The sequence below is a fragment of the Paenibacillus sp. JNUCC32 genome (assembly GCF_014863545.1).
Lineage (GTDB): Bacteria > Bacillota > Bacilli > Paenibacillales > Paenibacillaceae > Paenibacillus_AQ > Paenibacillus_AQ lautus_A.
In genome coordinates this window covers 1,960,149-2,190,834 of record NZ_CP062260.1, presented here as the reverse complement: position 1 = coordinate 2,190,834, position 230,686 = coordinate 1,960,149, and the positions used below count along the sequence as shown (strand labels likewise).

The window sequence follows — 230,686 nt, the reverse complement described above, 5'->3', positions numbered from 1 at the left end:
ACACATTTTCGCTTCTTTCTCACTCTTCCCTCTATAACCGTTCATCCCGTCTAATTTGATACTGGCGTCTTCGCTAAACACGCAAATCTTCCTTTAATCGATTACCTTTATATTCCATACGAACATTGAATTATCCTGTCCGTTAACAAGAACTAGTACCGATAAAACAAAAAAGTCGCTAAAATAGCGACTTTCTATGGGATCATGTCTTGTCCCTCGACAGTTCTTGTCCCTAGACCTCTTGGGATCCTTTTCTACATAAAAAAGCTTAAGGACAGTTTATATTTCCTTTTCTTCGAACTTACGAACTCCTTTATTTTTAGACGTCACTGGTTTCAGACAACCGTAGCTTATTTTCCTTTTACCTATTAGACACTTACTGATATAATTGACCCAACCCTCTGAAGAATCAACAATCCATTATCAATACTCTCAATGAAGTACTTCTTATCATCTAAAATAACAACATCAGTTTCCTTTAATTTGGCTTCGCTTTTAAAATATATGAAGTTATCTGATCCAGGTACTGCTCCTTTATAGTAAATCATGCTGTTCTCAACTCCTTATAAAACTTATTTCACTTACACCAAAAAAAACGATCTTCCGCCTGTACCTTTGGTCCATGACTTCTTTCACTGGAATGCCATCCAATATTCCGGTTAACTAACTCTTGTAGCCAACGCAAAAACACCTCCCGAAATTGTCTCCATATCTTATGACATGGTTTTCTCTTGAAGGTGTTTTTAATTTATCTCACGCTATGGAGCCAGTCCCACCTGCTTCATCTGAAACGCTACTTGGTTTTGACTATTTGCCCCTGTGCTTCTTCTTCGCCTTTTGAACTCTAAGTTGATATTTCCTTTCATTTTCCACAAGATTTTGTTGACGATTATGCACTTTTCGTTGCAGTTTCCTGGATTCGAGGTCCAGCTTTATTGCCTCCTGAGCATGGCTAGATAAACCTCGTTGGGCAATCTCTCTAGACGCCTGCCGAGCTAGTCTTTTCGGATTTATTCGAGTGTTTTTACTTCGTTTCGCATCCGTTCCTACCTTCGTAAGGTTCATCAATTCCATCATTTTCTCGCTAACGAACTCTAATATCTCCGGATCCTTTGGCTCGTTGCCAAAAATATGACGACAAGCTTTTAGACGTCCTTGTTCTTCCTGCTCAATCACACCAATCCAGTACTTACAACTTTCATCAAACAATACGGTAAGCTTCACACTTACTCCCCCTCTGTTTTTACTGGAGTGATGGACATCCCGAGGGGGGAAGGTCACTGACACTGGAACTGACCCTGTGCGACCGGACTACCAACCGATCTGTGTTTTTACACTCCTTTAAGGTTATATCACATTTTTCACAATTGTTAAACCGTTCCACTATCCTGCCCGTTAGCTTAATGAAATTGCACCTTGAAACAGGCAGGGAATGCAGATGTTATCCGCGTATTGCGGATTATCAGTTGAATGAACTTCACCCGACTATTGCCATCGTATTGAAATGTTCGCGTATAAACAGCATTTCTATGTAGCTAGGATTACCATGTATACGATGATTAGCTCTCCAACGGCCCAAAGCTTGGAAAGTCCGCTCCACCTCTTCCCTGCGCATCCCTAGCCGAAAAGGACCGATACCGACATGCGGCCTTACGATAATAATTGCGTCAACTGCAAACTCCTCTTTATGACAACTTCTAATTATTTTTCTTCTGGAATGTCAACAATAATATAGTTTTCTTTTAGATTAACTTGAGGAAGTTCGGCTTGTTTAAAAACAACGTCATTCCAATTCTCCTTAGTGATTAAACCATATCCAGTAGAAGTAATATGAGGCATCCAGCGAAAGTTGGCGAATGTCGTATCTTTAAAATTCGGTAGGGAACCGTTCTCTTTTGCAAAGGAGCGGTTTATGAAATAAAGGTTATCTTGCGTAGTGGTTTTTTCGCTAATGCTAGCTTGCCACTTAAGATAAGCAGTGTTCTTCGTGATTTTATAATAGCGGAGTACATTATTATTGACCTCGATGAATCGGTCATGGGTGTTTTCCGGAAAATAATATTGAAGACTGGATGCTTCCATAATTGGTTTAAAGTCCTCCGTGAGCTGTGATACTCTAGGAAGATTGATTGCAGCATTTCTGGCCGTGCTTAATGCACTACTCTTAAAGTCAGTCAGCAGTTTCGCGCTTGGTTTTGAAACAAACGCCGTTCGGGTCTTTTGATTCCAAGTTACTGAACCGTCCAATGCTTCTGCAACAAAACGTAAGGGAATCATTGTTTTACCGTTTTGAACAAATGGAGCAGTACTTAATGAAACAGGAGATCCATTTTTTTGTGCTACTTTATTATTCATAGTCAACTGCAAGTTTGTGTCGCCCCCCTTCACTGTCGCTTGCTTGGCAGTATTATTCCAGGCAAACGTTAAGCCACCTAAATCTTTGAGTGAAGTCAGACTAAAAAATACCTGATTGTTCTTAATGAAAATATCTTTTGAATCTAAGTCATGATTATTCACAACAACTTGTGTTCCTTTTGGACTTTTTACTGCTGCGGCTGCCTCATTGGTTGGAAGTAACAAAATCGAAGAACATAGAACAGCAAAGGTAAATAATACCAATTTCTTCATCGCTAAAACCTCTTCTCTTCTTTATTCAACTTTCCTCTCCCGTTTACTTAATTAATCATTTCTTTTAAAAATAGAATAAGAAAAATATATCACTCCACCAACACCCAAAATCATTGATATCGCAAACAATATCCACACTATTTTCACATCAGTATCGCTAATACCGTTACCTACTGGACCAACTTTTGGTTCGAAAAAATGATTTAGTTTCCATATACCATAGAGAATGAGAAATATTGATGCGAACAATCCAACAAAATGTTTCTGTTTAATGTTTCACGCCCCCATCCGTACTGATAATAAAGTAACGCGGTCATTAAGTTAATAAATAGATAATACCACATATTGGAACTAACCTGCCCGTTAGCTTAATGAAATTGTATGGAAAGCAGTTAGATATTTATCTAATCGGTTATCGGCTCAAGTTCTTGTCCCCCGACATATAATCTCATCATTCAACCTGATTCTTCTGAACCCAGACAGATGGCGGCAGTGATGATCCAAAATCTGTGACAAACTGAGCCTGGAGCCAAGGTTACATTGAGTGGCGAAAGGGATGACTGGCAGTTGAAGCCATCACAACCCTTGTATCCCAAGGCATCATGGATTCGGATAGACGGCTCCATCCATACAGTTCCAAACAGCTGCTGAAGCGGCAGGAAGCAAGCGCCTTATTGTATCTAGCATTTGATTACTACAGATTGCCAATCCGTAATGAACAGAAACCATAGCTCTGAAAAAGTAAAAATGGCCTATAAAAATTGAAATGACGGGTGTCGATCATACGGAGTAAATCACTCACGTATGATCGACACCCGTCACCAGGATACATAACTTGCGGTTATTCCAGAAGCCCAGCCTCCCTGGCTTTTTGCACCGCTTCCTCCCGGTTGCGGACCCCCAGCTTCATATAAGCCGATGACGCATAGTTTCGAACCGTACCATCGGATAAGTACAATTTGGAAGCAATGCTTTTATATCGCAGCCCTTCGGACACGAACTGTAAAATTTCAAGCTCCCGCGGCGTTAAATCATAGGGCGATGACGCTTTGATTGACGAAGGATCATCCCCGCTATTGTCCGCTTCCAGTTGGGCAAATAATTTGTGCGACATGCCCTGATCGATCAGCGTGCCCCCGCGGTGGACGGTGCGAATCGTTTCAGCCAGCTCTAACGGCTGCATGGACTTCAATAGGTATCCATCCACCCCGCTTCGCATTGCCTCCATAGCCTGTTTGGTATCCTCGAACGTGGTGAGAATCAGAATCCGGATGTGGGGCCACGATTCTTTTATCGTACGGGATGCGGAGATTCCATCCACATTCGGCATCTCAACATCCATAAGCACCAGCTGCGGCCTAACTTGCCTGCACAGCTCGATCGCTTGCTCGCCATCCTCTGCCGTCCCGACAACCTGAAAATCCTGCTGCTCTTCCAGCAAAGTCCGCAAGCTTTCACGAATAACGGGGTGGTCATCGACGACCAACAGGCGGATGACTTCATCCTTAAGCTCCGTTTGTCTGGGTAGCGTGCAGGTAACGAGAGTGCCTTCTCCCCGCTCCGTATAGACGGCCACATAGCCTTGCAAAATCATCGCCCGCTCCTTCATGGCGTTGAGGCCAAAGCCCTCCCTTCCATGCTCCATCCCGCGGCCGTTATCTTGAATTTCCAGTCTCGTCTGTTGGGGCTCGAAATGCACGGAAACCTTAATCTCTGTCGAGTGTCCATGGCGCACGGCATTCGTCAACGACTCTTGCAGGCAGCGGTAGAGCGCTGTCTTCGCTTGCTTCATTACAGGGTATTCCTCCCCGTAGGCATGGAAAGTAACCGGCACCTTGGCATGTTCCTGAAACTCCTCCGCCAGCTTCCTCAAAGACTGAAGCAGCGGGAGAGTCTCATGCGGCGATTCGATTTGATGCACGTAGCCTCTGACCTCCTCCATATTTTGGCGGGCCAGGTTCAATAGGGAATCGAGACTTTCGGTTCCCGTATCCGTTGCCATCTGAGGACGCAACGTTTCCAATCCCATAATGAGCGAAGTGTAGGCATGACCGACGGTATCATGAAGCTCTTTGGACAGCCGGCTCCGTTCTTCGGCAAGCGTGATACGCTCGATTTGGGACAGGTACTGCTCCAACACCGCATTTTGCTCGCGAATCGTTTCGCCTTGACGATGATTGAGCACGAGTAAATGGAAGGAGAATCCGAAGATATACGCCAGCCCGATGTGAACGGCCATGACCCAGTATTCACTCTGCTCTGCAAGCTGCTTGATTATGGCTGGCAGGAGCAAGATGGTTACTGGCCCTGACCAGAGATAGGTCCTATGCGCGCTATGGGCAGCAATGAAAAATGCATACAGCAGGAATGCTAAGTAGGCTTGGGGAAAAAATGAAGCCAGATACAAACACAACCCACCCGAGATCACAATTTCGGTAAACAAGTAGTATTTATAATTGAGCTGCAAGCAAAGCCATGGAACGGAAAAAGCAATCAGCTGCCATAGGACAAGGACCACAATCGGCAGCGTGAAATATTGTTGCAGACTTATTGTCGTAAACACGAGAGAAATGCTGGATATCAGGCGGATTATAAACATAAGCCAGTCGTACCAGTACCATTGCTTGACCATATCGAACAAAACCATCATCCCCTAAAGACTTTCAGTATGACATTACGTAACTATTATAAAGTAAACTGCTATAGAGTAAACTATCCTCCGACGACCTACGAAGCGAAGCAGGGCATTCGTCTACCGGTTCACATGCTTGATCATTAGACGCGTGTAGCCGCCTATCCAACGCGCCAAGCGGTCTGCAAGCCAGCAGCTCACCAACATCAGTACGATCCCTGTGGCCGATACCATCATAGCTTTGGCAAACGTGTCTACCGTCGCACCCAAAATGGAAAGGCTGATAAACGGATAGAGGAACGGAACCGCAATCAATACAGGCGGCGCCACATAGAGTAAGGCCGCACTGATCAGACTTAAAATCCCTACCGGAAACTTCAACATCAGCCAGCCAATAGCGATCCAGTTGCGTCGGTTCAGCAACTCCTTTTTTGCTTGGAGCCAGTTGGATACTTTCGGGATGACAGCTTTAACACATGGCTCGGTGGTGATATCCATATAGATCTTGGTTTGTACTCGTTCGAATTGCAGGAAGGCAGTTGTCGTGCGCAAAACGTTAGCCAGGAGAGGAACGCCCACGACAGTAAACGAAAGACTCAAACCCAGAATAATGGCAACCAAATAAAAGCAGAAGTAAAACAATCCGGTGACGAAAGTAAACAGCAGGAAATAGCCGTTTTGAACAAAACTGGCGACGGTTCTTGCCATCAAAGAGCTCACATCCTTTGCAAGTAGTAAACGTATCCTACTGCTCTTGATGTCAATTCTGCCAGTGTCATAATGTCATATGACATAAAATGAACGGAGTGTAAGCTACGGTTATGACCAACTGCACAGTAGAATTGTTCAAAACCAGGAAGACCCCTGTGTGCCAGTATTCTCTTACTATACTACAGGGAAAAAAGTAATTAAGCACTAAACCAAATCAGCCAGCTTTATGCATTTTCTCTTTCAATGTGCTTTCATATTGAATGATCGCTCTAAAATTCAGCCCAGAACAAAATCATACACCGTATTCTCGCTGTCAACATGACAGTCCATATTTTGGAAGTCTATCGGTTTTTGACAAACATAAATCGTTAAAACAAAAAAGCCGCAACTAAGCGACTTTTAAGCATACATAATTAAGATTTTATTGATTCAGTTGAGAGGGCTTCACTTTCTGAATGTGAACGAGGATGTCAAATGTTTTACCTAATGATACATCAACAGTCGTTGGGATATCTGGACCTACCGTTGTTACTCCGGCAAAAATAGGATGTTGCTCGTTTATCCAAGTTTTAGTCACTCCGCTTGCCTTACGTAAATCAACAAAGAACTGGTCGTATTTGACTTGTCCAAACGTATAATTAAAATTGTTCGGGTCATCTAATTTTAAGATTCCATAGGGCCCGAATTGTTGGCTGGTGTTATAAACATTGTAACGTCCCTCGAAAACAGATGTTCCAATGGTTACATACCGTTTGCCATAATGTTCTGCTAAGTGCTGCCCAGCCATTTTAGGGTATACGAAAGGAAGCATATTTGTTTTCGACACGTGCCCATTATGGCCCCACACGATTGTTTTTCCTATATGTTCTTCAGTCCATTTCGCATTCTCATACATGGCAATATCGTGTTTCAAATAAAAGTCTTCCAGGTTATCAGGATATGCGGCTGTCATTGTCGTAAATTGCTCAATAATACGGGCATTTTGTTTGATCCATGCGAACTCTGGGGATTTTCCATTCAGTTTATGTTTATTTTGCTCTAATAAAGCGCTAATTTGTTTCGCATCTGAAACATACCGTGCTTTCGTTTCTTTCTTAAGGCCGCCAAAGGTATCTAAATCCTTGGTTACAGGAATAAGGCCTTTCATCTTTTGATCGAAACGAGTGACAAGTTTTGGATCGTATTTCTTTATATACGCTAGGATATTGTTATAAACACTCTCGTTTACGGTTTGTATATCCATGCCGATGATCCGTATTTTGGATTTATGCTTTGGATCCGCATTATATTGGCGTATCCATTGAAGCAGATCAATGATTTCTTTCGTGTTAAATACAGGACTTAGATATTGGCTTGGGTCCCCTTTACCCGTAAGAACATAGCGATCGAGTCCCAATGCTCTGTCCCATCCCTCTTCTAACACTAAGGCCTTAAAGCCCATTTCAGCTGTCAAATAATTAACAATGCGATGCTTCATGGTAAAAACTTCGTGAGCTCCATGCGTCGCTTCGCCTAAACCAACAATTGTAGCTGATCCGATCATATCCTTAAGCGGTCTTAAATCCTGAAGAGATGCTGTTGGATCCGTTGACTTTAATGGCATGGCATGCTTTTCTAACCATTTTATCTGCTCGGCTTTCTGATTGGAGTTGTAGGGAGCTATAAGAGAATCACCTACTTTCGAAGCTGCATGAATATTTCCTGTAAAACCAGCCAGTGTGATCATCGAAGCAGCAATTGCGATACCCATTTTCTGTTTCATAAAATCCTCTCCTTAAATACTTTGTGATTTGGTTTGATGAGATATATTCTAGTTCCCAGAACTCTCTTCTGTATCCTACTGCACTCGTTGTTATGTACAACAGTGTCAAAATGTCATATGACACGCCTTCCCCCGTTTACTTAATAAAAAGACGTATGCTGCCTCGATGAAATCAAATCGGGAATGTAACCATGTTCTTGTCATTGCTTGATAACCTAAATATAAAAAGCCGCATAATCAGCGGCTTCTAATGTTACTATGTTTTTGTCACCCGACAATTTTTACTAACTTAGTCAATCTCCTCCCCCACCGCCATCTCCCGAACCTCCATCATTGCCACTGTCACTACTGTAGTATGAACTCCCCCCGTCTGCTCCACTGTCACTATCGCTGCTCGGAGTTCTCCCGGAAGTTGTCCCCCCAGGTATTCCCTTCCAAGAACGATTAAAGACATAATCGATAGCGGTATCCACATCGTTATCAAACAGGGAAGAAGCCTCTGATAAAGGAAAATCCGGGTTTTCTTTGCTTACATTTCTCATAAAACGTTCTCCTACACCAAGTAATAGCGCATCTTCCCTCATCTTTTCCAGCATTTTGCGGTCATTATTAGCCCTTCCTACGTCATGTCCGCCTCTAGCCAGCTTTCGTCGATACCGCTTTATAGCGCTTCGGTAAGCTGCCGAACGCTGATCTAATGCTCCTCGGGGTAATAACCCAACAAGTAAAAATGAAAGAATTACGAAGTTCAAGTATTCGTCTACCAGGGGATCATACAAAATTGGAGCTGCCACGAAAAAGCAAACGACCAAAAAGACGATGATGTATCTTTTGAGGCGCCAGCGAAAAATAGCTAATATGAGTCCGCCGCCCAAAACAATGGCCAATACTCCTACCCATCCCCAAGGTGTTACGTCTGCAATGTACAGATAGATGAGCAAAACCAGATGTATGAGAGCTAGAGCCGGCATGATGACTTTTCTCGCCGCGTATTCCTTGTACATGATCCCTTTGCTATTCTCAGTCTCCACAAGCTCCTGCCAGCGGCTGAGTCCCTTTTTAAGACTTCTCATGCGCTTTATGTATTTACCCATAGTCGCTTTATTCCTGCGCTCTGTTTTCGTAGGGCCAGAAAATTTATCCAGGTTCAGGACAGTCGTACCGTGAGACAGCCAACCAAGCAAGTAACGGTCCGGTTTGTTCAGGGCTGTACGATTACCCTTGAATGTAAACTCGGGAAGCCTCTTCGGCGCTCTCGAATCTTCCTGGAATCGCATAGCTGATGGCACTAAGGAAAGACTCACCATACCTTTACGGCGCAGCGAAAATACACCGGCCAGCCCATCTGCAAGCCGGAGCTTTCCCTTCCGGAAAAGGTAAATCATATCGATTGGATCCATCGCTGCGATATCTTCGAAGCTGATCCTCCTCCCCCTCCACCAGGATGAAATCCTACGCAGTGAAAGGGAATAATATACGATACCTGCTATGGCTGCATAGGTCAGCCAGCGGCTGATATGTTGACCCGCTTTCAGTAAATGTTCACGCTTTTCGAATCTTTGCTGAAGCTTCTGTTCAGCTAACAGTCGTTCCGAGAGTGAGGCTGAGGTCTCTTCTGTTTCCCTCTCCGTCAGCACCTCTGGGGGGAAATACAACTTCAGCCTCGCACTATCCCCTTCAGGTAATAGCGCGTTTTCGTACCTGATCCAACGATTGTTTACTTCTGTCAAGCTGCCTCTTGAGCGATCGTAAGCAAATCCAGATAAATTCTCTTTTGCAGGCTGTTCCGTATATACCCTAACGGTTACGTTGCGATGATCAAACCTGTTATCTTTGAGTACGGTCCAATCCAGCTCTCCACGATCGTCATATTTCACAGCTTCTCGATCAAGCCTATAGCGATAATAGATCTGCCTCGTTTCATCTTTAGCTTGTAATTCGATGTAATAAGAACCCGATTTAGTTCTTAAATAGACCGGATAACGCTCCAAATTAACATAACCAAGATTACCGAGCTCTCGGTCATTCGGCGGTACATAAGCTTCAAAAAATTCAATATTCGCTCCCCCGAAATTGTCCATATATCTAGGAATTCTTTCATACTCTCCTTGTACTGTGTAAGTGAATAGCTCTTCCACATATAAGTCACCGTCCGCCATTACCTTGGCCATAACGTCCACTTGATCAATCGTTAACTCATTGTCGTTGCCACACCCGACTAAGATAACAACCCAAACAATACTAACTGCCAAAAGCATCGCATGTTTAATCTTTATTTTCACAGTAAACCTCCCGTTAATATACCAGGGCCTCACTGTCCATTTGTTGAACAAGAAGGCAGCAGATCACGTTGATATAAGCATCTTGCTTCTATTGATAATAGATGTCTTTCTGCTCCCAGATGCCATTGTCGCACTCTATGATGGATCTTAGCTCTACGTTTACATAATCTCCCCAATATCCCAGTGTAATAGAGTTTTCATGTAATGAAATCCACTGCAGTGACACGATAAAATGTTCTATATTAAAATTACTGTTTTCATAGACTTCTTTACAATAAAGCTGCACTCCATTATCAAATACATCCATTTTAGATAGAAAGTGTTCAAACATTTGATAAGAGATATTTTGGAAACCGTCTACTTCTATTGACCAATCCGAATGGGCGGATTCTAATAGTATTACATCTTTTGATTTATCCGCGTTTTCCCATGCCGTCAAAACTTCATTTGCTGAGAATCTGTTGAATTTAAACAACAGTTGTTGTTTCATCATTAGTGTCACTACCTTTCAAACTTCAATTACCTCTGCTTCTAAATTCATCAAGCATCCTCTTGCTTTCTCCTAATGAGCGAAGCTGGACAATATCCCCTCTTTCATTTAAAGTAAAATGTCCTTTGAAAGCATCTGGCATGGCATGATATTGTTTCTCTTCCTGCTCATATGCCTGAACAAAACAAGCATATCCATATTGATTTACTAAATACGGCAGCCCAAAAGTAGAGCGAAGCAGCTCATATTCTTGATAGTTATAAGGCGTGCTTTCAGGACGCTTCATCAGAATTTCAATGAATTTAGTCATTAGTTTCTCTACTTCTTTCTCAGTTGCATACTTTGCATAGCCTCGAATTGCAGTCAATCTCATATCTAGGTAGCGCTCTTTTTTAAACGCTTTTAAGAAGAATTCCTTTAAATCAATATCTTCACAGAACACAAGTGCTTTCAATATTGTGTTGCGAGTGTACAAATTTTTAGCCTTAAAATACAGTTCTATTAAAAATTCAACATCTTCATTTGACAACGTTATATCCTTACATCTTTCCAGCAGCTGTTGAAAATCGTCTTTATTTTCATACCCTCTTTTTTGGGACATCTTCTTAAGCTCTTCAATTATGTTTATCATTTGAATCCCTCCACCATTTCCTTCTCTTCTCTGGCTTTACCCTATTGGCACATCATTCGCCCTTATCTTTTTAACTTCTTAAACCTAGTTAAATATTCGCTGACCAATTGGAATTGCACTAACATGTCCCGTTAGTGCAATGGAGTGTCACCTAAATATTATAAAGGAAACATTCCCCATCTGTCTGATAATAATGACCACCCATTACGCAAAACTGCCAGTTAGATTGTTTGGTATACATAGTTAGATGCTTATCTAATCGGTAATCGGCTCATGTTCTTGTACCGATAAAACAAAAAAGCCGCTATTTTAGCGACTTTCTAAGGGAGCATGTTCTAGTCCCTCGACATGATTTCTTTTTTTGGCTACATATACCTAAAGCTATGATCCAAAAAAGGCCAACCGAATGGATTGGTTGACCTCATTCTCCTTCATGTCATTGCGTGAATCATCCCTTCTTCGGTGCGGCGATCTGACGTGCTACCCTATCGGCTAATGTTGCATCGGCCTGGAATAAATAGCCTAACACAACCCTTTGAATCTCATGAGAAGCCGCCGATAAGTCATCAGCGAGGTTCTGAACAAGATGATCCTGCTGAACTTGTGTGAGCGATTGGTAGAATTGTCCCGCTTGCGTGAAATTATCGGCCTTCGGAATATCGGATCGAACGAGCCGACCGGCTACATAACGACCTGCCCCGCTCGTTACCTGTTCAGTCGGTGACCAGTTTGCTTGATGGTTAATCGGAATTTTGCGGAAATCCGATCCAAGGCGATGCCGCTGTGAATCCCAATAAATATTGCTGCGACCTTGCAGCATTTTATCATCGGACAGCTCGGCACCATCCAGAAGATTTGACGGGGAGAATGCCAGCTTCTCGATCTGCTCCTGATAATCAGTAGGGTTCGTATCCAATACGAGTCGACCAACCGGCAGCAGAGGGAATTGATGCACATCCCACACTTTCGTGTCATCCAGCGGATCGAACGACAGCATCGCTTCATCCTCTGGGTTCATCAACTGCAAATACAGCCCGTATTGGACCGGTGTGCCTTTGGCAATCGCGTCATACAGATCTTTACCCGAATAATCCGGGTTCTCGCAAGCCAAACGAGCTGCTTCTTGCGCATCGATATATTGCTCTCCAGCCAACGGAATCCAGCGATATTTGACGTAGAAGCGGACGTTCTGTGCATTTTTCCAAACATAGGTGTTAACACTGTGTCCTGGCGTATGGCGGAAGCTCTTGACCGTCCCTTCGTCCGAGTACAGACGTACAACGAAATGGGTTGCCTCTGGCGCTGTAGCAATGAAACCCCAGAATCGATTCGGATCGATGAGATTGTTAACTGGTGATGGCAGGAAAGCATGAATTGACTCAGGGAACCGGATCGGGTCTCGTACGAGGAACACAGGGATATGATTACAGAGCAGGTCGAACACGCCATGCTCGGTATAAAATTTCGTCGAGAATCCACGCACGTTGCGGGATGTATCGGGTGTCCCTTTGTTGCTGACCGCAAGTGAGAAACGAACTGTAACGGGTACCCGTTGTCCCGGCTGCTGCAAGAAGCACAGGTTCGTATAAGCGGCCATCGAGTGAAGGGTTTCAAAATAACCCATGGCACCAAACCCCTTCACGTGGACCGGACGCTCTAATAGCTTTTCATGGACAAAGGTTTCAAGTGTTTCATGCAGCATGCTGTCCTGTTCCAGAATCGGTCCCCGTTCCCCCACCGTTTGCGAATGGTGTTCCGGCGACTGCATAGCACTCCATTGTGATTGAGCATTGCCTCTCTGCCAGCTTCGATCGTTTGCCTGATTGTTAGCTTTGTTACCGTCCATTGACCCGCCTCCCATACCTACATTCTCGGGGATATATATGCATGGCTATGTACGGGTATGACAGCATGTCAAATTGTAAATTGAATTGAAATGAGTAAATGTGTATCCCATCACATAGTAGAGAAATCCTGTAAACACACTACGTTATCCGCATAGCTTTCTGCTGCGCTTTCAGACACAGTTCTGCCGCCATAAAAGCGGATCGAGCGCAACAGCGGCGATGATAAATTCACCCGGCTTCACCACCGGACTGGGCTTCCCCTTCGGGGCATAGTTCATTCCGTCGCTTTTCTGCATCATGATAATCCTCCGCCCATATCATTTTTTTTCGCCATAATTGCTTCCTGTCGTGATCTTCCCATCCTCAAAATTCTCAATGCTCTTGCCCTTTTGGTAAAAATAAGGAACGTTTAGTTGAGCACCCTCTTGCGTATAGAAGGGATCATTCTTTTGTAGCGGGAGTTGCACGTTCTCTCCCATGCTTGCGGATTGGTAGATGCTCATGATCAACTCTAGCGTGCTGCGGCCGTCTTCTCCGTCGATGAGCACCGGCGTTCCATGCTCGATCGCGCTCAGCACATTGTCGATCTGACCAGTATGACCTTCGTACGGCAAATCCGGCAATTCGTCATAGTATTTCTGGATTTTTTCTTCTAGTTCCAAATCGCGATCAGGGAATCCGTTCGGCAAGGAAGTGGAAGCCGTTACCCGCCACGGGGCAGAAATCCGTGCATACTGTCCTTGGAAGATGTATTGCTGTTCTTCTCCGTGGTGGACGACCGAGCTGGTAAGTTGCCCCAAAGCTCCATTCGGATATTTCATCATCGCGATGGATAAATCCTCAACCTCGGCATTGTCATGCGCGACATTAGCCATGTAGGCTTGTACGTGGCTAGGACGACCAAGCATCCACAGCAATCCGTCGATATGATGTACGGCATGGTTCAGCGTAGGGCCTCCCCCCTCTTTCTCCCAAGTGCCGCGCCACCATAAGTCGTAATAACTATGGCCCCGCCACCAAAAAGAATCCACTTGGGCATGCAGAATCTTGCCGGCCAGACCGCTATCCAGCACTTGTTTCAGCTTCATAATCGGATTTCTGAATCGATTCTGGGCGATCACGGACAACACCTTGCCGTTAATTCGTGCCGCTTCGATCATGTCATCACATTCCTTAAGCGACGCTGCCATAGGTTTCTCAACAATGACATGGCTTCCTGCGTTCAGGAAATCGACCGCAACCTGCGCATGAACGTACGGAGGCATACAAATGGACACGAGATCGATTCCGTCTTGAAGCAGTTCCTTATAATCGTGTGCGATTTTAGCCTCCAGTCCGTACTGATCCCGCCTTACTTCAGCCTTCTCTGGGTAAAGATCGCATAAGGCAACAATTTTACAGCGGTCCTTAAACTGCAGATATGCTTCGATATGACTGGGCGAAATTGCACCCGTACCTATAATCGCAACCTTTAACATACGTTATTTTTTACCTCCCAACTTTATTTTTTATATAAAAAATTATATGCGGTGCAAACTTGTAAATGTGTTTTGCTATGGGGGAAAAATAACGCTAGATTGCGGATTGTATGGTATATTCAATGCATGTACGAAGACGAGGAAGAAGGAGGCAAACAAGTTGTCATTCGTTGCAAGCAACTACAGTATCTCTCCCTTGTACTTTGCCTATAGACGTAAAAGCGAAAATTACGAGCATAAAGAGACTTTCCATTCCCATCTTGGCCTTGAAGTGTTGTTCATTCATCAAGGAAGGGGGACCATGATCGTTAACAACAACAGCTATGAGATTAAACCGGGCATGCTTTGTATATTTCAGCCCTGTCAACTCCACCACCTAAAGCTTGAATACGACGATCATCAATGCTTCGAACGTTCGATTGCGATTTTTGAACCGACGGTGTTTGAGGCTTATTTTAAACAGTGGCCCGCTCTCCATGAATTTTACAATTTTATTTATCTAGGCAATCTTCCTTTCCCTTGTTTATACGAGGTCGACGACCCGTATCTGGAAGGTGCATACAAGAGCATGAACGATCGATTCCCGACGCTGTCCGACACGGAAAAACATGAAGAAATTTCGCTGTTTCTTGTCGCACTTTTTCGCTCCTTGAAACCAATCTGGGATAAGCGGAAAGTACGGAGTTCAACTTACCAAGCCCGTAAAAATCATCGGGTGGAGCACATCTTAACCTGGATTGAGACCAATTATACGATTCCTTTCCGATTGGACGACATGGCGAAGTCGCTGCATCTATCTCCCTACCATTTATCACATCTCTTTAAAGAAGCGACAGGGATCAGCATCACGGAATACATAGCAGCCCGAAGGATTCATCAATCCATACAGCTCCTAGCGACTACAAAAAAACCGATCTCGCTTATTGCGGAGGAGATCGGATTAACGAATAGCTCTTATTTTTGCAAATTGTTTAAGTCGCAAATGGGAATCACGCCGCATCAATATCGAAAAAAATGGACGAGTACTTAAATAACGGGAATGCGCCTGATATTTATATGGACCTTAGATAAAAAAGTTGATCGTGTCAAGCATGATCAAAGATAGTACACGAACTGGGATGTAAAATCAATGATTGATATAATGGTCATATAATTGCTCGATGGTTGTAAAACGTTCGACTTCTCTACCGACCTTACCATATTCGTCTACATATTCATCCATCATTTCAAGGAACTTCTCTTTCATTACTGATAAATCACTTGCATCAAAGTACTGCATAAGATCAAATTTCTTGGTCCCTTTCTCCGCAGCCATTTCATCAAGATATCCTTGTGCTCCAAAGGCCGAAAGAAAGGCATAGGAGGCATCGTTCGTTTTAACACTGTTCAAGATTTTATTGCGGTAGTTGCACCACAATTCTTCGTAAGTTCCCCTCAGATTATCAAAAGTCGGAGCGGGTTTAACAATGAAGTTATCACACATCTTGCTATGTAACCTCGTAACGCTTTTCAACATATTAAAAGAGGCAATTCGGATATCTTCAATGGTATGAGCTTCGATGACAGACATGTATAAGGATTCGAGGTCATCTGGAACATGGCGATACGAGCGTATTTCTTCTAAATATCGCTTGACACCTCGTTTGATGCACGTGTTATTCATGCTGACCAAGGCATTGACCAAATTGTACAGAACGCCGGCAGATGCATGTCTCACTGAACCGATATTATCACCCAGCATCGTATCGGTGTATGCTTGCTTAGCCAGATCGATCCATTTTTTTGCTCGATTAAGACACGCTTCTCCTATCGGCTCCGCAAGCGCATCAAGAGCTTTTTGCCTAAAGTCGTTCAATTTCTCCAAATCCTCAGGCTTTGCATAATAGAGAATTTTAAGCTCGGTTAGGCTCGACACGTTAGGACTCTCTAAGATGGATTGTGCGTGTATTCTTGTATCCCATGGGGTGCAATAGATGTCATAGCCAACGTCATCTAAGATGAAGCAATCGGATATTCCCCATCCCCTTTCCGTATTATTTATGATAATTAAATCAAGATCGCTCTTTTCGTGAAAGTCCCCGGTGCTAAACGAACCAGTAAGCCCAATAATTGCGATATCGTCTTGAAAATCTCTTCTTGCGCGTTCGATCACCATGTTGATCAGTAGTTCATTTTTGTCCAGCAGCTTCTTCTTTATGATTTCGTTCATTCGTTACACCCCTTCGTATGAGCTGGCCGTCCTTCATCACAACAACCTCAACTAGAGTCTATCGATTTAGAGGTGCGGTTGCTATGTATAAGTTGATTTAATTCATCTTTGCACAAAATCCGCTAAACCGTCGATATGACGATCAAGCGGATTTCAGTAGTTCTTTTTTCTTTATGCCTTCGCATGACAAGAAATGCCGATCCGCCAATAAACAGTCCGTTAGCTTAATGCCTGCAGCAAGTTTAGCTTTGTACCTCCGTTTATGCGGGCATCCGCTTATTGTTCTGTGAAATTGAAGGATTTAATGGAAAATAAATCAAACATCACCATAATACTTTTAACAAAAATATGACTGAAGATGTATTTCCGATTTGACATCATTTTGATTTAAAAATTTCATTAAATCATGACTCAGCTGCACAATCTCATTATTCGCATTATTCGCATAATCCGGCAACATCATATCCCTAACCATTTTAGTTCGTAGCCATGTCATAAAGAAAAGATCCAAAAATAAGTTTGGAAATTTAAGCACCATTTTAAGCATGGGTGGATCAATTGAAACGCCAGCTTTTTGTATTGCCAATAGATACGCTTTTAAAGTGATTGTTATTTGGCGTGCCGTCTTTCTGGTTCCGATTCTTTTTTTGTCAATTATCTTATTTTCAGACTGCAAAACGCTCAACATGGCAATATCTGATACGGAATGCGTGATGAGATACGCTTGCATATCCTTTTTAATAACGTAGGGAAGCTTTGCTGTTTTAAATAATTTTGCGAGTTTTTCGATGCGTTCAGTCACTTCACCATTCATTTCTCCAAATGCAGTTGCCGCTATAATCTTTGGTAGAAATCGAGCATGCAATACTCCATCTTTAATCTGTCCGCCGAAGCCGGGAAAAGCAGGTAAAAGTCGATCCCCTACAATATCCAGCCACGAAGAAAACCCAATTGAATTACTAGTCATCGTAACTATATGTTTGCTTTGATTATCTTTTAGCGCTAACAACGCTGATTCGGACCGATCATAACGAACGGTGACGAAAATAAAATCGTATATATCGTCATTTTCGAGCGAATCAATGACCTTCACTTGTATAGATTTAACTGAACCTTTTTCTGTATACTGCAGGCCATTTTCGCTTAATGATTTAAATCTTTTAGAATGTGCAAACAGCGTAACGTCAAACCCTGCTTCAATAAGCTTCATTGCGTACATGCTCCCGATGACACCTGCACCAAAAATTAAAATTCTGTCTTGTTTTGCTGACATGAAAACCACCCCTACTTATTAACATTTCCTTTGGATTATCAGACAACATGTTGTATGATGTGATCATAAATCTTTATTATTCCTTGATCAACCATCAGTATTTTAGAATTTGTCGGATGATATTTTTATTGGCTAGTAGGAGGGTATCATGAAAAAGCAACCTCAAATAACGGAGAAAACAAGACAAACGTTTATAGAAGTTTTTTGTGAGTTATATAGCCAAAAGCCGATTGAAAAGATTTCGGTACAGGAAATTGCGAATAAGTCAGGATATAACCGCAGCACCTTTTATCAATACTTTACTGACATTTACGAATTGTTAGACTCTGTTGAAAATGACTTATTAAATGACATGAAAAAAGAATTGGCGAATAAAGAGCTATCGATGCATACGGTTCAAGATACGCTCTATTGTCTGGATAAAAGAGAACATCTCCTGATCCTTAATGCCCTTTTGGGTGATTATGGAAGTACCCGTTTTTTAAAACGCTTAAAAAAAGAAATCACTTTGGATCAATTAGAATTAAACGTTCCGCAAAACCATTCCTTAACGCCATACTTCATTGAGTTTTACCTCACAACTTCCCTTTCTCTATTTCGTCTTTGGCTCCAGCGTCAAAACGACTTATCGTCAGAAGAATTTTTCAAGTTAGTGGAGAACCTATATTCAAGAGGGATTACGCCCTATTTTAAAGAATGAGCCTGTCATTCAAACCGAATCCATATGTTGTATAACTATAAAAAACGCGCATAAGACAGCCTGACTAACTATAGCTTAATCGCAATTTTTCCAAAACCCAAAGGGAAACACACGATCGATGACCGGATGCAGTTGATTCGCTGTAATCGCATGATTCAGTGTCTCGAACATTTCTCGACTGCCTCCATTAATTCTTTGAATGGTCGGCTTTTTCAACATAACCGAAGGAACATTAAATTTCTTGAGGAACATTAAATTCCTTTGCATTTATACCGGTCCGAAAGGCCATCCTCCAAGACAACGCCTGCTGGTTTACCGCAACGGCCCCTCGCAAAAGCATTTAACTTATACACTTCCACATTCATGTTCCTCTCGTCCTCTCCTTATCTTAAAAAAACCGATGTGCGCATCCGTACGTCCTACTCGATGCCATGAAACGGTTGTCGGGGCTCCCGCGCAATTTGGAATCGTTCCGTATTTGTAACATCGTCGAAGTTCATTAAATTTGACCGATTTTTCGGATGAAATTATACAAAAATACAAAGTCGCTAATCAGCGACTTTGTATTAGGGCATAATCAAATTTTGATGTTAGTTCGTTCAATCTGAGATTCTATTACATCATATAGAGCAAGTTTATAGTTTATTTTATCCAAATTAAGATATAGCTCTCTTATGCTTTTCTCAATTTCTTTTTTATGATGGAGCATCATCATTTTTCGTTCCGAAATCGTCGAATCCCCTTCTTTATACAAGTAGACATACTTCTGAATTTGGGCAATCGGCATTCCTGTTGCTCTAAGCGCAGTAACGAAGTGAATCCAGCTTAAATCATTTTCGTCATATAACCGCTTCCCATTTTCATTTCTCTTCACATGTGGAAGCAGCCCCTCCTTTTCGTAATATCGAAGTGTGGGAGCCGCTATTCCTGTCAATTCAGTCACTTTCCTTATAGTCAACATAAATAAAACTCATCGCCTCCTAATTAAAGTAAACTTTAACTGATTTTTTGGCATATCCAATTAAATAATCCAAATTTATGCTGTGAAAGAAGAAGGAAGATAGGATTAAATCAAATATTTCACTGTTTCATTATACACTTTTTTTTCAGTGGAAAAGTCTTGACTTAAAGTGAACTTTATAATCTATGATAACAACGTAATTAAAAATGAGCTCTGGAAGGATGAAGTTACAATGAATAATATCTCAATCGTCACTGGTGGTAGCCGTGGACTTGGTCGCAATACTGCCATCAGTATTGCCCGTCATGGCGGTGATGTCATCTTGACCTATCGTAGCCAAGCAGAAGAAGCAAAGTCTGTTGTTTCTGAGATCGAATCTTTGGGTCGTAAAGCAGTGGCATTACAACTTGATGTTGGAAATATTGCCAGCTTTGCGGCCTTTGTTGAGACAGTACGTTCGACCCTGCGGTCAACTTGGGATCGTACCACTTTCGATCATTTGGTGAATAATGCCGGCCACGGAGAAATGATAGACTATGCCGAAACTACAGAAGCTCAGTTCGACGGCCTGTTTAATGTGCATGTCAAAGGCGTATTTTTCTTGACCCAGGCTCTTCTGCCGCTTCTTGCAGATGGTGGTCGTATCTTGAACTTCTCATCGGGACTCACTCGCGTTTCTTATCCTGGCTTCTCTGCCTATTCCGCTGCAAAGGGCGCGGTCGAGATTCTAACCATCTATATGGCCAAAGAACTTGGTCACCGAGGCATTACCGCTAATACCATTGCACCTGGAGCAATCGAAACCGATTTTCTAGGAGGTTCTGTACGCGACATACCTGCTTATAATGACACGTTTGCCTCGATGACTGCCCTTGGTCGAGTCGGCGTACCTGAGGACATTGGTCCTGTAGTCGCCAACCTGCTTGGATCCGACAATCGCTGGGTTAATGCGCAGAGAATCGAAGTCTCGGGTGGTCAGAACATCTGATCGCAAGTAATAGCAGCAAAGACAATCCGTGATACTGGGGCTGTCTCCGAACGAATACGACCATATTGGGTAAGAATAAGTCCCACCCCCATCTTGGTCGTAATCGTTTCTCCCAATAAGAGAACGCTGATCACGATCGCAATGAGAGGGACCAGAAAATTAAACGATCCGATTTTGCCGGCTTCGCCTCTGCGCAATTCTTGACGAATATATTGCGAATCATTGGGGAGAAACATCCGGGGCTGACATTTGAAATTCTTGTGCATTACGGTAATCGGTACAAGTTCTTACTCGGGACAAGAACTTGTACCGATAAAACAAAAAAAGCCGCTAATTTAGCGACTTTCTACGGGACTATGTTCTTGTCCCTCGACAGGAAACAATACTTGTTCCAGCTCCTAAAGAGTCTACGAGTCGCACAATAGGACGACTCCGCTTCTCGACTTCTCAGCATTAAGTTCGATAATAGGACAGCACCCAGCACACGCCGTTTCGGTCGGTAACGATAGCCAACAGTCCGTTAAACGGAGCCTCATATGCTTCCGAGTTAATAATCCCTCCTGCCGCAAATTCTCCGTAGATCCTCTGGAACGCCTCCTCTGTCTCGATTCTTAAGAAAACTCTCACGTAATCGCCTTTCATTACCGGCTTTGCCGCTTGAGTATCAGCAAACTTAAGGGTTACCCCCTCTACATGCAGGTCCGCGTTAAGCACCTCTTCTCCTTGCTTGCGAAGAATGGCAATCTCACCACCAAACACGCTTTGATAATACTTGATTTCGTCTTTGCAATTTTCCAGTACGATGAACGGATTTGCTATCATCATTTACATCCTCCTAATTTTATTTGATCATATTTAGAACGTGCGATTTCAATGGCATGTGCAACATCTTGCTCGGTAATTAAATAAACGGATACCCAGCCCAAATCGGGATATGATGCGGCCTTGCGTTCCCTTCTTCAATCCATCGATCGCGTTCCGTTTTCGGGATGAGCAGGTCAAACAATCGGTTTCCGTGAAGATGCCCAATTTCATTGCCGTTCAACTTAAATTCTAACCCCCCGAACCGATGAGGGCGCATAGTAACCCCAGACCATGTCAACAGCTCTTCGCTCAAGCCTGCCCCTCCGTTCCCACTCATTTCTTCATCTCCTACTACTCGCTCAGATTCCGAAGCACAATTTTAAGCAGGTCTACAAACAAGTCATACTCCTCATCGGTAATGCCCTTCCGGGTTTTGTTCTTAACGCGGTCCAGCGCCTCCTGTACCTTCGGAACCACTTCACGTCCCAATTCTGTCAAATAGAGCAGCTGATAACGGTTATCGGCGGGATCGGCTTCCCTCCGCACGTATCCTTCTGCTTCCAGCTTGGTTATCGCCTTGGCGGTAGTCGTCTTGTCGATGAGCAACTTCTTGCTTAACGCCTTCTGCGTAATTGGCTGCTGAAAAGCAATCGCCATCAGAAATATATACTGTCCGCTTCCGATTCGATATGGCGCCAGCTCGGCTGAGATCAATATCTGCATGTGGCGATAGATGGCTGAGATGTATTGGCCGTGCGATTCCGTTTCGCCCTTTTCAGGTTGTCTCCAATGCTCGCTCAATTTACTCTCTCCTTGAATAGAATGTTATTGCAACTAATTTCATAATAAGCCATATAGGATGTTATTGCAACTATTTTTATGTAAAATTCCACCATAATAGTTACCGCAACTTGGGGTTCCCTGCAGTATTATTTCTCTTTGTAATTTATTGATTTATCGTTTCCTGTTAGCTTAAAGAAAAAGCAGCCGTTCGCATAGAACAGCCACTCTTACGTTGTTGGACTAACGTTTCCCGTTGATTGAATGTTCATATTTATCTATTTAAAAGAAGCAATCCGAAACTACCACGTTTAGCTCGCAAAAGGAAGCGCAACTGCTTGAAGGCTCTCTGCTTGTAGGGTTGGTTCAACCTGCTATTTTCCGCCTACACTTCGAATTTCCAGCACTCTAGTGATTTGATTAAAGCTCAGAACAAACCTCCTGCCGGATGTGAAGCCAAAAAATGCTGCAGTCCTACGACTCGTTTCAAACCCATCACTAAATCCCGCTTCACCCTCTGCGAAAAGTCGAACCTTCATTTTCTTTTCTTTGCCGGCCCTTCTTACCGTTATCACAGTATTGTCTGGCGGCAAATTGAGTGCGTTGCTAGTGAGTCCAGCAGCCAAAAATACATTGTCTCTATTAACATCGACTTGTTCAATGCCGAAAGGAGCGATGGTTTGAGTTCTTCTAAGACTTATGGTTAGAACATTCGTATTTGGGTCAAATTCCAGCGTATACAAAAATCGGCGATTAACCAGTCCAAACATTCTTGCGGTTGCCGGACTGACATCCAAAAAATTGTTAAACTGTTCTCCTGGACAGTTTTGTCCGGCTTCGGCATTTATGGTGACACGTTTTCTTACTAATCTTCTTTGGAATATCGCAGAGATTCCATTAGGAATTTGAAGTAGTGAACTGCCGCCTTGAGCACATCCGTCTACAAAAACGACGTTATTCGGAACCGATCTGTTAATCCTTACGATAACTGTTCCCCTGACCAATTTAATCATCCTTTCCCGTGGATCCTTTTGAATGAAAATTGGTTGGATAACCACCATGGCATATTATGCAAATCAAACAGCATGAGTTCTAGTTGACAAGAACTTAAAATCTATTTCCTCCATCCTTCAATTCCGTGACTTAGTATTTGTCATCGGCGCTGACGTCAGTAACTCCTGAGAACCAGGATGTCTGTAACACAAAACTACCTTAACTCCTCGTAAGCGCAACGCGGCTGCCGGAATAAGCTGGCAGCCGCGTTTTAGTTATTTATTAAACTCAATAGCTCATCACCGAGTTCGTAATAAGAATCATTCCATCATCTTTGCATTCTCATTTACACCTCTCCTGAAAAGGAAAATGCCCCTTCGAAAAAGGGGGTGCTATTCTTTTGATGACGGAGGTCGTTGGATGAATATGCTCGAAAACTTGAATGGAGGATTAGATTACATCGAACAGAATCTTGAGAAAGAGGAGTGATGAACACGAGATAGCAAAACGTGCTTACTGTTCGGTTTTTCATTTCAAAAGGATGTTTTCATACCTCGCAAGTATTCCTCTTCAAGAATATATTTGTCGTAGACGTGCTCAACTAATCGGTAATCGGCACATATTCTTGTCCTTTATGGCATTCGGTACAAGTTCTTGTCTTCGAATAGAGACAAGAACTTGTACTGATAAAACAAGAAGCCGCTAAATTAGCGACTTTCTATGGGACAATATTCTTCTCCCCCGACATCAACTCAACAGCCTTTTGTCATGGTGCTGCTAACGTTTCCCGTTAGTTTAATCATTACTTTTCATAACCAACGGGCCCATTTCTCTCAGTGTAGTACGCCCCCACTGCTCTACAAGCTTACAATAACTATCGGAGTCACGCATTCGAGAGGCAACATCGGCGATTGTCATGGTCCAAGCTATCTTAGGTAGCGGTATTGCATTCATCGGCCTTCGAATACCCTTCGTGCTTCCTGGTCCACTTGCCATATCTTGACGTATCGACTCCGTAGGATATCCTTCCTCCAGATGCTTCCGCAAAGCGGTTTGCACCCATACATACATTTCATCGCTGTAGCCTTCATGTTGAACCATGTACGAGGCAACAGTTAGAAAGTGCACCTGCCCATAGCTAGGATCGGTGAATTCAAGTGCCATAAATTCATTGAATATCGATTCGCATGTATTCTCCTTCGACAGCTTGGCGCCACATTTAACACAAGAATTCAATATGATTTCCTCCTATGTAATAGTTACAGTCTATTTTATATTCTTGTTCTTAGCGTACCTTTGGACTTAACTATTTAAATCACGTATCTATTCATCTGTGACCACCATTTTCCCATGCTTCTTCTTTAGTGAGAGGAGACCTAAACCATTATAGTAAGCTATTATTCTTTCAGAAATGCCCGTTTCTCGCTCTACATAACCTGTCGTATAAATCTAAATCTCCTCTTTCATTTAAATCATAAACCATAACCTTAAGGTAGAGTCAATATCTAGTGAACTCAAATTATCTATGTAGGGTTTGTATTATTTGTTATAGTGTTCTCGGCAATCGGTACAAGTTCTACTCCTCGCCTTGGGACTTGTACCGATAGATAAAACAAAAAAGTCGCTAATAGCGACTTCCAATGGGACTATGTTCTTGTTCCTCAACACAATAAGCGATTATCTGCCGGAGGACAAGAACTTGTTCGATTAAATGATTCGGGCAAAATCGATATAGTTGCGGACACCAATCCCACTCCAGTGCAAACTCTCATGCACCCTATAAAGGTAGGATAGATTTCCCGTCCGCCCTAATGATAGCAGACCCTGCTATTTATCGGATACGCCAAGCGCTTTGTTCCGTTCTTTAAACCTCTCGTTATGCGACGATACATAAGCCATTCTCGGCGCCTCGGGATCCAAGTACCGTTTGGCGCTGTTAAGCGCTAAGGCCGCATCCGTGAACGCTCCTGCAATGAGGTTAAGCTTGCTTTCGTAATTGGCGAAGTCGCCAGCCCCGAAAATGCCCGGCAAGTTCGTCTCAAGTCTCGGGCTGACGAATATGTTCCATTCGTCCATATCCAGTCCCCAATCAGATATACCTGTAAAATCAGACTTCAGCCCGTGGTTGACGATAACCTCGTCTATTTCTATCTCGCGCGAGTCCCCTGATTCGGTATGGGTAATCGTCACCCGTTCAATCGTCTTTCCGTTGCCGCTGTATAACTGCGTGACTTCATATGGCGTATGCACATCGGCAGAAGACTCCTTCATTCGAACAATGTTTTTTTCATGTCCGCCGAAGCGGTCGCGCCTATGTACGACTGTAACCTCAGCAGCGATGGGAACCAGCTCGTTCGCCCAATCGACAGCGGAGTTTCCCCCACCCGAAATAAGTACTCGTTTCCCCCTAAAAGGCTCTAGTTCTTGCACGGTATAGTGAAGATTGGACACCTCATAGTGCTCAGCCCCTTCCAGCTCCAGCTTCGCCATTCGCAGAATGCCGCGGCCGATAGCCAGAATGACCGTGCGAGTCCAGTGCTTCTCCCCCGTTGCCGCCTTCAGAATATACGTCGAATCCGCTTTTTTCTCCAGTCCGATGATGTGCTGGCCGAATACAATGGTCGGGTCGAACGTCTTCGCCTGCTCCGACAATTGGGCGATTAACTTCTCGCATAGGATCGGCGGAACCCCGCCAACATCCCAAATCATTTTCTCGGGATAAATAAGCATCCGCCCGCCGAGCTCGTCTTTCACTTCTATTAGCTTTGTCTTCAAATCGCGCATTCCACTATAAAAGGCAGTATACATTCCCGCAGGACCACCGCCGATAATCGTCACATCGTATAATTCAAGCTGCTCAGTCAATTGATATCCTCCTCAAGCCGGCTCATGTAAAGTTCATGCTGTGATAATCATTATCAATATAATTGTAGCTTCAGCCAGGTGATAATAACAATGGACAAAATCGACGGTTGCTTTATACAAAATACAAAATGGAGAATGCAGACTTTTCAGTGGCAAGGAAAACCGAATCAAGCTAAAGAACGCAGTATATCATCGATTTTTTTACCGTTGGAAATAATTCCGTTATTCATCCAAGTTAGAAAATCAACCTCGTAAACGTGGTTATTTCGTACAGCGGGCAGCTCACGCCACTCCGGCTGCTCTAGCAGTTCCCTCTCCTTTCCTTCTGCCTGGCTATGCCACTTATCGAAAGTAATGAACAGATGATCCGCGGTTAACGTGCGTAGGTCCTCTACAGAGAGATTGAACATGCCCGGCCTATTCGTTTTTGAAGCTACACCTACTGCGGAGTGGGAACGCAAGCCAACATCTCCATAGAGAACAGTCGAAACAAAGCCTTGCCCTTCTTCCGTATATTGAATGATGTGGTCCGCCGAGATACGCAAAAAAGCGACCGTTTCACCTTTTATAACCTGACTCAGCGTATGACTCGCACTCCGTGCTTTGAAATCATACTTTGCGATAGCATCTTCGGCCAACTCTGTCCGACCGAAATAATCAGCGACGGTACGCAGCAGCGTACGCCAATTATTGGTCTGCTCACGCAGGATGCATATGTTGGATATGCGTCGGCACTGAGAATATTGCTGTTGCTCATAACGATCCATAAGCAATATCAAATCCGGCCTATAACCGGAAAGCGCGTCAAAGTTGCCGCCGTTCTCGTCGAACGTCGGTATATGGTTTAAGCCTAGATAGTCTTGCTTGCCCCATTTCGCATGCCAGTACTGGGCGATAGGCTGCATATCCAGCGCGACCAAGAAATCCTCCAAATACGGCGCTACTACTCTAAGCTTTTCCTTGCGGCTGCGACGGTATTGTCCGGGCGATATGCCTACCGTCTGCTTGAAACGACGATTGAAATAATATTCATTGTTGAAACCTGCATTCAGTGCAATATCGAGCAGCTTGTCATCGGTGCTTGCCAGCCACTTCTTAGCTTCATTAATCCGTACTTCATTCAAGTACTGAAGCGGTACTTGACCCGTAGCCTCTTTGAACAGACGAGTATACTTCCAGCGATCAATGGCTGCGAGGGAGGCTAACTCCTCCACGGTCAGAATCTCACGGTAATACTGATGAATATGACGTATGCTGAGCTCTATCCCATGCCGCTCGATATCCGTTCCCTTATCCTCGGCTGCAGGAGCATTTTGACGGAATAGAAAAAGCAGCAGTTCTTGAAATCTTACAAATCGTTGGAACAGCTCGAGTTCGTCGCTCGCCCCGCGGAGTCCATATATCTCATCAAGCAGCTCCATCGTCTTCGCGAAAGGTGCGCAGGCAAGCTCTTGCTTATCCGGCAGCAAGCTCGAAGCTGCATCATATCCGCTCGTTACGAAGCACACACGGTAATAGCTGCAGTTCATAATCTCTTGATCAATAGATAAAGATCTCCCAGGACCCTGCAAATAGCATTTTCCTTGTCCCGTCCCGCTCATTATAATGAGCAGTTCAAAGCTTTCCTTATCGTTTCTATCGCTGCCGTCCAAATCACTCATTTCTACTTGCTCGCCCGCAACGATCAAGCGGATTGATCGCAGCACATAATGGACTAAAGGGGCAGTCCCAGCTTGTTTGCGCTGATCAATATCCATCGTTACTATCAACCCCTTTTTAATTGATATTCATTCTCAATGAACATAGTGTAAATCAAAAAGAGCCGCCCATCAACCATCGTTGAAAAGCGGCTCTTTCTCAATTATGGCGATGAGCCCTGCCAATGAACTTAATCACGCTTATGTCCTGCTAAGAAGCCAGCAGTCGAAGTAAATCATCCATCTTCAATCCGTTGGCCGTAATGGCTCCCGTCTGCCAAAACGATCTCTCTACGGGATATACATGGCCGTTCTTAAATGCAGGAACGGTCTGCCATAGCGGATCTGCCTTCATTTCCTCAAGCGCTTTCGCGTTGCTCTCTTCCTCCCACGTTCCGTTGGACGGAAGCAAAATAATATGGTCCGCGTCAAGCTCCGGAATGACCTCTTTCGACAAGACGATATTGCCCTCCGTCATCGCCTCGGCGAGCCCCGGTGCCTTCAAACCAAGATCCTCATACAAGATTTGTCCGACAAACGTGTTATGAATGCCGAAAATATTAATCGATTTGTCTACAACGTTCATCCGCAGAACAACAAGCTTTTCATCGCCGATCGCCGCGTTCAGCTTCGTCTTCACGTCGACAATACGGGCTTCGTAATCGGCAAGAACCTGCTCCGCCTTGTCGCTGAGACCAAGCAATTCGGCGATTAAGGTCAATGTTTTGCGCGAATCCGCTAGTACGTCATCCGGCAAGCGGAACGTCGGTGCAACCTTGGAATAGAGCTCGTATTGTGCTGCATCAACCTCTCCGGCGCCGATGATCAAGTCCGGTTCGGACACAAGCAAAGCTTCGATGCTGCCGGTCACGTCGAACAACGGTACTTCCAGCTTCAAATAATCCTGCTTGCCCCACATCGGGTTATAATATTGCACAATAGGAGTTACCCCAAGCGCAACCAAATAATCTTCACGATAAAGAGCTGAGATTCGCTTTGGATTTGCCGGAATCTCTACCTCTCCGAAGCCATCGGTTACGACGCGCGTTTCCGTCTGAGGCGGAGCTTCGCTTGGCGCTGCGGTTGCCTGTCCAGGCTGATCGGTAGTACCGCCTGTCGAGCCGCAGCCTGTCACCGTAATCATTGCTGCCGTTATAAGTGATATCCATCCTGTTTTCATAAATCCCGATCTTACCATGATTTAATTCACTCCCATAAGTTTTATGTTTTGTAGCAAAACAATTCGTTTATTGTTAATAATGATAATCATTATCATTTTGCTTGAGTAGATTTTACACCAAATTGGTTTACATGCTCAATATACATTCTCTACGACAGGCTTTATACAAACTCGTGACTTCCTACTAACGAATAGCAATGAAACATTCATGACCCTCTACCGGGTCACAGACTATGATGAAATGTCTTCTAAACCCTCCAATATTGCTAATGAACCAAGCAGACCTCGTGGCTTTCTGTGTTATAAATACGGAAGCGGTAACCTTGAAACACATAGGTTCAGGCACTAAGTCGTATCTTACAAAACCTCACAGGTTATGGCTATTAGAATCATTAAACATTGTCATGTCCTTGGCACGGGACATCTTGTACCTATAAAACAAAAAAGCCGCTGCAATAGCGACTTTTAATGGGACTCGACAACATTCTTAGCTTCAGCACCATATTCCAGTTTAAAGCCTTTGTGTATACAGAAGCATGGCTTTTGCAGGGCTCTCTGGCGTTATCCTCCACCTATAGGGCCCTTCCTATTTGAAACGAGAGACAAAGCGGCGTTGCCAAGGCGTCTCAACAGCTCGTGGACTGTATTGCAGCCGAATATAGTCGACAGCTTCATAATTTGGTAATCCATCAATCACAGCGAGACAAGCTAGTGCCGTACCCGTTCGCCCAATCCCTCCCCCACAGGCGATCTCAACCCGTTCAACTTCAGCCCGAGACCATGCTTCCCGAAGTGCATCAGCGGCTGCAGCCTTGTTTGTTGGCAACCAGAAGTCCGGCCAAGGAATCCAGCGGCTTTCCCAAGCAACGGGCGCTGGTTGTCGTCCGAGCAGGTAGAGTGCAAAAGTGGGCTGATGCCCTTGGGGAAGTGGACGTCTGAGTGCTCGGCCGCGGACGAGTCGACCTGAAGGAAGGCGCAACACACCTGGCGATTCGGGGTTCCAAGTATCATTCATTGTGTCACCCTCCTAAGGATTTAAGAACACCTACAACTAAACACTCCTTCGAAGCTTAACATTGCATTCTGACGTTGTCGCAGTGACGTACTCCATATAATTCACAGAGCCGTTAAAGTTCAAATAAGCTTCATAACGCATGCGGATTGCGGGTAAAGTGATCAAATCCAGAACATTCTCCTTTGGAACCCACCTGCATTCGCTAGATTCTTCAGTCGATTCAGCTAACTCTCCACCCACAGCTTTGCACACGAAATCAAACATGACCTTCGTAGGAACATCAGTTTCACCGTCATACCACTTATGGACCGCTGTATTCGAAACAACACTAATTAAATGGCTAACAATGGCGTCTATTCCACTTTCCTCTTTAATTTCACGGATCACGCCATCAATCAGGTTTTCTCCAACTTCAGTTATTCCACCAGGATATACCCAACCGTCGTCGTGGGCTTTTACTAACAGGATATTTCCAATTCCATCTTCTACAATTCCGCCTGCCGATACAATATGTGCCGGAAACGACATTTCTCAACCTCCTAATACCGATAATTTGTATATTTATTCCACGTGTTTCTTGTACTTCCCTGCTTTCATAAATTTATATGCTTTAAGGTACTCACGAAACGATTGGACTATCCTGCCCGTTAGTTTAATAACAGGGCGTCTGCCGCTGTCGATGAAATCATATTGGGAATTATTCTTCAAACAAAAAAGCCGCATAGATTGCGACTTTCAAATTCATCATGTTCTTGTCTCTTGACACGTGTCTGAATAACAAGCCAGCTCTTCAATGTCTTCATTGAGATATATCGTGTCCCGTTAGCGTAATCTACTCTTGGAGACAGAGTCATCGAACCGTCTGGTAAACGAGGCCTATGGCTCCAGAATCAAATGTCTTGTTTTCGATAAGTTTAAGATTGACCTTCTCCTTGAGACCTTGGAATAACGGCAACCCGCTGCCGATCAGGACGGGAGAAACCGTAATTTTATACTCATCTATTAAATCAAGCTGCATAAGGTAGTGTGCGAACCTAGGACTGCCGAGGATGACCATATCCTTGCCTGGCTGCTGTTTGAGGTTTTTGATCTCTTCCTCGACATCTTCTTTCACCAGTCTGGAATTGTTCCATTCGACTTTCTCCAGCGTCGTGGAAAAAACGATTTTGGCTGTCTTTTCGATCCACTCGGCATGATTAAGTTCATGCTGCGAAGCTGATGGGTTCGAGGGCACAGATGGCCAGTAACTGTGCATCATCTGATAAGTTCCACGTCCCCAGATGACAGTGTCGGCAGTACTCAGAATTTCTTTCGCGTGCTTCTCCAAATCAGCATCGTAAGCAACCCAGCCAATGTCCATTTCACCGTTCGGCCCTTCTACAAAACCGTCAAGCGATGCGTGCAAAAATAGAACGAGTTTTCTCATTTTCAGTTCTCCTTTGTTCATGAGGGATCTCTTACATTAACTACATTATAGGACAACTCAGCTTGAGTCGTTTCTTACGGATTGCTAATCACAAATGGGTTCTTAGAAAAGGAGAAGCGCTGGAATGCCTCTCCTTCTTCTATCAAATCACACCCATAAACGACCTGTCTCGCAGGTTTTCTTCACTCGCCTTTATTGATCCATGGTTTCTATAACAACATTCTTACCAAAATCTTCGCTTAGCAGAATCTCAATTAATTTGTGCGCAGTGTATTCAGGCGTTTGTAGCTTCCCTTCCTCAGAAAATCGAATGAACTCATTAACATATGGGAAAAGATCATTACTTACGGATCGAATTTCCGATTGTAAATGGGTATCGATCATACCTGGATAAACAGCGACTACTTTTGCTGGATATGTCACGAGCTTTTGCTCAATGTCTATACTTTTGGTAAATGAGTCAAGGCCAGCTTTTGCAGTGCTGTAACAGCTTTGTGAGGGTAATAAATATTTTGCGGATGCTGAGGATATGTTTAAAATTCTTTTGTCCACATTCATATCTTGGGTACGTTTAAGATAGTTAGCTGTTATTATCATTGGTGCTAATAGATTTAAATGGATGTTCTCAATTATTTTATCCGTTTCTATCCGTTCAATTGGGCTCACTGGAGTCAACATGGCAGCATTATTGATAAGATAGATCGCTTCATCGTTGGAATAAAGCTCAATTTGACGGAAGATGTCCTCAAAAAGTTGATCAATCTCGCCAATGTTTGTTAAATCAAAATTAAAATAATCAATTCTGCAGTCCCTATCCTGGGCTAGATCGATAATCCGTTGGTTCGTAGTTCTAGAAATGCATATAAGGTGATGGTTCTTATCGATTAATTGATTAGCCAACGATTCACCAATACCTCTTGATGTACCTGTTATCAATATATGTTTCAACCGGATCCCTCCTTATAAGTTAACTATGTATTTTCTCGAATAATAATTCTATTAACCGTTTCTTCCCAAATCATCTGATACTCCAAATCCATCTTCATCATCTTACATCTAGACAAATTATCAATAAGAAGGGCAAGAATTTTAGCACTGACTTCGATTTTTGTAGGTTCAACTAGACCCAGATCACTGCCTTTTGACAATAAATCACAGAAACCGTTGATAAAATCTTGTTGAACTTTCAATAAGGGAGCTCTAAATTGCTCATCACGCTCGGCTAGCATCGTGAACTCACTGAGCACTCTTAATGTTGAACGATACTCTTCATCATCGCTTGGCAGCATATTTAAACCGCCCCGAATTATCGTTTCTACGAAATTGTCTTTATTAACGGATTCAGCGTTAAAGTAAGCAGCAAAATAATGATCCCTAAAAATATAATCAAATGTTCGGCTAATCAACTCTTCCTTTGTTGCAAAATGATAGTATATGGAGGATTTCGTTATGCCTACTTTTTTAGAAATCAAGCCTAAACTCGTTCTCTCTATCCCATGCTCTGCAAACAGCTCATATGCCGCTTGGACGATATGACTTGATGTTATCTCTCTTTTCTTGATAACCTTCAGGCTCCCTTCATCTGAATTAATGCCATTATAAGGATTATCATAATGCATTGTCAATAATTTAACGACCGATCGTTCAAAAATATTCAAATAAATCTATCTAATCGGTAATCGGTACAAGTTCTTGTACCAAGGCATGTGCAAAAAAATTATACCGATATAATAAAAAAGCCGCTAAAATAGCGACTTCAATGGTCCATATTCTTGTCCCTCGACATTTTAAAAAAACAACCGATCGCTCTGACCGGCTGCCTCCTCTTCTTTATTCAGCTTCCGTTAGCGAAATTGATCTGATTAATCGATTAAAGGCTGCCAAACTTCCCATATGTTGCCGTCAGGGTCAGCAAACGTTATGTTTGGTCCGCTTGTGACCCGTTCTCCTAAAATATTCACTCCGTTTTTCTTAAAACGTTCAAATAGCTCTTCGATCCGTGGTGTAATAAAACATGCAATTGCGTAGGGCTTGCCGTTGTCCAATGACCATGAAAAGCGTAATCGCCCGCCCTCTTCGTCTGATTTGTGAAGGAACAGAGCGGGTACAACTTGCCTTAAACCAGGCGAAGGCAGGTTTCCATTCCGATCGGGAATATTCAAAACAGCCATGACCATCCCAGGCTCAACATGATCGATGTTTGCAGGTTGGTACCCTAAATTCTTTTGATACCATTTAATAGACTCATAAACATCACTTACCGGTACGTAAATACAAGTAACTCCCGTAATGTCTTCCAGCCTTTCTTCCAGTTTGAATTCCTCATTTGCCCGCATAGCTTATCATCCCTTTGTTCATTCTTATTCTAGCCTTTTATCAAAACAAGGTTAAATGCGATGTTTTTCCTCTGGTGTAGCTTGGAGAAATACTAGAGGACAATGAGGCAATCTTTTCTCCATTGTGCACTTCTCCACTCTTCCTATAGGAGGGGCGAAAAACGTTTCCAATTCCCTTCGGAGACAACTTCAACCGTTCCGTCGATCACTTTGATCGCGGTCTGATCATCAATCGCATACGCTGGCCCTTGCATCCCGGCGGCCCATCTCTCTGCATCAGCCATGGTGTTTCTCGGCAGCATTTCGTGATCCAGATGCGGAAATATTGCAAAATCAACCAGACTCAGCGCGTCATCGCCGCCAGTGGGTGGAGTCCAGCCAACGAAGAATTCCCCGATGTTAGGTGCCATCACCATACTCCCGGCACTCAGTCCCACATAAACTGCCTGCAGAGACGGTAAGAGGTCTGCAAGTCCGGACTGCCGCATCCAGTGGCACAGGTAGAGGGCGTCGCCGCCCGAAACCAGCAGGACGTCCGTCTCCCTTACTAGCGGCACCCAGCGGTCTTTGTCGATGCTTGGCAGCGCTGTGAGCTCCAGCACGCCGACAGACTTCCAGCCTAGGTCGACCATGGGATTCTCGGAATTCCCGCTGATGAATTGCCAGGCTTTGACGCCGGGGCCTACCCAGGGGTGTCCGTACATCGCGGTGGGAATACACAGGGCATTGCAGTCGGCGATCGGCTTGCCCAGCATGTCAACTAGCGCATTGTGTATGCTTTTGTTATTAATGCCGGCAGATGTGAGCAATAATTTCATAACTTCACTCCTTTGTTTGCGGTTGTCGTTTATTCTTTAGACTTTAGGGGGCTACATAAACTATAATATAGTACATTTCCGTGCGGATTGTTTCTTACAGATTGCTAATCTAATCTGCCCGTTAGTTCAATATAAGGGCGTGTCGCCGTCGATCAAATCATATCGGGAATGTTATCAAGTTCTTGTCATCGTGTTCTAACAAGAACTTGTCCCGATAAAACAAAAAAGCCGCTAAATTAGCGACTTTCTATGGGTCTAGGTTCTTGTCCATCTACAACTTTCAATGAGACTCTCAATGAGACTTTGTTTTTGTACTCCGTCACATCTATCATATAGACCATCGTACTTTTTCAGAAATTTTCTAAAAAATCACTAGCGTTATATTTTTGAATGGCTGAAACTTACACTCAAGCATCTCGTTTACGGTAAAATACAATAGCTGCCGTAATAAAAATCAGTGTCCATATCATTGAAATCCCTGTCCCTTGCATTGGTGAAAGGACATTTATTACATCAGAGGAAGGCGGCATATACATATAATATCCTGCAGTATCCGGAAAATACATTTTAATACTAGGCAGAAGATTTCTCGATAATGGACTGACAACGAAATAATAACCAAGCAGCACCACTAAAGCAGGAGTGGTTCGTCTTAATAAAGCACCTATAGCTGCACTGAGAAGTGAGGTTAGTGTCAGATAGCCTGTTGCACCTGCTAATGCTTCTACCATGGTATCTATATCAATCGCTGCTGCTGTGTCTTTCATCATCAAATAAGTATATAGTACACCGGATGCAGCGATAATAAAGGCCGCGGGAACCGTTATGATTGCCAATGCCAAATGCTTCATGGATAATTGAATCCCACGACAAGGCATCGCAGCTAACGTAGTTCGAATCTGTCCACCGATATACTCTGAACAAGTAGCTAGGATCCCAAGAATAATGAATCCTGCTTGAAGATAACCCATCGAAGCAAAACCTATATTCAGTATTTTTTGCGTCCCTATTGCTCCTTGTAAACCTATAGAAGTAAAAGCTGCGGCTAATCCTAAATTAAGAATGAATGTACCCATAAGAGTGAGCCATATCAATGGTAATGTAGCTAATTTATCCAGTTCAGCACGAAGGATTTGTGTTATCTTTCTAATAGAAGGGACACTCATGCAGCAACGTCCCTCCTATGGAATACGATAGCTGCAGCAATGAAAAGAACGACTACCCAGGCAGACATGACTATGCCGCCTATGAACGGGGTGAGGAATCTGTCGCTCAGAAACATAAACATTTCAAGGCCAGCCCGATCCGGTAGGTATAACGCTAACTTTGTAACTTTAGAAAGCAGGAAACTAAATGAAACAACGGATGTATTTATGATGAGCACAGCAAGCGGAATCGTGCCATTCTTAGTTAGTACAGTAATCCCGAATGCTAATAGAGCAGTGAATGTCCAGTAACAAACTGCACCGAGCAGCTTCGACCATTCAAATGCTGGGGAATACTCACCAAGAACAAGATGCGTGGCTGACACAGTTGTCATGATAGCAACAATACAAAGCAGTATACTGATTACTGTCACAGCGCCTGCTTTTGCCAGCAAAAATTGAAGCCTTGATGAAACAACCGTTAAACTTGTTGTAATCTGTTGTCCTCCGCCAGATTCACTGCTCTCTGTCAAATACTCGCTGCTGACAGCAAGCACACCAAGGATGATGACACCTTGTACACCAAGGGCTAGTCCAATATAGCCAACTTCCAAAAGCCGTGTGCTCACTCCAGCTATAATCTCCTCTTTTTGAGCTATACTGTCTAAGGCGGCTATGACCGCAGGAGAAAATGCTCCAACAAGAAAGGCAAGCCAAATGCCCGGCAGGGAGAACAATTTAGATAGTTCCGCGTTGAATGCTCTCATACAACACCACCAGCATGATCAGATGTCCGGGCAAAAAAAGCTTTCTCCAGCGTGGAATGGTTACCTATTACTTCGTCCAACGTTCCATCTGCAACGATTGTTCCTTGCTTAATAATAACCACATCATCGACTGTCTCTGCAAGCTCTCCTATTAGATGACTGGATAGTAACACCGTGTTGCCAGACTCAGCCCGTTTGCGTAAAAATGTCCGGATCCAACGAATTCCTTCCGGGTCGAGCCCATTTACGGGTTCATCTAGAACCAATATCGCGGGATCACCCAGCAGCGCAGCGGCCATTCCAAGTCTTCTCCCCATACCAAGCGAATATTTTCCCACTCTTTTGTCAGCTGCATTAGTAAGACCTACGATTTCCAAAACTTCCTCGACACGTGAGTTAGACAATCCTGCGGCACGAGCAATCCAGCGCAAGTGTGCCCGCCCTGTTCGCATACGATGGGCCCCAGATCCATCAAGTGCAGCACCTATTGTTACTAAGGGATTATCTAACTCTGAGAATGGCTTGCCATTTATGAGTGCACTCCCTGATGTGGCGCGATCTAATCCAAGCAGGATGCGAATCGTTGAGCTTTTACCTGCCCCATTTGGACCTAAAAAACCAGTCACTCTGCCAGGTCTCGCTTTAAAACTGATACCCGATAAGATTTCTTGAGATCCGCGATGTTTGACTAAGTTATTAATTTCAAGCAACCATAACACTCCCTTTCTGTTATGGCTCTCATTATAAAGTAGCAAAGTTACATCACGGTTATCATGGTGTTTACTTCCGGGTTACCTTTGGGTTACGCTCTACCAATAACTACTCTTGTGCCATTTTCATTTGAGGTAAAGTCAGCTTTCAGCTTCATTTTTTTCAACATATAATTTGAAGTCGATAAACCAATCCCTGCCCCATGCTCATGGGAAGAGTTATCCAAACCTGGACCTTTGTCTGCAATAATGATCTGTTCTTTTTCTACATCAACCACAATGTTTGCATATTTCCCTTCTGCTGCATGGCGAAGAATATTCTGAAATAAATTATCCAAAACCCGTGTCATCCAATTCGGATCTGCTTCCCAATAAAAAGTCTCCTCTCCCGGTAAATCAACATCAAGCTGAATTTCTTTGTCTTCAAATACAGGGTACCACGCAGCAACAGATGCTCTTACTAGACGTCCAATATCTGTTGAAACGGGCACAAAAGGATGTTTTCCCGAGGTAAGCAATGTATAGGACAGTAAATCATCCATCAGATCTCCGACTCTTGTAATCGTATGGTTGATCTCCGTTAACGAGTTTTGTCCTTCTTGACTCATGGGTTCTTTATTTAAACGGGTGACATGTCCTCTCAAAATGGTAAGCGGTGTTCGTAAGTCGTGAGATAAATTCGCAATGAGTCGATGTCGTAATAACTCCTCTTCATATTCTCGTTTGCGACTGTCTTCAAGCTGTTGAATCATCCAATTAAAAGAACTTCCTAACTGGTCTATCTCATCCATACGATCATTTTGAACAGATATGGTTTTAGGAAACGAGTTGTTTTTAGCTGAAAATGACATGACTTCTTGCAAGCGGGCAAGACGTCTTTGAAGTTTCAAGAAGAAGCGCCAAGATAAGATCACAAATGCGACAATAATAAAACCAAGCACTAGTACGGTAACGTAAAACAGATTTAACGTATTTACATTTTTATCATGGATATCTGAAACCCCAAAAAACGCACTGATGAAAATAATCATAATGGGAGGAAAAAAGATAAATAGAAAATGTACTTTTAGAAAACGACGAAATAATGATCTGTTTTGCTTCATAGTTTCACCCGATAGCCTATACCCTTCAACGTTTCAATAATCTCGGGGGAATCGGGATGACGTTCCAGCTTTTGACGCAGCCGGTGGATATGCACCATCAGTGTTTTATCGCCTGTTATATAAGCTTCTTCCCAAATAGCTTCATAAATTTGTTCTTTTGTTAAAACTTGATTAGGGTGACGTATGAAGTACATTAAGATTTGATGCTGTTTCCCTGTTAAAATAATTTCTTCTCCTGTGTGTTTGTCAAATATCATTTGACCTTCCGGATCTACTTCAATCTGATTTCCTAATGAAATTCGATCGGATGTTGATCCACCGCTACGACGGATTAATACTTCTATTCTTGCAACTAATTCATCCGTATGGAATGGTTTCGTTACGTAGTCATCAGCAAATTGCAAACCATCTACTTTATCATCTATCGATGTTCGAGCAGTTAACAGCAAAATAGGAATAGCAGGAGCTGTCTTCTTTAATCGTCTTCCCACAGTAAATCCGTCTAAACCGGGTAACATGATATCCAATATAACGATGTCGTGCTGATTGACTTCTTTTTCGGCTCCTTCACCAGTTAGCAGCCACTGAACCGAAAACCCTCGGTGTTCCAATTCTTCCTTTACCCAACTGCCTATTTTCTCGTTATCTTCAATGTATAATACGTTTCTTTTCAAGTAACATCCCTCTTTTTAAATGGAGTCCACTACAGATTAACACACTATAAAAAAAAATTTCCAGTTAAGACAGGGACTGACCCTCGTTTGTGAGACGGGGACCATCTCATCCAGGTATCCACTTGTGTCTTATTTCGTATATTTAGTTTGTCCATGACTTCTTTCACTGGAATCCCATCCGACCTCATTTCAATAGCTTTCTTTTTCACTTCTACTGGATTGCTGACTCTTGTTGCCAATGCAAAAACACCTCCAAAGTTGTCCCCATATCTTACGACATGGTTGCATTCTCTTGAAGGTGTTTTTAATTTGTCACGCGTTATGGGTTCAGTCCCCTCTGACCAACTGCCTGCTCTACTTTATTCAACGATCACTTCCCGTTAGTTAGGGTCCTCATTTATTAAAAGATTTTGGAGAACTGCCGTTAGAATTGCGTCTATTCTTTGTACTGACGATCGTAAGCTTTCTGATAAGTTTCCAAGTATTGTTCCAACCCAATATTGTTCAAACTCTCAACATATTTATTCCAATCTGCATCGAGATTTAAATCACCCATTATAAAGCGAACAGCTGATTCCTTTACGTAGTTGGCTAGTTCAACGGATATTGTCTGGATTTGTTGACTCTCATTCGCCTTGAATTTAATTGGTGGTAAAACAGATAATGCATCGGTTTTCGGTACATACGGTTCATATTTATTTTTCGTTTCATCACGTAACAACTTTTCCAGCCCTTCAGCCGTAAAGGGATCCACATTCGGATCCACCGCCTCGCCGAACCGGAATTCCTCGGGTGCATAATCGACCCCGATGTGCATCAAAGAATGGTTTTGGGGTTCCTCGGCATAAGGAATAAGTCTTTTCGATAAAGCCGGTTTTCCGTTCAGTCCTACATCTCCCGGTTTGGCCTCTTCCCATCCAACTCCTTTCAGCCCTACTTTCTTCGTAATAGCTCCTTCAAAAGTATAGAGATAGTCGGCCCACCGAAGCGCAGCTTCCGGATTTTTGCTTGTAGCAGGAATATAAAACGATCCGGGGATGGCTGCATCATACTTCGAATGGGTCGCATATCGAACGCCTTTAGGACCTTCCAGCGGCGCCAGCGCGACAAAATGTCTGTATCGTTCCGGTCCAACGGTTGCCTCATCAATAATGTTAACATTGGCTCCTGAAACGAAAGCTCCTAAAATTTCGGCATCCGGGTTAGCTGCCAATTGTCTCAATTGATCATTATTTTGTGTATACGATGGATTATATAGCAAACCTTCTTTATATAATCTTTGGATGTAAGACAGCCCTTCGCGGTATTCCGGTGTATTCACAATGGTTTCTATTTTGCTGTCCTTAACTATGAGTTTTAAGTCATCCGCACTGCTATAGGTAAACGCATTCATAAGAAATATGTTTGGATCGGTATTCCATCCACCGCTTGCAGCTCCGGCAAACGGAATTTCATCAGCCTTTCCATTGCCGTTCGGATCCTTCTCTTTAAACGCTTTTAATACCTGATAAAATTCTTCCGTAGTTTTCGGTTCTTCCAGCCCGAGCTGCTCCATCCAATGTTTATTTATCCAAACTTTCTTCGACATGCTGCAATGATAACAATCATTCCATGAAGGCAGGCCGTATATCTTTCCATCTGTGGCCGTAATAATGCCTTTCAATCCATCATGCTTCTGCATAACTTTTTCGAAGTTTGGCGCATATGTGGGTATCATGTCATCCAATGGCAAAAACATCTGCTGTGACACGGCATATTGTTCCTCATTAAAAGTAACCCCAAAAAATGCATCCGGCAAATCACCGCTGTTTAATATCAGATTTACCTTTTCCGTGGCTGAATCAGACGGAATGACGTCCCATTCGATCTCAATATTGGTTTTCTCTTCGTACCATTTAACAAATTCATTATTTTTGTAATCGATGATCATCGGGTTTTGTACAACCAAAAATTTGAGCTTTGTTTTGTTTTTTACAATAGGAAATGTCTCCCCAACAGCAGCTTCTTCACGCTCTTCAGGAATCTGTGTATTCGCTTTGTTAGAAGAGCATCCTGAGGCCGTGATTGCAAAAACAAGGATAATTAAAACCATCAAATGAAGTCTCTTTTTCATTGTAACCCCCCACATCAATTTGTTTTCAACCTGTCACGCCCTACAAATTTTCAGCCTAGCCTTTAATCGAGCCAATCATGACCCCCTTAACAAAATATTTTTGTACAAAGGGGTAAATGAGCAGAACCGGAACGCTAGCGACAACGATCACAGAGTATTTTAATACATCGGCCAGACCTTGCTTGCGCTGAAGCGCTTCAAAATCTACCACCATGGTCGGATCGATATTATTCACCACCAGAATGCTCCTTAATATGATTTGCAAAGGAAATAAATCGGGCGATTTTAAATAAATGAGTGCATTAAAGTACGTGTTCCAATGACCTACGCCATAATAAAGCGCCATGACAGCAATGATCGGAGCTGACAGTTTGATTGCGATACTGACGAGGAAGCGGAAGTCACCCGCGCCGTCTAGCTGTGCTGCTTCATAAAGCTCTTGCGGAATGGTTGCCTGGAAGAACGTTCGTGTTATGATTACATTCCATACGGACATGGCGGCAGGGATAATCAATGCCCAGCGCGAATCTAACAATCCCAGATTTTTAACAAGTAAGTAACTGGGGATTAATCCCCCTGAAATAAACATTGTAATGACAAAATAAAGTGTTATTACGCTTCTTCCTTGTAACTCTTTGCGAGATAGTGGATAAGCCGCTAGTACAGTCATAACGATATTCACTGTCGTACCAACAATCATATAGAATAATGAATTCATGAATCCGGTTACAATTTGCGAATTTTTGAACACGGCAGCATAGCCTTCCAGCGTTGGTTTTACCGGAAAAAGCCACACCTTACCAGAAACAACAGCCTGTGGATCGCTAAAGGATGAACTTAAAACATACAGGAGTGGGTAAGCCACAATAATAAACCCCGCACATAGTACAGCATATACAAATACATCAAAAATTCGATCGCCAACTGTTGGTTTAATCAATTTGCTCACGATGCCACTCCTCTGAACTTTTTTCAATTTCCACGCCTACCAGAGCCCGGAATCCGTTAACTTTCTAGCTGTAAAATTGGCGGTGATAAGTAAAATCAAATTAATTACAGAGTTGAATAAACCAATTGCAGTAGAAAATCCATAGTTAGAGTTGATGAGTCCCACTTTATATACATAAGTCGATATAATTTCAGAAACAGAAAGATTCAGATTGTTTTGCATTAAATAAATGGTCTCAAATCCAACACTCATAATGCCACCGACGTTTAGTACGAGTAAGATCACAATAGTTGGTCTGATGCTTGGCAAGTCAACATGCCATATCCGTCTTATCTTGCTTGCACCATCAATGATACAAGCTTCCTGTAAGTCTTTGCTTACTCCGGCAAGCGCCGCTAAGTAAATGATGGCCCCATACCCAGTTCCTTGCCATATTCCCATCCAAACGTAAATCGATCTGAACGATTGCGGATCACCCATAAAATTAATCGATTCCCCGCCGAATAATTGAATGAATTGATTGATAAGGCCAATACGTGGATCCAATATTTGCATCACGATCCCTACCAGGACGACGGAGGAGATAAAATACGGCGCATAAGTTAACATTTGTACCGTTTTCTTAAACCACTTGATTCGAACTTCATTCAGGGCTACAGCCAGCAGGATCGGTAGCGGAAAACCAGCGACTAGCGAGTATATGCTGATAAGAATCGTATTTTTTATTATTCTCCAGCTGGACGGGGAACTGAAGAATTGTTCAAAGTGACTGAATCCCACCCATGGACTACCGATGATGCCCTCCAAAGGCAGATATTGTTTAAAGGCGAGAAGGACACCGTACATTGGAACATAGTTAAAGATAGCTATATAAATGATCGGCGGTAAAATCAAAATATACAATGGCCAGTGATTCAGCATTCTTTTAAAGCCGGTTCTCATTCTAACTCTAATCGGTGGTTTGTGTAGGATTGATTCCGTATTCGCTTTCATAAATTTGTTCACCTCCCTTCACTCGTCATAGGAAACTGTAATTCAAACTATCATGGAAAAGTTAATGTACACAACAGACATCATTTAATGAGCGGACATTTCTTTAAAAAGGTGATGTTAAGCAATATTGACAACAACGATGCTGATGAGGACATTTTGTAAAGGGCGGACCCATGTCAAAAACTCGTTAATATCAAAAAAAAGATGACCTTTGCCTGGTTTTGAGACCAGAGCAACGGACATCTGTTTAAACTCATTTATTCTTGGTTAACTGGAATAGGCCATCGGTGAAACTCCCATTACTCGCTTAAATGCTCTTCGAAAAGAACGATCGCTGCTGTATCCGACCATCAGTGCAACTTCCTTGATCGCAACTTCTCGATTTCTAAGCAGTTCGCAAGCTCGAGTGATCCGCAAGCTTTCGATGTAGTCACTAAATGTCATCCCCACATAGTCCTTTATAAGATGGTACATCATTGTTTCTGTTATTCTGAATTCGTCGGCGACCATGGCTAGCGTCAAATCATCGCGCACAAAGTTTTGCTGGATAAATGACTTTACTTGATTTCGCAATTCAGTCTTCGCACATTGATCATTGAAATGAATTGCTTCGCAATAACGGAGGAATGCTTTCCCGATTTTAATAAATAGCTCTTCAATGACTTCATTTCTTTGCTGTATTTCGATGTACAGTTCATGAATTGCCATATCTTTTGTTTGATCTATTCCCCGAGATACAGCGCCAATCATCAAATAAAGGAACTGTTCTGCATCAGGCAAGGATAAATTCCTGGTTGCAAAATTTTCATTGTAGAGAAGTGTTAATACTTGTTCGACATCTGTTTGATTCCCTGATTTAATACTGTTTACCAATCTTAATTCCAGATCTATTGGAAAGTAGTACTTATCGCTTTCTTGAGGAATGTCCTCATAGCAGGCAAATCTTTGCTCTTGATTTTTACTCAATACGTACTCAAGGGCTTGCTTTGCTTCATAAAAAGACATGCTTATATCGCGTATTCCCTTATAAATTCTGCCGAAAGCAAAGGACAATCTCATTTGACAAAGATGATCTAGGCTACTGGTTATGTTCTGCATAATCTTTATTACTCCCTCGATCCCATTCTGCCTTTCTTTGTCTTCGTCATGATATTCGATTATAAGCGCAAATTTATATTCGTCGATATCGTATTGGAAATACGTTAAATGCTTCATGTAACCTTCAATAGCATTATTAATTACAATCTTTAACATGCGTATTTCTTCTAGAGAGGCTTCGCTTGTGTTTCTTTTTCCTTCATCAAGGCGTAAAAGCAAAACGAAAAAACTCCGGTCCGATAACTCCATGCCAATATTACTTTGAAAAATTTCTATTTCTTTATCATTAATAAATTCGCCATAAAGAAGTCTCCGGAAAAATGCTTGCTGAAGCAGCGGAATATGCTCCTGAACCTTCTCATTTAGCTGCTGGTGATTTTGAATCAACTGGGAAATGGAGTCTTTCAAATAACTATACTCATTGGTATGTCCTTCCTCTCCGCTCCCCATCCACCCACGCAACTGTTGAAGCAATTGCTTAATTGGCTTCCAATCACGATAACCTAGAAAGAAGGCAAGAAAAGTACCTAATACGATTGTTATGAGCGCTGCTGCCATAGTAACGTTTTTAATGTGGTGTACTTTGGCAAGTACCATTGAAGCAGGCACAGCCGATACATATTTCCAGCCATTCAGACTCGAAACTACTTGTGAAATATATAACTGGTCCCCATGATCTGTTTTGAAAAAACCGTCTTTGTTCGATGTACCCTCTAGCTCCTCTGGAGCTATCTTCGTCTGTTTACCTGTAACGGATGTGACGATATTGCCTTCATTATCACTTATATATATCAATCCGCGTTCCCCGATATCCAGCTTGCTTAATAACTGATTGATTTGATACTGGTCAATCAAAATCAGAACGACACCGAGAGGATTATTTATAGCATCCACTGGAAACGAATGTAGATAATAGAGTACTTGATGTTGTTTCTTATCCAGTGTCACTTGACTGCCGGTCAAGAATGTCGACTGATGAAACTGTTCCCAGAGCATACGTTGAAATTGTTGTTTGTCTAGGGATGCATTGTCCCTGAACAAGCTCTTCCAAAACCATTCTATATCTGGAAATGCCGTATCTGATGAGATTACCACGGAATTATTGCGAAAAAACACGAAATGATTAAGAACGAACGTGTTGATCGGGTGGAAATTTGGACTATCATGAACCGATTTCCAAACAAGGTATTGTTTCGGAGAGCCCTCCTCAATGTCTCTGGCGTTCATAAGTGAATTCATCTTAGAATCCAGGACAATCTGTCTACCAATTCCTTCGATCTCCTTAAGGCGGGCATCCATAATTAATCTCGTTTGCTCCAGCATCTGTAAGTTATGCTGCATCGCATCCTTTTTAACCGCTTGTACAGCTGTCTTATATACAAAACTGCTAATTAATATGGGGATAACAAGCACAAGGAGATACGAAACCGAAATTTTCCAGAACAACGACCGCCTGATTCGCCATTTGTATGTAACCAACGCAGTCCTCCTTAACCATCTGATTCTGTCTTTAATGTCAGTTGCACCCATCTGGTAAAAAATACGTTCAATTAATTACACCTGATCATTCGTCAACCGGATAACTTAGGAGAGCGCTTTCAAACCATCAGCTGAAGAATGCTCACTTCAGTCAAAGTGCTACTTACATATTATAAAGGATAAAAAAGTTTGACAAGCTAAATATGCTACCTTTTCGCCTAGCTCTATAAGCTAATTTCATTTGCAGATGACACATTGAGCGTAAAGAACAATCTTCGTGCTCGGATGTGCACGGCCAGGATAACTTCTAATACGACTAGCCTCTAAAAAACCGCATTACGGTGCGGTTTACAGACGTTTCGCACTCAAGGAGCCGCTATAATAAACGCGGCATATTATTTAACTTGTCGGTAATTGTCATTGGCGCTGTGTAAGTTCTCGTCCGCTGTTCGGGATAAGAACTTGTACCGATAAAACAAAAAAGCCGCTAAATTAGCGACTTTCTATGTGGCCATGTTCTAGTCCCTCGACATTGCCGGGCATGTAATACCCTATGGAGCTAAGCTCCTTCCCTATGAGTATGAATTCTGCCTGTAACATGCAAGTATGACGAGTGCCCATACATTTCAGGAATGGCCCCTTCTGTCCTGCAACCTAATCTCTGCCGGTCAACAGTCGTCTTCCTAACTGCAATCGTGCTTCAAGCTCAATCCTGTTTTTGCAATCTTCGCAGCAATGCATTCCATTGAAATTTCGTTTCACACGGTCGTAAACTTGAGTCCCCTCAATGACATAAAACTCTCTTCTGCAATGATAACAGGTGGTACGAATACGAAAAAATCCATCGATTTGCTCTAGCATTGCTTCCCTCCCGTCAATCACAACAAAGTCCAGTACTATTGACGTGTTAATTGCGACGCGATATAACTAAATAAACTCTAAATAACACAGTGTGTTATTTATTTTAATTCATTGTGCTAAATAAAACAAGGGGGCGTTAGCCTTGCCGAAAGTCGTGGATCACGAACAAAAAAGAAAACTGATCGCCGAATCAGCATGGAATATTATTAAAGAAAAAGGGATCGAATTCGCGTCAATCCGTGCCATTGCAGCTGCGGCAGGGTTATCACCCGGCGCATTGCGTCATTATTTTTCAACACAGGACGAGCTGTTGCTATTTATCGTGGATTATTATTTGACAAGAGGAGTTGCCAGAGCAGAAGAGCGCCTCGAAATAAGCCCTATTCCGATGAAGGCTGCGAGGGAAATTCTGTTACAACTGCTCCCTTTGGATGCAGAAAAACGAACGGCCGGCGGCGTCTGGTGGGTCTTCGCCATCCGCTCCCTCACGAGTCTGGCATTACAAGCTAAAAAAGACGAGCTCACGGACGGACTCCACTACCTGACAAAAGCCGTCCTCGAAATCCTAGTTGAAGCGAAGCTTCTCCTCCCTTCGGTAGACATTCAACTTGAAACTTTAAGATTGGCCGCGATTGTCGAAGGCTTGACGATACTCGCTTTGCTCCGCCCTGAGCTCTACACGCCGGAGACAATTGAGCAGATCGTCAGCCGCCATCTTCAGGAGCTGTGCTCGCAAGCTATGGATGAATGAGCATGTAGACTTAACTAGAAACTTAACTAATCAATAGTCAGCTCATGTTCTTTTCCTTTGCGGCAATCGATGTAAGTTCTCGTCCTCGAGACATGAACTTGTATCGATATAACAAAAAAGCCGCTATAATAGCGACTTTTTAACAGGTTCCGATACTGTGTCTCCACCCTTCTATGAGGCTGACTCAACGAATGTCTTCTGCGATTACGGCTCGTAGACGATACCAGGATAACCCCGATCCCCTATCGCATGCAGCTAAGCTTTATTTTCTTCAGATTCTCGGGAGGTCATAAACTCTGCTTTCATCCGGACGGTGACAGAGGTACCCGCACAGAGTTTCGACGAGACGCTCAAGCCATACCCCTCACCAGAGTGCAGCTTTATCCGCTCGTTCACGTTAAACAAGCCGTAGGAGCTTCCATTGCCCGTGTGATCACCAGGGCTGACTCGCTCCTCCGTCAGCAGTCTGCGTGACATCTCCTCGTCCATGCCAATGCCGTTGTCCGAAATCACGAAAACGAGATCGCTTTGATCCAATTCCACCGTAATATCGATAAGCCCTTTCCGGTCCTTCGCCTTGCGTATGCCATGCAGCAACGCGTTCTCGACGATCGGCTGCAAGATAAGCTTAGGCATGCGATATGCCTTCAACTCATCCCCCGCAGCCACCTTGAAATCGAACGAGCCGAAAAATCGGCTCTGCTGAATTTCGAGATACACCTCTGCCAGCCTCAGCTCGTCCGAAACGCTTACGATGGTATTTCCTTTATTGAGACTGAGACGGAAATACTTCGCGAGACTGTCGATCATCATACTGATGTCAGTCGCACCCTTACCGATGGCAATCCAGTTGATCGTATCCAGCGTGTTGTAAAGGAAGTGCGGATTGATCTGCGCCTGCAACGCTGACAGCTGGGCTTCCCGTTCGCGAATCTCAGCTCTGTAGTTTTCTTCGACGAGCGTACGCACCCTTAGGATCAGATGGTCGACGCTTCGCTCCAGCATATGGAAGTCATCATTAACCGCCGGTAACTCATGCAGACCGTCGATCGCTTCCTTGCCCTCCTTCCCTTCCTTTCGGATGACGGTGATCACGTGATTGACTCGCCGGTTCATCCCCCGCACGATAATCGCCAGAAGGACAAACGGAAGGATCAGAAACAACGCGACATATTCAATCAGCGAGCGCCACTCTGACTGCTTCGTCTGTCGCTGCGTAGCGGGCGACAGCTGGGATTCCGTTCCCTGGGCGACAAGCTTCCAGCCCGTCGGCGCAAGCGTCGTATACAGCACGTCGCTTTGTTCATTGTTCAGCAGAAGCAACTTTGTTCCTTCCGCCCCCTCGTTCAGCGCATCCAGCAGGTGAGGTTCAACCGCCTTGCCGATAAGTGCCTCATCGGGATGATAAACGATTGAGCCATCCTGAGCAACAAGATAAACTGCTGTGCCCGGGGCGAACTGAAGATCGGATAAAATATTGGAGACGATGTCTTGACGGACGTCGATCATGAGCACACCGGACACTTTGTCATAATTATCGGGATCCCGCAGCATTCGGGCAGCAGATAATATCGTCTCATTGGAGCCGCCGAGATACGACTCCTCGTAGACACCCGTCCATACGATCCCACCGCTTCCATCGATGATGGAATGAAACCACGGTCTAACCATCAAGCTATCCAGCGTAAAGAAATTGATTCTCTCTTCTGCATACAGCTTAGATTTGTCCACGAACACCCGAACATGAAACACGTCGGAGTTAGACTGTACGGTCTCGACCAAATACCGCAAATCCTCAATCACCTTGATCTGTGTGCCGATGGACTGATCATCCGAATTAATGGATAAGTACGAATGCAGGTTTGCGTTCATGAATGCAGCGTCACTAATATCCTCGATGCGCTCCAGCCGGTAGGAGAGATTGCTCCCGGCCTGCTTTAGCGCTTGCTGCATCGTCCGGATGACCTCGCTCCTCAGAATATCCGCGGAACGCGCGTAATAACCATACAAGAAAATGCCCGCCGGAAGCACAATGAGCAGCAGATACGCGATTAACCAAGAACGGGGGATCGAGAAACGGCGAATCGCCGCTGGCTGGAGCAGCGGCGAAAGCAAGCCGGTTACGGCGACCCAGGCTCTACGCATGAGACCCCCGGTATGCGCTAGGTGTAACACCCGTTACCTTTTTGAACAGCTTTGAGAAGTAACTGGGGTCGGTATATCCGATCGCGTAACAAATATCATAAAACTTGTACTGCGGATCGCGCAGCAGCTCCTTCGCCTTATCCACGCGCACTTTAGTCAAATATTCGCCCACCGTCTGCCCCGTCTCTTGCTTAAACAGGAGACTGACGTACGTGGAAGACAAATAGACCGCCTTGCCGATATCGGCTACGGTAAGCCCGCCGTTGGCGTAGTTCTGATCGATATACCCGCGTACTCGCTCAATGACGTTTGCCACCCTGCCAGTCCGCTTCTCCCGAATGTGTTCCCCAACAGTCGCCAGATACGATTCGATCAGCCCCCGCATATCTTTTAACGTCTCCTTCGCGTACAACGCCTCTGTCAGCTCTCCCTCCATAACTTCCAGTTCGGGGTCCCCCGCGCCAAGCTCCATGAGCAGCTGTCCGATCGCGAGCACAAGCTGCATGCACAGATTGCGGCCGTACTTCAGGCCGTCCGGGCGGGTGTAGGACAAGCTGGCAAAAATCATCTCCACGGCTTCGCTAATCTTGTCCTCATCGTCCGCCTTGAGTGCGGAAATCAGCTTCTCATTGAGCTCGTAATCGTATTTCCGCATGGCGCCTTCCTCCGGCTCTGCGCTCTCCAGACTGTCCATAGTGATGATACGGTTTTTGCCGAGGTACCACTTGTAATCGACCGCTTCGCGAGCTTGCTTGTAAGCTGGCGCCAGTTCGGATAAGCCGCCTGCCATATCGCTAATGCCGATCGTCACGCCGATCTTGAGCCAGCGTTCCAGATTGGAGCGAAGGTCGCCGGCCAGCGCAAACAGTGCCTCCGCCGCTTCGGATACCGAATCGCCGCCGGGCTCCGACACCTTCAGCACGCCTACAAATTCGCCGGTACGTTGCTCGAAGGCATACCCTCGCAGATGCGCATCCAGCAGCTCTTCGTAAATGTTCAGCACCGAATACCACAGCAGCTGGCGGTCGCGCTCGGAACGGCTGGCCATCACATCGGCAAGATCATCCACGCAGACGACCATCACCCAATAGGAAGCATTCACGGGCAAGTCCAATCCCAGAAACGACACCCGCTCCGCCAATTCCGACTTCGGCGCACCCTCTCTGATCATGGAGAGCAGGAACTTCTCACGCAGGAGCGGCATACCTTCCTTTAGTTTAACGAGCAGCTCCTGCTTATAAATCCGTTCGGAGCTCTCCGCGTCCAGATCGGCAACGACGCGCTTGATGACCGTACTCAGCTCCTGCAAATTAACCGGCTTAAATATATAGTCGACCGCGCTGACCTTCATCGCTGATTTAAGATAATCGGCGTCGTCGTGCCCGCTCACGAATATGATCTTCATGGCCGGATATTCGGACGAGATACACTGCGACATCGTAATACCGTCCATGTTCGGCATTCGGACATCCGTTAGTATAAGATCGGGCTGATCGCGGGCGATCATCTCAAGAGCCACGTCTCCATCATCCGCTTCGCCTGCCACTTCAATTCCGTAAGCGGCCCAATCGAAATAAGCGCGCAAGCCCGCTCGGACCGCCGGTTCGTCATCCACGATAAGCAATCGATACATCGCCCGCCATCTCCCTTCTCCTAATTTAACGGCCTAACAGTCTAGCGTCTTGATTGGCAAGCTCGGCCTGGACCTTGTCAATGTCTACTTCGCGAACGGGCACGCCGTCTTCGAGCGAGATCGCGGCCGCAATACCTGCTGCTTGACCCAGCGCATAACAAGTCGCTTGGACGCGCATCGAAGACATCGCGACATGCGTTGCGGAAATCGATCTGCCCGCAACGAGCAGGTTGTCGATATCGCCAACAGGCACCATCGTGCGATACGGAATATCGTAGCCGTCTACGCGGCGCTCGTCGGTTGTCTTGCCCGCATCCGGGCTATGAATATCGATCTCGTAATTTGTTTGGGCGACCACATCCGGGAAACGCGTACCGCTTACAACATCTTGTTCGGTCAACGTGTACAGCCCTTCAATTTGATTGGTCTCCCTAACACCTGTCTGCGGTGCGATGTGTGCGATGGCGTATGTCTCGAAGCCCGTTCTCTGCAAATAATGCGCGATCGAGAACACCTGCTTAAGCGCTTCGGTCTCCGCGTAATTGACTTGCTCCATATCGGCTCCGTTCGCCTTGACGCGCGACATATTAATGAGCAAAACGCCGTCTTCGCGCTGCTTCCAATATAACCTGCGCCCCTGCGGCAGATCGGATACCTCCTCGTAATAATAACAGCCTTCCGGAAGTATCTTCTCTACTGGCTTTCCCGTATCCTGCATCGTAAACATAAGTGTCATCGGCTGCGTGAGTCCATCAGTCTCGCGGCCCGTGCGGTAAGGTACACCCGCATCGATGGCTACTCGCGCATCGCCCGTGCAATCGATGATGACATCGCCTTCTATCGCCCTTAGGCCTTCGCGCGTCGAAACGATAACCGAACCGATCCCTCTGCCGCTGCGGATCGTGCCCACGAATTCACAATGGAAGTAGACCGATACCCCTTCCTTTTTCATTTTGTCATTCAAGTATTGGCGAAGCAAAAATGGCGAATATTGCGGCGCGACCGATTCGTCATGGCCTGCGGGCAGATAGTCGGCCAGCATCTCCTTGATGATCTCGCGGTAGATGCCGGTCACATTGCCGACAGGCATAAACACGCTTACGTTGGCAAGCGTCCCCATCCCCCCGAGTTGAGCGGACTTCTCCAGCAAGATCACCTGTTTGCCGCGTCTGGCTGCGCCAATGGCAGCGGCCGTCCCCGCAGGTCCGCCTCCGATGACGACAACGTCGGCCTTGGCATGGGTTTTCACTTGACGTTCGAACGAATACACTGCATGTTTCATGATGATCTCTCCCTTAGATCGAAGTAGCGGTGTGAGCAACAAAGGATCACCACCGCTTATCCTGTTTTTTATTTAGTCGTTGCGTACCAATCGTTAATTTCCTTTGAAGCCGCTTCCCCGCCCGCTGACATAAACTTGGATTGAAAGTCGGCAAGGCTATCGATGGACTCCGCGCCGGCGATCAGTTTGACCGTGTAGTCGCCAACCATGGTGCTCAATTGCTGATTCGTCTTCGAATATTGCTGCATGTACGGAGCAAGACCCAGAACGTTTTTGATTTTCACTTCGGCTGGCTGCTCGTTGTTCAGGAAGTTAAACGCATCAAACATTACCGGGTTTTTGCGAACGCGCGCTTGCCAATATTGCGGATAGTTTTCTTCATCCGTTCCCGCCATGTAGTTATTCGCCAAGTTGCGCTCGTCGGTGAAGATCGGCTGGATTGGCTCGTATGCTCCGTCTACTACTTTATAATGCGTGCCTTCCACGCCGATCGCCATATTTTTGAACGTTTCCGGCTCCAGGCTTGCATTGATCCATTTGATCGCATCTTCCGGATGCTTTGATGCTTTCGGAATGAACGTCAGACGGTCAAATCCGGCGTTTGCCGCGAAGCCGGCTTCTCCGTTAGGCCCCTTGAGCGCCGGCACGAAAGCGAATTTGGCCTCCGGCTTGGTCTTCGCAAGGGAATCCGAGATGGCCGGAATGTCCGCCCAGTGAACAACGATGGCGCCAGCTACGCCGCTTGCGAATTTCTCCTTCGCTGTAGCGTCTTTGTTGGCTACGAATTCTCGGTCGATCAATCCTTTCTCGTACAAGTTGCCTACGTAAGCGACATAATCCTTAAATGCCGGGTCCATGACACGCGGCACGAGCTTGCCGTCTACGTCGTTCCAAGTATTGGCGATGCCGAACGCGCCTACGAGGTTGTCGATCATCGATTGGTCACCCTTGATCGTAAGTGGTACGTTGCGGTCGCCGTTGCCGCCTGGGTCCTTCTCCTTGAATTGCGTGAGAACGTTTGTCAGCTCTTCGGTCGTCGTCGGCATGGACAGACCCAGCTTATCGAGCCAGTCCGTACGGATGAGTATGGAGCTGTTGATATCATACGTAACGGTTACCGGGATTGCGTATAGCTTGCCATTTACCTTAAGCGCTTCCATCGATTCGGGCTTTATAGCCGCCTTAATATTTGGGCCAAATTCGTCGATAAGCGGCGTCAGGTCGACAAGCGCACCCTTTTGCGCATAATCCGAATATAAAGCCATGTCGTTATAGGAAGTGACGATGTCATACGCTTCGCCGGAGGACATGATTAGGTTCAGCTTCTCCGCCCACTTGTCTTGAGGCAGCATATCGTATTGCACTTTGTAGCCCGTTTTTTCTTCGAGCAGCTTGGCTACCGGGTATGCATTGTATTCTTCGTTCTGCCATACGTTCAGTCGCTTTAAGGCTGGCTTTTCCGCATCCGGTTTGGCCGTCGCTTCGTTGTCCGTGTTCGTTCCGTTGCCTGTGCTCGTTCCGTTGCCGGAACAAGCAGCCATAGTCATTGCCAGAAGCGCAGACATGGCCATGACAGACATCCATTTGAATGCTTTTTTCATAATGAGACCCTCCTGCAATTAATATAATCTATATCATTAATTTTCCCGCAACGTCCCGATGAAGGGGCGATTCTCCGGTACCTGAAGTCATGCCCTGACGTTCATCTCCATTGCTGGAAAAGTTAATGCCTTTGGAAAGCTGCTTTACATGCCTGTCATCAACCTTTTACGGAACCGATGAGCACGCCTTTGATAAAATATTTCTGCAGGAACGGATAAACGAGCAGAATCGGAATCGTGGATGCGATGACCGTTGCTGAACGGACGCCTTCCGCAGGCACGTTCATGAGATCGTCGGCCGTCTTGTCAAGCGCCGAAGATGTATCGGCATTCATGACGATGTCCTGTAGGTACAATTGCAACGGCTTCAGCGACGAGCTGTTGATGTACAGCATCGGGTTGAAGTAGTCATTCCAATAATAAACGGCGTAAAACAGACCAATCGTCGCAAGCACGGGACCACTTAGCGGCAAAATAATACGGAACAGAACCGTTAAATTGCTCGCGCCCTCGATTTTGGCGGATTCCTCCAGGCTGGCCGGCAAGCTTTCAAAGTAGCTCTTGATGACCAGCATGTTGAACACGCTGATGAGCGCCGGCAAAATGAGTGAGCCTAGATGGTTAATGAGGCCCAACTCGCGGATGAGCAGATAGTTGGGGATGATGCCCCCGTTAAACATCATCGTGAAGATGAACAAAATGATGATGATGCCCATCCCCGGCAGTTCGCGCTTCGAGAGCGGATAAGCGGTCAGCGCCGTAATGAGCAGCGATGCGAGGGTACCGATGACTGTAATCAGCACCGATATCCAGAGCGAGTTTAGAAACTGGCTGTTCGTGACGACGAATTTCATCGTTTCGAGCTGAAAGCCGACCGGGAAAATTCCGACTTGGCCCGACAAGATGGCCCACTCTTCACTGATCGACTTGGAAAATACGTTTACAAACGGAAGCAGTGTAATAAGCCCCATTGCGATGAGCAGAACGTAGATAGAGCCATCGAGCATGAAATCTTTGACAGTTTTCCTATACATGGTCGTTCCTCCTTTACCAGATGCTGCGATTCAGGAATTTGCGGCTGAGCATGTTGCCGATGACGATAAGCAGGAATCCGACCGCTGAGTTGAATAGGCCAACCGCCGTACTGAAGCTGTAATCCTGCTGGCCGAGTCCCATCCGGTATACATAGGTGCCGATGACGTCCCCGGTCTCGTACACGAGCGGATTATACATGGTCAAAATTTGTTCCGTCCCCGCCTCCAGCAGGCTGCCGATCCGCAGGATGAACATCAACACGATGGTAGGCAGCATGCCCGGAAGCGAGATCGACCACATCTGTCTGATCCGCCCCGCCCCGTCGATGGCTGCGGCTTCGTATTGCTCCTGCTCGATACCCGCAATCGCGGCGATAAACACGATAGCGTTCCAGCCGATTTCCTTCCACCCGGCCGTGAAGACAACCAAGCTGCGGAACAGGCTGTTGTCGGTAAAAAACGAGATCGGCTCTCCGCCGAACGAACGGATGATTTCGTTCACGATACCGCCGGTAGGTGACAGAATGTTAAGGAACAACCCCGAGATAATGACCCAGGAAAGGAAATGCGGCAAATAAATGATCGTCTGGATCGTCCGCTTGAAGAACATGCGCCTCACTTCATTTAGCATAAGCGCGATGACGATCGGAATCGGGAATAAAATCGTTATTTTGTACAAGCTGATGAGCAGCGTATTTACTAATACTTGCAGAAATTCATCCGATTGCAGCAACCTCTCGAACTGCGCCATCCCTACCCACTCGCTGCCGGATATGCCGCCGAAGATGTTGAAATCCTGGAAGGCGATTACGATGCCGTACATCGGCGTGTATTTGAACAATAACAAGAACACAAGGCCCGGTATAAGCAGCAAATACATATCCAAGTTGCCTCTAATCAGCTTCCAACGCCGTCCGCCGGCGTACAGGAGAGTGCCTTCTCTTCCGCTGCGTTTGCTCACGATCTCCACCTACTTTTCTCTGTCTTGTCTCTTATTGTAGGGGAGGCAGCCCAGAGGGAGTAGAGGTCGATCCTTTTATTTCTGGTCTTTTCCAACACAGTTTGCGAATGGGCTTGGGACATGGCGGGGCCCTGTAGTGTGCTGCTTTGCCAAAAATTTTAGATAGCGCTTAAAGTCCTTTAAATCCTATCGCCCCCCGTAAACGATTGCCCGCTCAGGGGATCCACATTACTAAATAGGTATTGCAGCAGCGTCTATAAGCTCGTTCGCCAGACGGTCATAAACGCACATTCGACCAAAACAGACGCATGTTGGGATGCCGGCATGATCAATATAAATCTGGATATGTCCGTCAGGAGCGCAGCATAATGGAGGTTCGGTTCGCCACTCATTAATCTTGTAAAAATGACCCTGATTGCACAAAGCAATAGGGTCATTTTTCTAGTGTACCTTCAAAGAATTGGTCAGCAATTTGTCCCTTACAGCAATTGCCCCAATTCTTGTCCCTCGACAGAATTCTATCGGCAAGTCAGGTTAGCCAATCGCCGTATCTCATCGCTTAACTTTCGATTGACTGGATACACCTCTTCTATGAAATTTAAAATTCGAAGTGCCGATTCTGGAACATGATCGTATCCCTGTATCATATCTCCTATGATTCCAGCAAAACGCGGGTATCTCCTCTCTAGCCGCCTCTCATTGCCGAACGGATCGGGAAAGTAGTCCACCTCTTGCTCCAGCAGATGGAGCACGGATAGAATCCGATCCACTGCGTAACCTTGAACAAACCTTGTCGCGGAGAGACGCTCTCCCCTTGCATAGCGACCGAGCCCCACGTAAAGATTGGTTAACGCTTCATTCAAAGGAAAGTCCAAGGAATCCACCTTTAGGTTGGGGACCGGGTTGGAAGGTTTGGCGATGGCCGTATTGGAATACAGGGGGTTCTTCCATATGACTCTGCCTTCCGTATAGGTCGCATTCGCCAGCTCCCACTCCTCGAATACAGCATATTCCCCGAAAATACCATCCTCGAACAATACTTTGTAGCCAACATCCGAATTCTTAAACGCATAGGCAAGAGGGTGTACGTCCTCGAGCCAATCCAACCGGTCTATATATCGGTTTTTCTCCCTTGGCTCTACAATGACAAAGAAATCTAAATCCGAATATTCATCCAACCGTTCAGTTTCGACCCCAACGGAACCAACACCTAATAATAAAAGAGCTCCCCCCTTGCGTTCGAGCGACTTGCCGATCTCGCCCAGCCGCTGTAACAGCAATTCCGTTCTCAACATTACGAACCCTCCCCTAGTTTTGGAATGCAAAAAGGGTCCAACCCACTTTTCAGCGAGGTTGAACCCGAAGGTTGCATTGCCTTTATTATCCTGCCATCAAGGTATCACGTATTCTTATTGCCGTCAATCGAAAAAAACTTGCCATGATTTGTAATTACGGTTCACCGCAAATGATCTCAATCTATCCTGCCCTATATTTAATGGACTTTGAAGCTGCTGCCGGCGGCAAGCTGCTTCCTGGTGCGTTTGAACTATCGTCAGGGCACCGTGGTATCAACATAACAAACCCTGACATTCTTCATTTGATCAGCATGGATTTGAGAGGCACCATCGATTCCTCTGGGACGTAATAATTGAATTTGTTGTCGCTGATCTGTCCAAGCAGCTGGCGGCGTATCGGATCGGCGTCCTTCAGCAGACTCACAGACGCCGAGTGATAGTCAATAGGACGCATCCAGATCGGGCTGTAGCCCAGGAACAGCTGCCTTCTTGTGAATGTGGAGCGATTCGGCGAGCCAGCATGCCACAAGTTTTGGGCGAACACGAAGACGTCACCTGGTTTTCCGCACACTTGTACCTCTCCGTCAAGCTGCTGGCGCACATCCTTGTGATTCGGATTGTACGGCTGCTTGTGACTGCCCGGAATCACTTTCGTATTGCCGCGATCCGGCTCCGACATATCGCTCAAAATATAACAAACCTTAATATAATAGGTTGCCGTCAAGCCGTTAATGACAGGAAACTGCGGATGCGGACCGTCTTGATGCCAATCGATAAAGCTGTGCGTGTCCGTTTGGGTTTCGCTTGGATTCGGTTGCCTGATCGTGAGGTGGGAGATATGAAGCTGGATGTTGTGGCCAAGCAAATTAACGATTAACGGAAGAATGGCAGGCTGATCGATTAATGCAGCAATCTCGGCATGGCGTTCTACGCTGTTATAAATATTGTGCGAAAGCGCTTCCGGTTCAATCGAGACAATTTCGTCGATCGCGGCATTCAGCCGGCTTACCTCTTCCTGCGACAAAATATCTGGTATAACCAAATACCCCTGTTCATGAAATTGCTCCATTAATTTCGGTATTTCCAAATGGGCTGTCTTCATCCTTTATACCTCCTACTTGTATTTAATTTAATTATATTTGGCGATCCATCATGTTATAATGTAAGAAAAATCGATTTCCCTTGTAAATAATTTCAATATTACGAAAGGGTGTTGTCATGCAATGGAGTTCAGCGGATTTCTGGATCCCGATTTGCAATACCATGTCTACGTGAAGGATACCCCTCAATTTCAGAAAACGCATGATACATATGATCATTGGGCGTTGTTCATCGTCGAAGAAGGCGCTTTTAATTACAGAATGGGCAGCCAAAGCGGAAGGGCGGTCAAGGATGACATCGTATTATGCCCGCCCGATCTAACCTTCTACCGGCAAACGGACGGCTTATCATTCCATCTCATGGGGTTTCAATGGATCAATTCCCTAGAGGGGCCGCCGCGTGCGGCGGATTTCCCGACTTTCGGCAAGCTTCGGCTATTGAACCACAAACGCTTCCAATCCACCCTCTCTCAATTTCGCGAAGCCCAATACTTGCATGCAGGGATTGGTCATACGTACAAGAAACATCTTCTCAGGGATCTGCTCTATTTGCTTCAGATCGAGCAATCCGAGCAGCATACGATGACCTTGTTCAGCGAGGATCCGACCCTTGGGAGAGCCCTGCATTTGCTTCAGCAGCAAGCAGAATTCGGCCTATCGTTGAAGTCGATCGCTGTGGAACTTGGTCTAACCCAGGTGCAGCTGACAAGACTGTTTACACGCGAGTTCCGCATAACGCCAAGCGCCTACGCGACTAATCTTAGAATGGACAAGGTGAAGCAACTCCTTGTATACTCTTCGCTTACCCTTGCCCAGATCGCCGAGCATTGCGGATTTACCGACGAACATCATTTAAGCAAAAGCTTCAAAAAACTGTGCGGCGTCAATCCTTCGTCGTACCGAAAAACGCATAGCGTATAATTGAACAGGCCGACCTGCATCGAATGAGGTCGGCCTTTCGTTCCCGTTATTTAGTCACACCGTAACCGAGCGCCTTGAGCTGTTCCATGGCGCTGTCCACTAACGCTTTGTAGTTCATGGACGTTTCCAGCGTCTTGATAAAGTCATCGTATTCGGTCAATGGACGTTTATCGTAAATAAACTTCGCGATCTCCTCTTCCATGTACCGATTCGCATCGGCAGGGTTATACCCCTCCGGATTGTCAACAAATCCGTTCAACGCTTCAATACGGGGTTGATCGTTCGCGAATTCGATTGCAGCCGATTGTGCGGCGAACTTCGCTTGCAAATACTCCATTTCCGGTCTGCCGGTGAATTGGTACAGCCAAGAATGGCCGACTTCGCCCGCCTTGTCCGTCATCATCGGCTTGCCGTCCTCAAGTGTGAAGTGCGTATCCTTCACCCCGAACTGCACGAGCAGCGAGCCTCCGTCCGGATTCGAAATATAGTTGAGCAGATCGAACACCCGCTGCAGTTTCTCCGGGTCTTTCTCAAGCGCTTTCGGAATGGCATATCTCCCAGGCGCCGCGCCGATATCCCACGAACCGTCGAATTGTCCTCCTGTACCCGAAGGAGCGGCGATTTGCAGCCATTCCGCATTCGGATTAACGGTTTTGATCTGTTCCACGAACTGCTCCTTCGTCATGTTCGGCCAATCGATATAGACGATGCCCGCCTGCCCTTTGATCGCCTTCTCCTGATGCTGCAAACCGCTGTTGGCCAGCAGCTCCGGATCAACCGATCCGGAACCAATCATGTCCTTAATAAAGGCCAAAGCATCTTTCATTGCCGGCTCATGAAGCGCATTGACGACTTTGCCGTCCTTATGGTAGAAATTGCCTGGCATTCCGACGCCGAAGGCTCCGAAAACGGTCGAGAATGCACTCAGCTTGCTGCCCGTTAGACCAAAGGTATCCGGCTTGCCATTTCCATCCGGATCGTTCTTAGTGAACGCATCCGCTACGGAAGCCAACTGTTCCACGGTCGTCGGCACTTCCAGCTTCAGCTTGTCGAGCCAATCCTTGCGGATCCATAAGGTATTGTATGGGATTTGCGGAGATTTGGAGATGCCATATACTTTCCCGTCGACCATCCCCTTCTTGACGCTGTCCTCCCCGATGAACGCCACCGTTTGCTCCAATTTATCCATATACGGCGTCAGATCGAGCAGCAGCCCTTGCTTGGAAAATTGAATTAACTGCTGCCGGTCGACCATGAACAAGTCGGGAAAGTTCCCCGAGGACATCCGAACGTTTAGTTGATTGTTGTAATCGTCCGCTGCTGGATATACCGTCAGGTTCAGGTCGATATTCAGCGCCTTATCCAATTCCTGCTTAATGATGTCTTTATCGGGTGACGGAAGATTGTTCCCCGTCTCGATAATGTCGAGCTTAACCGGTTTGCCGCTAGACTGCTCCGTCGTTTCCGTTCCGGGCTTGGCGGTAGCGCCCGAAGGATTTCCCGGATTATCGCTGCTGTTCCCACCCGAACACGCCGTAAGCATGGCCCCCGCTAATGAAACGGCTACGAGCAAAGTCCCTAATTTCTTCATGATCTTAACCCCTCTCTGAATGGTTTCATCGGTTAACCTTTAATCGAACCAAGCAGCATCCCTTTTGTAAAATGCTTTTGAAGAAACGGATAGATCACGATGACCGGCAAGCTCGCAATCATGACGGATGCCATTTGCATCGTCTGCGTCGGCATCATATTTTCCGCGTTCTCCAGCGGCTGTTGGCTTTGCATCAGAATCTCCCGGACGACGACCTGCAGCGGATACAGCGTGCGATCGGTCACATAAAAAATCGCTTGAAAAAACTCGTTCCAATGGCCGACCAGGTAAAACAATCCAACCGTCAACAAGACAGGAACGGAAAGCGGCGTAACGATTTGCAGCAGGATGCGGAACTCTTTGGCTCCATCCATTCGGGCCGACTCGAACAGCTCCTCCGGCAGCCCTTCAAAAAAGCTTTTCATAATAAGAACGTTAAAGCTCCAGATTGCATTCGGCAAAATCATCGACCAGATAGAATCGAGCAGCCCCATCGACTTAACGACCAGATAGGTCGGAATAAGCCCTCCGCTGAACAACAAGGTGAACACGATCATGAGAAGAAAAAAGTTTCTTCCCGGCAAATTCCGGCGACTAAGCGGGTACGCCATCAGTGCCGTCAAGACGAGATTGACCGCTGTTCCGATCACCGTAATGAGAACGGTTATTTGGAACGCCTTCGGAATATTGGACTCCGTCAGCAGCGTGCGGTAAGCGGAAAACGTAATTTCCTTCGGGAACAATATGAATCCGCCGTTACGCAGCACTTCTCCGAACGGAGTGATGGATACGGATACGACATAAAGGATCGGCAGAATGGCGACAAGTCCGCATATTCCGAGAATGACGTATATAATTGCGTTGAAAATTTTATCATCGAGGCCCCTTACCATATGCCCTCACCCCATTTCTTCGCCACACGGTTAGCTCCTAGCACAAGGATAAGTCCGATGACCGATTTGAACAATCCGACTGCCGACGCCAAACTGAAATTAAGCTGCTGCAGACCGGTTCGGTAAACCCATGTGTCGATGATGTCCGCAACCGGGTATACTTGAATATTGTACAGAATGTAAATTTGATCAAAGCCTGCATCAAGCAGATGGCCAAGCTTCAGAACGAACAGCAGGACGATAATGCTTCTAATGCCAGGAAGCGTAATATGCCAAATCATTCGCATTCGGCTCGCACCATCCACCTTCGCCGCCTCGTAAAGCGTCGGATCGATGCCCGCCATCGCGGCCAAATAGATAATCGCACCCCAGCCGAGATTTTGCCATACCTCCGATCCAACCAGTATGCTGCGGAAATATTCCGTCGAGGTCAGAAACGGGATCGAGCTTCCCCCCGCTTCCACAATCCAGCGGTTGATGAGACCGCCGTTCTGGGAGAAGAGCGTCAAAAGAATGCCGAAAATAATGACCCAAGACAAGAAGTGCGGCATGTAGGTCAGCGTTTGTACAATCGACTTCAGCCAGCGAATGCGGCATTCGTTCAGCAGTACGGCCAGCATGATCGGCGGCAGCGTCCCCCATAACAGCTTGTAGAGGCTGATCAACAGCGTATTGGTCAGCAGCTGGCTGAAATAAGGCGACTCGTAAAAGCTCTGAAAATGCTTATACCACGGATCAACCCACGAGCTGCCCGTTATGCCGTCCAGGATTGCAAAATCTTTGAAAGCGATAATGACTCCGTACATCGGGAAGTACCGAAATATGACAAAATAAATAATGCCGGGCAGCAGCATGATGTAAAAGGCTTTAAACCGCCATGCTAACTTTAAAATCATGAGCAGCCTTGTCCGCAGAGAAAACCGTATCCGAGGGGCTGGCGTTAGGCTATGGTTGGTTTCCATCGTATCCCTCCCTAGTTGAATGCGCTTCCAATAAGGTAAGTATAAAGGTCCTGACGTCTCCTCGATATACACAAAAACGTAAAAAATGTAAGCATTTCCTTCATCATCATTAACATCGAGTATGGATCCATCTGCATCAATTTCAACGATAAATGAGTAAAGGCTGTCACGAATGGCCTGAAGAAACCACGTGACAGCCTTGGTATCGTTTTTGGTTAACGCCAAATACCTAATCGTTCGTCGCTTTCCGTCAGGACGGGCATATCGACGCGGACCACAGTTCCTGCCCCTTCCGCGCTTCCGATCCGCAAGCCGTACGTCCCGCCGTGATGGATCCGAATTCGCTCATGCACGTTCCGCAGCCCGATGCCCGTAAACCGGTACATGGAGCCCTGCCCACCGTCCTGATTTTCCAACAGCAGCCTGCTTCGCTTCTCCCGCCTGATGCCTATTCCGTTATCGCGCACATAGAGTCTCAGAACACCCTTCCTCAGCCCGCCTTTCACGACGATAAGCCCGCCGTGATTCGGCGTTAATCCATGAAAGAGTGCATTTTCTACAAGCGGCTGCAGCGTAAGCTTAAGTATGCGATACTGCAAAAGGTCAGGATTGATATCAATCATAAACTGATATTGTTCCCCAAAGCGCACCTGCTGAATATGCATGTACATTCGCAGCCCTTCCAGCTCCTCCTCAAGCGATACGTATTCCGATTGCTTGTCGAAGCTGAAGCTTAACAGCTTGACCAGTGAACGAATCGTATCGCGCAGCTCGTCGATACGCTGCTGCTTTGCCAAGCTGCTTATGCAGGCAAGGGTATTATACAGAAAATGGGGCGCAATCTGGCTTCGCAGCATCTTCAGCTCGTATTCCTTCTTCTGCTCCTCCGCATGTTTCGTCTTCTGGAGCAGGCTCTGAATCCTCTCGAGCATAGCGTTATAGCTCTGCGTTAGCCTGCCGATTTCGTCCATTCTCGTGACAGGCAGCTTCGCCACGACCTGAAAGTTGTTAAGACGGTCCATCTTCTCGACAAATCGGCGAATCGGATGCGTGAACGATCGGCTGAGCAGATACGCGCTGATCAGTAGCATAATGATCCATACGATACTCGCGGTCCGGTAGTTGCTGTTCAGCTTCTGCAGGTCCTGATAGAAATAATCCTCTTCGATGAACGCCGCAAGCGACCAGCCTAGACGGTTTTTGGTCGACTTCACGGCAACGAGCGGATTCAAGGAATCCCCTTCTATGCCGCTGACGCCGACTTTGAGCAAGGCGAGCTGCCCTCGAAAGCTCTCCTCCAGCTTCGGCGGATACGAGGCCGATTGGAAGGGGAGCAGTTTATCGCGGGAATCCAGCCGATTAATGACGCTGCCTTCCTTCGTGAACAGTATATAAGATTGATAGATCATCGGCGCAATACGCTCTGTGAGCAAATCGAGATTAAGTTCGGCGACAACGACACCCTTCACCTTATTGTCTGCATCCGCAATAGGCAATACGTAAGCAAGCGTTCGCCCCGACATCGGCGAATCATAAGGTTCGCTCACGTTAATAGCCCCATAGTTAATCAGCGCTAGCTCATAGAGCTGGTTCAGCTTTGGATTGCCGATGATGTCATAAACGACCTGCGAGCTTGCAAATACTTGGCCGTCAGCTCGAATCATGTACAAAGTTCTGGCAATGGAATTGTTAATCCCAGCGAACTTGCGAAGCGTCTCGACGGCTGCCTCCTCATTCCCTTCCTCCAGCAAATCGGCGCGGGTCGAGAGTAGCAGCAGCATATTTTCCACATTATCCAAACTTGCATCGATATATTGATTCGTCCGGCTGACGAGCAGCATGGCATCGCGAATGACTTGATTCTGAAGCACACTTTCCGCCTCGTGGAGGTTTCGCCATGCAAGCACTTGAACGAGCAGCAGCGTCACGATGAACAAATAAATAAACTGCTTGGAAGCGAGACCAAGGCTGGCATACCAATGAAACAGTTTCCTCATTTCCACCCTTCCTTCGCGCTCGTTCTCTCTCACCTGTGCTTTCAGCCATTCCGTTTATAGTCCGTCGGCGATACCCCGGTCCAATTTCGAAACGTAACGGTAAAATAGCGGTAGCTCGGAATGCCGACCTCTTCCGCGATCTCATATACCTTCTTATTCGAATGCCTAAGAAGCTCAATCGCCTTCTCCATACGAAGACGGGTAATATACTGATTGACCGTACTCCCCGTTTCCTCGCGAAACAATTTGCTGATATAGTGTGGGCTCAATCCTACCTGCTCTGCAATAACGGGCAGTGAGATCGGCTCCTTGAGATGGTCTTTGATCCATTGCACGGCCAACCGAATCTCAAAGCGCGAACGCGACTTCCCTAGCTCGACAGCTTCCATAACCTGAACAATATTGGTAATCATCTCGGCTAACGTTCCTGCGTCCATTAATAGCCCCATACGGACTGCGCTTAGCTCAGCGCCCTCTTGCTGCCTGTGCCAGTCAACCTGCCAATGGAGTATCCGTTCCTTCAGTTGACTTGGCTTCACTCGCTCAGCGATGCACCAATCCCTGAACTCGCCAAGCAAGCATTCCTTCAAGCTCGCAAGAGACAATGATGCTTTTCTCAGCATCTCGTTTAATTCCTTCGTTTTCTTTTCCGTCAGATCCGATAGAGGCAGCGAATGCTGCGCGTACACAGCGCTTTCCTCGGGACATCGGTCGTAAAACAGCGCATCTTTCCACTCGTTCGAATAGGCGAGCGCCGATGCAATTTCTTCCTTCGATGCGACCGGTTTGCTAAATAAGGCACATACTGTCGCCCACCGTCCCTGCTTGGTCTCTTCCCTATTCAACAGCTCCGTCAAATGCTGAACGACCGTGCGGAGTGACTCAAGAACAGCATTGGCAGAAGTTCTGCCTTCAAGCAGAACAAAATATTCCCGCTCCCGTACCGTCAGCCAAGTCAGCCAAGTTGGATCCCTTTTTTCCTGCTCGGTCAGTCTCTGCCGAACCGTTTCCTTCACGGGTAGATAGGCTAATGGAGGAATGTCTAGCTGAAGTCGTACCAGCCGAATCGGACGATCTACGCTTAACGTCATCGATTGCCAATCGGAGCCGGCTGGCTCTTGCCCATGAAGCAGCTTGCCGAATAAGGCGGCTTGCAGCTGCCTCTGTTCCCTTCTCGCATGCTCCTGCACCATGCGCTCCTTGACGACCGCAGCTCTCACTTTGTCCATCGCCTGCTTAAGCTCTTCTTCCTCCAATGACACCTTCAAAATATATTCAAGCGCTCCAAGACGGAGCGCTTCTTGTACGTAATGAAAATCGCTGTGACAGGTTAACAATATGATCTGAACGTGCGGGTGCCGCTTCCGGAGTTCCCGAATGAGAGCAATGCCGTCCATAACCGGCATCGTAATATCCGTTATCACGACATCTGGCGTGCGTTCAGCACATAGCTGCATCGCTTCCGAGCCGTTGCTCGCTTCCCCTATCCATTCGGCTCCGCACGCCTCCCATGGAAATAGCCGAAGCTCTTGCCGCAGAGGAATTTCATCTTCAACGATCAATACGCCAAGCGGCTTTATGACCATGATATCCTCTCCTTTACGTCTCAAAATGTAAGCGCTATCATTTATTTTATTCCATTATAGAGCATAAACTCTTATTTCGGCAACCTCCGCGCGTGGTCCTCCGTTCGTTTCGTTGATCCATAGTCTAATCGTATGTGACGAGATGGAACGGCTGAGCTTATGCACTTTTTTGCGCTTATGGTTGTGCTTCTCTTCAGCCAGTGTAACCCATTCCTCACCGATGAGCGCCTCTATCCGATAAGCTCGGACGAGCTCGGGAATCGCTTCGAAAGCCGTGCGATGATGGTGCAAATTGATTAAATCTTCATTAACGTCGTCGTTAAAGGTGACGTGGATCTCGGCGATCGATTGCACTTCAGCCCACTCCAGCTGCAGCCATTCCGGTTTGCCTGGAGACATCGGCTCGGACATCCATAAATGCGGACCGGCAAACGGCCGAATATACCCGTCTGTCACCGCTGCGGCAGCGTACGCTTCCGTATTTGGCGTAACCTGCAGACACAGCGGCTTGCGGTTCCAACGGCGCATGCTCCACTGTACGACCGGCTGATCCGGTTGACGATCCTCTAAAAGCGTAGAGACGATCGGCTTTGGCCCCTTCTCAAAGCACAGCACGCCGGTCATCGGACAATCCGATCCGTGCAGCTGAATCGCTTCGTTCGCCTTAATAATAAGGAATGCATTACAGGCTGCATCGGGCTGCCAAAATAAGTCCAGCTTAACCCATTGCCCGGTACCTTCGGCTACTGACACCGATGCTTCAGCTACCATCTGCTTTGGCACGTAGTTTTCACCTTTATCCGTATGCCACAGCTCCACTTCAAGAGTAGCAGCCTTTGCCGCATCGATCAGCAGCTTCACCGATTCAAGCGAGGGATTCACTGGAAACAGGATGCCCAGTTCTTTATCCAACGGGTGCGTATAGGTTGAGTCCGTCAGCGAAACTTTGGTCATTGTGCTGGATGCCGTAATACGGGCCGACTTGGCGTGATCGTTAGGGTCGTTTGCCGCGATCCCGATAATCGACGCATCCTGCCTGAGCATCGTCTGTTGCAGGTCGTTCATATGGTCACGGTGCAGAGCACGCGGCGATATCCCTTTCTGCACGCACAGTGCGGCACCGCTTCCGGCTGCTTCGCCGATGACCGCACAGGTTGCCATTACCCTCGTGGTACCGAATGCGACGTGAGTTGCGCTGATATCGCGGCCTGCGAACATCAGATTGCTGACGTTGCTGGAGTACAGACACCGAAATGGAATATGATAGATGCCGTCCGAAAATAAATGCTTTGAACCGCTCTCTGTCGAATACATGCCTTGCGGCGGATGAAGATCTATCGACCAGCCTCCGAAGGCGATGCGATCAGTGAAGGGCTCCTGCGTGATAATATCGTTTTGGTTCAACATATAATCTCCCGTGAATCGGCGATACTCCCGTTTGCCAGGGAGCGATCCGACCCATTCCAGCGTCATGCGATCGGCATCGAAATTGCCGGAGTTTTTGATATAATCCCATACCCCGTAAATGACCGACCAGAGCTCATCGCGTATTCGTTCATTATCATGCACCGTATCCAGCTCGCCGCCCCATTCGATCCACCAATAGTGGCAGCCTGAGTCGCCGCTGCGAATGACCCGCTTCATCGGGATCGCCGTTTGGGTAATGTCCTTCGCAAAGCTCGGCGGAATGTATTTGACCGGCCGATCGGCCTCCTTCGTATAGAACAGGAGCGTGCTGCCAAGCGTAATATCGTCCGCCGTCTCCGGAGCCCAGTCCTCGTTGTATTCCTCTGCTGCCTCGCGGCCGATCCGGTATTTAGCGCCTGCCAGGAAACCCGCAAGGCCATCTCCTGTACAATCTATGTACATATCGCTTTCAAACCGGATTTTCCGCTCGGAGCCCATCATCCAGCCCGTGACCGACTTAATGGTGCGCTCCTCCTCCGCGCCCTCCGCTTCGACCTCGTGCACATCCGTATTGAGAAACAAAGCAATGTTCGGCTCAGCTCGGACCGTCTCGAGTACTACGAGATCCCATAAATACGGATTTCCATCCGGGTTCCGGTATTGATTCTCGACGAACATTTCTCCCATGATGCCGGTTTCTCTCGCGTAACGCTGCGTGCCATGCGCCGTAGCGCCGCATACCCACACCCGTACCTCGCTGCTAGAATTGCCTCCGAGTACGGGTCTGTTGTTCACGAGCGACACGGTTTGGCCGAGACGTGCGGCTGCAACGGCAGCGCATACGCCGGCCAATCCTCCGCCAATAACGGTAATGTCGGATTTTACGAATTCAAACTTCAATCGAATCCCCCCAAGTCTAGAATTACTATCATCTTAATCGAGGGGGTCGTTATTTAACATGCACTGCGCTATCATATTGGCATATACTTTATTTCATTCTGGAGCTGATTGCGGTGATGATGTTGAATCGAAGCCCCATCCTATATCCTAGCCTAATGCATCATGTCTTTTGGAATCATAAGAAGAAATTTCAATACAGCGTGGACACCTACGGACATTGGGTTCTATTTGCTGTGGAGGGCGGCAGCTTCCGTTATGGGATCGGCGACAGCGAGGGAGTGGCGCAGATGGGCGACGTCATCGTTTGCCCTCCGGGCGTCGATTTTCATCGCGACGTTATCCATGCGCCGTCCTTTCATTTCATCGGATTTTCGTTAGGCTCTATATCGGGAGATGCGGTTGCAGGGCAAGAGGCAGAGCAGGACGTCCATCATCGTTTAGCGGCTTCTGCCTACAAGCCCACAGTCGCGCATAAGGAGAGGTTTGCCGATAATTTGAGATATTTCAAGAGGCAGGACGAAGCAGCCGCGGAGATCGATCAGCGGAGCTATTGGCAAAACCATGCGCTGAACGATATTTGGTTCTTTTGTTTGCAGTCGATAGCGGCCGGCGTGGTTGGCGTAGACAAAGAACCTGCCGATCCTCTGATGGAGCAGGCTCGGCTCTATATCCAGCAAAACGCCTATAAGGACATGAGCATGCTGCTGCTAGCGGACGAGCTGGGCATCAGTCCCGTTCAGCTCACCCGCAGATTCACACGAAGCGTGGGGATGACTCCTTCGCGCTATTTAAGCCATATTAGGCTGGAGCAAGCAAAGTCCTTGCTCGTCGATACCCATCTGAATTTAGAGCAGATCGCATTAGCTTGCGGCTTCAACAATGGCTTCTACCTCAGCCGCGTGTTCACGAAGCTGATGAAAGTCAGTCCTTCCGCTTACCGGAAAACGAACCGGGTCTAATGCCTGCAACAATCCCCTCTATTCAATAGTAGGAAGCGACAGGACAAATAGACTTCATTGTTCCGAGCTTTCCCTAACCGTTAGCAGCCTGCTCTGAGCTTGAGCCAACTGCCTGCGAACGTATGGCGAAGGCCAGGCCGGGAATGGCATGCTTCTAGTTCTCGCCGGGGATGAACCGCTCGAAGTATTCTTCCTGTTGCGGCAGTGGTATGCCTTGACCGTTGTCAGACACCACGCATCGTCTCTTTCGCTTAGGGAGACGGGGATGCTTAGCGGCCGATTCGGATGAAGGGACTGTACGATTTTATTGAGTAATGTCTTCCAGTCCTTCTTCCATTTTGAATTCCTCATTTACCTGTATATCCGTTTCATCCCTTTGTTCATCAACGTTTCAAATCATTTTTATTGCTTGCAATGCCACATGAGGCAGTGTATGTGAGACGGGTACATAACTGGGACAGATGATGTCCTGAACTGGTAGAGCGAAGGCCGCTTGCACTGCAGGTGGCTTTACTTGCTCTTCCCCCTTCTAGAACAACTAAAAAGCGGTACCACGCGCGGTGTAGTTGGATTTTTGTTATATCTAGTAGCCTCCACGGCTAAACTGACCAAGCGGAGGCGAGCCTAGTGGTTACAGCAAGTCAAGCGCTCTTCTGACTTTTCTGGCGAAAATGAGCGGCTTTTGTACCGCTTCGATGTTGACATAGATCAATCTGGGGCGCTCGAACAGCCATTCGTTATGAATGGACGAAACGATGATGCCCTGTTTAAGAAGGCTTGCGATAAACCGATCCGTTTCCTTTTGCAACAGGGCAACTCTTCCCAAACACAACGCTCTACCAGTCACAGCATTTAACGATTCAAACGAGAATGATGAGGTTAACATAAACCTTTTCTTTAAAATCGTTGCCTTTACTCGATTGCGCGAAATGGTTGCGACGCATTTTCCGCCTGCAAATCCGGGGGTTCCTCCAATGATTTTGGCAAACCTTCCGCAAATACGTTCATTTCTACTCATGCTCAACCGAATTCCTCCTTAAAAGCGTAGCAGATTCCGGAACTGCTTTTGCTTGACCTGATTCATTTTCACTTCGTAATAGGTACCCCTGGCTCGGCTGAGCTTCGGCATTAGAATCGGGGGAATAGCCAACGGGTAACATATTTTTTGAGCGGCACAGATATATCCTCCTACTGAAGACTAGACATTTGTAGGTTCAAGGCATTCGCCCTGAAGTCCTGATATAGTCTAATGCCGCATCGGAGAAACGCGATACGTACAGCAGCCCACGGATACCATTTATTTTATTACTCTAAACTTGCGAAAGAGAAGATTTTGATTAGGCTGTTGTTTTGGAGACCATTGATCATTAAGCTCAGTGGGGGTACGCCTATATATTAATTCATATGAAGAGACCCCACCTGAATTATGAAGCCAGGGTCTTCGTCATGCGTGACATCGAGCACGATAGGCATGATTACGAGTAACAAGGTCATCGTGGGTTTGTGATCGTTCCTGCCAACGTGATGCTTATTGATTATTTTATGCACAATAAAAAGCCGCACATTGTGCGACTTTGTTTATATCAGCCTATCGCCATACCGGTATCTGATAACATGACATCTCTTGTATTCAATCTAGCGCCATTGTCAGACAATCATGCGGTAGTGAAGATGAACAACGCCGCTTGGGAAGTGGCGCACACCGAGCAGCTCGAGCCGCATGCTGAGGTTGTCCGGCAATGCTCGTTTACCTCCACCCAAGACGATCGGATTAAGAAGCAGATGACACTCGTCGATCAGTCCCGCTCTCATCGCCTCCCCAGCAAGCTCGGGGCCGCCAATCGTGATATCGGCTCCTGAAGACTCCTTCAGCCTCCGGATCGCTTCAGGATCGAATTCGCGCTCGATCCTAGTCCTGGCGCTTGAAACCGCCAGAAGTGTCCGGGAGAACACGATCTTCTTAGCTGCTCGCCAAATCTGTGCGAATTCCCGTATTACCTCTGGTTGATCACTGGGCTTGGCGCTCGCCGTCTCCCAGTACACCATCGACTCGTACAATCGGCGCCCGTATAGGTAGGTGCCAATCGGCCGCTCGAAGTCAGTCCAGAACGCAAATACCTCGTCATCGGAGATCGTCCACTCGATATTGCCGTGTTCGTCCTCAATGTAACCGTCCAAAGAAACGTTGGCTGCATAGATCAGTTTAGCCATTTCCATAACGCCCTCCAATTTTCAGTTTCCAGCCAGACCAAGTATGACTTCTGAATTTGCAATCCTTGTGATATAAACGAAGCAGCCGACAAATGTATTATGGCTCGTATAGCAGTGCCAAGCCGCGGTGATCAGCCAGGCAGTGTTATCGAACGGGCGTGTAGTGGAGCACGACGGCGCCGGAGCCGAAAGGCTTGGTCTCGGTCAGCTTCAGATTCAGTCGATCACGAACTCCTCCCAATAATTGGGGGCCATGTCCGGCAACGATGGGCTGCACCAGAAAGTGATACTCATCCACTAAGCCTAGTTGTGCCAGGGTGGACCCGAGTCCGGGACCGCCGTTAACGACTAGGTTCTTCCCTTCTGCCATAAGTCGCGGCACCTCCTCGGAAACAGGCCCCTTCAACAAGAAAGAGTTCTGCCACGACACGTGATCCAGCGTCCGCGAAAAGACGTACTTGGGTTTCCGATCGAGCTTCCGCGCGAAGTCGACCAAGAACTGAGGTCCGTCGCCGCTGCTGGCAATGGATGGCCAAGCACTTTCCATCAACTGGTAGATTTTACGTCCGAAAAGCAGACCATCCGACTCGTCCATCAAGTCCATCGTATACTGGTGGAGATCCTCATCCGCAATTACCTGCTTGTGGTCACAGCAACCGTCCAGTGTCACATTCATCATCAGGATTATACGTCCCATATGCAACCTCCTTATGCCTACATTTTATCATCCAAAAGCAGGCCATGTTTCTCATAGATTGCTGATATGAACAGTCTGGGCCAGACCGAATACAACTTTAGTAAAATGGAGGATAGTAAATTAAACAATTTTGCCCGTTAACTTATTAAGTAGGTTTGTGTTTTAGTCATTGAGGATTTCTGTTACGTTCCAGTCTATTTTCCAAGTCTACTTCTAGTTCATCAAAACAAATTTTTATCCCTCCCTTTGATTCCAATATCTGATAAACTTCAACGAGACAGTCCCAAGTTAGTTCGTATACTTTACTATCTTAAAAGTGATTCCTTTTTTCAGAGTGAAGATCGTTGTTTGATAGGGTACGAAGTCAATCTGTATCTATCATTTCTGAGATACTTTGTATATCCATACGTTTCCTCTTTCCTTAACTATTGAAGAAGTTAACGGAATATATATTATGTTACCATCTAAAAACCCCCAACCCTATATTTCAGTGTTGGAGGTCTTAGCGAATGCAACATATTAACATTTTTGTTTCATTCCATTACATCACTTTTTCTAAAATGGTGATTAATCCTTATCCTTAACATCTATGCATAATGTAATGATCCAGAAACGTATTTCGAAACTTCCCTATTGGATCGTATCGAAGTAGCAGCTGACGGAAATCCGCTAACCGCTCATACCGAGCTTGTATCATTTCCGACTCCATCGTAAACAGTTTCGCCCAATGTGGGCGTGCTCCAAACGGTTCGAGTTCACGTTCTACAAGCGGAAGTAATTGGCGCACGCGCTCCCAGTCCGGCTTCCATGTAAAATGAAAACCAACACTGTCTTGCCGGTAGCATGGGCTCATCCAGAAGGTATCCGATGCAATTGTTCGAATCTCGGAGATAAAGAGCAGAGGCGCAATTCTATCACGCAGTTTTCCTAGCGCACGCATTGCCTCGACCGCATGACGCCTCGGAACGAAATATTCACTTTGCAGTTCGTTGCCCGCGCTGGGGGTAAATTCCATGCGGAAATGAGGCAACCGTTCATACCATGGTCCAGGAGCGCCCATCTGCTCGCTACAGTTCACCACAGATTGGCCAGTTACCATATGCCGTTTTTCCGGAGCTGGCAAAGCCCCGAAGAAATCGGGAGATATCTCATCCTCCCCGTTTATTCCCACCTTTCGTTTTACCCACACTTGATTGAATATGGGCTCTGCCCAATCCGTAAACAAGCTGACACTGTATGCGGAAGAAAAAATTTCGTCTATGCCGTGATCCAGTGCAGAAAAAGGAAGACGATCATATACGATCTGACTTACCTGGAACGAGGGTACTAAATCCAGTTTAAGCTTTGTGACGACTCCAAGTCCGCCGAGTCCGACAACCGCCCCATCGAAGTCGGGGTCTATCCCGCGTGTGAGTACCGTAACTTCTCCATCCGATTTCATTAGCTCGATAGCACGTACAGAAGACGCCAGGCTTGCATTCAGATCACCCGAGCCGTGCGTGGCTGTCGCCACGGCGCCAGCCACGCTTATGTGCGGCAGCGATGCTAAATTATGCAACGCATAGCCATGATCATTTAAATAGCGGCACAGATCGCCATACCGAATGCCACCCTCGACGGTTACAGTTCTCTGTACACGGTCGAGATCGATTACCCGATTCATCTTTCGAAGCGAAAGATGGCTGCCCCCGGTGTCGGCAATCCCGTTAAAAGAGTGGCGCGAGCCAAGCACGCGTATGCTTGTGCGGCTAACAACTAGGTCCTTAACTTCATCTAGACTTTTAGGCTCAAGCAACTCCATCGAACAGTAGCGATAATTCCCGGCCCAGTTCAGTTTATCTCCCATATGTACGCTCCTATTTCATATGCTGGTTTTTGTCCTGAATCTATTTGATCATTGGTTTACCTGATTATCCAAATACTCCTCACTTCCGTCCAAACGGTACTCATAAACTTTCACAAACAGAGGCTATCGCACCTTTGTGTTGATTTACCATTACCTTACAGGAAAATCAACTTAAAACTAGGTATTCGGCATAGCGCCCCGCTTTCCTGCCCATTAGCATAATGAATTTGCATGGAATCCGTAGTTAGAAACTTATCTAATCGGCAACCGGACAATGTTCTTGTCCTTGGCTTGGGCCAAGAACTTGTATCGAAAAAAAAGTCGCTAAATTAGCGACTTTTAATGGGATTATGTTCTTGTGCCCGACAAAATAGTAATTTCTCATGGTTGTCGAGTAAGCTAGCTTCTGTTCCCTCTTCTATCATCTCAAAATTATTCTTATGATCCTGATTTCTCGATGACATTTCAGGGGGATTGTCGCGATTCATTCAGCGAGCCACATCGATAGTATCTGGGAACTCTGATCTTGTAGTTGAAAGCATGTAGGGCATTATGTCGTTTCAATTTGATAGCAGTCTGCATCCACAGCCGAGGTGCCCTCGTCAAGAATAAGAATCGGCATGTTTCGAATCAGCGCTGGCATGCCGGCTATGGCTTTTGGATCATATGCTTTTCCTTGTATTCCTGCGGTGAACAGCCGGTAGCCTTTTTGAAAAAACGAGTAAAAGAGGTTGCGGTTTCGTAGCCCACACGGCGGGCAACTTCACCGATTCGGAGATTCTCGCTATGAAGTAAACGCTTCGCTTGCATAAGACGGGAGGAGTCGATAAACTCCGTCAGATTGTTTCCGGTTTCCTGTTTGTAGATACGGGATAAATATGACGGATTCAAATATACTTGTTCCGCCAATCGCACCAACGACAGGTCTTCATCCAAATGATTCCGAATGAATTCCTGCAAAAAATCGATGATATGATCCGCGCGTTTTTTCTGCTCTACTTTTTGCAAGTCGAACAACACAGACGATAACTCCGTCAAATATAAGGAAGCTTCGCTCCAACTGTCAAAAAAATCGATCCGCATCAGTCTGTTTTGACCCAACTGAGCTTCAATCTTCTCATTGAGTGCCCATCGATTGATATAGGACATCAAATACAGGGACACAGTGTAATAAATTTCCTGGGCAAAAGCATTATTTTTTGTGCGAACGTCTCTGATAGGACCAAGAAGCAGCTCCAAGGCTTCAAAATACTTACTCCTTTGTCCTGCCTCCAGATATTGCTCGATAAGCGAAAGATCGTTGGACTTAAGCACCCGCGCAAGCCTTTCTCCTTCGAGATCCTCTTCCTTCAAACCCTGAACATTGCCTGCCTCATCGGGTTCATCATGACTAACCACATCGTCGATCAGAAGAACTGTATTTTCGAGTCCGATCCGGTAATTGAGCAAGTGGTGGAGCGAGTGATACTTATTGGAAACCGATTCCCACCCATCCGCTTGGCTGCCGATTGTAAAGCTGATCGGAAGTCCGATATTTTCCTGGCATGCCGACTGGATGACTTCCAATATTCCTTTAAGGAACGACACTGTTTTATTGAACGTCTGTAGGATGGTCTCCGCATTCTCAGTACCGGTAGCGGACAACGACTCCTTAGGCTGAATAAAAATCACGAATCTGCGACTATCATCCAGCACAATCACAAAATTGACACGGGTCGCTAAGTACCTATGCATGATTTGACGTACGGCATAGATTTGCTGCATCTTCTGCATATAACCGGTAGAGTCGGGGAATTTATCGATCTTGCCCACGACCAGGGCAACCGGCCACTTAACATTCAGAGGGATCGACAATTCTTCGAACTGTGATTGGCTGGCTTGTAACCCGCGGCTGCCTTTTAACATGCCTAGAAGATAATCTTCTTGAAACAAATTCAGCGCTATGTTTATTTGTTCTTTGGCCTCCCGGATCAGATCTTCCGTTTTGATTTCCTGGCGGATTTTTGATACGGTCTCTTCGACCACCTGAATCACTTTGTCGATATTCTCGGTCTTCAGAATATAGCTGACATCCTGATACTGAATCGCTTTGTATACATATCTGAATTCACTGTGCCCTGTCAAGAAAATCACTCTGCACTGAGGCCAGCTTCGAAAAATCTCCTCCATGAGCTGCAGACCGTCAATGTGGGGCATGTCGATATCGGTCAACACGATATCAATTCTTGTACGGTTGAGCCACTCAATGGCTTCTTCTCCCCCATATGCTTTATAGACATCGAGATCCAAATGGTCAAATCCTCGAAAAATTTCATAAAGATGATTCACTATAATCTCTTCGTTATCGACAATCAGGAGTCTGTACATCCCTTACACACTCGCTTTCGGGTCAAGTTGCAGCGTCACCTTCAAGCCGCCCATTGCGCTTCGTTCCAAAATCAGGCCGTGTTCGTCACCATATATCAAGCGAAGCCGGCGATGAATGTTAATCAGACCTGAGGTCTCGATATTGGACGTATCGTAAAGGAGCTTTTGGAGCGCGGATAATTTGGACTCCGACAGATCCGTTCCGTTGTCCTCTACGATTATACGCAATGCGTGGTCGTCCTGCTGAAAGCGCATTGTGATCAAGCCTTTGACTTTGGTTTGTTCCACAGCATATTTGAATGCATTTTCAAGAATCGGTTGAAGAATCAATCTAGGCACCTGAATTTCCTTGACCTCATCCGGAAGATCTTCAAATTGGATCGTCAGCCGGCTTGGAAAACGCATGAACTGGATCTCGCTATAGGTCCGTGCGTGCTCCACTTCCTCACGCAGCGGCAAAAAATCCGAAGCATTTCTTGTAATAAACTGAAAATAATCGCCCAGCAGCTTAGTAAACGGGATTAAATTATCGTCCCCTAGTTTGGCCATCGTGTTAATCAAAAACAAACTGTTATATAAAAAATGCGGACTAATTTGCGATTGCAATTGCTTTAGTTCCGCTCTCTGGTTTAGAATTTTCTGCTTGTATACCTGCTCGATCAAAGCAGATACGTTCTGTACCATGGAATTAAAGCCTTGATAAAGATAACCGAACTCGTTTTTGCTGTTTACGTGGATCGAGACGTTAAAATTTCCGCTCTCGACGTGTCGGAACGATCCGACAAGCTTACGCATGGGCTTGTGAATTAAGTTATAGGTGTAGATAGAGTAAAACAACATAATCATTGCGCCTGCACCGGTGAATACCCACAGCCAGATATAAAAATCCTGCAACGGCACAAAGATGAGCTCTTGGGGAATATAACGCAGTAAGAGCATATTCAAATATTCCGATTTGACAGACACCACATACATTTTCTGACCGTTTATGTTGCTGTATGTGACATTCCCGTTCTTCAGTTCATGGTAGTTTCCCGCCAAATCTTGTAAGCGTACATTTGCATCGTTACCTTTGCCGCTAATGACGATGTCGTGCGTGAGATCAATTAAAAAGGATCCGCTGTTGTCGTAGGTATGAAACTGGCCCAACGCCTCTTGAAACGCCGCCGTATCCAGTTCAATCTCGATCATGTACTTTTGAGGCAAGCCGGCATTTCCGGTATGAAGAGTGGTTATGTAAAGATTATTCTTGTATTGTACCAGCTGCGCGCCAGTTTCCCCCGCCGGAACGCGAATCTGATCGAATTTGTCCATATCGATCGGACTTACGGTAGCCGTGGAGGAAATGGTTTTTTGAATCGGTAAAATGTGTGCGCTTACATTCGAGGTGTAGGAGCTGCTGTTATGAATAGTGACGAGACGCTGATGGAGCTTTCGCATGCTTTCCATGATTTCATACTCGTCCATGATGGAATAACGTACCGCGAGTTTGCCCAGGTATTCATCAGTCAAGCTTTCGTGTTGCAAAATTTTAATGCGTTCGATCTCCTCCTCCAGGCTGGTAAGGTAGAACGAAACCTGTGCGGTCGAAGAATTAATAATTTCATTTTTTACGGTGTTCAAGCTCCAATTGTACAAATAGATGCCCAAGAAAATAATTAGGACGATCGCCAATAAGAAGGACGCGATCAATCGTGCGAAAATGCTGTTCTTGATCTGCCCTCCCTCCCTTATTCACGATTATTATTGCGGGAAACGAGGTCGGCCTTTCGTGTTTATCCTTTCACGCTCCCGAGTACAATTCCTTTGACAAAGAAACGCTGCAGGAACGGATACACGCAGATGATCGGCAGAGCTCCAAGGAAAATCTGGGCCGAACGCAGCGTCTTATCCGAAATGTCCGCCATGAGCTTGGCCTCTTCCGGCGTCATCGTGGCTAACGAGCGCTGAACGACGATCGTCTGAATGTAGCTCTGGATCGGGTAATGGCTGGGATCGTTCATATAGATTAACCCATCGAACCAGCTGTTCCAGTGCGTGACCAGTGAAAATAGCAGAATGGTCGCAAGAGCCGGCAAGGATACCGGAACGTAAATCTGCCACAGCGTTCGCCAATGTCCGGCACCATCGATAAACGCGGCCTCACTCAGTTCCTTTGGCACTGCTCGAAAAAAATTCAACAGCAAAATGACACTGAATACAGGAATTGCAGTTGGGAAGACCAGCGCCCAGATCGTGTCGATCAACCCGAGCTGCTTGACAACCATATACGTCGGAATTAATCCGGCCCCAAATATCATTGTAATAAAAAAGGCCCATGAATAAAAGGTGCGCAGCCGGAATTCTCCCTTTTCTTTCGAAAGCGGATATGCGACTGTAGCGATCAAAACGAGATTCAGCGTCCCTCCCAATGCGATGCGTTCCAAGGAAACGAGCATCGATTGCCAAAAGGCTGAACGATGTGCGACAAATTCATAGGATTTCAACGTAAATTCCTTCGGCCACAAGGTTACGGTTCCTGTTGCAGCGACAGCGCTGGAGCTTAATGACACGGCCAGAATGTGTATCATCGGAATCAAACACAGCATTCCGACTGCGATCAAGAATATACTATTGCACACAACAAACCAATCCAGCCTCTTTTTTACAGGCATATCGGTCCCTCCTTAGAAAATCCTGTAGTCCGCAACTTTATACGCGATGTAATAGGAGACGGACACGAGAACAAGCGCGATAACGGACTTGAATAATCCTACTGCGGTTGCAACCCCGAATTGCGCATCCAGCAGTCCGATGCGGTACACGAAGGTATCGAGAATATCCCCGCTTTCATATACCATCGGGCTGTACATGTTAAAAATCTGGTCAAATCCGGCATTCAGCAAATTCCCCAAATTAAGAACCATAAGCAATACGATAACCATCTGCATCCCCGGCAGCGTCACGTGAAGCGTCTGCCTCCAACGGCTCGCTCCGTCGATTTGCGCCGCTTCGTACAGGTTCGGGTTGATGCTTGTAAGCGCGGCCAGATAGATGATGGTTCCGTATCCAAACTCTTTCCATACGTCTGTCAAAATCATGGTGTTTGGGAACCACCGATTGTCCCCAAGGAAAAAGATCGGTTCAATCCCGAACGATTGAAGCGCCCGGTTGACCAAGCCGTCATTCGGTGACAGAATTTCGATAAAGATTCCGCCCAATACTACCCAGGATAAAAAATGGGGCAAGTAAATCGCGGTCTGCACTCCTCTCTTCAATGCCATATGCCGGACCTCGTTTAATAGAATCGCAATCACAATGGGCACAAGCAGTCCTAGAATGACTTTCATCATCGCGATATAAAACGTATTCCACATGATGTTATCGAAGTTGGGCAGGTTCATTACATATTCGAAGTTGCGCAGACCAATCCAGTCCTGATCGCCGAACAAACCTTTCGCCGGTATAAACTTTTGGAACGCAATAATGATTCCGCCAATGGGAAGGTAATTGAATACCAGCAAAAAAAGAAAACCCGGCAAAATCATAACATGCAGAGGCAATTCCCTTTTCCAGCTTCTTTTTTGCATAATAAATCACCCGTTTCTTAAGATGAGAATGAGGAAGGGAAAGGATGCCCTTGATCAATGCAGCATCCTTTCTCATGGTTCTAGGTACTTATTTTACAGATGCGTACCACTCATTGACTTCTTTGGTCATATCGGCTCCCCCAAGCGTATTCCAGTTCTCTACGAACTTGTCGAACTCATCAATCGAAGTGGCGCCCATAATGATTTTGACAAATACCTCGGTTTCCAGTGCTTTTAGTGTAGACTGCTTTTCCGCCATCGTTTGGGTAGGCGGTCCGGCAAACGCCTCAAGCATGAAATGGTCATTCTCCAGGTACTTCACGCTATGCTGGAACACGCCGTCTTCCCCATAAATTTTAGGCCATCCCCATAAAGTGGTTTCTCCATTGTTGAAGGCTTCCATATTTTTCTGAATCGACAGTGCCTCGCCGGTTAGCTGATCCAAGGTTTTATTCTTACGCGCCTCCTCGATTTCCTGGAACGCATTCACGTTTTTAAATGGCGGGTAAGGTTGTACCGGCGAATATTTCCACACGCCTACGCTGTCATTCGCGGAGGGCATATAATAATAATCGAAATCTCCGCTTTCTCCCCAGTTCAACTCAATGTGCAAATTAAACATTTTCACCAGGGCTTCCGGATTGGAAAATCCTTTTCTGACGACCCAGAACTCCGATGCGGCAAATTTCTGCGGTGACAGCACCGGTTCCCCGTCCACCGAAACCAAGGCGTAGCCTTTCCAATCAGCACCCGGATCGTTCTGATAGTTGCTGATGAGCGGGTACATCGGATTCCATTGTTGCCCGAACTCCATGCCCACCTTGCCGGCGGCTATCGTCTCAGCCACCTTGCCGCCGTCCTTAACTCCGAATTCCTTGTCGATTTCACCGGCTTTATACATTGAAGACAGCGCTTTCAATCCCTCCTTTACTTCAGGAAGCGTACTGCCCCAAACCAGATTTCCCGATCCGTCATCGATCCACATGTTCGGGTACGCGTGGTAGCCGGCAAAAAAACCTTCCAGCCCCATGGCTCCGCCGTACAGATCCTTCGTAATTGCTAGACCGTAGGTGTCGTTGACCCCGTTCCCGTCCGGGTCCTGCGTGGTAAACGCTTTACTGATTGCAATCACATCATCCATCGTTTTGGGCTCTGAAAGCCCGAGTTTCTCTAACCAGTCGGCACGAAGCCAGATAAATACGCCGTCTCCGTATACCTCCGGCGGACCAAGGCCCATCATCTTACCATCAACCGTAGCGGCCTGGAGGACCGCAGGCCCTTGCACCGCGTACAGCTCCTTCATTTGGTCAGAAGCATATTCGTCCCAGTACGGTGTGAGATCCTCGATCATATCTGCTTCAGCCATCTGTTTCATTTGTGCGGCTGTGACGCGGATCATGTCCGGAATATCCCCAGATGTTAACGTTACGTTAACCTTTTGGGTATAAGCATCCCCGCCGCTGACCGTCCAATCGTATTTTACGTTGATTCCCAGTTTTTCCGAGAACGCTTTCAACCAGCGGTTGTCTTCCACTGTTTCGCCAGGTGTTTTGGGTATGATGTTATCCTGCATATCGTTGTCTACATCGCGGGCAAATCGAATCGTAAGCGGTTCTTCATATTTGCCGAAAGGTCCTTCCGCTGCGACGGCTCCCCCTTCAGATGATTTGCCTGAACTGTTTCCTGACGGATTGGCTGACTGTTGATTGTTTGAGTCGGAACTACATGCGGTGATCAATCCTGTTAAAAGTATTGTCGCTAAGATGAGGACGACTTTCGGGTAAACCCTTCGTTTCATGCTAATAACCCCCTTGAAATCGTTTTTGCCTTGAATCACGTTTCATTTTAACCCTGAAAATTAGGAATGAATACAGGCGAGCTGTTACATTTCTAACATTTGTTTACTCTTTTGTCTCACCCCATGCTCGCAGTTTTCAACAAGTTTATCATTTCTTTACGACCTCGTTTGGGAGCATGAAATCGGGTTGAACCGTTAAAATGAAAGCGCTATAATGGAACATCGCAAGGAAGTTCACAGGTCTAGCAATTATAATTTTTCCGAATGGAGAGGAAGGCTATGGCGTTACTGTTCATCGATTCAGGGCGGAAGTACGGAAAAATCAACAAAAATGTTTACGGGCATTTTTCAGAGCATTTGGGACGAGGTATTTATGGCAGCATTTATGTCGACGAAAACAGCCCCATTCCCAATATCCGCGGGATACGCACCGACGTTGTCGAGGCATTGCGGCATATCCGGGTGCCGGTGCTGCGCTGGCCCGGCGGATGCTTCGCTGAATATTACAATTGGAAAGACGGCGTAGGTGCTGAGCGCAAGCGCATCGTGAATGCAGGCTGGGGCGGCGTCGTGGAGGACAATTCATTCGGCACCCACGAGTTTTTGGATCTATGCGAGCAGATCGGCTGCTCGGCTTATATCGCCGCCAACGTCGGATCCGGTACCCCTAGAGAAATGAGCGAATGGATTGAATACATGACCTTTGACGGAGACTCGCCAATGGCGAACTGGAGGCGCCAGAACGGCAGGCACGAGCCGTGGAAGGTTGAATATGTCGGCATCGGAAATGAGAATTGGGGATGCGGCGGGCACATGCGGCCGGAATATTATGCCGATGTGTACAAGCAATTCAACACTTATGTTCGCAATTACGGCAATCATCGGATTTTCAGGGTTGCTTGCGGTGCCGACGGCAACGATTATGCCTGGACGGAAACCTTGATGCGCGAAGCGGGCACAAATATGGATGGATTGTCTCTGCATTACTACACCATGCCGGGATATTACAAATCTGACGAATATCCCGAGGAGCGCAAAGGTCCGGCTCTGGAGTTCGACAAGGCGACCTATTATCGCACCCTGCGCCGAGCGTTGTATATGGATGAATTAATTACCCGGCATAAACATGTCATGGATCGCTACGACCCCAAAGGGAAGGTGTCGATCATTATCGACGAGTGGGGAACCTGGCACGAGGCGGAGCCTGGGACTCACCCGGCATTCTTGTTTCAGCAAAATGCGATGCGAGACGCCATTGTCGCCGGAGTGTCCCTGAATATATTTAACGCCCACAGCGACCGGGTTCAGATGGCCAATCTGGCACAGCTGGTCAATGTGCTCCAATCGGTCATCCTGACGGAAGGCGAGGATATGGTGCTCACACCGACGTACCATGTATTCGATCTCTATAAAGGGCATCAAGATTCGACACGGATCGAAAGCTATATACAACCGCAGCTGACGGGGACAACCGAAGCCGAGGTGCCGGCTCTGCACGTCAGCGCATCGAAACGGGCGGACGGCCGCGTTCACGCGACAGTAGTGAACTTGTCCGCAGATGAGTCCCAGCAGCTCCTTTGCGTGTTAGATGGCCAAGCGTTTTCCTCTGCCGAAGTTCGTTACATTTCTGGGACCATGACGAGCCACAACGCGTTCGGACGTCCCCCGCAAGTCGAAATAAAAAAGATGCCGGTTATTCCAATTAAGGACAACCGTTTGGATATGCACCTTCCCGCCTGCTGCGTTGCTGAAATCGTGTTGTCTTAATGCACCCAGGCTAGCTAGTGGCCGAGTTCGTTGATTTGTCGACAGCTTCACTTTCCCAACAGATGAAGCCGGAAGGCTTTTTGCTTGAGTCTTCTGAAAAGCTTGAATTTTGTTCTTTATTTGCATCATTAAATGCACCCCTAGAAATCATCGGAATAGCCAGGAGATTCCAATGTCTATTCTAAGGGGTGCACTTAATGGTCTGATACCGCTTTTGCCATTCACATTTCTTTATATACAAAATAATCAAAATCAGCGTGTTTGCGGGTCCCGCCAAGATCCTGCACGCAAAGACCGATGTAGGTTCCCGTAAACCGGATATATTCAGGAGATTCATCCGACAGATGCGTGATATCGAACCATCCGCCTGCCGGGTGCCAGGACGGATCATCCTGTAACGCATAGTAGAAGCAGGCACGGTCATGATCAACCACAACCTTTAACCGGATTCCGTTCACCGATTTCAGCGGAATATCCTCCAGCAGCTCATCGTAAACCCCGTATCTGGACTGAATGATTCCCAGGCACAATCCTTTCTCTTCATGATAAGTTACCCGTAAATAAAGATAGTCTTTCGTATCGTAATACAGAATCAGCCCTGCCATTTGCTGCGGATGGTCCGGTGCAAACTCCAGACAAGTCTCGGCTTCGCACGCAAAAGCCTGCAGTCTTCGGGCGACCATGCTCTGCCTGTGCGTCGAGCTCATCGACTCCATGCCGCGCAGGCGCAAGTAACCGGGACGTTCCGTAAGTCTCAGCCACGTCGGATCCGGCGGAATACGAAGCGTATCCCAATCGCTCCGGAGCATGGGTTGATCAAAGTGGTCCATCTCCGGTACCGGTTCAAAAGGGTGCGGCTTGATTTTCGGTGCAGGCACCTGAACCTCGGGATATCGGTCACCGTTCGCAAGCCGCAGCCAGCCGTCCTCGCTCCAAGTGCACTGCTGCAGCGCCGTCTCACGGCCAAGCGTGCAAAATTGTCCTTTGACGGGCCGGCCGACCAGGTGGGCCAAGTACCATTCGCCGGTGTGCGTCTCGACGAGACTGCCGTGACCGGCCTTCTGGAGCATTAAATCCGGCCTGCCGTATGAAGTAAGGATCGGATTGGCAGGATCGACCTCATAAGGGCCCTGTAACATGCGGGAGCGTGCTACCGTCACCGCATGCTCGTAACCGGTTCCCCCTTCAGCCGTTATTAAATAAAAAAAATCCTTATATTTGTACAGATGCGGCGCTTCCGTCAGCCCTAATTCCGTGCCTTTGAATATGTTCACGGCGGGCCCGATCAGTTTTTGTTCCTGAACGGAATATTCCTGGAGCACGATGCCCGAGAACCGATTCTTTCCCTTACGGTGATCCCAAATCATATTGACCAGCCACTTGCGTCCGTCCTCATCATGGAATAAGGATGGATCGAATCCGCTGCTGTTCAAATACACCGGCTCGGACCACGGGCCTTCGATATCCGTTGCCGTCACAAGATAATTATGGGTATCTTTAAAAGCGCCGATCCGGCTTTTGACATCCGTGTAAATCAGGTAAAACACGCCGTTGTCATAGCTAAGGCAGGGAGCCCATACTCCTCCGGAATCGATGTTGCCTTCCATATGCAGCTGCGATGTCCGGGTAAGCGGAGATTGTATCGGCTTCCAATGAACCAGGTCCCGGGAATGGTGAATCCGTACGCCCGGGAACCATTCGAAGGTGGACGTGGCGATATAATAATCCTCCCCCGCCCGGCATATGGACGGATCGGGATGAAAACCGCGAAGAACGGGGTTTGTGATCATATTCATTTAAGTTCCCTCCGGTATGAAAATGATGATTGTACAAAATGGTTGATTTCAGTGCCAGCCCAGTGCTTTTTTGCCGGCTTCCAGAGCGGTTATGATCCGTTCCACGTCGTACACATTCCCTCTCCATGTCCCTCCGCTGACGGACTGCAGCGCAGCCCACAGCCTGGTGTCATCCGGCAGAGCTTCATCCGGCCGCATATCCGGATGGAAGGGCCTCTGTGCCAGGATGAGAGCTCCCTCCTCCGGCGAAACCTCGATTTCCCCTTCGCCGACAAAGTTCATGCTGCCTTCCAGCGTGTTGCGATCCACGACGATATCGATCAAGTCACCGTTCCGAAGCTTGCCGATCGGCCCGCCTGCCAGTGCTTCGGGGCCAACGTGGCCAATGCACGCCCCGGTGGAAACACCGGAAAACCGGGCATCGGTAATGAGCGATACGTATTTGCCGAAAGACAAATGCTTCAGCGCAGACGTAAGTTGGTAAGTCTCCTCCATCCCGGTCCCTGACGGCCCCCGCCCGAGAAGTACGACGACGTCGCCTGCCAGAACACCGCCGTTCTTAATTGCACGGATCGCTTCGCGTTCGGTTGTAAACACTTTTGCTCTTCCTTTGTGACGATACACGCCATGGTTATCCAGTACCGTAGGGTCGATCGATGTGGATTTGATCACAGAGCCCTCCGGAGCGATATTCCCTGTTGGAAATGTCACGGTAGAGGTAATGCCAAGTCGCTGCGAGTACTCAAGGCTCATAATGACACTGTCCGGATCTATCCCGTCCTTCTCCTTCAGCTGCTTCCGCAGCAGATGACGGCGTTCCGACGATTCCCACCAGTCGAGAACCTCGCTCAGCGTCGTACCTGTTACGGTAAGCACGGACTCATCCAGTACGCCAAGCTGCCTGAGGTGAAGCATCACTTCGGGCACGCCTCCAGCCTGAAACACTCGAATGGTCGGGTGGAAGATCGGGCCGTTCGGCAGGGCGCTGACCAGTCTCGGCACATGTTTGTTGACCTGGATCCAGTCCTGCACCGCAGGCACGGTTAAACCGGCTGCATGGGCAATGGCGGGAATGTGCAGCAGCAGGTTGGTAGAGCCGCCGAATGCGGCATGAACAGCCATCGCATTGCGAATCGCCGCATCGGTGACAACGTCCGCCATTCTCAGCCCATCGGACTCCATCGCCATCAGTGCGCGTGAGGATTGGCGCGCCATTTCGATCCAGATCGGCTGCCCGGAAGGTGCAAGTGCGGCATGCGGCACCGTCATGCCCATCGCCTCGGCGACGACCTGGGCCGTTGCCGCCGTGCCCAGGAACTGGCAGCCTCCCCCCGGTGTAGCACATGCCCGGCAGCCGAGCTCCGCCGCCGCTTCCAGGGAGAGCTCGCCGCTGACGTACCGTGCGCCGATCGTCTGAATTTTGCCGGCGTCCTCTCCATCGACAGGCGGAAGGGTGACGCCCCCGGGAACGATAACACCTGGCAGCTGCGGCATGCCTGCAAGCGCAAGCATCATCGCCGGCAGACCTTTGTCACAAGTGGCGACGCCGATCACGCCTTTGCGCGTCGGTAGGGAGCGAATCAATCTGCGGAACACGAGAGCGGCATCGTTTCGGTACGGCAGCGAGTCAAACATGCCTGTCGTTCCCTGTGATCTGCCGTCGCAAGGGTCGCTGACATATCCGGCAAACGGGATCCCTCCGCGGCTTGATATCTCTTCCGCCGCAGCCTTCATCAGCAGGCCGACCTCCCAATGGCCCGTATGATAGCCGAGGGCTGCAGGACTGCCGTCCTCATTGCGAATTCCGCCCTGGGTGCTCAGGATCAGAAACTGTTTTCCGTTCAATTCCCCGGGCTTCCAGCCCATTCCGACATTCTGGGACATGCCGAACAAGTCGCCGCTCGGAGCGTTCCGCAGCAAGTTATCCGTTAAAGGCAGCCGTCCCGCCGCCCCCGGAGCATGTGCTTTAATATCGAAACGGCTTGAGTCCATCTCTCCCATTATCGACATAATCTGTTCGTGCATGGCACCCTCCCGCATCTTATGACTTCACGAAGACCGTTTTGATGGAAGTGAAAAACTCGATCGCCGCTTGACCCTGTTCCCTGGAATGCGAGCTTGACATCTTCATCCCGCCGAACGGTGCCTGCAGCTCTACGCCGGCCGTTTCCGCGTTGATCCTGACCAATCCGGCATCCATATCCCGGATGAAAGACAGCATTGCGCCGACATTTTGCGTATAGATGGAAGCACTCAGCCCAAAGTCGCTGTCATTGGCCGTCTCTATGGCTTCCTCCAAGGAATCCACCGCGATCAACGCAAGCACGGGGCCGAAGATTTCTTCCCGGGCTATGGACATATGCGATGCTACACCCTCAAATACAGTCGGCTGGACATAGAATCCCTCTTCAAGCCCTGGAGCGTCCGCTCTTTTTCCGCCGGTCAGCAGTACGGCACCTTCATCATGCCCTTTTTGAATATAGTTCAGCACCGTTTCGAGCTGTCCTTCGTTCGCGCACGGTCCCATCCAGCTTTCGGATGACATGCCATCGCCCAGCCGGATTTCCCGGATTTGCGACAGGAGCTTTTCTTTAAAGGCTTCATATACTTTCCGCTCAACAATGACCCGGCTGGTGGCGGTGCATTTTTGGCCGGTGGATTTCAAGCCGCCGCTGATGGTCGCCTCGACTGCCAAGTCCAGGTCCGCATCTGCCGCGATAATGATCGGATTTTTGCCGCCCATTTCAAGCTGATACTTGGCCCCGCGCCCCAAAGCGGCGACGCCGACCCGTTTTCCGACTTCGTTGGAACCTGTGAACGTAATCCCGTTGACATCCGGATGCTCGGAAAGCGCAGATCCGATCACCGATCCTCTGCCGCATACAAGATTGAGAACACCTGCCGGAATTCCCGCTTCCTCAAAGCATTCGATGATTTTGGCTGCCGTGACCGCCGTTTCCTGTGCGGGCTTTAACACAACCGTATTGCCGAATATCAATGCCGGGGCCGTCTTCCAAATCGGAATCGCTACGGGAAAATTCCATGGGGCAATGACGCCCACGACGCCAAGCGGTACTCGAGTCGTAAACATCAGCGCTTCGCTGTCCGTGGAAGGAATGACATCGCCGATTTTTCGCATCCCTTCGCCGGCGTAATACCTTAGGATCGCGACGCCGCGCATCGTCTCTCCCTTAGCTTCTGCGAGCGTTTTTCCCATTTCCCTGGTCATGGCCTCGGCGACCTCGTCGGCCCGGCGTTCCAGCACATTCGCGGCCTTGTACAGAACATTGCCGCGTTCCGCGCCGGTTAATCGCCGCCAGGCTCGGCCTGCTGCTTTGGCCGCTGCGACAGCACGGTTCAGATCCTCTATACCGGAAACCGGTACATACCCGACTACCTCATTCCGGTTTGCCGGATTGATGCTGGGTTCGGTTTCTCCGGACGCAGCCTTCATCCATTCTCCGTTGATATAGTTCCTGTATACTTGTTCTCCTTGAAATGCCGTCATGGAAGTACGTCCTCCTTATTCAAAACTAGTTTGATAAAACAGGGTTCACCAGCGTACCGATGCTGCTGATCGAAATTTCAATCCGGTCCCCGGGCTCAAGCGTGAACTCATTAGGCGGCACAATGCTCGTGCCTGTCAAAAGCACCGTACCGTCAAACAAATCATTGTCTTTTGCCAGGAAGGAGACCAGTTCATCCAGCTTTCGGTTTAATTCACTCGTACTGGCCTCGCTCTTAACGACCATGCGCCCCTCGCGGTAAATCTCGCAGACGATGCTGAATGCATATGGATTCTGCACCGTTTCCGCAAGCCGGATGGCCGGTCCGATGGAGCAGGATTTGCGCCATATTTTGGCTTGCGGCAAATACAGCGGGTTCTCCCCTTCAATATCGCGGCAGCTCATGTCATTGCCGACGATATATCCCACAATGCTGCCATCTGCGCCAAGCACCAATCCCAGCTCAGGCTCAGGGATCTGCCATGTGGAATCACTGCGCAGCGTGACGGCCTCGTTCGGTCCGATGGTGCGGGCGGCCGTGGATTTGAAAAAGATTTCCGGCCTTTCTGCCTCATAAACTTTGTCGTAAAATGTCTCCGCATCCAGTTTTCCATCCGTAGCTTCATAATTTCGTGCTTCGCGGCTTTGTTGATACGTAACGCCTGCCGCCCATACCTCCGGTGCTTCCACTGGCGTGACAAGGTGCAGAGAAGTCCAGTCACCAGCCAACTCATTCGCAGGACTAAAAGCGCTTTCAACCAGTTGGACAGGAGAGATCCCGCGTTCCCTGGCTTGATGGATCAAAGTCATAAAATCTGGCTGCGGCAGACGATAGGCTGCTTCATCATCCGTAACGGCTGCCAGCCGCTTCTGTTGCCTGTCTAGAAATCGAATAATTCTCATTCAGGCTTGCCCCCATTTCTTCCCCTTCGGGTTGATATTACTACGATAGCACCACCGATCGTCTATGACGATGCGCTAATCTCTACGACGATTTACCCTTTTCACGCATGATTTTTCTGTTAAGATGAGTCTAACCGTTACTGGAAAACAGGACATACCGAGGAGGTTTGCTGTGACCAAGTTTTCCGAAGCCGTATATTTAGGCCGTCTGCCCGATGTTCGCATGTCTTTTCAATTATTGGGGCTGCATGCAAGAAAAGTGGGTTCCCGCTGGACTTATCCGTCCCACGAGCATTCCATGTACGAAATTCATTGGATGATGGACGGAGAGATGAATATGGTGGTAAATGGACAGCTGTACAAACAGTCCGTTGGAGACTTGTTGTTCATCCGCCCCGGTATGACGCATTCCTGCACCGGCGCCGGTCCGCAAGGTTTCACTTACTTTTCCGTCCATTTCAGCGTTCACGATACATCCTTTTGCAGAGAACTCAACCGCTGCAAGGACATTTATTATCCGGCTGATTCGGTTTTAGCCCAGGGACTGTCTTCTTCTCTCTCTACACTCTACTGTCTGGCCACAGAGCACTTATCCAGCCCACCGCCGGCCTTCAAACAGATGAAAGTGCATGCCGCCGTCTTTGAACTGCTCGGCTCCCTGGTCGGACAGCTGTCTCAGACCCCATCCGTCACCTTATCGAAAAAAGAAGCTATCGCCCGACAGATCGCCGAGCAAATTGAAGACTCCGTAAAATATATCCATCTTCACGGTGAAATTCAGGAGACCGAGCGAACCTGGATCCAAGACATCGCCAAGGAGCTGAACCTTAGTCCGTCGCAGGTGAATCGGATCTTTCGTGAAGTGTACGGCAAAGCACCTCGCAAGTTCTTGTCAGAAACCCTTTTGGGCGAAGCTCAGCGGCTGTTAAAGCAAACGGATTTAAGCATAGACCATATCGCGATGATGCTAGGATATAAGACCAATGCGCATTTCAGCCGCCAGTTCAAGCGGTGGACGGGGATGGCGCCCAGTGAATACAGAAACCGAGTCCAGCAGCAGTCATTAGATGATGAGCCGGATCCGCAGCCTCATTAATAATGCGTATCACGAGCAATTAAGTTAATTGATGTTCACTCCTCCCTTTTCTTGGTGAACGTGTAGGAGCGGCCGGCTTCCCCCGTAAAGGAAACAGGGTCAAGTCCAGGTGCTTGTAAACGGCATGGACCGGAAAGTGCGCAGGACACGACCACTTCAGTAACCTGTCCCTTCGTCCAGGTGAAATTCAAGGTGAAGCCGCCACGTGCCCGCAGCCCTCTGACTTCCCCATCGCTCCAGCTGTTAGGCAAAGCGGGCAGCAAACGGATCAAACCAGCGTGGCTTTGCAGCAGCATCTCGGCAATGCCCGCCGTGCCGCCGAAATTACCATCGATTTGAAACGGCGGATGGTTGTCGAAAAGGTTAGGCAGCGTAGAGTGGTGAAGCATCGCTCTTACGTTTTCGTAAGCTTTGTCGGCATCCAACAGTCGTGCCCAGAAGTTGATGATCCACGCCCGGCTCCAGCCGGTGTGTCCGCCGCCGTTAGCCAACCTTCGTTCCAAAGTCGTTCGAGCGGCTGCGGCGAGCTCCGGTGTGGAATCCACGTTAATGCCTTCGCCCGGATAAAGCGCAAACAGATGGGAGATGTGGCGATGTCCCGGTTCCACTTCCTCGTAATCCTCCATCCACTCCTGAATTTGCCCATGTTTGCCGATCTGCGGTTTGGGCAGCCGCTTCAAGGCGGCAGCGAGATCCTCGCGGAACGCCTCATCCTTCTCGATGATTTCTCCGCTGCGGATGCAAGCCTCAAACAGCGCTTCGATAATCTGAAAATCCATCGTGGCCCCGGCGCAGAGAACACCTGTTTCGCCATTGGGCAGCATGTAGCTGTTCTCGGGGGAGACGGACGGACATGTCACCAGACCACCTTCGTTGTCCTCGATTAAATAATCGAGCAGGAACAACGCCGCCTCCTTCATCGTCTCGTATGCCCGCGCCAGAAAATATCGATCCTGACCGAATCGGTAATGCTCCCACAGATGCAGGCACAGCCAGGCGGCGCCCATCGGCCAGAAGGAAGCAGGAAGGTACGTATCCTGCGGGGCCGTGTCCGCCCAAATATCCGTATTGTGATGCGCGGTGAAGCCCCGGCAGCCGTACATGACGCCGGCCGTGACCCGCCCGGGCTCACGCATCCTTTCGATCAAATCGAACAACGGCTCGTGGCATTCGGCTAAATTACAGTTTTCCGCATGCCAATAATTCATCTGCGCATTGATATTGATCGTGAATTTGCTGTCCCACGGCGGGGTAAAGCTGTCGTTCCAGATGCCTTGAAGATTCGCGGGCAGAGAGCCCGGCCGGCTGGAGGCAATGAGCAGGTAGCGCCCGAATTGAAAATAGGTCGTGATCAGGCCATGATCTTCCTCGCCGTGTTGGAACCGCTTCAACCGTTCGTCGGTCGGGAGCGCGGCTTTGTCCGGATTCTCGGGCAGCTTCAGTTCGACCCGTCCGTACAGCTCGCGGTAATCGGCGACATGCCGGGCTAACAGCTCGGCATACGGAACTCGGCTCAACTCCTCCAGCCGCCGTTTGCCGTCAAGCTCCGGGTCGGGATGCCGGAACGTCGTTCCGGCGGCAAGCAGCAATGTGACCGAGCTTGCGCCGTCCACCAGCAAATACTCGCCAAGCATGCGGCAGACGCCGCCTTCCGGGACCGCCTTCAAGACGGCGCTGAAGGAGCTGCCTCCTTCGCCGCCGCAATCCCCGCGCATGACCAGCCCGCTCGCCTCCCATTTGTCCGTCTTCTCCACGTACCTCCAGTTCCGGCGGTTGAACCGGGCTTTAAACGTGACCACCTCCTGCTTGTCGGCGGTGATGCGGATGACGATCGCCTGATCCGGATAACTTGCAAACAGCTCGCGCGTATACCTGATCCCGCCGATCCGATAGCTGACCCGGGATACACCGCGCTCCAAATCAAGCTCCCGCATGTAATCCTCGGCAACCTGGCCAGGCTGACCGAACGACAGCAGCAGATCGCCGAGCGGCACATAGTGCCGCTGCGCTTCGGGCAGCCCCGCCATCGTCATCGCCGCCAGCTCCTCCGCTTCCTGCAGCCTGCCTTCCATAATCAGCTTGCGGATCTCGGGCAAATGGGGCAGCGCATCTTCGTTGTTGCGGTCGCGCGGGCCCCCGTACCATACCGAATCCTCGTTAAGCTGCAGCTTCTCCTCGGCCGTGCCGCCGAAGATCATCGCGCCCAGCCGGCCGTTTCCGATCGGCAGCGCCTCATTCCATTCTGCCGCCGGTTTCCTATACCACAAGCGATGCTTCAGTTCCATGCCATTCAAACTTGTCATGCTTCTCCTCCAATCCGCTATCGCTATTTTGAACTAGTTCAGCTCCACCAACGCCTTGATCACCTTCGATTCCGGCAAGAGCCAGCTGTCGAACCTGTCGATCATGTCCTCGAGCGAGCTTCGGTGGGTAATGTAATCGCCGATGTCAATGCAGCCGCCGGTTATGGCCGCAATCACCCGCTCGAAGTCCTCCCGCGTCGCATTACGGCTGCCCTGCACCGTCATTTCGCAAGCGTTTCATGGACGTATGCAAGAAAATCGACCTTGTTCCAGCCCTTACGGTCGGCCTCCGTTACCGTCCCCGAAAGCTTGCAGAAGATGTTCGGATATTGGGCGATTTCTGCCATATGGCTTCTCCAGGGTTCCATGACCCTAGATGCAATCGGCCGTTTCGCTTAATTTCAGAATGAATTCGGTTTCCTCGATCGTCGGCGCAGCCGGAACAAGAATCGTATGGCCGATGCCGTGTCTCTGCAAATGCGGTTTGAGATCGGAAGGCAATAGTCGCGGTAAAGCACCGGAATTTCGGGCGTAATCCATCCGTAATCGTTGCGTTCGATTTTCCAAAAATGCTGATGGGCGTCAATGAGCATCGAACACAACCTCCATTCCACCTTGTTGTAACATCTGATAACAGAATTAGAAATTGCCGAATCCCGCATATTTGTACCTTTTTTTGATGTCACGGTCCCAAATCGAAGATCACTTACACGCCGAACTTTAAAAATAATGAAGACAAGAGTCCCCGCGTCCTGAGCGAAGACTCCTGCCTCCAAGAAGCCGGGCTTATCGGGCCACGGTTTATTTCGATATTGTCGATGAATCGTAAGCAGCCTGCATGATTTCAATATAACGCCGCATGTTCAGACCCTCCAGCCCTTTCACGTAATCATCCCAATCCTTATCCAGGCTCTTGGCACCGGTGATGAACAGCAAGGCGTTCTGGTCAATATAGTCCTTGATGTTCGTCTGCATCATGCTGGCTTCATCGGCAACCAGCGGGTCTACCCATAGCGCCCAGTGCGGGAAGATATCTTGCGGCTCCTTGCCTTCCATCAATAGCGTTGCCTCGTACAGGCGGCGTTCGTAACCGTCATCGGCGTAAATATCCGTGCCCTGAACCTCGGCATCGCGGTATGCCCGGTGATGGTTATATTGGGTTAATGCTCCCCAATTGTCATTGCGGGGCTGCTCCCCGGGTTCAAGCGGGATCGCTTTATAGAGCGGCTCCACTTTATCGTTCAGCGCGATTTCTCCATCCTGCGGCTTACGCCAGCTTTTGCCTTCTTCACCGAGGTAGGAAAGCATCGCGCCTTCTTGCGTGTAGAAATAGTCCAGCATTTGAATGGCGGCGATTTGGGCCTCTTTGCTCGCTTTATTCGTCAGGACGAAGGATGCGCCCGGATCAATCGGATAGTTGAATGTTGCAAAATCGGCATGCGGTCCTCGCAAAGGCGGAAGCGGGTTATAGTCCTTGCTGTACGGCGCGTCTTCTCCCGTCGTCAGGAACAAGGCGGGATGCATGCCGGCCCCGGCGCCCAACAGCTGTGCGTCCGCGTTATCCCCGATTTTTTTGTACGCGCCTGCATTTTGCGTAAAGGCTCCCGGGTCAATGAGCCCCCCATCATAAAGCGATTTGATGTAGGCCAGCGCTTCCCGCCATTCCGGTTTGTTCGCGGCGGTGTCTACCTGGCCCTCCTTCATGATGAGATACGTTCTGTCGTCGTTGTATATAAAGCCGTTCATAAGGTACGGGATTACGTGAACGCCGAAATTTTCGACGGATCCGCTGAGCGGCACTTCGTCCGCCTTGCCGTTGCCGTTCGGATCCTGTGTCTTGAAGGCCTCGAGAACCGCTTTGAATTCTTCCGGCGTTGTCGGCTGCGCAAGCCCCAGCTGATCAAGCCACTTCGTATTGATCCACATTTTATTCGGGTAGGAGCAGTGGAAGCATTCGTTTAAGCCGGTCAATCCGTAAATGTTGCCATCCGGCGCGGTGTTCATCGCTTTATAATATTCGTTGTTCTCCAGCACTTCCTTAATGTGCGGAGCATGCTCATCGATCAGTTCGTTCAGCGGGATGATCACCCCCTGCTGTCCGAACTTCAATAAGTCCGTCTGCGAGAAACGGTCTACCCATGGAATAAGCATATACAAATCCGGATAGTCGCCGGACGCGAGCGAGATTTGCCGTTTTTCGGCCGCGCCGTCAAACGGAACGGTTGTCCAATTGAATTGGATGCCGAATTGCTCTTCCATTTTTTTCGTAAACTTGTTGGTTTTCAGATCCATATCCGATCCTTGATGGGCAAAAACGTTGATCGTTACCTTCTCGCCGGAGTCCGGCATGCCGCCTTCCTTCCCTGCGCTTCCCGGGTTGTCATTTCCGCCGGAGCATCCGGCAAGCACGAAACTAAGCATCAGTATGAGAACAAGCAGACGAGTTGCTGTTTTCCTCAAATCAATCTCCCCCTCATGAATTGGTAATGCAACATAACGGGCTCTGCCCACGATCAGCCCTTCACGGAGCCAATCAGCATGCCTTGCACGAAATAGCGCTGCACGAACGGATAGATCACCAGCACCGGGAGGCTTGCCACCACAATAAGCGAGTATTTCATGAGCTCGGCCATTTGCTGCTGCTTCACCATCTCCCCGGCGTCCATATTGCCCGTTCCGCTTCCCAGGATGAGAATGCTGCGGAGAATGAGCTGAAGCGGATAGAGCGATTGCGATTTCAAGTAGATCAAGGCATCGAAATAGGCGTTCCACTGCCCCACCGCATACATAAGCGAGAGCACGGCGATAATCGGTTTGGCAAGCGGAAGAACGACGCTGAAAATGTAGCGGATGTCGCTGCACCCGTCGATGTCTGCCGCCTCGGAAAGCTCATCCGGGATCGAGGTCTGGAAGAAGGTTCTGGCGATAATGACCTGCCATACCCAAATGGCATTCGGAATGAGCAGCGCCCAGCGGGTATCGATCATGCCCATCGATTTGACGACCAGATAGGTCGGGATCAACCCGCCGGAGAACAGCATGGTGAAAGTAATGAAAACCATAAGCGGCGTGCGGCCGAAGAATGACTTTTTCGACAGCGGGTAAGCGACCATGATGGTCAGGGATACGCTGATGAACGTACCGGCAACGGTATAAAACAGCGAATTGGCATAGCCTGTCAGCACCTGGCCGTTTCGGAACACCGCCTCGTACCCTGCGAGCGATACGTCGACCGGCCACAGCCACACCTTGCCTGCAGAGACGGCACTTGGACTGCTCAGGGACGAGCTTACGATGTAAATAAGCGGATACAGGACGGCAATTAAAACCAAGATCAGCAAGATGTAGGTCACGCTCAGAAAAATACGGTCCCCCAGCGACTCCTTGATCCTCACGCTCCGTCGGCTTCCGGAATGGGCCCGCAATGCGTTCATGTCACTCACTCCTTTTTGTGAAATTTACCAGAGGCTGGTATTGGATGCCCGCTTGGCAATGGCGTTGACGACTAGGAGCAGCACCAGATTGATCAAGGAATTGAACAATCCTACCGCCGTGGCGAAGCTGTAGTTTGCGTTCAGCAATCCGATTTTGTACACATACGTGGAAATGATCTCGGACGAGGACAAGTTCAGCGGATTCTGCAATAAGTACATTTTCTCGAAGCCGAGTGCCATGATGTTGCCTACACTGAGAATCAGAATGATGACCGCGGCCGGCAGAATGCCGGGAAGATCGACGTTCAGGATTTTCTGGAACCGATTGGCGCCATCCACTTTGGCCGCTTCATATAATGACGGGTCCACTCCCGCCAGAGCAGCAAGATAAATCACCGCGGAATAGCCCATGGTTTGCCATACGTCGGACAGCACGTAGATCGTACGGAACATGCCAGGCTCTCCAAGATAATTGACCGCTTCAAAGCCAAGCGCGCCAGCAATGGTATTCACGATCCCAAGACGCGGGGACAGAAACAGCATGATGATGGACACCATGACCACCGTGGAGATGAAATATGGCGCATAGGTGACCATCTGCACGGTTTTTTTGAACCTTGCGCTCTTCACCTCGTTCAAGGCCAACGCCAGCAGAATCGGGATCGGAAACCCGACGATCAATTGATAGAACGAAATGTACAGCGTATTTTTGATCAGTGTCACGAACGCAGGGTTGCGAAAAAACATCTCGAAATACTGTGTGCCGACCCATGGACTCCCCCAAATCCCTTTCATTACGTTATAATTCTTGAATGCTAGCACGGCGTTTGCCATGGGCAAGTACTTGAAGATGATGAAGTACAAGACCGGCGGAATGACCAGCAGATACAGCTGCCAATGTCTTCTGAAGCTTCGATAGGCGGCTCTTCCGATTTCCGAGCGCTTGCCGCTCGGGGCTCTAACCGTTTTGGACTTGGAAAATAGAGTACTCAGTTCCATCCCTCCTTCGATGAGTAGCTGCCAATGAAGCCAGAACTTATTTGGCAGCGCTTTCTTGTGCGTAATCATAAAATTGCACGCTCGGCTTCGTAAAGGCACACTTTCTCCCTTGCCGTACAATTTCGGAAACGGATGCTTTCCAAGCCTTGATTTTACTAGGTTTTTCATTAGGCGGATTCGATTAAAAAACGTCCGCCAAGACGTTCGATCCCCTTCGATTAAGCAGACGGCTGACTTCCCTTTTACGCAAAAGATTGGCGAGATCGCCGTCTCCTTAATCGGCCATTTGCCGGAATGTGCTCGGCGACACGCCGCGAACCCGCTTGAAGGCCCTCCGAAATGAATGGGCGCTGTTATACCCTACCTGCGCGGCGATCTCGTCAATCGTCAATAGGTTCTCCTGCAGCAGCTCGGCCGCCTTGCCGATCCTCACCAGCTCAACGTAGTCCGAAGGATTCGTTCCCGTATGTTCCTTGAACATTTGGGAGATATACTTTTCGGGCTTGCCAATATGCTCCGCGATACGATAAAGCGTCAACTCTGCGTCGGAGTAACGCTCGTGGATATAGCGGCTGATCTCACCCACGGTCTCGGCATGCATGTCGCATTTTTTCTTCCGGACGTCCATGCAGATATCATGAATGAGCTTCCCGAATCTGTCTCTGAGCTGATCGACCCCGTCCGTCGTCGAAACGGCAGCGATCTGTTCCTTGATATGGTCGGTCAACGGCTCGTCGTGGAATATTTTTTGTTCGGCCAGCTTCAAAAAGGTTCCCTTGAGCTCCGTCACAAACTGCTGCGTCATATCGTACGACAGCTCCCTTTCTTCAAAGTTCCGGCTGAGCAGCTGGTCAAGAAGGCGGCTTGTTTCCTCCAGTTCACCCGCCTTAAGCGTATTGAGCATACGCTGTTCGGATTCAATCGGATAATAGTACAGCTCCGTTGCTTTCATGGCATCCTCGAACCGGGTGATGCCGACTGCCCCAGTATGGACGGCATATTCCAACGCTTGCTGCGCTTCGTTGAAAGAGTCAGCTACGCCGTTCCACGCGTCGAACACCGAACCCAGCCCGATCGTGATCGACAATCGATGCTGCCGATATACGGTATCGACCAGTTCGAGCAGACCGGCTTCCAGGCGACGATGTAAATCGTCCAGCGGCTCTCCGGCAAGCGCATGCACGAAAGCGATCTGGTCCGAACCCCAGTCCGTAACCAGCACATCGGGTTCCAGCAGACTCAAGGCCTGCCGGACGATCAACCGTGCGACGCTGAGTTCCTGGATGATTTCCTCACTGTCAGCGCTGCCATATCCGGCAACTTTTAGAATGCCTGCACGTCCATGCTCGCCGCGGAGGCGGACTCCGGTTTGACCGGAGACCGCCTCAATCTCGCGCAGCGTATAGAAGTCGCCTGTCAGCAGCCGCTTGATAAACGCATCCCTAAGCAGCGGGAGCTGATCGTTCAGTGAAGACTCCAGCAATTTATTGTTTGCGATCAGCGCCGCGATATTGCCGGCCAGGAAATCATACTCGTTACCGATCTTCTCCCGAGAAATGTGGTTTTGCTCGCGAAACACGGACAGGAGCGAATGGAGCTTAACACTGTGCCGGTACGCGAGCACAAGTCCGATCAGCAAACCGATGACCAGCGCAGCCAGCGTAAACGTCGTCGTGACCCGCTGGATTTTGTCGGCCTTCGTCAACAGCACCTGCTCGGGTATTCCGGCCATATAGGTCCACCCGTTCAGGTCGGACCGGATGGAAATCAACAGTCTGCCGTCGCCCGTGGGGCTGATTTCGCCGTTTTCGTCTCCCGGAGCTTCGGTGAAGCGCTTGGCTTCCTCTTCGCCGATGCCGCGGGACAGGATCAAGCTGCCTTCCCGGTCCGCAACCACCGCCCAGCCGCCGTATTGGTCCACGATGTTTTGCAGCAGGCTGCCCATATGATCTTCATCGATCATAACGCCGATCATCGCCTGTGGATTGTTGAAGCTGTTAAGCGGTATCGACTGCAGAAACGTGACTGCCGGCTTTTCGACAAACACCGTATCGCGGATTTCCCGCCTATATTTCTTAAGCGGAATCAACTCATTTAGATGAGGTTTCTTTATTACGGCCTCTTCCCATTCCTCGAACGTCATTCCTTCAAGCCGATTCGCCTCGTAATAATGCTCAGGCCGGTAATAGACGGTGCTCGGCGTAATAATGGCGTTATAATTGCGTATGTAGATGAAGAAATTGGACAGGTAATCGTTCGTGCTGCTGTACATGGACAGACTGCGCTGCATCCTCCCCAAGCCGTAAACGTTGTTGCTGTCGAGCGGCTTGGGATCGGCGATCAGACGATATAAATCCTGATTGATCGCAAGCTGCTTCGTGAAGGCTTCCACCTCCACCAGATGCCGCTCGATGATCTCTTTTCCCAGATTCAATGAACTCAGACTGTTTTCGATCGAGCTTGATTTTGCTACTTCAATCGAAGCCCTGTACGATGCATAACCTGCGATTTGGGGGATTAACAGCACAATCAGGTAGGAAATCAGAAATCTGCGGAACACCGGGGAGAACTTGGACCATAAACGCTGCATATGTACCCTCCTCTATAGAAAGCGTTTTCAAATATGAAGCAATTCGATGATACACTTGACTGTTCGCAAGAAAAAGGTACAATTCCTTCCTCGGAGTACAATTGCAAACGATATGGCAATAGGTTAGGAGCGAAAGGACGCAAATTCCTTTACGAGGCAATATGATCAATCGGAGTTAATATAAACATTAAGGGGTTTGGGTTTGGCAGGAACCACTGCGAGCTGAGTGTCGGCACTTCGTGGATTTCCTTATTGATTACCAGCCCAGAACAAAGAGCTGCCCTTCCAAGTCACCCTTGTGACTTGAAGACAGCCCTTATCATACGCTTTGTTAACAGTACCGTAGACGATGTGTTACCGGAGTTCACCTACAAAAGTCGTAACGCTTTGCGCGGGAAGATGAGCCCAGAAATTGTTCCCTGTTATATTGAGAGACGTTCCGGGTTGAAGATTGCTGCTGCTGCTCGTGATCCACCTTGATACCTGCGAAACGGATCCATTCTGAAGAACAAAGTTCTGATTGACCCCGGAGTTGTTCCGGTTTATGGCAACGATAACGATTTTGTTGTCGCCTTTATAGGCGGATACGTAAACGTTCGTTTCTGGATTTTTCGAAGCATCAACCCTGACATAGCCGGGACGGACAAACTTGGAGAAATGAGCCATATTGTAACCCCTCTTGCTGATCGTGCCGTCCTCTTTCATCGGACCGTAGGATCTGCGGATATACCACCATACGTAAGCTTGAAAATCTCCCTCTACCATCGCATTGTGGATATGGTAAGACACATCCAAGGCTTCAGGCCAGCGATCCGCCGAGTTGTTGTCGCTATTCGGGTAATACACCTCGGTCATCCAGAGGTCTTTTCCCGCTCCTTTTTGTTTGAATAATGGATACGCAAAATTGCTAACTTGGGTACCGTACAGATGAGCGCCAAGAATATCCATATTGGCAAGCGCCTGGGGATCATTTAGAATCGGGTCCGACATATTTTTCAGATATTGGAACGATTCCGGTGCGATCACTCTGCTGTTGATCGATCCGGCATGTTCTTTCATAAAGCGAAGCATTTCCTGCGGCGTCCACCACGTCCAGTCATGCGCATAATCGGGCTCGTTCTGGACGGAAATCGCGTAGAGATTCACGCCATTGTTTCTCATGTAGGTTACGAAATCGTTAAGATGCTGGGCATACGCGGCATACTTGTCGTAACGAAGTCGCTTTGCCGACGTATCGCCGTTGCGGTTGAAGGTCTCGACCATGTCGGCGGGCGGATTCCATGGCGAAGCGAATACGATAGCTCCAAGGGCAATCGCTCGTTTGGCCGTATCCAGTTCACGGTACCACTGATTTCGGTCTTCGTGCACGTAGATTCTTAATATCGAGAATCCTAACTGGTTGTTTCCGTTTCCGAATGCGGTTTCTCTCTGTGCTGCCGTCAAATCTCCGATCCATGCCGGGTGGTTGATGCCTCCGAAACCGCGTATCACTTGTTTCTCCGACGATACATTCACAACGGCGTCGCTGGCTGCGGCAACATCGTCAGGTGCCGGCAAAAGGGACAACGCAAGGACAAGGGCCAAACATGCACTTATGGCTTTCTTATAACGTGAAATCAAGAAACGATTCATGAGACTGCTCCTCCCAAAATTTTTTTTGGATTCGAGTCAGGATGCACTCGGTTGAATTCATATCCGACCTTTCAATTCCACTCCATCCCTTCCTCAGCTAGCAATCGCTTTATCGCTTTGGAAGCCTCGACGAATAGTTGGGGATTGGTAAATCCCTCGAACCTTCCAGCGGCCCGCAGATGCGGCTCCAAGGACAGAAAGCCGGAGTACCGCCTGCGGCTAAGCTCTTGAAGGAGCAGACGTAGCTCGCCGTCTCCATCGCCTGCGGGCACGACCATCCCCTTCCCCATCATGGCGTCTTTGACATGGATATACGCCGTATAGTCGCCGACCAATGGGTAGGCCTCACCTACGGGTTTCACGCCGCACTGCACGAAATTCGCCGGATCGAATGCCGCCCGCAAATGGGGGGACGAAACTGATTGAAGCAACTCCAAGCATCGCTCGCCGGTGTCTCCGTAAATATGACTTTCGTTTTCATGAAGCAGTACAATGCCTTCCTGCTCTGCCAACTGAGCGAGCCGAAGCATGCGCCGTATTACCTCTGGCCGATACTTCTCGTGGTCTCCGTCGGGAATGTAAAAGGAAAACACGCGGACATAAGGCGCCTGGAAATACTTAGCCAAACAAACGGCATGCTTGGCATGTTCGAGATGAGGTTCAAAGTCGTCGGTGATTTGGATTTTCCCGATCGGCGATCCGATTGAGGAGACTCCGACTCCCCGCTGCGATAATCGTTCTTTTATGCCAGACAACTCTTCTTCCGTCAACTGCAGCACGTTTTTCCCCCATACGCCTCGAAGCTCAAGATAACGGATGCTTTCGGATTCAAGGACATCCAGCTGTTCCTCCAAATCCGGGGAGATCTCATCCGCAAACCCGGTTAACGTGATCATTCGACCATTCCCTTTCTTAGCTGAAAATTTCGATAATCGCAAGCGGCGATTCCATAGTAAAATTACAATCCAATCACAGGTTGTAAAAGTTCATTAAGACGTTACAATTTTTTTAAAAGGAGGCGATTTTCGCATGGAGCTTGAATATCACCCTCATCTCGTACCGAATATCTTTCTGTTCGTAGACCGTAAATGTTATCCGGATTGGAAAATTCAGAAGTCCCGAATCGGATTTCATGATTTGACGTTCGTTGTTGAGGGCCGGGCAAACTACTACATTAACGGCAAAAAATTTGCAGTCGAAGCAGGCGACCTGGTATACGTTCCCGGAGGAAGCGTACGAGAAGCCCATACATGTAAGGAATCGCCCATGCATGCGTATCCGTTCAATTTTTTCTGGGCCGATCCGCATAATTATATCCGGCTTCCGTTTGGCGTGGTCACAAAGAAATTGATCACCAAGGAGATTCTTGCCTACATCCGGGAGTTTAACCACGTGTGGATGAATAAACAACCGTTTTATATGATTCATGCACGTGCATTGTTCGAACTCATTCTCCACCGGCTGCTTCACGCTATGCATCGCCAAACGATCCTGCATATGGATCCGCGGATCAAGAAACTGACCGCATTCATCGAAGAACACTATGCCGAGGACTTGTCAATAAACGATTTTGCCGAGCAGTTCAATCTTCACCCCGTTTATTTAGGAAAACTATTCAAAATAAACACCGGTTCGACCTACAAGGAATACCTGCAGCGCGTTCGCGTAAATAATGCTGAAATCATGCTGGCGACCGGCAATTGTACTGTAACGGAAGCCGCGGAATGCTGCGGTTTTTATGACCTTTCCTATTTCAGCAAAGTGTTCAAGGAATCGAAAGGCTATCCTCCCTCTGCCATTAAGAGGCATTAATCGAAATCGCTTTCCAACACGAATGGCTTTACCTGAAGCCGCCCTCCTAATCGAAAGAGGATGCGAGGGCAGCTGTTATGCTTGACGATCCCTGCTCACTTTTTCCAAACTGTATCAATCGCGGCCTGGAACGGTGCTTTATATTTCTCGACGACCGTCGAAACCGGGATGCCTTCCATGATCTCCCCTATAAAATCGTAATAAGGCATCGATGGATATCCGCTCTCGGTATCGATCACTTTAATGCTCTCACCGGCCATCTTGGCATTTTCAATATCGTCCTCGTTGCTGAATAAAGTCTCCAGCGTAGATTGTTTCGGATAGTCGTAGATCGAGTCGATATCGTTGATTTTCTCATAAATGTAGACCAGTCGTTCGGGATGCTTCACCGCGCTTGGAATCGTCAAGTAGTTTGGGATCGTATTATGCGAATGATACCCTGTGGCGCTTGGCCCTTTCGGGAATGGAAGAAAGCCGATATCGTAATCCGGCATGTCCTGCTTGAAGTTCTCCATTTCATAGTCGCTGCCGGCAAGCATCAATGTGTTGCCTTGGCGGAAAAATTGGCCCGCCTCAGTCCAGTCCCCTCCTTCCGTAGGCCTGCCAACCGCCTCGGTTGCAAGTCGCGATAAGAAGTTCAATACTTCCAAGGTTTTTGGATCCTCGAGTCCTTGCTGATCGAGAATGACCAGATTCGCCTCGTTCGAAGCCATGGCAGGAACCAGCAGGGAAGCGGTTGCAAGCCCCCAAATATCCAACTTGCCGTCGTTATTTGAATCTTTGTTCGCTTCTTTCGCGACTTGAATGAATGTGTCCCAGTTCCAGTTGTCTTCGTTGACGTATTCCTGCAACGGCTTTATGCCCAATTGATTCATTAGCGTGCGATTATAGAAAATGCCGGATGATGCGCCGTTGATGCCGGTCCGAAATCCGTAGCCTCTTCCTTCGTATTGGGAGTACTCGTTCGTGTACTGCTGGATGAATACCTTCTCATTCTTGGTGTATTCATCCACTGGCGCGAACAAACCTTGATTGACCAGCGTCGGAATCATCCATGGCCTTGCAACCCGGATGATATCGCCGATCGGTTCGCCCGCTACCAGCGAAGCTGTCACCTTGTCCTGATATTCGCCGAAATCCACGGTTACGTATTCCATTTTAAAATTATGCTTTTCCATTAACTCTTCCAAATTTCGTTTCCGATTAATGTTGTCAGGGTTGTCTTCCTGAATGGACTCGTCATACCAGGACACCCATTTGATGGTGCTGCCGCCCATATCAAAATCCATTTCCGGCGTACCGGTTATGTCTTCTTGGGCGCTTGGTTTGTCTGCCCGTTCCTCGTCTTTCACTCCAGGCGCGTTGACGGCCTCTTCCGCTTTGCCGGGCTCGACTGTCTTCGCGTCGCCGCCCGAACCGCTGCTGCATGCCGTCATGATCACCAGAATCAGGCTGCAGAACAGCAGACTGATCTTACGCATCCACATGCGTTATTCCCCTCCCTTGGTCATGGCTGCATTCATGTTGCAGCGCTTACATTTTGTAGCTACCAAGATCATATAACTGCTTGCTTTAACGGACCAGAGAGAAACTAAACATGATTTGTAAATTCTAAAAGTGTTGATGCTCTGGGCAACGCAAAGGGCCGGAAAGTGGAAAGCGCATGAGCATCGGCTAGACGGTGTGCCCAATCTGAATTCATCATTGGCAAAGGATTAACCTCGGGTTCACGTCGTCAAAACGCAAAAGAAGCGCTGCGTACCCGCACACGGGAACACGGCGCTTCTTTTGTTCTTCATGTTCAACAATTCGCACAAACCGAGAAAAGTTGTTGTTCCGTCAGCCTTCCACCAATGCTTCCACCTGCACATCCAGGTATACGGACGCAAGCGCTGGATTCAGGTCCTTCTCTTCCGTCAAGCCCAGCATCGGTTCACCGTCAACGTCGAAATGCACGCGACGGAGACCCGAGCAGCGGGGCTCTCCGATGCCTGGACGAGCGTGATATACGCTCCAGATCGTTCCTTCCTCGTCCTTCACATAAGAATTGTGTCCTGGCCCGTATTCGCCCGGCACGCTTCTGGAGGTTAGCAGCGGGTAATTTCGCTTCGTCCATTGGTTCGGGTCAAGCAAATCAGCGTCAGAATTGACGGTGAGCATGCCGACGCAATACGTGGCATCGACCAGAGCACCGGATATCGTCACGAAGATCTTCCGGTCTGTCATGAGTGCAAAGGGCCCTTCCTCCACGAACGTTTGATTGTTCGCCCAGCCGTAATCGGGCTTGGACAGCAGGACAGGCTCCGATATCAGTCTCCACGGTTCCCTCGGATCCGCCTCGGCGATATAGATCCACGAGCCCAGGTCATGCGGTACCAATTCCCTTTGCGCCCAGAGCACATATAAACGGCCTTTCCGCGCTAATACGGTCATGTCCAGCGTTATGCCGGCTTGAAACAGCGGGCTTCCGTCATGCCTGGCGACCCGGATCGGGGTCCCCCAATCCGCAGCCATTCTCGGATTGCCGCCATTCTTTAACCGCATAACATGCGATTGAATGTCTTTGAACTCGCCGCTGCTGCCGGCAAGAAAAATATACAGATCGCCGCCGATGCCATGAAGCTCAGGCGCCCACAGAAATCGCTTCAGATGATCATGCATGCCTGAATCCAGGATTTTGGTTTCTTCTGCCGAGACCAGACCGAATATGGAATCCGCCTCCCGGATCGATATCGTATGGTTGCCGTCGGCATCATTGGTCGCGACAAAATAATACCTTCCGTCCCACTGCGCAATGCAAGGGTCGGCACGGTTCATCGCCATAGGAAACGTATAGCGATCCTGCCGAATGCTTCCAGAAATGCGATAAGTTCCGGGACGGCTCCAATCGATCTCGGACGCATCCCACTCAATCGGCTTGATCGCGGTTGTGCCATCACTGTATATCGCCGTCACTTTAACGGCTTGTAACTGTTCTTTGGACGTAACGGCCACACGCTCCGGCAGTTCATTACGCACATGAACCGGTACCGTAAGCTTATGAATCAGCCTCTGAGCCACGCCTCGCGATACACGAATCGCATTGCGGGGCACTGCTCCTTCAATGTCGACGCGTCTCGGGCTTAGCGTGAAAGCTTCGCGCGGCTTCGGCTTGGCAGCGTCGTCCGGGCATGTCACGTCCGCCATTTCCCTTTGATAATACCTACCGTCTTCTTCACGCCAACGAAGGATATACCTTCGGGAAGCATGTTCATATTCGCACATGATATCTTGTACATGAAGCCCGTTCGTTAGGTTCAACAGACCGAGCTCCCGATACTGCAGCAAGTCCGGGGAAGTGAACAAAAGCACCGAGCCCTTGCTCTGCTGATCGGGAGAACCGTCCGCTTCCGTCCGAATGACCAGTACGCCAAAGTTTCCGTCAGCCATGTGGAACAGGTACGGATTCTTCAAACTCTTGGCGGACAGCGTGGCGTTTGAGCGCTCGGCGGCTTTAGCGAACAGCACCCCCGAGTTGTGATTAAGCTCCCGATAACTCATTCCGTCATCGGTGTAAGCGAGATGCATGCTATATGCAAGCTTCGGGGAATAGATTTCCGGTTCAAGCGGTTCTCTCGTATAGCAGAGAACGCTGTGAATTTCATTTTCCATACGCTGCTCCTTCCCTCCTAACGGATAAGGCTTTTCAAGAATAATCTCTTCCAGCTTTGCACCCGGCTTCGAGTAATGAATATTCACTCCGATCGTCCCGCCGAACAGGAACGTTATATGAGACCTCCGACAACTTACATCTCTCAAATCTCCATTACGGAAATGGCAATTTTACCGATCGCAGTATCCTCCTGTTTGATCGTACTGGTCCTCAGCCTAGATCTATCGCAGGAATGGATGTTGATCGGCTGGACACACAGAATATTTTTATTTTTCTCTCTTCACTATAATTTTGTACGCGTTACTTTGAAGTAAATTTGATAAGGTTCGTACCCGATATCCCGAATTCGTTTGAATGTGATGGCAGGTTCCTGGTTGACTGTCTTGAAGAAATACCGCCAACTCCCCCATTCACGTTCATTTTCGTTCTCGATAGCGGACGCAATATCCTCATCCCACATATAGAGCTGCTGTTCTGATTCGCACAAGCCTGCCAACACTTCTGGCCCGTATCGGAAGGCACCTGTTCGTTCGTCGTCCGGTAGCGGGACAAACCGAATGCCGATTGGCAGCATAATCGAGACGGTATCGCCTTCCTTCCATGCTCTGTGAATGTCATAGAAGTTCTCGCTGTCCAGAGTCGTCCCTTGCAGAACGTCATTGACGTACACGGATGCTCCCGCCATGATCCACTCAGGTATGCGGAAGCGGAGCGTGAACGTTGTCGGTGCGGCAGCAAATACAATGAAATCGTATTTGCGAAAAGTAGGTATATTTTGATTTATCGACGCTGTATCATTAATAGCTTGGTACCCGGCCGTGTTAGACGAGGATAGGAGGCTCCCGCTCATTTTGTCCTGCGTCTGTACGATCCGTATGAGGGTTCCAGCGATACTTGTGTCCAACTCGGAATCGAAATATTGATTGATATAGACGATATCCCCGTCCTGATAATAAATTCCCATGTTCCAGGCCGCATTCGCCTGAACCATCGTGCCGTGGCAGCAGAAGAAGCTGTCGGTTTCCGTGCTCCACTCCTTGCGCAGACCGGCCTTCATGGGGAGGAAATAGGTCAGCAGGCCGGTTCTAGGATAGTTATGCTGACTACCAGTCAAACCATATTCCTGATAATAGGCTTGCGCCATAATGCCATTGTATAGATTGTACTCGATATATTGCGCGTAGGTAGGGTCGCCAGATTGACGAAATAAGAAATCTGCTAGTCGGATCATGTTATAGACAGTACAATGCTCCTGATTTTTGTCACCTAGGCGGGCCTTCATCTTCATCTTCGGCATCCAGACCTCTCCAGCGGTTTGACCGCCAGTCGCAAGGCTTCCCCTTTCCGTTACAGCGCAATTCCAATACGCTTGGACGATGGACAGCCACCTGTCATCTCCGGTAACCTCATAAGCTCTCGCACAGCCGAGCACTTCCGGTATCGTAGTGTTAGCATGCATATTCGTAAGCGGATCCTTGCCCTCCAGCAAGGGTTGAAAGAGCCGACTGCGATAATACCGGTCTAACAGCACACGATATTTGTCCGCTCCGGTTATGTGCAACAGATCGGCCCAAACCTCAAGCATTCCGCCTGTCTCCACATCGAGAATATCGTCGAATTGCTCTCTTGTGAATGTGCCGCTCCATTCGACAAACCAGTCCGCGAACCGATCCACGATATCCAGGGCCTGCCGATTACCGGCATATTGCCAGGCATCGACCAACCCCATTAATATTTTGTGCAAATTGTATTGGGGCGCCCAGATGCTTTTTCCGCTTGCAATCCAGTGCAGATATTTTTCGGGAATCGGACCGACCCACTGACCGCCGTTATCGCGTTGGCATTCATGCAACTCATGCACAATAGCATCCAGTTTGGCCTTTAATTCGATGTCGCCGCTTTCTTCATAATGCAACGCCGCACCAGACAACCAATGACCAAGAAAATGGCCGCGCAATTGGCAGACCGGCGTTTCCCAACCGCCGTGCGCACCTTCGGGAATCGTTCTTCCATGAAATCTTCCGGCCTCCAAATGATAATTAAACAACAGATGACCGCTGTCCAGCTTCATCAGATAGCTTCTGTTCGCTCGTTCCCTGCGAATCAGTTCTTGCTCTTTCAAAATGACCTGTTTGCCTCTCAATGCTTTCATTGAGTTCCTCCCTTCGATATGTCGGCAGAACGAGCTTTTAATCTTTCAGCCCGGATACCGCAATGCCTTTAATAAAGTACTTTTGTCCTGACATAAACAGCATAATAGGCGGAACGAGAACCATCGTGGCCGCCGCCATCAACAACTCCCATTGAGCTGTGTAATAGCCAATAAATTGCTGCAGGCCAAGCGCCAGCGTGAACTTAGATTCCTTGTTGATGTAAACAAGAGGGCCCAAAAAATCGTTCCACACACCCAGAAACTGAAACAGCGCAACCACAATGACGGCCGATTTGGATAAAGGAAAAATAACATGCGTGAAAATGTAAAAATAACCTTCTCCGTCAACAAGAGCTGCTTCGTCATTTGGGGATCGTTCTATGCGATGACCCGGCACCGCTTTCTCATAATCATCCATCCACTCCCGGCTGGCTGGAGGTAATAAGTAAATATCGGCCGAATTGAAAATAGGTTCGATCAGCCCCTTATCCTCTCAGCCCTCCCTTAAACCGTTTCAGCCTGTCTCCGGTCGACAGCGTGTTTTTTCACAGCTATCTTGCAGACTAAGGGTCACCCGGATGAACAGTTCAGTGTAATCTTTACTATGTCGGGCAGCAGCTCAGAATAGGAAACTTGGCTCAATTTCTCCAACGTTCATGAAGATCCATCTTTGTGTTTTCCATATCGTCTATTTCACAGTAAGCTTCTGGCGGCGTCATACCACCACGGAAGGGTCGCTCTTGCGGGACATGCCGCGCTGGGCGGAGATCAGATTGTAGTAGATCCCCTGCTTTTTCATCAATTCTCGATGCGTGCCGATTTCGGCGATCCGCCCCTTATCAAGGACGATAAGTCGGTCGGCATTTCGCAGCGTGGATAGACGATGCGCGATAGCGATCGTCGTGCGATTCTTCGTCACCCGTTTCAGCGCTTCCTGGATGGCGGCTTCCGTCTCGATGTCAAGCGAAGCCGTTGCCTCGTCCAGAATGAGGATTCGGGGATCGTTCAGCACGGCCCGTGCGATTGCTATGCGTTGACGCTCGCCACCAGACAAGTTGTTCCCGTTCTCTTCGAGCCTCGTATCGTAACCGTCGGGCAAATTGATGATAAAATCATGCGCGTTCGCGATTTTGGCCGCCTCGATTACTTCTTCCGGTTTCGCGCCCGGCTTCGAATACTGAATGTTCTCCGCAATCGTCCCGCTGAACAGGAACGTCTCCTGCAGCACGACTCCGATCTGCGAGCGCAAATCTTCCTGCCGGATCATCCGGATATCGATATCGTCGATCCGAATCTCCCCTTCGTTCACATCATAAAAACGGGAAATCAGATTGATCGTCGTTGATTTGCCCGATCCGGAATGGCCGACGAGTCCGATCATCTCCCCCGGCTTCACGGTGAGGTTGATTTCCTTCAGAACAGGCTCATACGATCGGTAACCGAAAAAAACGTCGCGGAACTCGATCGAGCCCCGAATCCGGTGGCCCACCGCGTTCTTTGCATCGATGACTTCCGGCTGCTCGTCGATCACCGAGAATACACGATGCATAGATATGACGGCATTCGCGATCCAGCGCGGCATGAACATCAACCAGGAGATCGGCCCGAATATCATTGCGGCGTAAGCGCTGAACTGAATCAGTTCGCCAACGTTCATTTCCCGGCCGATAATCATGTAGCAGCCGATCATGAGGACGAGATATTGGCCGATCTGAATCAAATAATTCGAGATCGGCGATAAAACGCTGTACAATTTCTCGCTCTTGATCGCGGCTGCGGCAAATTCGCCGTTGTATTTCCGGAATCTGCGGATTTCCCGCTCTTCCTGGCCGAACGCCTTCACGACCCGGATGCCGCTTAAAACGTCGTGAAGGAATGAGTTCGCCTTATCGGAGATTCGCCACTGCTTGTGAAACAGCTTGTGCAGCACGCGTCTCCAAATATAGTAGTGCAGATAAGCAACGAACGGAGCGGGAAGGAGCACGACCAGCGCTAGCCGCCAATCGGCGGTAAAGAGCAGCGCCGCTGACGCGACCAGGATGATCAGTTGGTAGATGGCCGTTGTGCACATCTCCTGAATCAAATGACGGATGCGGTCCGTATCGGCCGTCACCCTGTTCATCAGGTCTCCTGCCCGCTGGGACGTCAAAAATCCGAGCGACATGTTCTGAATCCGATCGAATACCGTTTTGCGCAAATCGGCCGCAATGCCCGTACTGACGCTGGCCATGATCCGGTTTTTGGCGATGCCGAGCAGCTCGCCGAAGGCCAGGGCGAACAGCATCCCGGCGAGGGCAAGGAAGAACACCCTAACGTTCGCTTCTTGCCCGGCGGGGGGCAGCAGCGCAGCGTTGACGAGTAGCTTCTGGAAATAGGGTCCAGCCATCGCCAGTCCCGAAGCGACGATCAGAACGCCAAGCCCAAGCATTAAGCCTCGCCAGTGCCTTCTCGACACGAGAAGCAGTCGTTTGAAAGCGGCTGTTCTGCTCATGCATCGGGGACACACCCGCGTACCCGGGACAAGCGATCGTCCGCAAGCTGCACAAACCGGATCCGCTTCATCATGATAAATACGGATGGGGCGATTGGCAGCCATGTCATTCAAGATTTGGGCGATATAGCCGTACCTGGCCGCATGCTGCATCGTCACCCGGACGACGATTCGCTTCGTCTCGTTCTCCGTGGCTTCGAGCACTGCATTGCCAACGAACGGCACCAGCTTATAATCGCTGGCGTCCGCGATGTTTCCCTCGTCTCGCACCTGGCCGTCTTGCACATAGGCCCACCTGCCACCGCCGATCGCAAGATAGCCTTCCACCCGCCGCCCTTCCAGCGACAGGTCGGCCGGGACGCAATAAGCGATCTCCGCTCCGACGACTTGCCGCACCGCCGCTAGATCCTGCTCTGAAAGCGTGAAATTCAAATTCATCGATTGTCCTCCGTTACCGCCGTTTACAATCTCATTTCGACCATTCGGTATTCCTTTTCGCTCAGACGGTCCACCTGAGGGATGACGAATCGGTTTCCGTCGACGTCGATAATCAGCAGGCGGTTCTCCGCCGCGAACTTGACGTTGCCGCTGCCGTTTCGCACCGTAAACCTGCACAGTCCGGCAGTCGTTGCAACTTCCCAATAGGAATAGCCGAACTCCTCGGTTACGGCAATAACCTTCGTTATTGCCGGCGTGAAATAACGGATTATCATCTGCCTTTCAATCAGGGAGGCCGTGCCTTGGGGAAAATCGTCAAGATGGCGGATCATGCCGATCTCCTTGTTATCCGCCGTACGAATCGACAAGAATGAGCGCTGGTTCGTATGCGGAAAGGAACAATGCACGTAAACCGGCGAATGCACTTCGCCCCCGGTACAGACCGATAGCATACGTCCGTTCGTCTCCGTAAAATCCGTATTGCCCGGGGTCAAATATCGGATGCCTGCCGCATCCGCCAGCTCTGTCCCCCGATGTTCGTCCATCGTCGTCATGCGATGATCTCCCCCTTCATTCTGAGCGCTTCGACATGTTTGCGGACCAGTTCCCTATAGACGCCCTCCATCGCCATCAGCTCGTCGTGCGTGCCCTCTTCGACGATGACGCCTTTATCCATCACAACCAAGAAATCGGCTTGCCTTAACGTGGACAGCCGGTGGGCGATCGCGATCGTCGTCCGTCCTTTGACAAGCGAATCGAGCGCCTGCTGAATTTGCAGCTCCGTCTCCGTATCGAGCGAGGCGGTCGCCTCGTCTAGAATGAGCACCTTTGGGTTGTGCAGCACAGCCCTGGCGATCGACAGCCTCTGCTTCTCCCCGCCGGACAAGCTGTAACCGCCCGATCCGACCTGGGTATCATAGCCGTCCGGCAGCTTTTCGATGAAATCGTGCGCATTCGCGATTTTGGCCGCATGCAGAATGTCCTCCGTCTGGCAATCGGGATCGGCGTACGCGATATTTTCGGCGATGCTGCCCGAGAACACATAGACATCCTGGGATACGATCCCGATATGACGCCGTAGTGAAGCTGTCGAAAGATCCTTGACATTGACGCCGTCGATCCGGATTTCCCCCTCGGTTACGTCGTACAATCGCGACACCAGATTGACAAGCGTCGATTTCCCCGCACCCGAATGGCCGACGACGCCGATCATCTGCCCCGGTCTCGCGCACAAGGACACCTGCTTCAAAATCGGTTTGTTCGGCTCGTAGCCGAACGAAACGTTATCGACCACGATATCGCCTTTCATCGCCGGCAAATGAACGGCGCCAGGACGCTCGGCTACATCCGGCACGGCATCCTGGATCTCGAAGATACGCTGCGCCGCCGCCATGCAATTGGACCACCAGCCGACGATATTGTTCATGAACTGAATCGGCCCGTACAGCATCATCATATAGTTGACGAACGTCAGCACGGCGCCGAACGACATCCGGCCTTGCATCACGTACCAACCGCCGAACGCCCAGATCAAGATCCCGCCCGTCTGCGTCAGAAAATTGAGCACCGGGAACACGGTTCCGCTCAATTTGTTGAAACGCTGTTCGGCCCCGGAGAATGCATCGTTCGCCCGCTGAAAGCGGCGGATCTCCACCTTTTCTTTACCGAATGCCTTGACGACCCGCGAGCCGCGAACCGAATCGCTGATGATTGAATTCAGGGCGCTCACCCTGCGGTGCCTTCGCCAGGACAAGCGCCACAGCTTCGGAAACGCGCTCCGGACAAGCCAAAGGACCAGCGGCATCGGCAGCAGGCAAATCAGCGTAAGCCGCCAATCCATCCAAAGAAGCACGGCGGTGATGCCGATGATGTTCAACGCATTTACGATGAAATAAGAAAGCCCGTCTACGAAGAAATATTGCAGTTCCTGTGCGTCGTTATTCACTCGGGTCATGAGATGACCGGTCTGCCTACGCATGAAAAAATCGAGCGACAACCGCTGCAACGCGGTAAATACGGCCGATTTCAAATCGAATGCGACCTTTGCCGCCAGTTTTGCGATAATGGTGCCGAACAAGACCCCGAATAACAGCGATAGCGTTCGGAATGCGAGAATGATCACAATGACAAGACCGATCTTCCCCGCGAAAGCGCCACTTCCGGCAAGCGCCTGATCAAAGAGCACCTTGCCTTGAAAATAAGGAATGACGAGACCGGTCGCCGAGTTGAGCAGCATAAACAACACGATAAAGAAGAGGGACAGCTTATACTTGCCCGCAAACGACAGCAAACGTGCGAAGACGGCATGCCTCTTCATGCATTTCGGGCAGAATGGCCTGCCTTCTTCAGGGTACATCAATCCGCATGTCGGACAGGAAGCCCCTTCCGATTCCTCGTTTTGTTCGAAGGCCTCAAACCGCTCGTTTTTCTTCATTTTGTCGAAGGCTCCCGCAAATCGGACGGCCTGTTTCATTTGACCGCTCGTGAATGCGCCGATCACTCGCTCTTCCCGCTCCTTGGCCACGACCATGCCGGAAGCGACCAGATTAACGATGACCAGGGATTCCAATCGTTCGACGGGAATGCGTTCCCATGCCCAATCGACGGAACGGTCTCTCCCCGGCTTGCCAGCGTCCTTGCTCCGGCGGGCTGCATCACTCGAAAACGTCTTCTCCTTCGAAGTGACGCTGCCACGAAAGATGTGAAGATATTCCCGGGACAAGACGAGATATCCGTCCGTATAGCCGCCGTCCGGCAACCGGTCACACTCCATCCAGTGCACCAGATCAGCGGATTTTGTACCTTTTCTGTCCAACATGGACATGATTTCCTTCGGCAGTAACGTCATGATCTTTTCGCCTTTCGGTCATTTTGGCTGAAAGTAAAAAGCCCGGCCATAAACGGACAAGGCTTCCTTGCACATTAGCTATCTTTAAAAAGGTGCTGAGAAAAATGATACAAATCGCTCTTCCATACGGACCAATCATGTCCGCCAGGTTCCTCAAACCAAATATGTGGAACCTGGTGCTCCGCCAAATACGCATGCGTCCGGTCGCTAATCGGCTTAAGACTGTCTTCGTCGCCGCATGAAAGCCACAGCAATTTGAGCCTGGCCGACGCTTCTTCCGGATGCGGGACGAGCTGTTCAGGAGATTTCGTATTGGGAGCCGGGGAAAAAGCGCCGATCCATGCGAAACGGTCGAGGTGCTTCAAGCCGATATTCAAGGATTGCCCCCCGCCCATGGACAACCCCGCAATCGCACGGTTTTCCCGACCTGTCGATACCGAATAACGCGACTCGACAAAGGGAATCAGGTCGTTTAGCAAATCGAATTCGAACGTCTCGAATGCTTTCACTTTGTCCGGATCAAACAGGTCCCCTTCAGCCCGATCGTTCGGCATCGCACGGCCATTGGGAAAAACGACGATCATCGGCGCGAGCTTCCCATCCGCGCATAGATTATCCAGAATCGTCTGCGGATCCGCATGGCGGTGCCATTCCGACTCATCACCACCGATCCCATGCAATAAATAAAGCACGTTGTACGTTTTATCATCGCCATACCCCGGAGGCGTGTAGATCATAGCCTTTCGATCATTGCCCACCGTTTCGGATGCATATCCCACCGTTTCGATTATTCCCCTGGCGATATGTTCCCGTTGCCGGTCGAATCCGGCCGGGGCCTTCTCCTTCATGTTCCTCTCCCCTTCATCTTATTGATTTAGCGCCGGTTAATGCCCAATCAAGCCTACCCTTGGAACTTTAAGCTATCGCAATCCTACGGGACGTAACCGAAGCCCAAAATCGTGAATCGCTTATCCTCGTGCCCTTCCGCCATTTGGATCTCTACCACATGTTCTTCTGACTTGGACTCATTGTATAAAATCACGGCGCTGCAGTGCGTCCAATTGACTTCATGCGGATCGGCGGTCTTCTTCAGCTTCCTGTCTACCCATATGTTCGCGGTCCCGAATGCCCGGCTTCCGGAATCTTTATACACAAGGATAAGACTCTTGCTCCGGATGGTCATTTTAAAGCTGTGCTTGCCGGAATCGGCCGTATGCATCCAGTTGTGCGGGAATTGCGGCGTCCCGTATGCATGATCGTCCATTTCCGCCGTCTGCAGATCCGTGTCGGTGTCCGAAAAACCGCCAGGATCAATGCGGGCGAAACGGTCGCCATTCCTGCGATCGAGCAGCTTCGTTAAAGCGAAGTCATTTCCGATCAGCGGAGACTGTACATCCGTCAGGTCCTCCTCGTCGATGGAGGAACGATCGGTTACCTCGAATAACCAGCCCAAACAATCGGCCATCACCCGATGTCCTGCATTGGTCGGATGATATATGTCGTAGAAAAACTGCCTTTTCGTAATCACGTTGCCTTGCTCCTTGCTGTATCGAAACTGTTCCGTGACCGCATCCTTCACGCTGACCATCGGAAGGTTGTAATGCCAGCCTACGGGAGCTAGCCGGTCTTGAAGATTCCAGTCGTTCACGAATACGCTGAACAGCAAAATCACCGCCGGCTTGTGATCGGCACGAAGAGCCTTGAGGACCAGGCTCTCGTAACAGTTTCCTTTCGTTTCGTCGCCGGCGTCGTTGACGGCAAACTCGACGATCACGATATCCGGCTGTACCTCCCCTTCTCGAAGCACATCCCGATCATAGCGGACGATGCCCAGCTCCGACGGCGTGCCGCCTACGCCGGCTTTGATCAGACGCATCGGGCTGTCGGCGGCTGGTGCAAACCTTCGCTTGAACAGGTCATAGGATTGGTATGCGTAGCATTGGGAATGGAGCGGGACAGCACCGGCCCCTTGGGTGATGGAACCACCGATGTAGGCGATGGTTACGGGCTCGCCTCGCTTCGCTTTTTCGATCGCCGCTTTTAGTCGTTTGTTATGGCCCGGACTTATGAGCGATTTCTTTATCATGTCTTGATATGCTTGTGATTCCACATCGACCGGCGGGTCGGCTGCAACCTCGGGAACTTGGTAACCGTCACGAAGATAGAATACGATGCTTGCCGTTGCCAACGCGCCCCCTCGCTCAAACTCAAAGACGAATTTGCCCGGAACATGGTCATCCGAATATCGACCCTCGTCGTCATCCAGAACCAAGAGCGTTTCCGTTCCGTTGGCTGGACAGGTTATAGTCTGCCGGGATCCCGTTTCGTATGGATTCGCTTTTCCCCAGTTCCAAAATGTGAATAGGGCGCTCGATGCGTCTCGTTCATGAGCATGAACGGAGATCCCGATACAGTCCACCAGCCGGCGGAGACCGCTGCTGCTCTTTAGCAGCTCAAGAATGGTTTCATCCGTCACACCTCCCGTAAATCGGGCTTTATCGACGAGTTGGCTCCCGTCCAGGTAAATCTCTTGCGTATATTTCCCATTGGGACGAATCGTCGCTTCGATCATCGTCTCATATAGGATGTAAAGTCCGCGGCGTCCGACTACCGGATTCTGCGGTGCGGCCGGGCCATCCGTTTCATTTGCCGCTGTCGTCCCATGGTCTGCCATGGCTCGTCATCCTCCTGCCCTACCGTTAGGCTTTTTCGTAGCGGAAATAATCGAAGTCGGCATGGCCGCCGATTTGCGTGGTGGCATAATAAAATAACCCGATCCGATAACCCATAAAGTGATCTAACGTATACCGCATGTTCAGCTCTCCGCCGATCGGCATCCACTCCGACCCGTCGACAGAATAATGAAAGGAAGCCACATCTTTGCTGTTTTCAAAATCAAAATGGATTTTCAAATGCACATCCCTGCCGTGAAAACGTACGGTTTCCAGCTCCTTCTCTAGGCCATCCCCATCGTTCACGCTCATCCCGATGAACTTGTCGCCGTTTTCTGCCACCTTAACGCCTACGGTGCCGAAATGGCTTTGCAGGGCAACAAGCCCAGCTCGATCGCCCGGCTTCATACGATCCGTATCCAGCAAGGCCAATCCCATGCAAGCAGGCCCTTCCGTACGCTGCGTTAACGTATTGCGCGCCTGAAGCACGCCTGCAGCCAAGCTGCCCGTCGTCAGTCTTAGGAAACCGGGGCGTTCGGTCACCGACCACAGCCGATGATCCGGGTTGTGGTTCCACTGCCAATTCAGCGCCAGTTTATCCGATTCGTATTCGAATTCGTCGCTGATCACGAGCGGCTTCGCCGCGCCTTGCGGCAAGTCGACATCAAACCGTTCCGGCACCTTGCCTTCCATGCCGAACACCGGCCAATCCTCCTCCCAGGCCACCGGCACCAAGCACGGGATTCTGCCGACGGCATCATGATCCTGGAACAGCATCGCGTACCACTTGCCATCCGGCGTGTCGAATATTCCTCCCTGGGCAATTCCCTTGTTACGGTATCCGAGATCGTCATCCAATACGATTCTTCGTTCATAGGGGCCGAGCAATTCCCGTGACCGGTAACAGATTTGTCTGCGCCGGCCGTTGCCGAAGCCTGCTTTCGGCCATTCAATGAACAGCAAATAATAATAACCGTTGATTCGATAGGCATGGCAGCCTTCGCAGCGAAGTCCGATACCCTCCGCTTCCGTTTTGAACAGCAGCTGGTGGATTCCGTCCGATTTAAGAGCCGTGGTATCCGCGGTCAACTCGGTGATGTAAATATCCCCGTTGCCGTAGATTACGAAGACGCGGTCATCATCGAAGAGCAGGCCCGGATCATGCCGAAGTCCGTCGATGACCGAACGCTGCCACGGCCCCTGAACGATATTGTCCGTGCAGTACAAGTAAAATTTCCTGGTATCGTTGCTGGAGAAACAAACATAGAATTTGCCCTGATGATAGCGTAGGCTGGCCGCCCAGGATCCTTGCCCGTATATATTTTGGCCGTCTTCCAAACGATGGGCCTCATTGTCTTCGAACGTATCATATACGTAACCGACAATTTCCCAATGCATCAAATCCTCGGATCTCATGATCGGACAACCCGGCATCGAATGCATGCTGGTGCTGACCATATAATAAGCATCCTCTGCGCGGATGACATCCACATCCGGCACGTCCGCCCATATGATCGGATTTGTGATCAATGTCTTGTTCATAGATGGTTTCTCCCTTCAACTATTGGAGACTGCTGGGAACGGTGCGCGATCAAACATCCTGAAATGTCTGATCTGCCCTGGCTTCCTTCAACAGGTTCCAGTAAGATTCCTTCGGATGATGATTCTCATCGAAGACAAACGGCCAATTTTTGCGGCCCCTTACCGGAAAATGATCCAGCCAGGTATAATCGTCCGCCGCGCCCCAGAAGGTTACGGAAGTTATGCTGCCGCTGTACTCTTTAAGCAGCCGGAACAATTGTCCGTAACGCTCCGCCTGGCGCTCAAGCATTTCTTCCGTCGGCGCCGCCTGATCGGTCCGCTTATCCTCATGCGTGAAAACGGATACGTCAAGCTCCGTTATATGGAGCATCATGTCAAGGCTTGCATATCTTTCGATGGCCCTGCGGATATCGTCAAGCGAAGGGAACTCCAGATTCCAATGAGCTTGAAGCCCGACGCCGTGAATCGGCACATCCTGCTCCTTTAACGATTTAAGGAGCGCGTAAATCTTCTCCCTCTTCTCCGGTACGGATTCGTTGTAATCGTTATAAAACAGCAGCGCTTGCGGATCCGCTTCATGCGCGTATTCGAATGCCTTGGCGATAAAATCCTCCCCGATTGACGCAAGCCACGGGGAAGAACTAAGAAGTTCGCTTCCGCTGTCGGTAATGGCTTCGTTCACGACATCCCAAGCATGGATATCTCCGCGATAACGGCCAACCACCTCATCGATGTGCGCTTTCATCCGCGCAAGCAGCAGCTCGCGGCCGGCTTTTCCGCCGGAGCTGTTTTGAAACACCCATTCCGGCGTCTGATTATGCCATACGAGGGTATGTCCTCGCACCGCCATTCCGTTCGATTTGGCAAACGATATAATCTGGTCGGCTTGCTCGAATGTATATACCTCTTCCGATGGGTGCAATCGCTCGAATTTCATTTCATTTTCCGCCGTAACGCTGTTGAAATGGTGCGTCAACAATTCCTTTTGGGTCACCATCGTGATCGGATTCACGGCAGCTCCGATGTTGAAGCTATTTCCAAAGGCTTCATGAAGCTTGGGCAGTTTCTCCACATTCATTCTCATCATTCAGCTTTCTCCTTATCACGTTTTTTTCGGTAATCGGCATCGAGCTATAAAATTGTTTATCCATAATTCTTGCTCGACTCTGCGGTAACGTCTGTTTATAACTCGGTCTTCGCCGCCTCAACAACGGCCCAAAATGCCGGTTTGGGCTGATGTCGTTGATCGAACAGCAAAGGCGCATTGGTACGTGCGACCGGAAAACCATGAAGCCAGGTATGATCGTCGGCGATGCCCCAAAATACGACGCCGCTAAGAATGTGCTTGTTTTGGCGGAATACCTTAAACAACTCGCCATATCGTTCGGCTTGCAGGTTTAGGATTTCTTGCGGGAGATCTTGGCCGTAATCGCTGCGGTCGTTCCAGGCATAAATGCTCATGTCGAGCTCGGTGACGAGATTGTCGAGGCCAAGCTCCGCGAATTTTCGCATCGACGCGATGATGGAATCCACCGATGGACCATACATGTCAATATGCGTCTGATGTCCGACACCGTCGATCGGAACACCTTGCTCCAGCAAATCTTTCACCAGCTGAAACAAACGGTCCCTTTTCACAGGGTTATCCGTTCCGTAATCGTTAATATAGAGCTTCGCTTCAGGTCCTCCGGCTTCCCGAGCCGCTCGAAAAGCCGTTGCGATGTAATCGGTACCGGCAATTTTATACCAATCGCTCGCGCGCATCCCGTCCGGATCCCCGGGTTCAATGACTTCATTCACCACGTCCCATGACGTAATCTCGCCCTTATATCGGCCGACGATCGTCCTTACGTGGGTATCCAGGCGTTCCAGCAGCAATTTTTTGTTCGCTTCCTGGCGCTTGGGGTCTGTCTCATCCACCATCGGCTTGCCTTCCGCATCTTGGAAAAACCATGCACCAACTTGGGTATGCCAGACCAGGGTATGGAAACGGACTTGCATGTTGTTCTCCTTGGCAAATTCCACGATTCGGTCGGCGTTCGTCCATTTAAACTGGCCTTCCGATGGCTGGATCGCATCCGGCTTCATTGCGTTCTCCGCCACCAGCCAGCGGACATGCTTCTTCAGCAGCTCCGACGATGGGCCGTTGGTCTGATTCGGTTCGATCGCGGCGCCGATCGGAAAATCCTCCTCGAATAGTTCATGAAGCGATGGAATATCTTGCCGTACAGACGGTTGTGCCTGCGGTTCAGTAGACGCGGGTTTGTTTGCCCTAGCTGGGGATTCGGCACTCGAATTCCCGTTCGACGCTTCGGAGTTCCCCCTTAGCTCCGCGGCTCCTTCCTCCAGTGTTCCTTGTGCCTGACTTTCCGCGGCCTGCTTGTTGCGGCTGTCCATATAGGACACGATTAAGAGGAGAACAACGGACGCTGCCACCGCAGTTGCCACTGACGTTACCGCCCATCTGCCGAGTTTAGACATACGAAGCAAAACACTGCCTCCTTTCCGCTTCGAGCAAAAAACAGAAATCCGGTACGGAACCCGGAACCCCGCCCGAATGGTCATAACTCCATATTAGCGCTTACATTGTTTTTGCAACAACCTGCCAAATTGGGGTCCTTCACCCGTCCAATCTCAGGTTGTCAAAATTTCTTACGCGTTCACATACCGGTTATATTCAGTAAGAAGTAAATATCGGTTAGAAATATAAAGATCGGCACATTGTGATCCAGCCTTCCGTTCCCCATAATGTTATCAAACCGTATGTAAGCGTTATTACAAAGAAGTTAGGGGGAAGCATTGTGCATGATATTCTGCTTGTTGATCTGGAAACTCATGATGTAGAAACACCGGGAAGCCTGCCGGATTGGAATGATTTGAGATGCTCGCGGTGCCGCTGCGTCAGGTCCTCCTCGTCCGCTATGCAATTCGTTGCCTTGGAGCCTTACACGGTAGTAATTATCCATGCGTTCGGTTCAGATTCCGCAGGCATGGAGTTATGCGAACAAATCCGGTGCGTAAGCCGGGTCCCTATCATTGTTGCCGGAGGCAGCACGGACTTTTATTGGACCCGGAAAGCCTTGCAGCTGCAAGTCAACGATTATTTGCCAGCACCGTTCACGATCGAAGAGCTCAGCTCCAGCTTGCAGATGATCACGCCGGCAACCGATTCCGGTGACGGGAATCCGTGTCTTAGAGTGTCCCATGTCCATGCGGAAAAGGAGGATCAGGTCATTCAAGAGGTCAAGGAATACTTGGAAGATTCGAAGTATCAAAACGTCACCTTGAAAGAAATTGCCGAGCGGATGCATTTCAACTACTCCTATTTAGTCCAAAAATTCAAGTTCCACGAGAAGATGACCTTTAACGAATATCTGTTGCAGCAGAGGATGGAGAAAGCGAAATTCTTGCTGGTACACACCGACATGAAGATATACGAAATCGCTGACATGGTGGGTTATAACGATATGGACTGGTTCTATAAAAAATTCAAGTCCTATGCCGGCGTAAGCGCTAACATGTTTAGAAAAATGCATGGATCGCAGACAGTTCAGATCGCCTCTGGCCAGCATTAACTTGTACGTACATTATAACCTCGAAACCTAAAAAAGGCGCTGCTTTTTTCGAGAGCGCCTTTTTAGATTGCAATCATGTTATTAACGAACAGGCAATATCAGCAATCAATGATGAAATTTCCATGCTTCGAAATCAAATAGCCTCTGATCCCGCTGCCCGGTAAATACGAAGTAAAGATGATGGATGCCGGATGCGCCCGAAACCTCTATGGAGAATTCCCTACGCTGTTCCGTACTGGATGAAGGCGGTACGTCCACCGTACCGATCCGTTCTCCATCCGGACGATCCAGCCGAAGCTCCAGCCGCCCTCCCGCATATATACCCGAGACCCAAGCCGTAAACGCAGATGCTCCTTTCCCGAAATCAGCATTGGCCACAGCGATCCAATCCTTGTCATGGATGTCCGTGACCGTCAGTATCGGGCCGCCCTGCGAGTCCTCAGCAGCCGTAGACGTATCGACTTGAATTCCGGCATTCCATGCCATCGTTGCCGCCTCCGTTCGTTGGAAAGGATTGAGCGGCTGGATCCCTTTCACGCCTTCCATGTCAGCTTCAATCTCCCTGATGGTACCCTCCGGCTCGAAATAAACCCGGTTCAGATGGGTTGAGCGATAGCCTTTGGGAACCCCCATGGATTTCGACAACGTTTGGGCGTGATAGGCAATATACCAGTTTTGTCGGAGCTGAAAGATGACGTGATGATTATTCCCTCCGACCCCGAAGAAATGCCCTGGATTTTTCAAAATAGTCCCTTGATACGTCCAGGGTCCCATCGGATGCTCGCTGACCATATAAGCGATCTCGCCTGGAGGAGGACTGTTCTCCGGCCGCGTTCCTCCGGAGAAATTGGAACAGTACGTATAGTAATACCTTCCACCAAACTTGTTGATTCCTGAATCCTCGAACATATAAGGAGCCGGAATCGTGACGGCTTCTCCAAGCACGCTGACCATATCGTCGCCAAGCTGCATGACGCGTGCCGTATCCGGCATTTCGGCTTTGTCTTCCGGAACGCCGCCGCCAAAGTAGATATAGGCTTTCCCGTCATCGTCAACGAGTACGGCGGGATCAAACAACCACGTGACTCCTTCCACGCCAGGCGTGTTTCTTGTGATCAGCGGCTTTCCTATAGGATCTATCCACGGGCCAACGGGGCTGTCGCTCGTCAGTACACCGATGCCGCTGGCATTGTTGGCAAAATAGAGGAAGAATCGATCTTCCCCGTGAATCACCTTGTGCGCGGCCGCTGGTGCCCATGATTGCGTTGCCCATGCGGCAGCGCCGGTCGGTCCTGCAACCTGGATTGCGCCGTGATCGGTCCAATTGACCAAATCCGAAGAAGAGATGACGGACAGCTTGTTGATCGTGCTGTAGCTGTTGTCCTTGACGTTCCCGTCACCGTCATACTCTAGTGCGTCATACGTGTTATATAAATATACACGTCCGTCTACTGCCAGCGCATAGGGATCCGCGCCGAATTTATGCGAGACGACCGGATTCCCATTCGGAGGAATCTTGCCGATCGCGACCGCGTACGGCTCGCTGCGGGTGCTGTCCGCATCCCGAATCGTATCCATGCTGCTGCTGCCCTGGTCCATCATTTCAGTTCCCGCCTTGCCTGCTTTGATTTCATCACTCATCTGGTCACTCAACTCCTGGTTTAACAGTTTTGGATCGTCTTGGCCACGATTCGCAAGGTTTGCAAAGACAAACATTATGCAAACGAACGCGAATACGGTAGATATGACCAGTAAAGGCTTTACGGGCTTCATCCCTGAACACGCCCTCCTCCATCGTTACTTGGCGACCTGTCATTCCCATTACGGGTCGACATTCCGGAAGTGGTCGTAAAAAGTGTACCTCTTGCTAAGCAAGGTAACAACCCGACATTCCATCTGAAAACACCGGACTAATGGTAGGTGGCCGGCCTAATTCACGAGATTGTCCCGGTACTCCTGAGGCGTTAACCCCGTCGCCTTTTTGAAGAAGCGGGTGAAGGAATGGGCGGCATCGTATCCGACAAGAGGAGCCACGTCCCTTACTTTCAAATCCCCTTCCTTAAGCAGCTCCTTGGCTCTTCGTATTCGGCATTTTTCGATATATTCGGAGATGTTGATTCCCCGTTCTTGCTTAAACAAGCGCGATAGATAGGACGGATTGAAATAATAGCGTTCGGCAAGATGCACAAGGGTCACGTCCTGATCCAAATGCTCCTCGATATATTGACATACCCGATCAATGACATGCGCCGTTTTGCCTCGCTCATCCATTCGTTTGAAAGCGAAGATGTCTTCGGCCGTTCGCCTCAAATACCGAAAAGCTTCCTTCATGGAATCATGGCCTTCCAAGTCCAGCAGCTTTCCCCGTTCACCGGTCGGATCCTGAAGACCTAGCCGGGTCAGCTTCGCATACAACACCAGCGCAATAGAATAATAAGCTTGGGCAGCGTGCTGATGAAGATCGTCCACGGTCAGCACGAATTCCGACATCTGCTCCAATTCTTCCATAAATTCATTTTCCCTTCCGGCCTCCAAATGTGCTTCCAAGATGTCCGCCTTATGACTCGCCTCCACTCCTTCCTTGCAGTGCGGCGATTTGTCAGAGTCGGTTTGATCCTTGAGAATCATCGGAATTCCGTCGCCCAGCTTTAGCTGCTGCAGCCTTCGCAGCCGTTCATACTGTGGTGTCACATCCTCCCACCGGCACGGGAAGCCGCTTATGGTGAACGATACGGTAAGTTCAAGAGAATCAAGGCAGGCTTCCTGGATGAGTTCAAGCGTACCCTCCAAATAAAGAACCAGACGATCCCCGGTTGGGTTCTCGGACCGCGGCTGGAGCAGCCATAATAAATCCCCGTGTTTGTCCACGACGCCGATGCTGCGGACATGCTCCTCCATAAAAGAATTCCATATCCATCTTACCGATCGATGGCCATTTTTCTTTTCTGCATATGCTTTGCCTGCTGAATACGCTACGCGGCCAAGCGCTAACAGTACAGGGAGTTTCGGATCCAGCCCAATGTTCAAGGTTTGGAAATCGTCAATCATCGCTTCGTTATCCGCTCCAAGCAAGCTGCTGTCCGCTACGAATTGCCGGAAGTACTCCCCCTGCTCCATCCACTCCAGCGCTTCGATCTGCATGCGAGATTGCTTAAGCCATTCTTTCATGCGGTTGCCGCTCTCGATTTCATGGATAACTTCCTTCACGACCTCCATGACCTTATCGAAACCTTCCGTCTTCAACAAATAGCGAATATTGGGCATCTGGATCGCTTGATAAGCGTAATCGAAATTACTGTACCCGGTCAGAAAGATAATTCTGCACCTTGGCCAGAGAGCGCGGATGCTCTCCGTCAATTCCAATCCGCTCATGCCCGGCATGCGTATGTCCGTCAGAACGATGTCGATTCTCGTGCGCGACATCCAATTCAGCGCTTCCTTGCCGGAGTAGGCCCGGCAAACATCAAGCTTTTCGGGCATCCATTGATGAAATACTTCGAACAAACTGTTCGTAATAATCTCTTCATCGTCGACGACCAGCAATCTATACATGTCCATTCCCCTCCGTCAGCCTGATTCGAATCTGGACCCTCAATCCATTCAATGGACTTCTTGAAAGAACTAATCCGCTGCTTTCCCCGTACGTTAAGGCAATTCGCCGATGGATGTTGATAAGGCCCGTCACTTCAGGGGATTCAGGGGATTCAACGGATTCGGACGTCCGTTCAAGCCGCCTGTTTAGCTCTTCGATTTCGTTATCCGTCAGCCCGTTTCCATTTTCTTCAATCACGATGGAGGCTTCGTCATTATCCAAATGAAACGCTACATGCAGCAAACCTTCATCCTGCATTTTTTCGAGACTGTGCTCATAGGCGTTTTCGATAATAGGCTGAATGATCAATCGCGGCACCTTGATGGTCTCCATTTCCTTCGGCAGCTCCCCGAATTGAACGCGGATCCGCCTTGAGAATCTGAGCTTTTGAATCTCGGTATAAATGCGGGAATGCCTTGTCTCTTCCAGCAATGGAACGTTGTCCGCATCATTGCGGGTAATGAATCGAAAATATTCTCCAAGCATGTTCGTGAACAACTCGATTTGCGCGACATCCCCCGTTTTGGCCAGGGAACTCAAGATGAAGAAGCTATTATATAAAAAGTGGGGATTGATCTGGGATTGGAGCTGTTTCAGCTCCGCCCTTTGCATCATGAGCTTATGCCTGAAATCCTGATCAATCAAATGCTGCAGCTTGATAAGCATATGATTGAATCGATCGTATAAATAGCCGAACTCATCCCTTTGTCCATGCCTGATCCGGATATTAAACATGCCATCTTCCATTTTCCTGAAGCTTTGGACAAGCAGGAGCAGCGGTTTATGAACCAGCTTGTATGTCGATACGGCATAGATGGCGATGGCTAAGAGCGTCGTGCCTGCAAACAGCCAGGCCCAGACATAAAATTTACTTAGCGGCCGCTTCACCACCTCGGTAGGCAAGTAGGTGAACACGGATAATTTCAGCTTGTCGGAATACGCCTTATCGATCAGATACCTGCCTGTACCGATCGTTATCATTTGGCGATTCGCATTTGGGATGGCCTGCATGGCCCCTCCCATTAAACGATCCGCCTCCTCATGGCTGGCCAGAGCAAATCCGGACGGCTCGGAGACGATAAAAGCCCCGCTTTCCGGATATACGCTGATTTGCATCAGGGATTCCCTGAGTTTGCTCGGATCCAGTTCGATCTGAACGATCAGGAACGGCTCTTCCCCTTTTCTAGCTCCGTATTTAGCCGCTACAAGATGGAGCGTATCGTCGATCTGCAAGAGTCTCGCATTGCCGCGCGCCTTTCCTACTTGGACATTGTTATACCGTCTCGAGTCGAATGGGTTCATCCCGGTCATGGCTGAAATCGTTTTATCCATGCCGCGGATATGAACGAATACGTCTTTTATGTAGACACTGCTGTTTTTGATGGAGACCAGTCGAGGCAGCAAATAATGGAGGCTTGCTTTTCTATCGACCGTGCTCATCATCTCCCATGTCAGCGCCATTTTGTTGAGTTCCCCGTCCTGCAAAATATCGTATTGCTGAATTTCCAACCATTCGATTTCCCGGTTCAACCCGTCCAGGTAAGCCGAAAGTTGCGCTTGCGAATTTTTGGATATTTCCTGGCTAGCGTATTGGTAACTCCAGTTATACAGATAAACACCGAGAATGATAAGCGGAAGAATAACGAATAGATAGGTAGCAACCAATCGAATAAAGATGGTATTACGAATGGAATTCACGGGTAACTTAAGCAATTAAACTCCTCCGATGCGTGTGAATATGCTTGATGATTAGCCGCCTGATGGCCTTTGAAGCCAATCATGCTTGCGGGGCTCATGGTTCTATGGACGGCCTTTCTTGTCCTCATGCCATTGATTCACTTCGGCCGTAATGTCCGCGCCGCCAAGCCGATACCATTCCTCGACAAACCGGTCGAATTGGTCGACGGGTTCGCCGAGGATGATATTAACGAAGTAATCATGCTGAAGATTGTCCAGAATGTTTCTTCTTTCGATCATGGTTTCGGTCGGAGCGCCGGCAAATGCATCGAATAACAACTGATCGTTTTTCTCGTATTGGTCCAGGATGCTCATCGCACCGGATGCCCCGTAGATTTTTTCCCATCCCCAGCCGGATTCGCTGTCTTCTTTCTTATCCATATATCGATCGATTCGGTCTTGTATGAATCCGGACTCACCTTGTAACTGTGACGTCGAGCCTTGTCGACGCGCTTCGGCGATTTGCCGGTAGGCTTCGAGGTTTTTATCAGCAGGGAAAGGAGTCACGGGAGATAGACCCCACACGGGCGAGGAATCGTTGTAGTAAGTCCCGTACTCGGCCGTTTTGCCCCAATTTTTTTCAAGATGCAAATTGAACATTTTCAGAATCGCTTCCGGGTGAGCGAAATCCTTTCTTACGGCGTAAAAAGAACTTGTGGTAAATTTAAGCGGAACCTTTGGCGCCTTGCCGGAGTCAGTAACAATGGGAAAAGCCTGCCACTCTGCATCCGGATCGCCGCTTCGGCTGGATTGAAACAAGAATGCTCCCCATTGCTCTCCATAGGCCATTCCGATCTTCCCATCGGCTATGAGCTGTTTTGCTTTGCTTCCGTTTTTAAAAATGAATTCACTCTCGATTTCATGGTTGCGATACATATCCTGAAGCGCTTTGAGCGCCTGTTTCACTTCGGGCTGAATGCCTCCGTATACGAGTTTGCCGCTCTCGTCTTCAAGCCATATGTTCGGGTAGGCTCCATAACCGGCCATGAATCCGGTTAAGCCCATGACGGGGTCCCACAAATATTGGGTAGCCGCTATTCCATAGGTGTCCTGTTGGCCATTTCCGTCGGGATCCTGTTCTGTAAACGCTTTCGAAATTGCCAGGACATCATCCATCGTTTGCGGAGGCAAGAGTTCCAATCGGTCCAGCCAATCCGTTCGAATCCACAGAAACATCGCCTTTTCGATAGAGGAATCGGTCTCTGGTATGCCCATCAGCTTGTCACCGATTATGCCGGATTCCAGGGTGCCGCTCCCTTCCTGACGATGAACTTGCCGAGTCAACGCGGAAGCATATTCCTCATAAGACTGCGTCAGATCCTGGATCAGACCGGCATGACTCAATTGCCTGAGCTGCTGGGCATTGACCTTGACGATATCCGGAATGTCCCCTGAAGCCAGCATAATATCCAGCTTTTTGTGGTATTGTTCGCTTCTCACAGCCCATTTGTATTTGATTTGAATGCCAAGAACTTGTTCGTACAACTGACTCCAGCGATTGTCCTCCAGCGTTTCATCAGGCAATGCCTTCAGAATATCTTCCAAGCCGTCGCCGATTTCTCTCACAAGCGTGACTTCGATCGGCGGATGATAAACGCTTAATGACTTATCGTTGTATACGCCCTCCCCGCGTGTTTCCGGCCCCCGATTGTGGTCGATACCGCTGCTTTGGTGACAAGACGCCAGTGTTGAACCAAACAGTAAAGCGCTTAGCATGACCTTGGAGAAGTTCTTTACGATGATCAGCAACAGATAACACCCTTTCCTATCGATTAATTGTATTATTATACTTTAAAGGCTCCGGCCCACAATAAACATTTTTTTACTTACTATCCCATTATTTACTTGTTGCTGCATGCAAGCAAAAACCGCCATCCCCTAGATTCGGGGTGGCGGTTTTCATCTTGAAATGTTAGCCTACGATACCGGTACGCTCGATACTTTCCACGAAGTATCGCTGGACGAACAAATAAATGACGATCAACGGAAGGATGGCCAGCAAGATGCCGGTATCCTGCACCATACTCAAATAAAAAGGGTCTGCCTTCGACGGATCGCCGCCCAGCATGATGGACAGATTGTACGGCAGCGATGAAAGCTGGGTGGACATGACCTTGCTTGAAGTCAGATACGTCGTCGTGTAGAAGCTGTCGTTCCATTGCCAGACGAAGGAGAACAACGTCGTGGTAATGACGGCAGGAATCGCGTTCGGCATCATGATGCGGGTAAAGGTGGTTCCGACGCCCGCGCCGTCGATATACGCGGCCTCCTCCACTTCTTTCGGAATGCCGCGGAAAAATTGTCGGAATATAAAAATGTACAAACCGGCTTTGAGGGAATTGGCCGTCAGCGAAGTCAGAATGAACGGCCAATAGCTGTTTAACAGATTGACGGATTTCCCGGTTATGAGCGGGATCAAGCCCATCAGCGTAAAATCTTTCAGATTCAAGTATATAGGAATGAGAATCGTGGTTGGGGGCACCAGTATCGTCAGGATAACGCAAGCGAACATAAATTGGCTGCCCTTGAACTTCAAACGGGCAAAGCCGTATCCCGCAAGCGCGCAAGAAGCGGCTGTCAAGACCGTCGTCGTCGCCGACAGCGCAAACGTGTTAAACAGCGTTTCCCAGTAATCCATAATGCGGATGGCATCAAGGAAATTGCTCATCGTGAAATTTTCCGGAATCCATACGACGACCGGTGAATAAAGATCGGCCTTGTCTTTGACGGCCGTCGAGATTTTTTGCAGAATCGGATACAGAATGACAAAGGACAGGCCTGCGATCAATGTTAAACGTATGAAAGACCAGAGCCATCGTTTCCAATGTTCGAGCGATAGCCACCGAGATACCGGCATTGCATTCACCTTCTTCTATTCATGGTAAAAGACCTTCCTGGATACCAAATATGCGCTGATTAATAGGATGATAGTAATGGCTAAGAAATAAATCCAGGCCATCGCTGAGCTAAGGCCGAAATCGAACTGAACGAAGCCCGTGGTCCGGATTAACTCTGTCAGCTCATTTCGGGAGAACGAGTCGATAATCGTATAAATCATATTGACCAGGATTAGCGGGCTGACCATCGGAAACGTGATTTTCCAGAAGGCTTCGTAACCCGTTGCCCCTTCCATCTTGGACGCTTCATACAGCTGGGGAGATATCGTCTGGATGCCAGCCAGGAATATGAGAATCTGTACGCCGGATTGGCTTACAATATCATAGATACGATCCACGGCTCCCGTTAAATAGTTTACGATGGTCTCGCTTACGCCGGCTTGAAGCATTAATCGCTCGAGCTCAAAGCTTCCCAAAGCGTTGATCAGCCCTCCGGAACCGGCATTCTGATCATTGATCGCCTGAACGAGGCTGCTGCTTTCCAGGGTCAGTATGACCCCGGAAGCAAGAATGACAGGCAGGAAGAATATCGATCTGGCAAAGGAACGGCCAAGGAATTTCTGATTCAGGACAACAGCCAGAAAGAGGCTGAAAATAACGATCAAGGGCACGTTCACCACCATATTAACAATCGCTTCGGTCAGCATTCGATTAAAGCTGGTGTTGACCGTAAAGGCGGTCATATAGTTTTTCATCCCCATTAGCGTAATGCCGATTCCTTCGGAATTCGCGGTTACAGTGCTAAAACTGTAGATCAGGGAAGTCAGCAAAGGGATCAGGAAGAAAAATATAAAGCCGAGAAGCCAAGGCATAACATAAGCAATGCCCCATAAAGCCTTCTGTTTCCCATAGCTCCTTTGCTTTCCCCCCAATCGCTGGGTTATGAATTTCACGGCGCTTCACCACCTGTCACATAGCTTTCGGCTTCAATGGTTAGATCGTCAATCGTCACCGGTACATGATTATAATTCACGATGACATAAACGCCGCTCTCATATATCGTCTTGAATACGCCGTCAGCCAATTCGTCATGTCCGATGATCCGATCATGGCGAACCTTTTTCAGAAAAGCATTCACTTCCTCATAGATACGGGCGGCTTCATCGATCCATATCTCGTAATTGGCGGAGAACAAGTCGTTATGCGCCGTGTCCTTTATGTTGTGATTCGGTTCATAGATCCATTGGAAGTACACGCCGGAACCGTACTCCAAACACTTCAATATATACGGTTTGGGATCGGTATACGCAGTCAGATTGTAGGGTGAGCCTGTGTAATCGATATAACCGCGGACGACCATTTGATAGAACGGGATTTCCGCGTCCTCGATTTTAAACCTGCTGCTTGCCATGGGCGCGTGGGTGATATCGGTTAAGAAAGGCAGCGCATAAGCATTTCCTCCGTCAGCCATGACCTGAAGATTGGCATCTTCAATTTTGTTCAGCGCATCCTGAGACAGCTGCTCGGACTCCGTGCGGTCAATTTGGCGGTGCTTGCGAAAATCGCTATCGAGCTCGGCGGCCAGATCACTCAGCGAAACGGCATTTGCGCCGTATTTGCCATAGTCCTTTAAGAAAGCTTCCGTGTAACTACCTATTAACCGCGGCGATATGACATAGGTCGGCCAACCGGTCCGATCCCGGCGATTCAATGCCGGATTGAATGAATAGAGCTCTGCGGGGACGCCTCGCAGCGTTCTGGCCGCCTCCTTCGTTACGTTGAACCCGGAACCGGACAATGCCGTAAGGAAGGCGACATCCGGATATAGCGTTACCCCATTCTCGTTAGCATAGGATAACAGACGCCGAAGTCCCTTCTCTCCCCCTACCTGCTGGTCAACGGAGACGCTGCCAGGTACCTCATGAGCCAGCCCCTTGTTGAACCAGCCGCTATACTTCAATTTGATGTCATGGATTCCACGCTGGCTCATGTCTGTCAGAATACTTTGCGCTTGTTCAAAGGTCGTGAGCGGCTCCAGCGCCCGATAGGGAATTCCTGCAAAATGCTTCTTCTTATAAATGCTGCCTACGAGCTCCAGATAGAACGGCATATTGTCCCCGTTCCTCTCGTCAATTGCGGGAAGACCGCCATGCTGCTCCAAATATTTCCTGTAATAGGCAGCAAGTCCTTGATAGGAAGCCGACTGCTTGCCCACGAAGGCATATCGGACCGTAAAATCGCTTCGCATCGGAGCTTCCTGAAATTTCGGAAGCGAGCGCTGCTGGCCGTTCGCATCCAGGCTTAAGTCGCCTTTGTTGATCACCGTGAACGTCGGGTAAACGTAGTTATAGCTGTTCAGTCTGCCGCTAACGTCAGCATTGATTGTCGCGGCCGGAGCCCCTTCCTCGATGATGCCGATAAATGCCCCGGCTTGACGGATGATTCCGAACACCGGCAGCCTGATTTCCTGGCTGAGTTCTGCCGTTTCGATGCGGCTCATGGTTCGGTCCGTTCCGTACACGTTCTGTTGGTAGGCTGGATACCGGGTCTTGCCGTTATTAAAATGGATCAGCGCCCCCGATCCGTCCGGAATGAAGATCGAGCCTTTTTCTTCCGTTCCCCCGGCACCGAAGAAACTCAGGAACGATATGGTGTTCACCGGATATTCACCCGGGTAATCGATGCTGGAAACCGGGATCTTGGCGAGCAGACTGTCGCCGTCCAGCGTGTATTCAACCGAAGCATGAAATACCCGCGGTTCAGGCTTGGTCTGATCCAAATGGTTTTCCTCAATGTCGACCAGCAAATCTTCTTCGGTATACCCGGCATCCTCAAAGGCTTTAAGCGCCCGCTCCAGCTGAAGGCCTTTAAGCGCGCCGTCGGACCGGACATACATCTCCTGTTCCGCATCCTCGGTGTACGCGATTTTCAGCGTTCGCTGGCCCGTGCTGTCCAGCTTGCTTAACAGGTTCTGCTCGAAGCGCGCCTTGCTGATCTTCATGGGCATGTCGTCGATTGTTTTCTTGTCCGAGCCGAACCGGTAGTTTACGCGAACGCCATTTGCGATTTCCTCCATGCCGATTTGTTTATAGGCCACGCTATCGGCATGCGAATTGACGGAGTTTATTTGTCCGAAACTATTATAAAAATCAAGCTTCAGCTGAGAGGACAACAAACTCTTGTTCACGCCTGCAGCCAGCGGATCCGACTCGCGCCCGGGAGGATTGCTGTGCCAAACTTCCCCGCTCGCTTTATGCACGACGGCGATCGTCCCCGTCTGATCGTCCGCTAGCAGCTGCAGTTGATCGTTCTCGGCGATGCCTTTCATGCCTTGGACTTTCGGATTGGCGAACGACGCCTTAAGGGTTGAATCGAGTTTAAACGTTTCGGTGAGCCTGTTGACTTGATCGCCAGCTGCCTCATCGGGTCCTTTATCCGTACATCCGGCCATGATCAGCGCTGTCAGTACACTGGCAGCAAGCAGCATATATCTAGCGAAATTGCCCATTTTTCCTCCTCCTTAAGTTCTCATGACCAATTCTTGATAGATGACGGATATAAAGGCCACGATCTGTTGGACCAAGCTGAAAAACAGCAAGCTGATAAAAGCCATGAACCCCATGGCGACCAGGGTCAGCATCATAATTCCGATCGTTTTGGACGGGGAAAACTGATGTACGGTCATATTGCCGATAAACAGCAGATATACGAACCAAAGAACCGCAACGGAGTTGGAAAAATAATAGAAGGCGGTCTCTTGCAGCGAAACGAGATTGCTGAGCCAAATCCATGGAAATTGAATGATCACGAGCGGCAGAAGCGCAAAGCAGGTCGACGTGAAAATTTCGACGAATTTGCCTTCTCCGTCCATCAAGGTCGTAAGCGACCAGTTGGCCACGCACCAGAACAATACCGGCACGATCACATAGACGATTTCCATGAAGCTGTTCATGGTCTCTGGATTGTACACATGGACTAGAAAACCGCTGTACTGGCTCCCCAAAATGTTCGTAACGGCCACCAGGAACAATACGCAAAATGAAATGATCAACGTGAATTGTCGGTTGCGATCGTATTTCAGGTCCCAATAGCCTTCAAAGGGATGAACCATGAGATTTAGGGGGAATCGAATCCAATCCCTGCTCATGCGGAAGCCCCCTTTCTTCGTTCCTTCACTTTCCGAAGCCTTGCCGCGGCAAAAATACCGATTCCGGCTAAGAACAGCATGGTCATGATCACCGGAAAATGCTCTCTCATGACTTCTTTTCGATATAGCAGGAATGCTTTGGAATAGTTTTTTTGATCCAAACTGCGTTTAAAATGCTTCATGGCGTCCTTATAATCGCCTTGACGAAGCAAGGCTTTACCGATCCCCGCATAGGCAAAATCCAGATTTGCATTCATGGCGATCGTTCGATTAAACAACGCAAAAGCGGTTTCTTCCTCGCCACGGTAATAGCTTTTGACTGCTTCATTCAGCGTTCGCCCGTACTCGGTCGTTCGGAAGACGGTGATTTCGCCCAGCGCTTTATCCAGCACAAGAAAATCCTCGCCGATTCGATCGATGGCGGCCGGCGTATGAAACTGGCCCAATTGGTTCCCCAGCCCGCCGAATACGTACATCAGATGACCGTCCCCGTTGTAAGTGAACACCCGCCCTCGCTTGCCATCGAGAACGGAGTAAATCTCGCTGTCTGTAACATCGATATCGATCAGCTTAGAAGGACCTTCGCTGCTGATGTAAAGAATGTCGCCCTGCGGGTCGGAATACCCAGTTCTTCGTAAAATGTCGCTGCCTTGCGCGTTTAGCTTCTTAATGTTGTTCCCCCACTGGTCTCCGTTAGTGGCATAGATAAATCCTTCCGAATCAATATCCAGATTCGTAAACTCCGTAGGCGTAAACATGACCATCTGGCTTCGCTGCGCTTTAGTCGAGATCTGCTTCCAGAAATATTCGATCGGATCGATATAAACGCGATTCGCGCCAATGAAAGTAGTAAACGCCCCTTCGGCGTTGAATTCCATGAACCCGTCAAACACGCCGCCAGCCATGACATAAATTCGCTGCGCATGGTCCATTACGACCCGCACAGGTTCGAATTTAAACGAATCCTGCAATAGTTCCGACTCCGGCGAATCGATGATCTTGACCAGCTGAAAATCCGCATCTAAGTGAACCACCCGCTTGTTACCCGTGTCCGCTACAAGGACATCGCCGTCATCCGTCACGAAAATCCCTTGCGGTTGAAGGAATGTATCCGGCTTGCCCTCTCTCGTAAAGGAATCCACGGTGCTTACCAGCTTTAGATCACGGTCCAGCACAACGATCCGATTGTTGCCTGAATCCAGTACGTATACGCGATTGTCGGCGGCGACGTGGAGATCGCTGGGCTCTTGGAAAGGTCCCGTCCCCAGGTCCGAGCCGCTGATCCATTCGGTCGCCACATAAGCGGCCGGCACTGCGACGGCATCGCCCCAATAGGAATAATTGTAGGAGTCCGCGGCGCTCTCGGCGCTTACGTTCCCCGTTCCTGCGCCAACCCCCAATAAGCAGCAGATCAAGATGAGGAGAGGCGTTTTCAGTTTGCGCAAGCTATTGATCAATCTGGTCATGCCTCCTTTCTAATCCTTCATCCCTGAAGTGGCCATCGTCTGCATGACGCTGCTCTGGGAGATGATAAAGAGCGTGATGGGAACGATCATCAGGAGCAAAGCAACGGCCGCGCCGACGCCGGCTCTTGCGATTCCGCCTTCCGTGATCTGTCCCAGCGCGAAGTGTAACGTCTTCAGATGCTCGCTGTATATAAAGCTGCCGCCATCGCTGCCCCAAAGCGCCGGAAATTGCAAAATCATAAGCGTCAGCCAGGCAGGCTTCACGTTCGGCATCACAATGGACCAGTAAATCCGATACTCGCTGGCCCCGTCAATTTTGGCCGCCTCGAGCAGCGCGTCGGGAATTTGCTCCATAAACTGCTTCATCAGGAACAGCCCGAGCGGAAAAGCCAAGGAAGGCACGATGATGGAGGCATGCGTATTGATCCACCCCAGCCAAGACATGACCATATAATTCGGGATCGCCGTTACATGGGGCGAAAACATCAGGGCGAGCACCACGATGGAGAACAGCGCTTTCGAGCCGGGAAACCGGTATTTGGCCAGCGGATAGGCTGCTGCGGACGCCAGCAGGATATGTCCGGCCGTTCCAATGATGGTGATCAATAGCGTGTTTGCGAAATAGCGCGATAAGGGTACCCAGGAATTCCCCATTAACACCATCAAGTCCAGGAAATTATCCATCGTCGGATTGTTTACGAAAAACCGTGGAGGGAAAATGAACAATTCGTCCAGCGGCTTGAATGCGTTGTTCACCGCGTAAATCAAGGGCAATGCCATGAAGGCTCCGAACAAGGCGAGCAGCGTAAACAGCAAAATGCTAACGGGCAAAGAACGGTTCAGCGTTCTCGGCAGCCGGAAATATCGAATCATTTTCACAGCCAACGTTACTCACCTATCTTTCTCAACATTTTTTGCGTCAACTTGTTGGTCCCTACCATCAGCAGGAACAGGAACGTCGCAATGGCCGATGCGTAGCCGAGTTCAAAGCGGATCGTGCCGAAATCCATCAGATGGGTTACGATCGTGTGCGCCGCATAGTTAACGCTCGGAAACCCGGCGAGCGCGATGGAAATATCCGCGACCGCGAATGCGGTTGTAATCTGCATGACGGCCCCGAACATCAGCTGCGGCCTCATGGACGGCAGCGTAATATACCAGAGCTCCTGCCAACGATTTTTTATGCCGTCCATTGCCCCGGCTTCGATCAGTGACTTGTCGATCGTTTGCAGACCGGCGATAAAAGCCAGAAAGCTGGTGCCCAGGCTGAGCCAAAGCTGTACGATAATCACGATCCATAGAATATAGTTTTCATTCAGAAGCCATTGAATCGGTTCCAAGATAAAGCCGGCTTTCATAAGAAATCCGTTTAAATACCCGTAGCTGTCACCGGAAAAGATGATGAGCCAAATGAAATAAACGTTTCCCGATATGGAAGGCGCATAAAAGACCAGTGTCATGAACGCTCGCACTTTGGGCGACAGTTCATTGATGATCCATGCGAATACAAAGCAGGCGATATAACTGACAGGACCGGTTACGACTGCAAACATCAAGGTGTTTTTCAAGGCGATCATAAAGATATCGTCATTCAGAAATAGTCTCGAATAGTTTTGCCAACCGACGAACCTCGGAAATTCCAGCATGTTAAAGTAAAAGAAGCTTAGGGCAAAGGAAAAGACCACTGGAATAACCGTAAACAGAAAGAAAATAATCATATACGGACTCATCAGCAAATAGTAATGCTTGCTGCGTTTTAACTCATTTATGAAGGAGACCCAACGGCTGTTCCTCTGCACATTCGATTTGGGGCTCTTCACGGTTTGAATTCCTGGTTGCATCGACTACCGCACCTCCCCTGTTAATATGGCAAATTGAACTCCTTCCGCTTGATCTCGATTTCATCGTTAATGTACAGAATATAATCGGATAAGGCTTCTCGCGGATTTTCGCTGGCATTCACCACTTTTCTAAACGCATTGTCCAAATGCCTGCCCGTGAAATATCCTCCTGGCACTTGCGGAATGCCTCGTACCCATTGCCATTGGTTCTCCAAATTCCGGTAATCCTTCATCGGCCAAGGCAGCTCCTCCAGTGCTTCGATGTTGGCCGTCGGATAGCGGGCCGCCTCACCCATCAAGCCTTCCATCTCTCGTCCATACGCAATTTGCGTCTCCTTGCCGGTCCACCACTTCAGAAATTCCCAGGCGGCCTCTTTGCTCTTCGAATTCTGAAGCAGCATGACGGCGGACGTATGGCTGGCAACCTCGTGGTTCACGGTGCCGTCCCCGCGTTCAGTGCCCGGCACGATCGTAAAATCCCACAGTCCCTTAATCTCTGGGGCCATGACCGTCAGCATGTTGTACGTCGTGTAATCCGCAATCCCGATCGGCATCTCTCCGGTCCGGAAACGGTTCGGGAAATCCGCTTGAAGCGGGAACTTGTAGCTGGTATAGAACTGCGTCCACTTCTTGAAGGCTTCCATGGAGATGTCGGAGTCGAGCGCGCTCTTCGTATCGTTATCGCGGTAGAAATGCCCGCCGTTCTGGTAGAGCAGCATCGCGAACGTCGCATTCGGGACCAGGCTTGCATTGGTGGCTTCCAGCGGCAAATAAAATTCCATGTTGTGCTTCTGAAGCACGGATATCATGTCATAGATTTCTTGCCAGGTCGCCGGCGGCTTTAAACCAAGTTCCTCCAGAATATCTTTGCGATAGAACAGCATCGGGAAGGTTTGCTGCTCAGGCAAGGCGTACACCCCGCCGTTATATTTGTAAGGCTCCAGCCCGCTATCGCGGAACCGGGTGGCTACCTGCTCGAAATCATTGAATTTCGTCAAATCGGCCGCAGCGCCCCTCATCGCGTAGTTGACCGGCACATCCTCGCCGATTTGCATGGCGACATCCGGACCCTCTCCGGCAAGCGTGGCTGGCAGAAGGATATTTCCCGGAACAAGCCGGAGATGCACCGGAATGCCCGATTCAGGCGTAAACGTGTCGTCGATCAAAGCTTTCAGTACTTGGGCCTGATCGCGTCCGGTCGTTACCCAAACGGTAATGGCGTCTTCTTCATCGCCGGCGTTGCCGATCGTGTCATAGTCTTCCGTGTATGAAGCCACGTAAGCGCCTAGCTCATGGCCCGTTACCTCGAGAAACGACGCGTCCGGTTTGGGCAGCTTGCGATCCGGCGAGTGAATGATAAGGTAATCGAGCGAGATGGGCTGCTCTTTAATCTGCAGCATCCAGGTTCCCAGACCGCCTACGTTCACTTTATACGTATCCAAGCGCTTCGCGACGGTTTCGGGATTATCGGCAAGCTCGTTCAGCTGGTGCACCATCGAATGCAGGACGGCTACCTTGTCGCTTCGCTCGCCCGTAGCCTCTTCCAGGTAATCGGCCACGCTCTGAATGATTTCGGCCTGCTCGGCGAACACCTCCACCATATCCGGAATCCGCTTCTCCAATTGATAATCGCGGAACGGATCCGGCGTATTGGAGGTGATCATCAATATTTTTCGGTACATTTCATTCAGTTCCAGCACGCTGGATTCCATCGTCTGCAAGAGCGGCGCGATCTCGCCAAGAGACACCATCATTCGGACCCGGTGCGTGCCTTTGGTGAAATGGAATAGATAAGGCTCTTCCTCGCCCAGCACATTCATCTGCCAATCGCGGTCGTAATGAAAGCGGATTCGTTTCATTTCCTGAAAAGGAAACTCCCCGTCAATCATAAGGCTGCGGGTGGCGAAGACGCCGCGGAGCTGGTCCTGCTTTTGCTTTAAGGCGATTTGGTATAATCCGTCTTCTTTCACCTCGAACTCCCATTCGATCCATTGTCCCGGCAGCTTCCAGTTGACGCCTCCGATGGTGTTGACTCTGATTTTGGAAACGTCGTAAGGCACCACGGTCGGGCTGGATCTGTCGGATGTTGGATACAAGGTCGGCGACGATTTCCGCTTGGCGTCCTCCGCTTGGATCAGAATGTACTGATCCCGGCTCGGCTCCAAGCCCTCGGACTCATATTCATTCGCCAGCTCCTCGTACGTTCTCAAGGCATGATCCTGGTAGAGCTCGATATAATCAATGGCCATCGGCTCCCGCAAGGACGTTAGCGTAAGCTTCTGCTTGCCCTTGTCAAAATAAAAGGAATACGGCTCATCATAATAGCCATACCGATCGGAGAGCGGCGCAAGCTGCCACGAAGGCTTTTCGACCTGCCTTGGCCGCAGATCGTTTCCCCGGTTATCCTTCCTGATTTCTTCGTCCCGATTTCCCCATACCCTGTCGAATAGCACGATATCCGCACCTTTGAAAGGCACCTCGTCATTGATAGAGAACTGTCTTTCGATCGCCGAACTCTTCCCTTCAATAGGATAGTATCGGATCCGTATATGGTATAAGCCCGGTTCCTCCACGTTCACGTCCCATGTGATGGAACCTACCTCTGGCGTGATCACGGATTTGCCTTCGGAACCGTGTAATTTCTCCGCGATCTCGAATCCCTTCCCTGCGGTTGATACAAAAGACTCGCCTTCGATGCGGACAATGCGGTCCGGACGATTTGCCGATGCATGGGCGTCTAAATACTGGCTGTACCCGTCCTGCCCTTCCGTTTCCATGATCGCTTCAAAGTCGGCGGTCGCTTGAACGGTGCCTTGGTTTGTCGATTTCGAAGGGTAGAAGGCCCATAGAGACAAAAAAAATAGGACGATGACAAGTATGGCGCTGCCGAAACGCTTGTTCCTGGTGTTCAATTTCTCTCCCTCCCACACGGTTAATCCATCCAATGACCGTCCCTGCCGCAGCAATGAGCTCCGCAGGGACGATCGGTCTTCGGCCAATATTCAAGGTCAAGGACCATATACTTCGTCGATGGCCGCTTGAAACGTTGACTTATACTTCTCAACAACGGTGGAAACGGATATCCCTTCATTCAGCTCCCCGACGAAATCGTAGTACTTCAAATTCGGGAATGTATTGTGGTCAAGAATAATCATATTTGGCGCCACCATCTTGGCGTTGTTCAAGTCATCTTCATTCGAGAATATCGTTTCGTACGAGCCTTGGTCCGGATAATCGTATACGGAATCAATGTCATTGATTTTCTCCCAGATATACAGCAACTGTTCCGGATTTTCGACTGCTTTCGGAATGGTAAGCGCCTGGAAGAGTGCTTCGGCAGAGTGGTATTCCGTTGCGTTCGGCCCTTTTGGAAAAGGTACGAAACCGATGTCGTAATCCGGCATATCCGTCTGCAAGCCGCTCATCTCATAGAGGGCACCGGCGTACATTAATGTATTGCCTTGACGAAAAAATTGCCCTGGCTCCGTCCAGTCGCCGCCCTCGGTCGGTCTTGCTATTTTCTCGGTAGCAATACGAGAAATGAATTGAAGTGCATCCAATGTTGCAGGATCATCGAGATTTTGCTTATCTTCTTTGGTCAGCCCCGTATTGTTGGAATACAAGGCATGGTCCATGAGCGAGGAGTTTGCTAGCCCCCAAGTGTCCAGCTTGCCATCGTTGTTCGTATCTTTGTTGGCTTCCTTAGCCACTTGGATGAATGTTTCCCAGTTCCAGTTATCTTCGTTCACGTACTCTTGAAGCGGCTTTAAGCCAAGCTGGTTCATAAGTGTACGATTGTAAAAGAAGCCTTGAACCAGATTTGCCTGGTTTTCGGTAAACCCATATCCCCTGCCTTTATACGTGTAGTATTCCTTCGTAACCTTTTGATTAAAGGCGATGGGGTTTTGGGTGTATTCGTCGATCGGCCAAAGCAGATCCTGTTTAACCAAGGTAGGCACCGTATAGGTTTTGCCAAGTCGAACGATATCGCCGATCGGCTCACCGGCTATCAGGGAAGCGGTAACTTTCTCTTGGTACTCGCCATAATCGATCGCCACGTACTCCACTTTAAAATTATGCTTTTGCATCAGGTCTTCAAGGTTCTTCTTGCGCTCGATATTGTCCGGAGTATCCTCCGGAATCGTCATATCCCACCAAGAGACGATTTTGATGGTCTTGCCGCCTAAATCAAAATCCATATCCGGCGTTCTGTAGACTTCTTCCTCGCCGCTGTTTTCGGTCTCTTCCGTTCCCTTCGACGTCTCGTTTTCAGTGCCGCTATTCGTCTCCGATTCCACGGTTTCTTGGTTGCCGCTGCTTGGGTTGCCTGAGCCTCCGCTGCAGGCTGCAAGCAGCAGCGCCAATCCTAATAACAGAACCATTAATTTGCGAACACGCATCTTTAATCCCCCTCAACGATTGATGTTTGGTCCATATTCATCCAAAGTTTAGCGCTTACATTTCCATGCAACAACCTGGGGAAATCGGGATGTTCAACCTGTGAAACGCTAGATAGCCAGCTTGTTCTGCGGCATGTTCACCGATCTTTATAACCCAGATATCAAAGAAGTAAAGAACGGCTAGCTATGCAAAGAAAAGCACATTGTGAAGAACGGGATCAGGGCAACATAATGTAAGCGTAAACATTTTGAATGATATTCCGTTTAAGGAAATGTACGGGGGGGAGTCATCATAGCTAAGATGCTGTACATCAATCTGAGTTGCTGTTCAGGAAGCGACATGCTTCGCCTGCAGGATTGGGGCAAATGCGGGATGAACATGGACATATGCGAACATGATTGCGACGTATCGCTGCATCTGATTGAGGAGAATGGATATTCGCTGGCCGTCATCAACATGAACGGCAAACCTAAAGAAGGGTTGGAACTGTGCGGTCGGATCCGGAGGATAAGCCGATTGCCCATCATCGTCATCGAGGATGCCATGAAATTTGACGTCATTCGAAAAGCGCTGCAGCTTCAGGTCAGTGATTACTTACCGAGCACGTTGCCGGCTGAGGAACTGGTGAAGAGCGTAGCTGTTATAATGGCGAACCATCACCGCACTGAGGATGACGTGATCCACAGAGTAAAGGAATATGTAGGAAAAATGCTTCACGAAAATATTACCCTGAAAGACTTATCGAGCAAATTCCATTTCAACCGCTCCTATCTTGGTCAAAAGTTCAAGAACCATGAAAATATGAGTTTTAACGAATATTTGCTCATCCAGCGCATGGAAAGAGCGAAAATATTGCTGGAGCAAACGGATCTCAAGGTTTACGAAATTGCGTATGAGGTGGGCTATACGGAAATCGACTGGTTCTATAAGCGATTTAAATCCTATACCGGCGTAAGCGCGAACGAATATCGGAAGATGGTCGCCTCCTAACGCCAAAAGCCCTAGGTTATCCAAGGACTGTCCCCCTTTGCCCGTCCGTTTTGATGAACTGCCAGGCTTTGACACCGGGACCCACCCAGGGGTGACCGTACATCGAGATGGGGATGCACTGTGCGTTGGAGTTGGCAACGGCTTGCCCAGCATGTCAACTAGCGCGTCGTGCATGTTTTATGTTATTAACACCTGCAGATGAGAGCAATAATTTCATAACTTTATGCGTCTGTCGTTTATTATTTGACTTAAGGGGGCTACATAAACTACAGAAAAGCTACATTTCGGTTCGTATTGTACCGCTAAAACAAAAAAAGCCGCTAAATTAGCGACTCTCAATGGATTATGCTCTTGTGCCCGACAAGTTAATTGAACTATGATATCACTTTTTCTGCTAATAGCTTTATTTTGTCTAAAGTCTCTTCCCAGTTTTTATCCGAGTGTTCATACATCGTTGGTGTTGAAAAGTTGCGGTGCGTTAAAACAAGTGTTGTACTGTCGTGATTATCAAATAATCGGAACGCAATAATTGAGTAATTTTCTGGAGTGTCTGGAGTTCCCGAAAACCCACTCCAATAATCATAAGAGAAAGTGTCCGGTTCCATGAATTTCAATATATGTCCCTTATCGGTAAGGTTTTTTCCGTCCCATGAGAATGAAAATGTGATCGGACTCTCTTCTCTCCAATCCGTTTCAATATGTACCCCTAACCAATCTCTAATGGAATCAGGATCAGTTAATACCTTCCAAACAACTTTCTTACTTGCATTAATATCTCTGGTTTTTTCAATAATCAAATCCATTGAAATTGTTCCCCCAATTCCGATTTTTACGAACATTCGTTCTGTATTGATTGTATTCATTAATCTGCAAAATGTCAATTTATACCTCCTCACTACTTGTATCTTTGCTCGTTAGGTTCAGCAGAAAAGCTCCACGTCGAAGCAGCCGACATATGTTAGCCGGCTGCATCTTGTGCTCATATAGATTCGTCTGGCAGTGCCTAGCTGCGGTGATCAGCCAGGCACAGGCAGCTAACGAACGAGCGTGTAGCGAAGCACCACGACGCCGGAGCTGAAGGGTTGGGTCTCGATCAGCTTCAGATTCAGTCGATCACGAACTCCCCGATAATTGGGGGCCACGTCCACTACCGTTAGCTTAAAAAGGCAACTGATCGCTCTGACCAGCTACACCTCCTTTAGTTTTTATAAGACTTCCGAACTCACTTGACACTCTACCTACTAGTTGGTAGACTGATGACATGAAAAATTTAACTACTACTTCTGATGACATTCTGACTTGTGCTCGTTCTTTGATCATCGCCGGCGGCTACAACGGTTTTAGTTATGCTGACATCGCTGAAGTGGTTGGGATTCGTAAGGCGAGCATCCATCACCATTTTCCAAGCAAGGTCGATCTGGTTCGAACACTGGTTGCGCGGTATCGGGAAGAAGCTGAAGCGGGGATGGAGAATATTGAACTCCATGTATCCGATGCTCTCGAACAGCTTCGGTTTTACGTTGGCTATTGGGAAGCCTGCATCGCGGACGCTAGCGCTCCGATTTGTGTCTGCGCGTTGTTGGCAAGTCAACTCCCTGTCCTGCCCGAGGAGGTTGCCATGGAGGTCAGGGAGCATTTCCGCTATCTGTCAACGTGGTTGACATCCGTGCTGGATCGCGGATCGCGGCTTGGGCAACTTCAACTTAGAAGTACCCCGCAGGCCGAGGCCGAAGCATTCATGGCTACGGTTCACGGAGCTATGCTTTCGGCGCGGGCCTATGGCGATCCGAATATGTTCAGCTTCGTGACAGGCCCGCTCTTGGAGCGACTCGCAATTCCATTGTGATTGGTCCAGTGTCGAAAATTACAGACATGATCGAGATCACAAGAGATTAACTTAACCCCTTAGCTTAAGTCATCTAGAGAGGAAGCTACGTACTGTTGAGGATATGCTCGCTATTGTCGAACGAATCGCGTCATATCCGCTAAGTGCCGATATATGGGTCATCTAGTTGTCGGCAGTCTACGAAGAAGGCATGTTCGTTCGCAGTCCGACAGTTGGTGGCGCGAAGGACATGATGTCAGCCGCTAGTATTGGCTCGCGTAAATCTATCGACATAACAAAACAAATTACCCTTGTCTTTAAGGACTGAAAGGAGTCAGTTATGTTTGGAATTTCATCACTCGGCTGGGTGCATACGCTCAGCAGCTTGCCCGCCATTCCGCTGGCTACATATATGTTTGCTCGCTACGGACGGATTGTCCCTAGGTCAAGGCCTGATGTCGTCTACTTCATTTCGATGATAATCGGCGCCATCACGGTATTCCCCATCGCTCATCAGTCGGTAAGCTATGTCATTAGCACGGCAACGATCCTGCTGCTGCTCGGCGGATACGGCGTCGGGCGTATTTCAGGCTTTGGGCGTTCCGGCAAGTACCTTGAGACCATTTTCCTTAGCCTGACGGCGTTTCTGCTGATGTTGCCGACTATTACTGAAATCCTGACCCGTGTTCCAGACGGCAACCCCTTAGTCTCCGATCTGAGTTCGCCAGTCCTACTTGGCGCTCAAGCCACTCTCCTCGTCATTTTTATCGTTGGTTTGACAGCACAAATCATCCATTTACGCAGGCAAAACAGACTGGATACTTTCGACTCGTCAACTGAGATGTCTGCCTAAAGATGTGGGAAGGAAGATAATGAGTCAAGGATTAAACCGAGAGGATAATTAACTAAAAAGAAGGAGCAAAACATGTCATTAACTCAAGCATTAGCCACAGTCAAACAGGAATTTATAGCGCATACCCCTTTGGAGATCCAAGCGGAGATGTTCCGACAGATCCAGGAGCAACAGGAGTCCGGTATAGCTTACGGCCGACAGGAGGGGCAGAAGGCCAAGGATTTCACACTCAAAAATGCTTTGGGAGAAACGGTTAACCTCTATGATGAACTGTCCAAAGGACCTGTTGTCCTTACTTTCTACCGGGGCGGATGGTGCCCGTTCTGCAACACTCAGCTTAAGAGCTATCAGGAGCTACTTCCGGATATTGAAGCCCTCGGGGGTCAGCTCATCGCAGTCAGCCCACAAAGTCCGGACAACACGCTTTCCCAGCAAGAGAAAGAAGAGCTGTCCTTCCAAGTGCTTAGCGACACAAACGGTCTCGTGGCAGCCTTCTATAATATTCTTTACGACGTTCCGGACTACATCCAGAACATTATGAAACAAGTAGGCATGGACCTAACGGAATACAATGCGATGAACCGCTGGGTCCTGCCGATTCCTTCCACCTTCATGATCGATGAATCTGGTATTATCCGTTCCGCCTATGTCAATCCGGATTTTATGCAGCGATTGGATCCGGAAGACATTCTGCATGAGTTGAGAAAGCTTTAAGTTTTTGTTCTTTGTCAGAAAAACACCTTTAGCTCGCAACATCAAGAACACGAATACAAGGCGCTTTGAGGTTTGCAATTATATTGAAATTGTATACTACCTAAAAACGGTACCAAAGATGCCATGTTTTTGTCCCTCTTCACCTATCTACAGAATACTCAGCACGTCAGTTGAAAAAAAACAGCCGATCACATTGGTCGGCTGCCTTTTTGTTGTTATTGAGCTGTTTCCCGTGAGGCGTAACATGATTAATCTTTTGACCTACCATGCAAACATTTTAGAATCGAACCCGCACACTCTTCAGATGAATTTATGTATGTGTTGACAGTACAGTCGTACTGTATATCTTTTGCCATCATTCTGTTTTGCCAGTCTGATTGATCTTCAGCTCTATCTCCACGTTCAATATTTCTTTGGCGGCAAATTTCCAAAGGACAAAACACTTCAACCATATAAAAGGGGTACCCGGCAAATATGTCCTTAACTTTTTCATAATGCGGCTTTAACTCAGGTCTTTCTACCAAGATGCCATCGATAAGCACATTTTTACCATGGTCAGAAAATAGTTTGGCGGTATGATACATCATAATAATGGCATCACTTAAATATTTCCAATAATCTTCTCGAAGATAGTGATCGCCAATTGTATTCTCAAATAGATCGTTAGCAACAACATAATAAAACTCATCCGATTTTAATTGAATAGCGTCTACAATAGATGTTTTTCCTGAACTGGTTACTCCGTTCAAAAACACGATCTTCCCTTTACTCATCTCTAATTCCCCAATCGTTCAATTTAATTACAGTTTAACAGTTTCAATGTATAAACAGGATTGAGAAAACAATTATAATTGAACTATGAGTAATGAAAATGAAGCAGCTGCCAACAGGCAAACTGCTCCATCTGTTTTCTTTCAACTATCGTAACTTTGAGATTCCGTTGTTCCCGTCCATATATTAAGCTATAATGAACCTCTATGATGATAGTTCAATTTTTACTTATTCTATCTTCTTACCGGAGGAGTCATGAAACTAGTTGCTTTTTTTCCTTATCGAAATGATGTAAGGAAGATCCTGATCCCTTATTTAAACCAATTGACGGAAGAACAGTGGTATGCAAAGCATCCCGATCATCCCAACACTATCGCCTGGATCGTTGAGCACATCGCGCGCAGCGAAGACGAGTGGATTAACGTGATTAGTTCTAAGGGAAAATGTCTACTTCCGCAGTCTTTGGAGCACTCGCAGCAAATTTTACAGGCCTATATCGATATTCGGAACCAAACGGAGCTGAAGCTCAATTCCATGGTTTACGATGAATATGCACCAGCCATACAGCTCCCTCGTTTTTCAGACGGTTGGGAACCGCCTTCGGCGCCAACTCTGCGATGGATTTTCCATCATGTTTTCGAGCATGAGTCGTACCATGTCGGTCAAATCGGCGTCATCGCACGTCTGAATGGATTCCCCGGTCCCCTATTCTGAACCTAAAAATCATTTTGTCTTATAATGGTAAAGCCTGTTGCTACCCAACGTCGGACTAATCCACAGGAAAATGATGCTGAAAATGACTTTCCGACTCTCCTTCTTTAACAGTTCACTTTAGCTTATCCAGACCTTCAAGTTCCGGAAGACCCGCTTCTCAACGTTTCTAGAATAAGATGATTTATATTCAGTGGTTGTTAAAGTTAAGGAAGGTGAAAAATAGCCATGCGTAAAAAAGGCAGGAACGTAACAGGTATTGTATTGGCCGTAATTTACTGTGTTGTTCTTTTTGAGATTTTAATTGATGCACCCCCTGGTGAAGCTCCAAATAATCCGCCGTGGGCATACGCAATGATTCCACTTGGAGCTGTTGCAATCACCTTTCTCTTTGATTATGTGATCAAGTTCGATTTCTTCAAAAAAAAGAAAGAGTGAATGGGATGCGATAAATGACAAAATTAAATATGGATAACACATTTTGCGGAGTTCTCCTTTGATTGTTGAACTACCCGGATCGATGATGCTTGCTATGCCGAAACACCCACTATGGTTTTTTAGCCCATGTTCTTGTGCCGCGGCAATCCTTGACATATACCGTTAAAGGACAAGGCCCCTTTCCCGCACTTGCCCCTTTTCGCCTATCACCTATCCAATGTTACCAAGACGAGAGCTCTGTTCTTTTCCACTTGTTTTCGGTAACGCAAACATATACATAATCGTCGTCCCATGCTATCTGACCCTGACTACAGGCATCTGTGGATGAAGCTGGCGTAAATTTCTCCCGGATTCGAAGCATATCCCCGTTTACATCTAACTTGGTATCGGGGTCATTCGTACCTAAACCGACATTACCGCTGCTGCGCTTTATGGTTAGCGGGGAATCAACGACGTTGCCGTCATCGTCGTAACGAACGAACTGCATATCGGCTCCGGAATTATCCCCCGGTTCTTCGGAACTATCTGCCCGAAGGGCCCATCTCGTTATCGTCTCATTTTCCTTGCCGGCTACACTGAACTGGATATCCCGGTTAGTCCCTTTTTCCCCTGCGACTCGCAATATGCCGTTCATTACATTGAAGTTGGAAGAATGCGTACGAATCTCGCTAACGTCAGTATCGTAAGGAATTTCAAACCGGGTAAACAGTTGGTTCGGATATTCCCCCGTTGGCGACATCGTCGTCTCGAATGAGATATGCTTATGGTCGTGCTGATCAGGATTGTTAGCCTTGTCATGCGATATGATCGCCGTTTTGTTCATTCCCTTCTCGTCGAGCCACACGATTGCAGGTTTAGCCCTTTCCGCCGTCCATTGAAGCCGAATCAGATCAGACTGATGCCCTTCTTCCTCAACCCACCTCTGATCAGTAGACATATGCAGTCGGTCATTATGTGGTACGCGAATATTGTTATCGGATTGTTTGAGTTCGCTTAGGGTTATCTCCGATTCTTGTTTCTGAACGGTACAGCCAATGCCCAACAAGCAGATGCCGCCTACTATCATCATAATCGTCCTAATGTACTTCAAAGCGTTTCCCTCCGTTGTCGTAAATTCGAACTTGTTACGTAATAAGACTGATCGTATTATATTCAACAGAGGTCGTATACCCATTTCATCAAACTTCCCGGAAAAATGATTCTTTTCGTCTATACAAGCAAAAGAGCACTCCGCCAGAGAGAAAGTCCTATAAATTACACGAACATAATCCCACGAGGGGATATAACCGAACATGATTGTTATGGATTCACGAATGTATGATCATCCATATTAGCTTGTTCAACGTCCACCCAATTCGTATTTAGCATCATCTCGGAAGAATCCCCATGAAATGCCTTCATGGCTTCCTGATCATCAAACAGCCGATATCTCATCCAAGCCGTCAAGTACCCCCTATGATTGCCCCCATTACCTTCAATCGCTGTATGAGCAGCACCTTTCGCCATCCCCATCATAACTGGCGTGCTTGCATGAGTATTATGTAAGGCTAATTGATTCGTTGATACCGGTGAGATTATGAAATCTCGTGTACCTCCCATAATGAGAAAAGGAACGGTAATACGTGCTGTATCGTACACATCTTCCGGATCACAATGCTTCAAATCCGGGAGAGCGATGGAAACAACCGTCTTAATCAACGATCCACTTTTATAGTTGGTATGTGCATTAATGACACCTGTAGCCCCTTGAGAATGCCCAGCTGCACCAATATGTTCCATTTGTATTTTTTGATAAAACAAGCTGTTTGCTTGTTCGTTTTCATTTTTCAAATAATCAATAGCCTCCACAATTTCTTTGCCTGTTCCTGTTGTCTTGCTGTACGAATCTATTACTATGAATCCCCAGCTAGCTAGATGAGTTAAGAGCTCATCATAACGATCTGGCGTGGCATCCGTTCCATTCCCCCATGAAATAATAGGATAGGATTCGTCTTCTTGAAATGCCGGGTAGTATATTCTAAATAAAGCCTCCCCGCTCATTCTCTTAACTTCTTCTACCTTTACATGATAGCTTCCTTTCTGCGCATACCGCTGCTCAATGCTACCATCCGCAAGTTCTGGTATATTTGAATGAATGATAATTTGCATGAAAATTGTTATTGGAACTGCAACGATCAGGACTAAAGCGGACAACCATAAAATCCACTTGCGTTTTTTCAGAACCGACATATACGTGACCTCACGATAGACTACCGATTTCTCTATCGTCTTCTCAGTTAAAGTATGAAACTGAATGGATATACGTTAAACTTTGGAATGTTTCATTTCAGCTCTATGCTTTCTAAAATCTTTGGGTGTTCTTTCGTGGTACTTTTTAAAAGACTGAATAAAATGATTGACATGATTGAAGCCTACCCTGCGGGCGATCTCGGTTATGGTGTCGTCCGTTGATATTAATAATTCGCTGCTTTTCTTTATCCGGTACTTGATCAGATACTCGTAGGGGGTCATATGAACCGTTTTTTTAAAACATCGGGTGCACTCCGAGATGCTCAGATGCGCAACATCGGCAATTTCTTGCAGCGTTACAGGAAACGAGTAGTTTTGATGTATGAAGCTAAGCATGAATTGCAGTCTCTCCTGTTGCCGCTTCACGTGTTTTGGTGCTTCCACGGGAGAGACCGACATATTGGAGATCAAGATGTACCATAGCTGTACGGTTTGAATCGAAATCTCATATTCCCATCCCCAGCTTTTTTTAATATTAAACTTCTTTCTCATTTCCCAGAGCAGGTCCAATACCTGCTTCTCCCACTCCGCGTCTCCTGTGATCACGAGCGAAACGAAAGAAGAATGGGTAAAAGGGAGCACATAATTTTTTTCCATGGCACTGTCCGCGTGGAAGGCGAGCAGTTTCTCAGGAAAATTGAAACTCACATATTGACCGTCATGCGTTAGCTGCGTCGCCACATGAAGAACTCCCTTGTTGATCAGAATCGCCTGGCCGGTTTCCAGCTCATGATCCATCCCATTTACTTGAATACTCAGTTTTCCTTTCGTCACCAACGTGATCTGCAGATCTTCGTGCCAATGCAGATCGTTGAATCCTCTGCCTTCGGGAATGCTTTTATGAAGCGTATGCGTGTACATGATATAAGGAAACGAATCGTCGGGGTACAAAATAGTTTCATGCAGCGGCTTTGCCATTCCAACTAGCTCCTTTCTATGACGATATATCTATATTATTGAAGGATATAATTACACAATACAATAATATACGATGATATTATTATATCATGAATTTGGCTTATCACTAGCCTGTGCACAGACGATCGGATAGGCCCTCTTGGAGGGTAATCATTGAAAAGATATAAATTAACGTTACAGCTTCAACCGTATATCCTGCTTTTTATCGCCATTCTGTCGGTATCCGTATCTTCGATCATGATCAAATCATCGGACACGCCAACCGCTGTAGCCGGTATGTACAGACTTTATCTATCGGCACTCATCATACTTCCGTTTGTCCCCTGGAAAACGCTCCGCTCCTCGAAACTGGACTCGAAGGATTGGAGAACCGTTTTTTTGGCCGGCCTGCTTCTGGGATTGCATTTCCTGTTTTGGATGGAGTCGTTGGTATATACCTCCGTGGCGAGTTCCATGGTTATCCTGGCGCTACAGCCCTTGTTTGTGATGATCGGTTCGTACTATATGTTTAGGGAACGAGCGAGTGTGTTGACCGTTCTCTGCTTGGTTGCCGCCTTGTTTGGCTCGCTTATTATCGCTTGGGGAGATATTGGAGTTTCAAGAGAGGCATTGATCGGGGACGGTTTGTCACTGATAGGAACCATACTGGTGTCGGCTTATATGCTGGTCGGACAGAAAGTGAGCCACAAAATCAATGCGAATCTATATACTGTTGTCGTCTTCTTTATTGGGGGGAGTGTCCTGCTCGTCTACAGTTTGTGGAATCACCATTCTTTGACCCATTACAACGCTTCGGATTGGACATACTTCCTTCTGCTTGCGATCATTCCCACGATCTTTGGCCAATATGTTTTCAACGTGCTGCTCAAGTCCATTGGTGCAACAACGGTTTCCGTAGGCATTATCGGCGAACCCGTTTTGGCCATTATGCTGGCTTATCTGTTGTTGGGAGAAACGATCTCCGCATTTCAATTTGTAGGTGGAATGATTACGCTGCTGGGCATGCTGACATATTTTTGGCTGCAAACCTTAAGATATTCAGCTCACAAAAATCTTTCGCATTGATCAGTGTATGCAGTATTAGTACATCGGTAGAATGTAACTAGCCAGCATCCTCCATATGGAATAGGATACATTGCATCCCTTACGATTGCATGAGGTATAACATTATTAAGCTGCTCATTAGCTTAAACACAAACAGCCGATCCACGTGGATCGGCTGTTTTTAAACCCTTCTTTAAAAATATCATGCAGCGACATCATAATTCTTCTGGCGCTTATCCTGCTCTCGACCGTATTATGGCGCAATAATTTGTCTACCCACGTTCACATCATCTACCTTCCATTGGTTATCAACCAATTTATAGAATACAAAACGATCAACAAGCTCAAGATTGATAGGTCCGCTTTCAAAATAAGCCGATTGGTGCATTCTCGCCGCTGTGGTACTACTGTAAGTAATATCGGCCTTTTTTGTTAGTATAGCGTTATTTTTAATGCCATTACTGTGAATAATCTTGTTTATAAATGAGTCCGTGAAATAAGGTCTGAAATGTGTTCGGATTTGGGAATAGCTTGAGAGATCGGTGGCTTCATTTATCTTTTCATTCAGTACGTTTATTCTTTCTTGACTCATTCTCCAAGGCTTCTGCGGCTCTGTATGGATAAAGACCTGTTGCAGACCGATCGTAATGGTTGTTTTTCGCTCTTGTTTGGACCACAGCGCCGTTCCGCCAAAAGCTTCAGCAAAAACACGTGCGGGCACATAAGTCGTTCCATGATCGATTTTTGCTGGCACATCAAGGCTGAAAGCAGCGTTATTTAATAAAGCTGTGCGAGAGTTCACGCGCAGCAATAGCTCTCGTTTGCCGCGAATAATCGTAATGCTTTTTTTGGCCTGGTTCCAAGTTACTTCTGAATTGAATTTCTCTGAAACAGCGCGTAATGGAATCAGCATTCGTCCATTTTCGATTATTCCATTGTCAACCGTGTTCGATAAATTATCGGCGAAGCTTATCGCAGGATTACCGATTAGTAAGGTACACACTAAAGAAAATGTTAGTGCGAGTATTGTTTTTTTCATGGATGACTCCTCCCACGGTTCGATTATATCCTTGACCTTAACTCAATCCTTGTTATTTTAAAACAAACCCCTCCAGCAATTTACGCCGGAGGGCTCAGGCAGTACGTAATGAAGCTATTTTTGCTCAAATATGATTACCGTTTTGGGATTCGCCACGTATTCAACGGGAGAGCCTAACAGCTCGGACACGAAGCGTACGGGGATAAACGAACTATTCTTCTTCAACAGTAACGGCGCATCAAATGAAACGGTTTTTCCATTCACGTTTGCTTTCTTTTCATTCACTTTCCAACGGATCGTCGTGTTGTCTTTGCTGATCGTTACCTCTTGTTTGCTTTGGTTCCACCCTACCTTCGAACCCAATCGCTCGGATACAAATCGAATCGGGACATAAGTGCGGCTCGATGCAATAAACGAGGCTTCGCTTAACTTAAAGGAACTCTCTCCTATGTAAGCAGTTCTGCTCCCGATCACTAATCGCTGGGCTTTCAGTTGGCGGGATCCATCCCCACCGAGCTTATTGAGTAGTTGATACGTTTTGGTCGTACTTCTTAAATCCAAATAGTTACCGCTTAAATCCAACGCGTATCTAATTGCTCCCGTGTCAAAATGAGGAGGATCGAACGTATGATTTCGAATGGGATCCAAATTCCACACACGGTTATCCGCTAGATGTAAATAATGAAGTTCGCTTAAGGATTTCAAAGGCCCAAGATTGTAAACCAAATTAGAGTTTAGATTCAAGGAAGACAGGTTAGACATTTTTTTCAGTGGATCTAGTTTCTTGATCTGATTGTTTTCCGCGGAAAGAGCCCTCATTAGCGTCATCCCTTCAAGCGCACGGAGATCCGAAATTCGATTGCTTCCGATGTTTAGGCTCATTAAACTTTTGGATAGAGGCTTAAGTGGACTCAGGTCCGAGAATCGATTGCTCGCTATTTCCAAATTCTTTAGCTTGGTTAATCTGCTCAAGGGCTGAATATTCGCGATCTGGTTCCCGTTCAGTTGTAACCATGTTAATTCTGTGGCCGACGATAATGCCGTTATATTCGAGATTTGATTATCGTTCGCTTCGAATGTATGCAGACGCCCAAGCTGCTTGATCACATCAATCGACGAAATTTGGTTCCGGTTTACGATCAACATTTCCAAATCCGTCATGGCGGACAAATCCTGAATTGAAGCGATCTGATTGTCCGCAATATCAAGTTCGCGAATCTTAATCAATGGCTTGAGAGGCGTAATATCGTCAATTTCATTATTGGACAAGTCAAGATATTTCACATTGGAAGCATATTGCAAGCCTTGAATGCTTTTAATTCCTCGTCTTGAAAGATCAAGTAATGTTAATGATTCCATATCTTTCTGTGTAACAGCCGCATTTTCATCCTTTTTTAAAATCTGCTTTATTGCTTGCTCCAACTGCTCGTCCTGAAAACTTACTTCCAGGGAAGCCTGTTCCATAGATGCCACGCCCGGTAAGCTGTTCATCATTACCAAAACGAATACGAGCCCTGATAAAACCTTATTCATTTCCTTTCTATCCCCTCTTCTACTGGTGTCTTATGGTAATGACGCTTATAACCGATAAAAGTTGCAGTACATTTTTTTCCATTGTGCCATCAAGACGAGTACAAAAAAAGGCCAACCAGTAGACTCTGGCTAACCTTTCCATAAATCCTCCAGCCTTACACGATACTTTACTTAGTGCTCATACGCTCGAGCATATTTCTCATGGTAGTCGAACATCTCGTCCAACTCGGCTTCCTCGAGTCCTTCACTTCCCATGGGGGCGCCAGGACCGATTCAATAGCAAAAGCCATGGGTCACAGCGTGAAAAATAATGCTGCGCTCATGGCTTTTTATTAGGAATCATAAGATACCGTTCATCATGGCGCGACAGAATATGTCATGGAATTCACTGCCGTTACCGGATGCCCGGTATTTACGGCGTCGGCGGCAAAACGACGGCACCATTCGCCTTGCCGTCCATGCCAAGAACTTCGATTTCATCAAGGAAGACCCAGACGTTGACCGGGAATTCGATCTTGACGTAGCGGGCGAACACTTTATCGGCTCCCGCTTTCCCCGGCACGCCGTCTGCTGAGCCGCTCCATCTCACGAATTCGGCAGAGGCAGCATCATGAGCCGATGGCGGAGAAACGGTTGCCAGTGAGCTCCAGGTTTGGCCGTCGTTGAAACGGAAAAAGCGACGTTCTGAGGGAAATAGATGCCAGGTCCTTGATCCTGAAGAAAATGGGCTCTGATTGATCCGATCGATTTGTTGCGGCCCAAATCCAATGTGATGGTGCGGCTTCGTTCTTCAGGGTAGGCGCTTCCCGCATGGCCCTGCCACTGCTCGTTGCTGAAATCCGTTCCGCCGAATAGGCCGTTCGTCAGTTCATTCCCGGAATCGGGATAGTTGCTGTTAGGCGGTCGCGAAATGGCATAGCTTAGACCTTGAGCCAGATTGCTGAGGCCCCAGTCGTCAGACCAAGTTTCCATGAGAACTTGGGCATAGGTATCAAGCACCGTTGCTGCCGGTGCCGAAATCAACCCTTGTGCTTGCACGGCCGGGTCGTGAATGTGTACGAGGAAATCCTGCATATACGTTACGGCATCCTTCGGATTGTTTTGCTCCAGAAGCAGCTTGATGATCTGCAAACGATACAACAACTCATTGCCAAAAGCCGAATTGATTTCGTTCGACGCGACATAACTGCGTACAAGCTCCTCCATTGTCTCCGGTGTCGGGCTGCTGTCAATCGTGTACGTTCCGTTCAAGAACTGGTACAGCCAGTCATACATCAAACGCAAGCTTGGGTCTTTGCTTACCCCTAAGTTGTAAACGGCATTATTGCCTTGGTAATAAGCTCTAAAACCATTTTGCATCAAGCCGGTTTCAACGCCGCTGTTCAAGTATTCGACATAGCGGTTGCGGAATACGTCGTCCGTCAGCATCCGATCATCGAACTCCAGCTCATTCGACATCCCATATTGCTTGGCCAGGTTCGAGGCATCTTCCAAACGGTCGGAATCCGTTCCGCCGAAGAAATAGTTAGGCTGAAGCGCCACGGCATCAAACCCTACCTCTTTCCACATAAAGCTTTTGTATGCCAAAGAGTGCGGAATCCAGAAAAATTTCAAGTTCATGTCATGAACTTTGCCGCTTACAGCTTTAAGTAAATCGGGGCCTGTATCGCTTGTGCTGATTTGTTCTTCCAGCCAGTACATGCCGACAAGCTCCAGATGGGAATAGTTCGCCTCCTGCCACTTCTGCAGAACCTGATCCAGCCACCACTGCATCGCTTTTATCCGGTTTTCGAGCGCTTTCTCTTTGCCGACAAACGAGTCGTTAAAGCTTTCGGATACCCCGTCACCGTCAACGTCGCCAAAGTCGTTTACGTATTCCCCCGGGTTCGGAATCATGAGCACAACCTTCATTTTATGATCAGGCTGGTCCAGCTTGGCTCCGACTTCCACTGTTGCCTCATTCAACTGCTGCATATCCCCCGCGGGTGCGAAGGTTTTATCCAAATACCAGTTCCAGTCCTCCAGGATCGTTTGTCCGACACCGAAGTCACGGCCGGCAGGCGAAGCCAGTCCGAGATATAATATACCGTCAAAAAGCCAGTCGACAGGCTCGCCATCATGATTTACATAACTGATGTTCGGGATGATCCGGTCCTTGTTCCAATCGCCCAACCCATCTGCATATTGTCCGTTATACAGCAGATTCAGGTTCCGGATACCGGCTGTAGCTTCTCCAGGCTCCAAAAAACGAGGCTGTTCGGCAGGAACCTTTACCGCCCCCTGAGCCTTGCCATCCGTACCTATAATTTCGATTTCGTCAATGTATTCCCATTGCGAAGGATGCATCGTAAAGGTTACTTTAACATAACGCGCATAAGCCAGCTTGCCGTCCGTATTCCCGCCTTTGATTCCATCCCGGCTGCCGTCCCATTCAAAGTTCTCCTGCCTTGGCGGTCCTTCCCCCCAGAGCAGCTGAGTGGCGTTATGTGACAGCAGGCCCCAATGTTCTTTATCATCGGAGACATACATCGATACGGTCAAAGGTACGAGGATCGAGTTGGTAGGATAATCTTGGAAGAAGTGAGCGGTAATCTTTCCGATTGACTTTTCCTCACCGAGATCAAAGACGACTTCCCGCGTTTTTCCACGCAGATGCCCTACCCATGCCGGGTCATTCATATCCAACGTGCCGTATTTTCCATCCGTAAGTTTGTAACCGTTGTCAGGATGCGACGCTTCTGGCTCCTCGGACCATTCATATGGGAGGCCGGCCGCAAGATTGCGGAATTGCGTCTCCTCCACTGCCGGAACAGGCGATTTTGCCTGCACCGCAGAAATCGAGGAAATCAGCAATACTACTGTCAGCAGGACGGATCCCCATTTCTTGTTCAACGTCATTAGGTCAGCTCCTTTTTAATCTCAAGTGTAGAAATGCCTGAATTCTTTACCCGCTTAGTGATGAATACCTAAATGGATCCCCCCTTTCACGAAATTCGGCAAACGCCCTGATTGGAATCGCTTTCAAAAATAAAAAATTCTCATTCCTCATTCCCTTCTTTGCTCGCGAAATGTCTTAGAAGATCAGTCCGAAGGTGAACCATTAGCCGGCAGATCATCATCTGCAGCGGCTATGGCGCCGTCCACCCTCGCGGCTTCATTCAACTCATACGGCGAATTTGCGGTCGAATTAATTCAAGTTCCACAGTTGTGTACAATTAAACGCCCGCTTCTTCCTTCTGATACATCTCGGTCAGCTTGATGCTTCTGCCCTGCTGCAAACGGGATCGTTCGGAAGCGAAGGCAATCAAATGGCTTTGCAAGGAAGCGGTAGCCGATGTAAGGCCTTGAGACGGGTTGCGGTCGAACTTATGTACATTTTTAAGGAAGGAGCTCACCATGCGCTCATCGCCTCCGCCGTGGCCGTCGCCCTGCACGCTGCATTTAATTTCAATCTCTTCGCCCGTCGCATAACGGTACAGCGTAAAAGAACCCTTATCCATGTCGCCCATGATCTCTCCCTGCGTACCCATAATCTGCACACGGCGAGTACCGCTTTGGGTTAATCCCGACATAATGAAATTAGCATTAGCGCCGCTGGCAAATTCCATATTGACGACCTGATGGTCGACAACATTATTATCGCAGCGATAGACGCAGCGGCCGAACGGTCCTTCCTTGAGCGCCCGGATAATGCCTTCCTGTGATAAATCGTGCGTCATATAGCGCGCCCAATGATCGGCAGGTTGCTCCAAGTACATTTTAATCGCTGAAAAAGCACATTCCCTCTCGGCTTCGCAACCATCGATGCAGCGGTCCGTAGCACCCTCCGGCGCGTTCTCGGCTTTAAAATGAAGCAATGAGCCAAAGGAGCTGACCGCTGTGCACGGTTCATCCATCAGCCAGGAGATGAGGTCCAGGTCGTGGCAGGATTTGGCCAGAATCATCGGACTTGTTTCCTCGGAATTGCGCCAATTGCCGCGTACGTAGCTATGAACCATATGGTGATAGCCTACGTTCTCTGTCAGCTGAATGGTGCCGATGGCACCCAGCTCCCCATCCTCGATGCATTTTTTGATGCCCGACCAGAACGGGGAATAGCGAAGCACATGCGTGACCACCAGCAAACGCTGATGTTTAAGGGATGCTTGCTCCAGGTCTATGCATTCCCGCACATCCGGTGACATCGGCTTCTCCAGCATGACATGGTAGCCAAGCTCCAACGCTTTCATTGCCGGTATATAATGCATCCGATCAAGCGTGCAGATGATCATCACGTCGGCTATTTTCCCCTGCTCGAATGCTTGTTCCCAAGAATGATAAACATGCTCTTCAGCGATTTGATGAATCTCAGCAAAACGCTGTCTGCGTTCCTCATCCGGCTCGGCTACTGCAACAAACTTCAGCTCATTCGGAAATTTCTCCGCATATGGTCCATAGATGTATCTTCCTCTACTGCCTGCGCCTAATAGTACAGCCGTTAATGTTCTCAATGTTAGTCCCCCTTGCATGTACAATTGCATCCTAATTTCATTGTAAGGGGTGACTCCGCGCATCAAAATAGATCATTGCTTACATTCCATATACATTTATTGACCTTGGTGCATGGTTTCGGTGCGAGCCGTTCGAAAATCCTGTGGCGTCATATCATTTTGCTTCTTAAAAAAGCGGATAAAGGCAAGCGCGGAATTGTAGCCGAGTTTGGCGGCAATTTCATTGACCTTCATGGATGTATTGAGCAGCATATCTTTTGCTATGACATTGCGGTAATCATTTACGTATTTAGAGAGACCGATTCCCGTTATCTGTTTGTATAGCCTTGAGAGATAGGATGGATTCAAGCTGACATAATCCCCGATCGCGGTTAGGGATATATCATCCGCAATATGCTCCTCTATATAACGATGCACCTTATTGACGACCTCCGCCGGCAGCTCTGTCCCTCGAAGCGCATTCCATTCAAAAAAGCAGTCCGCAATTTGCCAATAGTATGGAATGAGCTCCGTCCATGAAGCGGTCTCCTCCTGGCGGAACAGCATATCCATATTAATCTGGGTGTTCATATAGTCTCGCATATCTTTATTTTTGTGCAAATGTGCCAGAAATACCGCAGATAGGAAATGGTACAACTCAAGCTTGCGCTCATAAGGAGTATCCGGATCGTTCCAGATGTCTGTCAATTCGACAAACAGATGATTAAACTGCTCGCGGTGATTATTTTCAAGACAGCTCATCAGCAGCTGCACGCGAGCGTGAAAAAAGCTGTCATGATAGCTTTTCGCCTTCTCTTTTTCTTCGGACTTCTGAAGATCTTGATCGGTCATGATGACCTCATGGAACAAGCCATGGCCTTGCATAAGCCCGTATTTCATCGCATGAAAACGATCCGACAGCCGATTCCATGAGACAGCCTCGCTGCCAATAAGAAAAGATACGGAGAGGCTCAGCAGCTTTTTGCTGGTCGCCTGGATCGTCTCCAAATTGCCGCTCACATAGCGGTATGCCCGGGTCCATTCCATCGTACCGGTATCCGCCGTTATCTCCGGACCGGCTTTAGGCTGAAAGATCCATACCATTTTGTTCATATCAAATACGACGGAGAAGCAGCGCACATGGGCGGATAAATACTCATCGCCGATATTTTGAAGTGCGTAAGCGAGCAAAGCCTTGTCCGGTGCCGTGAACATTTCCTTCCAGGCATCGATCCTGCCAATCAGTAAATAGACAGGGAGCGATGCGTCGAGCGGAATGTCCATTTCCGCAAAAGCGTCCCGAAGCTGCTGACCCGTCATCGTCTTACCTTGTAATAGACCCCAGATATATTCCTTCTGCAGGGAAGGCATCGCTATTCTCATTTTGGACTGGGCCCGCAAGATCATTTGAGCCTGACCCTGTTCCTCTTCGATTTCCTCTATCGCCCGTTCAACGGTATGAATGATCTTCTCGTCGCTTTCCACTTTCAGCAAATAATCAAAGGCGCCAAACGTTAGGGCGTTCTTCGCATAGTGAAAATCATTGAACCCTGTCAATAAAATAACTTTGCACGCCGGCCACTGCGATTTGATTTCCTGAAGCAGCTCAATGCCCTCTATGCCGGACATCTTAATGTCCGAAATCACAATATCCATCCGGTGATGGGACAGCACCTCAAGCGCTTCTTCGCCGGAATAGGCCTTCATGACTTCAAGCTCCAAATGCTCCGTCTTCTCGAACAACTCCAGAAGACCATCTACAATAATCGGCAAATCATCCACGATTAAAAGCCTGTACATGGCGATTCCTCCTTAGCTCATGCTCAGTTTAATAATAGCTTGAAGCCCGCCAAGCTCAGAGCGTGATACGGTAATCCCATACTCTTCTCCATAACGAAGCTGAATTCTGCGATGAACATTAAGCAGGCCGGTTGTCTCCTCCATCTGGTTCGTTGAATAACGCAGCTTCTTGCCAAGCGCTTCGATTTCCTCATCCGTAATGAACTCGCCGTTATCTTCTACGTAAATGTAAAAAGCATCATTTCGCAGCTTGCTGTGCACCCATAGCTCGCCCGTGCCGCGCATATTGCCAAGGGCGTACTTATAAGCATTTTCAATAATAGGCTGCAAAATCAATCGGGGAACTTCAATCGGCTGGGCTTCGACTTCAAACAGCACTTCGATTCGTTCCCCGTAACAGATCGACTGCATCTCTACATAAGTGCGGGAATGCTCAAGCTCCATCTCCAGCAGAACGTCGTCATCATGATGGCGAGTAATGAACTGAAAATATTGCCCGATGTACAAACAGAACTGGTAGGCTTTTTCCTTCTGGGTATCGGATTTAATCAAGCGGCAAAGCACGAAAAAGCAATTATATAAAAAATGAGGATTGATTTGCGATTGCAATCGCTTCAGCTCCGAACGCTGATTGCGAATTTGCTGCTCATAATTTTCCTCAATCAGTGTTTTCAAAGATTTCACGGTATCGTTAAAAGCCTGGTATAAATAGCCGAACTCATCCTGCCTGCGGTCGATCAAGATCGGCTCCAGCTCGTTTTGCTGCATGCGGCGGAAGGAACGCACCAGCTTTAACAACGGACGGTATATTAATCGGATGATAAAATAGGTAAAAAATAAAAAAATACAAACAGCAAGCGCGCAAGCCCACCAAAACAATGCCCTATATACCTGCAATGAACCGAGAATCATCTCTTCCGGTATGCAAGTTACCGTGTATGAATTCCAGAGACTGGAATACTTGAATACGGTTAGAAAGCGCTTGTTTTTATAATGAATCGTATCATAGCCTTCATCTATTTTCGCTGCCTGCTTCTCAAAAGCCAGCTGCTTCATCAGATCATGCAATTCAAGGTCGGAGCCGCTATTGATTTCCCAGCCGCGCTCCAGGTTTAACAATACGGTCTGGCCTCCCCTGCTATTGCCGATTTGCGCTAAGGTTTCTTTAATTTTGCCGGTTGAGAGCTCTACGCCTACCACATAGAGCGGGTTTTTTTTGCTTGCAGGGTACTGCATCGTAATAAACAGCCGGTCCTGCCAGTAAATAAAGGGCTCCGTATAAAGCTTCTTGTCCGGCTGCATCGCTTCATATTCTTCCGCATTCAGCTTGGTTTCAAAGCTGTTGCTCAGCACCGTGCGCTCGATTAGCGGAATGTACGCCTTCGCCTCGCGAATGAACGGACTGGAATTTTTCATTAAATCCAGGCGGTGCTGAATATCCAATATTTTATACGACCGCTCATAGGAGTTCATCTGCTCGCCTGTCGCCGCCACTTCCATCAAATCCCTGTCCATAACGTAGTTAGGCAGATATCGGCTGATCCGGTCTGCTTCCTGATCCAGGGATTCTAAATAAAACCTTGTCGTATTCAAAATCGAATCGGATATTTCACTGCGGATATGATCGGCCCCTTGCTCATTTATCATCCAGGTAATTGCCATAAGCGGCAGTAAGGCTGCCAAAAAGGCAGCCATTATTTTTTTGAATATAGAGGAATCCTGTAAAAAGAATATACTTTTCATCGTCTGTTCTCCTGTGCCCGAGATCTACGACCTTCTTTGTCTATTCTTTTACGCTTCCCATTACAATGCCCTTGATGAAAAACCGCTGCAAGAATGGATAGACAATAAGAATCGGGAAAGCCGCTACGAAGATTTGTGCCGCCCTGCTTGTACGGTCAGACAGCTGGAGCATGAGTTCCACATTTTCTGATTTAAGAAATCGGAAATCCATCTTAATAATAACGGTTTGCAAGAAAGTTTGCAGCGGATAATTTTCCGGGTGATTCATATAAAGCATGCCGTCGAACCAGCTATTCCAATGCCCTACCATCGTAAACAGCCCCGTTGTCGCCAGTGCGGGCAACGATAGCGGTACATATATTTTCCAAAGCGTTGCAAAATGCCCGGCTCCGTCAATCCGTGAAGCGTCCTCAAGCTCCCTGGGCAGATTGCGGTAAAAGTTCAATAGCAGGATGACGTTGAACACGTTAATTGCCATAGGTAGCACCAACGCTCCGAGAGTATCAATAAGTCCCAAGCTTTTAATTGTCAAATAGGTAGGAATGAGTCCGCCGTTGAACAAAATCGTGAAAACAAATATCCATGCATAGACGGTTCTTAGACGAAACGTATTGCGATCCTTGGATAAAGGATAAGCTGTAATAATCGTTAACAACATACTTAATACCGTCCCGACAACAACCCGTTGAATCGAAATGCCAAAGGCTCTTACATACTCAGGCTTGCCGAACACGTTATCATAAGCCGCCGTTGTAAACTCTACAGGCCACAGCGCAACCTTGCCGGCTGCCGCCGCCGAACCCGAGCTAAACGAAATCGCCAAAATATGAAGGATCGGCATTAAGCATAAAAAAGATATAAACGCTAGAAAGACTAGGTTGCAAACTAGAAAAGCCCTTCTTCCGAATGACGGTTTAATAACCACGGTCAGTCTCCTTTCTGAATCACCGACTTTTCATCTATTAGAAAATACGGTAATTCGCTAGTCGGTATGCGAGTACGTAGGATACGGAAATGAAAATAAAGGATACGACGGATTTCAATAAGCCGACAGCTGTGGCAAATCCGAACTGGGCTTGCTGGATCCCCATACGGTAGACAAAAGTATCAATGATATCGGCACTTTCATAAACCGGTGCGCTGTACAGGTTAAAGATTTGATCAAATCCCGCATTCAGCACATTGCCGATATTAAGCGTCAGCATAAGAACGATGATCGGCATCATGCCCGGCAGCGTCACGTGAAGCGTTTGTTTCCAGCGGCCCGCACCATCGATTTGAGCGGCTTCATACAGCGTAGGATTAATTCCTGTCAGTGCGGCCAAATAAACAATGGTACCAAATCCAAATTCTTTCCATACATCGGAGATGACCATGACATAAGGGAACCAGTTATTATCGCCAAGAAAGAAAATCGGCTTCATGCCGAACCATCCAAGCAGCTGGTTCAATATGCCGGAGGAAGGAGACAAAATATCGACCAAAATCCCGCTCAGCAGCACCCAGGATAGAAAATGGGGCAGATAGACCAGGGTTTGGAACGTTCTTTTCATCCATTCTCTACGCAATTCATTAAGCAAAATTGCTATCGTGATTGGCACGAACAAACCGGCAACGATTTTCATTACAGCAATGTATACCGTATTAAAGAAGATGCGGCCGATATCCGGATAATCCATTAACAGCTGGAAGTTCCTCCATCCGATAAACGGGGAGCCGAACAACCCTTTATTCGGCACATATTTTTGAAAAGCCATCATGATTCCTGTCATCGGAATGTAACTAAAAATAACAATCATAGCTAAACCCGGCAGCAGCATCAAATGAAGCGGCCATTCCTTCTTCCACATGCGCGTAAGACTATTCATATCTTCACCTCGCTGATTAAACTTTTCATGTTGTGCGCATTCCTTGCTCAAGAACCTGATTGTTCTTGAAAAAAGGAGGGATTGCATAGATTCAATCCCTCCTTTGCGCTACAGATCCTATTTCATCGATAGATACCACTCGTTAACTTCTTTCGTGATTTCATCGCCGCCAAGCTTCTTCCACTCTTCAACGAATGTATCGAATTCGTCTACGGATACTTGGTTCATTATGATTTTGATGAATATTTCATCACGTTTCTTCGTTAAAATTTCTTGACGGTCTGCCATCGTCGGCGTAGGTGCGCCGTAGAATTTGTTTTGCAGGTATTCTTTGTTTTGCTGGATTTTTGGGTTATGCGATACCGCTCCGTTCGGCCCCGAAATCAGCACTTCCCACCACATATTGATATCGCTACCATCGATAAATTTCATCGCACGTTCATAACGACCCTTCTGGTCTGCAGTTTGAAGAATGCTAGGATCTTTCGTTTCGATCGCTTTCGGCAGAATTTCGCCGTTGTTATCCATCTGTTTGCCTACGCGAAGCGGGTTCAGCAGCCAGTAGTTGTTGCCTTTTTCTTGTTTGTCTTTACCATACAGATAGATTTTTTGTTCATCTGTCGGATTCATCGTATTATCAACGACGATCCATTGGTTCAGCAATTTGATAACGCCTTCAGGATGCTTGGCTTGTTTAGAGATCACATAGTACTCGTCAACACCAAGACCAATTTGATTCAATGTAGGCTTGTTGTCTACGGAAGGGATAGGGAACACTCCCCATTCTTGAACAACCTTCCCGTCTTTCACAGCGCCCTGCACAAGCTGCGCCGGTGTCCAGGAAGCACCAAATACCATGCCGATGCTGCCGTCGTAGATGAGCTCAGCGGCTTTTTCCGTATCTTTAACCGCAAACTCAGGATCGATCAACCCTTTTTTGAACATGTCTTGCAGCGCTGCAAGCGCCTGCTTCATCTCGGGCTGGATATCACTGTTCATCAAACCGCCGTTCCCATCTTCCATCCAAATGTTTTCATAAGCGTGATAGCCGTTCAAGAACGCTCTCAGACCGGTAACGCCTGTCTCGATACTAAATGGGTTTTTGCTGACCGCAATACCGTAAGCTTGTTTTGTGCCGCCAGGATTCTTGGTTTTGAACGCTTCGGCAATTTTTATGAAATCATCCATTGTTTTAGGCTCAGGCAAGCCAAGTTCTTTCAGCCAGTCGGTACGAACGAACAAGTATTGATAGTTGAACGGGTTGTATGAGCTTGGAATCCCCATCATTTTCCCGTCGATCATCGCAGTTTTCATCTGCATGCCGCCGTCCATGGTCAGAAACTTTTTTGTCTCTTCCGTAGCATGCTGATCATAAATCTCTGTCAAATCCATAATCATATCTGCTTCCGTTAGCTCTTTAAGCTGAGCAGCGTTTACAAGCAAGAAATCGGGAAGATCGTTGGATGCGATGGCAATTTTTACTCTCTCTTTGAATTGGCTGATGTCTGCAATCCACTTGTTTGTAATTTTGACACCGATATCTTGTTCATAAACGTCATAAACTGAGTTTTTGTCGAAGTCTTCACCTTCGTCAAATTTCAAGTAAGGATCGCTTGGCGAAACCGTTGAAACCTCAATGATATCATTGCTGTTTCCTGTGCCTGTTGTTTGGATCGGTTCCTTGGAATTTCCAGATGGTTGGTTTGGCTCAGACGACGTTTTGAAGCCGCAGCCTGTAATCGCCAATGCAAGCGTCAAGGAGATCATTGCAAGTGCCTTTTTGCTCTTCAAATTTTACCCCTCCGGTACATTTCGTTTAGTTTTCTGCAAATTGTATTGCAGTCTTTCATAATTCCAGTATAGAAAGAAGCCCCCCGCTGTTCTATATACTAGTCTTTACTTTCGTATACACCTCTTGACACCAGGCAAAAAGCAAATAATTATCGTGATTCACTTATACATCGGCAGCATTTACTTTTCATTTAGAAATACCTCAAAATGTATGTATGAAAGTAAATAACAGTATCTGGTTGAAGTCATCCCTTGTCTATATACTTAGCATATAAATTCATGATTGTCTGGAGGCGTTGGACATAATGAGACTTCATATTGCCTATGACCATCCCATTGCTATCAATGCTTTCGAATGGACCCCTGCCACTTATCGGCAGCCGCCTCATGTGCACGCAAGCCTGGAGATCGGTCTCTGTTTAACAGGCAAAGGCTATTTTTTCTTTGGCAACAAACAATATGCAGCAAAACCTGGCGACTTATTTCTGGTCAACAATGATGAACGGCATATTGCCCAATCTGCCCCCGATGACCCGAGCCGCTATCTTTTTATTAATTTTGATCCCGCGCTGCTGCTAGCGGAGGAGCCCGGTCTTCTGCTGCCATTCTCCTATCGCTCCACTCATTTTTGCAATCATATTATGGGCGGCTCGCCGCTCGCCAAACAGCTTACGCCTTGGGTGCTGGCTATAGCGGAAGAACTGCGGGAAAAGTCCCCCGGTTATTTGGCAATGACCAAAAGCGCGCTCATTCAGCTGTGCGGCCGTCTTCTTCGACATTACAACGGTTTGCTGACCGATGATGAGCGTCATCATATGCTACATTCCGTTCGCCAGGCGCAATCGCTTGCCGCTTTGGTCGAGCATCGTTACCACGAGCCGGTTAGCTTAGGGGAATTGGCTGATGAACTTGGTTTAAGCGTCTCGCGCGTGAGCCGGGCGTTTCTGGAAACGACCGGTTATCGTTTCTCGGAATATGTTTCCTTGCTGCGTATCCAGGCTGCCAAGAGGGAATTGGCAGGAACAGACAAAGCTGTAGCCGATATTGCTTTCGAATGCGGCTTTCAAAGCTTGCCGACCTTTTACCGTGTTTTTAAAGAGATTGTCGGCCTGTCTCCGATCCGTTATCGGCAATCAATAGGGATTACGGAATGAGCAAAAAATGAGAATAACGCTTTCATGATTTGAGAAGCCATTGCCGGCATGGCTGGTTATAATCAAGGCATATTTTGATTACATGGATTTCAGGAGGGTAACCTTGATGACGAAATGGAATGGACTGAGGGAATTAGTTCGGGAAGAAATCAAACAGCGCGGAGAAGAAGGCTGTCATGTTGAGGGGATGGCCGAGCGGCTGGAAGCAGCCGGCACAGACGAATCAAAGTTAATGGAAGTATACCAGGCTTTAATGGCTCTTGAACCACATGAGGATATCAAGTATTTCGAGCCGTCGGAATTGGAGGCCATTCGCGCCGAACGTCCGGATGGACCGAGATTCCTGTCCGGAAACTGGGATGAGCTTAAATGGCAGGATAAATTTCATGGTGCGTGGCTCGGCCGTTCGGCTGGTTGTGCGCTCGGAAAACCTCTCGAAGCTCCTTCCTTCATGCAAGGCTCGGGCGGAAGACCCGGCTGGCACAATGTTAAGTTGTGGTTCGAAGGCGCAGGGCAATGGCCGATTTGCCACTATACACCGGGTGAATCAACTGCAGAAGCCGAGTACGGTATCGAGATAGCAAGGTGGAGCAGCTTGGCCAGCTGCCGGGATAACATTCGCTTTATGGAAACGGACGATGATATTCGATATACCGTTCTCGGCCTGCTCATGCTTGAGGAACGCGGGCTCGATTTCAACTCCTGGGATGTGGGCAAGCTGTGGCATCGTCATTTGTCATTCGGGCAGGTATTCACGGCTGAAGCGCAGTCCTATCTTAATTTCGCTCGCGTCACTTCACATATTAGCGGCGATCGACCAGATGACTGGGAGAAACACATCCAATGGGGCCGTTCTTATTTAAACCCCTACCGCGAATGGATCGGCGCCCAAATCCGTGTGGACGGCTATGCATACGGTGCTGCCGGCCAGCCCCAGCTTGCAGCTGAGCTTGCTTGGCGGGACGCTTCCTTCTCCCATGTGAAGAATGGCATTTATGGCGCCATGTTTTGCTCGGCTATGATTGCCGCCGCATTCGTTGAAAGTGATATGAAGCGAATTGTTGAGATCGGATTGAGTGAAATTCCGAAACACAGCCGTCTTGCAGAAGATATCGCATTAGCGGTCAACATTGCCGAGGAAACGGAAGACACAATAGATTTGGTGAGTAAAATATGGGAAGCATTTAAGCACTATCACCCTGTTCATACCAATAATAATGCTGCATTATGCGCGGCTGCGCTCATTCATTCCGGAGGCGATTTTGAGAAAGGCATAACAACAGCCGTACTTGGTGGCTGGGACACCGATTGCAATGGCGCCACCGTCGGTTCCATTCTTGGCGCATCCCTTGGAGCGGCGGCGCTTCCTGAGAAGTGGATCTCGCCGCTAAACGATACGTTGTATGCCGATGTCAGTGGCTTCCACCCCATTGCCATCTCCGAATGCGCGCAAAGAAGCTATCGCGTCTTTCGAAAATTGCAGCATTAACATGATTTAGGATGAATCGAGTATAATGCGGTATCATATTAAACTAATATGTCCGTTCACTTAAGAAGGCAGCTGATCGCTCTGACCAGCTGCCTTCTCTTTTTTATCAAATTCCTCTTGAGAAATTACCCGAACATCAACTTTCAAAGCATTTAAATAATAATCTGTGTAACACCTCCAATAATATCCTCTTGGCAAGTGTTCTGTACGCCCGATGAGCTCATTTCGATTATTCATTTTTGAAGGCATAAGCCATTTTCGTGTAGGATAATATCTGCTTTGCTGCAGGTCGGACGCCGATACATGCATCTTACTACCCGCGTCCTGCGTGTCGCCTTTGTTTTAATGACAATTGAAAAATCACCATCTATACTAAACCTATAAAGCGTATGGAATGGAGGAGCCGTCTATACATGAAAATTTCACTCGACATCGACCCGCGCAACGAAGAAACCACGGTGACGATTCACTGCAAAGAATTGACCCCAGCCATCCAGGAGATCCTCGAGTACCTCAATAAGAATGATATGGATTTGATCGTCGGAAAAGATGGAGAGAATCAGCACTTAATTAAGCACGAGGAAGTACACTACTTTCGTACAGAAGGCGATGTGGTCACAGCCGCCACCTCAGAAGGAATCTTTAAAATAAAAGAAAAATTATATGAGCTCGAAAACTCCCTTCCTTCCCATCGGTTTATCAGGATCTCAAAATCCGTCATTGCAAACCTGCATGCAATGAGCCATTTCGAACCATCATTTAACGGGACCCTCTGTGTTCACTTTAAATCAGGTGAAAAAGAATATGTTTCGCGTCATTACATTGGCCGAATTAAAGAAATTCTAAAGATGAACAGGAGGGAAACGAAATGAATGCATTTCTTTTCAGAAGCATGATCGGTATATTCTTCGGGGCCTTTATTGCTGTAATGACTACAAGTGCGCTTATTTATTTTGGCGGACAATCGACAATAGACGGAATGCATTTTATTAAAAATGCATTTGGCTATATATTCTGCGGCTGGCTGTTTAATGTCACACCCCTCTATTTCAAAATTCGCTCACTTCGCCTGCCCATACAAACCGCCTTGCACTTTTTAACAGTCACCATCGTCTACTTTTTATTAGGCCAATGGATCGGCTGGATTCACATTAATGTAAAGAACTTTTTGATATTCCTGGGAATCTCTATTATCGGTTACGCCATCGGATGGATTGGATTTTATCTTTATTTTAAAAATGAATCGAAAAAGCTGAATAACGATCTTAGAAGACATTGAATAAAAGGAGAAAACGCATGGAGAGTGTCATTACAGTTCGCAATCTATCGAAAAACTTTGGCGGGACCAAGGCAGTAAAGAATCTTTCCTTTGATGTTTACAAAGGTGAAATCTTCGGAATTATCGGGCCGAACGGCGCAGGGAAAACGACCACCCTCGAAATCCTGGAAGGAATCTCTGATCCAAGCGAGGGAGCGGTTGAAGTCCTTGGACTCGTTCCCAATAAGCAGCTTCGGGAGTTGAACAAGAGAATTGGTGTCCAGTTTCAAGCCACTTCGATCCAGAAGAAAATGAAAGTAAAAGAAGCGCTGGATCTCTTTTCTTCATTTTATGATAATGCCACGAAAAAAGATCATTTCATAGAATTGCTTGGCTTAAACGAAAAGCTGAACGTAAAATTTGATGACCTATCCGGCGGATGGAAGCAGCGGGTAACTCTTGCTTTAGCCACTCTGCATGAGCCTGAAATCTTATTTCTTGATGAGCCGAGCATGGGTCTTGATCCCTCAGCAAGGCGGGAAATGTGGTCTTTGATCCGGCTGTTACGGGATCGTGGAAGTACGATTGTGGTGACCACGCATTATATGGAAGAAGCTGAGCAGCTGTGCGACAGGGTGGCGATGATTTACAGCGGCCAATTAAAAGCTTTAAACTCCCCTCGTGAATTATTAAACGAAGGTGCTGCTAATTGTCTTACCTTTATCAGTGAAGGAGTCGCCCCCGAAAATCTAAGCTCGCTTCCCGGCGTGGAGCGCGTTGAAAAGAATCAAGACGAATTTAAAGTGTTTTGTGATGACCAACAGACAACGGCTTATCACATTTTCAGTTACTGTCAGGAAAAAGGCATCCGATTGTCCAGCTTCAGGTTTGAAAAAGGCTCTCTCGATGATTTATTTATCCAGTACCTAGAAAAGGAGAAGATCGGATGAACGCAATCGTAAAACTCGCCAGTTTAGAAACGAAAATGTTCTTTAGAGACCGTTTAAGCATGTTTTGGACGTTTCTCTTTCCTATTGTGATGATCGGGCTGTTTGGATCCATGTTTGTTGGAGATAACATGAGTCAAAAGGCTTTTGCGGAATATTTTGTTCCTTCGTGGATTGGCGTCAATATCGTAACCACTTCCTTTTTTACTCTGGGAACTGTTTTAACCAATTACCGGGAAACGGGCGTATTGCGAAGATATCAATCAACACCGCTCCAGCCATGGAAAATCCTCGCCGCCCATACCTTTCAAGGGACCGTCATCTTTGCAATATCCGCCATGCTTCTGATGGTCTTTGGCATGCTGCTCTACGATTTAACCCTGCCGGCCTACATCGGAAGCACCCTGCTTTCATTGCTTATTAGCATCCTCGCTTTTTTCCCGTTTGCTTTATTCCTGACCTCATTAGCAAAAAACACTCAGGCTGCTTCCGCAATCAGTTCATTATTTCTAAACCTGATGCTGTTCCTGTCAGGAGCGACATTCCCGCTGGAAATGATGCCGACGGTTCTTCAATATGCAGCGAAAATACTCCCGCTCTATTACGTCATTCAGTTGCTGCGGGGGACGTGGACAGAAGCGCCAATTACGGAGTATGGCTTTGAAGCAGCTGTTTTGATTGGCATTGCCATTGTATCTGTTGTGCTTGCTACACGGTTTTTCCGGTGGAGCGGGAAATAGGAATATTATAAGAAGACTTGCATCGCATCATTTATAATCGGTTGACCCGGTTTCAAACCTGAAACGATCTACTCCATAGAGCGTATTCATATGCTCCATATGAGCCGCTCCCCAATTGTTCAATGCCTTTAGCACCGTGCTTAAACCTTTGCCATACTCGGAAATTGAATACTCTACTTTTGGAGGGACCTGGTTATAAACCTCTCGATGTACAATATCGTTATACTCAAGCTCTCTTAACTGTTGGGTAAGCATTTTTTTGTTTATACCCGGTATCGATTTTTGAAGCTCGCTGAATCTCATGGTGCCGTTGGAAATCAGTTGAAGTAAAATGACGGGCTTCCATTTCCCCACCAAAATATCAAGCGCTGATTCAAATTTGCAATACTCTTTCATTGAACTCCCCGCTTCCCTGTACCTTAGGTAACTTTTTATTCACTATGTTTAGATAAAGTGCCTACTTCATTGAACCCAATTACTAGACTATTATAACCTCAGAGAACGCAAATAAGTAATAAGGAGGTTAGCACCATTCATGAATATCGCATTATGGATCATTCAAGGGCTTGCTGCGCTGGGGTTTGTCTACTCAGGATGGTTAAAGGCGTTTCAGTTTGAAAAAGCCAACGCGTCTTGGGGATGGGTGAAAGACGTTCCCAAAGCGTTCGTCGTCTTTATTGGGGTAGCAGAATTGGTAGGAGCTTTCGGACTCATTCTGCCACTAGCGATGTATATCGCGCCCATATTGACGCCTATTGCCGCTGCAGGTCTTGCCACAATCGTTCTTCTTGGCGCCTTATACCATGTTGCACGCAAGGAGCATCGAGAAATAGGCGTAAACGTTGTCTTCTTTGTGTTAACTGTATTTATTGTGATCGGTCGTTTTTAAACCAGCATCTGCCGAAGCTGGATTCAATGTTTCAGTAGTGAATATAGCAGCAGAGAATCGACCTGCAGGTCGATTCTTTGCTCTATCACGATCGATGGTACGGTCCACCGTTAATGATCTCAAACGATCCTGCCCTTACTCTCTCATTCTTCTACCTTTATTTGCTTGGCGCAATCCCTTTTACCAGCAATTCCGTCCACTGGGCGGTATAAGGGAGTATCTTTTGGTAGATATGCGGGCTGGATATCCCTTCAACCAGGGCCTGGAAATATATCAGAAGAAATTCATCCGAATATTTCAGATCAACCTTGCCTTCTTTGCGCCCACGATGAAATAAATCCAACATAAGACTGTAGCTTTCGTTGACGTACTCCTGCATCATCAGTGATAATCCGTTATCGTCCTTCTTTGTAAAATAATCCATTAAATCGAAATAAAACTGCTTGTTGATCTTCTCCAGAAAATGAATTTTGATCTGACTCATGGCAATGATCGTTTCTTCGAAGGGTTTATTATCGGCCATGATTTTTCGGGCATTTTCCCCCATTTGAGTTAAAAAATATTTAAACACCTCATGGATCAGGTTTTCCTTGCTCCCAAAATATTTAAATATCGTCGTTTTACCGACATTGGCATGTCTAGCTATCTCATCCACTGTTACATTTTCGATGCCGGCTTCGGTATTCAACAAGTTAAAAGTTGCCTCCAAGACTTGATTTTTCTTCGCTTGCGTCCTCTTTTCAAAACCATTCATTCCTTATTCCTGCTTTCTAACGATAATGACTAAAATAAATTATTGCGGAGGTTTTAGTTCGTAATTTTCCTTCCTATTTATTATATAGCGAAATTATGAATTATCAAACTCATATGAGTTTTAAACTTTAGTTTTTTTGCATTGACTATGCCAATAAACGGGTGTATAACTGAAGTTGTAAATGAACTTTGGTTTAAAACAAAGCATTTTCAGCGAATATACGAACTATATCTAAATATTTAGTTCATAATTTATCAAGATTAAGCTTTGTTTTAGACTGGAAAGCACGTTACTAAAACTGGTTAAGAAGGAGTTTTAGTGCTATGACAAACATTGTAAAGGTGCAAGGCTTGCAAAAAAGCTTCGGGAAGTTCAAAGCGTTGCAAGACGTATCATTTACGGTAAATGCCGGGGAAGTTGTCGGATTTATCGGGCCGAACGGCGCGGGGAAATCCACAACAATTCGTACGTTACTTGGGATTATCCGTCGGGATGCCGGGGAAGCGAAGATCTTTGGCAAGGATGTATGGAAAGACAGCCTTGAGATTCATAAACGAATTTCTTATGTTCCTGGGGATGTGGCGCTTTGGGGCAGCTTAACTGGCGGTGAAATCATTGATTTATTTATGAAATTACATGGCGGCGGAGACAAAAATAAACGCGACTATTTGATTAAACGGTTTGAATTGGATCCGAAGAAGAAAGCCAAGGGCTATTCCAAGGGAAATCGGCAAAAAGTCGGCCTGATCGCGGCTTTGGCCGTTAATTCCGATTTGTATATTTTCGACGAACCGACTTCCGGCCTTGATCCGCTGATGGAAGCCGTCTTCCAGGATGAGGTCGAAAAAATCAAGCTTGCAGGAAAAGCCATCTTACTGTCCTCTCATATTTTGAGCGAAGTGGAGCGGCTGGCCGATAAAGTGGTCATCATTCGCCAAGGCAAAGTGGTTGAAACCGGGACATTGGATGAGCTGCGTCACTTAACCCGTTCTACGGTAACGATGGTAACGCAAGACAATGTGGCTATAATGGCATCCGTTAACGGTGTCCATGATTTCAAGCAATCCGGCAATCAAGCGACATTTTCCGCGGATAACGAATGTATCAATGAAATTTTGTCCGAAGCGGCAAAATTGGGCGTCAAGAAGTTTGAGTCCGTGCCGCCTACGCTGGAAGACTTATTCATGCGTCATTATGAAGTCTAAGGGCGGAAACGGAGGAAATTATAATGCAAGAAAAATTTGCACGTTCGCGTGTACTATTCGTCCAATATCTGAAACGTGATTGGAAAAAAATCATCATCTGGATTTTAGGTTTAGGCTTGTTTTCAGCCGGATTTGTTCCTGCTTTTGAAGAAATCGGCAAGGGACAAGGTTTGCAAGGAATGTATGAAACCTTGCAAAATCCTGCCATGATTTCCATGGTGGGTCCGACACCGGTTGAGACCGCAGCGGATTATACTTTAGGCGCGATGTATGCGCACGAAATGCTGTTATTCTGCGGTTTGTTTGCGATGATTATCGCTGCATTGCATGTGGTAAGCCATACTCGCAAAGAAGAAGATCTTGGGCTTACTGAACTCGTACGCTCCTTTCAAGTAGGTCGTCAAGCCAACTCGCTTGCGGTAATTGCCGAAGTTGTTGTGATCAATATGATATTAGCACTCGTGATTGGCGGAATGATGACTAGCTATGGAGCAGATACGATTTCGGCCGAAGGATCCTTTTTGTTTGGCGCATCCATCGGCATGGCCGGGATCTTGGGAGCCGTAATTGCCTTAGTTATGGCACAAATCATGCCGACTTCATCCGGTGCAACCGGTTCATCACTCGGAATTGTAGGCTTGCTATATATTTTTCGCGCCGGAACGGATGTGTCGAATACGGATCTCTCCATGATTAATCCGATGGGTTGGACGTATCTAACCTATCCTTTTACAGGAAACCATTGGGTCCCCCTAATTGTGGCGATAGTCTTCAGCGTCATCGTCGTGATCATCGCTTTTGGCCTTGAAGGCCGCCGAGATATGGGAGCCGGTTATTTGCCCGAACGTGAAGGACGGGAGTCGGCAAAAAAATCATTGCTATCCGTACCCGGCCTGTTTACGAAGTTGAACAAAGGCGTAATGATCAGTTGGTTGATTGCTTTCGTCATCATGGGAGCAGCCTATGGTTCGATTTATGGAGATATGCAAACTTTCCTTGAAAGCAATGAAATCATGAGTCAAATGTTTGCGATATCCGGTGTTTCCATCGAAGCAGCCTTTACCGGGACCATTATCATGGTCTTGATGGGATTGGTTTCCATTTTGCCGATTGCGATCGTAAACAAATTATTCTCGGAAGAAACGCGGCGCCATTTAAGTCAGCTTTATGCTACCAAAGTGACGCGAGCTCAGCTCTATTGGTCGAGTGTCATATTGGCCAACATTGCTGGAATCGTGGGTATTTTGCTCGCTTCAAGCGGTCTTGGCGGGACAGCCATTGCTGCCATGGGTGACGGCTCGCCCATGAATATGGGTGATTTTATCGCCGCTGGTTATAACTTCCTGCCTTCCGTGTTGTTTTTTACCGGACTTGCCGCTTTGGCTTTAGGTTGGGCACCTAGACTAGGCAAAAGCGTATATGCGTACCTTGGCTATTCCTTTGCTCTAAACTACTTTGGCGGCATTTTGGAGTTGCCGGAATGGTTCTCGAAAACAGCCGTTCAAAGCTGGATTCCACGGATGCCGGTAGATCCGTTTGATGCTGCCACCTTTATTGCGATCTCAGCGATCAGTATTGCCTTCATGGTTTTGGGCTTTGTGGGATATCTCAAACGGGATATGGTTGAAGGAGCTTAACCGATAAATAAACTGATCTCATACTTTGATATAAATGGAACAGAAAACGGGCTGAATCCTACATATTCAGCCCGTTTTTTTCATTTACGAAGTTTATCTGTATAACTAACAATATTGCCAAACTGCTCGCCCGCCATTATTCGCTGAAACGCGGTAGTGCTTCATCTATCGCGTAGATCCGCCCATTGGCTTAAACCACCTTTAAGTATTGGAATAGGAAGCATCATTGTCGGGTCAGCCGGCGCGGCGGGAGCGGACCAGAGTTAGCGCACCGAGGATCATACCGATCAGCCCCATTACAATAGCAATGATCGCCCCAGCTCTCCCGGCGCCGGTACCGAAATCACCAGTGAATATGGTCAGATGCACTATAGCGTAGACTAAGACGATCAGCCCTAATACCATGGCCACGATCGACCCGTTTCGCCCACCATTTCCGGTACGACGTACGGAGCGGGCCAGAGACAGCCCACCGATGACCGCGCTGATCAGGCCCACCACCGCGTCCATCGTGGCCCAGAGTCGCCCGGGGGTTAATCCGTATCCGACATTACCGTTGGTCACTTCAGCAGAGGCAATAGTTGGAGCAAGTAGAAATGCACAAAGCATTACGAATGTAACTAGCTTCAATTTCATTTGTTAATTACCCCTCTCGGTTGTTTTTTCATCATTTGCAAGGAGACTTCATGAGTTTGATAGGAGTTCCTGCTAGATCAACTAGTAAGATCTGTTTAGCACCAAAACCTGGCGACAATATCATTACGGGTATAGGCCCGCTTTAAGCAGGGTTCTCCTCCTAGATTCTCATTTCTGGCCTAGACGTTCCAACGATCAGAACACTCGTCCGTATGCAATGACTGTGCTGAACTCAGCTAATTCAAACGTTTTTGTTTGTTTAGATCATCCAGCAATGTCGTACTTCCGTTCTACTCAATTGTGACGGAATTTCCGGATAATCCCCCCTTAATGCCGAGTTCAAGCAGCGCTTTCTCAATCGATATCGTATACAATCCGCAGTTCATCCTTCCGTCTTCAAAAATTACGTTTCTCAGAATCCGATTCCCCAGATTCATTGTCCTTCTTGTTCTTCGCGACCATCTCTCTCCTTTCACAGCCAGTTTACACAACAAATGTCGAGAACTTATGCAGATCTTCCGCTCTTTGTGTGGATTTCTTTAAGAACCTACCTAATCACGTTATAATTTTCGGTAAGCGTAGTGTACTCGCTATGGAATCAAACTAAGGGAAGGATGTGATGGGAATGGAACCGAAATTGTTGATTGTGGAGGACGAACCGGGAATGTTGGAGGAGATGCAGACCTATTTGCAACGTGAAGGGTTCAAGGTATCGACAGCCTGTACCGGCAAGGAAGCGCTCATGATTGCCCGCTCTGAGCGGCCTGATCTCGTCGTGCTTGATTGGATGCTCCCGGAAAAAAGCGGAATCGACGTATGCCGCGAGATAAGACAAACCTCGCATTGCGGCATTATTATGGTCACGGCCCGATCGGACGAATCAGATAAAATCGTCGGTCTGGAAATTGGCGCAGATGATTATTTGACGAAGCCGTTCAGCTTGCGCGAGCTCGCATCGCGCATCAGAGCTTTGCTTCGCCGTTTACGCGGACCCGAAGACAAGTCGATATTCTTGGAAAGAGACAACCTGATCATTTCCGAGGCCAAATGTCAGGTATTCAAAGACGGTCAGGAACTCCAATTGACACCTACCGAATTCAAAATTCTGTTCACACTCGCGGGTCGTCCCGGCATTGTCTTTAGCCGTTTGCAATTGTTAAAGGCTGCTTTGGAGGATGAGTACATGGGATACGAAAGAACGATGGATTCCCATATCCGGAATCTTCGCCGCAAACTGGGAGACGATCCTGCCAATCCTCGATATATTCAAACGGTATATGGTTTCGGTTACCGGTTCGGTGAACGTACATGACGGTCCGTATGAAAATGTTTGCCTGTATGGGACTGATCGTTTTCATTGTAAGCATCACGTTCTCCCTGACAACGCAGGTTTACACAAGCGGCTTGATCGATCAATTTCAAAGGGAACAAATCGATGCCAACTATTTGAGCGCATCGCCCGAAGAGCAAATCGAAATTTTTAAATCTTATATCCTTGACAATATGCAGCTGAACGAACTGCTTAATGTCACGCACGGCGTGCGCTTGTTCTTTTTTGTTGCGATCGGGTTGTTCTTCAGTTATTGGATGTCGGGGGTGCTTACCCTCCCGCTCAAAAAACTTATAGCCGCCATAGAGCGCGTGGCGCAGGGTGACCTGAACGTCAAAGTACCTGTAGACACGAAAGATGAGTATGGGAAAGTTGCCCAAACGTTCAACGATATGACGTTCCGTCTGCGTGAAGCCGAAGAGACCCGCAGGCGACTGGTGGCCGACATTGCTCACGAGCTTCGCACGCCGCTCTCCGTGATGCAGCTTAAACTGGAGAATTATCAGCAGGCCGGTCATCATGTCCCGCCGGAAATGCTGCTTCGGCTTCACGATGAGGTAATCCGGCTCAGTCAGCTTGTGAACGATCTTCATATATTGTCGCTGGCCGAATCGGGCCGGTTGTTGCTCGAACGCAAACCGCTCGATCTGACGATGCACCTAGAACGAATTGTGGACGACGTGAAATACGAAGCGGAAGAAAACGGTTTAGACGTTTGTCTTTATACGATTTCGAGTCCGGTTACCGTTATGGCCGATGCGAGACGGATCACGCAAGTATTCATTAATTTGCTGACTAATGCGATTCGTTACACGCCTCGTGGAGGGAAGATTACTGTTGAAATCGAAGACCGGGTCTTTGATAGGAATGCGTTCTTTGCATGTGTCTCGGTGATCGATACCGGCATCGGAATACCGGCGGAAGAGCTGCCCTACCTATTCGATCGATTTTACCGCGTAGACGAAGCGCGCTCGAGGCATACAGGCGGTACGGGGCTCGGGTTATCTATCGCCCATCATTTTGTAAGAGCCCACGGCGGGTTCATCCGCGTTGCGAGTCAGTCTCATGAAGGTACTACATTTACCGTTTTTCTGCCTATAGGGCGATGATGTCTATAAAAGTTGATAACTCGGCATATAAACTTGCAGGAATTCCATTTACGTTCAATATCCTCATATATCCAGGTCTGGTAGCTTTATAAGGCTGAGACAAGACCTTTGGGGAGAGTATAGGCACAGCATATTTATAGAGAATTTAAAGACATTGACATTATATATGGCCCCTCATATAATCTATTTACATTTTTACCACTATTGAACTAGAAAGGAGAACGCAAACAACAAAATCAAATAGTTTATCGAAATTTACCGCATAAAGGAGGAAATTCATGAAATCCTGGATTAAAAAAACGGCCATCCTGTTCACTTATTCCTTAACTTTAAGTTCACTTGTACCTTTTGCTTCTGGATTTGCCCAGAGCTCCACCATGATGGTCTCCAATTCCTCTCCCGTCATTAACAACGCGGGCTTTGAAACCTTGGGAAGTGGTAGTGAAATACCGGGCTGGACTTATTATTGGTCACCGCTGACTGACGAATATTCCATCTCGATCACAGATTCCAAAAGCTATGAGGGAAACTACGCTTTAAAGATGGTCGATGGAGGGCCAAAGTCACTGGGATTAATCAGTTCTTCCTTTCCGGTCACGGAAGGAAGCAGTTATGTCACCTCCGTGAAAACCTGGCTGGAACAAGGTTCGGTGGCGATGATTGTTTATTACTACGATGCCGATAATAAGGAAATCAGCAACAGCCGCTCCTCCCTATCCTCCGTAAGCAGCGATTGGTTGGACTTTACGCATGAAAGCGTCGCGCCAGCCGGTGCCGTTACAGCCAAGATTATGCTGTACTCCGGTACTGCCGGCTACAGTACCGCCTATTTCGATCATATGACCGTGTCCGCATCCACTGCAGCAGATATCCCCGTTGCCTTCGGGGATCCGATTGACCTGGGAGCCGCGACGAAAACGGTCAAAACCAGCGGGGCCGCCATGGCGAACGGCGAGGTTTACTTTGCAACGAATGGAACGCCTTCGACTTTCTATGCACTGGATGCCTCAACCGGCGAAGTCATCTATTCCTCTCCGGTCCAAGGCGTGAACACGGTATACGGTGTAACAGCCGGTTCCGACGGCAATGTATACATATCCGGCGTGGAGAACGGCATGCTGTATCGTTATTCCCCTGCCGCGAAAACGTTGGAGTCTGTAGGCGTCAATCCATCTGAAAAGCTGGTCTGGGATTTGGCAGCCACCTCGGACGGCAAAATTTACGGGGCCACGTACCCAAACTCCAAAATCTTCGAGTATGATATTGCTTCCAATCAATTCCGTGATCTCGGAAGCGTTCGTGAGAACGTCATGTACGCTCGAGGAATCGGTGTGACAGAGCAGTATATCTATGTCGGGGTGGGAAATCCTGCTTTTTTATACAAGATTGATCGTCAAACAGGTGAACAATCTGAAGTCAAGCTCCCGAACTCCGGAGCCAATGACATGATCGCCGACATCTGGTCGTATAATGGAAAGCTGTTCGTACGTTCGGGCGCTACTACCCTGTTTATCTTGGATGAAGAAACCGAAGAAGTGCTTCAATCTCTCCCTTGGCCTTCTCCAACCCGTTTTGACAGTATGATCTCCCCTCCTTCCCCACTGGACAGAGATCTGGTGTATTTCCGGAATGTAGTTAACAGTGAACTAGTCACCTATAATACGGCAACCAATGAAGTCATCCCTTTAGAAGGTGTCGTTCTGCCAAATTCAACGGTGCGGGCATATGATTGGGTTACTCCTCAAACCGGGCATAAAGCCGGCAAAACCTTGCTGGCCATGGTAACAGAAAAGCTGGAATACGTATTATTTGATCCTGAAGATCGGTCTGTCGAAACCATTATGCCTGAAATTGAAGCGGAAGGCATTGATATTCAGAGCATGGAGATGGGGCCGGAAGGGAAACTGTATATGGGCGGCTTCCATACAGCCTTATCCATCTTTAATCCAGTTTCCAATGCGTATGAACTACAGAAACGTGTCTTTCCACAAATCGAAGGGATCGGCTTTTTAAACGATAAAGTATATTTCGGCACCTATGGGGGGGCTGTCATCTACAGATACGATCCATCCCAACCGTACAAGAAAGACGTCAATCCTTCGCTCGCATTCAATATTGAGGATGGTCAGAGCAGGCCGTTCGCTTTTGCTTCAGGCGACGACCAGCTGTTCATCGGAACGATCGCCGACTATGGTCTCGTTAAAGGGGCATTGACCATGTACGATGAACCAACCGATACTTGGACCACCATTCCGGATATTGTGGAGAATCAAAGCGTGATGTCCGTTGCCTATAAAGACGGTCTGGTCTATGGAGGAACAACGATCCATGGTGGCGGAGGCTCGACCCCCGCAGCTTCGGAAGCCAAAATGTTTATTTTTGATCCCAAAACCAAAAGCAAAGTCAAGGAGTTCTCCCCTGCGATCCCCGGCATGACATCCCACCAGCTAATCGGTGACCTGAAGGAAGGGCCAGACGGGCTTTTATGGGGTGTGACTTGGGGGAAAACAGCTTCAGGAACCACCGTATATTCGGTCTTCGCTATGGACGCAGCATCACAGATGATCAAAAAGAGCAAGCTGTTATATCCGAATACCCCGTCCGGAAGTACATGGAGACCTTATTTTATCCGTTTTGGCGACGATGGTCTGCTCTACACCACGGTCGGTCGTACTCTAACGGTGATCAATCCGGAAACAATGGATTCCAAAAAAATAGCGGACAGCGTCAACCTCATGACCTTGGCAGAAGATGGCGGAATTTATTATGCGGAAGGCTCCCATCTCAAGAAGCTCCCAATCGCCTTAAAAGAAGTCGCATTGAATTTGGATGAATCGTTACTCACTGTTGGCGACCAGGCACAGCTTGTGCTGAGCGGAACCCTGTTTAATGGAAAATCCGCAGACTTGGCCAAAGCTTCGATCAACTATAAGAGCTCTGACGAAGGCATCATCACCGTGTCCGATTCTGGTACCATACAAGCTATAGGTGCCGGGAGGGCAGAACTACAGGCCACGGTTGTTCTGAACGGTATCACCGTACTCTCCAACTTGGTAGTGGTTGAAGTCCGTGCGACAGCGGAACAATTGACAGAGAAACTTCAACAGGAATTCAATCTTCGACTGGCTTCGGGCGAGATTCTTAAGCCGCTCGCGAATCAATTGGAGAACAGCCTGAAGCAAACCGAACATCAATTGCTCAAAAAACATACGACTCAGGCCATCCACCATCTTGAGAAATTCACCCGAGATCTTGCAGATCCGAAAATGAATGACTATATCGTTCCGGCCGCCAAGGAGGCATTGCTGCTCCAGGCTGCGGAGCTGCTGAATATCTTAAATCAACAATTGGACAGTTGAAATCGATGCTAGAGTTAAGCCTAAACAGCGTGTACCTATCGGTACACGCTGTTTGCGTGGATGAATTCATTACCTTTAGCTTTCGTGCATGTAGCCATTTGCCTCGCCTTTGTTTAATAATCAGCTTTAATTATTTCTACGGCTTTCTCAACATACTCGTCCCTACCTTCCATCATTCCTTCAATGGTTGGATCAAGACGAATATCAGGCTGCACTCCTATTCTTTGCGTTGGTTTTTTATCTGGATAAAATACTCCTCTTCCACTTATTGCAGTTTTTATATTTCCTGGTAGAGTAAATATAACTTTATTACCGTCAGCTCCGGCAGTAGGCCTCCCAAGAACTATTGAATTTTCTGTATTTCTCAGCGACATCGTTGTAAATTCACCGTTACTTATCGTATGTTCATTGATTAACATCACGAGTTTTCCTTTGTAAACCTCGTCATTTATATTTTGAGGCTTCCCTGAGAAAATATGCATATAATAAAATTCACCTGGTATTGCAGGATTAGGATATGACAATTTGGCAAACTCTTTTTCGGAAGGGATCAGATATTGAGCTAATTTATAGGAAAGTTCGCTAGTAGGGTAGTTTCTAAGATCAAGAATTAAACCTTTTGTATTCCACCATTCCTTCATGAGTTTATCAATCTCTCCTTCTTCCAACAGACCGGCATTGATATAGTAGATGTCTCCATTCTCCATTGCTTGCGATTTCGTATCAACAAAGAAATTAAACCATTGTCGATAGCCTGTTGCACTTATTTTCATCGTATTTCCCTGTCGGATAACGGTAACGTCAGTATTCTTCTGTTGAGTTCGGAATAATGCAGGAAAGAAATGAGCTGACGTGTCTTCTCGAGACTGTGATATATATTTTCTTCTATTTTCTAATAATTCTTCGATACTATCGTCGCCAACGTTTAGCACAATGTCTCCGACTTCAAGTCCACATTCGTTTATTACTTTACTGATAACAATCTGATTATTAATTTCGATAAAGTTTACGGGAAGCTGATACAATCCAAAATAGTCAGTAACAGTCTTTCTGTTTTTGCCCAACAAATAGGCATGAGAATCATGTATTCTAGTTGTCAGTTCTGCTAAGGTCATGTAATAGGAGTCATAATCAGACCCATCTATCATTTTAGGGATAAATTCCAGAAGCACTCGATCCCAATCCTCTTCGATGACATCTTTATAAGGATAATAATATTCAATAATATTCCAATAGCGGAATAAACCAAGTAATCTGTAGCCTGTATCATCAAATTTCATATTTATATAAGAGTTTTCATTATGCATACTCGGTTGGGGTGAATCATCCTTAAAACTTACATATGCATGTTCTCGGTCTGAAATGTTCGAATTCAAAAGCATTGATAATTCAAGACTCAGATCTGCTCCGAGATATTCCTCGTCCTTGGACCAATCTGTAGTTGGTCTGAGATGTTTATAATCCTCGGGAATTTGGTATAGCTGCTCAAGAGCCCCGGGGACGTTCTCATTACCTAACGTATGAACCCAATCATAGAGGATTGAGTTCACATCCGAATTTTCATCTATAATAGAAGGCATCACACGAAAAAGCTCATAATCCCAATTTATTTCCCCAGATACAACCTTAGGATGGTAATATTTCACCAATCCCCATACCTTACTGAGCTTAGCGATATCCTCGATCTTCTGTTCAGAAAGGCTGGAAAATTTCATTCCACTTCCTTTGTCGTACTCCTGCCCCTGCTCCTGCTTCTGCTCTTTCACTTGCTCTTTCACTTGCTCTTTCACTTGCTCAAGCTGATGAGCCTCCTGTGATGCAAAACATCCTGCAGTAATGAGGATAAACAATACACTGATAAACACAAAGAACATCCGGTCTCTTCTTTTTTTTAGTCTCACCTTTTTCCACCTTTCAGCTCAATAATTTATCTCTTTAGTCATTCTTGCAAATCTAGGACCTGCTTCGCCTTTCTAACACGTGGAATGTTAATATATTACATATTATATAAACTATCCCTCGAAATCTCTAGTGCAAATAAAAAGCCCAGCCTATATATTCTCCTAGGCTGGGGCGTATGTTGTCTGAGCGTTTATCAATAACCATAAGGGTGATAACCCAACAACATTCGTTCAACAACAACTGATTATTGCAAACTTGTGATGCTCAAAATCTTCATTATCCTTGGTAAATTGCGGACCCGATAGATAAAAGCTCTTACTCTACCTCGCCTTATACCGCTGTCTATATTCGCTCGGCAGCATGCCTGTCTGCTCTCGAAAGGTTCTGCTGAAATATTTCTCATCCTCGTATCCGGTTTGCTTGGCAATCCAAACAATTGGCCTGGCCGTCTGTTCCAGATATTCTCGCGCCTTATCGATCCGTACCTTGCGCAGATATTCATTGAAGGAATAGCCAACGATTTCTTTGAAACATTGATAGAAGTAGCTTCGGCTCAGATTGACCCGCTTCGCGACATCGATAGCGAATAACGGCAACTCAAGTTCGTCGTGCACGATTTTGACCGCGGTCATAATGCTGCCGCTCACTTCGGGGCTCAGCTGCAGGCTGCCTGATAGCGTTATCCCATTTTCCCTGAATTGTTTCAGCCAGTCCGCAACCTCCCGCCAGCACGTAAATGTGTCAGGCATCTTGATATCATCAGGTTGTATCGCTCTATAAAGCCGGTTCCAGTCAACCATACATCCATAGATCCATTGCATTAGCTTGGAGACGGGTATACGCAGTTCTTTCAATCGACTGCAAAGCTTATCAAAGGCTTCATCGTCATGGACCCATGTGAAGGCGTGTAGTAATTCCTTTACAGTGGCCGTCTCTTCTTCTCCCGGTTCAGGACGTTCCGCCATCAGCTCCATGACAGACTTCTCAATCGGATAGGGCTCATTGCCGTCGCAGTCGTAGAAAAAATCTCTGCTCCTATAGGCCCGTATTCGTAGAAGCAGCTCGGATGGAGATAAACCGGCTGTATGCCGTAGCCGTACCATATGCCATCCGGTGCTGCACGTTCCGTCTGGAAGCGGCGGCAATGGGTCTTCTTCCTCATTGCCATGAGACGGAACCTCCTTGGGAAGTTCCGTCAGCCACATCGGAATAGATCCATCCGCTTCCGCTATCCAGCCCAATGAAACGCAATCCGCTACCATTCTGCTTGTCAATGGCTCATCCGGGTACGTCAATAGTGCATAGGCCGTATCGCAAGAACAAGCCGCTACTATCGAATCCGACTCATTCTTGTGCCTCTGCTTCACTTCCACAATGCGCGAGTGAATGCGCTGAAACACTTCTTCGAACTGTTCTTTTTCAAGCTCAACCTTGGCAATGTAATCAATGGCACCCAGTCGCAGCGCTTCCTGAATGTATTCAAAATCCTGATGAAGAGTCAGCACGGCGATCGCAATATTCGGATATTGCTTGCGCACAACCCGAATTAACTCTATGCCCGACATTACCGGCATGGCCAGATCGGTCATTAACAGATCTACCCGATTCGCCTTCAGAAAATCGAGCGCCTTCTCCCCGTTGGCAGCTTCGCCTACAACTCTCATTCCGAACGATTCCCATGGCAAAAAAGACATCAGTCCCTTACGTACAAGCTTGTCGTCGTCTACGATGAGAACATGGATCATTTCGTTAAATTCTCCTCCTCGATTTGTATCGAAATGATGATGCGGGTTCCTTTGCCAAGCTCGCTTGTTACCGTAAGACTCGCTCTCCCTTCGTAATGAAATTCTAACATTCGTTTGACATAATTCAGTCCGATTCCCATACCCACTCGATGGCGTTCAGTCTGTTCCTGCTCAAGCAATGCCTCAATCTTTTCCTCAGAGATCCCCCCGCCGTTATCTCGAATTTCGATCTCAAGCCTGTCATTCTTTCTAACCACCACCTCGATTCTGCCGTTATCATCTAGCCCGTGATACAGCGAATTTTCAACCAACGGCTGCAGAATGAATCTAGGAACCGTCACTTCGAGTAATGCGTCGTCCACGTGAATATTGACATCGAACTGAAAATTGTATCGAATCTGCTGGAGAATGAGATATTGCTTCAGCGAATCAATCTCATCCCTGATCGTCGCGACACTGTTGCCTTTACGGAGATTGTAGTAAAGCAGTTTGTTCAACGAAGTGACAAGCCTGTCGATCTCCTCCTGACCGTTCATAACGGCTAGCCAATGCGCGGTATCCAGCGTATTCATCAGAAAATGCGGATTAATCTGATACTGCAGCTTCTCGATCTCCAGATCCGCTCTGCGCTTCTCCTTTGCCTTGATTTCAGAATACAGCTGCGTAATCTGAACCTTCATATGTTGAAACTGGTTTAACAACATCTCAAATTCCGGGATCCGCGATTGCGTGGCAGCCGCATTAAAATTGCTGCCCGCAATCGATTTGATCTCCTTATTAAAGCGCGACAGCGGCCGGTACACCATTTTCCATAGAAGCCAGCCAATGGTCAGACTGACTACAGCGAACAGCAGCGCCAGCCCCAGCATCTGCATCATCCAGCGATTTTTCTCGCGGTTGTAGTCGGATTTCGCAATAAGCGAGACCACACTCCAGCCCTGATTGCTGACTTGTCGATACCAATAATAGTCGGACGTAATGCCTGTTACCAGGGAAGGCGCTAGAGCGTCCGAAAAAAATGAATTTTCAGGAAAGATATCTTGAAGCTCGCTGTATGAAATCCTTCCATTGTTGTCCAGAATTAAATGATTGGTATGCTTGCTGACTTCATCCAAATCAAGAATGCTCTGCGTCAGCTTGAAACCGGACTCAATGTAGACATAGGCGTCTTCCCTCTCCGGCAAATCAACTTTTCGCAAGGCGGAAAGCACATATTGATTGTTGAATCGATCTTTACTGATATGCGGTCCAAAATAGGTGATGCCATAATACGCTGCTATGATGGGAAGGTCATCGATATCGAATGGCTGTTTCATGCCTGTATTCTCAAAAAGAGTGGTCCGATCGTCGCGTAAATAATACAGCGTTAATCCGACATTGGGATTGGTGAACGTGATTAGATTCAGCTGGTTTTTGATTTCATCCGTCAGATAACTCCGGTCATACGGCTGCTTCGCCATCAAAAACTTCTCAAGCTGCCTACCGACATTCCCCTTAAAGGTCAGTTGTTGGGAAACGTGATTCAGATTGTCCAGCGTGTTCTCAAGCGACAATCGGACCTGCTTTAAATTGCTTTGAATGCCGGATTGCAGCTTCGTATTCAGAATGGATGTAATGGTGTTGTATGACAGATAACAGGTGCAGATGAAAGGGATCAATGTTGCTGCGGCAAACAGTAAAAGAATTCGATTTTTCAAGGTCAATCGCTTCAGGCGGGACTTCCAATCCTTTTCCGGTTTCATCGTTTCATCCCCATCGATTATCGACTCCTCCTCTCTTTGAATCATATGGTCTATGATGCGCATAATCAGAAACAGGCGGAAAAATCTTTCTAGAATATAACACAAATTAAAATGATTATTGAGCATAGATTTCAATAAATCAGGTGCCAAATCCGTTAACGTTCAATTGAAAAAATCACGGGTAGACAAATGTCTTCTCCTTAGTGGGTGAAATGTCCAACCACCCGCAACAGCCGTAAATTTTTGTACATATGACCCCCTCATTTAGAAACCACCTTCTATCCATGAAGGCGGTTTCATTGTGCTACAGTTAAATGGTCCATACGAATAGTTATTCCATTCATCTGAAAGAAGGGGTGTAATTATGAAAAACAAGTCAAAGACGTTAGCGCTTTTACTGGCCTGTTTTCTCGTTCTAGCAGCTTGCAGCAATCCAACGAATAACACGCCGGCTGCACCGGAGAAAAGCGCGGAGTCCAGCGAACCCGCCGATCCATTTGGCCGCTACGAAGAACCTGTTCAGATCAGCATCAGTATTGAAATCGATCCCACCGATAATGAATTGCCTCCTGGCGACACGCCGTTGGACAATCAATACACTCGTCAGATTAAGGAAGCGCTTAATGTGGACGTCGATCATCAATTTGCTGCCTCTGGCCAGAATCTTCGTCAGAGAATTAGTCTCGCCATTGCAAGTAACGATTTGCCGGATGCTATGGTCGTCAATGCCGTTGAGCTGCGCCAATTGGTCGAAGCCGACCAAATTGCCGATTTAACGGAGGTGTATGAGCAATATGCTTCCCCGGATATAAAAACAATCATTGAAAACACCAACGGTGCTGCCCTGGATGCAGTAACATTCGATGGCAAAATCATGGCCCTCCCGGGTGTGCAAGCCAATGCCGATGGCATTCACCTCTTGTGGATCCGGCAGGACTGGCTGGATAAGCTGAACCTTGAACCGCCAACCACGATGGCAGAACTTGAGGAAGTCGCCCGTGCTTTCGTCGAAAATGATCCTGATGGTAACGGTCAGCGCGATACGATTGGGATCACCGGACCGGAAAGTGGTGGCAAGCTGTACGCGAACTTCCTTGAGTCGAAGAACAATTTATACGGTTTTGACGCAATTTTCTCCGCGCATGACTCCTTCCCTGGATACTGGCTCGAGGACGAGGATGGCAGCCCTGTATACGGCTCAATCCTGCCGGAGACACGTGAGGCGTTAGCTAGTTTAAGAGATTTGTATTCCAAAGGACTTATTGATCCAGAGATGGGTGTTCGTAACAAAGCGGATGAGCCCATTATTGCCGGAAAATCCGGAATGTTCTTTGCGCCATGGTGGATGGCTTACGGCCCGCTAACCAATGCCGTAAAAAATGATGCCGAAGCCAATTGGCAGGCTTATGCTCTGCCTTTGAATCAAAATGGCGAATTTAAACCACATGCTGCTACACCTTCTACTGAGTTTGTGGTGGTTCGGAAAGATTACGAGCATCCGGAAGTTCCCATGAAATTGCTAAACAATCTGTTTAAAAACGAGCAAGAGAACACCTTTGACCCGAGCAAAGGCGGTCCTGGTTACTATCCGCTCCGCGTGGTATACGCTCCATCCGACGAAATTGAATTTACAGTCAAAGCCCTCCGTGATGTGCTGGCAGGCAATAAAACCGCCGAGGATTTTGCAAATGACAAGGCCTACAAACTGCTGCCTTCGGACATCGCAAGCATCAAGACGATCAAAAACGAGCCTTACGATTCCATGGATCTTTCAACATGGAACCCTGAAGCGAACTGGGGAGCATGGACTCGATCGTACTCCATCATGGTGGGCGGCAGGCCGCTGGTTGATACCGAGTTTGAGGAGGTGCCCAGTCTTCTGTATGAGCAGACACCGTTAATGGAGAGCCGTTGGGTGAATCTGCGCAAATTAGAGGACGAGACTTTCCTGCGCATCATCATGGGTGCGGCTCCGCTGGAGACATTCGACTCCTTCGTCGAGAACTGGAAACGTCAAGGCGGCGACCAGATTACCCAGGAGGTTAAGGACGCGCTTGCGCAGTGATCTTAAGGCATACAACGAACCATAATAGCCAGAGCTCCCGGCAGCTGTCAGGAGCTCTGGATCACTCGATGCAGGATTCGGGGAAGGGAGTGCTGTCATGCGTATGAAAGGCTTCGCCAAACATTATTATCTGATGCTGATCCCGGGATTTCTATGGCTGTTCGTCTTCAGCATCGTTCCGATGTTCGGCATCATCATTTCGTTCCAATATTTTAATCCAGGCAAAGGTATCCTGGGCTCGGATTGGGCAGGGCTTGAGCACTTCAAGTATATGTTATTGCTGAAGGATACACAGGAAGTCTTCAGCAATACGCTTGTGATCGCGTCCATGAAGATTGTCGCCAATCTGATTGCGCCTCTGTTGTTTGCACTCATGCTCAATGAGCTGCGTTTGATGATTCTCAGACGCTGGATTCAGACCATCGTCTATCTGCCCCACTTTTTGTCTTGGGTTATTCTGGGGGGCATTGTACTCGACCTGTTCTCCTATAACGGACCCGTCAATCAACTGACTGCCTTGTTCGGATTCCAGCCTAAACTGTTCTTTGCCGACTCCCAACTGTTTCCGTTCCTCGTTGTCGGCAGTGACGTCTGGAAGGAATTCGGTTTTGGCACCATTATCTATCTTGCCGCGCTTACGGGGATCAACCCGGCACTGTACGAAGCTGCCAACATCGATGGCGCAGGACGCTGGAGAAGTCTCTGGCATATCACTTTGCCAGGGATCCGCACGACAGCCGTATTGCTTACGGTACTCAGCTTGGGTAATGTGCTTAACGCGGGCTTTGACCAGATCTTCAATCTGTACAACCCGCTCGTCTATTCTACAGGTGATATTATTGACACCTGGGTCTATCGTACAGGTTTGCTTAACCTGCAATATGAACTTGCGACCGCCGTCGGCCTGCTGAAGTCCGTTGTGGGCTTCCTGCTGATATCCGTCTCGTATTATCTGGCTTACCGTTTTGTTAACTATCGCATATTCTAAGGATTCATCCTGTTGCAAAGATATATAAACCAATCCCATTCCAACTAGAGTAGGAGGTGCTGACCGTGGTCAGAGACCGGACGTTCGGCAACCGTGTGACGGATATTATACTGATTGTTGTCCTGATAGGCATTACGTTGTCATGCATTCTGCCGATCTGGTACACCCTCTCCCTTTCGCTTAGCTCCAACTCTGCCGCTGCGGCCGGTAAGGTCTGGCTATGGCCGGTCGATTTCAATCTCAACGCATATGCCCAGATTCTCAATGACCAGCAGTTCTTCCGATCCTTCTGGACCTCGACCCAGCGAGTGCTGCTGGGGGTTATGCTTAATTTTATCATGGTTGTGCTCATGTCTTACCCGCTCTCGCGGACAGCGAAAGAGTTCAAGGGGCGCAATGTATTCATGTGGATTCTCATTTTCACGATGTTATTCAACGGTGGACTGATCCCGCTGTATTTGACGGTCAAAGAGCTCAACATGCTGAACAGCATCTGGGCACTTGTCCTGGTCGGCGGCGCGCAGACACTCGTCTTCAACGTCATCCTCACGATGAACTTCTTCCGCAACCTGCCCAAGGAGCTGGATGAAGCTGCCCTTGTCGACGGCGCGGGACCATGGTACATCCTGTTCAAGATCTACATCCCGCTGGCCGTGCCGGTGCTGGCGACCGTCTCGCTGTTCAGTATCGTGTATCACTGGAATGAATTCTTGTACGGCCTGATCTTCATGTCCCGTGAGCAATTCTATCCACTCCAGACGTATATCCAGCAGCTTGTCGTCTCGGTCGATCCATCGACGATGTCCGAGGACCAGTACCGTCGCTTGTCTGAGTTATCCAACCGGACACTCGATGCCGCCAAGATCTTCATCGCCATGCTGCCTGTCCTCATCGTCTATCCGTTCCTCCAGCGCTTCTTCATTCACGGGATTACGCTGGGTTCGGTTAAAGAGTAGCTCCGCCACCCAGGACAACAGCTTTCAGAGATCCGAGCCATTTTCTTCTTTACATGAATATAAAAATATACTGAAAACATGCGCCGGGAGTACGTATCATCCCTCCCAGCGCATGTGCATTGTTATCCTATGTACAGACAACCTCATTATCTTGGTTGTCTTTTTTTTATTCTACAAATATCCCTCTAATGGCTGACCTTCGTATGGTTCACCGTGTGTTAATCGCTTCACTTCGAGACCGTCTTCGATCGTTCTTCATAAAGATTTCAAACAGATGAAATTTCACGTAAAACACAATGTATCGTCATAAGTTCACAACATGAATTTGTTATTTTAAAACGGTAAACAAGAACGCTACGGATTAGAAATTCAGAAACGAACATTAGGCCGACCCATCCGCTTTCGAGAATATCAAGAATTTTGGTCCTCATATCGTTCAATCACACCAGAAAGGAATTGTTTATAATGAAAACGCTCGATATCGTAAAAGAAAATTTGTTGTTTATTCTTGGTCTTGGCGCATTAGCTCTAGTGAGACCCATTATGAAGATGACGGGGATCATGGATTTGATCGGACAACAATTCGGCAGCATTCTCATGACGATTCTTATTTCCTTAGCTTGGATCGTTATCGTTTTAATTAAGAAACCCGCTTCTCCAGTGGTCATTCTTAGTTTTGCGGGTATGAGTTATGCCTTATATGCCGTCATCCTTAGCGGCTTAGTCTCTCCGCTTCTTGATGGAAAATTACAAGGTCCATTAACTAATCCGTTTGCTCTTGTAAGTGTCTTTGCTATAAATGCCATTTGGGGATTCATCGTTGGATTCATTGCCAAAACACTACGCCGTTAACGTTTGATACAACTGTTATCTCTTCCCACCATCTCTCGAATTCTTGACGTTGTAATTGTCATCGGCGCTGACGTCAGCAAATTCAGAGAAACACAATATGTAACGGAAAACGGCCATCTCCGCCCCTATCGGACGGAAATGGCCGTTATGTCTGTACCTTGAAGCCCTTACCGTCAGCTCGCCTTCGCGAGTTTCGTGCTGCGAACCGATGCCACAGCGTATACAACGAGCGCTGTCCAGATGAGCGCGAAGCCGATAAGCAGAACCGGCGAGACCGATTCCTTGAACACGAATATGCTCAGTAACAGCATGATCGTCGGCCCGATGTATTGTACGAAACCGAGCGTGGATAGCGCCATCCGGGCGGCCGCCCGCGCAAAGAAGAGCAGCGGCAGCGCCGTTACCACGCCGGAAAGAAGCAGCTCAACGAACACCGGCGCAGGCAGCGTCCATGCCGTCGTCTTGCCCACGGCGGCCAAATAGATCCAGTAGCCGAGCGCGACGGGCAGGATTACGGCCGTCTCCGACAACAAGCCAACAGAAGCGTCCTGCACGATCTTCTTCTTCGCGAGGCCGTACAAGCCAAACGATACGGCTAACGAGATCGCGACCCAAGGGAAACGCCCGTAGTCGATGGCGATGATGAGCACCGCGGCGCCAGCGATGGCAATTCCGAGCCATTGGCCGCGGTTAGGCTTTTCACGAAGGAAGACGACCGCTAACAGAACGTTCAGCAACGGATTCAAATAATAGCCAAGACTTGTCTCGACAACATGGCCGTTGTTGACCGCCCAGATGAAGATGAGCCAATTCGCAGCGATCAGTAGTCCGCTGGCGGCGAGCGACAGCAGGAGCGAGCGGCTAGCCGCAACCCGCTTCATGTCGCCCCAGCGTCGCTGGACGGCGACGAGAATACCCATGAAAACGAACGACCAGACAACTCGATGCGAGAGAATCTCGCCTGCCGGCACATTGTCAAACAACTTCCAATATAGTGGGAGAACCCCCCACATGATATACGCGATAATAGCGTTAACCAACCCATTGTTCATTATGATTTCCCCTCTTCTAGCTCCGATGTCTTAACGGATTATACGCCTCGATCCTCGCTTAAGTAAAGAAAATAATTCGTGTCCGCTGGTAGACAGTCACGCTCTAGTTTGATTCTCGTTGTATTTTGAGCTATCGTTTTCCGTTCGTTTGCAGACTCGATGGAGCAAGCTGACACATTCTGCGCTGTTAGTCATTGATTATTTTTCCAAAATAGGTTATTTTATAGACAGCTTAGCGATAAGCAAGTTCCTATCACGAAGGGAGATGTGTTTTAATGGCGACTACTTATATGGTGGTTTGGTCTTAAAACTGAATAGCAGGCATACGGGAATAAAACGGGACAACGCCCGTATTATTTGGTGTGCCATTCAAAGTAACCTTTCGTGAATATTGCTGTTTGCGAGATACGATGAAGGTCGTATCTTTTTTGCGTCCTGATGCCGCGCGACAGCAGCTTCTTTAGAGGCTGCTTGACCGTGGCATTTTTGCGTCCAAAAAACAACATTAAAGGAGCTAACAAAAAAAACATGATGGATTTGAAAACTTATGGCTACTCAGAAATAGAAGAAATTCAAGGCGGCTTATTGCCCGGCAGGGTGACGGAGCTTCGGCGCAAGCGCTTCAGGGTCATGACCGAGCGAGGCGAGGTAACGGCGGTGCTCAAGGGGGCGTTCTATCACGGTGCGGAAACGCGAGTGGACTTTCCTTGCGTCGGTGATTTTGTTTTGCTGCACTACAACGATAGCGGAGATTCTCTCATCGACAGGGTATTGCCCCGTCGCTCCAAGTTCTCACGCGCGGATTACTCAGGGCATGCCGCAGGCTATGCCAAAACCGTGCGGGAACAGGTCGTTGCAACCAACTTTGACTATGTATTTATCCTTTCTTCTCTGAATTGGGATTTCAACGTTACCCGTATCATGCGGTATCTGACGCAAGCCAGGCAGAGCGGCGGCCAGCCGGTCATCATTCTGACCAAGGCTGATCTCGCCCCAGATTATAATCTCCTGCTCGCAGAAGTCACACAAAGCATCCCTAATGTGCCGGTTCACGCGATCTGCAGTCATACAGGCCTGGGGATGAACGAACTCGATCCCTACTTGATGCCAGGTAAAACGGTCGTCTTTCTCGGCATGTCCGGCGTTGGTAAATCGTCTTTGCTCAATGCGTTGATAGAACAGGACGTAATGAAGGTTCAGGCAATCCGGGAGGTCGACAGCCGGGGACGGCATACGACAACGCACCGTCAGCTGTTCATGCTGCCCTCCGGTACGATGGTCATTGATACGCCGGGTATGCGTGAGCTTGGGATTTTTGATGCTGACGAAGGCATACGCGCAAGCTTTACCGATGTGGAGGTATGGTTCCCGCAGTGCCGATTTACGGATTGCCGCCATCAGGCCGAGCCGGGCTGTGCCGTTCTTGCCGCGCTTGCCGACGGTTCATTGCCGCGTGAACGGTGGGAGCATTATGTTGCCCAGCAGTATGAGAACAAGTATGTCCAGGATAAAACCAGCTACCTCATCGACAAGAGGGCTCGAAACAAAACGAACGCCATGTGGAGCAAGCAAACGAAAAAAAACGGGGGATGGAAAATATGAATATTCAATTCGAATCGCTGATCTATGCCTTAAGCCGACAGTTCAAAAGGGATATCATCTCGGCCGACTGCCAAACCAAGCCGTTGCAGGGCGGAACTGTGGGAAATGTGTACCTGGTAACGGGAATCGCCGATACCGCGGATGGCGAACAATTGCCGTACCGTATCGTGCTCAAAATCCAGCAGAAATGGGAGCGTTACGGCGATCCGGGTTCATGGCGCCGGGAATATGATCTTTATGCGTCTGACTTGGGAGCGACGTTCTCGGATGCCTTCCGCTGGCCGACATGTTATCACGCCGAGATCAATGCCGAGGAAAATGAATTCCAGCTGTGGCTGGAATATATCGATGGCGTAACCGGTTTAGATTTGACCGGTGACATGTATGAACAGGCTGCGCTGGAGTTAGGACGCTATCAAGGCAAGCTGTATGCGGAGCAGCCCGCTGTGCTGCAGAGCCTGACCAACCTGAGCCATGCGGATCTCATGAAGAATACGTATCTCCATTACCGGTCTTGGCCGGTCGTCTACGATTATATACGCTCGGAGAACTGCGATTTCCCGCAGCACGTGCGGCAAATGCTCATCGACATCGATGAGCATGCAGACGAGATTCTCGATCGCATCGAAAAATTGCCTCTCGTGCTATGCCACCGGGACTTCTGGGTGACCAACCTGATCTATGCCGACGGGAAAATCGCACTCATTGACTGGGACACATCCGGATGGGGCTACCTGGGCGAGGATCTCGCAAGCCTGATTGCGGATGAAGCGGATATCGATCACATGGTCGAAAACTACCAGCGATGTGTCCCCGCGTATTACAAAGGCTTTTCGGAATATGCGGATGTTCCTCCTATCGCCGAACATTGCGTCTACGAGCTGATCCTTCTCGGCTTCGGATACAGGCTTGTGGAGTGGTATCTCCACACAGAGGACGATGACGAAAAGACGAAGCATTTCCATACGCTCCAAAAAATCCATGACATGAAGACCACCCCTGTACTGGGTTGACTTTTAAAAAAAGAACTCCGAAAACCCTTGAATATAGTGGGTTTTCGGAGTTTCTTTCATAACTCCCATTCGATCGTCCCCGGAAGCTAGCTCGTGATAACATCTCATATTGCTATACATACACGTTTTAAAAAGGTCCGGTTATTTTCACCTTGATTTTATTGGATTCAACCGTTACCCCGTTCAATGTAATTCGAATCGACAACTCGGCTTGCCCCGGATGCTTTGCGATGATCTTTCCTTTCGGGTCGATCTCCGCCTTATCCGGACGGCTGCTCAAATACTCAATGACTGCGCCGGATAACTCCTTAGTCGTTCTTCCTTTATCAAGGAATACTTCGTAGGAATAACCGACTTCATCTCCCGGACGAAGCTGGAGCGATTCTGCCTCAAGCTGTACTTTGTCTAGTTGCACGACCAGATTCGGATCGCTATACTTCATCAGCTCGCTGCCGTATTTGAAATATAAGTTGCCAAAATCGTCCTGGGCCAGTTTTTCCGCATTGCTCTCCAACAAGATGGACAGCGATTTGCTTGCAGCTTCAATCTTAAACATTTTGCTAGTGTACGTATGGTCAGCAACATATCCCGTAAAAATGGTACCGTACACATTCCCGTCGGTTCCAACGGTTAAGCGAGGATTGCTGTGTGCATAATCTGCTGCAGGAAACATATCTTCGCTGTAAATAATCTCTTGGCGCTCCGGATCATAGATAAACAGAGACCCTAGCGCCATTCCCCAAACGTTACCGTCAGGGCCCCATATCAAAGAGGTTACTGCTTTTTTGCCCGCAACAGGTACCTGTTCCAGCTCTACTCGGCCGGATGCTGTATCGTAAATGGCAAGCTTCCCCTCTCCGCCTGTCATCGCGCCGGTGGCCATAAACAGCTTTCCATTTTTGTAAAGCAACGAATTGATCGAATGCCCGGATATAATGTCACGTTTCACATCAAACGTTCCGGTAACGGGATTATAGACGGTAAGAGCCCCGCCTGTTTTGCCTGCGATTGGATAAGAACCGATATATAACAGGTTTTCTTCCTCGACCCCGAGCATGGCAACGGGCCGGTCTTGCTCTGAACCCAGCTGACCAAGCCGCAGCGGATTATTCGGCTCTGATGGGTCCGTTCGGTTCCATGGCTTGGCTGGATCGTATTCAAAGATAGTCGCTCTAGGATAAACGCCGAGATACATTTTCCCGTTCAAGGAACCGAATCCCTCGACTTGGCCGATTTGAGGATAATGCTTGGTCTCGTTACGGGTTGGGGAGTAAATCCCCATACCCCCGCCTGAAATGAAGCCAGAGGACAGTATCTGCCCATCTGTGCTCTTCCCGATATTAAACAATTCCACGAACTGTGCCGGAAACGGAAGCTCCGGCGTTTCAATCAAACCGGTTTCCAGATTGTAATAAAATGCTCTTCCGCTATTTCCGGCCAATCCGACTAATGTCCAGCCCGGATAATTTGCCTGGTCTAGCTGTACATAACCAAAAGCTACGCCTGCTCCTTTGACGTCGACACCCAGCGAGCCGTAATCTCCCGTTCTCACGTCGTATGAATAGAGAGACCATTGCTGCGCGCCACCTGGAAGGGTTTCGTAATAGGTGTAGAATACCTCTTCGCCGTCAGGCGATAACGGTGAAAATCCTCGTGCATTATAGGCAGTATTATTGTTAACGATCCAGCTAGCGGTATCGGGATCATACACGAACATAACCGGTCCGGGATCCACGCGCACGAACAATTTACCTCCTGCATACTGGAGATCGTAAACCGAAGTCTTGCCGATAAATTCGGGATGATGAAGCGCAATCGACGTGCCGCTAGCAAGATCGTATTGATAAAGCTTAGCGACGTCTGCTCCCCCCACATAGATCATTTGACGATCGGAATCGTAAGCAAGGCTGCGGATATGAGCCTCTTTCGATGAAGTCTTGAAGGATTTAAGGATTCGAGTCTGGTCGGTAACGGGATCATATTCAAACAGCGATTGGGAATATCCTGTTCCTCCATACACTTTGCCATCTTCCCCGGCTACTAGCGTCCAGATGACGGTATCGGTAGGAACAGGTTTCCCGATGGCACGCAGCTTATCCTCTGCCGGATCATATTGAAACAACGTCCCGTTCGGCGTACTTCCGATGTATACCTTTCCGTCGGAGGCTGTCACAATCGCCCAAGCTGCCGAAACGTTGCTCCCGTCAAGCGCAACAAGTGGATGAGTGGATTTCACTTCTTTCGAAGCAACATCCATCACGATGAATTGTGCCGGATCACCCTGTGCGACCGTAAACAAAGCATCCTGACCATTCCTATCTTTACCGAATGCAGCCGTCATTAAGGTTAAACTTGAAGATTGCGGTCCTAAATTCGTTAAGTACGGGGAGGAAGCCTGCGACTCCAATGAGACGCTGTCAACGAAATACCTGCCGGTTAGGTCACCATTAAAACCAAAGGCTACCCTGACCTCCGTTGCATTTTTAGGGGCAGAAGCAGCCACTCTTAAATTCTGCCATTTGCCCGATGTTTCACCGACCAGGCCGCTCACTACGGAGACAAGCTTTCCGCCTGCATCATAAAATCTGAGGTCTGCTTTGCCGCCTTGGCCTTCATCCAATAGCACGCTTGCTCTCATGATGACATTGCCGAATGGTTGGGCGGCATATGCATCGCTCACAACTCCGGAGCCTGCGGCGGGCGACAGGCGTTCCATCTGAAGACTTCGTTCCCCTTCTGCGTACACGGACTCACTTACAGTTATGACAGCTGTGTCTTCATCGGGCTGCCAGCCCGGCAAGCGTCCATCTTCTTCGGAATCCTCGAAGCCGCCGTTGATCATAACGTTGGTCAATTCTTCGTCTGCTGCATACGTGATCGACTTTGCCCACCCGATACTTGCGAACATCATGATGACTGTTAGGGCTCCGGCAAGCCGACTCCTCCACTTGCTTCTCACTAAACTCTCCCCTTTGCGAATAAATTTTTTCAACAGGTAGTAAACGCTTTCATTACGCTCTCATCTTATCATATCCCTTCATTCGTATACAAGTAATATACATGTAAATATAATTCTTTCCGATAAATGATGTCGTGTTCCCAGTTTGCCAATGGCGCCGCGCCGTCCGGGGTCGGATATACAGGGACAAGCTGTAAAGTTGTATCCAATGCCGAGCTTCGTAAACCACCTTCCGTCCGTCCCTCCGGGGAGCAGCATCCGCACCGGAACGGCCTCCTTATCCACTCTTTCGGCACATCGGACAGCAAACCGAACATCCCCAGTCGGGATTTGAGGCGCGTGGGTCATGGTGCGGTACTGGGGCACGGCATGCCGTCTCCGTCCTGAGACGGAGACAAAAACCATTCTGCCGTCCCTCACTTCTTCTCAGAGCAATAAGTTATCGTTGTATTAACGCCTGTTGATATATCGTTACACAGTCAAAGAATTCTCTTTGTATTTAAACACGCAGCAGAAAAACCTAGTTCGAAAACTGAAAGGGGCAAGCATGATGAAGCTGATCTATCAATTAGAGCATGTGAATAAAACATACAAAAAAGGCAAGGTTGTCGCCAATCAAAACATAAGCTTCGACGTTCAACAAGGGGAAATTCTCGGTTTGCTCGGTCCGAATGGAGCCGGCAAATCCACGCTGATCAAGCAGATGGTAGGCCACCTTGCTCCCACCTCAGGTACGGTACGCTATAAAGAAACCAGCGTGCAGACACAAACCAAGCGAGTTGCCCAGGAGGTCGCCTACTACTCACAAGAGCCTCACGCCCTGACCAGTTTAAAAACCTGGGAAGCCTTGTATTTTACAGGAAGATTGCGTGGGTTGACGAAGGAGTCCGCCTTAAAGCAAACAGAGGAATTGTTGGAACGCTTTGGTATGCAAGACCTCCGTCATAAGCTGTTGAAAAACGTTTCCGGCGGACAAAAGCGTTTAATCGGGATCGGTACTTGCTTGATCGGTTTTTCCCCCGTCATGATCCTGGATGAACCGACCAATGAACTGGATCCTAAAAAGAGAAGGCTCGTATGGGATCTGATTCAGGAACGCAATCGCCAAGGAGTAACCGTAATCTTGGTAACACACAACGTGCTGGAGGCCGAACAGGTCGTGGATAGAGTCGCTGTCGTAAATCACGGCAAGCTATTGGCCATCGATCATGTCGGTGTCTTAAAACAAAGGGTAGATCAGCGGATGAAGCTGGAAATTACGACTTCCTTTGGCGAAAGCGATTATGTTTGCCGAAGCTTAAGCACACTAGGGCAGTGGACCAAAACGGGAGAAAACCGAATCCGGACACTGATCGAGAAGCAAAACGCCAGCTACGCGATCGACTGCCTGACTGAGCAGCAATTACCGATTGAAGAATACTCGTTGGTCCCTCCGAATCTTGAAGATGTCTATTTTCATATTGATGATGATCAGGATAAGCATGCCAAAGAGGAGGTAGTCTAAACATGGAAAAGATAAAACCATCCATGCAAAGCCATGACTTGCAGCTGCAAGAAACCGTCTTTCTCCAAGGGCACGAACAGCAGAGCATAATCCAGCGCAGAATCACGGAATGGCTGATCTTAGCCCGCATTCAATTTACGATCATCCGCGAGGCATGGGTTTGGATTTTCATCATGGCATGCATGTTTCCGTTAACGACGTTGTTGTTTCTCAAATTCTTTACGGTCGACCCAACGCCGGCGGTCATGACACGTATTATTACGGGGAATATGCTTTTCGGCTTAATCGTCATGGGACTCAATTCCATGGCTCAAGAGATATCTTGGCAGAAGCATCAAGGCCATTTCACGTACTATTCGTCCCTGCCGATCGCCAAGGTAAACTTCATCTTCGCCAATCTGCTGCGCGGCTTGATCATGTGCGTACCGTCTTTTATTATCTTGGCGATGATTGGTCAACTTGCTTACGGCATTCAATTTCACTACAGCTGGGGACTTGTCCCTGTATTGCTGCTCACCGTCTTTAGCGTGGTTGGCGCGGGTGTACTGATCGGCTTCTGGTCACCTAGCCATCAATTGACCAACATGCTGGTCCAGGCGCTGATGATGTTCATCTCGTTTTTGACGCCTGTCATGGTGGATATGGATCAATTGCCTATGATTTTGCAATGGTTCTCTTATATCTTCCCAACCACTTACGCCGCTGAGGCCATGCGGGAGGTATTGATATCGGGCTGGTCCGGCTCTGTCGCCTGGAACACGCTTGTTCTCTTGTTTTTCTCGCTGATCTCCATCGTATTGATCTTGAAAAAGGTTGATTGGCGTGTTGAGTAGTAAAGAAAAGTTCTCCTTGTTTACGTTCTAACTAGCAACCTCGACGAAAATAGATAATCACGAGCAGAACAAAGTCGTCTTTTCAGGCGACGCTGGACACCTACTTGTACCTATCAAAGCAAAAAAGCCGCTAAAATAGCGGCTTTTAATGTGAGATGGCGTTGTCCCTCTGCCCGAAATTTTATAAACGTGGGCAATGCAGATTCCAAATGGTATCTGTTATTTGAACGAGATTTTAAGAGCTAATCACCGTTTCTTCATTCCAGAATTCTTTTACTTCGTCTAATATTTCAGCAGCAGGCGTTATGGTGGCCTCGAAAATCGTTCTACCTGTTTTCCTTAAATAATTTTGAATTAGATAATATCCGCACGCGTATCCGGCACTATAAGGCATGTTGACCGGTTTAAAGTTTTGAAGTTTGGCGATCTCGTCACCATAAAGATACGGAGCGATATTATCAAAACCCGTTAACTGCAATTGCTCTTTAAGCACAGGCTTTATGCGCCTGTTCAGTGTTACTGCGTCTGTTCTCGTTACCCAAGGGCCGAGCAATTCTTCTCCAAACATGAACGTAGCGTAGTTTTCGGCTAATCCTTCACTTACAATGAGCTCGCCCAAATGAACGGTGTGATCCCACTGAATAAATTGATATCGCACATTATGGTTGCATTCGTGCGCGAGCGCAGCCTTCATTCGAGGAATCGTGTACGCATTTGGCAAGATGGTACCCCAGATATACCCGGGAATGCCCCCAAAACCGCTATAACCTTCGTTAATGGTTAAGGCACGGCTTTCCGGATTCCCTAGTTGAATAGTAAATAAATATTCAGAAACAGGGAGGTTTATATCATGTTCCATAAATAGTTGGAGGCTTTTCCTTACTGCGTGCTCACACTCTAACCAAAAAGGATCTGACGAAATCAAATCTACCTCATGTGAAATCTGCTCGGTAATCTGATCAGGAGATCGATGCATTATGCTATTAAACGTAATAACGTCAAAACCGTTAGCCTCTTCCGCTCGAAAAGGGATCTGTTGAATTTGCCATTGTTTCATAAAGGGAGCCATCATTTCGTTTCTGAATAATTCTAGTTTTTCCTCGGGCGAAGCTTGGGCAACTTTTTGATAAATATGGTCTGAACGCAATGTTCTTATGTTCATTTCTATCACTCCTAGTTATGTATTCATAGAGAGACTTTTGCACGGCTACGATCGATTTCTAACCGTAATACATAAACATCATATTTGAATAGAAGACAACGAGGATATGCCGATTATAGATATATTCATTTATTACCTCTTCCTGCCCGTTTCTTCATTTGAAAAAGGAGCAGCTGCTGGCGCAATCTGCTCCCTTTCATTCAAATCGTTCCAGTTTATCTTTGGTAACGCAATCGAAACACACCATAATGGGATCTAATTATTTTATCCCGCCCGTAAAATCCCTTATTTTGTCCGAGATTTCTTTTGGATGAGAACGATATAAATAATGTCCCGCGTCCAATAAAACCATTTCTCCATGTACAGATTCCTCTAATTGCTTCTCATGCTCGGGGATCCATCGGTCCGTCACAGGGTGATTCGCTTGAACAAAGAAAAGAATAGGTAAATCGGGAGGAAAATTCAGCTGTTCTGCTGCTTTAAAGTTGGAATACATGCTCACTGCCTCATTTAATTGCGTGTTGTTATACATGTTTTTGCGTATCATAATGTTCAATTGTTCTATGGTTTGTTGATCATATGGCAGTCCTTCATAAGGGTCAGCGCTTAGTTTCAATTGTAACCGGGCGAAGCCCAAGTTGCGGAACCATTTAACCGGTTCAGTGTCTGACGAATCAATCTTCTGTTCGCTCAGAGACGGAACGCTGCTATCCAGCCCGATAAACGCACGCACTTCATCTGGATATTGGTTCACGTAATCCAGACTATAGAGCCCCGAAATGGAATGAGCCATGAGGATATAACGATTGATCTGGAGACTTTGTAACGCTTCGTGAATTTCACTTGCGATATTTGCTGTACTGCGCTCCTTCTGGGTTCGATCGCTCAAACCGTAACCAAAAGGTTCAATCACGACGACTTTATAATAAGGGATTAACTCTGATATGAGCGGCTGAAAATCAAGTGCAGGTGCCGCTGTTCCATAACCGGGAAGAATCACAATGGTTTCTTCACCTTGACCTTGAATGAAAACATTCATCTGTTTTCCATCTACAGCTATACGCTGACCGTATGGCTCCATTCTTTTTTGTTCTGCATGACTGCTGATTTTATTTACGGTATACACGGTGGCGATAAAAAGCAGGATGGCTATAACTACTGTGACGATTATTTTAAGCAAAATATGTAGTACTCTCTTTGTTTTTGTACTATTCCTTACTTCCTTTCCTGCTGATTGCGTCAAACTCTTCAGCTCCTTCTTGTCTATCTGTACAATGGCCATGGGGTCCGCTAATGCAAGTCTAGCCAACCAAGATGTCCTCTCAATGAATGCGATATGAACGGAGCATGAACAAAGTTTATTGGTAATCGACACCCCCTATTGTCCTCGGCCAGGGACTAGATCTTGTACGGACAAAACAAAAAAAGCCGCTAAAATAGCGACTTTAAATTGGTATCTCGAAAGCACAATAAATAGCAAGTGAGCACTTTGCTGTAATCCGTAAACAGCGAGTTGATCATAAGGTGAAAAGATGCAATTAAGAGCAGTTATAACCTACCTTAAGTGAATAATTTATAGCAGATGCTTCCGACCCATACGGCGATTAATACCCAAATCAAAATGAATAACGCGCCAGTCACCCAGTTTCTCGGTTTTCCCTGCTTCCTGATCTCCTCCGCTTTAGCTCTACATTCTTCAATAACCGATTGTGGAATCATTTTAAGCGCGATCGTAATTCCTAAAGGCACGATGATCAAATCATCAAGATAACCTAATACGGGAATGAAATCCGGTATCAAATCGATCGGACTGAAAGCATAGGCAACCACTAACACCGCAAACAACTTTGCGTACCACGGTACTCTTGGATCTTTATAGGCCAGGAACAAAACAAAAACATTTCGTTTAATTTCTCTTGCCTTATTCTTTGCTTTTGTTAGAACCTTCGCTTCTCTCATAAAGACCTCCAACATCATTTGCTATGTCCCCTGGCGCCGCTCATTATCGGAACAAATGATGTTCCTTATTTCAGATAACGGCAGCTGGATCGGCTGCCGTTTCTTGGCTATCATTCCCTTATCTTTCGTCAAACTGCCAGTGAATTTTGGCTTCATTTTATACCGACATCACGAACGTGAGAACGATAGTGAGAACGATAATTAGATAGTTCTCCAGAAAGTATTATTAATTCAGCTAACTTATCAGAACTCAATTGGTCTTGACCATAACCCGCTTTTAAAATCCCAATTTCAATGACCGCCTTTTCTCTTAACCCAGCACTTTCCTAATTATATCACCAAAATCATGTGGCTATAAAAGTGAGTTAAGACGCTCCATCGGCTTTTTAAAAAGGCTTTACGACCATAAGCACCAATATGGCAATCATCATCAGCTGTGCTGCCGTCTCGATGGGGACGATCTTTTTGATCAGCAGTCCGAACTCGGCGGGTATTTCATGACTCTGGTCTTGATTTTCAGATATGAGCTTAATGATCTTTTTCAAACGCGGCTCGATCCATCCGTCGATGAGGACGATCATGAGGAGCGATAAAAGGATAGACGCATTCAGCCACATTTGGGATATCCCCATTTTGGTTATGATCATAAGCCAAACCCCGGTTACAATAAGTAGAATGCCGCCCATTTTAGGTATGATGGCAAGTTTGGTCGTTATACCAAAAGTAAAGTGCAGCTGGCCGACGGTTCTAGCGGATCTTCGAATGATGGGCATTACGAAAGCGGGACCAATGATGGCGATCGTAGCCAATATATGCAAAACGAGCAGTAATCCAAACAAACCCATGCTCCCCCTTCTCCTCAGCGCACCGAAATCTTGCTTTGATAGGCTAGCCCGACCCTTTTCCTTTTAAATGCTCCTCCGAGCTCAAGATGGTTGAGCATACACATTACAACATCGTCATAAGCAACATTGAGTTCTTGAAATCGGCTGAACAAATGACCGGCTATTTCTGCCTCGGAATATTCCTTGATCGTCTCCGACATCTGAACGGGCAAGGTTTCCGCTGTTACATGTAGATGAACCGGATCTGGATGCTCTCTTGAATCCATCATGGTTCCCGGACACATCATGGACCAATCGAGCCCAGTCCGTTGCAGCCTTTCGAAATTCAGGTTGTGATTTTTATACTCGGGTGGGAAGCCGGGTAAATGGTTGCCGATCAGATCGGTATATGGAATATCCAGCAGACCGGCTCCTCCCATGACCCATACCCGCCCAGAGAAACTAGGCTCCAATTCACATTGGCTTATGATGTTATCGACGATACGAACAAACTCTTCCCCCTGTCCCGCATGACCGGCCGCAATAATAGCGGCGTCTTGATGCGCAAGCGCCTCGCTGACGCACACTGGGTTCAACATATCGTCCACGATCACCTTCACATGCTTTGCGGAAGGCTCACCTAGTTGATCATAAAGCTTCTCGGAATTCCGCACAAACGCGGTCATTTTATGCCCCATTTTTATTCCTTGTGCCAGCACTCTTTTCCCCGTATTCCCCGTCGCTCCAAAAACAATAATGTTCATTGTTCTTTCCTCCTCTTTAACGGCTCCAATATTTGGTTGACTCAAGCTTAGCATCGCTTCAAAAAGATGTTAAGAACCCACTTTAAAGTAGGGTACTTACTTAAAAGTAAGCTTCACAGAAAGAGAACCCATATTGTGCGCGGAGGTCGGGACGATAGGAAAAATCTTGTGGCAGATTGTGCGGCTGTAGACGAAAAAAAGCTGCCCGGAATTCCGTGGCAGCTTCTGTTATGGGTTGATTGAATTAGATTCGATTTCATTAAATCAGCTTTATGACGCTGACTCTTCATACTTCCGTCTATTATGATTTTCTCCCCAAGCACACATGACTTCTGCTACAGGAATCAATGTTCTGCCGTATTCACTAAGGGAATATTCAACTTTTGGAGGGATAGCAGGGTAGACCGTTCGGTCGACTATGCCTTCGTGTTCCAAATCTCGGAGATGTTGGGAAAGCATTTTTTGTGAAACATCAGGTATAAGCTTTTCCAGATCGTTGAATCGCTTTGTGGATTCAATCAAATGCCATAAAATCAATGGCTTCCATTTGCCGCCTAAAACATGCAGGAGTGTTTCGACTGGACATTCGCGCTGATGAATCATGGATCAATCATCCCCCTTACTTTTGAGTACGTGTATTATCCGATATTAATATAACAAAATTTTACATTAGGGATACCATCAAGTCAATCAGAAACCATTCTAATCGCCGATGGTATTACTGTTATGACTTGGACATTTATCGGTAATTTGATAATATTAATTGTTTTCCTTGCGGGAACCATACTGGAACGAGCAGTCAAAAGATAACGCCGAGGACACTGGCACCCCAACCTTCCGTGGCTATCCGCGACCGCTTCGGAATTTGCCATTCACCTAGGGTGGACTGCTTGCCATCATTATACAAACCTGCATTATCTTTTGTTTTGTCTTTTCTTAGTACTCTTTTTTCTTCCCTGCTTCCCTACCCCAAATTAATCTCCCGGATCTTTTCCAGCGACACTTTCGGTTTTCGGTCTTCGGTAAGCAGGCCGTTAACCTCATGCTGAACGTCCGTAATCTGCGATTAACAGTAACCGGATATAAACGGAACTGCTTTAATCGCTCCGGTTATGCTGGCGAATCGCTCCAGGAAAGCTTCCTCACTCTCAACCTGATTGCCGTAACCCCAGCCATGCTCGCTCCTGAATGCAATCCCGCCAAACTCGCTGATGATAATCGGTTGCCCTTTATAACTGTAGCCTTGGGCGAACGCAAATTTCCACTCGTTGTACGCACCGTTGCTACCCGTAATCGCGTCTTTATCCTTGTATGTTTCGTACAAATCTTCGCCACGCTCCACATAATCATGAAGAGTCAAAATATCAGAAATGGTGTGCTCCCATCCATCATTAGTGATGACTGGGCGATAAGGATCAATAGATTTGGTCAAATAATAAATACCTTCCGTAAATTTTTGCTGCCGATCGTCATGGATAATATTCTGAATGCCCCAGGATTCATTAAATGGTACCCAGGTAATGATGCAGGGATGATTGTATTGCTGCTGCACAACTTCAATCCATTCCTTTGTAAAACGTTCCACGGACTCATCGTTATATTCAAAAGCAGCCGCCATTTCGGACCAGACCAGCATACCTTTGACATCACACCAGTATAGGAAACGAGCGTCTTCAATTTTCATATGCTTGCGCAAACCGTTGTAGCCCATTTCGGCGATCGCCTCGATATCTTCGATCAGCGCTTCTTCGGACGGAGGCGTCAGATGACTTTCGTTCCAGTATCCCTGATCCAGAATCAATCTTTGGTAAAGGGGAATATTGTTCAGAAGAATTTGTCCGTCTCGGATCGAGATTTTGCGCATGCCGAAATATGAACCCACCCGGTCGATCTCCCGTTCTCCTTCATACAGCACAAACTCCACATCAAACAGATTGGGATTGCCCGGAGACCACATGTTCTGCAGCCATGGCCCGTTGATGCCGTTCATCATGCTTGTTTCCACCGTCAGCCAGGCTCTGTCCACCGAAAGGCTCAGCTTTCTTACCGTTTCGCCTTTAAATGTGATTTCTGTCTCCAGCCGGAGATCTTTTTTGTTTTTCGTCCCGTTAAAGCGGAAGTCGAACCGAATCATTTTGGCGGTCGATGTCCGGTGTCATTTTCACCTTATCCAAGCGGGTGTCATGGACATGTTCGAGCCAGACGCTTTTCCAAATGCCTGTCGTCTGCACATAAAACGAATCATGATTTCGTCCGGCCCAGCGCTGTTTGCCCCGAGGCTGCAGACAGCTATCGCTGTCTTCCACTTTCAGCACAATTTCATTTTCGGCGTCTTGCTTGAGGAGGTCGGTAATATCCAATGAAAACCGAGCATACGCCCCTTCATGCTCCCCCGCAAAACCACCGTTCACCCAACAGGTAGCTTTATAATCCACGCCTTCGAAATGCAGGATCGTTTGTTTCCCTTCCGCTTCTGGGGAAAGTGTCAGTTTTCTGCGATACCAAATCTGCGCATGGAATGTCTCCTCGCCGATTCCGCTCGCCTGGGTTTCATAGGTAAAGGGAACGTTTATTTTTTGTGCAGCGGGAAAATGGTCCATAAAGCGTTCTGCAACACCGGCTTTTTCATCATCGAAACAGAAATCCCACGCTCCGTTCAGATCCAGCCACTGGCTCCGTACAAATTGGGGTCTCGGATAGTTTTTTATATAAAATTTCGTAGCTGCTGTGGGCATTTTAGCACCTATCCTCTCTCTAATAACTGATGTATAATCTGTATTTCTTATCACAGATTACTATCTTGATCTGAGAAAGAAAATGATTTATCCTATCCTTTGACTGATCTATTATCCTTTCTAGGAGTGGAAATCATTGATACATCTAAACCGATGTGGATATAACGTGATTCATCCGGAAGGCTTCACTGTTGACCGCCCGGACGGCTCCGGGGATTACGTCTTTTTATTCTTCCGGAGCAAAATGGAGCTTAAGATTCATTCGCAGGCTGTGTTTGTTGGACCTAATACCTTTATTATTTTTAACAAAAACAGCCCGTATTTCTACCAGCATGCTGAACAACCTCTGGTCCATGACTGGTTTCACTTTGATATGGAGGACGCAGAGGCTTTTTTTGATCGGCTGAATCTCCCTTTAGATACCTTAATCAAAGCATACGACCCCTTCTATATTTCCAGAAAGGTGAATGATATTCATTGGGAGAATCTGCAGAACGGAACCTTCCGAAATGAGATCATCGATTATACCATTCGCTGCCTGTTCATGAAGCTTAGCGATATTCGAAATCATTTGGAGCCACACCATCAGATTAGTAAATACTACGATCAGTTCCTGAAGCTGAGAAATGAAGTTTTCAATTCTCCTTCTACTTGGTATACGGTCGAGTTCTTGGCGGACAAGATGAATATGAGTCGGTCGTATTTCCAGCATATGTACAAACAAATCTTTGGCATATCGGTAATTAACGATATCATCCTTAACAGACTAGGATATGCCTCTTATTTACTGAAGAACACTTCGTATGCGATCAGCCATATTTCTGGAATATGCGGTTATGAGAACGATGTACATTTTATGCGGCAATTCAAAAAATACGTAGGACTAACTCCGAGTGAATACAGAGGAAGGGCTGATGGTAGGCAATAATTCTATTTTCTCTCCTCATTACTTCAGAAAAGGAATCAACGTGCGCGTATTGTACAGTGTTTTCGAGGCAAATAATCAACGCGATTTGTGACTCGATGCAGACAGAAACGGACTAGCTTATGGTCGAACGCTAGTCCGTTTCTGTTTGCAAAATAATGAGTCCCTCAGTTCAAGCATTGAACTGAGGGACTTTTCCTCTTATGCTATTTTTACCTCTAATCCTGTTCTTTTTTCACCTGTACGACAGGCAGCATCATGCCGTCATCCATGCCCATCAACGTCACGCTGGATGATTCGGGTATCTCATCGTGCTGCGTAATATCTACCGGGGTATCAAAAATCGGTACCGCATAAGCAAGATGCGTCCGGCCTCGCGCCAATATCTGGCGGTAATTCCCGCTTTCGCCTTCATAACCGTCATGGTCCCACGGAACGAACGACCGAGCGTTACAATAATGGCACACATAGGAGCGGCGATAACGGTCCTTCGTTCGGTTCCGATATGAACGGTGGAACAAATGGGAATCAAAGAACAGCACATCTCCAGGCTTCATTCGCACTGGAATGGGGGCCGGATAATTGGACACCACTTTGGATAACGTGTTGACCTCATCGTCGAGGTGACTGACATTCTCCACGGAATGGAGATCGGTGAATGCTTCTTTAGCATGAACACTGCCGCCGTTATCCCCTGGCGGTGGGTAAATCGGTTCGTGATTGGAACCGGGAACGACCCACAAACACCCATTCTCTTCATCGGCATCCTCCAGGGCAATCCAGGCTCCGATTAGTGTGTCGGGATGGGTCTTGATGTAATATGCATCCTGATGCCAACCTTGCCCCCCTTTTCCCGGCGGGTTAAAGAACATCATCGATTGCAGAGCATAGACATCGGGCCCGATAAGCGCCTCAAGCACATCCAAAATCCGGGGATGAAGCATCAGCTGCTCCCCTTCCGGATGGACGCGGGAGATCATATGAACCCTCGTTTTCTCGGCAAACTCCGATTTGAGAGGGTCCTTATCTTCCGTAGATGCCTCTTCACGTTTCCCCTCATGTTCAATCCGCAGTCTCTCTGCCCACGCTGCATAATGCTCTATTTCTTTCGGATCCAACAGTCCTTCAACAATAAGGAAACCATCTCTGTGATAGTGCTTGTATTGCTCTACCGTTACATAATAACGGCCTTCTCTTAGTTTGGCCTTAGGTACATAAGTCTGCCCCATGCTGATCCCTCCACAAGAATTGATTACCTTAAGTGTGAAGGATTCCGAAAGCGTTCTCAATGGAGAGGACACGGAAAACGGTGGACTGATTTGATATCCGTTATCATGTCCGTTCCTGATTCAGAGCGACAAAATGCCGGTTCAAGGGATAAGCGGACTCCTCTTCTTCGGTCATGGCCAACTGACGAAATAACGGATCCGCAAAACGATCGCGGAATTCCACGGCAGTGACACCGCGTGTCCGTTTGAACATGCGGGAGAAATAGTGCTCATCGGCAAACCCGACATCGTAAGCGATTTGTTTGATCGTTCGCTCCGCTTGGATTAATAGCTGTTCCGCTCTACGTAGACGGCGTTCCAGCAAAGCCTTCTGGGGAGGGATCCCAATCCAGCGGACAAACATTCGGGTAAAGTGCTCATGAGTCCAGCCGGAACTGCCCGCAATCTCTTCAATGGTAATTTGGTGATGAAGATGTTGTTCCATATAATCCAATGCCTTGATAATCGGGGCAGGCAGGTTCATGGAAGAGAACGAATCGTCTTCATCGATCGCCTGCCATTCCTCCAGTACGCTCAGTAGCAAAATGGCTCCTCTTCTCTGCCAGCCGCGGGGTTTTACATGCACAATTTTGAGCATTTGTTTCAACAGGGAGGGAACAAGACTTCCCCCGGCAATCACCGACCAGTCCTGGCATTCCCCTCGGCTATCGTCTTGTCTGCAGAAGGTTTCCCGGAATGCTGCATGTTCGAAGTGGACATATAAATGCCTGGTGGGAACGAGCGGATCAAACCGGTACCTATGCGGCTCTCCGGGACAGGTGAATACAATGCCCGGCCGATCCAGCAGAAATTCACCCCGGTCGTTTTCGTAAACGGTACGGGAGCCCGTCGGAAAGAATACCAATTCGAAATCATCAATCGTTCGCACCCCCAGAACGGATCCCTTGTTAACGGTGATATCCCCCATGACATGAAGTGCGGGCAGCGTTAGCGACAACGTATAACCTCCCATTCCTTCCTTTTGTTCTACATAATATGACGCAGGGCACAAGTTATAAGTTCCATTTAAAACGGTTTATATGCTACACCACTTAACTCGTATGAGTAAGGAAATAACTGCCGAAAATCATATGGACGATCTTTTTGCCAGTATGACGACGGGAATCAAGAAAGGACAAAAAGCGAAAGGAACTAGCATTGGCCAGCTCCCTTATATACGTCTAACAAATAAAGCCGACTATCGTTCGAATTTCAAAGTCATCATATTCCTGTCCTCTGATTTACTCTTCGCCAAAACTGTTTATAGTTCCGCATCCCGGGATGGCTATTTGTGCATGAAACTTCAATTACTGTTTCCATCCCGATATCCCACTTTTACTTTGTTTTATCCGTAATCTTTTTTATGGCCTTGCTTTGGTCAAATGATTCTTGATAGATATCAGCGTAAGTTTTTAAATCTTTGATAAGATCGTCGCAGAAAGCCGCTACGTCACTGCCCGTTACTTCGAGTACGCCTTTTCCCACGGCCGCGCCCTCTTCAAAAAGATCGATAATCCCCGAGAGCAAACCCGTCCCGTCGGTTAGTTCAACAGGGCCGACCTTAAAGAGATATTTTTGAATCTCTTTATAAACAATCTGATAATCTTTCGGGAGTGCTTTGACACGCGCCACATGCGCTCGCCACTCTTTTTTGCCTTCGATGATATCTTGTATTCTCATGTTATCCTCCTATTTACCTAATTTTTTAGCGATATTATTGTTGAGCTGCTCGCGCCACTTGTCACGAAAAGACTTTGCTCCTTCTTCGCCGGCCAGCGCTGAACAGAAACCTTTGATATCGATACCCAAAACCTCTTGGACATTCTGACCTTCCGCCGCCGATTCTTCGAGCAAGCCAAGCACGCCGTCAAGAATTGGCATGAGGTTGCGACCGGTGAAATCGGAGTGAGGCCAAAGATTGGCATTAATTTCATTCCATGCAGCTTGATAATCAGCCGGCAGCTTCTTGGCTCGTGATTCAAAAGTTTTAAATTCTTTAGTCATGTCGCTGCCGGTGATTTTTTCCCAAAAATTCATGATTAATTCTCCTTTAACTCGTTTATTGTTGATGATACGAACTCCCATGTTTCCCAGAACCTTTTCAGCTCCGCGCTCCACGTACACCCTTCCCTCCACAACACGGAAGTTCAGTCGCTGCGTGATTTCGTAGCCGTAGGTTTCAATGCGGCATATAATTCCAAGGACACACCTTCAAGCATCCCTTTGAGCAATTCCGTTAGGTTTTCCAGCACAATTACCGCTGGCTATTCTGTAGCACTGGTATGAAGTGTTACTTACTACTTCTATAAAGTAACACGTAGTAGTTGGTTTGTCAATTGCATTTCCTCTGACACGGATATTATATGTTCAACAATCCTGGCCGGTGGTAGAACAAAGGCAGCCGATTTTATGAACGGCTGCCTTTTTGTCTTCGATTGAACTAGTTCTGCTAAAGGCATGGCGATAGTTCCTATATACTAACGTTCCTCCGGCTATTTTTCATATAAGATAAGAAAGTCCCTCCACTTTCTCTGTTCTGGGAACACGGCTATGAATCCACTTCGCTTGCTCAGTTGCACGCTGCCATTACTCAACTGATCTCAGGACCAGCCGGATCGGTTTATAAGGTAAGTTACAAGTTCATCGTCGAAGACGATGCCGAAACCCGGCGTGGCCGGAACATGAATCTCTCCGTTTTCGATTCGATAGCCTGATACATCCATTCCTTCAATCGTGATGTCGTCATATTCCACAAATTCGAAGTTTCGCACCGCGGCTGACAAATGTCCCGACGCGTAAATGCCATAAGCATTGCCGTAACAATGCGGCGCAGACCGCAAACCATGGGCATCCAACTTCTCGCCTAATTCCATCCAATGCGTGAAACCAGGCCAAATGATATCGTACTGCAGTACATCAACACGGCCGCGAGTCGCCCACTCAATAAGATGAGGGGAGGCAAGCCCTTCCCCATCCGCGATAAGCACATTCTGCCCACGTTGCCCGAGCCAATCCTTCAGGTCCTCGTACAAGGCTTCATCCTCATGAAACGCTTCTTCCAGCCAATACAGATTCACATCCGATAAAGCCGCCAAGACCTCTTTGGTTAAGTTCAAATTATAGGCATTATTCGCATCGATCATGATCTTGCCTGCGGGACCTGCCACTTCCGAGATCCCGCGCACGATTGCGATATCTCGTTTCGTCCCTTCCCAGAGCGGCATATGGCGTCCGCCTCGGCCAACCTTAATCTTAAAATGACGTTGGCCTTTCGCATAACCTTGCATCGCTTCTTCCTGCATCAGCGCGACCGCTGCCCTCTCATCAGGCAAATGCAAATCGTCGAAGTATAGAGAGGTATCATAGCAGGGGACAACCAATGGGGCTCCCTTTTCCAGGTGGGCACCGGACACTAAGTCATACACTGGTTTGCCTTGTCTCTGTCCTAACCAATCGAGCACAGGGTATTCCAATTGCAATCGATACGCTTCCCGCAGTCTGCCCTGGTGATCGAATAAATCAAGCAAACGGCGGCCTATTATGTCTTCGGCCCATTCCGGTGTCATATGAATCGAACTGCCGTAACCTGTTTGACCATCGATCGTAATTCTGGCGATATCCACTGTGCAGCCTTTGCCATGAACGCCGATTCTGCCATTGGCCCCCGCGCTTCTGGCTCGTTCACCCGTTAACTTGGCGAATTCGATCTTCTCCACTTTCCAGTCAGATTGTATACCGGTAATGTTCATACGATCCTCCTTAACCGACTCGAACGGTTTCTTGTCCGGATTTGATTCGTAAGTAGAATACCATATCATAGAATGATACTGTGAGTTGAACTTTGATATTCGCACGAATAAGCCGCCACGAATCGTATCGTGACGGCATATCCTTTTAGCTATTTGCGGTCCATTCAGGCCGATAAACCCCACAGCTCCGACCAGAGCGACCGATGATCCGGCAAGTCCCACGGCAATGAGAAGCAGCCATAGGCGTTGTCGCTGCACAGCCGCGCCGATGCCGGTTGCGATCCCTTCCCCTAGCGTGTGAATGTTCAAATGACGGGCATTCAACCAGATGATCCCGCCGCAGAGCAACGTCCAAGGCATCAGTGTTAGCACCTGGTTCCAAGTAGTTTCATATACGCTGCCGGTTAGGCGGAATTTCATTCATTTCTAGAGGGAAGAACCCTCTGGCTGTCCGGCAGGCGAACGATGCACCACTCCACCGGAGATCGATTGCGGATATTTCAACAGGTTGTAAATCGGACATACGCGTTCAACCGCTTTATGAAGATCGGCGATGGTTTCAGCGGATTCTTCGGATACGATGTAAATGTTATATTCGATATTATGCGGATAGATAGGAATATCCTCGTATCCCGGTTTGCCGGCAAGCGGGTGCAATTGACCCGTGACTTCGACTTCAAGGGATTCCAGCGATACGCCTCGTTCCGCTGCCTGAATCAACGTAATATGAGTCAGGCAGCTGCCTAGTACGCCAAGCTGAATTTCGGGTGATGAAGGACCGAGGCTATATCCGGCATAATTCTCGGGACTGTCGCTGATGATTTGGAAGTCGCGTATGCGTATTTCACGAACGCCGCTGCGGCCTTTCGCTTGTACCTTGGCCGAATAAGTATTCGGCTTGGGGTCTTGCTCCGCTTGAGAACGCAGGGCCTCCGCCGCCGCTTTCTTTTGCGCTAAATATTCATTTAATGTAGTCATCGTATCTCGCTCCTTTAAAATATTGATGATTTTAACGAAAAAAGACACAGCTAAGCAGTTTATCTCTGCTTTAAGCTGTGTCTCCGACGATTCGGTCAACACTCGTTGCTCGATTATACCATTTCATCAACGGGATTGGATAATAGGCTAGGGTTCATTCCCAAATAATCGAAGAGCCCCTGTTCGATTTGTTGAATTCGCTCCACTCTTAAACTATAGGTCGATACCGTCTCCCCGACGACATGAACGTTGAGCAGCCCCGCGCAGCGCAAATTGAAAATATGGTCATGCGTAATGCCTTTGGATATGCCGAGGTGTCGAACCACTTCGATAAAAGTGCGCGGTTCGCTGCGCAAAAAGTGCAGGATTCGCAAACGACTCTTTTCACTCAGGCTGCGGAGAAGCCGGTATAATTGAAGCGACGGCTCATCCTCTTCCTCAGAATGCGGCCAGATCCTGGAGCCATAATGGCAGAGGGTCAGGCTTCCGTACGAGTAAAAGATATTGCCGGGCTGAAAATGGTAATGCGGAATCAGAACCAGCTTCTCCAGCCCGTTCACCGGCTCGAAACAAAACCCGTTCGTCAAGGCTGCCGCCTTCTCGTAAGCTTCAAATTCATTCCATTCCGTCTTCTCTTCCGCTTCGGTACGCAAAGCCGTGACGATCTCCTGGTCGATATGCTTAAAATAGACTTCGTTCCATTCAGACAGCATCCGATGCTGCCGGTCTCGTACCGCGCCGAAATCTTCGGGAAACGTCTGGACATACGGCGACAGCACGGCATAAAGTTCGCCCAACGTGAGTTTATGCAGCCAGGATAGAAAATCTTCGACGCTATTCTTGTTCGGGGACACATAGGCCAGAAGATGAAGCAGCTTCCATTCCAAATCGATTCCGGTCTGTTCCAGTTGATCGGCGAATTCTGAAGACAAGGATGCATGTACATTCTGAGTCCAGTCAGGACCAAGATCAATCCGTTTGTGCCAGCTTTTGCAAAGATACGTATGGAGGCTGTTGATCAGTTCGTTGACGGGACTGAACGATAATTCCAATTGATAGGACAACAAGTTGCACTCCTTCTTTGACCTGTTATGACGGACTGAATGCCGTTAATTCAGCAACTGTCTCGTTCATATTGTACAACATTTGGCATCGGACGACACAGCCCAAGGCATATCCTCAATGTGTTATAAAATGATCTGAAAATGGCGTGCCGCTTCAATCGAGATGACAAGCCACGTAATGATCGTCCCCCACGTTTCGGAGCTCGGGCACGACCTCCCTGCACTGCGCCAAGGCATATGGGCAGCGTGTATGGAACTTGCAGCCGGAAGGCGGATGGGCCGGACTTGGAATATCCCCTTTAAGCACGATTCTCTCCCGCTTCAGCCTCGGAACCGGGACAGGGATCGCCGATAGCAATGCTTGCGTATAAGGATGCAGCGGACGGCTGAACAGTTCGTCACGCGAAGCCATTTCCATCATGGAACCAAGATACATCACCCCGATGCGATTGCACAAATGCTCCACGACGCTTAGATCATGCGAAATGAACAAATAGGTTAATCCGCGGTTATGCTGAAGCCTTTGAAACAAATTGATGATCTGTGCCTGGATGGATACATCAAGCGCAGACACCGGCTCATCGGCGATAATAAAATCGGGATTCAGCACCAGAGCGCGGGCAATGCCGATCCGCTGCCGCTGGCCGCCCGAAAACTCGTGCGGAAACCGATTGTAGTGATAGGCAGATAAGCCGCAAGCCTCCAGCACATCCAATACCTGATTGCGAACCTCGTCTTTTTCGGCCAAACCGTGCTCAAGCAGCGCTTCGCCGATGGCGTCTCCGATGCGGATTCGCGGATTCAGCGAGCTGTAGGGGTCCTGAAAGATAAGCTGCATTTTAGGTCTAAGTTTGCGCATCTCCGATTTGGGAAGCTTGTGAAACAGGATTCCTTTATAAAGGATGTCCCCGCTTGTTTTCTCATGAAGCCGAAGAATCGTGCGCCCGACCGTGCTTTTGCCGCTGCCGGACTCGCCTACCAGGCCGAATGTTTCTCCGGCCCGTATGCTCAAGCTGATGTCATCAACCGCTTTGACATGACCGACGGTACGGTTAAGCAGCCCTGCGGTGATGGGAAAATATTTTTTTAAATGTCGTACTTCCAGCAATGCTTCACTCATGCCGCGCCTCCTCTTCGTACAACCAACAGGCCGTCCTGTGACCGGGCTCCACTTCTCTTAATGACGGCTGCCGGGTTCGGCAGACGGGCATGCAGCTCTCACAGCGATCATGAAAATAGCAGGATTCCGTCAATTCAAGCGGATTGGGAACCTGACCAGGGATGGAGTATAACTGCTCCGAGCGCTGGCCGATGATCGGCTTCGATTTCAACAATCCCTTCGTGTAGGGGTGTTTCGGATGGTCGAAGATCTCCTCGACGTCTCCTTCCTCGACGATTTTCCCCGCGTACATGACGATGACATAATCCGCCATCTCGGCCACTACGCCAAGATCATGCGTGATCAGCAGCATTGACATATTGGATTGCTCCTTGCTTTCCCTAAGCGTTTCCAGCACCTGCGCCTGGATGGTAACGTCCAGTGCGGTCGTCGGTTCGTCGGCGATTAACAGCTTGGGCCCGCACGAGATCGCGATTGCAATCATAATCCGCTGCAGCATGCCTCCCGACAATTGATGGGGATAGGAAGCCGCGATTTGTTCCCCTCGGGAAATGCCGACCAGCTCGATCAATTCGAGCGCTCGGGCATAAGCTTGTTTTTTGTTCATTCGCCGATGTAGCATGAGCGGCTCCATGATTTGCTTGCCGATGGTAATGACCGGGTTCAGGGAGGACATCGGTTCCTGGAATATGATCGAGATGTCGTTGCCCCGGATTCGACGCATCTCTTCTTTGCTGACCTTCAGTAGATCTTTGTCCCCAAATTGGATCCTGCCGTTCACCACCTTCCCGTGCGGCCCTTCGACCAGTCCCATGATCGACATGGCCGTCATACTCTTGCCGCAGCCGGATTCGCCCACGACGCATACCGTTTCGCCTTCGCGGATACGGAAGCTGATATCATCCACCGCTTTGACCGTTCCGGCTCCGGATTCGAAATAAGTGCTTAAGTGATTGATCTCGATTAATGAATTCATCATCCGTTCACCTGCTTGTATTCTGTTTAGGGTCGAGTACGTCACGCAAACCGTCGCCGAAAATGTTAATGGCAATGACCGTCAAAAAAATGGCCAAGCCTGGTGGAATCCACAGCCAGGGCCGTTTCTCAAAATCGATGACGTTGTTGGCCGCATCGATCATATTTCCCCAAGTTGGCGTTGGAGGCATGACCCCCAGCCCGAAGAAGCTAAGGACCGATTCCGACAGTATAGCACCACCGATGCTAAGCGTGGCGATGACAATCAGAAGCGGGAAGACATTAGGCAGCAAATGGCGAAACAGCTTCCGTTTATCGCTGAGACCAAGCACGTCGGCAGCCAGCATATACTCTCGTTCCCGCAAAGTCAGCATTTGGCTGCGGACGAGCCGAGCTACGCCGGGCCATCCGATGATGCTGAGCATGAGCATGACCAGATACAGCCGATAGTCGGTCGGAACCTTCCAATCCGACATCAGCGCACCCATGATAAAGAGAATTGGAAGACCCGGAATCGTGAAGAGCAAATCGGCGGTTCGCATGATCAACTGGTCGACTACTCCACGATAATAACCCGAGATGACGCCGAGAACCGTCCCGATCGTCATAGATAGAGCCATGGACGCAAGACCGACCGTGAGCGATATTCGGCCTGCTTGCAAGAGTCGGGTCAGCACGTCGCGGCCGAGCAGGTCCGTTCCGAGCCAATGCTTGCCGCTTGGGGGCTTGTGCATCATGGCAGGATTGATTTTGCCATCCGCATACGGCGAGAACAACGGACCGATAAAGCATGCGACAAACATCAACACGATAAAGGCGAAGCCGGCTACGGCCAGCTTATTTTTCCTAAGTTGCCGAGTGGATTGCTTCCACAGGGAGTCTGGAACATCCATTCTTCGGGCGGCTTTTCCGGCTTGACTTGCCGTCGTTGGGATCGACAAGGTAGTCCCTCCTTTCTTTAAAGCCTGACCCGGGGATCGGAAGTGTGGTAGAGGATGTCGGATATGAGCGTCCCGACGACCGTCAAGATAGCCAAAAACATCGTAAAGCCCATAAGGAGCGGATAATCCCGCACCGTGAAGGATTGCATGTACAACTGGCCGATGCCTGGCCAATTGAAAATCTTCTCAATGATGATGGAGCCGCCGAAAAGGCCCGGCAATTCGAAACCGATCAACGTAATCGCGGGCAGCATCGCATTTTTCAATGCATGGCGGTACAGCACCGTTCTCTCTTTCAACCCTTTCGCACGGGCGGTGCGGACATAATCCTGCCGGATCACCTCCAGCATGTTGCTGCGGAAATAACGGGTGAGCGACCCGACGCCGAGCAATATCATAACGGCGGCCGGAAGCAGCATATGGTGCAGCACCTCGACAACGTAGTCCCACCCCTCGGCCCGGCTCCCCGTCGTAATCATTCCCCCTGGCGGGAGAATCTTTAAATCGACGGCGAATACTTTGATCAGGAATAATCCGATGAAGAACGAAGGAATCGACATCGCGGCGAAGATGCCGATCATAACCAGGGTATCGAGCAGCGAATATTGCTTATAGGCCGTAATAACGCCCACGACGACCGCGATGAACCAGGTGAAGAACGTGGAAACCACCGCCAGCACAAAGGAGTTCCATATGTAATCCTGAAACAGGTCGAGGACGGGGCGCTGCTGAGCCAGAGAATAGCCGAAATCGCCTGTGAAAATGTTGGCCATCCAATTAACGTATCGTTCGATGACGGGTTTGTTCAACCCGTGGATTTCCCTTAGTTCCGCCTTGCGCTCCTCGCTCAAACTCAAGTTGTTATCGACATAATCGCCTGGCGTTAGGGAGTACAGGAAGAAGATTAACAGGGATGCGCCAATTAATATCAAGAGCATGTACAAGCATCTTCGGAGCAAATAGGTTCTCATGTTCTCTCCTTCATTAGTCATCTCCTTGCCTGATGGGTTCAGGCAGGAGATGTCTTCTTTGATAGAGCAGTCTAATCTTCCCTCCAGCTGCCAGCTGGCTTATTGCAGATTCCATCCCGGCAAGCTGTATGCGATTCCCGCCAGCGGGTTCAATTCGAAACCGTCGATGCGCCCGTTGATCGCGATGACCGATTTGGTATAGTTGGTAAACATGATCGGTAATTCGTCATTCAATATTTTGAACATTTCGTGGTAAATCGCTTTGCGTTCTTCGACGTCGCCCGTGGCAAGACCCTGGGCGTAGAGCTCTTCGATGCGCGGATTGTCGTAGCCCTTCGTTTCGCCTTTGATGAACCGCTCCAACCCTTGCGAAGGATCGCTGATAATCGTCGTCGAGAACGAAGCCATGTCATAATCACCGCTGTTGACCTTGGATACGAGTGTGTTAAAGTCCGGGAATTGCTCAGGCACGAAATCAACCCCGAGTTCTTGATAGTTCTCTTTGGCGACGGCAATGAAAATATCGGTATTCGGGCTCTTTGATCCCAGATAGTTGATACGAAGTTTGACCCCTTCCTTCTCCCGAATGCCGTCTGCGCCGACCGTCCAGCCCGCTTCATCCAGCAGTTGTTTTGCTTTTTCCGGATCATACGGATACGGGTTGATATCCTCCTCGGTATAGGACCACAGAATCGGAGATGATGGGATGTTGGCGATCGACGCTGCCCCTTGCCTGGAATCCACGTAGATCAGCTGACGATTCAGGCCGTAAGTCAAGGCTTGGCGAACCCGCTTGTCTTTCAATGGATCCCTCTCCAAATTGAATTGATTATAGCCGTAGTTGCTGGCCGTGGACGGAATCAGGTTCAGGAAACCAAGGGCTTTCAGTTTCTCGATGTTATCCGTCGTAGCCGAGAAGCTGCCATAGTCGACTTCTCCGGTTTCGATAAACTGCCAAGTGTCGCCTTCCGTCGTCTTGTAGATGAAGTATTCGGTCTCCGGTTTGCCTAACGCGTAGTGTTCATTGGCAACAAAACGCACTTCTTGGCCCGGAATGAACTTCTCCAGCTTGTAAGGGCCGTTCGTGATCGGATTGGCGTGCAGGTTCTTAATATAGTCCAGGTTGCCGAACTGATAATCCTTTCCGTAGTAGGCTTTAGACAATATCGGTCCTCCGAGCACCGTCAACGCCGTTGCGTTGGTCTCTTCCAGCGTCACGGAAATCGTTCGCTCGTCGATAATTTGAATGCCTTCAATGGAATCCGCTTTGCCGTCCTTGTAGGCTTGACCTCCCTTGATCTTCGCCTCTACCACGCTGTTGAGACCGTCATACGACGGATCATGAAGCAAGGTCCATGTAAATTCCACGTCCTCGGTTGTCATGGGGGAACCATCGCTGTATTTCAGCCCTTCCCGAAGATGATACGTATACGTCAGCTTATCCTCGGAAATTTCCCATTTCTCCGCGAGACCAGGAACCGGTAAACCATCGGTATCGACGCGGACAAGCGGAGTGTACAGAACAGAGTTTACATTACCGTCATAACCCACTTGGGTGAAATATGGTGTGAATGCCCCGCTCGGATTCACCAGAGTGACGATAATGGCATCATTGCGCTGCTTCGCTCTGTCCGGTAGCTTGTTTAAATCGGTTGCAGCAAAGGGTTCTTCGAGCAGATGGCCCTCCGTACCTTGCTCAGCCGGCTCACTGGATGCGTTCGCTTCTGGAGTTGTCGGCGGCGATGCCGCCGTCTCCTTGTTAGCAGGTCCGGAGGAGCAAGCAGACAATATCAAAAATAGCGACAACAACCCTAACCATAACAAACCGGAATATCGTTGTTTTCTCATAGAAACCACCTTTGACATTTTTTAAAGTTTAACTCCTAAGTAAAATTATAATTCAAATAGGTTAAGTAGGATTTATTGCCAAACTGATGCATCAGTAAGCTCATTTTAGCCAGCGTTATTGATTCTGTAAATAGCTAACTTCCGCGTGTTTCTGTCTAAACAGAAACATTCTGGCTACTTTTGGGCATTACAATGTTGGCCGTAACTTCGCCGGCATTTGTTCAAATGTTGGATATCAAATCATCTTTGATTCTCCAAGGTTTGCGATGGCTTCCTTCTATCGATTCTTGTCCTTCCATCTCCGTTCTATGGAATGACATGCCTCCTAATAGGTAGAAATCGAATCTTCAAGCTGCATCTGTTCTTGCATCGCTATGACCTATTGGGCCCTGGGAGATTCCGGTCCGTTATTTATCTTGATGTTGAGTTGTCCATATGGACCGAATTTAGTAATTCCATTCCGGTTTTCACATAAATTTTTTTCAAAAAAAAGTTTTTTCCTCCCCCTCTTTTCCGATTTTTCCGGTTCCGTCTACCGACGGCATATCCACTTCCATCAAGGTACTTTTTTATTTGAAACTGACACACCAATATTAATTTGATAAATTGGCCTAAATGAGTGTTTTGAAATTGGATCTTTAAGTGAGTCCGGTTGATTCTTATAATTTGTGTTATTTATGAAAGTTAACTTTTGGAGGAGTGAAGCTTCATGTTCCATGGATTATCCGCATTTCCACTGACCCCAATGAATGAAACATGAATTAATGAAAATGAATTTGTTAAGCTAATTGAACGATTGGCAGCAGCAGGCGTAGACTCCATCGGGGCACTGGGTTCGACAGGTAACTATGCCTATCTGAGCCGAGAGGAACGCTACCGGGTTTTGCAACTTGCGGTCGGTTACGCTGAGGGCATTCCCGTGATGACAAGCATAAGTGCAATGCGCACGGCTGATGTGCTTCGTTTGGCAGAAGACGCACAAAGAGCAGGAGCAAGTGCGGTGCTGTTAGCTCCTGTTTCTTACCAAGCATTAACGGATGAAGAAGTATACTCCTTATATAAACAGGTGACATGCTCACTCTCTATCCCGCTTTGCGTTTATGATAATCCGGGGACTACGCATTTTCATTTTAGCGATGAACTGCATGGCCGAATTGCTGAGCTCCCCAATGTACGTTCAATCAAAATCCCTGGAGTGCCGTCTGAACCTGAAGCAGCCAAGACACGAGTAAGCCATCTTCGCGAGCTCATTCCTTCCAGCGTAACCATCGGAGTAAGCAATGATCGGTTTGCAGCCATCGGCTTGAATGCAGGTTGCGAAGCTTGGTACTCGGTGCTGGGAGGCTTATTTCCTAAGACATGCATGAGGATGACTCGATTGGCTTTGGAGGGCTTTGCAGACGAAGCCAATCGCCTTTCTAAACAGCTCGAACCGATTTGGACGTTATTTCGCCAATTTGGTAGTCTTCGCGTAGTATCTGCAGCAGCAGAAATGGATAACTTGATTTCAAGTCCCAGCCTCCCTCTTCCGTTACAACCACTGAATCCTTCAGCCAGAGAGCATTTGAAGTCCATACTTGTAGACATTCAACTTATGGAATCATCTTGATTGACATCTATATTGGGGCTGTTGCGCAGCCCTAATATTTTTATACATAGTAATTGACATGGATCAAAGTATGCTTTTATACTGTTAAATGAAACTTAATATCTTACCTAAAACCTATTTGGGATGATGTGGACTTTTCTGGAGAGTTATCTCTCCATTTTCGCCACGCAAAGGCCGTACGGTCGTTTGTGTGGCTTTTTTGCGTTTAACTAAGGAGGATAATGATTAGATGAAATTATGGCACTATGCATTGATCGTTTTTTTAGGAGGCTGCAGTTATGGGGTTTTGTCCACCTTCGTTAAATTGGCCTATGCAGCAGGTTTCACCGTGTCCGCAGTAACCGGAGGACAGTATCTCTTCGGCGTTGTCCTCTGTTGGCTTGCCGTGTTATTTACCAAAAAGAAAAAACTGACTCGGATCCAAGCTTTAAAGCTTATCCTTTCTGGAATTCCCTTCGGGTTAACGGGCATATTTTATTATCAAGCCCTACAAACTTTAAGCGCCTCTCTAGCAATCGTTATTTTGTTCCAATTTGTTTGGATCGGAGCCTTGTTGGAGTGGGTATTCCACAAGAAAAAGCCAACCAAGACGAAACTCATTTCCATCGCCTTGCTTTTGGCTGGTTCCGTGTTGGCAGCCAATATCCTATTCCAAGAACCCATAGTGTTATCATGGCAGGGATGCCTCTGGGGAATGCTTGCGGCATCGTCCTTTTCCGCATTCGTATTTTTGAGTGGGTCGGTTGAAAAGGAAACCCCTCCCATTTTAAAAAGCGCCCTACTTTCCACGGGAGGCGTATTGACCGTATTTATCGTTTTTCCGCCAACGTTTTTATTCGACTTGGATGTATTCGTGGGGATCATTCCTTACGGATTGGCACTGGGCATATTCGGCGGCGTCCTCCCCCCTCTTCTGTATTCGATTGGAATGCCGCATGTCGGTTCGGGATTGGGGACCATTCTTACGTCATCCGAATTGCCGGTTGTCATTGCCATGTCCTCTTTAGTCCTGGGAGAAACCATAAGCTGGTCTCAGTGGATTGGCGTGATCATCATTCTGGGCGGAATTTTTTACAGTAATATTCGATTTCGTACTCGGAACGGAGAAGCTTTGACAACCACTGTGTAAGCTAAAAGCATGTGACAAAAAAACCGCTAAACCCAATAGGATATGGCTCGATATTAAGTAGATGGAGTAAGAACAAAAAAATGAATCCTTCGGTTCCATACTAGAACTGAAGGATTTTTGCTCTTTACGCCATTCGTTGGGGACAAGCAGTTCGGCATCTTTGCCGATTGCATAGCTGTGAACTCGTCCATATGCTGACCCTGGCATGTTTATCGTTCAATAGAATGCATCAGCATTTAATATCGAATAACCCTCTATGAATCAAGTTTGCAGTAACCGGCTGCTTTCCGATTTCTCGCGACCAGATAGACAATTGACCGATATGATGAATTTCATGGGCGATCACGTGACGCATCACTTCGCCGAATGTAAATCTTTCCTGTTCCCCGTCCTGGTTCGTGTCAACCATGATGTGATCTTCCAAGCTATCATTCCAGTCGTAGACGAAGGGTGCAATTTCCGCATGGGCTCGGGCCGAATAATCTCTTAATCCTTGGACGCTGGCACAATCCTCGAACGAAGGAATATCCAGCTCTTTCCCTTGCAAATCCCCGCACAACCAGGCATATTCAACGGTCACGATATGATACAGTGTGAAGAGAATGCTTCCTATGCCACCGGTGCGTTGTTTCAACAACTCTTCCTCGCTCACGGTATCGCACCAGTCAAACCAATCTTGGCGAACTTGCCAGTTATACTCGAATAGCTTCAACATGTCACAGCCTCCTGTAATCATAAACTTTGTTGCGTATACTCATGATTCGCGATCTAATTCCATTATCCTCCCTCTATGAAGATTCCGGATCCGAGGTTTACCTCTAGCATGTCATGTATTGTTGGATGAAGCGTCTCTATTCAAAGATAAGAAAAGAACCATAGCCATGATGCAGGACATCCCAATCCATTGGAGCCATCCGAACGAATCCTTTAACCAGAATACGGTTGTGAATACGGCTGCCACTGGTTCTAAGCTCCCCAAAAGACTTGACTCTTTGGGCGATAAGTGGTTTAAGCTTTCGATATAAAACCAAAAGGCCAGCATCGTTCCAAAAATAATGACGAATATCAAATATAAGCAGGCTTCGAACGGCAAGCTTTTAATATTCATCTGCCAAGGCGGGTGGATAAAACTCAATGCACCCCCCCCGATCAACATCGCCCAGCCAACAATGACTAATGAGTCGTATTTTGCGAGAAAGCGAACAGCATACAAGGTATAAAACGCAAGGGCAGCCCCGGATAATATTCCCCAAAGCACAGCGTCTGAGGGTACGGATAATTGAGACAGCGAACCATTGGTCAGCAAGAAAAAACTACCCAGTAATGCGAGCGAAACGGTATACATATCTTTTCTCGTTGGGGCAGATTGCTTACGGACAAACAAGTAAATAATAATCATTACAGGAGCTAAATATTGCAATAAAGTAGCAACTGCAGCGTTTCCCTTTTCTATTGAAGCCATATACGTATATTGAACCCCGAGCATACCAACTAATCCAAAAATAACGAGCTGTAACGAGAACCTTTTATTCTTCCAGATCCCAAAAATATCGGCAGGTCCTTTTTTTAAAATGTGAATGCATAGGAGCAGTAATCCTGCGATAAGTAGTCGAATCGTAACGAACCAACCCATATCGATGCCGTATTGCTGGAATAGCTTTTTTGCAACCGTCCCTCCGATTCCCCAAAATATTGCCCCTGTCATGATGAAAAATAATCCTTTTCCTTTATCCATATGTCAACTCTCCATTAAAGTTATAAAATAGTATCGTTTACAGACTATAATAAAGAGAAAATGTATAATTAGATACGAGAATCAGATCATAAAATATAAGTATATTGAGATTGAGGTCATATGGATGCAAACAAAAAACTTCAAAGTCGGCCAAAATTTTAAAGAGCTGACCGAACATCGAACCACAGTCTTGCCAATGGCATGTTATCGCACAACCATTCGTCAAAACATCAATGGATATATCCCCTTGCACTGGCATGAAGAATTTCAATTTGTTCGGATCATGAAGGGACAAGCCATCTTTCAGATCCAAGAAGAAAAAGTGACGCTGCATGAAGGTGACGGAATTTTTATTAATAGCGGCTCCCTGCACCTGGCAAAAGATGATAACGACTCAGGTTGTCACTATATTTGTTTAAATGTTTTGCCTAGTTTTGTTCTCTCACAAGAGCTCTTTCGAACGTATGTATATCCTTATATCGAAGCGACGAACTTATCTTATATCATCCTGCCCCCAAGGGAACATTGGGCAAAAAACATCCTGGATGCGATATTGGAAATGGACCGACTGATCCATCAACGTCCAGCTTTATATGAAATAGACCTTACGATACAGTTAACTCACATATGGAGAAATTTGGTTGTTAACGGTTTTCCATTGGAATACAAAGAAGCAGATATGCTGAAGAACCATAGAATGAAGCAAATGCTGAATTGGATTCATCACCATTATGCTGAAAAAATCATATTAGAGGATATCGCAAAGGCGGGGCAATTGAGTCGGTCCGAATGCTGCCGATACTTCAAACGACTTCTAAAGAAATCGCCTTTGAATTATGTGATGGAATACCGTATTCAAAAAAGCTTGATTTTATTGCAGCAGCCCGAAAATAACGTCACGGACGTTGCCTATCAGGTAGGATTTAACAGCACCAGCTATTTCATCAATCAATTCAGAAAAACAATGAACATGACACCTTTAACCTATAAAAAGCTGAAAAAAATAACGTAACATGCCGTAATGGAGTTTAGGAACTTTATATGCTTCAAACAAAAAAGCCGCATACCATGCGGCTTTTCAGTGTATTCATACCTCTTGTCGTTTGACAAAAACCAGCGGTACGGGTAATTTACCAGACTCGCCGTCGATCGTGCAGCACAAGAAGAATGATCATTACCATGATGATCCCCAAAATAATCCCCGCTTCCGTGGTCAACACCCGCAGCAACGCATACTCCGGCGAAAATTGGGAGTCCGTGCGTATGGCGGAAAAGAGATTG

At 47.8% G+C, this 230,686-nt stretch carries 187 protein-coding genes and 4 pseudogenes (1 of these 191 running past the window's edge); 41 read left to right on the top strand and 150 right to left on the bottom strand.

The annotated features are described in order from the left end of the window. Positions 1 to 368 precede the first annotated feature (368 nt). The 12 genes from JNUCC32_RS09890 to JNUCC32_RS09840 form a co-directional block, all read right to left on the bottom strand. Positions 369 to 548: a hypothetical protein gene (locus tag JNUCC32_RS09890; RefSeq protein WP_192571851.1), complete on the bottom strand. Its 180-nt coding sequence runs from the start codon at positions 546 to 548 to the stop codon at positions 369 to 371. A 259-nt stretch (positions 549 to 807) separates the two neighbouring features. Beyond that, a complete protein-coding gene (locus JNUCC32_RS09885) occupies positions 808 to 1,224 on the bottom strand; it encodes a YjdF family protein (RefSeq protein WP_192571850.1) in 417 nt (138 codons plus the stop codon). A 477-nt stretch (positions 1,225 to 1,701) separates the two neighbouring features. Continuing rightward, on the bottom strand, positions 1,702 to 2,628 hold the full coding sequence (locus tag JNUCC32_RS09880) for a copper amine oxidase N-terminal domain-containing protein (RefSeq protein ID WP_192571849.1): 927 nt from the start codon (positions 2,626 to 2,628) through the stop codon (positions 1,702 to 1,704). A gap of 841 nt (positions 2,629 to 3,469) precedes the next feature. Beyond that, on the bottom strand, positions 3,470 to 5,260 hold the full coding sequence (locus JNUCC32_RS09875; protein WP_192572644.1) for a helix-turn-helix transcriptional regulator: 1,791 nt from the start codon (positions 5,258 to 5,260) through the stop codon (positions 3,470 to 3,472). A 120-nt stretch (positions 5,261 to 5,380) separates the two neighbouring features. Continuing rightward, on the bottom strand, positions 5,381 to 5,968 hold the full coding sequence (locus tag JNUCC32_RS09870) for a sensor domain-containing protein (protein ID WP_192571848.1): 588 nt from the start codon (positions 5,966 to 5,968) through the stop codon (positions 5,381 to 5,383). Positions 5,969 to 6,392: 424 nt separating this feature from the next. Next, positions 6,393 to 7,733 (bottom strand): erythromycin esterase family protein, encoded by a 1,341-nt coding sequence (locus JNUCC32_RS09865; protein ID WP_192571847.1) that lies wholly within the window; start codon positions 7,731 to 7,733, stop codon positions 6,393 to 6,395. Positions 7,734 to 8,026: 293 nt separating this feature from the next. Beyond that, positions 8,027 to 10,015 carry a DUF2207 domain-containing protein gene (locus tag JNUCC32_RS09860; RefSeq protein ID WP_192571846.1) on the bottom strand — a complete coding sequence of 663 codons (1,989 nt, stop codon included), beginning with the start codon at positions 10,013 to 10,015 and terminating at the stop codon, positions 8,027 to 8,029. Between the two features lie 88 nt (positions 10,016 to 10,103). Continuing rightward, positions 10,104 to 10,508 (bottom strand): hypothetical protein, encoded by a 405-nt coding sequence (locus JNUCC32_RS09855; protein WP_192571845.1) that lies wholly within the window; start codon positions 10,506 to 10,508, stop codon positions 10,104 to 10,106. A 22-nt stretch (positions 10,509 to 10,530) separates the two neighbouring features. Further along, positions 10,531 to 11,136: a hypothetical protein gene (locus JNUCC32_RS09850; RefSeq protein ID WP_192571844.1), complete on the bottom strand. Its 606-nt coding sequence runs from the start codon at positions 11,134 to 11,136 to the stop codon at positions 10,531 to 10,533. A gap of 448 nt (positions 11,137 to 11,584) precedes the next feature. Beyond that, the gene (locus JNUCC32_RS09845) at positions 11,585 to 12,982 is read right to left on the bottom strand and encodes a catalase (RefSeq protein ID WP_192571843.1); all 1,398 of its coding nucleotides are present in this window, start codon (positions 12,980 to 12,982) and stop codon (positions 11,585 to 11,587) included. Positions 12,983 to 13,153: 171 nt separating this feature from the next. Further along, positions 13,154 to 13,282 (bottom strand): hypothetical protein, encoded by a 129-nt coding sequence (locus tag JNUCC32_RS31695; RefSeq protein ID WP_255250540.1) that lies wholly within the window; start codon positions 13,280 to 13,282, stop codon positions 13,154 to 13,156. An 18-nt stretch (positions 13,283 to 13,300) separates the two neighbouring features. Further along, positions 13,301 to 14,461, bottom strand: a complete 1,161-nt coding sequence (locus JNUCC32_RS09840; RefSeq protein ID WP_192571842.1) for a Gfo/Idh/MocA family protein — start codon at positions 14,459 to 14,461, stop codon at positions 13,301 to 13,303. Between the two features lie 160 nt (positions 14,462 to 14,621). Here JNUCC32_RS09840 and JNUCC32_RS09835 point away from each other — a divergent pair, with 160 nt between their 5' ends. Beyond that, positions 14,622 to 15,491, top strand: a complete 870-nt coding sequence (locus JNUCC32_RS09835) for a helix-turn-helix transcriptional regulator (RefSeq protein WP_096773788.1) — start codon at positions 14,622 to 14,624, stop codon at positions 15,489 to 15,491. 96 nt (positions 15,492 to 15,587) lie between these two features. On the opposite strand, the gene JNUCC32_RS09830 is transcribed toward JNUCC32_RS09835, so the two are convergent. Together JNUCC32_RS09830 and JNUCC32_RS09825 are read right to left on the bottom strand one after the other, a co-directional pair. Then, on the bottom strand, positions 15,588 to 16,670 hold the full coding sequence (locus JNUCC32_RS09830) for a nucleotidyltransferase domain-containing protein (protein WP_192571841.1): 1,083 nt from the start codon (positions 16,668 to 16,670) through the stop codon (positions 15,588 to 15,590). A 337-nt stretch (positions 16,671 to 17,007) separates the two neighbouring features. Next, positions 17,008 to 17,943 carry a ketopantoate reductase family protein gene (locus JNUCC32_RS09825; RefSeq protein WP_192571840.1) on the bottom strand — a complete coding sequence of 312 codons (936 nt, stop codon included), beginning with the start codon at positions 17,941 to 17,943 and terminating at the stop codon, positions 17,008 to 17,010. A 148-nt stretch (positions 17,944 to 18,091) separates the two neighbouring features. Here JNUCC32_RS09825 and JNUCC32_RS09820 point away from each other — a divergent pair, with 148 nt between their 5' ends. Beyond that, on the top strand, positions 18,092 to 18,643 hold the full coding sequence (locus JNUCC32_RS09820) for a TetR/AcrR family transcriptional regulator (RefSeq protein WP_192571839.1): 552 nt from the start codon (positions 18,092 to 18,094) through the stop codon (positions 18,641 to 18,643). Positions 18,644 to 19,220: 577 nt separating this feature from the next. Here the strand turns inward: JNUCC32_RS09820 and JNUCC32_RS09815 are convergent. Beyond that, on the bottom strand, positions 19,221 to 19,604 hold the full coding sequence (locus tag JNUCC32_RS09815; RefSeq protein ID WP_192571838.1) for a MerR family transcriptional regulator: 384 nt from the start codon (positions 19,602 to 19,604) through the stop codon (positions 19,221 to 19,223). Between the two features lie 232 nt (positions 19,605 to 19,836). Between JNUCC32_RS09815 and JNUCC32_RS09810 the strand changes: the two genes are divergently transcribed. Further along, positions 19,837 to 20,592: an SDR family NAD(P)-dependent oxidoreductase gene (locus tag JNUCC32_RS09810; protein WP_192571837.1), complete on the top strand. Its 756-nt coding sequence runs from the start codon at positions 19,837 to 19,839 to the stop codon at positions 20,590 to 20,592. Here the strand turns inward: JNUCC32_RS09810 and JNUCC32_RS09805 are convergent. The 26 genes and pseudogenes from JNUCC32_RS09805 to JNUCC32_RS09680 all read right to left on the bottom strand — a co-directional run bounded on the left by JNUCC32_RS09805 (position 20,580) and on the right by JNUCC32_RS09680 (position 45,537). After that, positions 20,580 to 20,828 carry an EamA family transporter gene (locus JNUCC32_RS09805; protein ID WP_228468918.1) on the bottom strand — a complete coding sequence of 83 codons (249 nt, stop codon included), beginning with the start codon at positions 20,826 to 20,828 and terminating at the stop codon, positions 20,580 to 20,582. The two genes, JNUCC32_RS09810 and JNUCC32_RS09805, sit on opposite strands and share 13 nt — an antisense overlap. Positions 20,829 to 21,045: 217 nt before the next feature. Next, positions 21,046 to 21,417: a VOC family protein gene (locus tag JNUCC32_RS09800; RefSeq protein ID WP_228468917.1), complete on the bottom strand. Its 372-nt coding sequence runs from the start codon at positions 21,415 to 21,417 to the stop codon at positions 21,046 to 21,048. Between the two features lie 76 nt (positions 21,418 to 21,493). After that, complete coding sequence (locus tag JNUCC32_RS09795; protein ID WP_430623456.1) at positions 21,494 to 21,733, bottom strand: luciferase domain-containing protein; 240 nt, start codon at positions 21,731 to 21,733, stop codon at positions 21,494 to 21,496. A 14-nt stretch (positions 21,734 to 21,747) separates the two neighbouring features. Continuing rightward, a complete protein-coding gene (locus tag JNUCC32_RS09790; RefSeq protein WP_192571836.1) occupies positions 21,748 to 22,197 on the bottom strand; it encodes a MarR family winged helix-turn-helix transcriptional regulator in 450 nt (149 codons plus the stop codon). A gap of 353 nt (positions 22,198 to 22,550) precedes the next feature. Continuing rightward, positions 22,551 to 23,189, bottom strand: a complete 639-nt coding sequence (locus JNUCC32_RS09785) for a hypothetical protein (RefSeq protein ID WP_192571835.1) — start codon at positions 23,187 to 23,189, stop codon at positions 22,551 to 22,553. Positions 23,190 to 23,964: 775 nt separating this feature from the next. Beyond that, positions 23,965 to 24,405 (bottom strand): DUF5946 family protein, encoded by a 441-nt coding sequence (locus JNUCC32_RS09780; protein WP_192571834.1) that lies wholly within the window; start codon positions 24,403 to 24,405, stop codon positions 23,965 to 23,967. A gap of 591 nt (positions 24,406 to 24,996) precedes the next feature. Then, positions 24,997 to 26,034: an NAD(P)/FAD-dependent oxidoreductase gene (locus tag JNUCC32_RS09775; protein ID WP_192571833.1), complete on the bottom strand. Its 1,038-nt coding sequence runs from the start codon at positions 26,032 to 26,034 to the stop codon at positions 24,997 to 24,999. A 167-nt stretch (positions 26,035 to 26,201) separates the two neighbouring features. Next, a complete protein-coding gene (locus JNUCC32_RS09770; RefSeq protein WP_192571832.1) occupies positions 26,202 to 27,791 on the bottom strand; it encodes a helix-turn-helix domain-containing protein in 1,590 nt (529 codons plus the stop codon). 151 nt (positions 27,792 to 27,942) lie between these two features. After that, positions 27,943 to 28,929 (bottom strand): ABC transporter substrate-binding protein, encoded by a 987-nt coding sequence (locus tag JNUCC32_RS09765; RefSeq protein WP_192571831.1) that lies wholly within the window; start codon positions 28,927 to 28,929, stop codon positions 27,943 to 27,945. Between the two features lie 568 nt (positions 28,930 to 29,497). Further along, positions 29,498 to 29,926 carry a protein-tyrosine phosphatase family protein gene (locus JNUCC32_RS09760; RefSeq protein ID WP_192571830.1) on the bottom strand — a complete coding sequence of 143 codons (429 nt, stop codon included), beginning with the start codon at positions 29,924 to 29,926 and terminating at the stop codon, positions 29,498 to 29,500. A gap of 36 nt (positions 29,927 to 29,962) precedes the next feature. Next, on the bottom strand, positions 29,963 to 30,454 hold the full coding sequence (locus JNUCC32_RS09755; RefSeq protein ID WP_192571829.1) for an NUDIX hydrolase: 492 nt from the start codon (positions 30,452 to 30,454) through the stop codon (positions 29,963 to 29,965). 322 nt (positions 30,455 to 30,776) lie between these two features. Further along, entirely contained in the window at positions 30,777 to 31,352 is a 576-nt protein-coding gene (locus JNUCC32_RS09750; protein ID WP_192572642.1) for a dihydrofolate reductase family protein, read from the bottom strand. A 192-nt stretch (positions 31,353 to 31,544) separates the two neighbouring features. Next, positions 31,545 to 32,300, bottom strand: coding sequence for a (S)-benzoin forming benzil reductase (locus JNUCC32_RS09745; protein ID WP_192571828.1), 756 nt, complete (start codon positions 32,298 to 32,300; stop codon positions 31,545 to 31,547). A 23-nt stretch (positions 32,301 to 32,323) separates the two neighbouring features. After that, a complete protein-coding gene (locus tag JNUCC32_RS09740) occupies positions 32,324 to 33,010 on the bottom strand; it encodes a TetR/AcrR family transcriptional regulator (RefSeq protein ID WP_192571827.1) in 687 nt (228 codons plus the stop codon). Positions 33,011 to 33,214: 204 nt separating this feature from the next. After that, on the bottom strand, positions 33,215 to 33,688 hold the full coding sequence (locus JNUCC32_RS09735) for a VOC family protein (protein WP_192571826.1): 474 nt from the start codon (positions 33,686 to 33,688) through the stop codon (positions 33,215 to 33,217). Between the two features lie 143 nt (positions 33,689 to 33,831). Next, the gene (locus JNUCC32_RS09730) at positions 33,832 to 34,506 is read right to left on the bottom strand and encodes a Type 1 glutamine amidotransferase-like domain-containing protein (RefSeq protein ID WP_192571825.1); all 675 of its coding nucleotides are present in this window, start codon (positions 34,504 to 34,506) and stop codon (positions 33,832 to 33,834) included. Positions 34,507 to 34,913: 407 nt separating this feature from the next. Further along, positions 34,914 to 35,672, bottom strand: a complete 759-nt coding sequence (locus JNUCC32_RS09725) for an ABC transporter permease (protein WP_192571824.1) — start codon at positions 35,670 to 35,672, stop codon at positions 34,914 to 34,916. Beyond that, positions 35,669 to 36,418 carry an ABC transporter permease gene (locus tag JNUCC32_RS09720; RefSeq protein ID WP_192571823.1) on the bottom strand — a complete coding sequence of 250 codons (750 nt, stop codon included), beginning with the start codon at positions 36,416 to 36,418 and terminating at the stop codon, positions 35,669 to 35,671. The genes JNUCC32_RS09725 and JNUCC32_RS09720 overlap by 4 nt, the downstream gene beginning before the upstream one ends. After that, positions 36,415 to 37,137, bottom strand: a complete 723-nt coding sequence (locus JNUCC32_RS09715; RefSeq protein ID WP_323373656.1) for an ABC transporter ATP-binding protein — start codon at positions 37,135 to 37,137, stop codon at positions 36,415 to 36,417. Before JNUCC32_RS09715 ends, JNUCC32_RS09720 begins: the two co-directional genes overlap by 4 nt. 83 nt (positions 37,138 to 37,220) lie before the next feature. Then, the gene (locus tag JNUCC32_RS09710) at positions 37,221 to 38,231 is read right to left on the bottom strand and encodes a HAMP domain-containing sensor histidine kinase (RefSeq protein ID WP_192571821.1); all 1,011 of its coding nucleotides are present in this window, start codon (positions 38,229 to 38,231) and stop codon (positions 37,221 to 37,223) included. Next, the gene (locus JNUCC32_RS09705) at positions 38,228 to 38,905 is read right to left on the bottom strand and encodes a response regulator transcription factor (RefSeq protein ID WP_192571820.1); all 678 of its coding nucleotides are present in this window, start codon (positions 38,903 to 38,905) and stop codon (positions 38,228 to 38,230) included. The genes JNUCC32_RS09710 and JNUCC32_RS09705 overlap by 4 nt, the downstream gene beginning before the upstream one ends. An 80-nt stretch (positions 38,906 to 38,985) precedes the next feature. Beyond that, a pseudogene (locus JNUCC32_RS09700) lies at positions 38,986 to 39,144 on the bottom strand (IS3 family transposase); the annotation flags it as partial. A 197-nt stretch (positions 39,145 to 39,341) separates the two neighbouring features. Further along, positions 39,342 to 41,018, bottom strand: a complete 1,677-nt coding sequence (locus JNUCC32_RS09695; RefSeq protein WP_192571819.1) for an ABC transporter substrate-binding protein — start codon at positions 41,016 to 41,018, stop codon at positions 39,342 to 39,344. 55 nt (positions 41,019 to 41,073) lie between these two features. After that, positions 41,074 to 41,970 carry a carbohydrate ABC transporter permease gene (locus JNUCC32_RS09690; RefSeq protein ID WP_192572641.1) on the bottom strand — a complete coding sequence of 299 codons (897 nt, stop codon included), beginning with the start codon at positions 41,968 to 41,970 and terminating at the stop codon, positions 41,074 to 41,076. A gap of 33 nt (positions 41,971 to 42,003) precedes the next feature. Further along, positions 42,004 to 42,960 (bottom strand): ABC transporter permease, encoded by a 957-nt coding sequence (locus tag JNUCC32_RS09685; protein ID WP_192571818.1) that lies wholly within the window; start codon positions 42,958 to 42,960, stop codon positions 42,004 to 42,006. Positions 42,961 to 43,227: 267 nt separating this feature from the next. After that, positions 43,228 to 45,537 carry a helix-turn-helix domain-containing protein gene (locus JNUCC32_RS09680; RefSeq protein ID WP_192571817.1) on the bottom strand — a complete coding sequence of 770 codons (2,310 nt, stop codon included), beginning with the start codon at positions 45,535 to 45,537 and terminating at the stop codon, positions 43,228 to 43,230. Between the two features lie 1,003 nt (positions 45,538 to 46,540). On the opposite strand from JNUCC32_RS09680, the gene JNUCC32_RS09675 reads away from it, so the two are divergent. Then, entirely contained in the window at positions 46,541 to 47,149 is a 609-nt protein-coding gene (locus tag JNUCC32_RS09675; RefSeq protein ID WP_192571816.1) for a TetR family transcriptional regulator C-terminal domain-containing protein, read from the top strand. A 255-nt stretch (positions 47,150 to 47,404) separates the two neighbouring features. Here the strand turns inward: JNUCC32_RS09675 and JNUCC32_RS09670 are convergent, their stop codons facing one another. From JNUCC32_RS09670 to JNUCC32_RS09635, 8 genes are all read right to left on the bottom strand, one after another. Continuing rightward, the gene (locus JNUCC32_RS09670; protein ID WP_192571815.1) at positions 47,405 to 49,294 is read right to left on the bottom strand and encodes a sensor histidine kinase; all 1,890 of its coding nucleotides are present in this window, start codon (positions 49,292 to 49,294) and stop codon (positions 47,405 to 47,407) included. Beyond that, positions 49,287 to 50,927: a response regulator gene (locus tag JNUCC32_RS09665; protein WP_192571814.1), complete on the bottom strand. Its 1,641-nt coding sequence runs from the start codon at positions 50,925 to 50,927 to the stop codon at positions 49,287 to 49,289. Before JNUCC32_RS09665 ends, JNUCC32_RS09670 begins: the two co-directional genes overlap by 8 nt. A gap of 25 nt (positions 50,928 to 50,952) precedes the next feature. Further along, positions 50,953 to 52,209, bottom strand: a complete 1,257-nt coding sequence (locus JNUCC32_RS09660; RefSeq protein WP_192571813.1) for an FAD-dependent oxidoreductase — start codon at positions 52,207 to 52,209, stop codon at positions 50,953 to 50,955. A gap of 68 nt (positions 52,210 to 52,277) precedes the next feature. Continuing rightward, positions 52,278 to 53,810: an extracellular solute-binding protein gene (locus tag JNUCC32_RS09655; protein WP_192571812.1), complete on the bottom strand. Its 1,533-nt coding sequence runs from the start codon at positions 53,808 to 53,810 to the stop codon at positions 52,278 to 52,280. A gap of 158 nt (positions 53,811 to 53,968) precedes the next feature. Further along, a complete protein-coding gene (locus tag JNUCC32_RS09650; protein WP_015735479.1) occupies positions 53,969 to 54,844 on the bottom strand; it encodes a carbohydrate ABC transporter permease in 876 nt (291 codons plus the stop codon). A gap of 13 nt (positions 54,845 to 54,857) precedes the next feature. Continuing rightward, positions 54,858 to 55,805, bottom strand: coding sequence for an ABC transporter permease (locus tag JNUCC32_RS09645; protein ID WP_096773814.1), 948 nt, complete (start codon positions 55,803 to 55,805; stop codon positions 54,858 to 54,860). 518 nt (positions 55,806 to 56,323) lie between these two features. Next, complete coding sequence (locus JNUCC32_RS09640) at positions 56,324 to 57,100, bottom strand: hypothetical protein (protein ID WP_096773815.1); 777 nt, start codon at positions 57,098 to 57,100, stop codon at positions 56,324 to 56,326. Between the two features lie 298 nt (positions 57,101 to 57,398). Continuing rightward, positions 57,399 to 58,202 (bottom strand): phytanoyl-CoA dioxygenase family protein, encoded by an 804-nt coding sequence (locus tag JNUCC32_RS09635; protein WP_192571811.1) that lies wholly within the window; start codon positions 58,200 to 58,202, stop codon positions 57,399 to 57,401. Positions 58,203 to 58,323: 121 nt separating this feature from the next. Between JNUCC32_RS09635 and JNUCC32_RS09630 the strand changes: the two genes are divergently transcribed. Further along, positions 58,324 to 59,121 (top strand): AraC family transcriptional regulator, encoded by a 798-nt coding sequence (locus JNUCC32_RS09630; protein WP_015735483.1) that lies wholly within the window; start codon positions 58,324 to 58,326, stop codon positions 59,119 to 59,121. Positions 59,122 to 59,167: 46 nt separating this feature from the next. On the opposite strand, the gene JNUCC32_RS09625 is transcribed toward JNUCC32_RS09630, so the two are convergent. The 6 genes from JNUCC32_RS09625 to JNUCC32_RS09600 form a co-directional block, all read right to left on the bottom strand. Further along, positions 59,168 to 60,712, bottom strand: a complete 1,545-nt coding sequence (locus JNUCC32_RS09625) for an extracellular solute-binding protein (RefSeq protein WP_192571810.1) — start codon at positions 60,710 to 60,712, stop codon at positions 59,168 to 59,170. 32 nt (positions 60,713 to 60,744) lie between these two features. Then, a complete protein-coding gene (locus JNUCC32_RS09620) occupies positions 60,745 to 61,605 on the bottom strand; it encodes a carbohydrate ABC transporter permease (protein WP_096773818.1) in 861 nt (286 codons plus the stop codon). Further along, on the bottom strand, positions 61,599 to 62,501 hold the full coding sequence (locus JNUCC32_RS09615) for an ABC transporter permease (RefSeq protein WP_228468989.1): 903 nt from the start codon (positions 62,499 to 62,501) through the stop codon (positions 61,599 to 61,601). The genes JNUCC32_RS09620 and JNUCC32_RS09615 overlap by 7 nt, the downstream gene beginning before the upstream one ends. A gap of 281 nt (positions 62,502 to 62,782) precedes the next feature. Continuing rightward, complete coding sequence (locus tag JNUCC32_RS09610; RefSeq protein ID WP_192571808.1) at positions 62,783 to 64,564, bottom strand: sensor histidine kinase; 1,782 nt, start codon at positions 64,562 to 64,564, stop codon at positions 62,783 to 62,785. A 41-nt stretch (positions 64,565 to 64,605) separates the two neighbouring features. Then, the gene (locus JNUCC32_RS09605; protein ID WP_192571807.1) at positions 64,606 to 66,150 is read right to left on the bottom strand and encodes a response regulator; all 1,545 of its coding nucleotides are present in this window, start codon (positions 66,148 to 66,150) and stop codon (positions 64,606 to 64,608) included. Positions 66,151 to 66,204: 54 nt separating this feature from the next. Then, positions 66,205 to 68,457 (bottom strand): FAD-dependent oxidoreductase, encoded by a 2,253-nt coding sequence (locus JNUCC32_RS09600; protein WP_192571806.1) that lies wholly within the window; start codon positions 68,455 to 68,457, stop codon positions 66,205 to 66,207. 116 nt (positions 68,458 to 68,573) lie between these two features. Here JNUCC32_RS09600 and JNUCC32_RS09595 point away from each other — a divergent pair, with 116 nt between their 5' ends. Further along, complete coding sequence (locus JNUCC32_RS09595) at positions 68,574 to 69,416, top strand: AraC family transcriptional regulator (protein ID WP_192572640.1); 843 nt, start codon at positions 68,574 to 68,576, stop codon at positions 69,414 to 69,416. 631 nt (positions 69,417 to 70,047) lie between these two features. Here JNUCC32_RS09595 and JNUCC32_RS09590 read toward each other — a convergent pair. The 9 genes from JNUCC32_RS09590 to JNUCC32_RS09550 all read right to left on the bottom strand — a co-directional run bounded on the left by JNUCC32_RS09590 (position 70,048) and on the right by JNUCC32_RS09550 (position 81,904). Beyond that, a complete protein-coding gene (locus JNUCC32_RS09590) occupies positions 70,048 to 70,434 on the bottom strand; it encodes a DUF1259 domain-containing protein (protein WP_192571805.1) in 387 nt (128 codons plus the stop codon). 629 nt (positions 70,435 to 71,063) lie between these two features. After that, entirely contained in the window at positions 71,064 to 71,645 is a 582-nt protein-coding gene (locus JNUCC32_RS09585; protein ID WP_228468916.1) for a dihydrofolate reductase family protein, read from the bottom strand. Positions 71,646 to 71,772: 127 nt separating this feature from the next. Next, on the bottom strand, positions 71,773 to 72,324 hold the full coding sequence (locus JNUCC32_RS09580; RefSeq protein WP_192571804.1) for a dihydrofolate reductase family protein: 552 nt from the start codon (positions 72,322 to 72,324) through the stop codon (positions 71,773 to 71,775). A 580-nt stretch (positions 72,325 to 72,904) separates the two neighbouring features. Further along, positions 72,905 to 74,170 carry an FAD-binding protein gene (locus JNUCC32_RS09575; protein WP_192571803.1) on the bottom strand — a complete coding sequence of 422 codons (1,266 nt, stop codon included), beginning with the start codon at positions 74,168 to 74,170 and terminating at the stop codon, positions 72,905 to 72,907. Positions 74,171 to 74,818: 648 nt separating this feature from the next. Beyond that, a complete protein-coding gene (locus tag JNUCC32_RS09570) occupies positions 74,819 to 76,537 on the bottom strand; it encodes a response regulator transcription factor (RefSeq protein ID WP_096773826.1) in 1,719 nt (572 codons plus the stop codon). Positions 76,538 to 76,540: 3 nt separating this feature from the next. Continuing rightward, positions 76,541 to 78,160 (bottom strand): sensor histidine kinase, encoded by a 1,620-nt coding sequence (locus tag JNUCC32_RS09565; protein ID WP_228468915.1) that lies wholly within the window; start codon positions 78,158 to 78,160, stop codon positions 76,541 to 76,543. A gap of 152 nt (positions 78,161 to 78,312) precedes the next feature. Next, the gene (locus tag JNUCC32_RS09560; protein WP_015735497.1) at positions 78,313 to 79,191 is read right to left on the bottom strand and encodes a carbohydrate ABC transporter permease; all 879 of its coding nucleotides are present in this window, start codon (positions 79,189 to 79,191) and stop codon (positions 78,313 to 78,315) included. A gap of 12 nt (positions 79,192 to 79,203) precedes the next feature. Next, positions 79,204 to 80,106 (bottom strand): ABC transporter permease, encoded by a 903-nt coding sequence (locus tag JNUCC32_RS09555; protein ID WP_015735498.1) that lies wholly within the window; start codon positions 80,104 to 80,106, stop codon positions 79,204 to 79,206. Positions 80,107 to 80,194: 88 nt separating this feature from the next. Continuing rightward, positions 80,195 to 81,904 carry an extracellular solute-binding protein gene (locus JNUCC32_RS09550; RefSeq protein WP_096773828.1) on the bottom strand — a complete coding sequence of 570 codons (1,710 nt, stop codon included), beginning with the start codon at positions 81,902 to 81,904 and terminating at the stop codon, positions 80,195 to 80,197. A 279-nt stretch (positions 81,905 to 82,183) separates the two neighbouring features. On the opposite strand from JNUCC32_RS09550, the gene JNUCC32_RS09545 reads away from it, so the two are divergent. Continuing rightward, positions 82,184 to 83,671, top strand: coding sequence for an alpha-N-arabinofuranosidase (locus JNUCC32_RS09545; RefSeq protein WP_192571802.1), 1,488 nt, complete (start codon positions 82,184 to 82,186; stop codon positions 83,669 to 83,671). A 221-nt stretch (positions 83,672 to 83,892) separates the two neighbouring features. Here the strand turns inward: JNUCC32_RS09545 and JNUCC32_RS09540 are convergent, their stop codons facing one another. Genes JNUCC32_RS09540 through JNUCC32_RS09525 form a run of 4 tightly spaced genes read right to left on the bottom strand, consistent with a single transcriptional unit; the run spans position 83,893 to position 89,876 of the window. Next, positions 83,893 to 85,467: a glycoside hydrolase family 43 protein gene (locus tag JNUCC32_RS09540; protein ID WP_192571801.1), complete on the bottom strand. Its 1,575-nt coding sequence runs from the start codon at positions 85,465 to 85,467 to the stop codon at positions 83,893 to 83,895. A gap of 48 nt (positions 85,468 to 85,515) precedes the next feature. Beyond that, complete coding sequence (locus JNUCC32_RS09535; RefSeq protein ID WP_323373652.1) at positions 85,516 to 87,492, bottom strand: YjhG/YagF family D-xylonate dehydratase; 1,977 nt, start codon at positions 87,490 to 87,492, stop codon at positions 85,516 to 85,518. A gap of 16 nt (positions 87,493 to 87,508) precedes the next feature. Beyond that, complete coding sequence (gucD, locus tag JNUCC32_RS09530; RefSeq protein ID WP_192571800.1) at positions 87,509 to 88,975, bottom strand: alpha-ketoglutaric semialdehyde dehydrogenase GucD; 1,467 nt, start codon at positions 88,973 to 88,975, stop codon at positions 87,509 to 87,511. A gap of 25 nt (positions 88,976 to 89,000) precedes the next feature. Further along, a complete protein-coding gene (locus JNUCC32_RS09525) occupies positions 89,001 to 89,876 on the bottom strand; it encodes a fumarylacetoacetate hydrolase family protein (protein ID WP_192571799.1) in 876 nt (291 codons plus the stop codon). Positions 89,877 to 90,048: 172 nt separating this feature from the next. On the opposite strand from JNUCC32_RS09525, the gene JNUCC32_RS09520 reads away from it, so the two are divergent. After that, positions 90,049 to 90,972 carry an AraC family transcriptional regulator gene (locus JNUCC32_RS09520; RefSeq protein WP_192571798.1) on the top strand — a complete coding sequence of 308 codons (924 nt, stop codon included), beginning with the start codon at positions 90,049 to 90,051 and terminating at the stop codon, positions 90,970 to 90,972. Between the two features lie 35 nt (positions 90,973 to 91,007). On the opposite strand, the gene JNUCC32_RS09515 is transcribed toward JNUCC32_RS09520, so the two are convergent. The 10 genes from JNUCC32_RS09515 to JNUCC32_RS09475 form a co-directional block, all read right to left on the bottom strand. Beyond that, positions 91,008 to 93,275 (bottom strand): glycoside hydrolase family 95 protein, encoded by a 2,268-nt coding sequence (locus JNUCC32_RS09515; RefSeq protein WP_192571797.1) that lies wholly within the window; start codon positions 93,273 to 93,275, stop codon positions 91,008 to 91,010. A 33-nt stretch (positions 93,276 to 93,308) separates the two neighbouring features. Beyond that, positions 93,309 to 93,452 (bottom strand): hypothetical protein, encoded by a 144-nt coding sequence (locus tag JNUCC32_RS09510; RefSeq protein WP_192571796.1) that lies wholly within the window; start codon positions 93,450 to 93,452, stop codon positions 93,309 to 93,311. A 44-nt stretch (positions 93,453 to 93,496) separates the two neighbouring features. Continuing rightward, on the bottom strand, positions 93,497 to 93,622 hold the full coding sequence (locus JNUCC32_RS31690; protein WP_267132967.1) for a hypothetical protein: 126 nt from the start codon (positions 93,620 to 93,622) through the stop codon (positions 93,497 to 93,499). Between the two features lie 54 nt (positions 93,623 to 93,676). Further along, on the bottom strand, positions 93,677 to 93,868 hold the full coding sequence (locus JNUCC32_RS09505) for a hypothetical protein (protein WP_192571795.1): 192 nt from the start codon (positions 93,866 to 93,868) through the stop codon (positions 93,677 to 93,679). A gap of 208 nt (positions 93,869 to 94,076) precedes the next feature. Beyond that, positions 94,077 to 95,735 carry an ABC transporter substrate-binding protein gene (locus JNUCC32_RS09500; protein ID WP_192571794.1) on the bottom strand — a complete coding sequence of 553 codons (1,659 nt, stop codon included), beginning with the start codon at positions 95,733 to 95,735 and terminating at the stop codon, positions 94,077 to 94,079. A 53-nt stretch (positions 95,736 to 95,788) separates the two neighbouring features. Next, positions 95,789 to 96,709 carry a carbohydrate ABC transporter permease gene (locus JNUCC32_RS09495; protein ID WP_192571793.1) on the bottom strand — a complete coding sequence of 307 codons (921 nt, stop codon included), beginning with the start codon at positions 96,707 to 96,709 and terminating at the stop codon, positions 95,789 to 95,791. Between the two features lie 24 nt (positions 96,710 to 96,733). After that, the gene (locus JNUCC32_RS09490; protein ID WP_176502406.1) at positions 96,734 to 97,708 is read right to left on the bottom strand and encodes an ABC transporter permease; all 975 of its coding nucleotides are present in this window, start codon (positions 97,706 to 97,708) and stop codon (positions 96,734 to 96,736) included. Between the two features lie 274 nt (positions 97,709 to 97,982). Then, positions 97,983 to 100,298 (bottom strand): helix-turn-helix domain-containing protein, encoded by a 2,316-nt coding sequence (locus JNUCC32_RS09485; protein WP_192571792.1) that lies wholly within the window; start codon positions 100,296 to 100,298, stop codon positions 97,983 to 97,985. 354 nt (positions 100,299 to 100,652) lie between these two features. After that, positions 100,653 to 101,918: a glucuronoarabinoxylan endo-1,4-beta-xylanase XynC gene (locus JNUCC32_RS09480; protein WP_192572637.1), complete on the bottom strand. Its 1,266-nt coding sequence runs from the start codon at positions 101,916 to 101,918 to the stop codon at positions 100,653 to 100,655. Positions 101,919 to 102,001: 83 nt separating this feature from the next. Further along, the gene (locus tag JNUCC32_RS09475) at positions 102,002 to 102,826 is read right to left on the bottom strand and encodes a sugar phosphate isomerase/epimerase family protein (RefSeq protein WP_192571791.1); all 825 of its coding nucleotides are present in this window, start codon (positions 102,824 to 102,826) and stop codon (positions 102,002 to 102,004) included. A gap of 133 nt (positions 102,827 to 102,959) precedes the next feature. On the opposite strand from JNUCC32_RS09475, the gene JNUCC32_RS09470 reads away from it, so the two are divergent. Continuing rightward, positions 102,960 to 103,742 (top strand): helix-turn-helix domain-containing protein, encoded by a 783-nt coding sequence (locus JNUCC32_RS09470; protein ID WP_096773837.1) that lies wholly within the window; start codon positions 102,960 to 102,962, stop codon positions 103,740 to 103,742. 95 nt (positions 103,743 to 103,837) lie between these two features. On the opposite strand, the gene JNUCC32_RS09465 is transcribed toward JNUCC32_RS09470, so the two are convergent. From JNUCC32_RS09465 to JNUCC32_RS09410, 12 genes are all read right to left on the bottom strand, one after another. Beyond that, positions 103,838 to 105,229, bottom strand: a complete 1,392-nt coding sequence (locus JNUCC32_RS09465; RefSeq protein WP_192571790.1) for an ABC transporter substrate-binding protein — start codon at positions 105,227 to 105,229, stop codon at positions 103,838 to 103,840. 352 nt (positions 105,230 to 105,581) lie between these two features. After that, positions 105,582 to 107,480 (bottom strand): family 43 glycosylhydrolase, encoded by a 1,899-nt coding sequence (locus JNUCC32_RS09460; protein WP_228468913.1) that lies wholly within the window; start codon positions 107,478 to 107,480, stop codon positions 105,582 to 105,584. 197 nt (positions 107,481 to 107,677) lie between these two features. Next, positions 107,678 to 109,546 (bottom strand): beta-L-arabinofuranosidase domain-containing protein, encoded by a 1,869-nt coding sequence (locus JNUCC32_RS09455; protein WP_192571789.1) that lies wholly within the window; start codon positions 109,544 to 109,546, stop codon positions 107,678 to 107,680. A 37-nt stretch (positions 109,547 to 109,583) separates the two neighbouring features. Then, positions 109,584 to 109,964, bottom strand: a complete 381-nt coding sequence (locus JNUCC32_RS09450; protein WP_192571788.1) for a carbohydrate ABC transporter permease — start codon at positions 109,962 to 109,964, stop codon at positions 109,584 to 109,586. Positions 109,965 to 110,261: 297 nt separating this feature from the next. Next, positions 110,262 to 112,475: an ABC transporter ATP-binding protein gene (locus JNUCC32_RS09445; RefSeq protein WP_192571787.1), complete on the bottom strand. Its 2,214-nt coding sequence runs from the start codon at positions 112,473 to 112,475 to the stop codon at positions 110,262 to 110,264. A 23-nt stretch (positions 112,476 to 112,498) separates the two neighbouring features. After that, entirely contained in the window at positions 112,499 to 113,029 is a 531-nt protein-coding gene (locus tag JNUCC32_RS09440) for a DUF1854 domain-containing protein (protein ID WP_192571786.1), read from the bottom strand. Continuing rightward, a complete protein-coding gene (locus JNUCC32_RS09435) occupies positions 113,026 to 115,293 on the bottom strand; it encodes an ABC transporter ATP-binding protein (protein WP_228468912.1) in 2,268 nt (755 codons plus the stop codon). Before JNUCC32_RS09435 ends, JNUCC32_RS09440 begins: the two co-directional genes overlap by 4 nt. Positions 115,294 to 115,397: 104 nt before the next feature. Next, entirely contained in the window at positions 115,398 to 116,171 is a 774-nt protein-coding gene (locus tag JNUCC32_RS09430; protein ID WP_192571784.1) for an alpha/beta hydrolase, read from the bottom strand. Between the two features lie 83 nt (positions 116,172 to 116,254). Then, a complete protein-coding gene (locus JNUCC32_RS09425; protein ID WP_192571783.1) occupies positions 116,255 to 117,997 on the bottom strand; it encodes an SGNH/GDSL hydrolase family protein in 1,743 nt (580 codons plus the stop codon). A 25-nt stretch (positions 117,998 to 118,022) separates the two neighbouring features. Continuing rightward, complete coding sequence (locus JNUCC32_RS09420) at positions 118,023 to 119,537, bottom strand: glycoside hydrolase family 43 protein (RefSeq protein ID WP_192571782.1); 1,515 nt, start codon at positions 119,535 to 119,537, stop codon at positions 118,023 to 118,025. Positions 119,538 to 119,586: 49 nt separating this feature from the next. Further along, entirely contained in the window at positions 119,587 to 120,621 is a 1,035-nt protein-coding gene (locus JNUCC32_RS09415; RefSeq protein WP_430623465.1) for an endo-1,4-beta-xylanase, read from the bottom strand. 98 nt (positions 120,622 to 120,719) lie between these two features. Beyond that, on the bottom strand, positions 120,720 to 122,018 hold the full coding sequence (locus tag JNUCC32_RS09410) for an endo-1,4-beta-xylanase (RefSeq protein WP_323373761.1): 1,299 nt from the start codon (positions 122,016 to 122,018) through the stop codon (positions 120,720 to 120,722). 320 nt (positions 122,019 to 122,338) lie between these two features. Between JNUCC32_RS09410 and JNUCC32_RS09405 the strand changes: the two genes are divergently transcribed. Further along, the gene (locus tag JNUCC32_RS09405; protein ID WP_192571780.1) at positions 122,339 to 123,112 is read left to right on the top strand and encodes a helix-turn-helix domain-containing protein; all 774 of its coding nucleotides are present in this window, start codon (positions 122,339 to 122,341) and stop codon (positions 123,110 to 123,112) included. A 105-nt stretch (positions 123,113 to 123,217) separates the two neighbouring features. On the opposite strand, the gene JNUCC32_RS09400 is transcribed toward JNUCC32_RS09405, so the two are convergent. The 13 genes from JNUCC32_RS09400 to JNUCC32_RS09340 all read right to left on the bottom strand — a co-directional run bounded on the left by JNUCC32_RS09400 (position 123,218) and on the right by JNUCC32_RS09340 (position 143,132). Beyond that, a complete protein-coding gene (locus JNUCC32_RS09400) occupies positions 123,218 to 124,885 on the bottom strand; it encodes a glycoside hydrolase family 43 protein (protein WP_192571779.1) in 1,668 nt (555 codons plus the stop codon). A 156-nt stretch (positions 124,886 to 125,041) separates the two neighbouring features. Then, positions 125,042 to 126,664 carry a response regulator gene (locus tag JNUCC32_RS09395; RefSeq protein ID WP_192571778.1) on the bottom strand — a complete coding sequence of 541 codons (1,623 nt, stop codon included), beginning with the start codon at positions 126,662 to 126,664 and terminating at the stop codon, positions 125,042 to 125,044. Further along, complete coding sequence (locus tag JNUCC32_RS09390) at positions 126,657 to 128,417, bottom strand: sensor histidine kinase (RefSeq protein WP_192571777.1); 1,761 nt, start codon at positions 128,415 to 128,417, stop codon at positions 126,657 to 126,659. The genes JNUCC32_RS09395 and JNUCC32_RS09390 overlap by 8 nt, the downstream gene beginning before the upstream one ends. 87 nt (positions 128,418 to 128,504) lie before the next feature. Then, positions 128,505 to 130,157 (bottom strand): extracellular solute-binding protein, encoded by a 1,653-nt coding sequence (locus JNUCC32_RS09385; protein WP_430623464.1) that lies wholly within the window; start codon positions 130,155 to 130,157, stop codon positions 128,505 to 128,507. Positions 130,158 to 130,353: 196 nt separating this feature from the next. Then, on the bottom strand, positions 130,354 to 131,298 hold the full coding sequence (locus JNUCC32_RS09380) for a carbohydrate ABC transporter permease (RefSeq protein ID WP_028404889.1): 945 nt from the start codon (positions 131,296 to 131,298) through the stop codon (positions 130,354 to 130,356). A gap of 15 nt (positions 131,299 to 131,313) precedes the next feature. After that, entirely contained in the window at positions 131,314 to 132,231 is a 918-nt protein-coding gene (locus JNUCC32_RS09375) for a carbohydrate ABC transporter permease (RefSeq protein WP_192571775.1), read from the bottom strand. After that, on the bottom strand, positions 132,228 to 134,786 hold the full coding sequence (locus tag JNUCC32_RS09370) for a DUF5696 domain-containing protein (protein WP_192571774.1): 2,559 nt from the start codon (positions 134,784 to 134,786) through the stop codon (positions 132,228 to 132,230). The genes JNUCC32_RS09375 and JNUCC32_RS09370 overlap by 4 nt, the downstream gene beginning before the upstream one ends. A gap of 12 nt (positions 134,787 to 134,798) precedes the next feature. Next, complete coding sequence (locus JNUCC32_RS09365) at positions 134,799 to 135,425, bottom strand: Yip1 family protein (protein WP_192571773.1); 627 nt, start codon at positions 135,423 to 135,425, stop codon at positions 134,799 to 134,801. Continuing rightward, positions 135,422 to 136,882: a hypothetical protein gene (locus tag JNUCC32_RS09360; RefSeq protein ID WP_192571772.1), complete on the bottom strand. Its 1,461-nt coding sequence runs from the start codon at positions 136,880 to 136,882 to the stop codon at positions 135,422 to 135,424. The genes JNUCC32_RS09365 and JNUCC32_RS09360 overlap by 4 nt, the downstream gene beginning before the upstream one ends. Before the next feature lie 18 nt (positions 136,883 to 136,900). Next, positions 136,901 to 137,764 (bottom strand): carbohydrate ABC transporter permease, encoded by an 864-nt coding sequence (locus tag JNUCC32_RS09355; RefSeq protein ID WP_192572634.1) that lies wholly within the window; start codon positions 137,762 to 137,764, stop codon positions 136,901 to 136,903. Between the two features lie 14 nt (positions 137,765 to 137,778). After that, positions 137,779 to 138,732 (bottom strand): carbohydrate ABC transporter permease, encoded by a 954-nt coding sequence (locus JNUCC32_RS09350; protein WP_192571771.1) that lies wholly within the window; start codon positions 138,730 to 138,732, stop codon positions 137,779 to 137,781. 20 nt (positions 138,733 to 138,752) lie between these two features. Further along, positions 138,753 to 141,644, bottom strand: a complete 2,892-nt coding sequence (locus tag JNUCC32_RS09345; RefSeq protein WP_192571770.1) for an extracellular solute-binding protein — start codon at positions 141,642 to 141,644, stop codon at positions 138,753 to 138,755. A gap of 96 nt (positions 141,645 to 141,740) precedes the next feature. After that, the gene (locus JNUCC32_RS09340; RefSeq protein WP_192571769.1) at positions 141,741 to 143,132 is read right to left on the bottom strand and encodes an ABC transporter substrate-binding protein; all 1,392 of its coding nucleotides are present in this window, start codon (positions 143,130 to 143,132) and stop codon (positions 141,741 to 141,743) included. A 301-nt stretch (positions 143,133 to 143,433) separates the two neighbouring features. On the opposite strand from JNUCC32_RS09340, the gene JNUCC32_RS09335 reads away from it, so the two are divergent. Then, complete coding sequence (locus JNUCC32_RS09335; protein WP_192571768.1) at positions 143,434 to 144,123, top strand: helix-turn-helix domain-containing protein; 690 nt, start codon at positions 143,434 to 143,436, stop codon at positions 144,121 to 144,123. 52 nt (positions 144,124 to 144,175) lie between these two features. Here JNUCC32_RS09335 and JNUCC32_RS31845 read toward each other — a convergent pair. Both JNUCC32_RS31845 and JNUCC32_RS09330 read right to left on the bottom strand, forming a co-directional pair. Beyond that, a pseudogene (locus tag JNUCC32_RS31845) lies at positions 144,176 to 144,340 on the bottom strand (peptidase E); the annotation flags it as partial. Positions 144,341 to 144,497: 157 nt separating this feature from the next. Continuing rightward, the gene (locus tag JNUCC32_RS09330; protein WP_192571767.1) at positions 144,498 to 144,926 is read right to left on the bottom strand and encodes an SRPBCC family protein; all 429 of its coding nucleotides are present in this window, start codon (positions 144,924 to 144,926) and stop codon (positions 144,498 to 144,500) included. 458 nt (positions 144,927 to 145,384) lie between these two features. Between JNUCC32_RS09330 and JNUCC32_RS09325 the strand changes: the two genes are divergently transcribed. The 3 genes from JNUCC32_RS09325 (at position 145,385) to JNUCC32_RS09315 (ending at position 147,515) form a co-directional block, all read left to right on the top strand. Continuing rightward, positions 145,385 to 145,969, top strand: a complete 585-nt coding sequence (locus JNUCC32_RS09325; RefSeq protein WP_192571766.1) for a TetR/AcrR family transcriptional regulator — start codon at positions 145,385 to 145,387, stop codon at positions 145,967 to 145,969. A 319-nt stretch (positions 145,970 to 146,288) separates the two neighbouring features. Then, positions 146,289 to 146,801 carry a hypothetical protein gene (locus tag JNUCC32_RS09320; protein WP_192571765.1) on the top strand — a complete coding sequence of 171 codons (513 nt, stop codon included), beginning with the start codon at positions 146,289 to 146,291 and terminating at the stop codon, positions 146,799 to 146,801. Between the two features lie 72 nt (positions 146,802 to 146,873). Then, positions 146,874 to 147,515: a peroxiredoxin-like family protein gene (locus JNUCC32_RS09315; protein ID WP_096773865.1), complete on the top strand. Its 642-nt coding sequence runs from the start codon at positions 146,874 to 146,876 to the stop codon at positions 147,513 to 147,515. A 248-nt stretch (positions 147,516 to 147,763) separates the two neighbouring features. Here JNUCC32_RS09315 and JNUCC32_RS09310 read toward each other — a convergent pair whose 3' ends face one another. Further along, positions 147,764 to 148,288: a phosphotransferase-like protein gene (locus tag JNUCC32_RS09310; RefSeq protein WP_096773866.1), complete on the bottom strand. Its 525-nt coding sequence runs from the start codon at positions 148,286 to 148,288 to the stop codon at positions 147,764 to 147,766. 253 nt (positions 148,289 to 148,541) lie between these two features. On the opposite strand from JNUCC32_RS09310, the gene JNUCC32_RS09305 reads away from it, so the two are divergent. Both JNUCC32_RS09305 and JNUCC32_RS09300 read left to right on the top strand, forming a co-directional pair. Further along, positions 148,542 to 149,000: a DinB family protein gene (locus JNUCC32_RS09305; protein WP_096773867.1), complete on the top strand. Its 459-nt coding sequence runs from the start codon at positions 148,542 to 148,544 to the stop codon at positions 148,998 to 149,000. A gap of 225 nt (positions 149,001 to 149,225) precedes the next feature. Further along, the gene (locus tag JNUCC32_RS09300; RefSeq protein ID WP_036660591.1) at positions 149,226 to 149,435 is read left to right on the top strand and encodes a hypothetical protein; all 210 of its coding nucleotides are present in this window, start codon (positions 149,226 to 149,228) and stop codon (positions 149,433 to 149,435) included. 220 nt (positions 149,436 to 149,655) lie between these two features. Here the strand turns inward: JNUCC32_RS09300 and JNUCC32_RS09295 are convergent, their stop codons facing one another. The 3 genes from JNUCC32_RS09295 to JNUCC32_RS09285 all read right to left on the bottom strand — a co-directional run bounded on the left by JNUCC32_RS09295 (position 149,656) and on the right by JNUCC32_RS09285 (position 152,642). Further along, entirely contained in the window at positions 149,656 to 150,525 is an 870-nt protein-coding gene (locus tag JNUCC32_RS09295; protein WP_192571764.1) for a hypothetical protein, read from the bottom strand. Positions 150,526 to 150,734: 209 nt separating this feature from the next. After that, on the bottom strand, positions 150,735 to 151,664 hold the full coding sequence (locus JNUCC32_RS09290) for a poly(ethylene terephthalate) hydrolase family protein (protein ID WP_192571763.1): 930 nt from the start codon (positions 151,662 to 151,664) through the stop codon (positions 150,735 to 150,737). Positions 151,665 to 151,739: 75 nt separating this feature from the next. Continuing rightward, positions 151,740 to 152,642, bottom strand: a complete 903-nt coding sequence (locus tag JNUCC32_RS09285; RefSeq protein WP_096773874.1) for an AraC family transcriptional regulator — start codon at positions 152,640 to 152,642, stop codon at positions 151,740 to 151,742. Between the two features lie 153 nt (positions 152,643 to 152,795). On the opposite strand from JNUCC32_RS09285, the gene JNUCC32_RS09280 reads away from it, so the two are divergent. Beyond that, positions 152,796 to 153,707, top strand: a complete 912-nt coding sequence (locus JNUCC32_RS09280) for a DMT family transporter (RefSeq protein WP_192571762.1) — start codon at positions 152,796 to 152,798, stop codon at positions 153,705 to 153,707. A 232-nt stretch (positions 153,708 to 153,939) separates the two neighbouring features. Here JNUCC32_RS09280 and JNUCC32_RS09275 read toward each other — a convergent pair whose 3' ends face one another. The 10 genes from JNUCC32_RS09275 to JNUCC32_RS09235 all read right to left on the bottom strand — a co-directional run bounded on the left by JNUCC32_RS09275 (position 153,940) and on the right by JNUCC32_RS09235 (position 167,929). Further along, positions 153,940 to 154,725, bottom strand: a complete 786-nt coding sequence (locus tag JNUCC32_RS09275; protein WP_192571761.1) for a stalk domain-containing protein — start codon at positions 154,723 to 154,725, stop codon at positions 153,940 to 153,942. Positions 154,726 to 154,839: 114 nt separating this feature from the next. After that, the gene (locus JNUCC32_RS09270) at positions 154,840 to 156,258 is read right to left on the bottom strand and encodes a stalk domain-containing protein (RefSeq protein WP_192571760.1); all 1,419 of its coding nucleotides are present in this window, start codon (positions 156,256 to 156,258) and stop codon (positions 154,840 to 154,842) included. 412 nt (positions 156,259 to 156,670) lie between these two features. Next, complete coding sequence (locus tag JNUCC32_RS31555) at positions 156,671 to 156,847, bottom strand: hypothetical protein (RefSeq protein ID WP_228468911.1); 177 nt, start codon at positions 156,845 to 156,847, stop codon at positions 156,671 to 156,673. Then, positions 156,844 to 159,156 carry a DUF4855 domain-containing protein gene (locus tag JNUCC32_RS09265; protein ID WP_228468910.1) on the bottom strand — a complete coding sequence of 771 codons (2,313 nt, stop codon included), beginning with the start codon at positions 159,154 to 159,156 and terminating at the stop codon, positions 156,844 to 156,846. Before JNUCC32_RS09265 ends, JNUCC32_RS31555 begins: the two co-directional genes overlap by 4 nt. Positions 159,157 to 159,473: 317 nt before the next feature. After that, positions 159,474 to 160,748, bottom strand: coding sequence for a Gfo/Idh/MocA family protein (locus tag JNUCC32_RS09260; RefSeq protein WP_192571759.1), 1,275 nt, complete (start codon positions 160,746 to 160,748; stop codon positions 159,474 to 159,476). A gap of 96 nt (positions 160,749 to 160,844) precedes the next feature. Further along, positions 160,845 to 162,527, bottom strand: coding sequence for a response regulator (locus tag JNUCC32_RS09255; protein ID WP_192571758.1), 1,683 nt, complete (start codon positions 162,525 to 162,527; stop codon positions 160,845 to 160,847). Positions 162,528 to 162,539: 12 nt separating this feature from the next. Then, positions 162,540 to 164,270, bottom strand: a complete 1,731-nt coding sequence (locus JNUCC32_RS09250; protein WP_192571757.1) for a sensor histidine kinase — start codon at positions 164,268 to 164,270, stop codon at positions 162,540 to 162,542. A 40-nt stretch (positions 164,271 to 164,310) separates the two neighbouring features. Continuing rightward, positions 164,311 to 165,195, bottom strand: coding sequence for a carbohydrate ABC transporter permease (locus JNUCC32_RS09245; protein ID WP_176502408.1), 885 nt, complete (start codon positions 165,193 to 165,195; stop codon positions 164,311 to 164,313). Positions 165,196 to 165,232: 37 nt separating this feature from the next. After that, positions 165,233 to 166,138: an ABC transporter permease gene (locus JNUCC32_RS09240; RefSeq protein ID WP_009590100.1), complete on the bottom strand. Its 906-nt coding sequence runs from the start codon at positions 166,136 to 166,138 to the stop codon at positions 165,233 to 165,235. A gap of 117 nt (positions 166,139 to 166,255) precedes the next feature. Continuing rightward, a complete protein-coding gene (locus tag JNUCC32_RS09235; RefSeq protein ID WP_192571756.1) occupies positions 166,256 to 167,929 on the bottom strand; it encodes an extracellular solute-binding protein in 1,674 nt (557 codons plus the stop codon). 305 nt (positions 167,930 to 168,234) lie between these two features. Between JNUCC32_RS09235 and JNUCC32_RS09230 the strand changes: the two genes are divergently transcribed. From JNUCC32_RS09230 to JNUCC32_RS09205, 6 genes are all read left to right on the top strand, one after another. Next, the gene (locus JNUCC32_RS09230) at positions 168,235 to 169,083 is read left to right on the top strand and encodes a helix-turn-helix transcriptional regulator (RefSeq protein WP_192571755.1); all 849 of its coding nucleotides are present in this window, start codon (positions 168,235 to 168,237) and stop codon (positions 169,081 to 169,083) included. Positions 169,084 to 169,189: 106 nt separating this feature from the next. Continuing rightward, a complete protein-coding gene (locus tag JNUCC32_RS09225; RefSeq protein ID WP_192571754.1) occupies positions 169,190 to 170,572 on the top strand; it encodes an ADP-ribosylglycohydrolase family protein in 1,383 nt (460 codons plus the stop codon). Positions 170,573 to 170,985: 413 nt separating this feature from the next. Continuing rightward, a complete protein-coding gene (locus JNUCC32_RS09220) occupies positions 170,986 to 171,444 on the top strand; it encodes a LytTR family DNA-binding domain-containing protein (RefSeq protein ID WP_096773884.1) in 459 nt (152 codons plus the stop codon). Then, positions 171,441 to 171,851, top strand: coding sequence for a DUF3021 domain-containing protein (locus tag JNUCC32_RS09215; RefSeq protein ID WP_096773885.1), 411 nt, complete (start codon positions 171,441 to 171,443; stop codon positions 171,849 to 171,851). The genes JNUCC32_RS09220 and JNUCC32_RS09215 overlap by 4 nt, the downstream gene beginning before the upstream one ends. A gap of 17 nt (positions 171,852 to 171,868) precedes the next feature. Next, positions 171,869 to 172,780, top strand: coding sequence for an ABC transporter ATP-binding protein (locus JNUCC32_RS09210; RefSeq protein WP_192571753.1), 912 nt, complete (start codon positions 171,869 to 171,871; stop codon positions 172,778 to 172,780). Further along, complete coding sequence (locus tag JNUCC32_RS09205; protein WP_145036672.1) at positions 172,777 to 173,517, top strand: ABC transporter permease; 741 nt, start codon at positions 172,777 to 172,779, stop codon at positions 173,515 to 173,517. Before JNUCC32_RS09210 ends, JNUCC32_RS09205 begins: the two co-directional genes overlap by 4 nt. A 27-nt stretch (positions 173,518 to 173,544) precedes the next feature. Here JNUCC32_RS09205 and JNUCC32_RS09200 read toward each other — a convergent pair whose 3' ends face one another. Next, positions 173,545 to 173,913: a winged helix-turn-helix transcriptional regulator gene (locus JNUCC32_RS09200; RefSeq protein ID WP_015735560.1), complete on the bottom strand. Its 369-nt coding sequence runs from the start codon at positions 173,911 to 173,913 to the stop codon at positions 173,545 to 173,547. A 139-nt stretch (positions 173,914 to 174,052) separates the two neighbouring features. Between JNUCC32_RS09200 and JNUCC32_RS09195 the strand changes: the two genes are divergently transcribed. Next, on the top strand, positions 174,053 to 174,406 hold the full coding sequence (locus JNUCC32_RS09195; RefSeq protein WP_036660610.1) for a DoxX family protein: 354 nt from the start codon (positions 174,053 to 174,055) through the stop codon (positions 174,404 to 174,406). 157 nt (positions 174,407 to 174,563) lie between these two features. On the opposite strand, the gene JNUCC32_RS09190 is transcribed toward JNUCC32_RS09195, so the two are convergent. Beyond that, a complete protein-coding gene (locus JNUCC32_RS09190; RefSeq protein WP_145036674.1) occupies positions 174,564 to 175,160 on the bottom strand; it encodes a TetR/AcrR family transcriptional regulator in 597 nt (198 codons plus the stop codon). Between the two features lie 323 nt (positions 175,161 to 175,483). On the opposite strand from JNUCC32_RS09190, the gene JNUCC32_RS09185 reads away from it, so the two are divergent. Both JNUCC32_RS09185 and JNUCC32_RS09180 read left to right on the top strand, forming a co-directional pair. Beyond that, positions 175,484 to 176,365 carry an ABC transporter ATP-binding protein gene (locus JNUCC32_RS09185; protein WP_096773891.1) on the top strand — a complete coding sequence of 294 codons (882 nt, stop codon included), beginning with the start codon at positions 175,484 to 175,486 and terminating at the stop codon, positions 176,363 to 176,365. Positions 176,366 to 176,388: 23 nt separating this feature from the next. Continuing rightward, entirely contained in the window at positions 176,389 to 178,002 is a 1,614-nt protein-coding gene (locus JNUCC32_RS09180) for an ABC transporter permease (protein WP_192571752.1), read from the top strand. A 234-nt stretch (positions 178,003 to 178,236) separates the two neighbouring features. Here JNUCC32_RS09180 and JNUCC32_RS09175 read toward each other — a convergent pair whose 3' ends face one another. Then, the gene (locus JNUCC32_RS09175; RefSeq protein ID WP_192571751.1) at positions 178,237 to 178,638 is read right to left on the bottom strand and encodes a DUF6223 family protein; all 402 of its coding nucleotides are present in this window, start codon (positions 178,636 to 178,638) and stop codon (positions 178,237 to 178,239) included. Positions 178,639 to 179,263: 625 nt separating this feature from the next. On the opposite strand from JNUCC32_RS09175, the gene JNUCC32_RS09170 reads away from it, so the two are divergent. The 3 genes from JNUCC32_RS09170 (at position 179,264) to JNUCC32_RS09160 (ending at position 184,436) form a co-directional block, all read left to right on the top strand. Then, positions 179,264 to 179,950, top strand: coding sequence for a response regulator transcription factor (locus JNUCC32_RS09170; RefSeq protein WP_096773894.1), 687 nt, complete (start codon positions 179,264 to 179,266; stop codon positions 179,948 to 179,950). Further along, complete coding sequence (locus tag JNUCC32_RS09165) at positions 179,947 to 181,077, top strand: sensor histidine kinase (RefSeq protein ID WP_192571750.1); 1,131 nt, start codon at positions 179,947 to 179,949, stop codon at positions 181,075 to 181,077. Before JNUCC32_RS09170 ends, JNUCC32_RS09165 begins: the two co-directional genes overlap by 4 nt. 278 nt (positions 181,078 to 181,355) lie before the next feature. Continuing rightward, positions 181,356 to 184,436 (top strand): FIMAH domain-containing protein, encoded by a 3,081-nt coding sequence (locus JNUCC32_RS09160; protein WP_192571749.1) that lies wholly within the window; start codon positions 181,356 to 181,358, stop codon positions 184,434 to 184,436. Positions 184,437 to 184,549: 113 nt separating this feature from the next. On the opposite strand, the gene JNUCC32_RS09155 is transcribed toward JNUCC32_RS09160, so the two are convergent. The 3 genes from JNUCC32_RS09155 to JNUCC32_RS09145 form a co-directional block, all read right to left on the bottom strand. Continuing rightward, a complete protein-coding gene (locus JNUCC32_RS09155) occupies positions 184,550 to 186,337 on the bottom strand; it encodes a S41 family peptidase (RefSeq protein ID WP_192571748.1) in 1,788 nt (595 codons plus the stop codon). Positions 186,338 to 186,658: 321 nt separating this feature from the next. Beyond that, positions 186,659 to 188,083 carry a response regulator transcription factor gene (locus tag JNUCC32_RS09150; protein ID WP_192571747.1) on the bottom strand — a complete coding sequence of 475 codons (1,425 nt, stop codon included), beginning with the start codon at positions 188,081 to 188,083 and terminating at the stop codon, positions 186,659 to 186,661. Next, positions 188,080 to 189,825 carry a sensor histidine kinase gene (locus JNUCC32_RS09145; RefSeq protein ID WP_192571746.1) on the bottom strand — a complete coding sequence of 582 codons (1,746 nt, stop codon included), beginning with the start codon at positions 189,823 to 189,825 and terminating at the stop codon, positions 188,080 to 188,082. Before JNUCC32_RS09145 ends, JNUCC32_RS09150 begins: the two co-directional genes overlap by 4 nt. Positions 189,826 to 190,189: 364 nt before the next feature. On the opposite strand from JNUCC32_RS09145, the gene JNUCC32_RS09140 reads away from it, so the two are divergent. From JNUCC32_RS09140 to JNUCC32_RS09125, 4 genes are all read left to right on the top strand, one after another. After that, positions 190,190 to 191,890: an extracellular solute-binding protein gene (locus JNUCC32_RS09140; RefSeq protein ID WP_192571745.1), complete on the top strand. Its 1,701-nt coding sequence runs from the start codon at positions 190,190 to 190,192 to the stop codon at positions 191,888 to 191,890. A gap of 97 nt (positions 191,891 to 191,987) precedes the next feature. Then, entirely contained in the window at positions 191,988 to 192,878 is an 891-nt protein-coding gene (locus JNUCC32_RS09135; protein ID WP_009590468.1) for an ABC transporter permease, read from the top strand. A gap of 65 nt (positions 192,879 to 192,943) precedes the next feature. Further along, positions 192,944 to 193,834, top strand: coding sequence for a carbohydrate ABC transporter permease (locus JNUCC32_RS09130; RefSeq protein ID WP_015735575.1), 891 nt, complete (start codon positions 192,944 to 192,946; stop codon positions 193,832 to 193,834). 465 nt (positions 193,835 to 194,299) lie between these two features. Continuing rightward, positions 194,300 to 194,686 carry a hypothetical protein gene (locus JNUCC32_RS09125; RefSeq protein ID WP_096773898.1) on the top strand — a complete coding sequence of 129 codons (387 nt, stop codon included), beginning with the start codon at positions 194,300 to 194,302 and terminating at the stop codon, positions 194,684 to 194,686. Between the two features lie 173 nt (positions 194,687 to 194,859). Here JNUCC32_RS09125 and rarD read toward each other — a convergent pair whose 3' ends face one another. After that, positions 194,860 to 195,738, bottom strand: coding sequence for an EamA family transporter RarD (gene rarD / locus JNUCC32_RS09120; RefSeq protein WP_192571744.1), 879 nt, complete (start codon positions 195,736 to 195,738; stop codon positions 194,860 to 194,862). A gap of 528 nt (positions 195,739 to 196,266) precedes the next feature. Here rarD and rsgA point away from each other — a divergent pair. Both rsgA and JNUCC32_RS09110 read left to right on the top strand, forming a co-directional pair. Next, entirely contained in the window at positions 196,267 to 197,340 is a 1,074-nt protein-coding gene (rsgA, locus tag JNUCC32_RS09115; protein ID WP_192571743.1) for a ribosome small subunit-dependent GTPase A, read from the top strand. Then, positions 197,337 to 198,353, top strand: a complete 1,017-nt coding sequence (locus JNUCC32_RS09110) for a phosphotransferase (RefSeq protein ID WP_192571742.1) — start codon at positions 197,337 to 197,339, stop codon at positions 198,351 to 198,353. Before rsgA ends, JNUCC32_RS09110 begins: the two co-directional genes overlap by 4 nt. 127 nt (positions 198,354 to 198,480) lie before the next feature. Here JNUCC32_RS09110 and JNUCC32_RS09105 read toward each other — a convergent pair whose 3' ends face one another. Continuing rightward, positions 198,481 to 201,264, bottom strand: coding sequence for an NHL repeat-containing protein (locus tag JNUCC32_RS09105; protein WP_228468909.1), 2,784 nt, complete (start codon positions 201,262 to 201,264; stop codon positions 198,481 to 198,483). A 595-nt stretch (positions 201,265 to 201,859) separates the two neighbouring features. Between JNUCC32_RS09105 and JNUCC32_RS09100 the strand changes: the two genes are divergently transcribed. Next, positions 201,860 to 202,816 (top strand): ABC transporter ATP-binding protein, encoded by a 957-nt coding sequence (locus JNUCC32_RS09100; protein ID WP_192571740.1) that lies wholly within the window; start codon positions 201,860 to 201,862, stop codon positions 202,814 to 202,816. A 2-nt stretch (positions 202,817 to 202,818) separates the two neighbouring features. Beyond that, entirely contained in the window at positions 202,819 to 203,649 is an 831-nt protein-coding gene (locus JNUCC32_RS09095) for an ABC transporter permease (RefSeq protein WP_192571739.1), read from the top strand. 235 nt (positions 203,650 to 203,884) lie between these two features. Here JNUCC32_RS09095 and JNUCC32_RS09090 read toward each other — a convergent pair whose 3' ends face one another. The 7 genes and pseudogenes from JNUCC32_RS09090 to JNUCC32_RS09060 form a co-directional block, all read right to left on the bottom strand. Next, positions 203,885 to 204,811, bottom strand: coding sequence for a DUF2268 domain-containing putative Zn-dependent protease (locus JNUCC32_RS09090; RefSeq protein ID WP_192571738.1), 927 nt, complete (start codon positions 204,809 to 204,811; stop codon positions 203,885 to 203,887). A gap of 259 nt (positions 204,812 to 205,070) precedes the next feature. Then, on the bottom strand, positions 205,071 to 206,093 hold the full coding sequence (locus JNUCC32_RS09085) for an alpha/beta fold hydrolase (protein ID WP_192572633.1): 1,023 nt from the start codon (positions 206,091 to 206,093) through the stop codon (positions 205,071 to 205,073). A 278-nt stretch (positions 206,094 to 206,371) separates the two neighbouring features. Next, a complete protein-coding gene (locus tag JNUCC32_RS09080) occupies positions 206,372 to 206,770 on the bottom strand; it encodes a YkvA family protein (RefSeq protein ID WP_192572632.1) in 399 nt (132 codons plus the stop codon). Positions 206,771 to 207,156: 386 nt separating this feature from the next. Beyond that, complete coding sequence (locus JNUCC32_RS09075) at positions 207,157 to 207,615, bottom strand: DUF2269 family protein (protein WP_192571737.1); 459 nt, start codon at positions 207,613 to 207,615, stop codon at positions 207,157 to 207,159. A gap of 14 nt (positions 207,616 to 207,629) precedes the next feature. Beyond that, entirely contained in the window at positions 207,630 to 208,358 is a 729-nt protein-coding gene (locus tag JNUCC32_RS09070; protein WP_192571736.1) for an NAD(P)-dependent oxidoreductase, read from the bottom strand. A gap of 270 nt (positions 208,359 to 208,628) precedes the next feature. Beyond that, a complete protein-coding gene (locus tag JNUCC32_RS09065; protein ID WP_192571735.1) occupies positions 208,629 to 208,961 on the bottom strand; it encodes a winged helix-turn-helix transcriptional regulator in 333 nt (110 codons plus the stop codon). 361 nt (positions 208,962 to 209,322) lie between these two features. Continuing rightward, positions 209,323 to 211,093: pseudogene (locus JNUCC32_RS09060) on the bottom strand (glycoside hydrolase family 2 protein). A 136-nt stretch (positions 211,094 to 211,229) separates the two neighbouring features. Here JNUCC32_RS09060 and JNUCC32_RS09055 point away from each other — a divergent pair. Then, the gene (locus JNUCC32_RS09055; RefSeq protein WP_228468908.1) at positions 211,230 to 212,021 is read left to right on the top strand and encodes a helix-turn-helix domain-containing protein; all 792 of its coding nucleotides are present in this window, start codon (positions 211,230 to 211,232) and stop codon (positions 212,019 to 212,021) included. Positions 212,022 to 212,236: 215 nt separating this feature from the next. Here JNUCC32_RS09055 and JNUCC32_RS09050 read toward each other — a convergent pair whose 3' ends face one another. From JNUCC32_RS09050 to JNUCC32_RS08985, 13 genes and pseudogenes are all read right to left on the bottom strand, one after another. Then, positions 212,237 to 213,247, bottom strand: a complete 1,011-nt coding sequence (locus JNUCC32_RS09050; RefSeq protein ID WP_192571734.1) for a phytanoyl-CoA dioxygenase family protein — start codon at positions 213,245 to 213,247, stop codon at positions 212,237 to 212,239. 103 nt (positions 213,248 to 213,350) lie between these two features. Further along, a complete protein-coding gene (locus JNUCC32_RS09045; protein WP_192571733.1) occupies positions 213,351 to 214,244 on the bottom strand; it encodes a helix-turn-helix domain-containing protein in 894 nt (297 codons plus the stop codon). A 377-nt stretch (positions 214,245 to 214,621) separates the two neighbouring features. Next, positions 214,622 to 214,966, bottom strand: coding sequence for a DUF1048 domain-containing protein (locus JNUCC32_RS09040; RefSeq protein WP_192571732.1), 345 nt, complete (start codon positions 214,964 to 214,966; stop codon positions 214,622 to 214,624). 9 nt (positions 214,967 to 214,975) lie between these two features. Beyond that, positions 214,976 to 215,323 (bottom strand): DUF1048 domain-containing protein, encoded by a 348-nt coding sequence (locus JNUCC32_RS09035; protein ID WP_192571731.1) that lies wholly within the window; start codon positions 215,321 to 215,323, stop codon positions 214,976 to 214,978. Positions 215,324 to 215,404: 81 nt separating this feature from the next. Then, positions 215,405 to 215,538: pseudogene (locus tag JNUCC32_RS31840) on the bottom strand (PadR family transcriptional regulator); the annotation flags it as partial. Between the two features lie 348 nt (positions 215,539 to 215,886). Beyond that, positions 215,887 to 217,395, bottom strand: a complete 1,509-nt coding sequence (locus JNUCC32_RS09025; RefSeq protein ID WP_267132966.1) for an iron chelate uptake ABC transporter family permease subunit — start codon at positions 217,393 to 217,395, stop codon at positions 215,887 to 215,889. A 66-nt stretch (positions 217,396 to 217,461) separates the two neighbouring features. Continuing rightward, entirely contained in the window at positions 217,462 to 218,013 is a 552-nt protein-coding gene (locus JNUCC32_RS09015; protein ID WP_096773914.1) for an OsmC family protein, read from the bottom strand. Between the two features lie 113 nt (positions 218,014 to 218,126). Then, positions 218,127 to 219,077 (bottom strand): ArsR/SmtB family transcription factor, encoded by a 951-nt coding sequence (locus tag JNUCC32_RS09010; RefSeq protein WP_192571730.1) that lies wholly within the window; start codon positions 219,075 to 219,077, stop codon positions 218,127 to 218,129. A gap of 154 nt (positions 219,078 to 219,231) precedes the next feature. Next, positions 219,232 to 220,197: an ABC transporter ATP-binding protein gene (locus JNUCC32_RS09005; RefSeq protein ID WP_192571729.1), complete on the bottom strand. Its 966-nt coding sequence runs from the start codon at positions 220,195 to 220,197 to the stop codon at positions 219,232 to 219,234. Then, the gene (locus JNUCC32_RS09000) at positions 220,190 to 221,173 is read right to left on the bottom strand and encodes an ABC transporter ATP-binding protein (protein WP_192572629.1); all 984 of its coding nucleotides are present in this window, start codon (positions 221,171 to 221,173) and stop codon (positions 220,190 to 220,192) included. The genes JNUCC32_RS09005 and JNUCC32_RS09000 overlap by 8 nt, the downstream gene beginning before the upstream one ends. A gap of 7 nt (positions 221,174 to 221,180) precedes the next feature. After that, positions 221,181 to 222,065: an oligopeptide ABC transporter permease gene (gene opp4C, locus JNUCC32_RS08995; protein ID WP_228468988.1), complete on the bottom strand. Its 885-nt coding sequence runs from the start codon at positions 222,063 to 222,065 to the stop codon at positions 221,181 to 221,183. Between the two features lie 65 nt (positions 222,066 to 222,130). Beyond that, positions 222,131 to 223,084 carry an ABC transporter permease gene (locus tag JNUCC32_RS08990; RefSeq protein WP_015735600.1) on the bottom strand — a complete coding sequence of 318 codons (954 nt, stop codon included), beginning with the start codon at positions 223,082 to 223,084 and terminating at the stop codon, positions 222,131 to 222,133. Between the two features lie 99 nt (positions 223,085 to 223,183). Beyond that, on the bottom strand, positions 223,184 to 224,932 hold the full coding sequence (locus JNUCC32_RS08985) for an ABC transporter substrate-binding protein (protein WP_192571728.1): 1,749 nt from the start codon (positions 224,930 to 224,932) through the stop codon (positions 223,184 to 223,186). Positions 224,933 to 225,692: 760 nt separating this feature from the next. Between JNUCC32_RS08985 and JNUCC32_RS08980 the strand changes: the two genes are divergently transcribed. Together JNUCC32_RS08980 and JNUCC32_RS08975 are read left to right on the top strand one after the other, a co-directional pair. Further along, complete coding sequence (locus JNUCC32_RS08980) at positions 225,693 to 226,541, top strand: dihydrodipicolinate synthase family protein (protein ID WP_228468987.1); 849 nt, start codon at positions 225,693 to 225,695, stop codon at positions 226,539 to 226,541. A gap of 229 nt (positions 226,542 to 226,770) precedes the next feature. Then, positions 226,771 to 227,670: an EamA family transporter gene (locus tag JNUCC32_RS08975; protein WP_192571727.1), complete on the top strand. Its 900-nt coding sequence runs from the start codon at positions 226,771 to 226,773 to the stop codon at positions 227,668 to 227,670. 229 nt (positions 227,671 to 227,899) lie between these two features. On the opposite strand, the gene JNUCC32_RS08970 is transcribed toward JNUCC32_RS08975, so the two are convergent. Both JNUCC32_RS08970 and JNUCC32_RS08965 read right to left on the bottom strand, forming a co-directional pair. After that, positions 227,900 to 228,385: a DinB family protein gene (locus JNUCC32_RS08970; RefSeq protein WP_192571726.1), complete on the bottom strand. Its 486-nt coding sequence runs from the start codon at positions 228,383 to 228,385 to the stop codon at positions 227,900 to 227,902. A gap of 111 nt (positions 228,386 to 228,496) precedes the next feature. Next, positions 228,497 to 229,405 (bottom strand): DMT family transporter, encoded by a 909-nt coding sequence (locus tag JNUCC32_RS08965; protein WP_192571725.1) that lies wholly within the window; start codon positions 229,403 to 229,405, stop codon positions 228,497 to 228,499. A gap of 124 nt (positions 229,406 to 229,529) precedes the next feature. Between JNUCC32_RS08965 and JNUCC32_RS08960 the strand changes: the two genes are divergently transcribed. Beyond that, the gene (locus JNUCC32_RS08960; protein WP_192571724.1) at positions 229,530 to 230,417 is read left to right on the top strand and encodes a helix-turn-helix transcriptional regulator; all 888 of its coding nucleotides are present in this window, start codon (positions 229,530 to 229,532) and stop codon (positions 230,415 to 230,417) included. A 118-nt stretch (positions 230,418 to 230,535) separates the two neighbouring features. Here the strand turns inward: JNUCC32_RS08960 and JNUCC32_RS08955 are convergent, their stop codons facing one another. Then, positions 230,536 to 230,686, bottom strand: the final stretch of a protein-coding gene (locus JNUCC32_RS08955) for a hypothetical protein (protein WP_192571723.1). The gene runs 791 nt beyond the window's last position; the window shows 151 of its 942 coding nt (coding positions 792–942); its start codon lies off the right edge, out of view — the gene reads right to left on this strand; the stop codon is at positions 230,536 to 230,538.

Bases quoted from the DNA above. Each gene is read 5' to 3' on its own strand.
- JNUCC32_RS09370 (WP_192571774.1), bottom strand. From the start codon at position 134,786: ATGGGCAATTTCGCTAGATATATGCTGCTTGCTGCCAGTGTACTGACA.
- JNUCC32_RS09140 (WP_192571745.1), top strand. From the start codon at position 190,190: ATGAAAAACAAGTCAAAGACGTTAGCGCTTTTACTGGCCTGTTTTCTC.
- JNUCC32_RS09620 (WP_096773818.1), bottom strand. From the start codon at position 61,605: ATGGTAAGGGGCCTCGATGATAAAATTTTCAACGCAATTATATACGTC.
- JNUCC32_RS09250 (WP_192571757.1), bottom strand. From the start codon at position 164,270: ATGAAAAGTATATTCTTTTTACAGGATTCCTCTATATTCAAAAAAATA.
- JNUCC32_RS09415 (WP_430623465.1), bottom strand. From the start codon at position 120,621: ATGAGAATGAATGTGGAGAAACTGCCCAAGCTTCATGAAGCCTTTGGA.
- JNUCC32_RS08990 (WP_015735600.1), bottom strand. From the start codon at position 223,084: ATGAGAACCTATTTGCTCCGAAGATGCTTGTACATGCTCTTGATATTA.
- JNUCC32_RS09810 (WP_192571837.1), top strand. From the start codon at position 19,837: ATGAATAATATCTCAATCGTCACTGGTGGTAGCCGTGGACTTGGTCGC.
- JNUCC32_RS09765 (WP_192571831.1), bottom strand. From the start codon at position 28,929: ATGGTAAGATCGGGATTTATGAAAACAGGATGGATATCACTTATAACG.
- JNUCC32_RS09350 (WP_192571771.1), bottom strand. From the start codon at position 138,732: ATGCAACCAGGAATTCAAACCGTGAAGAGCCCCAAATCGAATGTGCAG.
- JNUCC32_RS09315 (WP_096773865.1), top strand. From the start codon at position 146,874: ATGTCATTAACTCAAGCATTAGCCACAGTCAAACAGGAATTTATAGCG.
- JNUCC32_RS09070 (WP_192571736.1), bottom strand. From the start codon at position 208,358: ATGAACATTATTGTTTTTGGAGCGACGGGGAATACGGGGAAAAGAGTG.
- JNUCC32_RS09545 (WP_192571802.1), top strand. From the start codon at position 82,184: ATGGCGTTACTGTTCATCGATTCAGGGCGGAAGTACGGAAAAATCAAC.
- JNUCC32_RS09110 (WP_192571742.1), top strand. From the start codon at position 197,337: ATGAATATTCAATTCGAATCGCTGATCTATGCCTTAAGCCGACAGTTC.
- JNUCC32_RS09590 (WP_192571805.1), bottom strand. From the start codon at position 70,434: ATGAGTAGAAATGAACGTATTTGCGGAAGGTTTGCCAAAATCATTGGA.
- JNUCC32_RS09420 (WP_192571782.1), bottom strand. From the start codon at position 119,537: ATGAACAAGACATTGATCACAAATCCGATCATATGGGCGGACGTGCCG.
- JNUCC32_RS09880 (WP_192571849.1), bottom strand. From the start codon at position 2,628: ATGAAGAAATTGGTATTATTTACCTTTGCTGTTCTATGTTCTTCGATT.
- JNUCC32_RS09230 (WP_192571755.1), top strand. From the start codon at position 168,235: ATGAGACTTCATATTGCCTATGACCATCCCATTGCTATCAATGCTTTC.
- JNUCC32_RS09770 (WP_192571832.1), bottom strand. From the start codon at position 27,791: ATGGATATTGATCAGCGCAAACAAGCTGGGACTGCCCCTTTAGTCCAT.
- JNUCC32_RS09610 (WP_192571808.1), bottom strand. From the start codon at position 64,564: ATGAGGAAACTGTTTCATTGGTATGCCAGCCTTGGTCTCGCTTCCAAG.
- JNUCC32_RS09830 (WP_192571841.1), bottom strand. From the start codon at position 16,670: ATGAACGAAATCATAAAGAAGAAGCTGCTGGACAAAAATGAACTACTG.
- JNUCC32_RS08960 (WP_192571724.1), top strand. From the start codon at position 229,530: ATGCAAACAAAAAACTTCAAAGTCGGCCAAAATTTTAAAGAGCTGACC.
- JNUCC32_RS09000 (WP_192572629.1), bottom strand. From the start codon at position 221,173: ATGAATTCATTAATCGAGATCAATCACTTAAGCACTTATTTCGAATCC.
- JNUCC32_RS09035 (WP_192571731.1), bottom strand. From the start codon at position 215,323: ATGAATTTTTGGGAAAAAATCACCGGCAGCGACATGACTAAAGAATTT.
- JNUCC32_RS09525 (WP_192571799.1), bottom strand. From the start codon at position 89,876: ATGAGAATTATTCGATTTCTAGACAGGCAACAGAAGCGGCTGGCAGCC.
- JNUCC32_RS08965 (WP_192571725.1), bottom strand. From the start codon at position 229,405: ATGGATAAAGGAAAAGGATTATTTTTCATCATGACAGGGGCAATATTT.
- JNUCC32_RS09465 (WP_192571790.1), bottom strand. From the start codon at position 105,229: ATGTGGATGCGTAAGATCAGTCTGCTGTTCTGCAGCCTGATTCTGGTG.
- JNUCC32_RS09720 (WP_192571823.1), bottom strand. From the start codon at position 36,418: ATGAGAGCATTCAACGCGGAACTATCTAAATTGTTCTCCCTGCCGGGC.
- opp4C (WP_228468988.1), bottom strand. From the start codon at position 222,065: ATGGATGTTCCAGACTCCCTGTGGAAGCAATCCACTCGGCAACTTAGG.
- JNUCC32_RS09540 (WP_192571801.1), bottom strand. From the start codon at position 85,467: ATGAATATGATCACAAACCCCGTTCTTCGCGGTTTTCATCCCGATCCG.
- JNUCC32_RS09435 (WP_228468912.1), bottom strand. From the start codon at position 115,293: ATGTTGGACAGAAAAGGTACAAAATCCGCTGATCTGGTGCACTGGATG.
- JNUCC32_RS08975 (WP_192571727.1), top strand. From the start codon at position 226,771: ATGAAATTATGGCACTATGCATTGATCGTTTTTTTAGGAGGCTGCAGT.
- JNUCC32_RS09215 (WP_096773885.1), top strand. From the start codon at position 171,441: ATGAATGCATTTCTTTTCAGAAGCATGATCGGTATATTCTTCGGGGCC.
- JNUCC32_RS09040 (WP_192571732.1), bottom strand. From the start codon at position 214,966: ATGAGAATACAAGATATCATCGAAGGCAAAAAAGAGTGGCGAGCGCAT.
- JNUCC32_RS09150 (WP_192571747.1), bottom strand. From the start codon at position 188,083: ATGATCCATGTTCTCATCGTAGACGACGACAAGCTTGTACGTAAGGGA.
- JNUCC32_RS09850 (WP_192571844.1), bottom strand. From the start codon at position 11,136: ATGATAAACATAATTGAAGAGCTTAAGAAGATGTCCCAAAAAAGAGGG.
- JNUCC32_RS09470 (WP_096773837.1), top strand. From the start codon at position 102,960: ATGGAGCTTGAATATCACCCTCATCTCGTACCGAATATCTTTCTGTTC.
- JNUCC32_RS09625 (WP_192571810.1), bottom strand. From the start codon at position 60,712: ATGAAGAAATTAGGGACTTTGCTCGTAGCCGTTTCATTAGCGGGGGCC.
- JNUCC32_RS09495 (WP_192571793.1), bottom strand. From the start codon at position 96,709: ATGAACGCATTGCGGGCCCATTCCGGAAGCCGACGGAGCGTGAGGATC.
- JNUCC32_RS09815 (WP_192571838.1), bottom strand. From the start codon at position 19,604: ATGTTGACTATAAGGAAAGTGACTGAATTGACAGGAATAGCGGCTCCC.
- JNUCC32_RS31690 (WP_267132967.1), bottom strand. From the start codon at position 93,622: ATGGCAGAAATCGCCCAATATCCGAACATCTTCTGCAAGCTTTCGGGG.
- rarD (WP_192571744.1), bottom strand. From the start codon at position 195,738: ATGAACAATGGGTTGGTTAACGCTATTATCGCGTATATCATGTGGGGG.
- JNUCC32_RS09695 (WP_192571819.1), bottom strand. From the start codon at position 41,018: ATGAAAAAGAGACTTCATTTGATGGTTTTAATTATCCTTGTTTTTGCA.
- JNUCC32_RS09365 (WP_192571773.1), bottom strand. From the start codon at position 135,425: ATGAGCAGGGATTGGATTCGATTCCCCCTAAATCTCATGGTTCATCCC.
- JNUCC32_RS09630 (WP_015735483.1), top strand. From the start codon at position 58,324: ATGGAGTTCAGCGGATTTCTGGATCCCGATTTGCAATACCATGTCTAC.
- JNUCC32_RS09800 (WP_228468917.1), bottom strand. From the start codon at position 21,417: ATGATGATAGCAAATCCGTTCATCGTACTGGAAAATTGCAAAGACGAA.
- JNUCC32_RS09750 (WP_192572642.1), bottom strand. From the start codon at position 31,352: ATGAGAAAACTCGTTCTATTTTTGCACGCATCGCTTGACGGTTTTGTA.
- JNUCC32_RS09355 (WP_192572634.1), bottom strand. From the start codon at position 137,764: ATGATTCGATATTTCCGGCTGCCGAGAACGCTGAACCGTTCTTTGCCC.
- JNUCC32_RS09755 (WP_192571829.1), bottom strand. From the start codon at position 30,454: ATGTCGTTTCCGGCACATATTGTATCGGCAGGCGGAATTGTAGAAGAT.
- JNUCC32_RS08970 (WP_192571726.1), bottom strand. From the start codon at position 228,385: ATGTTGAAGCTATTCGAGTATAACTGGCAAGTTCGCCAAGATTGGTTT.
- JNUCC32_RS09575 (WP_192571803.1), bottom strand. From the start codon at position 74,170: ATGGGAGATAAACTGAACTGGGCCGGGAATTATCGCTACTGTTCGATG.
- JNUCC32_RS09845 (WP_192571843.1), bottom strand. From the start codon at position 12,982: ATGGACGGTAACAAAGCTAACAATCAGGCAAACGATCGAAGCTGGCAG.
- JNUCC32_RS31695 (WP_255250540.1), bottom strand. From the start codon at position 13,282: ATGATGCAGAAAAGCGACGGAATGAACTATGCCCCGAAGGGGAAGCCC.
- JNUCC32_RS09875 (WP_192572644.1), bottom strand. From the start codon at position 5,260: ATGGTCAAGCAATGGTACTGGTACGACTGGCTTATGTTTATAATCCGC.
- JNUCC32_RS09270 (WP_192571760.1), bottom strand. From the start codon at position 156,258: ATGAATAAGGTTTTATCAGGGCTCGTATTCGTTTTGGTAATGATGAAC.
- JNUCC32_RS09335 (WP_192571768.1), top strand. From the start codon at position 143,434: ATGCTGTACATCAATCTGAGTTGCTGTTCAGGAAGCGACATGCTTCGC.
- JNUCC32_RS09305 (WP_096773867.1), top strand. From the start codon at position 148,542: ATGAAACTAGTTGCTTTTTTTCCTTATCGAAATGATGTAAGGAAGATC.
- JNUCC32_RS09380 (WP_028404889.1), bottom strand. From the start codon at position 131,298: ATGCCGGTATCTCGGTGGCTATCGCTCGAACATTGGAAACGATGGCTC.
- JNUCC32_RS09075 (WP_192571737.1), bottom strand. From the start codon at position 207,615: ATGGGTTTGTTTGGATTACTGCTCGTTTTGCATATATTGGCTACGATC.
- JNUCC32_RS09535 (WP_323373652.1), bottom strand. From the start codon at position 87,492: ATGCACGAACAGATTATGTCGATAATGGGAGAGATGGACTCAAGCCGT.
- JNUCC32_RS09660 (WP_192571813.1), bottom strand. From the start codon at position 52,209: ATGAAACATGCAGTGTATTCGTTCGAACGTCAAGTGAAAACCCATGCC.
- JNUCC32_RS09240 (WP_009590100.1), bottom strand. From the start codon at position 166,138: ATGAATAGTCTTACGCGCATGTGGAAGAAGGAATGGCCGCTTCATTTG.
- JNUCC32_RS09475 (WP_192571791.1), bottom strand. From the start codon at position 102,826: ATGATCACGTTAACCGGGTTTGCGGATGAGATCTCCCCGGATTTGGAG.
- JNUCC32_RS09195 (WP_036660610.1), top strand. From the start codon at position 174,053: ATGAATATCGCATTATGGATCATTCAAGGGCTTGCTGCGCTGGGGTTT.
- JNUCC32_RS09400 (WP_192571779.1), bottom strand. From the start codon at position 124,885: ATGAAGCCCGTAAAGCCTTTACTGGTCATATCTACCGTATTCGCGTTC.
- JNUCC32_RS09560 (WP_015735497.1), bottom strand. From the start codon at position 79,191: ATGCCTGTAAAAAAGAGGCTGGATTGGTTTGTTGTGTGCAATAGTATA.
- JNUCC32_RS09635 (WP_192571811.1), bottom strand. From the start codon at position 58,202: ATGAAGACAGCCCATTTGGAAATACCGAAATTAATGGAGCAATTTCAT.
- JNUCC32_RS09265 (WP_228468910.1), bottom strand. From the start codon at position 159,156: ATGACGTTGAACAAGAAATGGGGATCCGTCCTGCTGACAGTAGTATTG.
- JNUCC32_RS09145 (WP_192571746.1), bottom strand. From the start codon at position 189,825: ATGAAACCGGAAAAGGATTGGAAGTCCCGCCTGAAGCGATTGACCTTG.
- JNUCC32_RS09180 (WP_192571752.1), top strand. From the start codon at position 176,389: ATGCAAGAAAAATTTGCACGTTCGCGTGTACTATTCGTCCAATATCTG.
- JNUCC32_RS09655 (WP_192571812.1), bottom strand. From the start codon at position 53,810: ATGAAAAAAGCATTCAAATGGATGTCTGTCATGGCCATGTCTGCGCTT.
- JNUCC32_RS09165 (WP_192571750.1), top strand. From the start codon at position 179,947: ATGACGGTCCGTATGAAAATGTTTGCCTGTATGGGACTGATCGTTTTC.
- JNUCC32_RS09670 (WP_192571815.1), bottom strand. From the start codon at position 49,294: ATGCGTAGAGCCTGGGTCGCCGTAACCGGCTTGCTTTCGCCGCTGCTC.
- JNUCC32_RS09135 (WP_009590468.1), top strand. From the start codon at position 191,988: ATGCGTATGAAAGGCTTCGCCAAACATTATTATCTGATGCTGATCCCG.
- JNUCC32_RS09730 (WP_192571825.1), bottom strand. From the start codon at position 34,506: ATGAAATTATTGCTCACATCTGCCGGCATTAATAACAAAAGCATACAC.
- JNUCC32_RS09395 (WP_192571778.1), bottom strand. From the start codon at position 126,664: ATGTATAGATTGCTGGTCGTCGACGATGAAGAGATTATTACGAACAGT.
- JNUCC32_RS09870 (WP_192571848.1), bottom strand. From the start codon at position 5,968: ATGGCAAGAACCGTCGCCAGTTTTGTTCAAAACGGCTATTTCCTGCTG.
- JNUCC32_RS09005 (WP_192571729.1), bottom strand. From the start codon at position 220,197: ATGAGTGAAGCATTGCTGGAAGTACGACATTTAAAAAAATATTTTCCC.
- JNUCC32_RS09300 (WP_036660591.1), top strand. From the start codon at position 149,226: ATGCGTAAAAAAGGCAGGAACGTAACAGGTATTGTATTGGCCGTAATT.
- JNUCC32_RS09320 (WP_192571765.1), top strand. From the start codon at position 146,289: ATGTTTGGAATTTCATCACTCGGCTGGGTGCATACGCTCAGCAGCTTG.
- JNUCC32_RS09210 (WP_192571753.1), top strand. From the start codon at position 171,869: ATGGAGAGTGTCATTACAGTTCGCAATCTATCGAAAAACTTTGGCGGG.
- JNUCC32_RS09285 (WP_096773874.1), bottom strand. From the start codon at position 152,642: ATGGCAAAGCCGCTGCATGAAACTATTTTGTACCCCGACGATTCGTTT.
- JNUCC32_RS09580 (WP_192571804.1), bottom strand. From the start codon at position 72,324: ATGGGACGTATAATCCTGATGATGAATGTGACACTGGACGGTTGCTGT.
- JNUCC32_RS09760 (WP_192571830.1), bottom strand. From the start codon at position 29,926: ATGAATGATACTTGGAACCCCGAATCGCCAGGTGTGTTGCGCCTTCCT.
- JNUCC32_RS09665 (WP_192571814.1), bottom strand. From the start codon at position 50,927: ATGTATCGATTGCTTATCGTGGATGACGAACCGGCGGTCCGAGCGGGC.
- JNUCC32_RS09865 (WP_192571847.1), bottom strand. From the start codon at position 7,733: ATGAAACAGAAAATGGGTATCGCAATTGCTGCTTCGATGATCACACTG.
- JNUCC32_RS09820 (WP_192571839.1), top strand. From the start codon at position 18,092: ATGAAAAAGCAACCTCAAATAACGGAGAAAACAAGACAAACGTTTATA.
- JNUCC32_RS09440 (WP_192571786.1), bottom strand. From the start codon at position 113,029: ATGACGACGATGGACGAACATCGGGGGACAGAGCTGGCGGATGCGGCA.
- JNUCC32_RS09795 (WP_430623456.1), bottom strand. From the start codon at position 21,733: ATGAGTGGGAACGGAGGGGCAGGCTTGAGCGAAGAGCTGTTGACATGG.
- JNUCC32_RS09735 (WP_192571826.1), bottom strand. From the start codon at position 33,688: ATGCGGGCAAATGAGGAATTCAAACTGGAAGAAAGGCTGGAAGACATT.
- JNUCC32_RS09085 (WP_192572633.1), bottom strand. From the start codon at position 206,093: ATGGCCATTGTACAGATAGACAAGAAGGAGCTGAAGAGTTTGACGCAA.
- JNUCC32_RS09455 (WP_192571789.1), bottom strand. From the start codon at position 109,546: ATGAAAGCATTGAGAGGCAAACAGGTCATTTTGAAAGAGCAAGAACTG.
- JNUCC32_RS09225 (WP_192571754.1), top strand. From the start codon at position 169,190: ATGACGAAATGGAATGGACTGAGGGAATTAGTTCGGGAAGAAATCAAA.
- JNUCC32_RS09410 (WP_323373761.1), bottom strand. From the start codon at position 122,018: ATGTCTAAACTCGGCAGATGGGCGGTAACGTCAGTGGCAACTGCGGTG.
- JNUCC32_RS09650 (WP_015735479.1), bottom strand. From the start codon at position 54,844: ATGTATAGGAAAACTGTCAAAGATTTCATGCTCGATGGCTCTATCTAC.
- JNUCC32_RS09050 (WP_192571734.1), bottom strand. From the start codon at position 213,247: ATGGGGCAGACTTATGTACCTAAGGCCAAACTAAGAGAAGGCCGTTAT.
- JNUCC32_RS09175 (WP_192571751.1), bottom strand. From the start codon at position 178,638: ATGAAATTGAAGCTAGTTACATTCGTAATGCTTTGTGCATTTCTACTT.
- JNUCC32_RS09430 (WP_192571784.1), bottom strand. From the start codon at position 116,171: ATGAAGGAGAAGGCCCCGGCCGGATTCGACCGGCAACGGGAACATATC.
- JNUCC32_RS09570 (WP_096773826.1), bottom strand. From the start codon at position 76,537: ATGTACAGACTCCTGATTGTCGATAACGAAGAGATTATAGTGAATCAT.
- JNUCC32_RS09100 (WP_192571740.1), top strand. From the start codon at position 201,860: ATGATGAAGCTGATCTATCAATTAGAGCATGTGAATAAAACATACAAA.
- JNUCC32_RS09290 (WP_192571763.1), bottom strand. From the start codon at position 151,664: ATGTCGGTTCTGAAAAAACGCAAGTGGATTTTATGGTTGTCCGCTTTA.
- JNUCC32_RS09685 (WP_192571818.1), bottom strand. From the start codon at position 42,960: ATGAAAGCGAATACGGAATCAATCCTACACAAACCACCGATTAGAGTT.
- JNUCC32_RS09095 (WP_192571739.1), top strand. From the start codon at position 202,819: ATGGAAAAGATAAAACCATCCATGCAAAGCCATGACTTGCAGCTGCAA.
- JNUCC32_RS09065 (WP_192571735.1), bottom strand. From the start codon at position 208,961: ATGATTCATCAGCGCGAATGTCCAGTCGAAACACTCCTGCATGTTTTA.
- JNUCC32_RS09125 (WP_096773898.1), top strand. From the start codon at position 194,300: ATGAAAACGCTCGATATCGTAAAAGAAAATTTGTTGTTTATTCTTGGT.
- JNUCC32_RS09025 (WP_267132966.1), bottom strand. From the start codon at position 217,395: ATGCCTTGGACGTTGCTCTGCGGCGGGATCATCTGGTTGAATGCCCGT.
- JNUCC32_RS09385 (WP_430623464.1), bottom strand. From the start codon at position 130,157: ATGCTAAGCGCTTTACTGTTTGGTTCAACACTGGCGTCTTGTCACCAA.
- JNUCC32_RS09340 (WP_192571769.1), bottom strand. From the start codon at position 143,132: ATGCGTGTTCGCAAATTAATGGTTCTGTTATTAGGATTGGCGCTGCTG.
- JNUCC32_RS09785 (WP_192571835.1), bottom strand. From the start codon at position 23,189: ATGATTAAATTGGTCAGGGGAACAGTTATCGTAAGGATTAACAGATCG.
- JNUCC32_RS09190 (WP_145036674.1), bottom strand. From the start codon at position 175,160: ATGAATGGTTTTGAAAAGAGGACGCAAGCGAAGAAAAATCAAGTCTTG.
- JNUCC32_RS09205 (WP_145036672.1), top strand. From the start codon at position 172,777: ATGAACGCAATCGTAAAACTCGCCAGTTTAGAAACGAAAATGTTCTTT.
- JNUCC32_RS09595 (WP_192572640.1), top strand. From the start codon at position 68,574: ATGATGTTGAATCGAAGCCCCATCCTATATCCTAGCCTAATGCATCAT.
- JNUCC32_RS09330 (WP_192571767.1), bottom strand. From the start codon at position 144,926: ATGGATTTGATTATTGAAAAAACCAGAGATATTAATGCAAGTAAGAAA.
- JNUCC32_RS09555 (WP_015735498.1), bottom strand. From the start codon at position 80,106: ATGCAAAAAAGAAGCTGGAAAAGGGAATTGCCTCTGCATGTTATGATT.
- JNUCC32_RS09015 (WP_096773914.1), bottom strand. From the start codon at position 218,013: ATGACTACATTAAATGAATATTTAGCGCAAAAGAAAGCGGCGGCGGAG.
- JNUCC32_RS09490 (WP_176502406.1), bottom strand. From the start codon at position 97,708: ATGGAACTGAGTACTCTATTTTCCAAGTCCAAAACGGTTAGAGCCCCG.
- JNUCC32_RS09515 (WP_192571797.1), bottom strand. From the start codon at position 93,275: ATGACAAGTTTGAATGGCATGGAACTGAAGCATCGCTTGTGGTATAGG.
- JNUCC32_RS09825 (WP_192571840.1), bottom strand. From the start codon at position 17,943: ATGTCAGCAAAACAAGACAGAATTTTAATTTTTGGTGCAGGTGTCATC.
- JNUCC32_RS09450 (WP_192571788.1), bottom strand. From the start codon at position 109,964: ATGGATGATTATGAGAAAGCGGTGCCGGGTCATCGCATAGAACGATCC.
- JNUCC32_RS09640 (WP_096773815.1), bottom strand. From the start codon at position 57,100: ATGTTGAGAACGGAATTGCTGTTACAGCGGCTGGGCGAGATCGGCAAG.
- JNUCC32_RS09090 (WP_192571738.1), bottom strand. From the start codon at position 204,811: ATGAACATAAGAACATTGCGTTCAGACCATATTTATCAAAAAGTTGCC.
- gucD (WP_192571800.1), bottom strand. From the start codon at position 88,975: ATGACGGCATTTCAAGGAGAACAAGTATACAGGAACTATATCAACGGA.
- JNUCC32_RS09890 (WP_192571851.1), bottom strand. From the start codon at position 548: ATGATTTACTATAAAGGAGCAGTACCTGGATCAGATAACTTCATATAT.
- JNUCC32_RS09725 (WP_192571824.1), bottom strand. From the start codon at position 35,672: ATGAGTGTCCCTTCTATTAGAAAGATAACACAAATCCTTCGTGCTGAA.
- JNUCC32_RS09710 (WP_192571821.1), bottom strand. From the start codon at position 38,231: ATGAAGCAAAACAGATCATTATTTCGTCGTTTTCTAAAAGTACATTTT.
- JNUCC32_RS09840 (WP_192571842.1), bottom strand. From the start codon at position 14,461: ATGTTAAAGGTTGCGATTATAGGTACGGGTGCAATTTCGCCCAGTCAT.
- JNUCC32_RS09170 (WP_096773894.1), top strand. From the start codon at position 179,264: ATGGAACCGAAATTGTTGATTGTGGAGGACGAACCGGGAATGTTGGAG.
- JNUCC32_RS09080 (WP_192572632.1), bottom strand. From the start codon at position 206,770: ATGAGAGAAGCGAAGGTTCTAACAAAAGCAAAGAATAAGGCAAGAGAA.
- JNUCC32_RS09855 (WP_192571845.1), bottom strand. From the start codon at position 10,508: ATGATGAAACAACAACTGTTGTTTAAATTCAACAGATTCTCAGCAAAT.
- JNUCC32_RS09325 (WP_192571766.1), top strand. From the start codon at position 145,385: ATGAAAAATTTAACTACTACTTCTGATGACATTCTGACTTGTGCTCGT.
- JNUCC32_RS09550 (WP_096773828.1), bottom strand. From the start codon at position 81,904: ATGAAACGAAGGGTTTACCCGAAAGTCGTCCTCATCTTAGCGACAATA.
- JNUCC32_RS09445 (WP_192571787.1), bottom strand. From the start codon at position 112,475: ATGAATTTGAATTTCACGCTTTCAGAGCAGGATCTAGCGGCGGTGCGG.
- rsgA (WP_192571743.1), top strand. From the start codon at position 196,267: ATGATGGATTTGAAAACTTATGGCTACTCAGAAATAGAAGAAATTCAA.
- JNUCC32_RS09505 (WP_192571795.1), bottom strand. From the start codon at position 93,868: ATGCTCATTGACGCCCATCAGCATTTTTGGAAAATCGAACGCAACGAT.
- JNUCC32_RS09485 (WP_192571792.1), bottom strand. From the start codon at position 100,298: ATGCAGCGTTTATGGTCCAAGTTCTCCCCGGTGTTCCGCAGATTTCTG.
- JNUCC32_RS09220 (WP_096773884.1), top strand. From the start codon at position 170,986: ATGAAAATTTCACTCGACATCGACCCGCGCAACGAAGAAACCACGGTG.
- JNUCC32_RS09310 (WP_096773866.1), bottom strand. From the start codon at position 148,288: ATGAGTAAAGGGAAGATCGTGTTTTTGAACGGAGTAACCAGTTCAGGA.
- JNUCC32_RS09255 (WP_192571758.1), bottom strand. From the start codon at position 162,527: ATGTACAGGCTTTTAATCGTGGATGATTTGCCGATTATTGTAGATGGT.
- JNUCC32_RS09605 (WP_192571807.1), bottom strand. From the start codon at position 66,150: ATGGTCATAAAGCCGCTTGGCGTATTGATCGTTGAAGATGAAATTCCT.
- JNUCC32_RS09275 (WP_192571761.1), bottom strand. From the start codon at position 154,725: ATGAAAAAAACAATACTCGCACTAACATTTTCTTTAGTGTGTACCTTA.
- JNUCC32_RS08985 (WP_192571728.1), bottom strand. From the start codon at position 224,932: ATGAGAAAACAACGATATTCCGGTTTGTTATGGTTAGGGTTGTTGTCG.
- JNUCC32_RS09105 (WP_228468909.1), bottom strand. From the start codon at position 201,264: ATGATGTTCGCAAGTATCGGGTGGGCAAAGTCGATCACGTATGCAGCA.
- JNUCC32_RS09160 (WP_192571749.1), top strand. From the start codon at position 181,356: ATGAAATCCTGGATTAAAAAAACGGCCATCCTGTTCACTTATTCCTTA.
- JNUCC32_RS09615 (WP_228468989.1), bottom strand. From the start codon at position 62,501: ATGATTTTAAAGTTAGCATGGCGGTTTAAAGCCTTTTACATCATGCTG.
- JNUCC32_RS09425 (WP_192571783.1), bottom strand. From the start codon at position 117,997: ATGGCAGACCATGGGACGACAGCGGCAAATGAAACGGATGGCCCGGCC.
- JNUCC32_RS09805 (WP_228468918.1), bottom strand. From the start codon at position 20,828: ATGTTTCTCCCCAATGATTCGCAATATATTCGTCAAGAATTGCGCAGA.
- JNUCC32_RS09185 (WP_096773891.1), top strand. From the start codon at position 175,484: ATGACAAACATTGTAAAGGTGCAAGGCTTGCAAAAAAGCTTCGGGAAG.
- JNUCC32_RS09200 (WP_015735560.1), bottom strand. From the start codon at position 173,913: ATGAAAGAGTATTGCAAATTTGAATCAGCGCTTGATATTTTGGTGGGG.